Genomic DNA, 163,412 nt, shown 5'->3' on the forward strand with positions numbered 1-163,412 from the left:
TGGCGATGGTGTCCTTGGCCGGGAATTCAATGTCGGCGGCGCGGAAAGCCATGCCGGCCGCGTCCTCGACCGAGGCCCAGGCGTTGGCGATGCCGTGTATCAGGCCGGACGGGCCGCTGACGCCTTCGGCCAGTTCCATGCCGTCGATGCGCGCCAGGCGCACCCTGGTGCCGGTGCCGCCGCCGTCAACGCCGATTAAAAAGTCGATCATGATTATCCGAGAATGCTGTGCCGGGATGCCCCGTGTTGAGGGCACTATATGGGCAGGCAAACCAGCTTGTCAACAGGTATTTAACTGGTATTAAAAAATATTGAAGTGGACTTGCGTTGTCGACTTGGAATGTATTTGTAAGTACTTGTTTTAATTGGTAATTGCTGGTTTTTGCGGCAACTGGTCCGGTGTCGCATTTGCATGCCACTTTGGTCTGGTTTTGGTAGGGAAGGGGGCCGAGGGAGTACACTATGGCTTTAGTGCACTTTTGAAGGCAAGATGATGAACGATTACTGGGACGACTGGCAGAAGGAAGCGTTGGCTGCCGGCGTGAAGGCGCCGCTGGCCAAGCTGGGGATGGAAGTGATGAAGGCCAACCGCAAGAATCGCTGGCCCAAGCACTTCATCGGGCGGATGGAGGATGGTCCGATGATGCTGGCGATGTGCCTGGAGGAGCCGGACGAGACGGAGCTGCTGTTCATCGAAAACCTGCATCCGTACGACGCCAAGCTGATCGCCGCCACCAAGAAGCGCCTCTGCTTCGATTAAACAACTTTGGGGTCAAGTCTGACATTCGGACACGAGCTCTGCTGTAAGTACGTGCTTACAGCAGAGCTCGTGTCCGAATGTCAGACTTGACCCCAATTTTATTTGGTGTTTTTGCGGTCGTAGGTGGTGGTTTTATCGGCGACGTTGACGGTGGCGCTGCCGGGGCCGCTGACGTGGACGTCGGCCTGGCCGGTCCACAGCTGGCGCCCGTGCAGGCTGCCCGAGCCGCTCAGTTGCGCGACCAAGGTGTCGGTCTTGCCTTCGAGTTTGACCTCGCCCGGACCGTGCATGTTGAGCTTGACGTTCTTGCAGGCGGTGGTGGCGCTCAGGTCGCCTGAGCCGCTGAGCTCGGCGTCGAGCGCGTCGCTGACCTTGTTCAGGATGATGTTGCCCGGCCCGCGGCTGCGCGTGACCGCGCGCGCCACCTGCAGCGCCTGCCCCTCCAGATCCCCCGAGCCGCTCACTTCCGCGCTGAGCACGCCCACGCTGCCCGACAGGTTCATATTGCCCGGCCCGCTGAGCAGGGCGCGCGCGGTCGGCGCCATCAGGCCGCGCACGGTCAGGTCGCCCGAGCCGTGCACCTCGGCGTCGAATTTCTTGATGGCGCCGGACAGGCAGGCTTCGCCGGGACCGTGCAGGATGGCGCTGGCCGCCTCGATGTTGAGCGCGCAGGCCTCGAGGTCGCCCGAACCGGCGATCTCGACGCGGATCTCCTTGGCCGCGCCGTGCAGCGACACCGAACCCGGCCCGTGCATCGAGGTGTTGATCTTGTTGGCGTGCAGGTCGTCGAGGTCGAGGTCGCCCGAGCCGGTGACCGACAGGTTCACGTCCTGCGTCATGCCGCCGGCGCTGACGTCGCCCGGGCCGCTCATGGTCAGGTTCAGGCTGGCCGCCTTGAGCGTGCGCAGGTCGAGGTCGCCGCTGCCGGAGGCCTCGACCGTCAGATCGCGCACGCTGCCGCTGGCGTGCACGTCGCCGGGGCCTTCCGAGGCCAGCGTCAGTTGTTGCCCCTGGAATTGTTGCAGATCAACGTCACCGCTGCCGGAGTTGCGTAGGCTCTTCAGACCGGCGGCGCTGATGCGGATGGTCATCGGCGGCTTGTTGTCCTTGCCCCAGCTGAAATTGAAGGTCCAGCCCTTGATTTTCGTGCGCGGCTGGCGCACGGTGAGGGTGTCGCCGCTGACCGAGGTTTCGATGTCGGCGAACTGGCGGCGCAGGCCGGACAGTTCGATGGTGTTGCCCGGCTGCGCCGTGACGATCACCCGGAACGGGCCGCTGATGGCGAGCTTGCTGAAGGCCGCGACGGTGCGCGTTTCGGTGCCGGTGCTGTCGTCCTGCTTGGTGTCGGCCAAGGCGGCGGTGCCGGCCAGCGATGCCAGCAACAGGGCGGAAACCAGCGCGGTGTGTTTGATCGTCTGCTTCATATTGTTCTCGATGATGGGAAGTGGCGAGGATTGAACGATATGACAATTGCCGCCCGGCGGCGCGCGGAATGGGACGGACGCGCGTAACAGGGGGATCAGCTGCAAAATATCGGTGGTGAACCGTGATTCAACTTCGGCCCGGCGACGCCGTTAAATGTCATAATGGACGCCAGCATGTATTGCCGGGGAATACCTGTGCGGATCAAGGGAGTACACATGATCAGATATATGGGAACCAAAAATACAGAGGATGGCTCGGTGCTGTATATTTTTTTGATTAACGGCTTGCAGAAGGAAATTCGGGAAAGCGCCTTGAAACAATATCCTGGCTGTTACGAAGCCCTTCCGGCCACGGCCAAGGCGCGCATCAGCGCCAACCGCTCCTGGCTGTCGAAACTATAATGCCGTCCTTTCCGGGTGTGCTGCGCGGCGCCCTGGCCGCCGGGCTGGCGGCCGCCTGCTGCGCGGCCGGCGCGCAGTCGGTGCCGACCACCTTCGGCACCATCATCGGCAACGGCCTGCTGTGCCGCGACCAGACCGACAACCTGTATTTCTACGACTATCTGCTCAAGGCCTTCGGCCCGGCGTACAAGCACGACGGCGGCGCCTACTGGTTCAAGACCGACGGCGCCAGCCTGTGGGGCACGCCGATTTCCGAGGTCATGGTCAGCGACGACACCAGCACCTACATCTTCGTCGGCGCCGTGGCCGAGGCCACGCCGGAGGAGCTGGAGCGCGCCATCATTGCCCAGGTCGGCCTGCATTATGCGAGAATCGACAGTTCGGCGTATCCGGTGCGCGAGGCCAAGCCGGCCAGCCGCATCGTCTACTTCGACACCAAATCCAAGATTTACTGCGCCAAGTTCAAGCCCTTGCCGCCGGTGCAGCCGCCGCCGGTGCGCCAGCGCTTGAAGTAGCGCATCGCCAGGGTCTTCATGTACACGCATTTTTTCAATCTGAAACAGTCGCCGTTCTCCATCGCGCCCGATCCCCGCTACCTGTTCATGAGCGAACGCCATCGCGAGGCGCTGGCGCATTTGTTGTACGGCGTCGGCAGCGGCGGCGGCTTCGTGCTGCTGACCGGCGAGATCGGCGCCGGCAAGACCACCGTGTGCCGCTGCTTCATGGAGCAGATCCCGGACAATTGCAAGCTGGCCTATATCTTCAATCCCAAGCTGTCGGTGGAGGAGCTGCTGCTGTCGATCTGCGACGAGTTCGGCATCGCGCTGGCGCCGCAGGGGCGGATCAGCGTCAAGGGCTATGTGGACGCGATCAACGCCTACCTGCTCGACAGCCACGCGCAGGGCCGCAACAACGTGCTGATCATCGACGAGGCGCAGAACCTGTCGGCCGAGGTGCTGGAGCAGCTGCGCCTGCTGACCAACCTGGAGACCAGCGAGCGCAAGCTGCTGCAGATCATCCTGATCGGCCAGCCGGAGCTGCGCGCGATGGTGGCGCGGCCGGAGCTGGAGCAGCTGGCGCAGCGGGTGATCGCGCGCTATCACCTGGGCTCGCTGAGCGAGGCGGAGACCGGGGCGTATATCGAGCACCGGCTGGCGGTGGCGGGCGCGGCGGCGATCGCGCCGTTTCCGCGCCGGTTGATGGGGCTGGTGCACAGCCTGGCCAAGGGCGTGCCGCGCCGTATCAATCTGCTGTGCGACCGGGCGCTGCTGGGGGCGTATGTGGAGAACCAGCCGCAGGTGACGCGCAATATCCTGCGCAAGGCGGCGGCCGAGGTGTTCGCCCGGCCGGACGGCGTGGCGGGCGGCGAGGGCGGCAGGACCGGCGCGGCGCGCTGGTCCTGGGTGGCGGCCGGCGTGCTGGGCGGGGTGATCCTCAGCGGGGCGGGCGGGCAGCTGGCGGCGCGCGACGCCAAGCCGGCCTTGCCGGGCGCGCAGGCCGCTTCGGCGCCGGTGGCGGCGCCCAGGGCGACGCTGGCCGTGGCCGCGCCGGGGGCTGTGTCTCGGGCGGCGCCTGCTGGTTCCGCGACTGTGCCGGCAGCCAAGGTGGCGCTGGCCGGTTCCGCGTCCGCATTGGGTGGAGAGGGAGCGCAGGGCGGCAGCGCGGCGGCCTTGCGCCAACTGGCGGCGATCTGGGGGCTGGCGCTGCCGGACGGCGAGCCTTGTCCGACGGCGGCGCGCCTGAATCTGCGCTGCCTGCAGGTCAAGGGCGGCATGGCGGAGTTGCGGCTGCTGGACCGTCCGGCGATGCTGACGCTGCACGACGATCCGACCGCGCCCAACTATGTGCTGCTGACGGCCATCGACGACGGCGGCGCGACCATCGTCGCGCCCGGCGGCAAGCCGCAGCGCATCGGCCTGGACGCGCTGACGGCGCGCTTCGACGGCGAGTTCACCACCTTCTGGCGCGCGCCGCGCAGCTGGCGCGACGAGGTCTCGGGCGGCGATCACGGTCCCGACGTGGACTGGCTGGCGCGGCGCCTGGCCCAGATCTACGGGCTGAAGAAGCCGCTGGACGATCAGCCGCTGAGCGCCGGCCTGCGCGCGCGCCTGGTCGATTTCCAGACCGAGCAGCATCTCAAGGCGGACGGCGTGGCCGGTCCGAAAACTTTCATCCGGCTGTATCAGCTGGGCGGCGTGCAGGAGCCGCGCCTGTTGGCGGCCGGCGCCGGGGCGGGGAAATAATATGTCGTATATTTTGGAAGCATTGAAGAAGGCGCAGGCGGAGCGTCAGCTGGGCAACGCGCCCACGCTGCACGCGCCGACCTTGCACGGGACGGAGCGCGAGGCGGCCGGCGGCATGTTGAAGAAGCCGCTGGTGCTGGCGCTGCTGGCGATGGGCGTGGCGGTCGTGGTGTTGCTGGTCCTGGTGCTGCGCCCGGCACAGCAGCCGGCAGGCATGCCGCCGGCCAAGCCTGCGCCGATGCCGGCGCCGACAGCGGCGGCGCCGGCCGTCACCCCAGCGCCTGCGCCTGCGCAGATGCCTGCTGCCCAGGCCGTCAACGTTCAGCCGGCAGCCAAGGCACCGCAGGCGGCCCCCTTGCCGCCGCCGGTGGCGACCGTGACGCCGGCGCCGCGTCCGCATCCATCGGCGCAGCCCGCCGAGCAGGCAGCCGTGGCCGAGCAGGCCGCCAAGCCGGCCGCCGCGCCGGAAGAGCCGGTCCAGAACCTGCGCGACCTGCCGGAGCCGATACAGCGTTCCATTCCGCACATCGCGGTCGGCGGCTACATTTATTCCAAGAATCCAGCCGACCGCCTGCTGTTGATCGACAAGATCCTGCGCCATGAAGGCGAGGAGGTCGCTCCCGGCCTGGTCCTTGAGAAACTGCAGCCGCGCGAGGCGGTGTTCAATTTCAAGGGCTATCGCTACCGCGTTCCGTATTAAAAGCTGTCATCCGCCCGTCATGTGGAAATGATATTTTTCTATCATTGAAATTCATGCACGGGAAATACGATGAAACACCTGAAATTGCTGCCGCTGCTGATCGCCGCCGCCTTCGCTGTTCCACGCGCCCACGCCGCCGACCAACAGCCATCCACGCAACAGGAGACCAGCACCCATGTCGCCGGTCTCATCTGCATCGGCTTGCTGATGCTGGGCGCGCGCGGCGCCCGCAGCGAACGCTTCAAGGCCCTGAACGAGGAGTAAGGCCCTGCCGTGCCCGCGCCGATGTTGCTGCGTATAATGGCGGCGACGAGATGCTGTGGAGAGACAGGCAATGCAACAAGACATACCGGCGCGTGAGCGCACTGTACTGGCCGTGGTCGGAACCTCGGGCAGCGGCAAGACCACGCTGCTGGAGGTGCTCATCGCCGGCCTGGCCGCACGCGGGCTGAAGGTCAACGTCGTCAAGCACAGCCACCACGACCTGGAGCTCGAGCCGCCGCACAAGGACAGCGCGCGCCTGCGCATGGCCGGCGCGGCCGAGGTGATGGTGGCGTCGCCGTTCCGGTTCGCCATCGTGCGCGAGCTGCGCGGCGCACCGGAGCCGTCGCTGGATGAGCAACTGGACCGCCTCGCGCCCGCCGACCTGATCCTGCTGGAAGGCTTCAAGTCCTATCCGGTCGCCAAGCTGGAGGTGTATCGCGCCGCCGCCGGCAAGCCGCCGCTGTATCCGGACGACGGACGCGTGATCGCGGTCGCCTCCGACCAGCCGGCGCCGGCGGACCTGCGGCCGGGCGTGGACTGGCTGGATGTGAACCAGCCCCCGGCGGTACAGGCCTGGCTGGAGGCCTATTTGAAAAAAGTTTCGTCCCACACCTAAAGTTGGCCGCAGAACGTCCGTAAAAGAAGTGATACGCCTTATTGGAGGATCACATGGACATTTCAGGTATTGCTCAAGCGGCAACCACGATCGCGGACACCGGCACCAAGCAGGCGGTCGGCGTGGCGGTGTTGAAGAAGGCCCAGGACATCCAGGCGTCCAGCGCCGCGGCCCTGATCGAGGCGATTCCTCCGGTGCCGTCGGCGCCGAACCTGCCTTCGCACCTCGGCAACACGATCAACACGACAGCCTGAGCGGCGTCGTTGCGGCCCGCCCGGCGCCGCCTTACCGTCCTGCGCGCCGCCCGGTGCGCAGCGTGCCGGGGCGTTCCTGCGTCCGGCGTAGTTTCCCGATGTGAACCCGGTCAACAGAATGATGCGTAGTCGCGTTATTGCTGGTACGCTGCGTCTGCTCGGCAGTGTTGAAAAAAATCGGAAAAAAACTGTAAGGCCGGCCCGCCATTGGCCGACTACCGTACAGTTGCAGACGATTTGCGTTGCACAACCTAACTTCATCCTTGAGGAGACTTACCATGAACAAACGTCAAGCCCTGATCGCCGCCGCCCTGGCCACCGTCTGCGCCGCATCCGCCGCCACCGCTTCGGCCGCGACCGCGTCGGCCTCGGCTGAAAAAGAGAAGTGCTTCGGCATCGCCAAGGCCGGCCAGAACGATTGCGCCGCCGCCAACGGTTCGCACTCCTGCGCCGGCCAGTCCAAGACCGACAACGGCGCCGCCGAGTGGAAATACGTGGCCAAGGGCACCTGCGAAAAAGCCGGCGGCAAGACTGCTGCGCCAGCCAAGTAATCGCGCGGCCGGTCGCGGAGCCATGTCCTCGCCAGGTCCAGCGCAGCCGATGCCGGGCGTGGGCGTGGGGCTGAGGGCTCCGCATTACCGGCAATTCATCGAGCAGCGGCCGCGCGCCGCGTGGCTCGAAGTCCACACCGAAAATTATCTCGATCAAGCCGGCTGGGACTGGCACGTGCTGCAGCAATTGCGGCGCGATTATCCGATCAGTCTGCATGGTGTCGGCCTGGGACTGGGCTCGGCGCGCGGCTACTCCGAACAGCATCTTGACCGCGTGCGCGCCCTGGTGGAGCGGGTGGAGCCGATGCTGGTGTCCGAACATCTGTGCTGGAGCGCCGTCGGCGACCGGCAACTCAACGATCTATTGCCGCTGACGCTGGACCAGTCCGCGCTCGACCTGCTGTGCGCGCGCGTGGGCCGGGTGCAGGATGTGCTCAAGCGCCAGCTGCTGCTGGAAAACGTGTCGACCTATGTGCGCTTCCACGCGGACGCGATGAGCGAGGCGGAGTTCATGGCGGCACTGGCGGCGCGCACCGGCTGCGGCCTGCTGCTCGACATTAACAATCTCTACGTCAACCAGTGCAACCACGGCGAGGACGCGCTGGCCGCGATCGCCGCGATCCGGCCTGGCATGGTGGGCGAGATGCATCTGGCCGGCCACCTGGTGACGCCGGAGGCGGTGATCGACCATCACGGCGACACTGTGGCCGAGCCGGTCTGGCGGCTGTACGAGGCGGCGTTGCGGCGCTTCGGCGCGCTGCCGACCCTGATCGAATGGGATACCGACATCCCCGAGCTGAGCGTGTTGCTGGGCGAGGCGGAGAAGGCCGAGGCGCTGCATCGCCAATACGCCGCCGTCACTGTGGCCGATGCGCCGCGCCCGGCCGCGCAGGCGGCGGCCGACGAGCAGGCGCCGGCGCTGGTCGTCAGCCAGCAGACCTTCGCCGGCGCGCTGTTCGATGCGCGCCAGACGCCGGCCGCGCTGGCGCTGTTCAAGGGTGAGCGCAACGAGCACCGTTACGCGCTGTATCGCGGCAACCTCAGCGCCACCTGGAGCAAGACGCTGGGCGCGGCCTATCCGGTGATCCAGCAGTTGGTGGGCGAGGAATTCTTCGGCGGCCTGGCGCAGGCGTACGGACGCGCCCATCCCTCCGATAGCGGCGACCTGAACCGCTTTGGCGCGCACTTCGCCGTCTTCCTGCGCGCCTTCCCGCACGTGGCCGATTACCCGTACCTGCCGGACATGGCGACGTTGGAGTGGACCCTGCACCGCGCCCACTACGCGCCGTCGGCGGACGGCGTGACCGCGCAGCAGATGGCGGCGCTGACGCCGGAGCAGGTCGAGACGGCGCGGCTGACGCTGCATCCGGCCTGCACGCTGCTGGCGTCGGAGTGGGCGACGATACCGCTGTGGCAGGCGCACCAAGCCGGCAGCGGCGTGCCGTTCCCGGCCGAGCTGGCGGCGCCGGATTACGGGCTGGTCACGCGGCCGCGCTGGAAAACCCAGGTGCTGCCGCTGACGGCGGCCAGCCACGCGGCCTTGTCGGTGCTGGCGGCGGGCGGCGCGTTCGGCGCGGCGCTGGACGCGGCCTTCGAGCGCGACGACGACTACGACATCGCCGCCAATTTGCAGCAATGGATAGATCACGCATTGATTGTCAGGATAGACGCCTAGCGGCGACTAACTAATTTTGAAAGCGCAATGATGAAAACTATCCTCGGCTGGCACCAACACATTTCCCGCTACGACGCGGCACTGACCGCGTGGGGCGGTTCCCTTATGAGTCTGGCGTTGCGCTGGTACGTGGGCTGGCAATTCTTCAAGGCCGGCCTGGTCAAGGTCGGCGACTGGGGCGCGACGCTGGCGCTGTTCCATGACGAATACAAGGTGCCGCTGCTGCCGCCGGACCTGGCGGCCTACGCGGGCGCTGCCGGCGAGCTGGCGCTGCCGGTGCTGTTGTGCGTGGGATTGGTGTCGCGGCCGGCGGCGCTGGCGCTGTTCCTGGTGAACGCGATGGCGGTGATTTCCTACCCGCAGTTGCTGACCTTCGAGTGCCCGGCCGCGATCAACGACCACTTCTACTGGGGCGCGATGCTGCTGGTGCTGGTGGCCTATGGTCCGGGCAAGTTGTCGCTGGACGCCTGGCTGGCCGGGCGCCGCGCGGCCTAGGTGGGGCGGAAGGCGCGCAGCAGCTTGGCCTCGCCGGTCAGGTCCTGGTGCAGGCGGTTGGCGGCGGCGGTGAGCTCCATCATGCGGTTGAGCTGAACATCCTCGAAGCGCGCCAGTTCCTCGGTGGCGGTGAGCAGCGCCTGCGCCAGCTTGGCGCGCGCCGCCTGATACAGCAGGCCGTGGTGCTGGCCGGTGTTCTTGAGCAGTTCCTCGGCGTTTTCGATCACTTGCCGCAGGTCGTCGAGCAGTCGTTCCTGTGTTTGCATATTGTGTGCAGGATCGTCCATGACGTTCCCCTGGTCATAAGTGAAACTGGTTGAACAAGCCGGGCAGCGGGCCATTTCAATATATCGGCGCGTGGTGCCGCCGGTTTGCGCTGCGTCAAACTGGCCTCCCCGCCACACGCTTCAGCTTAGCCTATTATTGCCCAAATGCAAGACAAATTACACGCCGTCGACGCTGATGCACACGTCGCCGACGCTCACTTGCTGGCCGGCGCGGATCTTGGCGGTCTTGCGCAACTCCTGCTTGCCGTCGACCTTGACGCCGCCTTCGGCGACCATCATCTTGCCGGCGCCGCCGCTGTCGCACAGGCCCACCAGCTTGAGCAACTGATTCAGCTCAACGAATTCGCCGCTCAATTCAAAACTTACTTTCTGCATTTTATCCTCTGTTGCTATGATGTGAAATCGGTGCCGTTGCCAGCTTTCGATAGTGTAGCGGCATTCCGACAGGGCCGCAGTTTACTCGACGTTTGCCTCATGGTTGAGGTTGCTGTTGAGAAAAAAAGTTGCTATTCTGAGTTAACTGCTGAATTTTTACGCAGCATGGTTTGCCCTCAGTGAGTTGCACCATGAACAAGTATCTCTGGCCAGTCGCAGTCTTGATGTGCCCGCTTTCCGGCTTGGCGGGCGCCGCCACATCCGATCCCTTCGCGCCGCAAAAACCGCCGCCCGCGTTTGAAAAACGGGCCAATTCGTCGTTGCTGTTCGACGCGGCCGATCGCCAGTCCGCGCTCAGCGAGCAGCTGCAGGGCGATGGCGCGGCGCGCTACGGCGCCATCTTCAGCGGCGGGCCGCGCCTGCATGTCGGCGCCTTGCCGGACAACCTGGCCTTGCTCGATCCGCTCGGCCCCATGCTCAACGAGCACAGCAAGCGTTTCCTCACCAGCGCGGATTTTGAAAAGAAAATGGGGCGCGCGGTCGGCATCCTGACCGTCGGCATCTTGCGCGAGACCGGCTCGGTGCTGGGTTCGCAGCAGGCGCCGGCGCTGGCGATGAACACCCGGCCCACCACCACCTTCACGTCGGCCTCGCTGGGCTACGCGCTCAGTTCGCGCAGCGCGCTGATGCTGATGGCGTCCTACGGTCGCACCGAGGGCATCGGCAATCCGGACAGTTTGATCGCCCAGGTGTCGTCGGTACGCACGATGGCGTTCAGCGTGGGGCTCTCGACGCGCCAGCTGTTCAACAGCCACGACCGTTTCGCCGTGACCTTGTCGGTGCCGGCCAAGGTGCGGGCCGGCACGCTGCAATACAGCGGCGCGGCGCCGCAGAGCGGCGACCCCGGCGCCCCGGCCTTCGGCGCGCCGACGCTGAACCTGCGGCCGACCGCCACCGAGCGCGACCTGGAATTCGGCTACACCACCACCTTCGGCCGCGACGGCCGCCTGGGCAAGCTGACCGGCGCCGTCATGTGGCGGGTCAACCCCGGCCACGACGCCGGCGCCAAGCCGGACTGGCTGACCGGCGTGCGCTATTCCCGGGGCTTTTAACGAAGGTCAACCTTTGGCGCCGGGACGGGTCATATCCAGCGGCACTATCCACTGCTCGAACTGCTCGGCGCTGACGTAGCCCAGCGCCAGCGCGGCCTCCTTCAACGTGCTTCCCTCATGCTGCGCCCGCTTGGCGATGGCGGCCGCCTTGTCGTAGCCGATGTGCGGCGCCAGCGCCGTCACCAGCATCAGCGAACGCTCCATCAGCTCGGCGATGCGCGCGCGGTTGGGCTCGATGCCGTGCACGCAGTGCTCGTCGAAGCTGCGCATGCCGTCGGCAAGCAGGCGCGCGCTTTGCAGGAAGTTGTGGGCGATCAGCGGCTTGTAGACGTTGAGCTCGAAGTTGCCGGAGGCGCCGCCCACGGTGATGGCGACGTCGTTGCCGAACACCTGGCAGCACAGCATGGTCAGCGCCTCGCATTGGGTCGGGTTGACCTTGCCCGGCATGATGGAGCTGCCCGGCTCGTTTTCCGGGATGGTGATCTCGCCCAGGCCGGAGCGCGGGCCGGACGCCATCCAGCGCATGTCGTTGGCGATCTTCATCAGCGCGGCGGCCAGCGTCTTGAGCGCGCCGTGCGCCGACAGCAGGGCGTCGTGGCCGGCCAGCGCGGCGAACTTGTTGTCGGCGCTGCGGAAGGGCAGGGCCAGCGTGTGCTCCAGCTCGGCGGCGATGCGGTGCGCGTATTCGGGGTGGGCGTTGAGGCCGGTGCCGACCGCAGTGCCGCCGGCGGCCAGCTGCAGCACTCCGGGCAGGGCGGTGCCGATGGCGCGCTCGGCGAAGTCGAGGTGGGCCACGTAGCCGGAGAATTCCTGGCCCAGCGTCAGCGGGGTGGCGTCCTGCAGGTGGGTGCGGCCGATCTTGACGATGTCGGCGAAGGCTTCGGCCTTGGCGTGCAGCTGGTCGCGCAGCTGGCGCAGCGCCGGCAGCACGTTGTTGGCCAGCGCCTGCGCGGCGGCCACGTGGATGGCGGTGGGGAAGATGTCGTTCGACGACTGGCCTTTGTTGACGTCGTCGTTGGGGTGCAGCTTGCGGGCCTCGCCGCGCACGCCGCCCATCAGCTCGGAGCCGCGGTTGGCCAGCACCTCGTTCATGTTCATGTTGGACTGGGTGCCGGAGCCGGTCTGCCACACGGCCAGCGGGAATTCGGTCGGATGCTTGCCGGCCAACACCTCGTCGGCGGCCTGGGTGATGGCGATGGCCTTGGCGCCCTCCAGCAGGCCCAGGTCCAGGTTGACGCGGGCGGCGGCGCGCTTGACGCTGGCCAAGGCGTGGATCAGCTCGGGCGGCATGCGCTCCGTGGAGATGCGGAAATGCTCCAGCGAGCGCTGGGTTTGCGCGCCCCACAGCTGGTGGTCGGGGACGTCGATCGGGCCGAAACTGTCACGTTCACTTCTGGTGTTCATGGTTTTTCCTTTGCTCGGGGATGGCAATCATGTGTATTTGCCAAGGTCCGTCCAGTGTAGCGCAGTCTGGAAAAATTAACCTAGGGCTACAAAACCGGGAAAATCAGCCGTTATAGCTGATACACTTTAAGAATTCGCGGCCAAGCGACCCCAACATGCAGCGCAACACTCTCCTGACCTCGATCCTTGCCGGCGCCGGCGCCTTATTGCTGGCCACCGCCGCCCCGGCGGCGGAGCTGGGCGATATCGCCGTGCGATCCTACATCGGCCAGCCGCTGGCGGCCGACATCGAGCTGGTGCAGCTGGCGCCGGACGAGGTGTCGGCGTTGCAGGTGCGCTTGGCGCAGCAGGACGTGTATCGCGGCGCCAACATCAGCATGAATCCGGCGCTGGGCTCGCTGCACATGGCCGTGGTGCGGCGCGACGGCCGCCAGTTCCTGCATCTGACCACCACCCGCGCCATCGATGCCGAGTATGTCCATTTGTTCCTGGAGCTGAGCGCGGCCGGGCGCCAGGATGTGCGCGCGGCGACCGTGTGGCTCCAGGCCGACCCGAATCCGGCGCCGCCGCCGTTGCCGCCCGTGACGGCGGCGCAGGCGGCGCTGCTGGCGCGGGCGGAACGGGCGGTTCAGGCGACTGCTCCGGCCCCGGCGCCGTCAACGGCCCCGGTTGCGCCGGTCGCCGCGCCAGTGCGGGACAGGACGCGGCCGGCGCCAATGCCGGCCGCGCATGAATCGGAAGTGGGCGAGCCGGGTGGCTTGCGGTCGTCGGCGGGATCGATGGCGCCGGTGCGGCGGCCGGCGCCGCTGCCTGCGCGTCGGCCGACTACCGACAAGACGGGCGGCGGCGAGGCGGATCAGGCTGGCGGCGCGGTGCCGCTGGGCGTGGCGCAGGCTCTGCTGCCCTTGCCGCCGCTGCCGCTGCCCAAGGGCGTGAAGCGGCCGGCGGCGCCGGCGGCGTGCGCGCCGTCGGGCATGAGCGCGAAGGAATGCGCGGCGCTCGATACGCATAGCATGGAGTTGTCCAGCAAGCTGGTCGAGCTGGAGGGCAGGGTCAAGCTGCTGCAAGGCGCGTTGGGCGCGAAGGGCGGGGCGGCCAGCGCGGCAGCGTCTGCTGCCTCTGGCGTCCAGGCCGGCGCGGCATCCGGGCATGGCGGCGCGGCATCGGTACACGGCAACGCGGCGGCGGGACAGGACGGGGCGGCGTCGGCTGCGTGGGCGGGCTCGGCACCCGTGATGGCTGCGACGGCGAGCTCCGGCGCGCACGCCAGCGGCAGCGCGGACGGCGCGGGACACGGGGCGGCGCAAAGCGCTGCGGCTTCGGCGCCGGCATCGGCATCGGCTTCTGCGGCGGCTGGCGGGGGAGAATCGGCCTCGGCCGAAGCGGACGTGCCGGTCAAGAAGGTGCGCGTGCTGCCCAAGCTGAAGTACAAAAAGGAAAAACCGCCGGAGCCGGCCGCCAGCAACTGGCCGCTGATCGCGGGCGGGGCCGGCGCGCTGGCGCTGCTGCTGGGCGCGGGCGGCTACTTCTATCTGCGCAAGAAACGCGGCAGCGGGCCGTTGAAGATCTGGCAGGGATTCCGCAAGAAAAAGCCGGCCGCCGAGGGCGAAACGCCGATGGAGGCGCCGCCGCTGCACGAGGTCACGCCGGAATCCATGATGGAAAAACAATAAAAAGGTAATAAGCTTATAACAAGCTCGCTCTTATCGGGCTCAGGCGATCTGGGTTATAGTGTTCGACGCCCACCGTCTTCCCCATTCCTGAAAGAGCCTTATGACCGCAGCAGATTTTCAGTCTCAGCATCACGAGCAATACCAAACTTTCAAACAACTTGGCCTGAAGCTGGACATGTCCCGCGGCAAGCCAGCCCCCGAACAGCTGGACCTGTCGAACGCCCTGATGGCGTCGCTGGACACCTACAAGGCCGCCGACGGCACCGATTGCCGCAACTACGGCGGCACCATCGGCCTGCCGGAAGCGCGCGCGCTGTTCGGCCAGCTGCTGGACGTGCCGGCCGCGCAGGTCGTGGTCGACAGCAGCGCCAGCCTGTCGCTGATGCATGACGTGATCGTCTACAGCCTGCTCAACGGCACGCCCGGCAACGCGCCGTGGGTGCGCGAGCCGGTGACCTTCCTGTGCCCGGTGCCGGGCTACGACCGCCATTTCGCCATCTGCGAAGCGCGCGGCATCAAGATGATCAACATCCCGATGACCGAAAACGGCCTGGACATGGACCTGGTGGAAAAACTGGTGGCCGAGGACGCCAGCATCAAGGGCATGTGGTGTGTGCCGAAGTACAGCAATCCGGGTGGCGTGGTGTATTCGGACGAGGTGGTGGCCCGCCTGGCGGCCATGAAGACGGCGGCGCCGGACTTCCGCCTGATGTGGGACGACGCTTACCGCTTCCACCATCTGGGCGAGCAGAAGCTGGCCGTGGCCAACATCCTGGAGGCGTGCGCGCAGGCCGGCAACCCGGACCGCGCGATCGTGTTCGCGTCGTCGTCCAAGGTGAGCTGGGCTGGTTCGGGCGTCGCTGCGCTGGCGGCCTCGCCGGCCAACATCGCCTGGTGGACCAAGCACGCCGGCATCCGCAGCATCGGCCCGGACAAGATCAACCAGCTGCGCCACGTGCAACTGCTGAAGGACCTGCCGACCGTGGAAGCGTTGATGGAACAGCATCGCCTGCTGCTCAAGCCGAAGTTCGACGCGGTGCTGGAACAGTTCGAGCGCTACCTGGCCGACGTGCCGGGCGTGTCGTGGACGCGTCCGCTGGGCGGCTATTTCATCGACCTGGTGACGCCGCCGGGTTCGGCCAAGCGCACGGTGGCGCTGGCCAAGGAGGCCGGCATCACGCTGACGCCGGCCGGCGCGGCTTTCCCTTACGGTAACGATCCGAAGGATAGCCATATCCGCATCGCGCCGAGCTTCCCGTCGCTGGACGAGATCACCCAGGCAGCGCAGGGTATCGCGCTGTCGCTGCGCGTGGCGCTGGCGAGCTGATCGCCGTGCGGACGTAAAAAAAAGCGCCCTCGGGCGCTTTTTTACATTGGGGCGGCGGTTTTTACTGACGCGCCATGCCCGGCACGTTGTTCAGCCAAGGTTCGGTGACGTCGCGGATGGCGCGGTCGTTGGCCAGGATCTGCTTGAGCAGGTCGATCTTGCGCAGGCGCGGGGCGCCGCTCAGGCTGGGCACGCCGGCGTCGGCCGGACGCGCGGCGCTGGCGCATTGCGCTTCCAGGCGGCTCAGGCCGTCCCAATCCCCCAGACGCGCGGCGGCAGCCATTTGATTGGACAGGCCGGCAATGTTTTCGTACATCGAGAGGACTTCGGTGGAGGTCATGTTCTCACCCTGGTTTAGTTAAAACGGATTACCGCATGTCCTGATTAACGTCGCCTTAAACGCGAACTTTAGGGTGTTTTGAAAAAATATTTGAAAAAAGTCGAAAAAAAAAGCCGCGCGGCGTAAAACCGGCGGCTTCCATGGTTTTTTAGATAAGCTGGATTATTTGACCAGCTCCTCCAAACCGGCGCTCAGTTCGTCCGGCGACGGCATTTCATCGATCAGGGCGTTGTCGTCCAGGCCCAGTTCCTCGGCCAGGTCGGCCGGGTAGCAGGCTTCGATTTCATCGTCGCTCAGCTGGGCCTGCTCGACGCGGGCGCGCCAGGCGGCCAGCGAGACCACGGCGGCCAAGCGGTTCAGTTCGCCGTTGTGGTGCGGCTCGGGGAAGGCCAGGATGGTTTCCGAGAAGGTCAGCGGGAACTTCCAGCGCTTGGCCAATTCTGCGCCGACATCGGCGAAGGTGAAGCCGAACGAGGCTTGCTCGGCGTCCAGGCGGCGCGGGTCCAGCGGGCCGGCCACCTTGTCGAGCGCCATCGCCTGCTCGGCCATCGCCGAGTGGATCACCAGCTGGCCGATGGCGTGCATCATGCCGATGGTGAAGGCGAGGTCGGTGTTTTCCTTGGTCTTCTTGGCGATCCACTTGGCCGACACCGCAGTGTGCAGGCTGTAGCGCCAGAATTGTTTGAGGTCGAGGCCGGGCACGGTCTTGAAACCGCTGACCAGGCCGGAGCTGATGACCAGCGTGCGGACGGTGACGAAGCCGAGCATCAGCACCGCATCCTCCACGGTGCCGATGCTGCGCGAGACGTGGTAGTAGGCCGAGTTGGCCAGGCGCAGCAGCTTGGCGCTCAGCACCGGATCCGTCGACAGTTTTTTCGCGATCTCTTCGGTCGAGACGCTGGCCTTGTCGAAACTGCTGATCAGCTCTTCCACGACTTTAGGCGCGGTGGGCAACGCAGTTGGATTCTGGAACAGGGCATCAAGTTTCATATTTATCTCCTGGGTAATTAGCGCGTTGCTATAGGCTAACTATATAGCGATTCCCAGAATGTATGAAACAATTTTGCGGGGCGAGCGTCTCTTTTCTGAGTCAGTAATCGCCGACATGAGCCGGCGTATATACTGGCGGCATGGAACCCGACCCTATCGAGCAGATCACGCAAACCACGCTGCAGCATTACGAGCGCAACGCCGAGCAGTTTTTCGCCGGCACCATCGATCACGATGTCAGCCAAAACATCGCGGCCTTGCTGGACGCGCTGCAAGGCCCCGCGCCATACCGCCTGCTGGACCTGGGCTGCGGCCCCGGCCGCGACCTGAAGACCTTCAGGGAGCTGGGCCACGAAGCGGTCGGCGTCGACGGCTCGGCTCGCTTCGTCGAGATGGCGCGCGCCTACAGCGGTTGCGAAACGTGGCGGCAGGACTTCGTCCAACTTGACCTGCCTGCTGGTTTTTTCGACGGCATCTACGCCAACGCCTCCTTGTTCCACGTGCCCAGCGCCGCGCTGCCGAAGGTGCTGCGCGACCTGCACGCCGCGCTGAAAGCCGGCGGCGTGCTGTTCAGTTCCAACCCGCGCGGCGACAACCGCGAGGGCTGGAACGGCCCGCGCTACGGCAGCTACTACGACTACGAAACCTGGGAACGCTACCTGCTGGCGGCGGGCTTCATCGCGCTCCAGCATTACTACCGCCCGCAAGGCTTGCCGCGCGACCAGCAGCCCTGGCTGGCCAGCGTGTGGCGCAAGGTTTGATTGCGGCCTTAGGTGCGCAAGCGCACGGAACGCCAGCCGGCGTCTGCCTATAGTGGGGACCTCGCATGCGGCACAACGCCGCGTGTCCTGTAGCTTCATCACCCACCAAGGAGTGCATCATGAACAAGGATCAAGTGAAGGGTACGGCGAAAGACATCGGCGGCAAAATCCAGGAAGAGGCCGGCAAGCTGGTCGGCAGCTCGGAGCAGCAAGCCAAGGGCCTGAACAAGCAAGCCGAAGGCAAACTGCAAAAAGGCCTGGGCGACGCCAAGGAAGCCGTCAAGGACATCACCAAAGGCAACCGCAACTAAGATCGTTGCGGGATAAAAAAGCCGCGTGCGCTGAAGACGGCCAAGGCCGTCGCTAGCCACGCGGCTTGTTTCATTGGCGCGCCCGAACTCACGCCGCGATGCGGTTGGTGCTCAAGTCCCAGCCGCCGGCGGTGTTGCCGCCCGCGCCGCCGCTGATCTTCTGCTGCGTGTAGCGCCACTTCACCTTCGAGAACTTCAGCGACACATGCTCGGTCAGGATGTCGCCCTCCTGCACGCTGGGCGAGACCGCGCCGATCAGCACGTTCTCCAGTTCGATCTCGTAGTACTTGACGCGTTCGCCCTGGCCGTCCGCGCGCATGAATTCAAACTTGGCCTTGGGGATGGTCTTGCCCGACGAGCAGGTCTGCAGCAGCACCGGCGAGGCCAGGTCGGCCAGCTTCATCAGGGTGATGTCGTGGTGTTCGCAGCGCTCGGCGGTGTGGCCGCCGCCGGTCGACGCGGTGGCCGATTTAGGCTGGCTGACTGCCCAGCTGACCGACTTGCATTCGATCCAGTCCTTGTGTTTGTCGTCGGCCGATTCGCCGCGGATACCGTCAATTTGCAGGTAGACATCGATAGCCATAATTCCTCCTGGAATGTAAGTGCGGCGGTGCGGAATGCACCGCAGCGGGCATTATCGAATGGTCAACAAATCGCCTCTTGTGGCTGCTCAATCAAGGCAAAAAAAAGAGGGCCCGAAGGCCCCCGAAAACACTGAAACGGTTTATTTCGTTTCCGGCATCAAATTCTTCTTGAAGAAGGCTTCGATGTTGCCGTACACATGGCGTTGCGGCGCGCGGCCCGAGATGCCGTGCTTGGCGCCCGGATAGGTCATCAGCTCGAAATGCACATTGCGCTTGACCAGCGCGTCGATCATGCGCGTGGTGTTGGTGAACAGCACGTTGTCGTCGGCCATACCGTGCATCAGCAGCAGCGGCGATTTCAAGCCGTCCAGGTGCGAGTACACGCCGCCCGACGCGTAGCCGGCCGCGTTCTCTTTCGGCGTGCCCATGAACTGCTCGGTGTAGTGGGTGTCGTACAGCGACCAGTCGGTCACCGGCGCCACCGACACGCCCATCGCGATCTTGTCCGACGCCTCGGCCAGCAGACGCAAGGTCATGAAACCGCCGTAGCTCCAGCCGAACACGCCCACGCGCTTGGCGTCGACGAAGCTCTGCTTGCCCAGCCACTCGATGCCGGTGATCTGGTCTTCGACCTCCACCTTGCCCAGGTTGTGGTAGTTGGCGTCGGTGAACGCGCGCTCGCGGCGCGAGGCGCCGCGGTTGTCCAGGCGCCATACCACGAAGCCCTGCTGCGCCATGTACTGGTCGAAGAAGTTGCCCCAGCGGCGGGCCACATGCTGCGAGTGCGGGCCGCCGTAGGTCGACAGGTAGACCGGGTATTTCTTCGACGCGTCAAAGCCGCTCGGCTTGATCATCGAGTAGTACAGCGTCTGGCCGTCCTTGGCCTTGAGCGTGCCGTATTCGGTGTGCAGGTGGGCGTCCAGGTATTTGCCGTACGGGTGCGACGCGTTCAGCTCGTTGTGCTCCAGCCAGCTGATCATCGCGCCGTCCGGACGGCGGATGCTCACCTGCGGCGGCGTGTCCGGATCCGAGTAGGTGTCGACGAACACCTCGCCGTTGCGGGCGAACGAGGAATCGTGCCAGCCGTCGCCCTGGGTGATGCGCTGCGGCTTGTCGGCCGTGCTGCCGTCGAGTTTGAGCGCGTAGGTCTGGCTGTCGATGACCGCGTCGCGGTTCGACTGCACGAACACGCGGCCGCCTTTCTCGTCGACCGCCAGCACGCGGTCGATGCCCCATTCGCCCTTGGTGATGGCGTGCTGCAGCTTGCCCTGCATGTCGTACAGGTACAGGTGCTTGCGGCCGCTGCGCTCGGACGACCAGATGAAACCCTTGTCGTTGGCCAGGAAGCGCAGGTCGTCGAAGATGCTGACCCAGGTCGGCGAGGTCTCGGTGACCAGGACCTTTTGCGCCAGCGTGGCGGCGTCCACCGACACCAGCTCCAGCTTCTTCTGGTCGCGGCTCTGGCGCTGGAACAGCAAGGCCTTGGCGTTGGCGCTCCAGTCGGCGCGCACCAGGTAGATGTCCTGGTTGGCGCCGAGGTCGACGTTGCGGATCTCGCCGCTGACCGGCGAGACGATCTTCAGCTGCACCAGCACGTTCGGATCGCCGGCGGCAGGGTAGCGCTGCTCGACCACGTCGGTGCGGTCGGCGAAGATCTCAAAGCGGCGCACCACCGGCACCGGCGCCTCGTCGTAGCGCTTGTAGGCGATGGCGGAATCGTCCGGCGCCCAGAAGTAGCCGCTGGTCTGGCTCATCTCTTCCTGCGCCACGAACTCGGCCTCGCCGTTGTGGATGGTGCCCTGGCCGTCGGTGGTCAGCTGCTTTTCCTTGCCGGTGCTCAGGTCCAGCACCACCAGGTTCTGGTCGCGCACGAAGGAGACGTAGCGGCCCTTGGGCGAGATCTTGGGATCGAGCACGTTGCCCGAGGCGACCAGGCGCGCGGCGTCCGGCTTGCCGGCGTCGATCAGGTACAGCTTGCCGGCGATCGGCACCAGCAGCTGCTTGCCGTCCGGCGACCAGCTGTAGCTGAGGATGCCCTTCAGGCTGGCGGTGCGCTCGCGCTCGCGGCGCGCCTTCTCGGCGTCCGACAGGTTCTCCTCCGGCACCAGGATTTTCGAGTCGACCAGACGGTGCGTGGTCTTGTCCTTGAGGTTGTATTCCCACAGGTCGAGCTGGAACTGGTTGTCGTCGCGGCCGCGCAGGAAGGTCACGCGGGCGCCGTCCGGCGACACCTTCAGGCTGCGCACGCCGGGACCGCTCAGCGACGGGTCGGCGTGCAGGCGGTCCAGGGTCAGTTTTTCGGCGGAGGCGTTGGCGCCGGCCAGCAGGGCGAGGAAGCAGAGGATAAAGCGCATGGAGTGAGTGTCTCTTGGTTATCGGAACCCATGACGATACCAGAGCGGCCCGCTTGTGGCGAGACGGCAATGTTCTGAATCCACGGCGGAAAACCGTTTTTCCTTCGGCGCCCGCCGCCTCAGGCGTGCGCGGCGCCCGCGTGCGCGCCGGCCCGCGCCCGCTCCAGCGTCAGGCGCTGCAGCGCCCCGCTCAACAGCACCGCCGCCACCGTCAGCCCGACCACCAGCCCGATCCAGAAGCCGGCCGCCGCCACGCCGGTTGCTGCGCCGGCGCCCACGGCAGCCATTGCGGGGCCAGCCCCAGCCAGCAGCCCAGCGGCAGCGCGAAGCCCCAGAACGCCAGCAGCTGGATCTGCATCGGCTGGCGCGACACCTTGTAGCCGCGGATCGCGCACGAGGTCGCGACCTGGGTGGCGTCCGACAGCTGGAACAGCGCGGCGAACAGCAGCAGCTGCACGCACAGTTCCTGCACCGCCGGGTCGGAGGTGTAGGCGGCGGCGATCTGCCGGCGGCACAGCACGATGAACAGCGCCGACAGCACGGCGAACGCCAGCGACATGCCCACCCCGGTCCAAGCCACGTAGCGGGCCCGCGCCGGCCGGCCTTCGCCCACCGCCTGGCCGACGCGGGTGATCAGCGCGATGCCAAAGCTGAGCGGCACCATGAACACCAGCGAGGAGAAATTCAGCGCGATCTGGTGCGCCGAGATCTGCACCACGCCGTAGCGCGCGATCAGCAGGCTGACCGCGCCGAACGCGCTGACCTCGGCGAAATAGGTGACCCCGATCGGCAGCCCCAGCCGCAGCATCGAGCGGATCTCCGGCCAGTACGGCCATTCCCAGTGGGTGAACGGATAGGTGGCGCGGTAGGCCGGCGCGACGCGCATCCAGGCCAGCATGGCGGCCAGCATCAGCCACATGCACAGGCCGGTGGCGACCGCGCAGCCGACCCCGCCCAGCCTGGGCAGGCCCCAGTGGCCGAACACCAGCAGCCAGTTGACGAACACGTTGAAGCACAGGCCCAGGATGGCGATCAGCATCACCGGCTTGGTCTGGTTGATGCTGGTGCTGTAGCCGTACAGCGCGCGGTAGGCGGCGAACGGCGGCAGGCCGATGCTGATCGCGTGCACGAACAGCGTGGCCTGGCCCTGCACATAGGGCGTCAGGTGCAGGTGGCCGAACAGCACGGTGGCCAGGTTGGCCAGCAGCATGGCCAGCACGCCCACGCCCAGCGCCTTCCACAGCGACTGCCGCACCGCGTGCGGAATCTTGCCCAGCTCGCCGGCGCCGACATCGTGCGCCACCACGCTGTTAATCGCCATCATGGTGCCGCTGACCGTGACCAGCACGATCGACCAGATCGACGCCCCCAGCGACACGGCGGCCAGCTCGTCGGCGCTGGCGTGGCCGGTCATCGCCACATCGGCCACGCCCATGCCCACCGTGGCCAGCTGGCCGATCAGCATCGGCCAGGCCAGGCGCCACAGGGCTGCCGCTTCGCGGCGGAGGGAGTGGGGAGGAGACGGGTCTGGCATGTGCGGCGGTCGTGAATGGACGGGCAACAATTCTACCCCGGCCCGGACCGCTCCGCCGCGCTGTATCATTACATTTTCTTGCAAATTAGCCATATTGCCTTGTCGGCCAACGCGCTAGCATAAGCGTTGTCCGTGCATGGCACCGGCTGTTCAACTTTTTACCTGAGCGATATTCATCATGAAACCATTCCTGCACCGTCTGACCCGCGCCGCCCTTGTCCTGGCCGTCGCGGCCGCCGCCACCGCGCACGCGGGCGAGCTGACGCTGTTCACCCACTCCAACTTCGCCGGCCCGCCGCTGACGCTGCGCGGCAGCGTGCCGGACCTGGACCAGCTGGGCTTCAACGACCGCGCCTCCAGCGTGGTGGTGCGTTCCGGCACTTGGCAGCTGTGCGAGCATTCCGAATACCGCGGCCGCTGCATGGTGGTCGAGCGCGGCGAGTATCCGGTGCTGGACGGTTTCAACGACGTCATCTCGTCGGTGCGCGAGATCAGCAACGGCGGCGGCCGCGACTACCGCGACGACGACCGCCGTGGCGACCGCGACGGCGGCTACGGCTACGGCCACCACCGCGAACCGATCGTGCTGTTCTCCAAGTCCGGCTTCGGCGGCGCCAAGCTGGGCCTGCGCGACGCGGTGCGTACGCTGGACCAGTACGACTTCAACGACCAGGCCAGCTCGGTCATCGTCAACGAGGGCCGCTGGGAGCTGTGCGAGCACGCCGACTATGGCGGCCAGTGCATCGTGCTGGAGCCGGGCCGCTACGAATACCTGGACAATATGAACAACCGCATTTCGTCGCTGCGCCGGATACGTTGACCGCCATGCGCTATCATGCAGGCCACCATCCCGATTTGGAGACCCTGTCATGAAACGACTTGTCTGCGCCACCCTGCTGGGCGCCGCCGCGGCGGCGCAGGCGGGCGACATCACGCTCTACACGCGTACGCATTTCGGCGGGCCGGCGCTGCAGCTGCACGGCTCGGAGCCCGACCTGGACAAGCTGGGCTTCAACGACAAGACCTCCAGCGTGGTCGTGCAGAGCGGCACCTGGGAGGTGTGCGAGAACAAGCACTACAAGGGCCGCTGCCTGGTGCTGGAAAAGGGCGAATACGCCGAGCTGAAGAATTTCAACGACATGATGTCCTCGGTGCGCGAGCTCGAAGCGAGGCCGCCCGCCAAGGACAAACGCGTACAGAAGTGACAAACGGATGCCGCCGATCAGCGATCGGCGCTAGACTGTGACGGACGCAAGACGGGAGCGCGCAACGTGGAATACAAGGATTACTACCAGACCCTGGGTGTGCCGAAGACGGCCACCGAGGAGGAGATCAAGAAGGCCTACCGCAAGCTGGTCCGGAAATACCATCCGGACGTCAGCAAGGAGGCCGACGCCCAGCACAAGACCCAGGAGCTGAACGAGGCCTACGGCGTGCTGGGCGACGCCGAGAAGCGCGCCGCCTACGACGAGCTCGGACGCGGCCACCAGTACCGCGCCGGCCAGGAGTTCCGCCCGCCGCCGGACTGGGGGCGCGGCTTCGGCAACGGCAATGGCGGCGGCTTCGGCGGCGACGCCATGGGCAGCGACTTCTTCGCCGACCTGTTCGCCAACCTGGGCGGCGGCCGCCGGCGTCAGGCGCCCCGGCGCGGCGAGGACAGCCACGCCAGCATCAGCATCGACCTGGCCGACAGCTACCACGGCGCCACCCGCACCATCGGCCTGACGGTGGCCGAGCGGGACGCCCAGGACCGCATCCTCACGCGCGAGCGCAACCTCAGCGTCAACATCCCCAAGGGCGTGACGGCCGGCCAGCAGCTGCGCCTGTCGGGCCAGGGTCAGCCGGGCGCGGCCGGGCCGGGCGACCTGTACCTGGAAATCCAGTTCCGCCCCAACGCCCGCTACCGCATCGACGGCCGCGACGTCTACGAGACGGTGCCGGTGGCGCCGTGGGAGCTGGCGCTGGGCGGCGAGATCGACGTCGACACGCCGTCCGGCAAGGTCACCGTCACGGTGCCGGCCGGCTCGCAGAGCGGGCGCAAGCTGCGCCTGCGCGGGCGCGGCATCCCCGGCAAGACGGCCGGCGACCTGTACCTGCTGCTGGAGGTGGTGCTGCCGCCGGCCACCACCGACAAGGCACGCGAACTGTATCGAACGATGGCGCGCGAACTGGCGTTCAATCCGCGCGCGGGAGGATGAACATGGGACAAGCGATCCTGGACGCGGTGTTGATCGACGACGCCGCGCTGACCGTGGAGGAACTGGCGCAGGCCTGCGCCGTGGAGCCGGACTGGGTGGTGCAGCGGGTACGCACCGGCATCCTGCTCGACAGCGCCGACGGCGACCACGTGGCCTGGCGCTTCACCAGCGCCGACCTGGTGCGTGCGCGCCGGCTGTGCCAGATCGAGCGCGACTTCGACGCCAACGACGACGTCGCCGCGTTGGTGGTCGACCTGTCGGAAGAGATCCGCCGCCTGCGCGTCAAGCTCAGCGCCGCCGGAGTGAAATAGGGGCCGGCGCCGCCACGCCGGGCGGGGACGCGCCCAGCGGCGGCGGCCCCGGCTTGTTCGACGGCTTGGCCTCCCTGGGCGGATCGCTCAGGCGGTGATACATGTGGCTGACGCCCGGATCGCCCGCCACCGGCGCCGGCCGCATGTCGTGGTTGGGCGGCGGCACCGCCGGCTGCTCGACGTCGAGGAACTGCTGCATCAGCCAGCGCGTGGCCGGGCCCGGCTCCTCGTCGCCGCGCCGTATCACGTACAGCGGGAAGCTGAACGCGCTGCCCTCGCTGATCTGCAGCTGCACCAGCCGCCCCGCGTCCAGGTCCCACTGCACGAACTCGACCGGCATATTGCCCCAGCCGATACCGCTGCGCAGCAGCGCGTGCTTGGAGCTGAGGTCGCCCAGCCGCCAGTCGCGCAAGGCCAGCACGCCGAAGTCCTGACCCTTGGTCAGCGTGCTGCGGTCGGTCAGCACCAGCTGGGTGTGCTCGCGCAGCACCGCGCTCGGGATCACGCCCTCGATCTGCGCCAGCGGATGGTCGGGCGCGGCCACCGGCACCATGGTCACGTAGCCGCAGCTCTGGCGCTCGACGACGTCCTGCGTGCCCGGCATCCAGCCGCTGATGCCGATGTGGCATTCGCGCTCCAGCACCAGCTGGGTGACGGCGCCCAGCGCCTCGGTGCGCAGGCGCATCGCCACGGTCGGGAACTCCTGCTGGAAGGCGTGCAGGATACGCACCAGCTTGCAGGTTGAGAACATCACGTCCACCACCACCGACACCTCCGCCTCCAGCCCGGCCGACAGCGCCTTGGCGCGCGCCCGCATGCCGTCCACCTTGAGCGAGACCGCGCGGGCGTCGGCCAGCAGCGCCTTGCCGGCCTCGGTCAGCACCGGCTTGCGCTTGCTGCGGTCCAGCAGCGCGACGTTGAGCTGCTCCTCCAGGTTGGCGATGGTGTAGCTGATCACCGACTGCGTGCGGTGCAGCGCCCGTGCCGCGTGGGCGAAGCCGCCGTGGTCGATGACGGCGATGAACACACGCAGCTGGTCGAGGGAGGGGAGGCCGGGGTCGCGCATACGTTGCCTTGTGAGGGATATCGAATATATCGATAGGTAGGATTTAAATTTAGCCAGTTTCATCGATATTAAACTCGTTCTATGATGATTGCAATCACTCCCCACACGAAAGGTAATGACATCATGGCAAGCATCCTTCACATCAACAGCAGTGTTCGTCAAAACGGTTCCCTGTCGCGCCAGCTGGGCGGCGAGTACGTGGCCAAGTGGCAGGCCGCCCATCCGACCGGCACCGTGGTCACCCGCGACCTGGCCAGCAGCCCCGTGCCGCACCTGACCGAGCAGATGATGGGCGCCTACTTCACCCCGGCCGAGCAGCGCAACGCCGACCAGGCCCACACCATCAAGACCTCCGACGCGCTGGTGGACGAGCTGCTGGCCGCCGACACCATCGTCATCGGCGCGCCGATGTACAACTTCTCCGTCACCTCCGGCCTGAAGGCGTGGATCGACCACGTGGCGCGCGCCGGCCGCACCTTCCAGTACGGCGCCAACGGCCCCGAGGGCCTGGTGCACGGCAAGAAAGTGATCGTGTTCGTCGCCAGCGGCGGCGTCTACAGCGAAGGCCCCGCCGCCGGCTACGACCACGTCACCACCTACCTGCGCGCCGTGCTGGGCTTCCTCGGCATGACCGACGTCACCTTCGTGGTGGCCGAGGGCGTGGCCATGGGCGAGGAAGCGGTGGCCGCCGCCGTTGCCAAGGGCCGCAGCAAGATCGAGGCGCTGGCCGCCTAAGCCGCGCCGCTCCGCGCGCAAACTCCCCGTCGGCCGGTGCCGGCGGGGAGTTTTTTTTCGCCCCCGGCGGCCGGGTTGCACAAATTCACGCGGCTTGGCAGATAATCATCACTGTCGGCCCGCGCTATCGGGCAAAATCATATACAGTGAAGCAAGCATCGGAGCTCCAATGAAACGTAACCTGCACCTGCTGGTGATCGATCCGCAAAACGACTTTTGCGACCTGCCGGCCAGCCATTTGCCGCTCGACCCGGCCACCCGCGCGCCGCGCGCGCCGGCGCTGCCGGTGCCCGGCGCCCACCAGGACATGCTGCGCCTGGCCGGCCTGATCAACCGCGGCCGCGCCGGCCTGACCGCCATCAGCATCACGCTCGACTCGCACCACCGCTTCGACATCGCCCACCCGACCTTCTGGATCGCCCGCGACGGCGCGCCGGTGGCGCCGTTCACCGAGATCGGCGCGGCCGACGTGCGCGCCGAAAAATACCTGCCGCGCCATCCGGCCGCCCTGCCGCTGGCGCTGAACTACCTCGACAAACTGGAGGCCGCAGGCCGCTACCGGCTGATGGTGTGGCCGGTGCACTGCGAGATCGGCACCTGGGGCAACAACGTGCACGACGACGTGCGCGCCGCCTACGGCGCCTGGGAGGAGGCCGCGCTGGGCATCGTCGCCAAGCTGGCCAAGGGCTCCAACCCGTGGACCGAGCACTATTCGGCCGTCATGGCCGAGGTGCCGGACGCCGACGACCCCGACACCCAGCTCAACACCAAGTTCATCGCCTCGCTGGCCGAGGCCGACCAGGTCTACATCGCCGGCGAGGCCGGCAGCCACTGCGTCAAGGCCACGGTCGAGCACATCGTCGAGCATTTCGGCGACCAGCCGCTGTCCAAGCTGGTGCTGCTGACCGATTGCATCAGCCCGGTCGCCGGCTTCGAGCCGCAATACCAGGCCTTCCTGCTGGCGATGCAGGCGCGCGGCGTGCAGCTGCGGCAGGCGGCCGACGTGCTGCCCGAGCTGCTGGCCAACGCCGGCCGCGCGCTGGGAATGGACGACGCATGAGCCAGCCCATCGTCCGCAGCCTGCTGGAAACCGACCTGTACAAGTTCACCATGTGGCAGGCGCTGCTGCACGGCCATCCGAACTCGCACACCGAATACGAATTCGTCTGCCGCAACGCCACCGCCTATCCGCTGGCCGAGCTGCTGCCCGAGGTCGAGCGCGAGCTCGACCACCTGTGCTCGATGAGCTTTGCCGACGACGAGCTGGCCTACCTGCGCTCGCTGCGCTACATCAAGAGCGACTTCGTCGACTTCCTCACGGTGTTCCGTTTCCAGCGCAAATTCATCGACGTGCGCGCCGACGGCGACACGCTGGTGATCCACGCCGCCGGCCCGCAGGTGCACGTGATGGGCTTCGAGATCTACGTGCTGTACATCGTCAACGAGCTGTACTTCCGCCGCTTCGACCGCGAGGCCGCGCTGGCCGAGGGCCGCGCGCGCCTGGACGAGAAGATCGCCGCGCTGAAAGCCTTCGGCGCCGAGCCGGCGCGGCGCAACCCGTTTGAATTCTCCGACTTCGGCACCCGCCGCCGCTACTCCAGCGCCTGGCACGATGAGGTGGTGCAGCGCCTGGCGCGCGAGGTGCCGCAATACTTCAAGGGCACCTCCAACGTCTACCTGGCGATGAAGTTCGGCCTGGTCCCGATCGGCACCATGGCGCACGAATACATGCAATCGTTCCAGGCCTTCGGCGTGCGGCTGCGCGACTTCCAGAAGGCCTCGCTGGAGGCGTGGGTGCAGGAATACCGGGGCGACCTCGGCGTCGCCCTGACCGACGTGGTCGGCATGGACGCCTTCCTCGACGACTTCGACCTGTACTTCGCCAAGCTGTTCGACGGCCTGCGCCACGACTCCGGCGACCCGGTGGTGTGGGGCGAGAAGGCGCTGGCCCATTACGGCGCGCTGCGCATCGACGCCAACACCAAGCGCCTGGTGTTCTCGGACGGCCTGAACCTGCAGAGCGCGATGGCGCTGTACCGCCACTTCGCAGACCGCATCATGACCGGCTTCGGCATCGGCACCCACCTGACCAACGACGTCGGCCTGACGCCGTTGAACATCGTCATGAAGCTGGTGTGCTGCAACGGCCAGTCGGTGGCCAAGCTGTCCGACTCGCCGGGCAAGACCCTGTGCAAGGACGAAACCTTCCTGGCCTATCTGCGCCAGGTGTTCAACCACCCGGCGGCCTGACATGGACGGCCTGCGCTACCTCTATCTGACCAACGCCGCGATGCTGGTCGTGATCGGGGTGGGGCTGCTGCTGGTCTGGCGCCGCCACCGCGGCCAGGTCCACTTGCGCGACATGAGCGGCTCGATGCTGTGCGCCGCGCTGCTGTCGGCCGGCTACCTGATGCGCGACGCCGCGCCGGCGCCGTACGCCATGCTGGGGCCGGTGCTGATGCTGGCCGGCGCCATCCCCAACCTGCTGCTGCTGGCCGTCAGCGTGAGCGGGCTGGCCGGGCGCCGCCTGCCGCGCGCGGCCGCCGCGCTGATCGCGCTGGGCACCGCCGCCGCCGTGCTGGCGCCCGAGCCGGCCGGCCAGCTGCGCTGGTGGCCGCTGTGGGACCTGGCCGTGCTGGCCGTCCTGGGCGCGCTGGCCGCGCGCTGGCTGTGGCGCAGCCATCGGCTGGAACGGTGGCTGGGGCCGCAGTTGATCCTGCTCGGCCTGAGCCAGCTGCTGCTGGTGGTGTACGGTGACGCCGGCATGGCGCCCAATCTGTGCGCCGCCGTGCTGCTGCGGGCCGGCATCGGCATCTTGTACGGGCTGTCCGCGCTGGAGGGCGGGCTGCGCGAGGCCGGCAAGCTGGCGGCCCGCTTCCAGCTGCTGACCGAGCACTCGGTGCAGGGCGTGGTGGTCACCGACGGCAAGCGCATCCTGTACGCCAATCCGGCGGTGCGCGCCATCTACGGCCTGCCGCTGGGGCAGGGCAACTTCACGGTGATCGCCGACCTGCCGCCGGAGAGCTTCAGCGACGAACAGCTGCTGCGCCAGCACCGCCTGCTGCAGGAGGGCAAAGTCGACATCGCCAGCTGGGAAGGGCGGCGCGAGGTGGCCGGCGGGCGCGAGCTGGAGCTGCGCTTCGAGGCGTGGCGGGTCGAATGGGACGGGGTGGGCGCCACCCAGATCCTGATCACCGACGACACCGAGCGCAACGCCAGCGCCCGCGCGCTGGTGCACCAGGCCACGCACGACAAGCTCACCGGCCTGCCCAACCGCACCGTGCTGATCCAGCGCCTGAAGGAATACTGCTACCTGGCCGACGGCTCGCTGCACTGCACGCTGGTGGTGCTCAACATCGACCGCTTCAAATTGTTCAACCAGAGCCAGGGCCACGTGACGGGCGACCACGTGCTCAAGGCCTTCGCCGCCAAGCTCAAGGAGGCGCTCGGCGCGCGGGCCGAGCTGATGCGGCTGGGCGGCGACGAATTCGCCATCGTCGATCCCGACGAGGGCAACGCCGACGACATCGCCGAGCGCCTGCACAACGCCTGCCTGCAGGCGGTCAAGGTGCCGGCCGGCGAATACTTCATCGACGCCTCGATGGGCATGGCGGTGTTCCCCGACAACGCCGGCAACGCCGAAGCGCTGCTGCGCGCCGCCAACGCCGCCATGTACCAGGCCAAGCGCACGCCAGGCACCGCGCTGGCGATGGCCGAGCAGCGCTTCGAGCAGATGTCGAGCAAGAGCCTGGACAACGAGCAGGCGCTGCGCAAGGGCATCCGCAACCGCGAGATCTACCTGGACTACCAGCCCAAGATCGACGCCGTCAGCGGCCGGCTGCTGGGCTTCGAGGCGCTGGCGCGCTGGCTGCGGCCGGGCGTGGGCACGGTCAGCCCGGTGGAGTTCATCGCCATCGCCGAGCGCACCGGGCTGATCCCGGAACTGGGCGGCATGCTGCTGGAACAGGCCTGCCGCCAGATCGCCATCTGGTGCGCCGACCAGGGCGACTGCGTGCCGGTGGCGGTCAACGTCTCGCCGATGCAGCTGCTCAACCGGGGGTTCCTGGAGCTGGTCGAGCGCATCCTGGTCGACACCGGCATCCCGCCGCGTTGCCTGACGCTGGAGATCACCGAAAGCGCGGCGGTCGACAACCTCGACGACACGCGGCTGCAGCTGCAGCAATTGAGCGCGTTGGGCATCGACGTCGCGATGGACGATTTCGGCACCGGCTTCTCGTCGCTGAGCATGCTGCGCCAGCTGCCGCTCAGCGGGGTCAAGATCGACCGTGGCCTGATCGACCCGCTGCCGGCGCCGGACGCGGTGGCGGTGGTCAAGGCGATCTGCCAACTGGCCGCCGCGCTCGACCTGCAGGTGGTGGCCGAAGGCATCGAAACGCTAGAGCAGGCGGTGTCCGCGCGTGACTGCGGCTGTCACGCGCTGCAAGGCTTCTTCTACGCCCGGCCGCTGACCGTGGCCGACGCCGGCGAATGGATGCGCCGCGAGCAGGCCGAAGCGGCCGCCGGCGGCGCGCTGGCCGGCTAATCCCGGTTCAGGCCGGATTGGCGCCGAACTCGCCCATGATGGCGTCCGCCTTCGCGCCCTCGTCCGCATCGTAGATATCGATGGTCAGCATGGCGCCGCTGCGTTCGCGCGCGTGCGCGGCAGCGGCCGGCCCGCCCGGCGTGAGCGAATCGAGCAGGTTGCCGACCATGCTGGTCGACACGCTCGGCGGCAGCGTCACATGCTTGGTCAGCTTGACGCAGGACGGCGGGAAGCCGCTCGCCAGCAGCGCGCTGCGGGCGCTTTCGGCGTCGGTCACCTGCTCGAAATTGCGGTGGATGGTACGTGTCATGATTAGCCTCCGTCTTGAGACTGCACAGTCGTGTTGGCGTTAAAAGCCGGCCACCACGGTTTCAAAATGTTCCACTTTCGGTGGCTGGGCGAAATGGCTGCCCACCAGTCCGCGCCAGACCAGGAAGCCCTCGCTGCCGCGGAAATCGACCACATGGTTGTCCAGCGTCTGCCAGCCCACCACCAGATGATACGTGTCCGGCGTTTCGATGTCGCGGTCCAGGCGCATCGACAGGCAGCCGGTGGCGGCCTTGAACACGGGGACCGCCTCGGCCACCGCGGCCTGGAAAGCGGTATGGGATTCGGGCTTAATGTACAACTCGGCGATTTCATAGATCATAGTAGGGGCATTCCTTTCAAGATACGCCTCTATTGTGCCTCAAGCGCGGCCGGCGTGCGCAAGATGAACAGCATTGCCTGCTGGGCCAGTTGCTTGACGTCGACGCCGCTGCCCGGTTTGTACCATTGCACGGTCCAGTTCAGCGCGCCGAAGATCAGCAGGCGGTCGAACTGCGAAGGCATGGCCCAGTCGCCGGAGCGGTGCAGGGCGGCGATGGCCTCGTCCCACACCGCCTCGTAGCGGTCCTTGAGGGCGACGATGCGATCGCGCGCGGGCTGGTCCAGCGAGCGCCATTCGTACAGCAGCACGGCGATGAAATGATGGTCGGGCGCCAGCAGCGTATGCAGATGGGCCTCGACCAGCTGGCGCAGCAGGTCGCGCGGCGGCAGCGGCTGGCTGGCGATGGCCTCGATCTCGGCCAGCGAGCGGGCCAGGCCTTGTTCCATGATGGCGGTCAGGATGTCCTGTTTCGACTTGAAATGGTAGAACCAGCTGCCGGCCTGGATGCCGGCGGCGGCCGCGATCTCGCGCACGGTGGTGTTGTCGTAGCCTTTGGTGCGGAACAGCAAGGCCGACTTTTCCAGCAACTCCGCGCGCAAGCCGCCGCCTTCCCCTTTCTGGGGCCGACCGCGTTTCTTCGGGGCGGGAGCGGCTAGGGCGTCGGACATGATGTGGATCAGGTTCGGGGAGTGTGGCTTTCATTTTAATGCAGCGTCCGCTTCGCACCGAGAAAAACCGTGCGGAGCGGGTGGTTTGTGCTGCGTTGCAACAACGCTGCGCAAGGAGGGGCTTGAGGCAGATCAGTAGTGTGGCTTGGAGGCGGCATTAAGCTATCCGGACAGGGTAGGGGCCGTGTGATGAAGGCGAAAAAATATCGTGTTAGCTCAGCTTGACAATGGCGATCGCGGTATCGAGGATAAGGATATGGAACCGGGGATAGAGACGTTGAGGCAGGAGCTGGGCTTGGGCTTCAAGGAAGTCAATACCCGGATAGATGAGACGCGTCGCGACGTCAGCGTGCGGATTGACGAGTTGCGCAAGGAGACTGCCGACAATTTCAAGATGGTGGATGCCAAGATTGAGCAGGTCAGAAAGGAAGCAAAGGACAATTTTGAGCAGGTTCGCAAGGAAACAGCGGACAATTTCAGGTTAGTCGATTCCAAAATTGAACAGGTTCGTAAGGAAAGTGCTGACAATTTCAAGCTGGTTGAAGTCAAGATTGAGCAGGTCCGTAAGGAAATGGCGGACAATTTCAAGCATGTTGACGCCAAAATTGAGCAGGTCCGTAAGGAAATGGCGGACAATTTCAAGCATGTCGACGCCAAAATTGAGCAGGTCCGCAAGGAAGCCGCTGATAATTTCAAGCTCGTCGATGTCAAGTTTGAACAGGTCCGTAGGGAAACCGCAGATCACTTCTTGGCAGTGGACGCAAAAATCCACGAGTGGCAGAGAGACTCCACTGCGCGGCTGGACGGCATGCATAGGGATATCAGCAGTCGCATTGACAATATGCACAGGGAGACCAACGCCCGTATCGACACATTGATCTACGAAAGCCAGAAGCGCATGGATCGCAGCGATGCCCAGTTCCGTTGGCTGGTCGCGCTGATCATCTCTAGCTTCCTGGGAATTTTCGGTCTGCTGGCCAGGACCGGGGTTCTTTAGCGAATGGGGGTGTTGGTGCCGGTATATTTCCCGACCGCCGGCGCCGGTAGTAGCCGCCTCTGGGAGGCGCTAAATGGTCGTTCTGTGTGAGAACTGCGCTCATCATAACGGGCAAATATGACGGGCGTTTGACGTCTCGCCGAGCGGGGTGTGCGCGGTCGGGGAAAGTGCGGTAGAATGGAGTTCTGTGGGGTCGACCTGGCTTCGACGTGGGTTGCAAAGCAGAGCAGGGCATACCGAGGGCTGGTTACCTCGTAAATACACCCAGAAAAACTTAACTGCAAACGATAACTCGTACGCACTGGCAGCTTAATTGCTGTTAGCTCCTAAACGCTTCTTCCCTGGGGCGGACCGTTAAAAGTCATGGAGTCATTTACAGGGAATCGCGCTGCAACGGGTCACTTGAAGCGGCGTTAAATCTAAGGTGAATCGCTAGTCCAAAACGTGCACGTCCGTGTTGTACTGGTTAAATTAAATGATAGTGCTAAGTATGTAGAACTGTCTGTAGAGTGCTTGCGGACGCGGGTTCGATTCCCGCCGACTCCACCACTGAACAATGCAAGACCTTCCAACGCCGTCCTCGTGACGGCGTTTTTCTTTGGGTCTCCCTCTGGGAGACGTCTCCGGGCATACCTAGTTTTCCTGTGCCAGCTCAAAACTGCGGGGGGCTTAGTGGGGGTATTCTCCAAAAACAGATGGAGGGTCGTAGCATGCGCGGGGGTATTGCGACAGGGAAATTGACTGACAAGGCGATAAAGGCTTTTGTTGCCAGAGCTGAAATTGGCCGGAAGTTAGCCGACGGCGGCGGCCTGTATCTGTTCATCACGCAAGCCGGCAATCCGACCTGGCGCATCAAGTATCGGCTGGACGGCAAGGAGAAAGTTTATTCCATCGGTCCGTACCCGCTGATATCGCTTGCCGCCGCTCGGCTGGAATGGGGCGAGGTCAAGGCAAAAATTTTGGCAGGTAAAGATCCTGTTGATAGCCGTCGCTTGGCGCGCGTATCCCGCTCTACTGCTGCCGGCCATACCGTCGAAGTGGTGGCCGGAGATTGGCTGAATATGAAACGGACGGAGTGGAGCGAGACGCACCACGTCAAGTCCGCTCGGGCGTTCGAACGCGACGTTTTTCCCTTGCTGGGCAAACTGCCGATTAGCGCCGTCACCCCGGCCATGGTTGCGACGACCATTCAGACGATCCAGAATCGGGACGTGTTGGAAACAGCCTCTCGTATCCTGCAGCATCTCAACGGCGTATTTCGCTACGCGCAGGCAAAAGGGCTATGCCGCGACAACCCGGCCGCACCGGTCAAAGAGATACTGCCACGCAAGAAGAACGGCGGCCATATGGCTGCCTTGCTTGACTGGCCATCGCTTGGGGATGTTCTGCGTCGTGCAGAACTGGCCCGGCTGTCGAACGCCGTGCGGCTGGCCCATAGGTTATGCGCCTTCACTGCCGCGCGCATCGGAAATATCGTTGAGGCAGAGTGGAGCGAATTTCATCTCGACGATGAACAGCCGACCTGGATAATTCCGCGTTCTAAAATGAAGGTAGTCAGCAGGGCGATCGATCATCGCATCCCGCTGTGCACGCAGATCGCTGAAGAGATGCGCCAGTGGCAGACCATGACGTGCTCGCGCAAAAGTCTCTACGTGTTCACGTCACCAACGGGAGCACGTCATATAGGCCGTGAATCCGTCGAGAAGGTCTACCGAGTGACACTTGGCCTCGCTGGCAAGCATTCACCGCATGGCTGGCGCAGCGCCTTCTCTACACTGGCGCGCGACAACGGCTTTGAGCGCGATGTAGTGGAGCTGGCGCTGGATCACGCCCACGACAACGAAGTTGTACGCGCCTACGACCGGGGCGAACGTTTCGCGCAGCGGGTTCTGCTCTATCGTTGGTGGGGCGATATGCTGCACGCCGCGCAAAGTGGTGCTCGGATTATCCCGCTCGACGCCGCACGCCACTAGGGCCCACGATTTGCGCGAACACGGCTCTCGACCCATGCCTGCACTTCCTCTTTCACCCATCCCGCTGCATTGGGTGTGATCTTGATCTGGCTCGGGAATTGCCCGCGCTTGGCGTAAGCGTAGACCGTGCTGCGCGAAAGCCCGCAGATCGCGAGCACTTCGGGTAAGCGTATCAGGTGCATATTCGTAGGTTCCATGATTACCTCCTTCGTTTGTTTGGATACGATACGATGCGCCGTTGTCCGTGCAAGTGCCAGTCGAAATGAGCGGGTTTATCGCGGGCCTTTTCCCATCAGCGTTCGACAAATAAATCGGCGAATATTTTATACCGGTGATGCCGGCACGGTGCCAGGTGGAGGACAATATGCTTTTCGACGCGAAGGGATCGCCTTTCGCGCAACTTGGCATCACGCCAAGCGTCTGCGCTCGTCACGCGCCCTTAGATAATGCATTCGTGCATAGCTTCATCTTAGATCGGCTTCGCCTTTGAGCGAGCCCGCGATCAGCCTGGATAGGCTGCATCCATATTGCGCATCCTTCCCTCGAGGACGATGCGCGTCACATCGTGCGCATTCACGCACCGTCCCCACCTCACGCGGCGATCTGCCGCCGCGTGCATGTCGATACGCCGCCATAGTCTGCGGCGCAAATCGCGCGTCGTTACTGGCGGCCTGCTGCCAGTGACGACGCGCTAGCAACCAAGCGCTATATGGGCTCCGTCGCTGTTTTCTCAGTGACGGCGGCCAGTGACAGCGGATCTACCGCTGTCAGCGCAGCAGAACGCTGCTTGCCAATCATGCCCCTCGTGGGCCGACGACGTGTGCGAGGCACACCCCATGGACCCTGGGTAACTGGTCCCACCGCGATCAGGCTTCTACAAGGAGCGGATCGCGGCGCCATACGCGCATGCGGCGCGGGCAAGCAGTGAACATACCGCATACACGGGAGTGGTGTCCCGGGGCCTTTACAAACCGTCCTTGCTGCGGCAAGCACGGTGGCCAGAAACACTCACCTGACTCGATCACACCAAGTTTGATTTTAGGAGCATGCGATGCGCGACTTGAACTATCAACTTAAGCAGCTGTGCGACCGCAATCGTGACGGCAGCTATGCCACGCAGTCCGACCGCGCGCGGATACTCTCGCACGTGGCGAACCAGCTGCATGATCTCGGATACCGCCATATGAGTGCTGACAGTCTGCGTCCCAAGCATGTGGATGCGCTTGTGCAGCAGTGGAAGGCCGATGGCGTCAGCGCCGGCACGATGAAGAACCGTATGAGTGCCATGCGATGGTGGGCGCAGAAGATCGGCAAGGACAACATCATCGTGCGCGACAATGGCAGCTACGACATCGACAAGCGCACTTTTGTTACCAACATCTCCAAGGCCAAGGTGCTTGATGATGCGTGCCTGGCGAAGATCACGGATGCATACACGGCGATGTCCCTGCGGTTGCAGTCCGCGTTTGGCTTGAGGCGCGAGGAGAGCATCAAGATCGTTCCAGCGTTGGCCGATGACGGTGATCGACTGAAGCTCAAGGACACGTGGACTAAGGGTGGGAAGTATCGCGAGATAGCCATCCGCACCCCTGAACAACGCACCGTGCTCAATGAGGCCAAGCGGTTTGCCGTTGGAGGTAGTCTCATTCCGTCTAACCTGAGTTATCGCGATCAGCTTCAGCGCTTTCGCGCACAATGCGACAAGGCAGGCATCCACGGAGTTCATGGACTGCGGCATCGCTACGCACAGGACCGTTACCACCAACTTACGGGAAGGCAAAGCCCCGCCAGAGGCGGTCCCCGTTCGCATCAACTCAGTCAGGAACAAAAGCAGAAAGATTTATCAGCGCGCTTGTTGCTGTCGGAAGAGCTGGGACACGACCGAGGCCAAATCACAGCAGTCTATCTGGGGCGTTAGCGCTAGAAGCTGCTCGCTCGTGTTTGTCTGAACAATGCATTGTGACAAAGCGTGAAGTTTTCACAAGAGCAAGATGTTATGCTGCATGTTATGTGATATTCACTTGGCGAATTGCGACCAGTTAGAAGCATGGGACGGTATTGATGAACATGTCCAGCTCGAAGAGTTGGTTCAACGGATTGTGATGTATCGACAGTAGTGGGCCAATCGAGGACACCAGTCCGACCTTAAGTCCGACTACTAGATAGATTCCTATAAAGAATAGCAGCATGGCGAACTCCCCCGCAGCACGCAGCCGATTGGCTAAATTTTTTGCTAGCGCAAGATTTACCGTTCGCTGAGGCTTTGAGCCCTCAGGTCGCAGTCGGCAAGGTGGGGCAGCTTTGTGCTTGTGGATGCTACGGCTTTGCATTTGAAGTACCAACTGATGTCGACTTCTTATCGTTGTAGCCAGGTGCGGGGGTATTTTATGAGGTGGTACTAAGTTCTAACTTTTCCGAAGAGATTAATTTGCTTTTATCTACCAATGAGCGAGGCTGCTTGAGTTGGGTCGATGTGATCTACGGAGCATGCAATATCGAACCTATGCTAGAAGGGGTTGTGCCTGGGCCAGTAACTGGTATTTGGCCAGGAACTCGTAAGGACCTGTCAACTTTTAAAGTAGCGGTCAAGCAGCCCACAAAAAGTTGGTGGACGCTTGGCCACAGACGCTAATGGCCACAAGTGACAATAGAACTCTCATGCGGCCTCAGCTAAGCGGTTCTCCAGGGTATTGCTGACCAAGTTAAAAATATGACCGGACTAAGTTACAATGATGCTTTAGTAACTTTCTCTCTCCGGATATCCGTGGCTCCCAGCCCAACCCTGAGGGCTGGACCGAGTTTCATTTCGAGTATAAAGATGAATCCAGTTAAATTGTTTTGTACCATCATTGTTTGCATCGTTATTACCGGTTGCGCCAGCACGCGGCCTGAAAATCTCTCCAAGACCGGACGGAACGAAGAAATCGTGCTGAACGAGCGGATATCGACTGTGTCGTACCGTGGGATGCACGTGCGATGCGAAGAAGGCGCGCTTCCGGGCGTTTATGCGGCAACCAGCGAAGATGCTGATGGCGTCTACTATTTTGGCAAGGAGCGCGCTATATGGATGACCAACGAAGTGATCCAGCCCAAGCCACGATTATTTGTCGGTGGAATTTATGTGCCGAAAAACAAAGCAAACGCGCCACGATTCTTTCATATTTTCGAAAAAGAAATCCATACTACTGACAATATCGATAGTTTTGTGCAACAGCGTATTGTCCAGTCCGCCGTAATGCCGTCGGGTGGTAACACAAACGCTGGCGTGGGCGTGAACGTTGCAGGCAACGTAATTGCTGGAGCATTGATTGGCGCGTTAATTGACAACGCCGTCGGGCAAATCGATATGTATCCCCCGATCGAGGACAACGATGTCAAACGTAAGATATACGCAGGAATACGTCCAGCAGATACAGCGCAGTAGGATGGTAGGCTGGACCTTAATCCGCTTAGCTACGATACGCCTGCTGATCGTCGGATGAGTATTGTGCTTTTGGCAGCGGTAGGCATGTTGTTTGAGGTTTTGCGACGAGAGCCGATCCGCAGTTATTTATCTGAAACCAAGCCGGTCCCATCCCTTCCTATTGCTGAGGGGGTATTGATGGGGATATTTATATTCAAGACCCTTATTTTTTCTCTCTAAAACATTGATTTTAAATAGATTTATTTACTGAGTTCGATTGACGCCGACCACTGGATTAAAAACAAAGCCCCGCCAGGCGCAAGCCTGGCGGGGCTTTGTTTTTAATCCCATTGCTGGCGCTGGGCGGGAATCGAAACTGCGGGACGCGGGGCGTATGGGGGCGCTCCGCATGCGTGGCGCTCGCGAGCGGGTTGCGCTGCAAGCGCAACCCTCTCCGATTCGTCTGACTAGGAAAATCGCCGAAGGCGATTTTTTTCCTCTCAGCATCAAATTCTGCGTAGAACTTTGATCCAATTTAACACGCTGTTTTTGCTATAGCTTTAGTGTGATAAAACTATATTTTAGCTATAATTCTCGTGAACTCAATCTTCTGGATGCCTTAGGCCATGCGTCAGCTTCGCAAGATCGCGGAACAAGCGAAGCGGAGGCCATCTTTTGAAATTGACCAGCGTGGCCACCCGATTATCGTCACAATCTCGCAAGTGAGAAAGCGAAATGAACGCACCTATTCACGTTCAGTTCTTGAACGGGCCGGATGGCTTGCCGGCGTTTGCCGTCATCCCCTATGGCGATTATCTGAACATGACCAAGCGCCAGCCGGAGCGTCTCGTTCCGAACGAAGTAGTCGGCAAGGTCATCAAAGACGGCCTCAGCCCGATCCGCGCCTGGCGCGAACACCTGGGGCTGACGCAAGTAGAAGTTGCCGGGCGCCTGGGCATCGCACAGTCGTCCTATGCAGTCCAGGAGAGCAGCGCCAAGCTGCGCAAGTCGACTCGCGAAAAAATCGCCGGGGTATTGGGCGTCTCGTTAGAGCAGCTGGACTTGTAAGGTCGTTCGAAGCCGCCCGGCGCGACTGCTCCGGCAAGCCCAGCGGCGCGCTGGTAGAATCCCATCATGCTCAAATTCGCCCAACCCCAACTCGATGAAGACACCATCCAGGCCGTAGCCGCTGTGCTGCGCTCGAACTGGATCGCCACAGGCCCCAATGTGACCGAACTTGAACGCGCCTTATCGGAAAGCTTCAACGGCCGCCCGACGCGCGTGCTGACGTCGGCCACGGGCGCGATGGAGATCGCGCTGCAAGTCTGCGGCATCGGTCTCGGCGATGAGGTGATCACCTCCGCGCAAAGCTTCTTCTCCGCGATGAACATGATCGTCAAGGTCGGCGCCACGCCGGTGTTCGTCGATTGTGAGCTGCACACCCGCGCCATCGACCTTGCGCAGGTGGAGGCGGCCATCACGCCGCGCACCAAGGCCATCATGCCGACCCACTTCCCCGGCGCGCTGGGCGACATCGACGCCTTGTACGCGCTGGCCAAACGCCACCAGCTGCGCGTGATCGAAGACGCCGCGCTGGTACAAGGCTCATACTGGAAAGACCAACCGATCGGCGGCTTCGGCGACATCGCCACCTTCAGCTTCCACCCGAACAAAAACATGACCACCATCGAAGGCGGCGCCATCGTCGTCGCCAGCGAGGACGAGGCAAAGCTGGTGGACCTGCTGCGCTTCCACGGCATCCAGCGCCTGCCGGACGACACGCGCGACGTCGCCATGGCCGCCGGCAAATTCAACATGTCCGATGTATCGGCGGTGATCGGCATCCATCAACTCAAGCAGCTGCCGCGCTTCCTCGAACAACGCGCCGCGCTGGCCGAACGCTACTTCGAAAAATTCCCGCCGCTGTCCGGTGTCGTGCTGCCGCCGCGCGGCCAGCCGCGCCAGAGCTGGAACATGTTCAATGTGCTGATCCCCTACGAACAGTTCGGCCTCACGCGCAAGAGCTTCCGCGCCGCCTTGCAGGAGCAGGGCGTTGGCACCGGCATGTCGTACGAAGCCTGCCACCTGACCACCGTCGGCCGCGGCTTCGGCTACACCGATGGCCAGTTCCCCATCGCCGAGCGCATCGCGCGCGAGACCGTCACCCTGCCGCTGCACGCGGCGATGATGCTTGAAGACGTCGACCACGTCTGCGCCGTGGTCGCGCAGGTCCTCAAGGCCTGATCACATGCCGGGCGCCGGCACTTCCGGGATCTGGTTGCGCAGGCTGGCGTTGATGCTGTTCCAACCCTTGATCACGGCGATGCTGTAGCTGATCTCGGCGATCTCGTTGTCGGTGAAATGCTGCTGCAGCAGGGCGAAATCCTCGTCGCTCGGATGACGGTGCGGGATCGCGTTGACCGCCTCTGCCCAGTTCAGCGCCGCGCGTTCGCGGTCGCTGAAGAAGGGCGCCTCGCGCCAGCCGGCGACGGCGTTCAGGTGGCGCGGATCGGCTTCCTGCTTGATCAGGTCGCGCCAGTGCATGTCGATGCACACGCCGCAGCCGTTGATCTGCGATACGCGCAGGTTGATCAGCTCCACCAGGCGCGCGCCCAGCGAACTTTTCTTGATGGTGCCGGACATCGTGATCATGGCGTGCAGCTGATTTTGCGCCAGTTGGAAGAATGCGATGCGTGGAGCGTGGTTCATGATGAGTGCCTTTCAGTCAGCGGGGGCGCACCATTGCGCCCTCCATACCTGTAAGACGCCCCGGCTTCGCGTTCTGTGACAGCCCACCGAAAAAAATCTCAAATAATTTGCGGCAGCGCGGTCAGCTTGTCCGGATTGCGCATGATGAAGATCGCGACGATGCGGCCATCCTCCACCTGGAACGACTGCGCCGATTCCAGCTTGCCGTCCACGTAGCGCAGCAATCCCGGCGTGCCGTTGACGCGCGCCGGACGATAGACCACGCGATTCGGATTCTCGTTTTCCAGCGCCCAGTAGATGCCGGCCACGCGCCCCGCGCCGTGCAGGATGTGGGTGAACGCCCGGACCTTGCCGCCGCCATCGGCCACCAGCTGCACGTCGCCGTCCATCATCGCCTTCATGGCCGCGCGGTCGCCGACCCTGGCCGCCTCCATGAAGCGCACCAGCAGCTCGCGGTGCTGCTCCTTCGGCACCTCGAAACGCGGCTTCTGCTGCTGCACGCGCTCCTGCGCGCGATGCACCATCTGCCGGCAGGCCGATTCGCTCTTGCCCAGCATGCCCGCGATATCGGCGTAATCATGCTCGAACACCTGCCGCATCAGGAAGGCCGCGCGCTCCTCCGGCGACAGGCGCTCCAGCACCCACAGGAAGGCCATCGACACTTCGCTCGCCAGCTCCGCGCTGCTCTCCGGCGTGTGCTCGTCCAGTTCCACGAGGGGTTCCGGCAGCCACCAGCCGACATACGATTCGCGCTCCGCCATGCGCGCGCGAAGACGGTCGATGGCGAGGCGGGTGGCGACGGTCACCAGCCAGGCCTCGGCCGATTGCACCGCCTGCTGGTCGCTGCCGTGCCAGCGCAGCCACGCGTCCTGCACCACATCCTCGGCGTCGGCGCGCGTGCCGAGCATGCGGTAGGCGATGGAGAACAGCCGCGGGCGCAGCGCGGCGAAGGCGGCCAGTTCGGCGGGGGAGGCGGTATCGGTCATGGCAAGTAAATATAGTGGTCCTCAGGTATAGACGCGCCAGCCGCCTATTCTGTGACATTTTGCATAAGCTAGTGCGATTAAATTCCTTGCGTGCGCGACCCGCTCCTCCTATCCTGCAAGATGCTCATTTTGCAATGCTAACCGGGAGACCCCATGAAGCTGGAAACCATCGCCGTCCACGGCGGCTATCAACCCGACCCCACCACGCGCGCGGTGGCGGTGCCGATCTACCAGACCGTCGCCTATGCCTTCGACGACACCCAGCACGGCGCCGACCTGTTCGACCTCAAGGTACCCGGCAACATCTACACCCGCATCATGAACCCGACCCAGGACGTGCTGGAGCAGCGCGTGGCCGCGCTGGAGGGCGGGGTGGCGGCGCTGGCGCTGGCCTCGGGCCAGGCCGCCGTGACCTACGCGATCCAGACCATCGCCGAGGCGGGCGACAACATCGTCTCGGCCTCCACGCTGTACGGCGGCACCTACAACCTGTTCGCCCACACGCTGCCGCAGTTCGGCATCACCACCCGCTTCGCCGACGCCCGCGACCCGTCCTCGTTCGCGGCGCTGATCGACGAGCGCACCAAGGCCGTGTTCATCGAGTCGATCGGCAACCCGCTCGGCAACATCACCGACATCGAGGCCATCGCCGCCGTCGCCCACCAGCATGGCGTGCCGCTGATCGTCGACAACACCGTCGCCACGCCCTACCTGCTGCGCCCCATCGAGCACGGCGCCGACATCGTCGTGCATTCGCTGACCAAGTACCTGGGCGGCCATGGCAATTCGATCGGCGGCGCCATCGTCGATTCCGGCAAGTTCCCGTGGGCGGAGCACAAAGAGCGCTTCAAGCGCCTCAACGAGCCGGACGTGTCCTACCACGGCGTGGTCTACACCGAGGCGCTGGGGGCGGCGGCCTACATCGGCCGCGCGCGCGTGGTCCCGCTGCGCAACACCGGCGCGGCGATCTCGCCGTTCAACGCCTTCCTGATACTGCAGGGGATAGAGACGCTGGCGCTGCGCATGGAGCGCATCACCGAGAACGCGCGCAAGGTGGCGCAGTTCCTCAGCGGGCACGCCAAGGTCAAGTGGGTCAACTACGCGGGGCTGGAGGATCACCGCGATCACGCGCTGGCGAAGAAGTACCTGGGTGGACGGCCGTCCGGCGTGCTGACCTTCGGTGTCGAGGGCGGGGTGCAGGGCGGGGCGCGCTTCCAGGATGCGCTGAAATTGTTCACGCGCCTGGTCAACATCGGCGACGCCAAGTCGCTGGCCTGCCATCCGGCGTCCACCACGCACCGCCAGCTCAACGAGGAGGAGCTGGCCAAGGCCGGCGTGACGGTCGACACCGTGCGGCTGTCGATCGGCATCGAGCACAGCGACGATCTGCTGGCCGACCTGGAACAGGCGCTGGCCGCGGTCTAGGACTTGGCCTTGACCTTGTCCGGCACGCGGGTGACCAGCACCTCGCCATCGTCGGCGATGGTGCAGTCGATGATGTGGCTGCGCGACACGCCCGCGTGGGCGGAAAACAGGTCATGGTATTTGCCCGGATTTTCCAGCCGCAGGTCGATGCGGAAGCTCTCCAGGTTGTTGATCTCCTTGATCTGGCGCACGCGCTGCTTGCGGATGTCGGCTTCCTTGTCGCTGCGGCCGTGCATCTGCGGGCCTTCGAAGTAGCGTATCAGCGCGCATTCGACGGCGTCGATGCGGTCCTTCAGCAGCACGTCGGCCGCCACCGGATTGTCGTTGGCCGGCAGTTCGGCCGGGTCGCCGTCGTCGGACATCACTTCCACGTTCATGCGCTGGATCAGCAGCAGCATGTCGTTGTCCTCGCTGTTGTTCTGGTGGACCCGCTGCACCGCCGGCAGGCGCGCGCGGGCCAGGCGGCCGAGCGGGTCCCTGGTCTGGCCGACATACTGCACCTTGCTCTGGAAGGTCAGCGTATTCTCGTATTGCTGCAGCACGTCGTGGATCGACAGCGCCTCGATCAAGCCGCCCCAGTTGAGCGTGATGAAGCGGTCGGTGACCACCACGCTGGGTTTTTTCAGCGTGGCCGCGAACGGCACTTCGAGCTCGATGGTGATGCTGTCGCGCTTGCCCTCGGCGCCCACCAGGATGGGCACCGTCAGCTTGAGCGAGAAGAAGCCCCAGCTGGTGCTGCGCGACGGGTCGAAGCGCACGCGCGGACGGTTGACGGCGAAATAGATCAGCCGTTTCTCCATCGTCGCCTCCAGGTCGAACTGCATGCGGCGCAGATGGCGCCCGACCGGGTCGCGGATGTCGGGGATTTCCGGGAAGCCGGCCACCAGGTCGTACCAGTGGAATTTGGCGTCGGCCACCGTCACCACCCAGGTCTGGGGCGCGGTGGTACGTTGCGGCATCAGCGGCAGCAACTCGTCGATCTGCTCGGCCGGCGCGGCCAGCAGGTCGTGGAACGGCTCCGGCGCTTCGGCGAACAAGGCGCCTACGCCCAACTCATCCAGCGACGGATCTGGATAGTCGTCCTCAGCGATTAAATCGCTCGTCATGGCCTGCGCTCCTGGATCGATGTAAGTATTTTCCACAGTATAGTCTGCTTCCTGGAACATTTCCATCTGGCAAGTCTATAGCAGTCGCAATCTTCACGCAATGTAACACCACGGCGGCCGGCACGCACGTGGCGGCCGCCAAACGGGCGCACCTCAGGTTTTGCCGGGTTTTGCCGGCGGCGGCATGGCGGCGACCATGGCCTGGCCGTCGGCGATGAAGCAGCTCAGCAGGTGCTGGCGGGCGCTGGCCACGTGTTCGGAGCACAGGTAGTTGTAGCGGCCGGCGTCCTCGTAATGCAGGTCGATGGTGTACTGCGTCAGGTTGTGCTGGGCCTGCAGCGCGGCCAGGCGGGCGGCGCGCAGCGTGCGCTGCTCGGCGGTGCGGCTGCGCGCGGAGGCGCCCTCGAAGTAGCTGACCAGCGCCGCCTCGATCAGTTCCATGCGCGTCTCCTGCAGCGCGTCGGCCGCCACCGGATCGGCGTTGTGCGCGGCGTCGGCCGGATCGCCGTCGGCGCAGCTGACCTGGATCTCCAGTTGCTGCACCAGCAGCAGGGTGTCGAAATGCTCGCTGTGCTGCGCGTGCAGCCTTTGCAGCGCCGGCAGGCGGCCCTTGCCCAGGCGCGCGTCGTCGTCGCGGGTCTGGCCGACATACACCACCTTGCTCGGGATCTTCAGCGCGTGGGCGTGGGTTTGCAGGATGTCGTGGACCGAGAACGCCTCGATCAGGCCGCCCCAGTTCAGGGTGACGAAGTTCGGCGTCAGCGTCACGGTCGGCTTTTTCATGGTGGCCGCGAACGGCACCTTGAGCTCGATGGTGATGCTCTCCCTGGCCTCGTCCGCGCCCATCAGCAGCGGCAGCGTCAGCTTGAGCGAGAAGAAGCCCCACTGCACCGCGCCCTTGATGTCGAAGCGCACGCGCGGGCGGATCACCGCGAAGAACAGATGGCGCTGGGCCGACGCCGCCTCCAGCTCGAACTGCATGCGGCGCTGGTAGCGGCCGATCGGATCGCGGATGTCCGGCGCCGGCGGGAAGCCCGCCACCAGGTCGTACCAGTGGTATTTGGCGTTGGCCACGCCGACCGTCCAGCTTTGCGGCGCGCCCGGCCCGGATTGCTCGGAGTAGGGCTGCGAAGTCGGGGCAGCCAGCTCAGGAAAAGTCATAAAACCCCTGAAAAGGAAAGTTGAGATAGTGGTGACTGTCTCCCTTCCCGTTCAGCGAGTTTGTGGCTTGCAGGAAATAAGTAATACTACGCAGTCGGAGGCCGATTATACGTAGTTAAACTGCTTGAACAACCGTTTAGTGCGCTCGCTCAAATGGTAGCGTTTTCATTGGGTCGTCTATACAACAGTTAGCGTTATCAAATGCAAAATCGCTAATTTCAGGCGGCCAATTCGGATCTGCCGGACAATGTTTCTTGCAGTAATACCAATAGTTGCGAAGGACTATCAAACAGATAGTCGGCCTGCCAGCTCAGCGGTTCGACCGGGCCGCAGTAACCCCAGCCGCAGGCGATGGTCGGCATGGCGGCCGCCTTGCCGGCCTGGATGTCGCGCAGGTCGTCGCCCACGTACCAGCACTGCTCAGGCGCCAGGCCGAGGCGGGCGGCCGCCTCGAACAGCGGCGCCGGGTGCGGCTTGGCGTGGGGCGTGGTGTCGCCCGAGACCACGCAGGCCGCATGACCCAGGCCGATCTGCGGCAGCAGCGGATCGGTGAAGCGCGCCGGCTTGTTGGTGACGACGCCCCATTGCAGCCCGGCCTGCTCGATGCCGGCCAGCAGCTCGGCGATGCCGGGGAACAGCGAGCTGTGCACCGCCATGGCCGCCTGGTAGTTGGCGAAGAAACCGTCGCGCAGCGGGATGAAGCCCTCGTCCTCCGGCTTCAGGCCGAAGGCCGCGCCGATCATGCCGCGCGCGCCGGCCGAGGCGGTCGGGCGCAGCAGCTCGTAGGCGGTCGGTTCCAGGCCGCGTTCGGTGCGCAGCAGGTTGACGGCGGCCGCCAGGTCGGGGGCGGTGTCGGCCAGCGTGCCGTCGAGGTCGAACAGGATGGCGCGCGGAGGATTGATCTGGGTCATAAAGAGTCTTTACAGCGGACGGGTGGTGGCGACCAGGTAGTTGACGCTGGTGTCTTCGTTCAGGGAATAGATCTTGGTCAGCGGGTTGTAGCCCATGCCCTTGAAGCCCTGCACGTCGAGGCCGGCGCTGCGCACGTATTGCGCCAGCTCGGCCGGTGTGATGAATTTGTCGTAGTCGTGGGTGCCCTTGGGCAGCATGCGCAGCAGGTACTCGGCGCCCAGGATGGCGAACAGGTAGGCCTTGGGGTTGCGGTTGAGCGTGGAGAAGAACACATGGCCGCCCGGCTTGACCAGCGTGGCGGCGGCGCGCACGATGGCGCTCGGGTCCGGCACGTGCTCCAGCATTTCCATGCAGGTGACGACGTCGAACTGGCCCGGCTCCTGGGCCGCCATTTCCTCGGCGGCGATCAGCTTGTAGCGCACCGCCACGCCCGACTCCAGGCTGTGCAGGTCGGCCACCTTCAGCGCTTTTTCCGACAGGTCGATGCCGGTCACGGTGGCGCCCTTGCGCGCCATCGATTCGCTCAGGATGCCGCCGCCGCAGCCGATGTCGATCACCTTCTTGCCGGCCAGCGGCGCGCGCGCGTTGATCCACTCCAGGCGCAGCGGGTTGATCTCGTGCAGCGGACGAAACTCGGAGGTCGGATCCCACCAGCGATGGGCTAGGTCGGAGAATTTTTGCAGTTCTAATGGATCGGCGTTCATCGGTTCAGCTCTGAGCTCTAAAGGACTAATCCCGCTATTCTAAAGCAGGAGACGTAAAAAAACCCCGCCGGAGCGGGGTTTCGAGCTGCCGAACGAGCAATTACTTGCTGGTGCCGACTACTTCGATTTCTACGCGACGGTTCTTGGCGCGGCCTTCTGCAGTTTTGTTGTCTGCAACTGGCTGTTTCTCGCCTTTGCCTTCGGTGTACACGCGGTTGGCTTCAACGCCTTTGGAGATGATGTAGGCTTTGACGGCTTCAGCGCGGCGTACCGACAGCTTCTGGTTGTATTCATCGCTACCAACGGAGTCGGTGTGGCCGACGGCGATGATGACTTCCAGGTTGATCGAACCCAGTTTCGAGGTCACGTCGTCCAGTTTCGCCTTGCCTTCTGGTTTCAGAACGGCTTTGTCGAAGTCGAAGAACGCGTCGGCTGCGAAGCTGACTTTTTGTGCGGTTGGCACTGGTACGACTGGCTTAGGTGCCGGTGCCGGGGCAGGGGCTACTGGAGCCGGTGCCATAGGCGCTGCCGGAGCGACGCATTTGCCGTCAACCAGTTTCTCTGGCTCAACGCACAGTGGCGCGTCGCAACCTGGAACGGCATCGGCCGGGGTCCAGTAGCCGGTGCGCCAGCACAGGCCGAACGGGTCACGGGCGATCACGCCGCGCGCGTCTTGCACATAAGCGCTCTTAGGGGTTGCCGCCTTGATGTCCTGGGTGACAGGCGCATACGGAGGAGCGGTAGGCGCGGTTTGTGCAATAGCCGAGCCAGCGAATGCAGCCGATACGGCCAGCATCGAAATCAGTTTTTTCATATTTTTCTTCCTTTCGGGGGTGATATCCGCAGAAAAACTGCGCGACGTAGTAATACGTGGGGCGAATTCTACCACGAGGGTACGGCGCGCCTGTCTCCCGATTGCGAAACGAGCAATTAACTTCTAATCCATTTTGCCACAAGCGATCTTTGGGCGTGAAAAGGGCGTGACACGAGTCCTTTTTGATTCCGACCAAAATGTTGTTTTGTTGCAACGTGATTATCGATAATAATTGAGTAATGTGTCATGACTATTACATGGCGTTACAACGTGCGCCTGACCGGCGGGCCCCAGCAATGGCGGGCGGCGCGCCGGAATTGTGCTGGTTGCTGTGCGCGCATGCTAAAATCGCACGCTTGCCTGTCCGTATGGAGAGGCGCTAGAAATGCAGTACGTGCGGCATACATTGCTTAATAAACCACAGTCAAAGATCAGTCGACCCGCCAATGGATCAATTCGCAAAAGAAACAATCCCTATTTCCCTCGAAGAAGAGATGCGCAAGAGCTACCTCGATTACGCCATGAGCGTGATCGTGGGCCGCGCCTTGCCTGACGTCCGAGACGGCCTCAAGCCGGTGCACCGCCGGGTTCTGTTCGCGATGCACGAAATGAACAACGTGTGGAACCGCCCTTACGTCAAATGCGCCCGTGTGGTGGGCGAGACGATGGGTAAGTACCACCCGCACGGCGACGCGTCGATCTACGACACGCTGGTCCGCATGGCGCAGGACTTCTCGCTGCGCTACATGCTGGTCGACGGCCAGGGCAACTTCGGCTCGGTCGACGGCGACGGCGCGGCGGCGATGCGTTACACCGAGTGCCGCCTGGACAAGATCTCCGCCGAACTGCTGGCCGACATCGACAAGGAAACCGTCGACTTCCAGCCGAACTACGACGGCAAGGAAAAAGAACCGACGGTCCTGCCGACCCGCATCCCCAACCTGCTGATCAACGGCTCGTCGGGCATCGCGGTCGGCATGGCGACCAACATCCCGCCGCACAACCTGCATGAAGTGATCGCCGGCGCGCTGCACGTGCTGCGCAATCCGCAGTGCACGATCGACGAGCTGATCGAACTGATCCCGGCGCCGGACTTCCCGACCGGCGGCACGATCTACGGCGTGTCGGGCGTGCGCGACGGCTACCGCACCGGCCGCGGCCGCGTGGTGATGCGCGCCAAGACCCACTACGAGGAATACGGCAAGGACGGCGGCCGCACCGCCATCATCGTCGACGAGCTGCCGTACCAGGTCAACAAGAAATCGCTGCTGGAACGCATCGCCGAGAACGTGCGCGACAAGAAGCTCGAAGGCATTTCCGACATCCGCGACGAGTCCGACAAGTCGGGCATGCGCGTGGTCATCGAACTGAAGCGCGGCGAAGTGCCGGAAGTGGTGCTGAACAACCTGTACAAGCAAACCCAGCTGCAAGACACCTTCGGCATGAACATGGTGGCCCTGGTCGACGGCCAGCCGCGCCTGCTGAACCTGAAGGAAATGCTGAGCTGTTTCCTGTCGCACCGCCGCGAAGTGGTCACGCGCCGCACCGTGTTCGAGCTGCGCAAGGCGCGCGAGCGCGGCCACGTGCTGGAAGGCCTGGCCGTGGCGCTGGCCAACATCGACGACTTCATCGCCATCATCAAGGCGGCGCCGACGCCGCCGGTCGCCAAGACCGGCCTGATGGACCGCTCCTGGGATTCGTCGCTGGTGCGCGAGATGCTGGCCCGTACCGGCGACGGCACCACCGCCGGCGGCATCGACGCCTTCCGTCCCGAGCACCTGCCGAAGCACTACGGCATGCAGGCCGACGGCATGTACAAGCTGTCCGACGACCAGGCGCAGGAAATCCTGCAGATGCGCCTGCAGCGCCTGACCGGCCTGGAACAGGACAAGATCGTCAACGAGTACAAAGACGTGATGGCCGAAATCGCCGACCTGCTGGACATCCTGGCCAAGCCGGAACGCGTGACCACCATCATCACCGACGAGATGACCCACGTGGTCAACGAATTCGGCGACCCGCAGAAGGATCCGCGCCGCTCCAACATCGAGCACAACGCGACCGACCTGGGCACCGAGGACCTGATCACGCCGCAGGACATGGTGGTGACCCTGTCGCACACCGGCTACATGAAGGCGCAGCCGATCTCCGAGTACCGCGCGCAGAAGCGCGGCGGACGCGGCAAGCAGGCCATGGCGACCAAAGAGGAAGACTGGATCGACCAGCTGTTCATCGCCAACACGCACGACTACATCCTGTGCTTCTCCAACCGCGGCCGCATGTACTGGCTCAAGGTGTGGGAAGTGCCGCAAGGCTCGCGCAACTCGCGCGGCAAGCCGATCGTCAACATGTTCCCGCTGGCGGACAACGAGAAGATCACGGTTATCCTGCCGCTGTCGGGCGAGAACCGCACCTTCCCCGAGGACCACTACGTGTTCATGTCGACCAGCCTGGGCACCGTGAAGAAGACGCCGCTGAAGGACTTCAGCAATCCACGCAAGGCCGGCATCATCGCGGTCGACCTGGACGAGGGCGACTTCCTGATCGGCGCCGCGCTGACCGACGGCCAGCACGACGTGATGCTGTTCTCCGACGCCGGCAAGGCGGTGCGTTTCGACGAGAACGACGTGCGTCCGATGGGCCGCAACGCCCGCGGCGTGCGCGGCATGAACCTGGACGAAGGCCAGCGCGTGATCGCGCTGCTGGTGGCGGAAAACGAGCAGCAGTCGGTGCTCACGGCCACCGAGAACGGCTTCGGCAAGCGTACGCCGATCGTCGAGTACACGCGCCACGGCCGCGGCACCAAGGGCATGATCGCGATCCAGACCTCCGAGCGCAACGGCAAGGTGGTGGCGGCGACGCTGGTCGATTCGACCGACGAGATCATGCTGATCACCACCGGCGGCGTCTTGATCCGCACCCGCGTGTCCGAGATCCGCGAGATGGGCCGCGCCACCCAGGGCGTGACCCTGATCGCGGTCGAAGACGGCACCAAGCTGTCCGGCCTGCAGCGCGTGGTGGAGACGGACATCGACGAAGTCGAGCTGGAACCGGGTCCTGATGCCAAGCCAGACGAAGCTCAAGCTGAGTAAGTTGTAGCACACACCGCCCCGGACCCAGGTCCGGGGAGAGCGGGGTCAGGTTTATTGCGCGGATAAATGCGACAATAAGACTGGTCCCGCTTTTTTATTCCGAAAAATTCTTAGAGGCGTACATGAAAAAGATCGTAATCAGCATCGTAGCCGCATTTGCCCTGGCCGGCGCCGCGCCGGCATTCGCCCAGGCCGACGCCGCGTCCACCGCTGCCGCGCGCGAGCTGTTCGAGGCGATGAGCTACCGCACCATGATGACTGGCATCATGCAGCAGATGTCGCTGAATATCGGCCAGTCCATGCGCGCCGGCGCCGAAGCCGCCATCAAGGGCAATCCGAAGACCACGCCCGAACAGAAGGCGGCCGAAATGGCGAAGATGGAGGCCGAATTGCCGGCCGTCGTCTCCACGCTGCAAGGCGTGATCACCGACCCGGGCATGATCGAAGAAATCATGACCGAAACCGTGCCGCTGTACGCGCGCACCTACAGCGCCGACGAACTGAAACAGATCACCGCCTTCTACCGCACGCCGATCGGCGCCAAGATGCTGGCCACCATGCCCAAGCTGATGGCTGAAGCCATGCAGATCGGCCAGCAGATCGCCGCGCGCCGCGTCGGCCCGGTGATGCAGAAGCTCCAGGAAAAACAAAACGCAAAATAAGGACCGCAACGTGACTCATATCTATAACTTTTCGGCCGGCCCCGCCGTGTTGCCGAAGGAAGTGCTGGCGCAAGCCGCTGCCGAGATGCTGGACTGGCATGGCAGCGGCATGTCCGTCATGGAGATGAGCCACCGCGGACCGGAGTTTATTTCGATTTACAAGGCGGCCGAGCGCGACCTGCGCGAGCTGCTGGTAGTACCGGACAACTACAAGATCTTGTTCATGCAGGGCGGCGGACTGTCGCAGAACGCCCTGGTGCCGCTGAACCTCGTCGGCCACAAGCCGCAGCCAGCGACCATCGATTTCATCCACACCGGTTCGTGGTCGGGCAAATCCATCAAGGAAGCCGCCAAGTACGCCAACGTGAATATCGCCGCCTCGTCGACGACGCAAGTGCCGCCGCAGTCGGAGTGGAAGCTCACGCCCGGCGCGGCCTACCTGCACATGTGCACCAACGAGACCATCGACGGCATCGAGTTCGACTTCGACGCCGGCGTGCCGGCGCCGCAGGACGGCGTGCTGCTGGTGGCCGACATGTCCTCGCACATCCTGTCGCGCCGCATCGACGTGTCGAAATACGGCCTGATTTTCGCCGGCGCGCAGAAGAACATCGGCCCGGCCGGCGTGACCATCGTCATCGTCCGCGAAGACTTGCTGGGCAAGGCGCTGCCGGCCTGCCCGTCGGCGTTCGACTTCAAGCTGGTGGCCGACAACGAGTCGATGTACAACACGCCGCCCACCTACGGCATCTACATCGCCGGCCTGGTGTTCCAGTGGCTGAAGAAGCAGGGCGGCGTGGCCGAGATGGAGAAGCGCGCCATCGCCAAGGCCGAACTGCTGTACGCGGCGCTCGACGCCGACGATTTTTACCAGACCCGCGTGGCGAAACAAAACCGCTCGCGCATGAACGTTCCTTTCTACCTGAGGGACGAGAGTCAGAATGAGGCATTCCTGGCCGGCGCCAAGGCGCGCGGCCTGCTGCAACTGAAGGGCCACAAGTCCGTCGGCGGCATGCGCGCATCGATCTACAACGCCATGCCCATCGAGGGCGTGCAGGCGCTTGTGGACTACTTGAACGAATTCGCAGGCCGCACCGGAAAATAACCCATCATGACTGACAAACTGACACCCTTGCGCGAGCAGATCGACGCCATCGATGCCCAGATCCTCGACCTGTTGAACCAGCGCGCCAAAGTGGCGCAGCAGGTCGGCCACGTCAAGGCCGAAACCAACGCCCCGGTATTCCGTCCCGAGCGCGAGGCGCAGGTGCTGCGCGGCGTGGCCGAGCGCAATCCCGGCCCGATGGGCGACGTCGAGCTGCAAACCATCTGGCGCGAGATCATGTCCGCCTGCCGCTCGCTGGAGAAGCGCGTGACCATCGCCTTCCTCGGCCCGGCCGGCACCTACACCGAGCAGGCCGCGTACCAGCAGTTCGGCACCGCCGTCGACGTGCTGCCTTGCTCGTCGATCGACGAGGTGTTCCGCGCCACCGAGGCCGGCACCGCCGAATTCGGCGTGGTGCCGGTCGAGAACTCGACCGAGGGCGCCATCGGTCGCACGCTGGACCTGCTGCTGCATACCTCGCTGTCGATCAGCGGCGAGGTGTCGCTGGCGGTGCGTCACAGCCTGCTGAGCGGCGCCGGCAACATGGATGGCGTCACCGCTATCTGCGCCCACGCGCAGGCGCTGGCGCAGTGCCAGATCTGGTTGAACAACAACTACCCGGACATCGAGCGCCGCGCCGTCTCGTCCAACGCCGAAGCGGCCCGCATGGCGCGCGACGACCACACCATCGCCGCCATCGCCGGCGAACGCGCCGGCGTGCGCTACGGCCTGGGCACGGTCAAGGCCAACATCCAGGACGATCCGCACAACCGCACGCGCTTCGCCGTGATCGGCCAGTTGCAGGCCGGCCGCTCCGGCCAGGACCGCACCTCGCTGGCGCTGGCCGCGCCGCACAAGGCGGGTTCCATCTACCGCCTGCTTGGATCGCTGGCGCGGCACAATGTGTCGATGACGCGCTTCGAATCGCGCCCGGCCCGCACCGGCACGTGGGAATACTACTTCTACGTCGACGTCGAAGGCCATGTGCAGGACGAAGGCGTGGCCAAGGCGCTGGAAGAGCTGCAGAACAACGCGGCCTTCTTCAAGGTGCTGGGTTCCTACCCGGTCAGCCTGAACTAATTTTTTTAACGAGAATCTGAGAGAGACCATGTCCAAGAATTACGGCCCCGAATACGTCCGCGCTATCGCTCCTTACCAGGCGGGCAAACCGATTGCTGAAGTCGCGCGCGAATTCGGCCTCGATGAAGAGGCCATCGTCAAGCTGGCGTCGAACGAGAATCCGTTCGGCGTGCCGGCATCGGCGGTGCAGGCGATGAACGCCGCCGCCGCTGAATTGGGCCGCTACCCGGACGCCAATGGTTTCGATCTGAAGGGCGCGCTGTCCACGCGCTATGGCGTGCCGGCCGAGTGGATCACGCTGGGCAACGGCAGCAACGACATCCTGGAAATCGCCGCCCACGCCTTCGTCGAGCGCGGCCAGTCGGTGGTGTACTCGCAGTACTCGTTCGCCGTGTACGCGCTGGCGACGCAGGGCGTGGGTGCGCGCCACATCGTGGTGCCGGCCAAGGACCACGGCCACGATCTGCCGGCCATGCTGGCGGCGATCGAGGAGGACACTCGCCTGGTCTTCATCGCCAACCCGAACAACCCGACCGGCACCTTCATCCCGGCCGCCGAGATCCAGGCCTTCCTGGACAAGGTGCCGGCTGGCGTGGTGGTGGTGCTGGACGAGGCCTACAACGAATTCCTGGCCGAGGAAAACCAGTTCGAATCGGCCGAGTGGGTCAAGAAGTATCCCAACCTGCTGGTCTCGCGCACCTTCTCCAAGGCGTACGGCCTGGCCGGCCTGCGCGTGGGCTTCGGCATCGCCCAGCCGGCGCTGACCGATTTGATGAACCGCATCCGTCAACCGTTCAACGTCAACTCGCTGGCGCAGGCGGCGGCCATCGCGGCGCTGAACGACAAGGAGTTCCTGAAGCAGAGCGCCGTCAACAACACCGCCGGCTACCAGCAGTTCACCGAGGCCTTCGATAAACTGGGCCTGCAGTACGTGCCGTCGTATGGCAACTTCGTGCTGGTCAAGGTCGGCGACGATGCCGGCGCCGGCGCGCGCGTCAACCTGGCGTTGCTGAAGCAGGGTGTGATCGTGCGCCCGGTCGGCAACTACGGCCTGCCGGAATGGCTGCGCATCTCCATCGGCCTGCCGCAGGAGAACGCGGTGCTGATCGCGGCGCTGACCAAGGCCTTGGCGGAGTAATGCTGAACAAGGTCGTCATCTTTGGCGTGGGCCTGATCGGCGGATCGTTTGCGCGGTCGCTGAAGAAGGCCGGCGCCGTCGGCAGCGTGGTCGGCATGGGCCGTTCGGCGGCCTCGCTCCAGCGCGCGCGGGAGCTGGGCATCATCGACGTGATCGGCGTGGCCGACGCGGGTGGCGGCGGCTGCACGATGGCCGAGGCGCTGCAAGGCGCCGACCTGGTGCTGCTGGCCGCGCCGGTGGCGCAGACCGAGGCGATCCTGGCGGCGATGGCGCCGCATCTGCAGCCGGGCACCGTGGTCACCGACGCGGGCAGCACCAAGTCCGACGTGGTGGCTTCGGCGCGGCGCGCGTTGGGCGGCAAGATCGCCCAGTTCGTGCCGGGCCATCCGATCGCCGGCCGCGAGACCAATGGTCCCGAGGCGGCGATCGACGATCTGTACGTCGGCAAGAAGGTGGTGCTGACGGCGCTGGATGAGAATTCGGCGCAGGATGTCGAGCGTGTGGCCGCCGCGTGGCGCGCCTGCGATGCGATCATCCACCGTTTGACGCCGCAAGAACATGACAAGGTGTTTGCCGCCGTGAGCCATTTGCCGCATTTGCTGGCCTATGCGCTGGTGGACGACATCGCGAACAAACCGCATGCGGATTTACTGTTTCAGTATGCGGCCAGCGGCTTCCGCGATTTCACAAGGATCGCGGGGTCGTCGCCCGAAATGTGGCGCGACATCAGCCTGGCCAACCAGTCGGCATTGTTGACGGAGCTTGATGCCTATCTGGCACAATTAGCGGGCCTGCGTGCCCGTCTCGCCGCCGGTGACGGGGCAGGGCTGGAGAGCGTGTACGCCAACGCCCAGCGCGCCCGCCACCAGTGGATTACAGCGATCGAGGCGGCCGAGGTGCCGCCGTCGCAAGACAAAGCAGACTAATTCAGGAAACCAGCATGACCCACGAATATATCGACCTGCAAACGGTCGCCCACGTGCAGGGCGCGGTGCGCCTGCCGGGCTCGAAATCCATCTCCAACCGCATCCTGCTGTTGTCGGCCCTGTCGCAGGGCGACGTCGACATCGTCGACCTGCTGGCCTCGGACGACACCGCCGTGATGCTGGCCGCCCTGCGCTCGCTCGGCGTGCAGTGGACCGAGGAGAAGACCGCCACCGGCACCATCCACCACGTCAAGGGCGTGGCCGGCGTGCTGCCGAACAAATCGGCCGACCTCTTCATGGGCAACGCCGGCACCGCGATCCGTCCGCTGACCGCCGCGCTGGCCGTGATCGGCGGCGACTACACGCTGCACGGCGTGCCGCGCATGCACGAGCGTCCGATCGGCGACCTGGTCGACGCCCTGAACGCCGCCGGCACCAACGTCGAATACACCGGAAACCCCGGCTTCCCGCCGCTGCACATCAAGCAGGGCAAGATCCACGCGCAGCGGCTGTCGGTGCGCGGCGACGTCTCGAGCCAGTTCCTGACCGCGCTGCTGATGGTGGCGCCGCTGATGGCGCGCGAACACGCGATCAGCATCGACGTGATCGGTGAGCTGATCTCCAAGCCCTACATCGAAATCACGCTCAACCTGATCCGCCGCTTCGGCGTGACGGTGGAGCAGAACGGCTGGGAGTCGTTCACCATCCAGCCCGGCCAGGTGTACCAGTCGCCCGGCACCATCCACGTCGAGGGCGACGCCTCGTCGGCGTCCTACTTCCTGGCGGCCGGCGCGATCGCCGGCGGCCCGGTGCGGGTCGAGGGCGTGGGCAAGGACAGCATCCAGGGCGACGTGCGCTTCGCCGCCGCGCTGGAGCAGATGGGCGTGCAGATCACCATGGGCGACAACTGGATCGAGGCCAAGTCGAACGGCGTGCTGAAAGCCATCGACGCCGACTTCAACCACATCCCCGACGCCGCCATGACCATCGCCATCGCCGCGCTGTACGCCGACGGCACCAGCACGCTGCGCAACATCGCCAGCTGGCGCGTCAAGGAGACCGACCGCATCGCCGCCATGGCGACCGAGCTGCGCAAGGTCGGCGCCACCGTGGAGGAGGGCCCCGACTACATCAAGGTCACGCCGCCGGCCGTCATCACGCCGGCCACCATCGACACCTACGACGACCACCGCATGGCGATGTGCTTCTCGCTGGTGTCGCTGGACGGCGCCGCCCGCAAGGGCAACGTCATGCGGATCAACGATCCCAAGTGCGTGGGCAAGACCTTCCCCGAGTATTTCGCCGCCTTCGCGGCGATAGCAAAATAAACAATCTAAATCAAATGGCCACTTCCCCAATTCCAGTCATCACCATCGACGGCCCCACCGCATCCGGCAAGGGCACCGTCGCGCACCGCGTCGCCGATAAGCTCGGCTTCCACTACCTGGATTCTGGCGCCCTGTACCGTTTGACCGCGCTCTCGGCGCTGCGCCGCGGCACCGATCTGAACGACGAGCACGCCCTGGCCAAGCTGGCCGAGCACCTGCAGTGCAGCTTCCAGGGCGGCGACATCATCCTGTCGCACGAAAACGTCACCGAGGCCATCCGTGCGGAGGAGGTGGGCAATACCGCTTCAAAAATAGCAACATTCCACGCCGTGCGCCACGCGCTGCTGGGGCTGCAGCTGGGCTTCCGCAAGGCGCCGGGCGTGGTGGCGGACGGGCGCGACATGGGCTCGGTGATCTTCCCGAACGCCGCGCTGAAGGTGTTTTTGACCGCCAGTGTGGCGGCGCGCGCGGAACGCCGCTATAAGCAATTGATTGGCAAAGGAATTTCTGCTAATATGGAAGACCTACTGATGGATTTGCAGGCGCGGGACGACCGGGATACGAACCGGACCATCGCGCCGCTGGTCCCCGCAGAGGGGGCGCATGTGCTCGACACCTCGAATATGACCGCTGACGAAGCGGTCGCCCAGGTGTTGCAGTGGTATGCGGCCATCGGTAAATAGCTGGTGTCGCGGTCGCTCTGATGGCCGTGGCGTTTATCAACCCTAACCCAACTGAAGTCGCATATCGCGAGCCTTGTTGGTAACCTGGAAGTTACAATGTCTAATATGGAAAGTTTTGCAGCCCTCTTCGAAGAATCCCTGTCGCGTCAAGACATGCGTTCGGGCGAAGTGATCTCGGCTGAAGTCGTTCGTCTGGATCACAATTTCGTGATCGTCAACGCCGGCCTGAAATCGGAAGCATTCATCCCAGTTGAAGAATTCAAGAACGACCACGGCGAACTGGAAGTCAAAGTAGGCGACTTCGTTTCCGTGGCGATCGAATCGCTCGAAAACGGTTTCGGCGACACCATCCTGTCGCGCGACAAGGCCAAGCGTCTGGCTTCGTGGCTGGCACTGGAAAAAGCCATGGAATCGGGCGAAATCGTTGTCGGTACCGTCAACGGCAAAGTCAAGGGCGGCCTGACCGTTCTGACCAACGGCATCCGCGCCTTCCTGCCGGGCTCGCTGGTCGACACCCGTCCAGTCAAGGACACCACCCCATTCGAAGGCAAGACCCTCGAATTCAAAGTGATCAAGCTGGACCGCAAGCGTAACAACGTCGTTCTGTCCCGCCGCGCCGTCATCGAAGCTTCGATGGGCGAAGAGCGTCAGAAACTGATGGAAACCCTGAAAGAAGGCACCGTGGTTACCGGCGTCGTCAAGAACATCACCGACTACGGCGCGTTCGTGGATCTGGGCGGTATCGACGGCCTGCTGCACATCACCGACCTGGCATGGCGTCGTGTGCGTCACCCATCGGAAGTGCTGACCGTTGGCCAGGAAATCACCGCCAAGGTCCTGAAGTACGATCAAGAGAAAAACCGTGTGTCCCTGGGCGTGAAGCAACTGGGCGACGATCCTTGGACCGGTCTGTCCCGTCGTTACCCACAAGGCACCCGTCTGTTCGGTAAAGTCACCAACCTGACCGACTACGGCGCGTTCGTTGAAGTTGAACAAGGCATCGAAGGCCTGGTCCACGTTTCGGAAATGGACTGGACCAACAAGAACGTCGCTCCAAACAAAGTTGTCCAGCTGGGCGACGAAGTTGAAGTCATGGTTCTGGAAATCGACGAAGAGCGTCGCCGTATTTCGCTGGGCATGAAGCAGTGCAAAGCGAACCCATGGGATGACTTCGGCGTGACCCACAAGAAGGGCGATAAAGTCCGTGGCGCGATCAAGTCGATCACCGACTTCGGCGTGTTCATCGGCCTGGCCGGCAACATCGACGGCCTGGTGCACCTGTCCGACCTGTCCTGGACCGAAACCGGCGAAGAAGCCGTGCGTCGCTTCAAGAAAGGTGACGAACTGGAGGCCATCGTTCTGGCCATCGACGTTGAGCGCGAGCGCGTTTCCCTGGGCGTCAAGCAACTGGAAGGCGACCCATTCAACAACTTCGCAGCCATGAACGACAAGGGCGCGCTGGTTACCGGCACCGTGAAATCGGTTGAGCCTAAAGGCGCCGTGATCCAACTGTCCGAAGAAGTCGAAGGCTACCTGCGCGCGTCGGAAATCTCGCGTGACCGCGTGGAAGATGCTGGCACCCACCTGAAAGTCGGCGATTCCGTCGAGGCTCTGGTGATCAACATCGACCGCAAAGCACGTTCGATCCAACTGTCGATCAAAGCTAAAGACAGCGCCGAAACTGCAGAAGCCATGCAGAAGATGGCCGCGACCGACAACAACGCAGCTTCGGGCACCACCAGCCTGGGCGCGCTGTTGAAAGCCAAGTTCGATAACAAGAACTAAGAACTAGTCGATGACTAAGTCCGAGTTGATCAACCGCCTGGCTGAGCGTTACTCTCAGCTGGTGGCCAAAGATGCGGAGTATGCCGTCAAGACCATTCTGGATGCGATGACCAACGCCCTGGCGACCGGTCAGCGCATCGAGATCCGCGGTTTTGGCAGCTTTGCTCTGAACAGCCGGCCACCGCGCATCGGACGTAATCCGAAGTCGGGCGACAAAGTGATGGTGCCCGAGAAACGGGTGCCGCATTTCAAGCCGGGCAAGCAATTGCGCGAGCGGGTCGACGCGATGGTCGGGCAACCGATCATCGAGGACTAAAGCGTCTGATGAGTTAAAATAAAAGCGGCGTCTACGGATGCCGCTTTTTTTTAGAATTACTGAACAGGAAACCTGGCTAATGAAATTCATATCCACGATTATTGGATTCGTTCTTTTCGTCCTGTTTTTTGGCTTTGCCCTGAAGAACACGCAGGAAGTCGATCTGCATTTCTTCCTGCACTATGACCTGCACGGACCATTGGTCCTGATGCTGCTGGGCTTCTTCGTGGCCGGCGCCTTCCTGGGCGTGCTGGCGCTGACGCCCACCGTGTTCCGCCACCGCCGCGAGACCAACAAGCATAAAACCACCATCACCACGCTGCAGTCGAGCGCGCTGCAGGCCAACGCCCAGCCGCAGCCGGACAGCGTCAACACACAATAAAAAACATAAAGCATGGAATTCGAACTCTGGTGGTTATTGGGGATCCCGGTCTTCTTCGGACTGGGCTGGGTCGCCGCGCGCGTCGACATACGTCAACTGGTGTCGGAATCGCGCACGCTGCCGCGCGCCTACTTCAAGGGCCTGAACTTCCTGCTCAACGAGCAGCCGGACAAGGCCATCGACGCCTTCATTGAAATCGTCCGCATGGACACCGAAACGGCCGACATGCACTTCGCGCTGGGGAACCTGTTCCGCCGCCGCGGCGAGACCGAGCGCGCCATCCGCGTGCACCAGAACCTGCTGTCGCGCCCGGACCTGCCGCAGGAGCAGAAGGAACACGCGCAGTACGAGCTGGGCATGGACTACCTGAAGGCCGGCCTGCTGGACCGCGCCGAGGAGACCTTCACCGCCATGGTCAGCGGCCAGTACGCCGTGCCGGCGCGCCGCGCGCTGCTGGAGATCTTCCAGCGCGAGAAGGAGTGGCCGCGCGCGATCGAGGCGGCGATCGGCCTGCAGGAATCGGGCGCCGGTGCGCGCCAGAAGGAAATCGCGCAGTTCTACTGCGAGCTGGCGCAGGACGCGCTGGTGCACATGCATCCCGAGGAGGCGCTGCCGCTGCTGGACAAGTCGCTGCACGCGGACCGCGTCAACGTGCGCGCCACCATGCTGAGCGGCGACGCCCAGCTGGCGCAGGGCGATGTCGAGGGCGCGCTGCTGACATGGCGCCGCGTGGAGCAGATCAGCGTGCCGCACACGGCGCTGGTGGCGCAGCGCATGATGGACGCCTACCGCAAGGTGGGGCGTCCGCAGGAAGGCGTGAACCTGCTCAAGTCCTACCTGGAGCAGGCCTCGTCGATCGACCTGATCGAGGTGGTCTACAAGGCGGTGCTGGAGCTGGACGGCGTGGACGCCGCCAAGCAGCTGGTGAGCAACGAGCTGCGCCGCACGCCGACCCTGCTGGGCCTGGACAAGCTGCTGGAGGCGCGCCTGATGGATGCGCCGGCCAGTCTGGTGCCGGAACTGTCCATGGTCAAGAACCTGGTCCACGGTTATACGCAAAAGCTGGCGCGCTATCAGTGCAGCCACTGTGGTTTCAAGGCGCGCCAGTTCTACTGGCAGTGCCCGGGATGCAGCCGCTGGGAGACCTACCCGCCGCGCCGCACCGAAGAACTCAACGTCATGAACTAAGAAGAGCACCAACATGAAAATCACCATCATCGGCACCGGCTATGTCGGCCTCGTCACCGGCGCTTGCCTCGCCGAGCTGGGCAACGACGTTTTCTGCCTCGACGTCGACCAGAAGAAAATCGACCTGCTCAACAACGGCGGCATCCCGATCCACGAGCCGGGCCTGGAGGAAATCGTCGCGCGCAACCGCGCGGCCGGCCGCCTGCAATTCTCCACCGACGTCGCCGCCTCGGTCGCGCACGGCTGCCTGCAGTTCATCGCGGTCGGCACGCCGCCGGACGAGGACGGCTCGGCCGATTTGCAATACGTGCTGGCCGCCGCCAGGAACATCGGCAAGCACATGACCGAGTTCAAGGTCATCGTCGACAAGTCCACCGTGCCGGTCGGCACGGCCGACCGCGTCAAGGCCGCCGTGCAGGCCGAGCTGGCCGCACGCGGCGACGCCTCCAAGTTCTCGGTGGTGTCCAATCCCGAGTTCCTCAAAGAGGGCGCGGCGGTGGAGGACTTCATGCGTCCGGACCGCATCGTCATCGGCTACGACGGCACGCCGGAGGGCGAGAAGGCCCACGGCCTGATGAAGAAGCTGTACACGCCGTTCAACCGCAACCACGAACGCACCTTCTGGATGGACGTGCGCTCGGCCGAGTTCACCAAGTACGCGGCCAACGCCATGCTGGCCACCCGCATCTCGTTCATGAACGAGCTGGCCAACCTGGCCGACCAGGTGGGCGCCGACATCGAGGCTGTGCGCCACGGCATCGGCTCCGATCCGCGCATCGGCCACAGCTTCCTGTACGCCGGCGCCGGCTACGGCGGTTCCTGCTTCCCGAAAGACGTGCAGGCGCTGGAACGCACGGCGCGCCAGTACGACCAGGACCTGCTGATCCTGCGCGCGGTGGAGGCGGTCAACGACAAGCAGAAGCTGGTGCTGGGCCAGAAGGTGGTCAAGCGCTTCGGCGAGGATCTGCGCGGCAAGCACTTCGCCATCTGGGGCCTGGCCTTCAAGCCGAACACCGACGACATGCGCGAAGCGCCGGCCCGCGTGCTGATCAAGCAGCTGCTGGACGGCGGCGCCACCGTGGCGGTGTACGACCCGGTCGCGATGACGGAAGCCAAGCGCGTGCTGGCGCTGGACCTGAACGCCGAAGAGATGGCGCGCATCCGCTTCGCCACCAGCCCGATGGACGCGCTGGCCGCCGCCGAGGCGCTGGTGATCGTCACCGAATGGAAGGCCTTCCGCAGCCCGGACTTCGACCGCATCAAGTCGTCGCTGAAGCAGGCCATCATCTTCGACGGCCGCAACCTGTTCGAGCCGGAAGTCATGGCCGAGGCGGGCTTTGAATACCACGGCATCGGCCGTTCCATCCTGACCCGCGTTTAACGAGGTATTTGTGAGCACTGACGTTACGATATACAAAGCACCGGCGCTGGAGCAGGTGCGCATCCTGGTGGTAGGCGATGTGATGCTGGACCGTTACTGGTTCGGCGACGTCAGCCGCATTTCGCCGGAGGCGCCGGTGCCCATCGTCCGCATCGAGAAGCGCGAGGCGCGCCTGGGCGGCGCGGCCAACGTGGCGCGCAACGCGGCCGCGCTGGGCGCGCGCGCCGGGCTGCTGGGCGTGGTGGGCGCGGACGAGGCCGGCAATGAAGTGGAGCAGATGCTGCAAAGCGGCGGCATCCACAGCTACCTGAAGCGCGACGACGCCATCTCCACCATCATCAAGCTGCGCGTGATCGGCCGCCAGCAGCAGATGGTGCGTATCGACTTCGAGGAGCCGCCGACCGACACCGTGCTGCGCGACAAGCTGCTGCAGTTCAAGGCGCTGCTGGCCGACTACGATGTGATCGTGCTGTCGGACTACGCCAAGGGCTCGCTGGTGAACGTGGCCGACATGATCGCCTCGGCGCGCGCGGCCGGCAAGGTGGTGATGGTCGATCCGAAGGGCGACGACTTCAGCCGCTACGCCGGTGCCACCGTGCTGACGCCGAACAAGTCGGAGATGAAGCGCATCGTCGGCAGCTGGAACAGCGAAGAGCAGCTGACCGCCAAGGCGCAGGCGCTGCGCGCCGAGCTCAAGCTGGACGCGCTGCTGCTGACCCGCTCGGAAGAGGGCATGACCTTGTACACCGACGGCGAGCAATTCCACATGCCGGCGCAGGCGCGCGAGGTGTTCGACGTCTCCGGCGCGGGCGACACGGTGATCGCCACCATGGCCGCCATGCTGGGCGCGGGCGTGGGCTGGAACGAGGCGGTGCAGACGGCCAACCGCGCCGGCGGCATCGTGGTCGGCAAGCTGGGCACGGCGACCGTGACGCGCGAGGAGTTGTTCAACGCCTGACGGCCGGGCTTTGACGCTTGTCATAAAAGCTTCATGGATTATCTGTCAACCGCCGTCGAGGTTGGCCGTTAAGGGTGTTCAAGGCGCGCTTGCCGCCTTTCACCCACCATGGAGATTGAGACATGTTCAAGAAACTTTTGCTGGCAGTTGCAACCCTGATTGCAACGATGGGCTTCGCTTTCGCGCAGGTCGACGTCAACAAGGCTGACGCCGCCGCGCTGGATTCGGTCAAGGGCATCGGCCCCGCCAAAACGAAGGCCATCATGGAAGAGCGCAAGAAGGGCGATTTCAAGGATTGGGCGGACCTGGAGAAGCGCGTGAAGGGCATCGGCGAGAAAAACGCCGTCAAGCTGTCGCAAGCGGGCCTGGTCGTGAACGGCAAGCCGTTGGACGGCGCCCCGGCCGCCACGGCGCCTGCCGCCAAAGCCGACAAGGCCACCGACAAGGCCGCAGCCAAAGCCGACAAGGCCGCGGCGAAAGCCGCCAAGGCCGACAAGGCCGACAAGGCCGACAAGCCCGCGGCACCCGCCAAGTAGTCCCTCGCAGCACGCCAGCCCGCCGCCAGGCGGGCGTTCGGCTTTCCCATCCTCCCCAATGCGACATCCGCCGCCAGCGCAGCGTAAGGCAATCCCTACAGCGAGATCAGCCTAAGTCGATAGCATTCGGGAAAGTTCATCTGTATTATTTCTTAAAACATAAGGGTAATTTCCTTATCGAAATAATACTCCCTGCATGCCTGCTCGCGGCCCTGGTCCGACGAAGTGCGTGATCTCGAAGAAGCCTATGTCATCGACCTTTCGACGCAGAGCGCCGAAGACCTCTCTCAGCCGCTGTCGCCCGATGCGTCAGGTAACGCGTCTTCAATTGCAGCAGGCCAAGCTGCAGGAGCGGCTGTCGTCGGTTGCCGCCGCCGTGCCGGGCTTCCTGTTCACCATCCGTGTCGAGGTGGACGGCCATACCAGTTTCCCCTATGCCAGCGCTGGCTTGGAGCGGTTGTTCGGCCTGCGTCCCGAAGAGATACGCGCCGATGCCGCCACGCTGCGCGCCCGCTACCATCCGGACGACCGGGCGCGCCTGCTGAAACTGATGACGGAAACGGCAGGGACGCTGGCGCCGTTCCGTATCGAAATCCGGATCGCGCATCCCGACCGGGGACAGCGCTGGGTGGAAATCCGCTCCACGCCGCAAAGGCAGGCGGACGGCGCCACCGAGTGGCACGGGGTGATGATCGACATCTCCGAGCGCAAGGCGATGGAGGAGTGCCTGGTCGCGCGCGAGGAACAGTTCCGTTCCCTGGCCGAGAACTGCCCCGACCCGATTTACCGCTATGACCGGGATTGCCGCCGGCTCTATGTCAACCGGGCCGTGGACAGGATATTCGGCAAGCCCGTGGCGGCGTTGATCGGCTGTTCGCCCAGCGACGGCATGCTGCTGGGGGAGCGGCAGAGCGGCAAACTCATGGAGGCCATCCGCGCGGTCTTTGCCAGCGGCGCGGCCAATCAGATCAACGTCGACTGCGTCGACCGCGACCAGCTGCGCCGCGACTACAACGTGCTGCTGGTGCCGGAACCCGGCACGGACGGCCAGGTGGCGACCGTGCTCGCCATCGCGCGCGACCTGACGGCCATCCGCGAAGCCGAGCGCCGGATGGCGCATTTCGTCGCCAACGTGAAGGGCTTTGTCTATACCCTGCGCCGCTCGCCCGACGGGCATTACAGTTTTGCCTTCGCCAGCCCCGGCATCGTCGATCTCTTTGGCTTGCCGCCGGTGGATGTGGAGAGCGACATGGCGCCCTTGCACGCGCTGTTGCATCCCGCCGACCGGCCCGGCATCGAGGCCGCCCTGGCCGAGACGGTGCTCAGCCTGTCGGCATTGGAGCTGGTGTTCCGCGTCTGCCGGCCGGGATGGCCGGAGCGCTGGGTCGAGGCGCGCTCCACCCCGCTGCGCGAATCGGACGGCTCCACGGTCTGGCATGGGTTCATGTATGACGTCACCGAGCGCAAACAGAACGAACGCGCGCTTGAGGAATCCAGGAACCATCTGGCCAGCGTGATGACGACACTGCCGGACTTCATCTGGCTGAAAGATCCCGATGGTGTGTACGTGGCCTGCAATCCGGCGTTCGAACGCTACTTCGATGCGTCGCAGGCCGCCATCGTCGGCAAGACCGACTACGATTTCGTCGGGGGCGAACTGGCGGACTTCTTCCGCGAAAAAGACCGGCAGGCCATGGATGCCGGCAGCGTCTGCATCTACGAGGAATGGGGGCGTGTCGCCGGGGGCGGCAGGCGCATCTTGCTGGAAACCCGCAAGGTGGCGGTGCGGGGCGCCGGCGGCGAGCTCGTCGGCGTACTGGGCATCAGCCGCGACATCACGGAGCGCAAGCGGCGCGAAGACGAGCTGGGCCTGCTGAACTATGCCATCGATCACATCGAGGAAGCGGTGTACCTGATCGACGACCAGGGACGCATCACGTATGCCAATCAGCACGCTTGCCGCGGCCTGGGCTACAGCAAGGAGGAGTTGCGGGGCCGGCGCGTGCTCGATATCGATCCCGACTGCCACGAAGTGCTTTGGCGCGAACACTGGCGCGATCTCCGGTCGAGCGGTTCGCTGACGCTGGAGCGCCGCCACCGGACCAAGGACGGCCGCATTTTTCCGGTTGAAATCGTTGCGAACTATTTGGAGTCCGACGGCCAAGGCTACAACATGGCCATGATCCGTAACATCACCGAACGCAAGCGCATGGAGGCGCTGTTGCTCACCCGCGAGCAGGAGTTCCGCACGCTGGCGGAAAATTCGCCCGACACGATCGCCCGCTACGACCGGGACTGCCGCCGGCTCTACGCCAACCAGAAGCTGATCACGCAAATGGAAAAAGGCCGGGGACAAATCCTGGGCACGACGCCGATCGAATATCCCGGCGGCACCCACGCGCAGGCATACATGGACAAGATGCGCGCGGTCTTCGAGCACGGCGAGCCGCGCGATTTCGAGCTGCACTGGCAGGTCGAGGGCGTGGGGCAATGCTCGCATATCCGCCTCAGTCCGGAATTCGACGACGCCGGCCAGGTGGCGCGGGTGCTGGCGGTCGGACGCGACATCACGGAAATCGACCAATACCGCAAGAAGGTGAGGCACCTGGCTTTCTACGACAGCTTGACCAAGTTGCCGAACCGCGCCTTGCTGTTCGACCGCATCCGCGTGGAGATCGCGCATGCCCAGCGTTATCGCGACCTGGCCGGGCTGATGATTCTCGACCTGGACCGCTTCAAGCAAGTCAACGATACGCTGGGCCATGGCGCCGGCGACCGCCTGTTGTGCGAGGTGGCGCAACGCCTGAAATACGCGGTGCGCGCCTCCGACACGATAGCGCGGCTGGGCGGCGACGAATTCGGCGTGCTGCTGCCGGAGTTGCGCGACAAAGGCGACCTGGAGACGGTCGCCGGGAAAATACTGCAGGCGCTGGCCGAACCGTTCCATATCGAAGGCCGTGAGTTGTTCGTCTCGTGCAGCATCGGCGTCGCGCTGTTCCCCGATGACAGTGTCGAGATGGAGGCGCTGCTCAGGTACGCCGATACGGCCATGTATTTCGCCAAGAAAAAAGGGCGCAATAATTTCCAGTTCTACGCCAGGGAAATGGGCGAGCAATTCTCCGAGAAGCTGGAGCTGGAGTCGGCGCTGCGCAAGGCCTGCGACAAGGGAGAGCTGGTCCTGCATTACCAGCCGCAGATCGATTTGCCGAGCGGGCGCGTGGTCGGGGCCGAAGCCCTGCTGCGCTGGAACCGTCCGGGGCATGGGGTGGTGCCGCCGGACCGGTTCATTCCGATCGCCGAGGAATCGGGCCTGATCGTCGAGATCGGCGAGTGGGTGCTGGCGAGCGCATGCGCCGCCGCGGCGGACCTGAACCGCAGGCTGGAGGCGGCATCGGCCGCACCGGTGAAGATGGCCGTGAACGTGTCGACCCGCCAGTTCCTGCGCAACGACCTGGTGGGGGCGGTGCGCCGCATCCTGGCCGACAGCGGATGCCGCGCCGCATGGCTGGAGCTGGAGATCACCGAGGGTCTGCTGCTGGAGGACAGCCCGGAGGTGGCCGACATGCTGGCCGAGCTGGACGGCATGGGCGTCTCGCTCTCGATCGATGACTTCGGCACCGGTTATTCGGCGTTGAGTTATCTGCACCGCTTCCCGGTGGCGCAGATCAAGATCGACAAGTCGTTCGTGCAAGGCATTCCGCATGCGCGCCGGCAGTGCGAGCTGGTGAAGGCGATGCTGTCGATTTCGGCGTCGTTGCAGCTGGAGGTCGTGGCGGAGGGCGTCGAAACCCAGGCGCAGGCGGATTACCTGCGGGCGCACGGCTGCTCGCTGGTGCAGGGGTATTTTTTCAGCAAGCCGGTGTCGCGTGCCGCGTTCGAGGCCATGTTGATGACGGAGCAATCCGCCGCGCTTGCACACCGGGCGGCGGCGACGTGAGAAGATGGCGGGATCTTTTCACCGGAGACCGACGATGTATTGCAAGTCCCTCATCTTGTCGCTGCTGGCCGTCGCGCCAGCCTTCGCGGCAGCCCCAGACACCGGCCGCCACCAGGCCCAGATCGACCAGATCGTGCGGGAGATCTCGCCGGCCCGCATCGAAGGCTATATCAACAAGCTGGCCGGCTTCCGCACGCGCCATACGATGTCGGACACGGTCTCCGACACCGAGGGCATAGGCGCGGCACGGCGCTGGATCAAGAGCGAGCTGGAGCGCTGCGGCGCGGCCCGGGGCGGGCGCCTGCGGGTGGCGTTCGACAGCCATGTCGCGCCGGTCTCCGCGCGCATCAGCCGGCCGACCGAGATCGTCAACGTGGTGGCGACCCTGCCGGGCACGCAGGCGGCGTCGGTGGACCGCATGTACGTGGTCAGCGGCCACTACGACTCGCGCAACACCGACATCATGGACGCCAAGGGCGACGCGCCGGGCGCCAACGACGACGCCTCCGGCACCGCCGCCGTGATGGAGATGGCGTGCGTGATGGCCCAATACAAGTTCGACGCCACGCTGGTCTTCATGACGGTGGCGGCGGAAGAGCAGGGCCTGCTGGGCGCGGCGCACTGGGCCGAGCAGGCCAGGCAGAAGAACCTGAACATCGCCGGCATGTTCACCAACGACATCATCGGCAGCTCGCGCGACGAGCACGGCAAGGTGGACGACACGCAGGTGCGCTTGTTCGCCGAGGGCCTGCCGGTGCAGAAGGAAAACAGCGACGCCGTGCGCACGCTGATCCAGACCGGCGGCGAGAACGATTCGCTGTCGCGCCAGCTGGCGCGGGCGGTGAAGGAGGCCGGCGAGCGCTATGTGCCCAAGTTCAAGGTCAACATCATCCAGCGCCGCGACCGCTACCTGCGCGGCGGCGACCACATGCCGTTCCTGGAGCGCGGCTACGCGGCGCTGCGCTTCACCGAGCCGGCCGAGGACTTCAACCACCAGCACCAGAACATCCGCACCGAAAACGGCGTGCCGATCGGCGACCTGCCGCAGTACGACGACTTCAACTACATCGCCCAGGTGGCGCGGGTGAACGCGGCGGCCTTGTCCTCGCTGTCGCTGGCGCCGGCCGCGCCGGCCGGGGTGCAGGTGCGCACCGCCAAGCTGCAGAACGATACCGAGCTGGTCTGGCAAGCCAACGCCGAGCCCGACCTGGCGGGCTACCGCATCGTCTGGCGCGACACCACGGCCGCCGAATGGCAGGGCAGCCGGTTCGTCGGCAAGGCGACCGAGTACACGGTGCCGCTGTCGAAGGACAACTACTACTTCGGCGTGCAAGCCATCGACTACGACGGCAACGCCAGCCCGGCCAGCTATCCGGTGCCGCTGCGCTAGCTGGCGCGGCGGGCGTGGACGCCCGGGGTCGCGCCGCGGCCCTGGATGAGGGCCCGCGCCGGCTTCGGCGGCCGCGCCGCCGTCCTCGCCATCGACGGCTGGCTCTTCAGCTTGAACCGGCCCACCACCTGCGCCAGATTGTCGGCCTGGACCTGCATCGCCTCCGATGCGGCCGCCGCTTCCTCCACCAGCGCGGCGTTCTGCTGCGTCGCCTGGTCCATCTGCATGACCGCTTCCTGCACCTGGCCGATGCCCACCGTCTGCTCCGCGCTGGCGGCGCTGATCTCGCCCATCAGGTCGGTCACCTGCCTGATGCTGCCGACCACTTCCCTCATGGTCACGCCGGCCTGTTCCACCAGCCTGCTGCCCAGCTCGACCTTGGTCACCGAGTGATCGATCAAGCCCTTGATCTCCTTCGCCGCCTGGGCGCTGCGCTGGGCGAGGTTGCGCACCTCGGTGGCCACCACGGCGAAGCCGCGCCCTTGCTCGCCGGCGCGCGCCGCCTCGACGGCCGCGTTCAGGGCCAGGATATTGGTCTGGAACGCGATGCTGTCGATCACGCCGATGATGTCGACGATCCTGCGCGCCGACCCGTTGATCTCCTCCATATTGCTCACCACCTCGGACACCACCGTGCCGCCCTTGACCGCCACCTCGGACGCGGTGATCGCCAATTGGTTCGCCTGCCGCGCGTTGTCGGCGTTCTGCTTCACGGTCGAGGTCAGTTCTTCCATCGACGACGCGGTTTCCTCCAGCGAACTGGCTTGCTCCTCGGTGCGGCTGGAGAGGTCCTGGTTGCCGGTGGCGATCTGGCTGGAGGCCGAGGCGATCGTTTCGGTGCCGGCGCGCACTTCGCTGACGATGCTCACCAGGCCGTCGTTCATCTCCTTCAAGGCGAGCAGCAATTGGCCGGTCTCATCCTTGCCGGTCACGTCGATATGGCTGCCGAGGTCGCCGGCGGCGACAGTTTGCGCCACTTCCAGCGCCCGCTGGATGGGACGGGTGATGCCGCGCGCGATGAACCAGGAGATCGCGCCGCCGAGGACCAGCGCCAGCGCGCTGGCCGCGAGTACCAGCGTTCGCGCCGTCTTGAAGTTTTTTCTCGCGTCCTGGGCCGCCTGCTCATTCATTTTCTGTTCAAAGGCGGCGAATTGCGTGAGCGTGCCTCGCCATTCGTGCTGCAGCGGACGGAATTTAACCAGCAATACCTTGGTGGCCTCTTCGTTTTTGTTGGCCAGGCCCAGTGCCGCCGCCTCGGCGATCAGCGGGAGCGATTTTTCTTTCAGTTGCCGGGCCTTGTCGAACTGCGCGTTTTCCTCAGGCAGCGTGCTTGGCGAGCCGGCGAACATCTTGCGCAGTTTCTCTTCGGCGTCGTTGTAGCGTTTCTGGTCGGCCTTGATGCGCTCCATTTCCGGCAGCATATCGTCCATCTCGGTGTACAGTACGATGTTGCGTAGTGCGATGGTCTGATCGTCGATGGTCGACGCCATTTCGATCACCAGGGCGGATTCCGGGTTGTTGGTGAAGGTGATCTCTTCAAGCCGGGCCTGCACGTCACTCATGCCGTTAACGCCGAGCAGCGCAATGAGGAGCAGCAACGCCAGTATGCAGGCGAAACCTGCCGCCATCCGGTGACCTATTTTAAAGTTGGCTAAGTTCATGGGGTTCATTCAAAAAAATATGCTTTTAGTTCCTTTAGTTTAATTAGTGTTTTATTGTGGAAATATCGGGAAATCCCCATATGCGAGTAGGGAATTACCTGAAGCCGGGACAGCCGGTATTGCTGATATCATCGCGGCCCGTTGCCGCTTACTTCAACCATGACACTCAAGATCTCCCGCATCCTGCACGCAGGCTATGTCTTCGAATGCGACGGTACGCTGATCGCCTTCGATCCGATATTCGAAAACCCGTTCAGCAGGAATTGCCACGCCTTTCCCGACGTGCGTTTCGACCATGCGCGGATACGCGGGATGAAACCGGACGCGGTCTTCATCTCGCATTTCCATGACGATCACTGCTCGCTGGAGAGCCTCGACCTGCTCGACCGCACCACGCCGATCCACCTGTATTGCCTGTTCGATGAGTTGTTTGCGCTGATACGCGAGCTGGGTTTCGTCAACGTGCTGCGGCTGGAGGTGGACGCGCCGGTGCGGATCGGCGCGATCGAGGTCATTCCGCGCCGGGCGCTCGATGCCGATGTCGATTCGATGTTCCACATCCGCGCCGCCGGCCTGAATGTGCTCAACGTGGTCGATTCATGGATGGACCCGGAGACGCTGGAACAACTCAAGCCCTACGCGCCGTGGGACATGGTGCTGTGGCCCTTCCAGACCATGCGCGAGATCGATGTCATCGCGCCGTCGCGCGCGCAGGGCGGCGCGCCCGCGCTGCCGGAGGAATGGCCGGAGCAGCTGCGGGCGCTGGCGCCGCGCTATGTGGTGCCGAGTTCCTGCCAGTTCGTGCAGGAGCCCTGGTCGTGGTACAACCATGCGCTGTTCCCGATCACCTACCGCCAGTTCGCGCGGGAGGTGGGCGCCTGGCTGCCGGATGCCGCCATCGTGCGCCTGAATCCATCGGTGTCGGTGGAGCTGACGCCGCAAGGGCTGGCGCCATCCGCGCCGCTGTCGTGGGTGCTGCCGGTCGGCGAGCAGGATGTCGACTACGAGTACGACGCCGATATCGTGCCGCCGCCGACGTCCGAGATCGCGGGCCACTTCGCGCCGCTCGACGCCGGACAGACCGCGCTGGCGCTGGACTACTGCCGCAGCGGCCTGCTGGAAAAGTACGAGGACATGGAGCTGCCTTCCGACAGCTACTTCGCCACGCCGTGCATCTGGCAGCTCTCGGTCTACGACCATGAGGGCGCCGTGCGGCAGTTCCGCTACCGCGTCCACGGCGACCGCATCGCGCTCACCGGCGACGAGGAGGCGCCGACGTGGATGACCGAAATCCCCATCGCCAAACTGTACGCGGGCCTGGCGCTGGGCGAGTCGCTGACGTCGATGTACATGCGCATCAACGGCGCGCCGCCCGATGCGGATATCGTCGATGATCCCCTGATCCGCTGCCTGTTCAACGATGCCTTCGGCGCGTATCAGTCGGCACAACTCCAACGCATCAAAGAGAGAGCCGCACAATGACTTTAGGCCGTGCCTTGCTTGTCGCCGCCACGTTTTTCGCCTCCACCGCGCAGGCGCAATCGGTGGCCTTCACGTTCGACGATGGGCCCAGGCTGGAGACGACGCCGCTGCTGTCGCCGCAGCAGCGCAACCAGGCGCTGCTCGGCGCGCTGGCCGCGCATCATGTGCAGGCGGCGCTGTTCGTCACCTGCGGCTACGGCGCGGACAAGCCGGAAGGCTACGCGCTGGCCAAGGCCTGGGGACAGGCGGGCCACGCGCTCGGCAACCACACGATGACCCATCCGGACCTGAACGACGCCAAGCTCACGCTGGCGCAGTACCGCCAGGAGGTGCAGGACTGCGACCGCATCACGTCGACCCTGCCGGGCTATCAGAAGTGGTTCCGCTACACCTTCCTGCGCGAGGGGAACACGCCCGAAAAGCGCGACGGCATGCGGGCGTTCCTGAAGCAGAGCGGCTACCGCAACGGCTACGTCAGCCTCGACACCAGCGACTGGCGGCTGGATGAAAAACTCAATGACGTGCTGCGCGCCGATCCCAAGGCCGACATCGAGCCGATCAGGCAGGCCTACCTGTCGCACCTGCGCCAGCGCGCGACCGCCTATCGCGACCTGTCGCGCAAGCTGGAAGGGCGCGATATCCCGCAGGTCATGCTGATGCACCACAACCTGATCAACGCGCTGTGGCTCAAGGATGCGATCCAGCAGTTCGTCGACATGGGCTGGACCATCATTCCGCCGGCGCAGGCGTATGCCGATCCGGTCTACCAGCTGCAGCCGGAGCGCCCGGCGCCGGGACAGAGCCTGCTGCTGTCGATCGCGCGCACGCGCGGCATGGGCAGGTTCGAGGGCTGGGAGCGGCTGGTCGACGACGGCGATTTCGAGATCAACGCGCTGGCCGTCGCCGACGGCGCGCCGGCGCCCGATCCGCGCGATACGGCCAATATGGCGCGCTGCCGCGCACTGCTGGCCAAACCGTTCCCGCTCGCGCGGTTCGAGGCGCTGTTCAAGACCACGCTGGTGCTGGATGTGAAGAACATGCCGCACGACTGCGCATACGGTTATTTCGACAAGGCCAAGCCCGACGCCGGCGCGCTGCTGGTGTTGAGTTTTTCTCACCGCAAGGACTCGCTGAAAAACTACGAGGGCAGCAAGAACGAGCCGCGCGGCGATGGGCCGCACCTGCCGGATTCCGTGTTCGACTTCACCTATCACGGCTATGGCTTGTACTTCATCGAGGTGCTGACCACCGAGAAGGATTGGGTGGTCGTGGCGACCGCGCGCCAGCAGTTGTTGCCTGACGCGGCCAGGCTGGCGGTTGACTTTATGAAAACTGCGCCGATGCAGAAGTGGGCGCCGCTGCCGGACTAGGCCGCAACAGCGCTATCGCCAAGAAACAACAATCTGGCAAGCCGTCACGTACGGCGCGTCAGATTGGTGCATATTGAGTCTACAATTGACTCAATAGTCGGGGGCGATCATGAAAAGTAAATTCTCCATCAAGAATATTTTCATTTTGTTCTTCCTGGTCAGTCTGGCGCTGTCCTGCCTGACCTTGTGGGCGCTGGTGCGTATCTCGACCAAGGAGGCCGAGCTCAACCACGCCAGCGAGGCGCGCTACCGCTCCTATCTGCTGGCCGACGAATTACGGCAGAGCTCGGACGACCTGACCCGGCTGGCCCGCACCTACGTCGTCACCGGCGATCCCAGGTACGAAAAAGAATATCTCGACATCCTCGATATCCGCAACGGCAAGAAGCCGCGCCCGCAGCACTACGAGCGCATCTACTGGGATTTCGTCGCGGCCGGTGTCGACAAGCCCACGCCGGACGGCGACACCGTCGCGCTGGCGGACCTGATGCGCCAGGCCGGCTTCACCGAGGAGGAGTTCGGCAAGCTGAAGGAGGCGCAGGCCAATTCGGACGGGCTGGTGAAGACCGAGGTCATCGCCATGAACGCGGTCAAGGGCTTGTTCGACGACGGCACTGGCAAGTTCACCAAGAGCGGGCCGCCCGATCCCGAGATGGCGCGCAAGATCATGCACGACGAGCAGTACCACAAGAACAAGGCCAGGATCATGCAGCCGGTGAACGAGTTCCTGGTGCTGCTGGACCAGCGCACCGGCGCGGCGGTGACCAACGCGGCCCATAGCACCAACATGGCGTTCTGGACCGCGATCGCGCTGCTGATCGTGCTGGTGGGCGTGTCGCTGCTGTGCCTGTTCATGATCTACCGCCACATCAAGCTCAGCTTCGACCACGCGATCGACACCGCGCGCAATATCGCCGAGGGCGACCTGAGCCACGACATCCGCGTCGAGCGCGACGACGAGGTCGGCCACCTGATGGATGCGATGAACACCATCAACACCAACCTGACCGGCATGATCGGCCGCATCCGCTCCAGCACCGACGAGATGCTGGTGGCGACCGACGAGATCGCGCGCGGCAACGCCGACCTGTCCTCGCGCACCGAGTCCCAGGCCAGCTCGCTGGAGCAGACCGCCAGCTCGATGGAGCAGTTGACCGACACCGTCAAGCAGAACGCCGACAGCGCGCGCGCGGCCAACCAGTTCGCGGCCGACGCCTCCACCGTGGCGGTGCAGGGCGGGGCGATGGTGGCGCAGGTGGTCGACACCATGGGCTCGATCAAGGCCAGTTCCAGCCGCATCGTCGACATCATCGGCGTCATTGACGGCATCGCGTTCCAGACCAACATCCTGGCGCTCAACGCGGCGGTGGAGGCGGCGCGCGCGGGCGAGCAGGGGCGCGGTTTCGCGGTGGTGGCGTCGGAGGTGCGCAACCTGGCCCAGCGCAGCGCGGCCGCGGCCAGGGAGATCAAGGAGTTGATCGGGGCGTCGGTGGAGACGGTCGACGCCGGCAGCAAGCTGGTCAACGATGCCGGCAGCACCATGACCGTGCTGGTGGCGTCGGTGCAGAAGGTGGCCGGCATCATGGCGCAGATCACCGAGGCCAGCCAGGAACAGAGCACGGGCATCGGCGAGGTCAACCGAGCGGTGGCGCAGATGGACGATATCACTCAGCAAAACGCCGCGCTGGTGGAGCAGGCCGCTGCGGCGGCCGAGAGTTTGCAGGAACATGCGCAGGCGCTGGCCCAGTCGGTGCAGGTGTTCCACCTGAAGGGCGAGGCGGCCGGCGTTGCGCGCCGGCCGGGGCTGGCGCCGCCGCGCGCCCGGCTGGCGCTGGCGCGCTCGCGGTGAAGCGGGCTTAGCTTAACACCTTGTCGGCCGGCAGGTTGGCCAGGAAGGCGTGGATCTGCGACACCACGGCCGCGCCTTCGCCCACCGCCGCGGCCACCCGCTTGGTCGAGCTGGCGCGCACGTCGCCGATGGCGAACACGCCCGGCACCGGTCTCCAGCGCCGAGCGCGACGGCAGGTCGCGCGGATACACGCCGTCGGCGAAGTTGGCGCGGCATTGCGCCTTGGTGACGTCGAAGCCGGTGCGGATGAAGCCGTTGGCGTCGACGTCCACGCCGCAGTCGCTCAGCCAGCCGGTGTTGGGGTCGGCGCCGATGAACAGGAACACGCGGCAGACGTCGTAGTCGCATTCCTGTTCGTTCAAGGAATTACGGATGCGGACCTGCTTCAAGCCGTCGTCGTCGCCCTCCAGCGCCACGATCTCCGAGTGCGTGTGCAGCTCGATGTTGGGCGTGGCCTGGATGCGCTCGATCAGGTAGCTGGACATGGTAGAGGCCAGGCTGTCCTTGCGGATCAGCATGTGGACCTTGGACGCGTGGCCCGACAGGAACACGGCGGCCTGGCCGGCCGAGTTGCCGCCGCCGACCAGCACGATCTCCTCGGTCTTGCACAGCTTGGCCTCGATCGGCGAGGCCCAGTAGTACACGCCCTTGCCCTCGAACTGGCGCAGGTTGGCCAGCGACGGCCGGCGGTAGCGCGCGCCGCACGACAGCACCACGGTGCGCGCCTTCAGCCGTTGCAGGCTGCCGCACATCTCGACCTGCAGCGGATAGGTGTCGCAGATCAGGCGGCCGGCCGGGGCCGGGATCGCCACCTCGACGCCGAACTTCTGCGCCTGCACGTAGGCGCGGCCGGCCAGCGCGCGGCCGGAGACGCCGGTGGGGAAGCCCAGGTAGTTCTCGATGCGCGCGCTGGCGGCGGCCTGGCCGCCGTAGGCGCGCGTCTCCAGCGCCAGCACCGACAAGCCCTCCGACGCGGCGTACACCGCCGTCGCCAGGCCGGCCGGGCCGGCGCCGACCACGATCACGTCCCAGATCTTGTCGCCGTCGAGCTCGGGCAGCATGCCCAGGCAGCGGCCGATGTCGACCACGGTCGGGTTCTTCTTGACCACGCCGTCCGGGCAGACCACCAGCGGCAGCTCCTCCGGTTTGGGCTGGTAGTGCGCCATCAGGTCGGCGGCCTGCCGGTCCAGCTCGGGGTCGAGCACGGTGTGCGGATGGCCGTTGGCGGCCAGGAAGCTCTGCAGCGTGTGGATGCGGCCGTGGCCGCGCGGGCCGCCGATCACGGGGCCGCCGGAATTCTGCTCGATCAGGCCGACGCGGCGCAGGATCAGCGCGCGCACGATGCGCTCGCCCAGCTCGGCGTGCGCGACCAGCAGCGCGCGCAGCGACTCGGACGGCAGCACCAGCACCTCGACCGCGCCGACCGCCTTGCCGTTGCCCAGCGAGGGACGGCCCGACAGCTGCGCCACCTCGCCGCCGAACTGGCCCGGCGTGTGGGTGGTGATGTAGGCGGTGTTGCCCAGGCCGTCGTAGCGGCTGACCTCGATGCCGCCCTTGATCACCAGCACCAGGCCGAAGCTGGTTTTGCCGGCCTCGAAGATCATCTCGCCGTCGCTGTAATGGCGCACGTGGCCGAAGCGGTGCATATGCTTGATGTCGGCCGCGCTGAGCACGGGGAAGATCTGGTGGCGGCGCTGTTCCAGGTCGAGCGGCAGCTGCGGCGTGGGCTCGTCCGGGGTGTATTCGGGGAGCAGTTCCAGAGGGGTGATGGCCATGATAATTCCGGGGAAAATGTGAGGGCGGTCGAAATGCTGCAAGTCTAGCGCAAGGGCGGCGCCCGGTGTAAACACTTAGGAGGGAGGGGGCCGCAATGCGCCGCCGGGCAACTCGGATTAGAATGGCTGTTTTAGCGAAATCACTGACGATAGAACACGATGGCTTACAAGACTCTGGAAGATACGATAGGCAACACGCCGCTGGTGCAGCTGACCCGGATTCCCGGCGCCGACGCGCTGGCCCGCAACAACGTCATCCTCGGCAAGCTGGAGGGGAATAATCCGGCCGGCTCGGTCAAGGACCGCGCCGCCATGTCCATGCTCAAGCGCGCCGAGGAGCGCGGCGACATCAAGCCGGGTGATACGCTGATCGAAGCCACCAGCGGCAACACCGGCATCGCGCTGGCGATGGCGGCCGCGCTGCGCGGCTACAAGATGCTGCTGCTGATGCCGGAGAACCTGAGCGTGGAGCGGCGCCAGAGCATGGCGGCCTACGGCGCGCAGATCCTGCTCACGCCCAAGACCGGCGGCATGGAGTACGCGCGCGACATGGCCGAGCAGTTGCAGAAGGACGGCAAGGGCATCATCCTCGACCAGTTCGGCAATTTCGACAACTCGCGCGCGCACTACGAGGGCACGGGGCCGGAAATCTGGCGCGACACCGAAGGCCGCGTGACGCACTTCGTCAGCGCCATGGGCACCACCGGCACCATCATGGGCGTGTCGCGCTACCTGAAGGAGCAGAACCCGGGCGTGCAGATCATCGGCGCCGAGCCGGAGGAGGGCTCGTCGATCCCGGGCATCCGCAAATGGCCGGAGGCCTACCTGCCGAAGATCTACGAGCGGGCGCGGGTGGACCAGATCGAACCGGTGTCGCAGGCGGCGGCCGAACGCATGGCGCGCCGCATGGCTGCCGAGGAGGGCATCTTTTGTGGAATTTCGGCGGCGGGCGCCTGTGAAATCGCGCTGCGCGTGTCGCAAACGGTGGAGAACGCGACCATCGTGTTCATCGTGTGCGACCGGGGCGACCGCTACTTATCGACCGGGGTGTTCCCGGCGTAAGCCAAGCGTGAACTGCGCGCCCGCCCCCGGATAAGGGGCGGGCGCGGCGGCAGGACGGGGGGGCTGAAATCAGCCCTGGCCGCCTGGTTCGCCTTCTTTCGGCTTGAACTGCTTGTCGCTGATGCGGAACTTGTTGCGGCGGTCGCCCATCAAGTAACGCAGGTCGCGAATGCTCAGGTCGCTTACTTCGTGCATGCGGATCAGCAGCGAGGCGCCAACCGGCAGGCGGTGGTGGCGGATTTTGCTGATGACCGGCGGCGCCACTTCCAACGCGCGCGACAGGGCCGCGTCGTTTTTCAGACGCAGGTTCTCGATCAGGGTATCGAGCAGGCGGTTGGGATTGTATTGCAACAGATCATCGCCATCCGCATCGTTGTTCATATCTATGCCGACTTGGTTTGTCATGATTTCGTCTTTTCCTTCTGTAAAGTTGTCCTGCAAAGTACAACACTCGGAGCTCGCTTTGCTGCGTTAATGTTCATCCTTACCAAGGAACGAATTCACACACGGACGGGATTCCGGGATAACAAGTTTCATAATATATACACAATTGTACAACAACACGCCTTCTAATACTCATAAGCAATAAAAAAACTCGCTTGCCATGGGTTATTGTTGTCCGGTTGCAACATTGTGTGAGAATTATACACCCAACGATATGCTAAGCTGACTGTGCACACTTTTAATGAACACACAAAGTTAATTATAAATTAATTTTGTTGTAGAACGGTTTACGTTAGCCCCACAGTAACCGCAAGTTTGTACAAATAATTGCCAAGTGTCAACTAAACAATACAGTTTGCAAGTCTGTGGGACAAGATACTTTACGCTTCCTTACATCCCGCCGCGTGCCAGACGCACCGCGCGCCCCAGTTCGACCACCGACATCGCATAGAAATAACTGCGGTTGTATTGCGTGATCGCAAAGAAATTATTGTTCGCCAGCCAGTACTCGGTCGGCTCGGCGCCGTTCTGCAAGTCCACCAGCCCGTAGGTCTGCTGTTCCGGCACCGGCACCGTGGTGCTGACGCCGGCCGCCGTCAGTTCCTGCGGACGGTACTTGGCGCTCAGGCCCTGGTTGGTCATGCTTTCCCAGGCGCGGTTGGGCGAGACGGCGGCGGAATACACCAGCGGGCCGCCCAGCTCGCGCTGCCAGCCGTGCGCGACCAGGAAGGCCGCCACGCTGCCGATGGCGTCGACGCCGGAGTTGAGCAGGTCGACCTTGCCGCTGCCGTCGAAATCCACCGCGTACTTCATCAGGCTGCTGGGCATGAACTGCGGCATGCCGATGGCGCCGGCGAACGAGCCGCGCAGCGACAGCGGGTCGATGCCGTTCTGGCGCGCGAACAGCAGCGTCGCCTCCAGCTCGCCGCGGAAGAAGGCCATGCGCTCGGCGCGCTGCGGCGCCTCGGGATACGAGAAGGCCAGCGTGGTCAGGGCGTCGACCACGCGGAAGCGGCCGGTGTTGCGGCCGTACACGGTCTCGACGCCGAGGATGCCGACCAGGATCTCGGCCGGCACGCCGTACAGCGCTTCGGCCCGCTCGAGCGCCTCGCGGTTGTCGTTCCAGAACTTGACGCCGTTGTCGATGCGAACCGGATCGACGATCAGTTTGCTGTACGCCTGCCAGTTCTTGGGCTTGCCCGGCGGCGCCGGCTTGACCAGCTGCACGGCGGCGTCGACGTAGCGCACCTGGCCCATCAGCGTGTTCAGTTCGGCGCGGTCGAAGCCGTCGCGGGTGGCGACGTCGTCGAGGAAGGCGCGCACCTCCTTCCAGTCGCCGAAGTTGACGAACTCGCCGGTGTAGTCGATAGTCGGCGGGCCTTTTTTCTTGGCGGCCGGCGCGGCCTTCTTCTTCGGCTGCATGCTGGGCGGCAGCTTGTAGCCGTAGGGGTCGATGGCGGCGGCGGCGCTGGCCTGGCCCAGGGTGGCGGCGCCCAGCAGCAGGGCGGAAATCAAAGTCTTCATCGGCATAAGGTTAGCAGTGTTTTGAGCGTCGTCAGCGACGCCGAACGTGATTCGGAACCGGCGGCGCCATACTTCAGCGCGCCGTACAGGGTTAAAAATTTTTCCATCGCGGCATGCTTGTCCGGGCTGGCCTGCATGGTGCGCAGGCGGGCGGCATAGCCGAGCGGGCCCTCGTCCGGGCGGCGCGCGTAACCGTGGCGCGCCTGCTGCCGGCAAAACCGCTCGTACAGCCCGTCCAGCGGCGCCACCGGCCGACGCCGCCGCAGCCAGCGCAGCGCCGCCAGCAGGGCGCACACCAGCGCCGCACCGAGCGCGCCGCGCCAGTTGGCGAAGGCCGAGCTTAGTTCTTCGAGGAAACCTCGCTGCCTGTCTGGATTGTAATCCAGGACCCATTGATTCCAAGCATTATTCAACGCGGCGTAACGGAATCTGATCTGGCTCAACCACGAATTGGGGTCGTTTTGCAGATTTAGCAAGGGGGCGAGGCCGAAACCTGTTGCTTGCGGCAGCGCCCGGGCCAGGTTGTGGGCGATGCGTTCGGGGCGACGGCGGTGGTCGGGTCGATCCTCGGCGCCAGCCGGCGCCGGCGGCCCAGTACTCGGCCCAGGCGTGGGCGTCGGACTGGCGGATGGTGAGGTAGCCGTCCACCGGGTTCAGTTCGCCGCCCTGGTAGCCGGTGACCACGCGCGCCGGCACGCCCATGGCGCGCAGCAGCACCACGAAGGCGCCGGCGTAGTGCTCGCAGAAGCCGGCCTTGCTGCCGAACAGGAAGTCGTCGACCGCGTCGCGGCCCAGCAGCGGCGGTTGCAGCGCAGCGGGGCGTAGCCGCCATGCGGAAGGTAGCGCCCGCAGCGCGGCGCCGGCGGCCTGGGGGGCGGTCAGCGGGCCGTCGGCGCCGGGGGCGACGGTCTGGCGCCAGCGGCGCGCCAGTGCCAGCGTGCGCGGGTTGTAGCCGGCCGGCAGCTCGGTCCAGCGCGCCATGCGTTGCGGCTGCTCGGCCGCTTGCACGCTGAAATCGGTCCAGGCGTCGGCCTCGTAGCGCACGCGCTGGGTGACCGGATCGCTGGTGAAGAATTCCAGCTCGTCGGAGTCGCGCACGCGGTGGCCGGGCAGGGACAAGGTCGGGCCGCTCAGCTCCAGCGCGGCCAGCCAGCGGGTGTTGCTGGGCTCCATGGTGATTTCGTGGTGCACCGGCCGGCCGCGCGTGGCGATGTTGACGTCCAGCCGCTGCAGGCCGCGCCGGCGCGGCACGCGGGTCCAGGTGCGGCCGTCGTAGTCGCCCAGCACGATGCTGCGCCAGTACAGCTGGCCCTGCGCCGGTACGCCTCCGGGGAAGCGCGCGCGGAAGGCCACGGCGTCGGACTGCGCCAGCGAGGACAGCGTGCCCGGCGCCATGCTGTCGGAGATGCCGGTGTGGCCGCTGTGGGCGTCGCCGGGCAGGCCCCACAGCGGGCCCTGGATGCGCGGGAAGCCGACGAACATCAGCAGCGCCAGCGGCGCGGCCAGCAGCGCGGTGCTGACGGCCTTGCGCAGGCGCCGCGCCAGCGGCGGCAGGGCGCCGGTGTACTGGAACGATTGCTGGGCGGTCAGCAGGACGATCAGCGTGGCGCCCATCCACAGCGCGGTCGGCATGGTTTGCGAGTAGAGGAAATTGGTCAGCAGGACGAAGAAGCTGAGGAAGATCACCACGAACAGGTCGCGCTTGGCGCGCATCTCCAGCAGCTTGAAGGCCAGCAGCAGGGTGAGCATGGCGACGCCGGCGTCGCGGCCGAGCAGCGTGTGGAAGCTGCGGTAGACGCCGGCCATCGCGGCCAGCGACACCGGCAGCAGCACCCACAGCGGCGGCATGCGCCGGCCGCGCCAGGTGATGGCGGCGCGCCACAGCAGCGTGGCGCACACCACGATGCCGATCCAGAGCGGCAGGTGCTCGAAGTGCGGCGCCAGCACCATCAGCGCGGCGGTCAACAGCAGCAGGGTGTCGGACTTGTCGCGGGTCAGGCGCAGCGACAGGCGGGCACGCGGGCCAGCGTTGGCGCTGGGGCCGGAGCCGAGGCTGGCGCTAGTGCCCGAGCCGGGGCCTGAGCTGGGACTGGCGCCCGAGCCGGGGCCGGGGACAGGCGCGGGCGCGGTGCTGGCGCTGCTGTCGGCGGCGCGGGCGCCGGGCGGCTGCGGTGGCGGCGGGGTGGTGGTCATGGCTGGCCCTCGTGGCCGAACAGCGCCAGTGCGCGCAGGCAGGCGGCCTGGTGGGCGTCACCCAGCGCGGGGCCGTAGTCGTGCTGCGCCAGGCGGAAGCTGTAGGGCAGGGCGCGCTGCTCGGCATCCAGCACCCAGCGCGCCATGCGCGACAGCTTCTGTTCCAAATCCAGTTGCGGCGGCAGCTCGGCGAAGTCGAGGCACAGCTCGGCCACCGCTCCGCCGTCGAAGTGCTTGGTGACCAGCTGGCCGCCCAGCGCCGGGTCGTGGCGGGCGATCTGGCGCCAGGCCAGGTGGCGCATCGGGTCGCCCGGCTGGTAGCTGCGGATGCCGGCGAAGTTGTCCAGTCCGACGGTGCCGTGGCCGTCCTCGCTGGCGGCGCCGCTCGACGGCAGCGGCTGCGGCGGCAGCTCGGGCGCGGGGTAGACCAGCACCCTGAGCGCGGGCCGCCAGTAGCTCCACGCGCGGAACAGGCCGAGCGGGAAGCGCGTGACCAGGCGCACGCGCGGCGCCTCCAGCCAGCCGCGCTGCGAGGTGGCGGCCGACAGCCGCACCGCGCTGGCGCCGCCGGCCAGCACGTCGGTGACCTGGCGCGGCTCGCCGTCGGCCTGGAAGCCCAGCCAGACGGCGTAGCGGTCGCGCTTGCTCTGGTTGTGCACCAGCAGCTCGAACTGCGCGGCCTCGCCGGCGAACACCGGCTGCGCGCGGCCGGGCGCGAGCCGCAGGCGGGCCAGGTTGTGGGCGGTCTGGTACATGTCGGCGATGGCGCAAGCGCCGGCGAAGAAGGTCAGCCCGAAGCCCAGGCCGAGGTTGTAGTTCAGGGAGCCGATCAGCATCAGCAGCAGCAGGCCGGCGAAGGCCATGCCGGGCCGGGTCGGCACGATGAACACGCGGCGCATGGTCAGCGTCACTTCGCCCGGCTCGCTGGGGCCGAGCTGGAACAGCCACTGGTCGCGGGCCTTCCGGTAGAGCGTGGACAGCGGGCCGGCCATGGCGCTCTAGACGGGCACCGACTTTTGCAGCTGCAGCACCAGGTCGCGGCTGGCCAGCGCCACGCCGTGCGCGGCCTTCAGCGGTCGCAGCCGGTGTGCGCACACCGGCACCAGCACCGCCTGCACATCCTCCGGCAGCACGTGGTCGCGGCCCTCCAGCGCGGCCCAGGCGCGCGCGGCCTGCAGCAGCGCGATGGCGGCGCGCGGGCTCATGCCCTCGGCGAACAGGCCGTTCTGGCGCGAGGCGGCGGCCAGCGCCTGCACGTAGTCGATCAGCGCCGGCGCGGCGTGGATGCGCTTGAGCGCCTGCTGCGCCCCGGCCAGCTCGGCCGGCGTCATGGCCGGTTGCAGGGCCTTGAGCAGCACGCGGCGGTCCTCGCCCATCAGCAGCGCGCGCTCGGCGGCGGCGTCCGGGTAGCCCAGCGACAGGCACATCAGGAAACGGTCGAGCTGGGATTCGGGCAGCGGGAAGGTGCCGATCTGGTGGGTCGGGTTTTGCGTGGCGATCACGAAGAACGGTTCGGGCAGCGCGCGCGTGACACCGTCGGCGCTGACCTGGCGCTCCTCCATCGCCTCCAGCAGGCCGGACTGGGTCTTGGGCGTGGCGCGGTTGATCTCGTCGGCCAGCAGCACCTGCGTGAAGATGGGGCCGGGGTGGAACACGAAGCCGTTCTTCTCGCGCTCGTAGATCGAGATGCCGTTGACGTCGGCCGGCAGCAGGTCGCTGGTGAACTGGATGCGGTTGAAACGCAGCCCCAGCGAGATCGCCAGCGCGTGCGCCAGCGTGGTCTTGCCCACGCCCGGCACGTCCTCGACCAGCAGGTGGCCGCCGGCCAGCAGGCAGGTCAGCGCCAGGCGGATCTGCTGCTCCTTGCCGACGATGATGTCGCCGACCTGGCGGGCCACGGCGTGCAGTTTGGTGTACATGGGTTCGATGGGAGTTGGGCGCTGTTCAGATTCTATGCGAGAAAGCGCGCGGGCGATACCATGCCGTCCATCTATGGTAGATTAGCGCCTACACGCAGCAAGACAAGCACATGACCACAGCCATTTACAGCCATCCCGATTGCGCCCGCCACGACATGGGCGACTGGCACCCCGAATCCCCCGCGCGCCTGCAAGCGATTGCCGACCAGCTGATTTCCTCGCACATCAGCGACCTGTTGGAATACCGCGAGGCGCCGCTGGTGCAGCTGTCGGACCTGGAGCGCAACCACAGCCGCAACGCCATCGCCATCGTGCGCGACAACGTGCCGGAGCCGGGCGAGACCTACCCGATCGACGGCGACACCACGCTCAACCACTACAGCTGGCGGGCCGCCCAGCGCGCCGCCGGCGCCGCCGTGGCCGCGACCGACGCGGTCATCGACGGCGAGATCGACAACGCCTTCTGCTCGGTGCGTCCGCCCGGCCACCACGCGCGGCCGATCGAGCCGATGGGCTTCTGCCTGTTCAACAACGTGGCGGTGGCGGCCAAGCACGCGCTGGATGTGCGCGGGCTGGCGCGGGTGGCGGTGGTGGACTTCGACGTCCACCACGGCAACGGCACCGAGGAGGCGCTGCTGGACGAGCCGCGCGCGCTGATGGTGAGCTTCTACCAGCATCCGTTTTATCCGTACACCGACCCGCTGCCGATCAGCGGGCACATGGTCAACGTGCCGGTGCCGGCCCACACCAAGGGCGATGGGGTGCGCAAGATCGTGCTGGAGCAATGGTTGCCGGCGCTGCACGCGTTCAAGCCGGAGATGATCTTCATCTCGGCCGGCTTCGACGCCCACCGCGAGGACGACATCGGCGGCATGGGGCTGGTCGAGGCGGACTATGCGTGGATGACGCAGCAGGTGATGGAGGTGGCCAGGCTGTACGCCAAGGGCCGCGTGGTCAGCTGCCTCGAGGGCGGCTACAACCTGTCGGCGCTGGGCCGCAGCGTGGTGGCGCATGTGAAGGCGCTGGCGGACCTGTGAGCGTGGCGGGCGGTATGCGGCCGGCGGTATGTCGCAGGTCCTTGTGGCATTCATGCTCTTTCCCCTTGCGCGTTTCATCTCGTTTTGTCTGATTCTGTCTCATCGGACCTTGTGCGCCGCACAAAGTCCAAACGAGACAAAACGAGTTGGAAAGAGACATCCAAACCAGCACGAATGCTAGAAGGGTGGATTTCAGGACCCGGCGTCTATACTCCCGGCAAGGAAGCGGGCTGTACCCTAAGGCGCGGCAGCCGGATCTCCAGCGTGCCGAACTGGAGTATCGTGCAGCCGGCGCGGCTTGCGTTTCCTGGCCATTCGACCTGCTCCAGCGCGACAACGTTTGTTCCGTTCAAACGAGGATGTCGATCGCAATTAAATTCGCTGACGGTTTCGCACGTTCGTGGCCCGCAAATGAAAACGCCCTGCCGGGCGGCAGGGCGTCAGGCGTCACGCGGCTGGCCGCGTCAGGCGGCGACGTTGCGCCCGCTCCTGGCCGACCAGCGGTACAAGCCCCACACCATGGCCACGCCGAGGATCAGCGCCACGATCATGGTCTGCGCCTCGCTCAGCGAGTTGGCGATGGCCAGCGGCTCGCCCTTGCCGGAGACCACGATCAGGCCGGCCAGCGCGACGTTGAACAGGCTCTCGCCGACGATGAAGCCCGACATCACCAGCACGCCCAGGCGCTTGGCGGTGTCGCCGCCGACCTTGTGCTCCATCGCGCGGTCGAACAGGTAGCCGGTCACGGCGCCGATGCACACCGGCGTGATCACCGCGCTGGGCAGGTAGATCGCCAGGCCCACGCCCAGCGGCGGCAGCGAGTACTTGCCGTCGCTGGACTTCTTCAGGGCGAAGTTGATCGCCACCAGCAGCAGGCCGACCAGCGCGCCGTAGGCCAGCAGGTCCCAGCGCAGCTGGCCGCCGATGACGCCCTTGGCCAGGGTCGAGATCAGCAGCGCCTGCGGCGCGGCCAGCGGCTGGTCCGAGATCGAGTTGAGGTTGGGCGCGCCGACGAAGCCGTTGGCGTGGTTGAGCAGCTCGAGCACCGGCGGCACCACGCACGAACCGGCGACCACGCCGATCAAGAGGCCGACCTGCTGCTTCCACGGGGTGGCGTCGACCAGCTGGCCGGTCTTCAAGTCCTGCAGGTTGTCGTTGCCGATCACCGCCACCGCCAGCACCACGGTGGTGACGAACAGCGCGTAGGCGATCAGCGCCTGCGCCACCTCCGGGCCCATGACGCTGCGCCCGACCATGCCCACGCTCAGCGCGGCGCCGAGGATGGTGAGGATGGCGATGCCCGACACCGGCGAATTGGAGGAGCCGATCAAACCCGCCATGTAGCCGCAGACGGCGGCGGCGAACATGCCGGCGATCAGGATGTAGCCGATGCCGACCGCCACCAGCGGGAAGGCCAGCGACGACAGCGGGCCACCCTGCAGGAAGGAGGCCAGCAGCCAGCCGGCCGGCACCATCGACAGCAGCGTGACCAGGCCGACCACGAAGATCGGCAGGTCCTGCTCGGTGCGATCGAGTACGCCGCCATTGAGCTTGGCCTTGCGCGCAGATTCCATCGCCGACTTCAGGCCGCCGAAGATCGGCTTGGCCAGGCCGGCCAGCGTGATGATGGCGGCCATGCCGATCACGCCGGCGCCCATCATGCGTACCTCTTTGGACCAGATGCCCAGCGCGTGCGCGGAGGCGTCGACGCCGGCGGCGGCCGGCGACAGGGACGTCATCAAAGGCACCATGATGCCCCAGGCGATGACCAGGCCGGCCAGCATCGCGATGCCGACCGTGATGCCCATCAGGTGGCCGGCGCCGATCAGCGCCAGCGAGCTCGAAGCGCCGATGCCGGTGGCGCCGGAGCCGGTGCGGAAGTAGATCGCCACCTCGCCGGCCATCAGCTTGACGGCGGCGCCGGCCGCGAACACGGCCGAGGCGACGCTGCCCCAGATCACGGCCCACAGGCCGGCCTTGCCCTCGGCCGCGCCGGCGCGCGAGGCCATGCCGACCTTGAGCACCTCGGCCGCGGCCACGCCCTCGGGATAGGGCAGGTTGGACTGCGACACCAGCGCGCGGCGCAGCGGCATGGTGTACATCACGCCCAGCACGCCGCCGATGGCGCAGGCGCCGAAGGTCGGCCAGAACGGCACCTTGGCCCACCAGCCGATCATCAACAGGCCAGGCAGCACGAAGATCACCGAGGCCAGCGTGCCGGCGGCCGAGGCGATGGTCTGGACGATGTTGTTTTCCTGGATGGTGGCGTCCTTGAAGGCGCTCAACAGCGCCATCGAGATCACGGCGGCGGGGATCGAGGTGGCGAAGGTCAGGCCGACCTTCAGGCCAAGGTAGACCTGCGCGGCGGTGAACACCAGCGTGATCAGAATGCCCAGGATAATGCCGCGGACGGTGATTTCCTTGGGGTTGGATGGTGCAGCTATGCTCATCTTCAGCACTCCGGTGGAGAAAATAATATTGTTTATATGGTCAGGAAACGGAAAAAGCGCCCCATGATATCCGAAGTCCAGACGGGGTAGCAGGTAAAATAGCGGATTGTCAGAACGATTTTGAAGGTCAGAGCATGTCGATACAATGGTACCCGGGGCACATGAACGCCGCCAAGAAGAAGGCGGCCGAGCAGATGGAGAACACCGACCTGGTGATCGAGGTGGTCGACGCGCGCCTGCCCGAGGCCAGCACCAACCCGATGGTGGAGGAGCTGCGCAAGTTCCGCCAGCGTCCGTGCCTGAAGATCCTCAACAAGGTCGACCTGGCCGATCCGGCCGCCACGGCGGCCTGGGTGGCCTACTACAACGCGCAGGAGGGCGTGACGGCGTTCGCGATGACCACCAAGAAGCCGGCCGACGTCGCGCGCGTGCCGGAACTGGCCAAGCAGCTGGCGCCGCACCGCGGCGTGCCGACCAAGCCGCTGCGCATCATGATCATGGGGATCCCCAACGTCGGCAAGTCGACCTTGATGAACGCCCTGCTCAAGCGCAAGGTGGCCAAGGTCGGCGACGAGCCGGCGGTGACCAAGCAGCAGCAGAAGCTCTACCTGGACAAGAACACGATTTTGGTCGACACGCCCGGCATGCTGTGGCCGAAGATCGCGCTGCCGAGCGACGGCTTGATGCTGGCCGCCAGCCACGCGATCGGCTCGAACGCGCTGATCGAGGAGGAGGTGGCGGTGTTCCTGGCCGACGAGATGCTCAAGCACTACCCGCAGCTGCTGGTGGCGCGCTACGGCTTCAAGGACATCGAGAGCTTCGACGGCATCGCGGTGGTGGAGGGCGTGGCGGCCAAGCGCGGCTTCCGTCAGAAGGGCGGCGACCTCGATTTCGAGAAGGCCTCGCACACCTTCCTGGGCGACTACCGCAGCGGCATCCTGGGCCGCATCTCGCTGGAGACGCCGGCCACCCGCAAGGAGCGACTGGAACAGCACAACGCCGAGATGGCGGTGAAGGCCGCCGAGAAGGCCGCCATCGCCGCCGCCAAGGCCGAAGCCTACGCCAACGGCAAGCGCGGCACCTAGCCGAAGCGGAAGCTGGTCACCGCCAGCGATCCCATGAACGCGTCCTCGTGATACGGCACGGACGCCGCGTCATTCTCCGCCGCGCCCAGCGCCACCATCAACGGCAGCAGATGCTCCTCGCGCGGATGCGCCATGCGCGCGGCCGGCGCCTGCTCCCACGCCAGCAGCCGCGCCGTGCGTTCTTCCGGCGGCAGCGCCATCGCCGCGCGCAGCCAGCCGTCGAAGGCGTGCGAAGCCGCCGCCCCCTGCGCGTTGAAGGCGCGCAGATTGTGGTAACTCAGCCCGCTGCCGACGATCAGCACTCCCTGCCCGCGCAAGGGCGCCAGCAAACGTCCCACCTCCAGATGCGCCGACGGATCGAGCCCCCGCTTGAGCGACAGCTGCACGATGGGCACGTCGGCGTCCGGGTACACCGGATACATGGCGCTGAAGGTGCCGTGGTCGAAGCCGCGCTGCGGATCGAGCCGCGCCGGATGGCCGCCGGCCTCCAGCAGTTGCTGGACCTGCGCCGCCAGCTCCGGCGAACCGGGCGCCTGGTAGCGCACCTCGTAGGTGTGCGGCGGGAAGCCGCCGTAGTCGTAGATCATGGGCGGCGCGGCCGACGACGACAGCGTGAACTCGCGTTCCTCCCAATGCGCGGTGACCACCAGCACCGCCTTCGGCGTCACGCCGATCTGGCGCGGCATGTCGCGCAGCGAGGCGTCCAGCCGGGCGTACAGATGGCCGACCTGGTCCATCATGAACGGCCAGGGGCCGCCGCCGTGGGACAGGAAATAGGTGGGCAAGACGTTCATGGCAAAGCTCCGGTATGAGTATGGCACCACTATAAGCAGCGGCGCCGCGCCGATCAATGCGCGAAATGTAGATAGGTCCTATCTAAAATGTGAATGATCGAGGCGCGCGGGTATAATACCGGGCTTCCGCCGCCCGCCACCATGCCCACGTCCATGACCATCATCACCTATCAAGCGCGCCTGCTGAGCACTGCCTTGCTGGCGTGCGCCACAGCCGGCGCCCACGCCGCCGTCACCGTGCGCGACGACGCCGGCAACAGCGTTACCGTCGCCAAGCCGGCGCAGCGCATCATCGCGATGGCGCCGCACATCACCGAACTGCTGTTCGCGGCCGGCGGCGGCGAGCGCGTGGTCGGCGTGATGAACTACAGCGACTATCCGGAAGCGGCCAAGCGCCTGCCGCTGGTGGGCAGCAACGCCACCATCGACATGGAGCGCGTGCTGGCGCTGCGCCCGGACCTGCTGGTGGTGTGGAAGAGCGGGAACACCGCGGGCCAGCTGGAACAGCTCAAAAGCCTGGGCATCCCGATTTTCTACAGCGATCCGCAAAAGCTGGAGGAGGTGGCCACCAGCCTGACCCGCCTGGGCCAACTGATGGGCACCGAGCCCGCCGCGCGGAAGGCCGCGCAGGACTACCGCCAGCGGATCGCCAGATTGTCCGCCACCTACGCGCAGCGGCCGGTGGTGCGGGTGTTCTACCAGATCTGGGAAAAGCCGCTGTTCACGCTCAGCGGAGAACACATCGTCAGCGACGTGATTCGTGTCTGCGGCGGCCAGAACGTGTTCGCCGGGCTGAAGGTGCCGGCGCCCACCGTCAGCACCGAGGCGGTATTGCAGGAGAACCCGGAAGCGATCATCGGCGGCGTGGCCCGCGACGCCGAATCCGGCATCAACATCTGGAGGCAGTACCGTGGCATGCAGGCGGTCCAGCGCGACAACCTGTTCATGCTCGGCGGCGAACAGCTGGTGCGCGCCACACCGCGCATCGCCGACGGCGTGGCGGCGCTGTGCGAACGGCTGGAGACGGCGCGCCGGCGCCGGCCGTAGGGCGCGGACAGACGTTAAGCGGCGCGGCGCTTGCGGCGCGCCGCCACGCCGACCAGACCCAGGCCCAGCAACGTCATGGCATAGGTTTCAGGCTCAGGTACGGCCGAGATGTTCAAAGCCAGGTACCGGCCGGGCTCGATCCAGATATCGTTCATAATCCCTCCTGTGCTTCTGACCATCAGGGTGAGCACGCCATCGCCGTGGTAGGCTTTGTTGACGGCGCTGGTGATATCCAGCGTTAGGGCGCCTGGCCTCGGAATGAAGGTCATGATCTCCGTGCTAGCTGTTATTTCATTCGGATGCTCCGTGCTGGTCAACGTGCTCTCATTCCACGAATCGGCAATCTCATACACGCCTAATGGACTTATCCAATATTGCTCGGACGGCGTATGTAACAGGAAGTTCGCGTTGGTAATGCTAGTGCCGGGAGTATAGGCCGGCAAGACGAATCGCTCGAGCATCGAGGAGCAACCCCAATTGGTGCAGCCGGCCCATGTTCCTTGGCTGCTGTTGCCCACGAACCAGTCGTTTCCGTACCCGAAGCGCAGGCTAAGCGACGAAGCGACGGTGGTAGTCGCTGCTTGCGCGGGGGCGTGCAACACAGCCGCGCTTATCAAGCCGATCGCGGCCCATTTAAGAAATTTCATATTTATTCCTAGCTAAGTGTTTAACAAGAACTTTAATATATTATAGGTAATATAACTTGTAAATATTTATACTGTAAAACATAAAATTTTAAAAATTGCACGTTTTAGCGCTTGATGCCCGGCAATATTTTCAGATTTTGCTGCGCTGTCCAGGGCGGGCGTCCGAAAAAGTGGTAATCTCGCGGCGTGCCACTCACCTGATTGAAGGACAGTTATGCGTTTCCTGAGTTTCCTGCGGCCGTTGATCGCCATCGTCGCCTTCGTGGCCGTCGCCGCCGGCGCCCATGCCGCCGCGCAGGTGGCGAACCAGTATAAACTCGACAGTGCGCCGACGCTGGTGATCGACGGCCACTACACGACCTCGCCCGCGCAGGCCGGCCACGACCTCGCATCCACCCAGGCGGCGCACGCGGCCCTGTTCGCGGTGATGGATAGCCTGGTAGCCAAGTCGGCCCAGGAACGCGCAACCAAGAAGTGAGGAGACCCATGAAACAGATCAGCGACGAACAAAAGGCGGCCGAGGGCGAGGTCATGAAGATCTACAAGGAGTCTTCGCCGGTCATCGAAACCTTGTTCGAGTGGGCCTATATCAACCACGTCGCCTGGAGCCTGGCGGTGCTGGCGCTGGGCTTCATCGTCTGGCTGCTGATCGCGCTGACCAACGCCGAGAACCAGCGCAACGCGCTGATGACCAAGCAGTGCGCCGATCCCGTCTTCAAGGGAGAGCTCGACAAGAAGTGCCTGCACACAGTGCATTCGCGCGAACACTGGTGGCAGCATGTCGGCTACGCGCTGACGCACGTCAGCCCGGAAAAATGACCGGCGCCGGCCGGACGCCCGGTCAGCCGCGCTGCCTGCGACGGACGGCGGCGGCCATCAGGCCCAGGCCGGCGAGCATCATGGCGTAAGTCGCAGGCTCCGGCACCGCCGAAATCGTCAGGTCCAAAGTTTTGTCGGATGCGAAATACTGGTAGTTGTAGTGGCCGTAGTAATCGCCGAGCAGGAAGGTGACGACGCCATCGTTGTGGTAGGCGGCATTGACCACCGAGGTCAAATCCACGTGGGTGTCGACACCAGCGGCGGCGCTGATGAACGCGACTTCCGTACCCGGCTGTCCGTACGGCTGATCGTCCCTGTGGACCGACCACGGATCGACGCTGTTGCCGGTGACGTAGAGTCCCAGTGGCGACGGCTGGTCCGGCGTAGACAGCGCCATCAAAACCAGATCGGCGTTGGTGACATCGCTCCCTGCCACATACGTTGGCAGCTTGAAGCGTACAAATATGGTGGAGACCATCCAGTTGGTACCGCCAGCCGCCGTGCCGCCGGCCGCTTTCCGGAAGCCCGCGTCCGGGTCCCACGGACTGGGTATGCAACCGCAGTCGAAGTTAATGAAGGTCATGTTCTCGCTGGGCGACAGCGAGGACGTTGCCGCCTGGGCCGGACCGAAGGTGCAGAGCAGGGCGCTGGCGATGCAGGTCAAGGGAAATCGGATCATATTCATGCTCACTTCTTTCTCATGTGAAGGGGCGCAGGCCGAGGGCTCCGCCGCGATGATCGTTCCTCTGCTTTCCTGCGGATGGTTTGTTCAGTGGCGGCGGAGTCCAACTGTAAGGCGGTAGTTGGTGGTTGTCAATTAATATATCCATTTAGATAATGACTTTAATGAAACAAGTGATGGTGGTGACCGGCGGCGGCCGGGGCATAGGCGCGGCGACCGCGCTGCTGGCGAGCCGGCGCGGCTACGCGGTCTGCATCAATTATCTGTGCGACGCGCAGGCGGCCGAGCTGCTGCGCGCGCAGATCCTGGCCGAGGGCGGCGAGGCCATCGCCGTGCAGGCCGACGTCGGCGTGGAGGCGGACGTGCTGCGGCTGTTCGCCACCGTCGACAAGGAACTGGGGCCGTTGACGGCGCTGGTCAACAACGTCGGTGTGCTGGAACGGCAGTGCCGTTTGACGGAGATGTCGGTGGAGCGCCTGCAGCGCGTGTTCACCACCAACGTGATCAGCTACTTCCTGTGCAGCAGGGAGGCGGTCCGGCGCATGTCGACCGCCAGCGGCGGGCAGGGTGGCGGCATCGTCAACCTGTCGTCCGGCGCGGCCCGGCATGGCGGGGCGAATGTCTACATCGACTACGCCGCGTCCAAGGGCGCGATCGACGTGCTGACCCTGGGCCTGTCGAAGGAGGTCGCGGCCGAGGGCATACGGGTGAACTGCGTGCGGCCGGGGATCATCTACACCGACATCCACGCCAGCGGCGGCGATCCGGATCGCGTGGCGCGGCTCGCATCGACCGTGCCGATGCAGCGCGGCGGCCAGCCGGAGGAAATCGCCGAGACCATCCTGTGGCTGCTCGGCCCACAATCGTCCTACGTCAGCGGCGCCATCGTCGACGCGGGCGGCGCGCGCTAGGCATTTTCAAACGCCGCAAGCAGCTGCTTCAACGGCCAGGCCCATTCCGGCGCGGCGGCGGGCGGCGCACAATCCGGGCATCCCCACAACGAAAGGACTGCCCATGAAACGCTCCCTCCTGCTGACCGCCTTGCTGCTGGCCGGCGCCGCCGGCGCCAACGACCTGACCGAACAGGCGGCCCGCCGCTACGCCGCCTTCTGGAACACCGGCGACCCCGCGCTGGCCAAACAGGCGCTGTCGCCCGACTTCATGGACCGCACGCTGCCGGCCGGCCGCGAGCAGGGCGTCAACGGCCCGCTGCAGGCGTCGAAAGGCTTCCGCACCGCCGTCCCCGACCTGAAGGCCGAGATCACCGACATGGTGGTCAACGGCGACCGCGTGGCCGTGCACCTGCACTTCACCGGCCACTTCACCGGCACCTTCGGCGCCACCAGCGGCAAGGGCCAACCCATCGATTTCCGCGCCTTCGATTTGTACCGCGTGGCCGACGGCCGCATCGCCGAGAACTGGCACCTGGAGGACAACCTGACGTTGTTGCAGCAGATGGGCGTCATGCCAAGTCCGCAAAGCGCTCCAGCAAAAACGCAATAAGCAGCGCGATGCGCGGCGGCTGGTAGCGGTTGCGGTGGTACAGCAGGTTGAGCGGCGCGCTCTCCGTGAAGTACTCGTCGAGCACCGTCTCCAGCCGCCCGCTGCGCAAATCGCCGGCGATGTCGAGGATGGACTTGTAGGCGTAGCCCTGGCCGGCGATGGCCCACTTGCGTATCACCTCGCCGTCGTTGCTCTGCTGCGTGCGGCGCACGCGCACCGCGCGCTTCTCGTCCGCCTCGTCGTTGCTGCAGTAGCGCCATTCCTGCATCGGCCCCAGCGCCGTCACCAGCACCAGCGTCGGCAACCGCGCCAGCTCCTCCGGCGTGGCCGGGCCGCCCGTCTGCGCGATCAGCGACGGCGCCGCGCACACCACCCGCCGGCTCGGCGCCAGCACGCGCGCCACCATCTCGCTGTCGGCCAGCTGGCCGTAGCGGATCGCCAGGTCGATATCGTCCTGCACCATGTTCGCGGTCGAATCGCTCAGCGTCAGCGAATACTGCAGCTCGGGATGGCGGGCGCGGAATTCATCCAGCATCGGCATCAGCACATTGCGGCCCAGGTCCGACGGCGCCGAGATCTTCACCATGCCGCGCACATTGTCGCCGCCGGCGTGCAGGCCGGCCTCCGCCTCCGCCATCAGCGCCATCGCCTGCTCGCTGAAGTGGCGGTACATCTGGCCCTCCTCGGTCAGGCGCAGCTGGCGCGTGGTGCGCTCGAACAGCTTGACCTGCAGCGAGGCCTCCAGCCGCTGGATGCAGGCGCTGGCCGCCGCCGGCGACATGCCTTGCTTGCGGCCGGCGGCCGAAAAGCTGCCCAGCAGCGCCGCGTCCAGGAACAGGCGGATGGTGCTGAAACGATCGGCGCCGTTATCCATGGATCACCACCGTGCAGGTCGTGCCGGCCACCAGGTCCAGTCCCTTCGGCAGCTGGTCGATGTGGATCCGCACCGGCACGCGCTGCGCCAGTCGCACCCAGTTGAAGGTCGGGTTGACGTCGGCCAGCAGCTCGCGGCCGGTGTTGGCGTCGCGGTCGGTGATGCCGTGGGCGATGCTCTCGATATGGCCGTGCAGCTGGGCCGCGCCGCTCATCAGATGCACCTCGACTGCGTCGTTCACCTTCAGCAGCGGCAGCTTGGTCTCCTCGAAATAGCCGACCACGTAGAACGAGGCGCTGTCGATCATCGCCAGCTTGGCCGCGCCGACGGCGGCGAAGTCGCCCGGGTGCACATTCAGGTTGGTGACGTAGCCGGTGACCGGCGCGCGCACCACCGTGCGCTCCAGGTTCAGCTCCGCAAGCCTGCGCGCCGCCAACGCCGCCTGGTACTGCGCCGCCGCCGTGCCGACCGCGAATTGCGCCGTCTCCTTGCTCTCGGCCGAGACGACGGCATCATCCAGGCCAGCGCGGCGGCTGGCCTCCTTGCCGCGCCGGCCTTTCTCCACCTGCTGCGACGCCAGCATGGCGTCGGCCTGCGCCAGCGCGTCCTGGTAGCGCGCCTTGTCGACCTCGAACAGCACGTCGCCCTGCTTGACCAGCTGGTTGTCGCGCACCTTCACGTCGGTGACGGTGCCGGCGACATCGGCGCTGATGGTGACCACGTCGGCCTTGACGCGGCCGTCGCGGGTCCAGGCGGACTCCATGTAACGGTCCCAGGCCGAACGCCCCATCCACAGGGCGGCGGCCACCAACAGCATGGTCAGGAAAAAGCGGAAGATTTTGGATGCGCTCACGGCGGCCTTTCTGATAAGGGGTGGATTATTTGTACAGCGTGACCAGCAGGGCGCTGAAGATGCAGACGAACAGGCAAAGCCGCGCCAGCGCCGGATGCCAGCTGTGGCGGTAGGCGCCAAGGTGGCTCAGGGCGCTGTTGAGCACCAGTTGCAGCAGCACGCTGACGAGGAACAGCGGCAGCACGCCGGGCAGCAGTACGCCAAAAAAGTCTATCTCACGCGGCATCGGCGGTTTCTCCTGTAGTGATCTGGTCCAGCAGGGACGTGTAAATGGAATGCAGGTCGGTCAGCGCGGTTTGCAGGCGCAGCTGGCGTTCCGGCGTGGCGGTGGGCAGCGCGGCGCGCACGCTGGCGCCGGCGTGCAGGATGGGCTTGCAGCGCCGCCTGGCCGCCGGCGCGCGACGGCGCCCGCAGGTGGGCGGCCAGTTCGCCGACCACCAGCTTGAGCGCGGCCGGCACCGGGCCGGGTTGCGACGTGGCGATCAGCTGGCGCAGTTCGATCACCGCGTGGCCCAGCTCCAGCAGGGTCAGGCCCTGGCGCACCACGGCGCGCACCGGTGCGCCGGGCGCGGGGCCGGAGGCGGCGTTCAGTTGGCTGAGCAGGTCGCGCACGCGGTTGTCGAAGCGGCGCTTCAGGCGGTACATCGGCGCGGTGCAGGCGCGCTGCGCCTCGCGCCACAGCGCGGCGGCCACGTGGTCCTTCTGGCCCATGGTGTGCTCGGGCAGCACCACCTTGAACATCAGGTAGGCCACCGCCACGCCCATCGTCAGCGACAGCTCGCTGCTGATGAAGCCCTCGACGTCGTAGTGCATCAAGTTGGTCGGCACCACCAGCGTGGCGCAGAACATGCAGATGCCGATGCCCACGCCGGCCCAGCGCGGGCTGGTGATCAGGTAGCTGCCCAGCGCGAAGATCGGCAGCGCGGCGATGACCAGCGTCGGGAAGTCGTTGGCGCGGGCGACCAGGAAGAATTCGGTGACGAAGGCCAGCGGCGTGGCCACCAGGAAGCCGATCAGCACCTGCTGCACCATCGCGGTCGGGCGCGGCGAGGACGAGGCCAGCGCGCAGAAGATGGTCGCCATCAGGATGGCGTTGCCGACGTAGGGCCAGGCCAGCCAATACCACGCGGCGGCCGTCAGCAGCAGGGCGACGCCGGCGCGGAAGCCGCTGGCGGCGACGATGGCCGGCGGCGTCTTCGGCGAATAGGCGCCGGGATCGCTGACCTGCTGGCGCTTCTCCTGCGTCAGGCCGTGGTACAGGCAGGCGAAGGCCTCTATGTCGCGCGCGTAGCGCTCCAGCAGCTCCACCGCCGTGTCGAAATTGATGCGCTGCGCGCGTTCCGGCGGCACGGCGCCGTCGACGGCCAATTGCGCGTCGTCGGCAGCGGCCAGCTTCGCGTCGATGTCGGCAGCCAGCTGCGCGCGGGCGGCGGCGGTGTCGGCAGCCAGCCTTGCGCGCATCTGCGCCATGCGCTGCGGCGTCAGCTCGTCGCCCATGGCCTGCGCCAGGTGGGCGTGCATCGGTTCGATCAGCGCCAGCACCGGCTTCGCGTGGGCCGGTGCGGCGCCGCGCAGGCGGTGGATCAGGCGGTGCAGCGTGTAGAACGTGGTCAGCACCGCCATGAAGGCGGCGTTGAAGGCGTGCAGCTGGCGCGTGTGCGCGCGCGCGTGGCCGGCCTCGAAGAAGGCGGCGGCGCGGCCCGATTCCAGCGCGGCGATGTCGGCGGCGAACTTCAGGTGGTTCAGCTCCGTCTCGGCCGGCGACAGGCGCTGCTCCAGCACCTGGATGCTGAAGGCGATGAAGCTGGCGTAGCGCGCCTGCACGGTACGCATCACCGCGTGCGAGTGGCGGCGCGGGAAGACCACGTCGTGCACCACGGCGGCGCAGATGATGCCCAGCCCGACCTCGGTCACGCGCGTGACGGCCAGCGTGAACACGTGTTCCGGCGTGTCGATCGCGGGTACGGCGATCATGCAGGCGGTGTACCCGGCCAGCACGAAGCTGTACGACTGCTGGTTGCGGTGCATGGCCGCGCCGGCGGTGCACAGCGCGATCCACAGCGCCACGCCGACGAACAGCAGCGGCGGCGATTGCGGGAACAGCGCCACCAGCAGCAGCGCCGCCGAACAGCCGACCAGCGTGCCGAGAAAACGGTAGAACGCCTTTTCCAGCACCATGCCGCTGCTGGGCAGGGCCAGGATGACGGTGGTGGCGAGGGCGGTGTAGGGAGCGTCGAGGCCAAGGCGGAAGGCCAGCCACAGCGCGGAGAAGGAGGCCAGCATGGTCCTGGCGACGAACAGCCAGCGCGGGCCCTCGGTGTTGAACCAGCCGGCCGTCTCTTGCGCCAGCCAGCGCCATGCTCCCCTTGCCGCGCTTGGGTCCTGGGTGGGAGTGGCGGCGGCTTGGGGAGGGTTCATGGCGGTCGGTTTTAGGTCAGTGCTTCCAGGTTGTCCAGCTGCCTTTTGAGCAGCGCTTCAAGTACTTTAACTTCTTCGTCGGTGTAGCCGTCGTAGGCGCGGGTGGTGGTGCCCCATACCTCCGGCAGCACCTTCGCGGCCAGCTCGCGGCCGGCGTCGGTCAGCGTGATCATCACGCAGCGGCGGTCGCCGGGCCGGTTGCCGCGCGAGATCAGGCCCTGGGCTTCCAGGTCGTTGCACACGCGCGTCAGGTTGGCCGGCTTTTCCATGCAGGCCTCGCCCAGCGTGGACGCCGTCGAGGTCTCGTCGTCCGAGCCGTACAGCACAGCCAACACCATGTAGCTGGCGTCGACCAGGTCATATTTGCGCAGCGCCGCGTTGCTCAGGTCTTTCATCCGCTTCTGGATGTGGTAAGTCATGCGCAGCACGCGCATCAAATCCTCTGGGAACTCCGGCATTCGGGCATGGATGTTTTTAAGGCGTTTTTTAGTCGCTTCAAAACTGCTCATTGCCTGCTCCTCACTAATTTTCAAGGATTTGATTGTACTATCTAAGCGTCAGGGCAAATCCAGTTTTATGCCGCCGCCCAGCGCGGCCATCAACAATGTGTAGTTATCCAGTTGTTTGCTCGCCACTTGCGCCATCTGCTGTTCCTCGTTCAATAAGGTCATCTGCGCGTTGATCACGTTCAGCGCGTCGGTCATGCCGGCGCGGTAGGCGCGTTCGGCCAGCTCCTGCTGGCGGCGCGCCGCGGCCAGCGCGCGCTGCGCCAGCTGGTCCTGCCGCCGCACCGAATCGATACGCACCACCGCGTTGGCCACGTCGGCCATTGCCTGCACCACGGACGCGTTGTACTGCTCGACCGCGCCGTCATAGACCGCGGTCTGGTTGCCGAGTTGCGCGCGCAGCCGGCCGCCCTCGAACACCGGCAGGCTAATGGCCGGCGTCACGCCGCGCATCGAAGAGCCGCTGTCCAGGAAATGGCCGAAGCCCAGCGACTGCAGGCCGACGAACGCCGCCAGGTTGATGTTCGGGTAGAACTCGGCCTTGGCGCCGGCGATGCGCGCGCCGGCCGCTTCCACCCGCCAGCGCTGGGCCGCGATGTCGGGACGGTGGCCCACCAGCTCCGCCGGCAGCGAGGCCGGCACCGCGCCGCCATGGCCGGCGTCGAGGGCCAGCATCGGCCGGGCGATCGCGTCGCCGTCGCCCGGTCCTTTGCCGATCAGTGCCGCCAGCTGGTTGCGCAGCAGGGCAATCGATTCGCCGATCTGCTCATGCTCGCGCCGTCCGGCCGGCAGCGTGGTCTCTATGCTCGCCACCTCGATCTCGCTGGCCAGGCCGGCGGCCTGGCGCTTGCGCGTGATCTCCAGGATGCGCTGGCGCTGCGCCAGGTTCTGCGCCACGCTGTCCTGCAGCGCGTACTCCAGCGACAGCTGGATGTAGCTGCGCACGATGGCCGACGCCAATGTCAGCCGCGCCATCTGCGCCTCGGCCGACGCCATGTGCACCTCGTCCAGCGCTGCGGCCAGCGCGTCGCGGTTGCGGCCCCACAGATCCAGGTCGTAGGCGCCGGACAGCGTGGCCGTGTTCTTCCACGCGTAGTTGCCGGCCAGCGGAGCGGGCACGGTGCTGTGCGCGGAATACAGTTCGCGGTCGGCGCTGGCGGAGGCGGTCGCCTGCAGGCAGCGCCGGCCTTGGCGACGCCGGCCAGCGCCCCTCGGCCTGGCGGCACGGTGCGCCTCGCGCGGCGCGCAGCGTCGGGCCATCGGCCAGCGCGGCGGCCACCAGGCGGTTCAGCTGCTCATCGTGCAGCGCCTGCCACCATTGCTGGTCCGGCCATGCCACGTCGGCGCTGGCGGCGGCGATGGCCTTGCCGGGATTGAGTCCGGCCGGTTTCAGCGCGCTTGCCTGCGGATGGATGCGGCCCATGTCGGCGCAGCCGGCCAGCAGCGCCAGCGCGAAGGCGGCGAGGGCGGTTGACTGGATGGCGCGCGGCGGTTTCACGGGACTGGCTTCCGATTACTTGACGTGGTGCTTCTTGGTCTGTGCGACGTCCATGTCGGCTTCGTTCTCGATCAGCGTGCCGTTCTTGCGCGCTTCGAGGAATTCGGCCTGCACTTGGGCGCGGGTCAGGCCGGCCGGTTGGGCTTTGGCGGTGGTGGCCAGCGCGCCGTTGGCGACGGCCGTTTGCGCGGCGGCGCTGCCGGCGGCGGTGCTCGTGGCGGTGGCGGCGGCCGGCGCGGTGCTCTGGGCGAAAGCGCTGGTGACGGTGGTGGCCGTGGCGGCGATCGCGAAGACGGCGGTGGCGGCGGCGGTGATCAGGTTTTTGGTCGTGATGCTCATGGCGTTGCTCCTTGGTTTGGCTGCTGGGATGGAGTAACTATAGAGATGAATATTACATTTGTAAAGTAAAAAATACCTATGAGAACGATAGCTTTTATGCGCGGTCGCGCACGGAACGGGCGCGACGGCGGTGGTCAAATGGGTGTTTTCAGAGGGAGGGACAGATCATGTCTGACAGTACCTTGGACCCGGACAACATCCCGGTCGGCACCGACCGCACCCTGGGGCGCGGCCATGGCACGCGGGCGCTGGGGCCCAGCGACAACTCCGACAGCGGCAGCGATGTCGCCGGCGAGCCGGATATCGGCCTCGATAGCGACACCGACGCCGAAGGCACCGGCGAGCGCGCCGGCGTGGACGTCGAAACGCTGCCGGCCGATACCGACATCGGCTTCGATCACGTCGAATCGATCCCGATGGTGGACGGCGAGTTCCACGAGGAGGTGCCGGAAGAGGGCACCGAGACCGAGCGCGCCGAGCGGCGCGACTGGTCGCGCACCGGCTCGTCGCCGGCCGCGCGGCCTTAACGCGGGCGATCTATTTGTGGCTGGACGATCCGGCCCACAAATTGATGTCGCCTTCGCGGGCCAGCTGGTCGATGTCGGCCAGCTCCCTGGCGCTGAAGGCCAGGTTCTGCAAGGCCGCCACGTTCTCGCGGATCTGCGCGCTGCTGCTGGCGCCGATCAGCGTGGACGTCACGCGCGGATCGCGCAGCACCCAGGCCAGCGCCATCTGCGCCAGCGTCTGGCCGCGCGCCTTGGCGATCTCGTTCAGGCCGCGCACGCGCGCCAGGTTTTCATCGCTCAGGTGTGCCTTCTGTAGCGAGCCGCCGCCTGGGCGGTTCACGCGTGAGTCCTGCGGAATCCCGTTCAGGTATTTGTCGCTCAGGATGCCCTGCGCCAGCGCGGTGAAGGTGATGCAGCCCATGCCTTGCGCGGCCAGCGTGTCGAGCAGGTCTTCCTCGATCCAGCGGTTCAGCATATTGTAGGACGGCTGGTGGATCAGGCACGGCACCTTCCACTCGGCCAGCAGGCGCGCCGCCTCGGCGGTCTTCTCCGCCGAATACGACGACACCCCTACGTACAGCGCCTTGCCCTGCTGGACCGCGTGCGCCAGCGCGCCCATGGTTTCCTCCAGCGGCGTGTCCGGATCGAAGCGGTGCGAGTAGAAGATGTCGACGTAGTCGAGGCCCATGCGCTGCAGGCTCTGATCCAGGCTCGCCAGCACGTACTTGCGCGACCCGCCCCCTTGGCCGTAAGGGCCGGGCCACATGTCCCAGCCGGCCTTGGTGGAGATGATCAGCTCATCGCGGTAGGGTTGGAAGTCGGCCTTGAACAGCTGGCCGAAATTGGATTCGGCCGAGCCGTACGGCGGCCCGTAGTTGTTGGCCAGGTCGAAGTGGGTGATGCCCAGGTCGAAGGCGGTGCGCAGCATGTCGCGCTGCGAGGCGAGCGAGTTGGTGTCGCCGAAGTTGTGCCACAGCCCGAGGGACATCAGCGGCAGTTGCAGGCCGCTGCGGCCGCAGCGGCGGTATTGCATCGCTTCGTAGCGGTGCGGCGAGGCGTGGTAGGTCATCTGGATACTCCGGAATTGAAGTGGGGTGTCTGCGATTATAGGCATGCCGGCCGTTTCGTGCCGTGCAATCCAGCCGTCGATTCTGGCAAACCATCGCGGCTGCTGGCGTTTCGTCGCATTCCGGCGGACGCCACGCGGTGGTTTTGGCAAGCTGCCGGTTTTATCCTGGAAGCCGGCTAGATGTTCAGACTATCGTTATCCATGCTGCGGCGCGACTGGCGCGCGGGCGAGCTGCGCTTCCTGCTGGCGGCGCTGATGCTGTCGGTGGCGGCGCTGTCGTCGGTGAACTTCTTCACCGCGCGCATGGGCGCCGGCATCGCGCGCAACGCCAACCAGGTGCTGGCCGCCGACCTGGTGCTGGCGTCCGATCAGCCCCTGCCCGCCGACCTGCGCACCGAGGCGCGGCGGCGCGGCCTGCGCAGCGCCGACACGGTCGCGATGCTGAACATGGCCGTCGCCGGCGGGGGCGGGCAGGGCGTGTCGATGCTGGTCGCGCTCAAGAGCGTGAGCGACTCCTATCCTTTGCGCGGCCACATGAAGCTGCGCCGCGAGGGCCAGCCGGACGCCGTGGCCGCGTCCATCCCAGCGCCCGGAACCGTGTGGGTGGATCCGGCCTTGGCGGCTGCGCTGAACCTGCGCACCGGTTCCACGCTGCGCATCGGCGAGCGCAATCTGACGGTGGCCGGCATGATCGCCTCCGAGCCCGACGCCGCCGCTTCTTTCCTCACGCTGGCGCCGCGCGCGATGATCAACAGCGCCGACCTGATGTCCACCAATCTGCTGCAACAGCATGCCATCGCCACGCACCGCCTGCTGGTGGCCGGCGAACCGGCGCAGGTGGCGGCGTTTGAACAATGGGTCAAGGCGCGCGTCGCCGCAACGCCCAGGCAGGGCATCGAAATCAGCACGCTCGCCTCGGCGGGCAAGGAGAGCCAGTCCATGCAGGACCAGGTGCGGCAGTTCCTGTCGCTGGTCGGGCTGTTGTCCGCGCTCCTGGCCGGGATCGCGGTGGCGATGGCCGCGCGCCGCTACGTGCAGCGCCACCTCGACGCCTGCGCCGTGCTGCGCTGCCTGGGTCAGACGCAATCGCAGCAGATCCGCATGTACCTGCTGGAGTTCCTGATGCTGGGCGTGGCCGGCAGCGTCATCGGCGTGCTGCTGGGATTCGGCTGCCACTTCGTGCTGCTCGAATGGCTGGGCAAGCTGGTGGACGCCGACCTGCCGCCACCCGGTTGGCAGCCGGCGCTGCAAGGCCTGGTGGCGGGATTGGCGCTGCTGCTGGGCTTTGCGCTGCCGCCGCTGCTCCAGATGCGCAACGTGTCGCAGGTGCGCCTGCTGCGCCGCGAGCAGGAAGCGCCGCAGGCGCGCACCATCGCCAGCTACGCGCTGGGCGCCGGCGTTTTCACCGCGCTGCTGGTGTGGCAGACCGCCGACGTCATGCTCGGCCTGATCGCGGCCGCCGCGTTCGCGCTGTGCGGACTGGTGTTCGGCCTGGCGGCGTGGCTGGGCGTGGGCGCGCTGCGGCCGATGCGCGGCCTGTTCAACCATCCGGCCTGGCGCTTCGCCGTCACCGACATGCGCCGCCGCCCGGCGGCCAGCGTGACGCAGATCGTCGCGCTGGCGCTGGGCCTGACCGCCTTGCTGCTGCTGACGGTGGTGCGCGGCGACCTGCTGTCGGCATGGCGCCAGGCCACGCCGGACGGCGCGCCGAACCACTACATCATCAACATCGAGCCGGACCAGCGGCAGGCGCTGGAGGCGCGCCTGAAGCGCTACGGCCAGCCGCGCATGCATGTGCTGAGCCGTGGACGGCTGGTCGGCATCAACGGCAAGCCGGCCAAGTCGGACGATCCGCGCGCCAGGGAGATGGTCGAGCGCGAAATGGAGATCGAGCAGGCCGATACGCTGCAAGCGCCCAACACCATCACCGCCGGCCGCTGGTACGACGGCGTTGCGGCCGAAGTATCGGTCGACCAGGGCATCGCCGAAATCCTCGGCATCAAGCTGGGCGACCGCCTGAGCTTCGACGTGGCCGGCGAGACGCTGGACGTCAAGGCCACCAGCCTGCGCAAGGTGGACTGGCGCGCGCACCAGGTGGGCGCCGCCTTCGAAGTGGCGCCCGGCCTGATGACCGCCATGCCGGCCACGCTGGCGACCACCGTGTACGTGCCTGCGGACGACCAGCGCTTCTCGTACCTGCTGGCGCACGACTATCCGAACGTGAGTGTGCTCGACATCAGCGCCTTCATCCAGCGCATGCAGGACACGCTGGCTCAGGTCAGCGCGGCGGTGGAATTTCTGTTCGCGTTCACGCTGATGTCCGGATTGCTGGTAGTGTACGCTGCGATGGCGGGATCGCTGGACGCGCGCAAGCGCCAAGCCGCGCTGCTGCGCGCGCTGGGCGCTACGCGCCGGCAGCTGTCGCAGGCGCAGTGGATAGAGCATCTGCTGACCGGCGCCCTGGCGGGCTTGCTGGCGGCAGGCGGCGCGACGGCGGCCAGCTGGGCGCTGGCGCGCTTCAGCTTTCACCTGGCGTGGCAATGGTCGCCGTGGTTGTGGACCGCCGGCCTGCTGGCAGGCGCGTTGTGCGCGCTGGCCGGTGGTTGGGCGGGCTTGCGCAACGTGTTGAATCAACCGCCCTTACTCAGTCTTCGGGAAAATTAGGAGTAGCAATGACCAATATGAATCTCGCGGCCAGCCTGCTGCGGCCGGCGATAGCGGTAAAAAACCTCGGCAAGCGCGTGAGCGACGCCACCGGCGAACTCACCATCCTGCACGACATCGACCTGACGGTGCAGGCCGGGGAGACGCTGGCCATCGTCGGCGCGTCCGGCTCGGGCAAGTCCACGCTGCTGGGCATACTGGCGGGCCTGGACCTGCCGACCAGCGGCACGGTGGAACTGGAGAACACCGACATCTTCCAGCTCACCGAGGACGGCCGCGCCGTGTTCCGCCAGCAGAACGTGGGCTTCGTGTTCCAGTCGTTCCAGCTGCTGCCGCACCTGACCGCGCTGGAAAACGTCATGCTGCCGCTGGAGCTGCGCGGCGAGGCGCACGCGAGCGAGAAGGCGAAGGCCATGCTGGAGCGGGTGGGCCTGTCGGCCCGCTTGCGCCACTATCCGAAGTACATGTCCGGCGGCGAGCAGCAGCGGGTGGCGCTGGCGCGGGCCTTCGTCTGCGAGCCGCCGCTGCTGCTGGCCGACGAGCCGACCGGCGCGCTGGACGCGGCCACCGGCGCCGCCGTGATCGAATTGATGTTCGCGCTGAACCGCGAACGCGGCTCGACGCTGGTGCTGGTCACGCACGATTTGTCGATCGCCGCGCGTTGCGGCAGAACCGTCACCATGAACGCCGGCCGCCTGAGTGCCGCCGCCTGAGAGAGGAACGAATGCGATTGCCACAGCTGATGTTGATCCCGGTGCTGGCGCTGGCCGGCGCCGCCGCGCACGCCGACGGCCTGGCCGATTTGAAGGCGGCATTGGAGCACCTGCAGGAGCCGGTGCCGTTGAAGGCCACGCTGGACTCGAACGTCTGGCGCCGCAACGGCGAGGGCAAGGACGCCGACGAAACCAGCGGCCAGGCCGCGGTCGGCATCGAGGACGGCCAGCGCGGCATGCAGCTCAGTTATAGCCGCGACATGCTGGCCAGGCTCGATGCGGAGGCGACGGCGGTCGCCCGCAATCCCAACGCCAGGACGCCGACCTTGAACGCCGCCCGCGAATTCAGCCCGACCGATTTGCGGCCCATGATCTCGGCCGCCAGCAGCCTGGCGCAGATGCTGGAGAAGACCAGCTTCCTGACCGAGAAGGCCGACGTCTACCAGGGCAAGCCTGCGCGCATGCTGACCTTCGCGCAGGGCATCGACGTGCTGGCCGACCGGGATCGCAAGTATGTGAAGGAATTCGATGGACGGCTGCACGTGTGGATAGCCGCCGACGGCACGCCGCTGGCCAGCCGCATCACGCAGAGCATGCATGGCAGGGCCTTCATCGTCATCAGCTTCGAGGCGAAGAACGAAGAGTCCAGCGTCTACGCGCTGGCGGGCAACCGCCTGGTGTCGATTCGTAAGGAGAGCCGCAACACCGCATCGGGCGCCGGCGAGAAGAGCGAGTTCAAGATCGTGAAGACCCTGCAGCTCCAATAAAAAAAGGGTCAAGTCCCGGACTTGACCCCTTGGCCTGCAAGCTTACAATCAGGCGAAGTTGGCTGCTGCGAAGTCCCAGTTGGCCAGCTTGAAGAAGGTCTCTACATACTTAGGACGCGCGTTGCGGTAGTCGATGTAGTAGGCGTGTTCCCACAGGTCGCACGTGATCAGCGCCTTGGCGTCGGTGGTCAGCGGGGTGGCGGCGTTGGAGGTGTTGACGATGTCCAGCGAACCGTCGGCTTTCTTCACCAGCCAGGTCCAGCTCGAACCGAAGTTGCCCACGCACGACTTGGTGAACTCTTCCTTGAACTTGTCGAACGAACCCCACTTGGCGTTGATCGCGTCGGCCAGCGCGCCGCTTGGTGCGCCTTTGCCGTTCGGGGTCAGGCCGTTCCAGTAGAAGGTGTGGTTCCACACCTGGGCCGAGTTGTTGAAGATGCCGCCGGACGATTTCTTGACGATCTCTTCCAGGGACAGGTTCTCGAACTCGGTGCCCTTGATCAGGTTGTTCAGGTTGGTGACATACGTTTGATGGTGCTTGCCGTAGTGGTATTCCAGCGTCTCTTGCGAGATGTGCGGCGCCAGGGCGTCGATGGCGTATGGCAGTGGTGGCAGGGTATGTTCCATTGTTCTTCCTTGTGTTGGTTTGACGATGTGAAAAAATCGAGGTGATTCTTGCCGAAACGTCCGTCATTGTAAAGCGGTTGCGCCATCGGTGCAGAAAAGGCCAGATTTCCGTGTGGCTATCTCGATCAGCGCACGCGGCGGGTGGTTTCGCGCACGATCAGCTCCAAAGGCGGCACTTCGCCGCGCGCTTCCTCGCCGTTGATGATGCGCAGCAGCGCCTGGGTGGCGATGCGGCCGATGTCATACAAGGGCTGGCGTATAGTCGTTAGTGGCGGCGTGGTATAGGACGAGCCGGGCAAATCGTCGAAGCCGACCAGCGAGATGTCGTCCGGCACGCGGATGCCCTTGCGGTACAGCGCCAGCCGCGCGCCATACGCGCTCAGGTCGTTGGCCGCGAACACGGCGGTGAATTGCTGGTGGGTGTCGAACAGCCGGTTCATCGCCAGCATGCCGCTGGCCTCGTGGTAGTTGCCCTCGACGATCAGGTCCGGGTCCAGCTCGATGTGCGCCTCGCGCAGCGCGCGCGTGTAGCCGGCCAGGCGCTCGGTGGCGTCGATGTTGTTGGCCGGGCCGGAGATGAAGGCGATCCGGCGGTGGCCCAGCTCGATCAGGTGGTGCACCGCCATGCAGGCGCCCGACTCGTTGTCCAGCTTGAAGCCCAGCGCGCTGCGGGTCTGCAGCGCGCGGCCGGTCGAGACGATGGGGCGCTGGCTGGAAAAGCCCAGCACGGCCTGGTCCGACATGCGGCCCGACAGCAGGATGATGCCGTCCACCTTGCGCGCCAGCAGCAGACGCATGCGGTCGGCCTCCTCCTCGGCGTTCCAGTGGCCGCTGACGATCACCGAGGCGTAGCCGGTGCCTTTCAAGCCGTCGTCCACGCCGCGCAGCGTTTCGTCGAAGAAGGGGGAGGAGATGTCCTGCACCACGATGCCGATGGTCATCGAGCGGCCTTTTTTCAGGCCCTGCGCCATCTGGTTGGGCGCGAACTTCATCTTGTCGATGGCGGCCAGCACGGCCAGGCGCTTGTCGTCGGACACCTTGGCGGTGCCGTTGAGGATGCGCGACACGGTGCTGGGGGACACGCCCGCCTGGCGTGCTACGTCCATCAGGGTTGATGGGCCGGAGGAGTGGGGGACGTCTGCCAAGGCAATTCCTGTTGTGATCGTTATTCTGTGAAAACCTTTTCGCCGAAGATTACCATAAAATTCATGCGCTCCCGGGCAAATCCACCCCGGATGCCGCATTGACTTTCATCCGGATACGGGTTTAAATGAAAAAGGCGTTTGAAATCGTTTTCATAAGCGATGTGACATATAATCGAGCCGCCGGCAAACTACAAGAAACCAGGAAGAGACATGCAACGCGAATCGTTTTCGCACCCCGCAAACGGCCCGCGCCTGCTGGCCGACATCGGCGGCACCAGCGCCAGCTTCGGGCTGGAGACGGCCCCCAACCGGATCGAGGCGATTTGGATCACCGACTGCGCCGCCTATCCCACGCTGGGCGCGGCGCTGGTGGCCTATCTGTCGCAGCCGGCCACGGTGGCGGCGGGCGGCTACCAGGCGCGCTTCGCCGGCATCGCCATCGCCAACCCCATCGACGGCGACTGGGTGACGATGACCAACCACCACTGGTCGTTCTCGATCGAGGCGGTGTGCTCGCAATTCAGTTTGAAATCGCTGGTGGTGGTGAACGACTTCACCGCGCTGGCCAGCGCCTTGCCCTACCTGGCGCCGGACCACAAGCGCCAGATCGGCGGCGGCGTCGCGCGCGCCGGCGCCACCATCGGCCTGGTGGGCGCGGACGCGGGGCTGGGCGTGTCGGCCCTGGTGCCGGCCGGCGAGCGCTGGATCGCCATCGACAGCGAGGGCGGCCACAGCACCTTCGCGCCGATGAACGAGCGCGAGATTGACATCCTGCGCTACGCGCGCCGCTACCACGAGCATGTGTCGAGCGAGCGGCTGGTGTCGGGCATCGGCATCGCGCTGGTGTACCGCGCGCTGGCCGAGCGCGCGCGCATCGAGCCGCAGGACCTGAACACCGCGCAGATCATGGAGCGCGGCCTGCACCGCCTGTGCCCCGTGTGCGAGGAGACGCTGGACGCCTTCTGCGACATGCTCGGCACCGTGGCCGGCAACGTCGCGCTGACCCTGGGCGCCAAGGGCGGCATCTACATCGGCGGGCGCATCGTGCCGCAGATGAGCGAGTTCTTCGAGCGCTCCGGCTTCCGTGCGCGCTTCGAGCACAAGGGGCGCTTCTCCGATTACCTGGCGCACATCCCCACCTTCGTCATCACCGAACAATATCCCACGCTGATCGGCATGTCGGCCATGCTGTCGGCCGGCTGATCACAGCGCCATCTGCGGTTCCAGCGGCAGGCATAGCTCGCAATCCTGCGCCTCCACGCAGGCGTCCAGGCGATTCGATTCGTAGCGCTCGAAGCAGGGGCGGGCGGCCGCCTTGTAGCGCCCATACAGCACGCCGTCGCGCAGCAGGCGGTGCCACGCATCCTTGCTCAACACGCGCGGACCGATGAAGCGCAGCACCGCGTGCGCGCCGCCGGCGATGGTCTTGATCGGCATGCCGGCCGGCGCCACGAAATCCCCCGGCACCTCCACGCAGACATCGTAGCGGCACCTCTCCGGCGCCGTGATGTCGGGATCGTCCAGCCCCATGCCGAAGCGCGGCGACGGCGGCAGGTTGTGCTGGCGGCACCAGGCGTCGAGCTGCGACCACTGCGCCGCGCTGTCCTCGTCGTAGGGGCCGAAGTGGCGTGTGTAGGCCACGCGCGCGGTCGGCAGCCGGACGATGCGCACCGGCCCGTTCTGGCCGGCCACCGGGCCCTGGCTGCTGGCGGCCGCCATGCCGCGCTGCCGGTCGCGCCAGCGCGACGGCGACAGGCCGAAGTGCTGGCGGAAGGCGCGGGCGAAACCGTCGGCGGTGTCGAAGCCGCAGTTCTGCGCGATCGCGGCCACCGAGTCGGACGAGTACAGCAGCTGCGAGGCGCCGGTCTCCAGCCGGCGCCGGCGCACGTAGGCGTGCGGCGCCTCGGCGCTCCATTGCTGGAAGCGGCGCAAAAAATGGTAGCGCGACAGATGCGCCTGCGCGGCCAGGCAGTCGAGGTTGAGGTTCTGGCCCAGATGCCCGTCGATATAGTCCAGCACCTGGTTGAGCCGGTGCTCCAGCGGACGGGATGTCGGGGATGGCATGTGCATGGTACTTGCTCCGTGCTGCTGGTTATAAAACGGGAAATGCTGTTAATATAAAAAGACAAGTGAAACGTTTCCATCATAGTCATCTCTTTTCAGCAATACCAGCACCGTTACATGTGCTGTGGTTGAAAAGACACTCCGAAGGCTGCGCAACTTTGAACGGGTGGAGGGCTGGCAATCTGACTATGCTTTATCTGTGTGCAATGTTGTTTTTGGTATCGCACACGGGAGATCTCTTAAAAATAACTATGGAGACTAAGCAATGACAGCAATCAGACTATTGAAACTCTCGCTCGCGGCCGCCGTCACGCTGGCCTACAGCGTACCCGGCATGGCCGCGTCGAGCTGCGAGCGTTACGCCTCGTATCCGGTGCTGGGCGAGACCTACACCGTCATCACCAACTACTGGAACGACAAGGCCACCGGTTCCCAGTGCATCAACGTCAACCAGGACACCGGCGAATGGAGTTTGAGCTCCGCGCCGTCCTCGCCCGACAGCACGCCGGCCGCCTATCCGGCCATCTACAAGGGCTGCCACTGGGGCTCGTGCACCAAGGACAGCGGCCTGCCGCTGCAGCAGAAGGCGCTGACCTACGCGCCGACCCGCTGGCGCACCACGCCCGGCGCGGCCGGCGGCTGGGACGTGGCCTACGACATCTGGTTCAACAGCACGAGGGAGGCGCCGGCCAGCGGCCAGCCGGACGGCGCCGAGATCATGATCTGGATTAACCACAACGGCACGCCGCAGCCGGCCGGCAGCAAGACCGGCAACGTCAACCTCAACGGCATGAACTGGGATGTGTGGACCGCCTGGAACACGCCGAACGGCTGGCCGCGCTGGAACATCGTGTCCTATGTCGCCACCTCGCCGGTGAACGAGGTCAACTTCGACCTGGTGCCGTTCTTCCGCGACTCGGTCGCCCGCAAGGCGGTCGACAGCAACTGGTGGCTGCTGGACGTGGAGGCCGGCACCGAGATCTGGCGCAACGGCGCCGGCTTCGGCAGCAGCAACTTCGACGTGCAGTTCCACACCGACCCGGTCGCCGGCATCGACCCGAGCAAGTGGTACAGCGTGGTCAACAAGAACAGCGGCTCCTGCGTCGACGACGCCGAATACGGGACCAGCAACGGCGCCGTGGTCCAGCAATGGGCCTGCGACAGCCGCGGCGCCGCCAACCAGCAATGGCAGTTCACGCCCACCGACAGCGGCAACTACCGCGTGAGCAGCCGGCAGGCGCCGGCGCTGGCGTGGGACGTGGCCGGCTGGGGCACGGCCAACGGCTCGGCGGTCCAGCTGTGGACCTACGGCGGCGGCAGCAACCAGCAATGGCAGGCGGTGGACCAGGGCGACGGCCATTACAAGTTCGTCGGCCGGGCCAGCGGCAAGTGCCTCGACGTGCCGGGCGCCTCCACCTCGAACGGCGCGCGCTTGCAGGTATGGGACTGTAACGGCACGCCGGCGCAATCGTTCAAGTTGATCGAGCAGTAAGCAGGAAGCAGTAAAAGTTCATCGCTTCGCCCGCCGCGAAGTTGCCGGCCTCGATATGGGGGCCGGCTTTTTTACAATAAAAAACAGGAGACCTATTTTGCACGCGATGACGAAGAAAACAATAATGAGCCTGGCAATAGCCAGCGCCTTCAATCTGGCCGTCCAACACGCCTACGCCGCACCGGCCGACGCCGCCGACGCCGCACCCAAGGTGGTCGGCACCGATGTCGACAAGGACGGCATCCCCGAGGTGAAGGTGACGGCGACCCGCTACTCCACCTCGCTGCTGAAGACCCCGCTGGCGGTGACCGCCTTCACGCAGGACAAGCTGACGCGCCAGGGCATCACCACCCTCAAGGGCATCTCCGGCGAGCTGCCCAACGTGCAGATGACCGAGGCCAACGACTCGGCGGTGCAGATCACCATCCGCGGCATCAGCGCCACCAACTTCACCGAGATCGGCGACCCGTCGGCCGGCCTGCACGTGGCGGGGCTGTACTCGCCGCGTCCGCAGGGTGCGCAGGCGCTGATGTTCGACCTGGAGCAGGTCGAGGTGCTGCGCGGCCCGCAGGGCACGCTGTTCGGCCGCAACTCCACCGCCGGCAGCATCAACATCATCCCGGCCAAGCCGGAGTTCGGCAGCACCTACGGCAGCAGCTCGTACGAGATGGGCAGCCTGCACATGAAGCAGCTCAACATGATCCAGAACATCGCCGTCAACGACTGGCTGGCCCTGCGCGCGACGTTCATGAAGGTCAAGAAGGACAGCCGCCTGAACCAGCTGCAGGACTTCACCGGCTACACCGACAAGGGCTTCGCCTCGGTCTTCCCGCCCGGCACGCCGCTGGTGGACCAGCGCTACAACACCAAGGTGGACGCGGCGCACGCCTACAACAACCAGGACGAGTGGGCCGGCCGCTTGGCCGCGCGCATGAAGTTCGGCCGCGATGTCGAGTGGCTGCTGACGGGCGAGAAGTTCCAGAACAACGGCGCCGGCTACGTCAACGTGCGCGACTGCGACCAGGGCGCCGGCACCCGCTACGCCTGCACGCGCGGCCAGTGGGACGTGCTGATCAACGTGCCGGGCCAGACCGACATGACGATCAACACCGTGCGCTCGCAGGCCACGTGGAACGTCAACGCCAACACCACGTTGGACTACGGCTTCGCCTGGGCCGACCAGCAGCGCAGCCAGGTGCACGACGACGACAACGGCTTCCACCCGCTGCCGTTCCAGGTCGAGGTCAGCCTGCCGCTGCAATCGGGCGGCAACTGGGGCACGTGGCCGGTCAAGGACAACGCCACCCGCACCCACGATTCGCGCTACAAGTCCACCGTCAACGAGCTGCAGCTGAAACAGAATTTCGGCGCCGTCAAATACGTCGCCGGCCTGTTCTGGATGCACGAGAAAAACCAGATCAACTTCTCGCAGGAGACGCTGGTCTATGGCCCGTACGGCGCGCCGATCTCGCAGTACTACGCGCAGCCGGACCGCGAGATCGACGCCAAGGCCGCCTTCGCGCAGGCCGACTGGACCTTCGCGCCGACCTGGACCGGCACGGTCGGCGGCCGCTTCAGCCGCGACAGCAAGTCCGACAAGGGCGGCCTGAATTACGGCGGCGACAGCTGGGGCGGCAACTACCCGAACGCCTACTACCTCGGCCTGTACAATCCCGGCCAGCCTGGCTCGCCGGGCTGGCGTCCGCATAACGGCAACGACCTGACCACGGCGATGGGCCCGAACAACGGCCCGCAAGCCTTGCTCGGCTTCGGCGCGCCGACCCCGAACGACCACGCCGACAGCTGGCGCAAGTTCACCTGGCGCTTGGGCTTGAACAAGCAGATCAATGCGCAGGAGATGGCGTACGGCTCGGTCTCGACCGGCTACAAGTCCGGCGGCTTCGGCGACAAGCACGACCTGTGCGGCGGCATGCAGTGCGTGAACGGCCCATCGCCGAATATCTCGTACACGCCGTACGGCCCGGAGACCGTCATCAACTTCGAGTTGGGCTACAAGGCCAAGCTGCTGGAGAACCGCCTGGGCCTGTCCGTGGTGGCCTTCTTCCAGCGCTACAAGGACATGCAGATCACCGGCGACAACTTCTTCGCGCAGGTCATACCGAAGAGCCCTTGCACCTCCGATCCGGCGTGCGACATCCAGCATGGCTGGCAGACCGTCAACGTGGCCAAGGTCAACATCCCCGGCCTGGAAATCGAGTGGGACTACAAGCCGTGGGCGGGCGCCAAGATCGGCGGCTTCGCCAGCTACATCAAGCCGACCATCCACGACTATGATTCCTACAACGACGGCTACCTGTGCAACGAGCGCATCGAGTTCAACTCGGTGTCGAAGTGCCCCGAGGTGTACAGCGGACCGGAAGCGCGCCTGCGCGGCCGCCGCGCGCGCAACCTCGAAGGGAACACGCTGCCGAACGCGCCGAAATACACCTTCGGCCTGAACATGTCGCAGGACTTCCCGCTCGACAGCGGCTACAAGCTGACCGCGTGGGGTGGCATGCGCTACCAGAGCAAGATCTACTTCGACCTGCTCAACTTCGATGATCCGCACATCGGCCTGTCGCAGAAGGGTTATGCCAAGGGTGATGTCTCGCTCAAGCTGGCCAGCCCGGATGACAAGTGGTACGTGGAAGGCTACGTGCGCAACGTGACCGACACCTGGGCCAAAACCTGGGGCGGCGCGGCGACCGGCGGCCAGATGCAGGCCGGCTACATCGAACCGCGCACCGTGGGCGGACGACTGGGCATCAACTACTAACGCAACCGCAGCACCGCAGGCGGCGGTTCGCCGCCGCCTGTTTTTACAGAAGGAGATATCTTGAATTCAGAATTGAATCTGCGCCCGTTGGCCATCGCGCTGGCCGCCGCCCTGACGGCGATCGCGTCCACCGTGGTGGTGCTGGCCACCTCGCTGCCGGCCTACGCGGCCGAAGCGGCCGTCACCGAACGTCCGTGGATGGACGTCAAACTCGACGCCGACCGCCGCGCGACACTGGCGCTGCAGGCCATGACGCAGCGGGAGAAATTGGACTGGGTGATGGGCTGGTTCGGCTCCGACTTCCGCGACAAGAAACGCAATCCCGCCGCGCTGCCTTTCTCGGCGGGCTATATTCCAGGCACGCCGCGCCTCGGCCTGCCGGCCTTGTTCGAAACCGACGCCGGTTTGGGCGTCGCCTCGCAGGCCACCAAGACGCCGCGCGAGCGCACCTCGCTGCCATCCGGCCTGGCCACCGCCGCCACCTGGGACCGCAAGCTGGCCTACAACGGCGGCGCGATGATAGGCGCCGAGGCGCGGGCCTCCGGCTTCAACGTGATGCTGGCCGGCGGCGTGAACCTGCTGCGCGAGCCGCGCAACGGGCGCAATTTCGAATACGCAGGTGAAGACCCGCTGCTGGCCGCCACCATGGTGGCGCAGCAGATCAAGGGCATCCAATCGAATCACGTGATCGCAACGATGAAGCACTTCGCCGTCAACGACCAGGAGACGGGCCGCTTCATCCTCGACGCCCGCATCGGCGACGCCGCCAACCGCATGTCCGACCTGCTGGCCTTCCAGATGGTGCTGGAGCAGTCCGACCCCGGCTCCGTCATGTGCGCTTACAACCGCCTGAACGGCGCCTACGCCTGCGAGAGCGACTACCTGCTCAACCAGGTGCTGAAGAAGGACTGGGGCTACAAGGGCTACGTCATGTCCGACTGGGGCGCGGTGCACAGCACCGTGGCCGCCGCCAACAACGGCCTCGATCAGGAATCGGCCTGGGAGTTCGACAAGAGCGCATACTTCGGTGTCGCGCTGGAGGAGGCGGTCGCCAACGGCCATGTGCCGCAGGCGCGCCTGGACAATATGGTGTTCCGCATCCTGCACGCCATGTTCGACAAGGGCGTGGTCGATCATCCGGTGGCCGAGGGCGGGGCGATCGACTTCGCCGCGCACGGTGTGGTCAGCCGCACCGACGCCGAGGATGGCATGGTCCTGCTGAAGAACGCCGGCGGCGTGCTGCCGTTGAAGGCCGGCGCGAAGAAGATCGTCGTCATCGGCGCGCACGCGGACGTGGGCGTGCTGGCCGGCGGCGGATCGTCGCTGGTGTATCCGGTGGGTGGCAGCGCCGTCACAGGCGTCGGCCCGGCCACCTGGCCTGGGCCAGTGGTCTATCATCCGTCGTCGCCGTTGAAGGCGATCCAGGCGCGCGCGCCGGGCGCCAGCGTGGTCTATCACGACGGCGTGGATGCCGCGGCAGCAGCCCGCGCGGCGGCCGATGCCGATGTGGTGCTGGTGTTCGCGCAGCAGTGGGTAGGCGAATCGGTGGACGCTGTCTCGCTGTCGCTGCCGGACAATCAGGATGCGCTGATCGCCGCCGTGGCCAAGGCCAATCCGAAGACGGTGGTGGTGCTGGAGACCGGCGGCCCCGTGCTGATGCCTTGGCTGGGGCAGACCGCCGCCGTGGTGCAGGCGTGGTATGCCGGCACGAGTGGCGGCGAGGCCATCGCCCGCGTGCTGTTCGGCGAGGTCAATCCGTCGGGCCGGCTGCCTGCGACCTTCCCGGTGTCGGCAAGCCAGCTGCCACGGCCGGTGCTCGACGGCGATCCGAAGGACGAGAGCAAACGCTTCGACGTCAATTACCATGAAGGCGCGGCGGTCGGCTACAAGTGGTTCGACCTGAAAGGCTTGAAGCCGCTGTTCCCGTTCGGTCACGGCCTGTCGTACACGCAGTTCGCATACTCCGGCCTGGCCGCCAGCCAGAAGGACGGCAAGCTGCAGTTGCGCTTCAAGGTGACCAACACCGGTACGGTGAAGGGCAAGGACGTGCCGCAGCTGTATGTGGCGCCGCAGGGTGCGAAGTGGGAAGCGCCCAAGCGCCTGGCCGGCTGGGACAAGGTGGAACTGGCGCCGGGCGAAAGCCGCGAAGTCAGCGTGACCGTCGACTCGCGCCTGCTGGCGATGTACGACAGCGGCAGCAAGAGCTGGCGCATCGCCAAGGGCAGCTACAAGGTGCAGCTGGCGCGCAGCGCGGCGGATGCGGATGCGGCCAGCGTCAATGTCGCACTGGAGGCGCGCACGTTCAAGCCTTGAACGTGCCGGCGGGCTGACGGCCCGCTATTCGCGCATCAATCGCGCCAGCGCCTTATCGATGTCGATCGCATAGAACGCGGAACGGAATTGATATGGCGCCTGGCACGGAACCACCAGCTTGCCGCCGTCCTTCAGACCGAACGATACTTCGTGGCGCGTCTCACAGGCGCTGGCCATGGCCGGGCCGGTGGCGGCGTCGCCGAACACCGGATGGCCTTCGATGCTGGTCGCGTAGCTGTCCTGGTGGATGGACTTGCAGACCTTCATGCCGTCCAGGATGATGCCCTGCGGCGTTTCGGTGGTGCCGCTGCGGCCCGCGCAATCGTCGACCATCAGCTTGACCACGGCGCGCAGTACCATCCGGTCGCGCAGCGCCTGGCTTGGTGGACGCAATGTCGCCAGCCCGGTCTTGGGCAGCACGTCGTTCCACTGCTGTTCCATGGTGGCGCCGGACGACAGCAGCGCCGGCAGCACCTGCGCCTTGCAGTTGGCCGTGTCGCCGCATTCCAGCGCCTGCGGGAAGTCCGGCACCCGGCCCTGGCGCAGCTGGTGATAGAAGCTGTCGAAGCGCGACAGCGCGCTGCCCGCGCCCTGGCGCGCCGCCAGGCTGTAGACATAGGCCGGCAGTCCGCACAGGTATTCAAGCCGCTGGCTGCCGATCTGGCGGGGCGTCAGCGCGCGCCAGCTTTTACCTTCGGTGTACAGCATGCATTCGGCCAGCGCCTTGTCCAGTTGCGCCGCCGCCTCCGGGCGAGTGAGCCAACCCTGCTGCACCGACGTGAGCCAGCGCAGGAACTCGGCGCCGCCTTCGTTGACCAGACGGGCGTCGGGATAGACGTCGACCGCGTCGCGCAGTTGGAAACGGTGGCTGAATTCGTGCGAGACCAGCAGCGTCAACTTGGCGTTTTCTTCCGGTCCCGGAGCCTGCGGCCAATTGAACAACGCCAGGCGCAGGATGTTGCCGGCATCGCCGCCGACATTCGGGCCCCCTGACTCGGTGGCGGCGATGGCCGCGATCACGGGACGGTTGACGACCGCCAGCGGCAGCTGCTTGCCTAGGTAGGCGATCGTGCCATCCGCCACTTCGCGGATCTGCGCGACCGTCGCCGCCGACAGGCGCGGATCGAAGTAATCCAGCGAGGCGTTGGCCTGCGGCGCCAGCATCAGCATGGCGGGCGTGTCGCCGCCGGTGGCCGCAGGGGCGGTTGCGACGTCGCGGTAACGGCGGCCGTCCATGACGATGTCCGCCGCGTGGTAGCGGTAGGTCACGGGTCCGCAGCTGTCCGCCAGCGCGTAGTTGGAGCTGTGGACGTACATGCCGCCGGGCGCGGGGAAGGAACCGGGATAGCCGCTGATCTTCTGCATCGTCGCCGGCACGCGGAAGCGCGCGGTGCAGGCGCCGGCGCTTTTCAGCTGGTCGCCTTCGGGAAGCGCGCAGTCGTTCTGCTTCTGCCACGCGGCGCGGATCTCCTGGCCGCCGCGTTCATCCTTGAGGAAGGCGAGGGCGGTGCAATGCTCGGGCAGCGCGAAGCTCACTTCCAGCGCGTCGGCGGAGACCAGTTTGATGTCGACATCCACCGTTGCGGCATGGGCGCCGAGTGGCAGCAGCGCCGCGCACATCAGGTGAAACCAGCTAAACGATTTTTTCATATCCGCGCGAGCATCGTAATAGGGTGCAAAAAATATCATAAATACAACCACGCCACAAGCATCCCGGATTTACAATCGAGCCATGAGGATCACATCGCCGATTATTCTTGCCGCATTGCTGCTGGCGGGTTGCGCCGCCGGGTCCCAGCGCGGCCCTACCGTCGACATCGAAATGCAGCGCTTGATGGCGGCCGCCAAGGTGCCGGGACTTGCGCTGGCGGTCATCGACCATGGGCAGGTGGTGTCCCGCCACGCCTATGGGTATGCCGACGTGGCGGCGGCGCGGCCCCTGCGCACCGACAGCATCATGTACGGCGCCTCGCTGACCAAGGCGGCATTCGCTTACATGGTGATGCAGCTGGTGGACGAGCGGGTGTTGACGCTCGATGCGCCGCTGCCCACGCTGTTGGACAAGCCGCTGCCCGACTATCCCGCCTTCGCCGATTTGCGCGACGACCCGCGCTGGCGGCTGCTGACCCCGCGCATGCTGTTGTCGCATACCAGCGGCCTGCTGAACTGGCGCTTCATCAACGAGAACCGCAAGCTCGATTTCAAGTACCCGCCGGGCAGCCGCTACGTGTATTCGGGCGAGGGTATGCAGATCCTGCAAATCGTTGTCGAGGAACGCACCGGCGTGCCGCTGGAAACGCTGATGCGGCAACGCGTGTTCGAGCGCTTCGGCATGCGCGATACCAGCATGGTGTGGCGCGACGATTTCGCCGGCCGCGAGGTTGTGCATTACGGCGGCGACGGCGCGGTCATCGCCCACAAGCGCCGCAGCAGGGCCCGCGCGGCGGGATCGATGGACACCACGCTCGACGACTACGCCAGCTTCATGGCCGGGGTGTTGCGCGGCGATGGCTTGTCGGCCGCAGCGCGCGCGGAGATGCTGTCGCCGCAGATGGCGATCGTCTCGCCGCAGCAGTTCCCGTCGCACTGGCCGGGCGAGACGGACGCGTATCGCGGCATCGGTTTGTCGGCGGGCCTGGGCTGGCCGGTGTATGAATCACCGCTCGGACCTGCGTTCTTCAAGGAGGGCAACGATGACGGCACCAACAACTTCGCGCTCGGCTTCCTGCGCCCGCAAAGCGGCGTTGTCATGTTGAGCAACAGCTCCAACGCCGACCGCATGTTCCTGCCTGCGGTGGAATACCTGTTCGGGCGGACCTGCCTGCCCTGGTTCTGGATGGGGTATATCCCGTACGACAGGCCGGAGCTGCGCGCGCCTGGAATGCGCGCGCATCCGGTGCTCAGCCCGGGGTGTGACTGACCGGCCGCACCGCTTCGACGTCCACCTGCGCGCTGCCTTCGGCCAGGCGCACATTGAGCGTGCCGCGTGGCTTCAGTTGCGCCGGCGCGCGGACGATGGCGCCTTGTTCGTCGGTGACGATGGCGTAGCCGCGTTCCAGCGTGCGCTGGGGATTCAGCAGCTCCAGCTGCGACGACAGCGCGGCCAGCGCGTCGCGCCGCTGCGTGAGCTGCGTGGAGATGGTCATCGCGGCGCGGTGCTGGAAGTCCGACAGCCTTGCGCGAGCCGCCGTCACATCCGGCTTGCGCGCGCCCAGGCGGCCGCTCAGGCGGTCCAGCTGGAAGCGCGCCTGCGACAGCGGGGCGCGGTTCGCGTGCGTCATCGCGGTGGACAGCGCCAGCAGCTTGAGGCGCTGCTGGCGGATCTGCGCACTTGGATTGAGCAGGCGCCGCGTGTAATTGTCCAGTGTCTGCGACGCTTCGCCGACGCTGCGCCGCATCGCGCGCCGCAGGTCGACCACGTCGGCGCGCAGGGACGCCATCCAGTCGGCGCGCGGCGTGACGGCCAGTTCGGCGGCGGCGGTCGGCGTGGCGGCGCGCAGGTCGGCGGCGAAGTCGCAGATCGTGAAGTCGGTCTCGTGGCCGACGCCGGAGATCACCGGCATGCGGCAGTTGGCCACGGCGTAGGCCACGTCCTCGTCGTTGAACGACCACAGGTCCTCGATGCTGCCGCCGCCACGGCAGACGATCAGCACATCGCAGTCATTGCGCAACGAGGCGGCATCGATGGCGGCGGCGATCTTCTCGCCCGCGCCCTGGCCCTGCACCGGCGTCGGATACAGCACGATGTGCACATGCGGCGCGCGCCGTTTCAGCGCGGTCAGCACGTCGCGCAGCGCCGCCGCCTGCGGGCTGGTGACGATGCCCACGGTGCGCGGGAACAGCGGCAAGGCGCGCTTGCGCTCCGGGTGGAACAGGCCGGCCGCGTCCAGCTTCTCCTTGAGCCGCTGGAAGGCCTCGAACAACGAGCCGACGCCGGCGCGGCGTATCGCCTCCACATTGATCTGGTAGTCGCCGCGCGCGCCGTACAGCGTGACCAGCGCCCGCACCTCGACCTTGTCGCCCTCGCGCGGAATGAAGCCGGCATATTGGGCGCGGCCGCGGAACATCACGGCGCGCACCTGGGCCGCGTCGTCCTTGAGGGTGAAGTACCAGTGGCCGGAACTGGCCTTGGTGAAATTGGACACCTCGCCGGAAATCCACGTGAGCGGGAAGGTCCGTTCTAACAAACGCGCAACAGCCTGGTTGAGCGCGGTCACGGTCATCACGGGGGCGGCGGCGGGGGCGGGGGCGTTGTGGTCGTCGAAGTTCATAGGTTTCAATAAAGGAAACTATCCACACTTTGCGATTTCAGTCACACAGCGGTCATAGAGCATCTAAAGCGGTAAGTATTATAGGTAGGTATATGATTTTAAAGGGTAAACATTTCTGCCGTATTTGCGTGCAACGAGGAAAAACCCTTATGGATCAAGCACTTTGGCATGGCCACCGGCAGTTACGCACAAAGTTATCCACAAAAGATGTGCGGAACTTTTGTGAGCGATAGCTATTTTCTTCTTGTTTATTTTGCCATGCCTAAAATTTACGCAAAGCAAGTATATTGAGATAAATCAAAGGCTTAGGTAGTGATGCATGGTATTACGCACACTTTTATCCACAGAAGATGTGCAAAACTCCCGACTTGCCCCCAGGCGTCGTATGGCTGTGAATGAGGGGGCTGGCGTCGTCCGCATGGTCGAGCCGCCGGGCCGGGGATAAAAAATCGCCTGCTTCATTTTTGCGCAGGGCAATAAAAACGATATAAATCAATGGCTTTGATCATGCTGTACTGCCTTGCTCACAATCTTATCCACATAAAATGTGCAGAAGTGACTGCTTTGCTGCGATAGCCGGGCATTATCGATAGCCGACTTGCGCAAGCCGGTGGAAAACCCGGTTTTAGCTATGAAAAGTGGTTAAAACAGATGCCTTGCACGGTTTTTACTCACGGCAAAAATTCCCTTATAAATCAACGATCTTTCACCATGTGGGAGGCGTTGCTCACAATCTTATCCACATTAAGTGTGCAGAAGTCCACAACCGTACCAGCCCGCCAGAAACGCAATTTTGGCCGGTTTTGCCTGCGTTATTTTTACGCATGGAAAAAATAGCCTTATAAATCAAGGGCTTTGTGGGGAGTGGGTAGCCTTGCTAACAATCTTATCCACATTTTTTGTGCAGAACTCCACATCCAGCTCCGTCGAGCCACTTTTGGTGGCTGAATGCGCCGTTTGCCAGCCATATGGGGTCATATGCCAGATTTTTACGCACGGAAATAAAATTGATTGAAATCAAGCACTTGGGGGAGGGTTGAGTGCCTTGCTCACAATCTTATCAACAGAATATGGGCATAACTGGGCACAACTTTTGCTGGGCAAAAAGTGGGCCCGAACGCTTCAGCTGCGCTATTTTTGAGCTTTGAGATTTTATTCTTTGAAATCAAAGGCTTGCGTTGTCATGCTGGTCATTGCACACACAATTGTCCACAGAAAATGTGCAGAACTCCGGCGGCGCCTGGGCGGGAGCGTTCCGCCTGTCATCCGCCACTTGCCGTGGACGGCCCAACAAGATACATTGCGCCTTCGGGTGTTTATCTAGACAGGAGTCCCTTTTGCTCGCCATATTACAAGCCGCCGGTTGGCCTATCTGGTTGTTGTTGGTCGCATCGATCGTCGCGACCGCGCTGATCATCGAACGCTTGCTCTATCTGCGCCGCAGCAAGATCCTGCCGAAAAAGCTGCTCGATGAAGTGGTGCAGGTCTACCGCGGCGGCAATATCACGCCGGACGTCATCGACAAGCTGGAAAAAAGTTCGCCGCTGGGCGTGGTGCTGTCGGCCGCGCTGCGCAACATCGATTCGCCGCGCGAGGTGATGAAGGAATCCATCGAGGAGGCCGGCAGCGGTGTGGCGCATACGCTGGAGCGCTTCCTGACCACGCTGGGCACCATCGCGACGCTGGCGCCGCTGATGGGCTTGTTCGGCACGGTGGTCGGCATGATCGAGATTTTCGGCGCGCAGAACGCGACCGGTTCCAATCCGGCGCAGCTGGCGCACGGTATCTCGGTGGCCTTGTACAACACCGGCTTCGGCCTGGCGATCGCGATGCCGACGCTGGTTTTCTATCGCCACTTCCGCGCGCTGGTGGACAGCTTCATCATCGAGATGGAGCAGCAGGCGGTGAAGTTTGTCGATATCGTGCACTGCAAGCGCAAGTAAGGACGCCGCATGAACTTCCGCAAAGGCCGGCATCGCGAAGACCCCGAGATCAACCTGATCCCGTTCATCGACGTGCTGCTGGTGATCCTGATCTTCCTGATGGTGACCACCACCTACAGCAAGTTCACCGAACTGCAGATCACGCTGCCGACCGCCGACGCGCAGAAGGCGGCCGACAAGCCGTTCGAGCTGGACGTGACGGTGGACGCCAAGGGCAACTACACGATCAACGGCGAGCCGGTGTCGTTCCATGACGTGGCCGGCTTCGCGCAGGCCATGAAGGCCGCCGCCGACAAGGGCGGCGCGGCCGGCAAGTCGCCGGTGGTGATCGTCAACGCCGACCAGTTCGCGATGCACCAGATGGTCATCAATGTGATGGAGGCGGCGCGCATCGCCGGCTATGAAAAGCTGACTTTCGCCGCGCAGACCAGCACCGCGAAATAAGTGTCCACCTCTCCCACCAAATCGTCGGCGCTGGAAGCCACGCTGACGCGCAACTGGCTGCGGCGCGGCCCGCTTGCTTGCGCCTTGTGGCCGGTATCGCTGCTGTTCCGCGCGCTCAGCGGCCTGCGGGCTGCCTTGTTTCGTGTCGGCGTGCTGAAGTCCTCGCGGCTGCCGGTGCCGGTGGTGGTGGTGGGGAATATCTACATCGGCGGCACCGGCAAGACGCCGCTGACCATCTGGCTGGTGCAAGCGCTGCAGGCGGCCGGCATGACGCCGGGCGTGATCTCGCGCGGCCACGGCGGCGACGGCGGCAGTGTGCGCGAAGTCAGCGCCGCATCCACGCCGGCGCAGGTCGGCGACGAGCCGCTGTTGATCAAGCAGCGCACCGGCTGCCCGGTGATGGTGGGCCGCGACCGCGCCGCCACCGGCCGCGCGCTGCTGGCCGCCCATCCCGGGGTGGACATCCTGCTGACCGACGATGGCCTGCAGCACTACGCCCTGCAGCGCGACGTGGAGATCATCCTGTTCGACGGGCGCGGCGCCGGCAATGGCTGGCTGCTGCCGGCCGGCCCGCTGCGCGAGCCGGTATCGCGCTGGCGCGACTTCACCGTCGTCAACACGCCGGTGCTGACCGACGAGCTGGCGCGCCCGTCGGCGCGCGGCCGGCGCGGCGCCCATCCAGATGACGCGGGCCGGCGCGCACGCCGAGCAACTGCGCGACCGCGGCCAGCGCCGCACGTTCGCCGAGCTGGCCGAAGCGAGCAACCGCGCCGGCCTGCGCGTGGCCGCCGCCGCCGGCATCGGCAATCCGGCGCGCTTCTTCGGCATGCTGAAGGCCGCCGGCCTGCGCATCACGGAACTGCCTTTGCCCGACCATCACGACTTCCAGGACCGCCCGTTTGACGCGCTCGACGCCGACCTGATCTTGATGACAGAGAAGGATGCAGTAAAATGTGCGCAAATTGAAGAACTCAGAGACGACCCGCGACTATGGGTCGTCCCGGTGACGGCGCACCTCGACGGCGCGCTGGCCGACCAAATTGTGGAGAAATGTCGTGGACGCTCGATTGCTTGATATCCTGGTATGCCCGGTCTGCAAAGGCCCCCTGGAGTACGATAAAAAGAATCAGGAAATGATTTGCAAGGGCGACCGCCTGGCCTTCCCGATCCGCGACGGCATCCCCATCATGTGGGCCGACGAGGCGCGCACCCTGCAGGATAAGGCGGACTAGGCGGTGTCCTTCATCGTCATCATCCCGGCCCGCCTGGCCTCGACCCGGCTGCCGAACAAGCCGCTGGCCGACCTGGGCGGCAAGCCCATGGTGGTGCGCGTGGCCGAGCGCGCGCAACTGGCCGGCGCGGCCCGCATCATCGTCGCCACCGACCACGAGGACATCCGCGCCGCCTGCGCACAGCACGGCGTGGAAGTGTGCATGACCCGCGCCGACCATCCGTCCGGCACCGACCGCATCGCCGAGGTGGCGCGCGCGTTGAACCTGCCGGCGGATGCAGTGGTCGTCAACCTGCAGGGCGACGAGCCGCTGATCGACCCGGCCTTGCTGCAGGCGGCCGCCGCGCGCATCGGCGCCGACGTCCCCATGTCCACCTGCGCCCACCCGCTGCACGACGCCGCCGACGCTTTCAACCCGAACGTGGTCAAGGTGGTGCTGGACAAGGCCGGCAGGGCGCTTTATTTTTCGCGCGCGACCATACCCTGGAACCGCGACGCTTTTGCGCAGTCTAAATCCACGCTGCCGGACGGTTACGTGCCGCTCCGCCACATCGGACTGTACGCCTACCGCAACGACTTCCTGCAAGCCTATCCGGCGCTGGAGGTGTCGCCGCTGGAATCGATCGAAGCACTGGAACAGTTGCGCGTGCTGTGGCACGGCTATCCCATCGCGGTCCACGTGACCGATTCGGCCCCTGCGGCCGGGGTGGACACGCCGGAAGACCTGGCCCGCGTCCGGCAGTTCTATTGATTTGTATCAAACAACACGTCAGCCAGCAGTCAGTAACAACTGATATAACGAAGACAACGGTGCGATATTCATACGGAATATCTCTCCGCACCCCGGTTTCGCCAGCTAAGAACGGTTCAAACCGTCACAAATTGGCGTTGAGACGAAGTTTTGTGGTAAGTTTCGTACGATCCAATACCAACTAACCCACATCCATATCTGTTTTAGGAATTTTTCATGCGTCTTATTCTTTTAGGAGCACCAGGAGCCGGCAAAGGCACCCAGGCTAATTTCATCAAGGAAAAATATAACATTCCGCAAATCTCGACCGGCGACATGCTGCGCGCCGCGATCAAGGCGGGTACGGAAATGGGCATGGCCGCCAAGAAGGTGATGGATGCGGGTGGTTTGGTATCGGATGACATCATCATCGGCCTGGTCAAGGACCGTCTGGCCGAGCCGGACTGCGCCAACGGCTACCTGTTCGATGGCTTCCCGCGCACCATCGCGCAGGCGGACGCGATGAAGGACAGCGGCGTGGTGGTCGACTACGTGCTGGAAATCGACGTGCCGGACGACTCGATCATCGAGCGCATGGACGGCCGCCGCAGCCATCCGGCCTCGGGCCGCGTGTACCACGTCAAGTTCAACCCGCCCAAGGTCGAAGGCAAGGACGACGTCACCGGCGAGCCGCTGGTGCAGCGCGACGACGACAAGGCCGAAACCGTCAAGAAGCGCCTGGACGTCTACCATAACCAGACCGAAGTGCTGCTCAGCTACTACAACAACTGGGCGCAGTCGGGCCAGCCAGGCGCGCCGAAGTACCGCCGCATCGCCGGCGTCGGTCCGGTAGAGCAAATTCGTGACAGCGCGTTTGCCGCGCTGGCGGAATAAGCGTTAAAGTAGAGCGGACCGTGTGTCCGCTTTTTTTTGCGCTCGCAAATCGGCTGGATGCCATCCCGTTTTATGAAGTGATGCAGTTCGCAGGTTTAGTTGGCTGCGCTTGCCTACCCGGCGGGCGTTGGTTTTCTGAAGTGTGGGTTTGTAGGCTCGATCAATAAAAATAAGGGGACACTATGGCAGCTAGTCTTTGGCTTGCAGTTGCGTGCGGCGTAATCGCCGTGATTTACGGTTTATGGTCTCGAAGCTGGATTTTGCGCCAGGACGCGGGCAACGCCCGCATGCAGGAAATCGCGCTGGCCATCCAGCAGGGCGCCGCCGCCTATCTGGCGCGCCAGTACCGCACCATCGGCATCGTCGGCCTGGTGCTGCTCATTCTCATTGCCGCCTTGCTCGACATGAAGACCGCCATCGGCTTCCTGATCGGCGCGGTGCTGTCCGGCGCCTGCGGCTTCATCGGCATGAACGTCTCGGTGCGCGCCAACGTGCGTACGGCGCAGGCGGCCACCAAGGGCATAAACGAAGCGCTCGACGTCGCCTTCAAGGGCGGCGCCATCACCGGCATGCTGGTGGTCGGCCTGGGCCTGCTGGGCGTGGTGCTGTTCTATATGTTCCTGGTGGGGATGGCGCCGGGCGCGCCGAACCCGCCGCTCAATCCGCACGATGTGATCAAGCCGCTGATCGGCCTGGCCTTCGGCGCCTCGCTCATTTCCATCTTCGCCCGGCTGGGCGGCGGCATCTTCACCAAGGGCGCGGACGTCGGCGCCGACCTGGTGGGCAAGGTGGAGGCCGGCATCCCGGAGGACGATCCGCGCAATCCTGCGGTGATCGCCGATAACGTCGGCGACAACGTCGGCGATTGCGCCGGCATGGCGGCCGACCTGTTCGAAACCTATGTGGTGACCTTGATCGCCACCATGCTGCTGGGCGCCTTGCTGATCACGTCGGCGCCGACGTCGGCCATCGTCTATCCGCTGCTGCTGGGCGCGGTGTCTATCATCGCCTCCATCATCGGCTGCTCGATGGTCAAGGCCAAGCCGGGCAAGAAGATCATGTCGGCGCTGTACACCGGGCTGTGGTGGGCGGCCGGCCTGTCGCTGGTCGGCTTCGCCGTGGTCACGTGGCAGATCTGGCCGGACGAGGCCATGCGTATGAAGATGATGGGCTGCACCGTGGTCGGCATCGTGCTGACCGGGCTGATGGTCTACATCACCGAGTACTACACCGGCACCGATTTCGCGCCGGTCAAGCATATCGCCGAAGCCTCGACCACCGGCCACGGCACCAACATCATCGCCGGCCTGGGCGTGTCGATGAAGTCCACCGCCTATCCGGTGCTGGCGGTGTGCGCGGCGATCCTGGTGTCGTACCAGCTGGGCCAGCTGTACGGCGTGGCGATCGCGGCCACGTCGATGCTGTCGATGGCCGGCATCGTCGTGGCGCTGGACGCCTACGGCCCGATCACCGACAACGCCGGCGGCATCGCCGAGATGTCGGGCATGCCGGAATCGGTGCGCGCCATCACCGATCCGCTGGACGCGGTGGGCAACACCACCAAGGCCGTCACCAAGGGCTATGCGATCGGCTCGGCCGGGCTGGCCGCGCTGGTGCTGTTCGCCGACTACACGCACGCGCTGGAGTCGAGCGGCAAGAGCGTCACCTTCGACCTGTCGAATCCGATGGTGATCGTCGGCCTGATCATCGGCGGCCTGATTCCCTACCTGTTCGGCGCGATGGCGATGGAGGCCGTGGGCCGCGCCGCCGGCGCCGTGGTGGTGGAGGTGCGCCGCCAGTTCCGCGACATCAAGGGTATCATGGACGGCACCGGCAAGCCGGAGTACGACAAGGCGGTCGACATGCTGACCGCGTCGGCGATCAAGGAAATGATCATCCCGTCGCTGCTGCCGGTGGTGGTGCCGATCATCGTCGGCATGCTGCTGGGGGCGGCCGCGCTGGGCGGCATGCTGATGGGGACCATCGTCACCGGCCTGTTCGTGGCGATCTCGATGACCACTGGCGGCGGCGCCTGGGACAACGCCAAGAAATACATCGAGGACGGCCACTTCGGCGGCAAGGGTTCGGACGCGCACAAGGCGGCCGTGACCGGCGACACCGTGGGCGATCCGTACAAGGACACGGCAGGGCCGGCGGTCAACCCGCTGATCAAGATCATCAACATCGTGGCGCTGCTGCTGGTGCCGCTGCTGCCGGCTTCGGGCTGGCTGGCGGTGTCGGCGCCTGCGCCGGTCACGGCCATCACCGCGCCGGCGCCGATGATGATGGTGGCGCCGCCGCCGCCGACGGACACTCTGGTGGCGCCTGCCGCACCCGCTTCCGCGCCGGATTCAGCTTCCCCATCTGTTAAATAAAAGATATCATTAGGCCCAAGGCGGACGATGCCTCGTCCACCTTGGGCCTTTTTCTTTTTCCACTTCCGCGAGACCAAATCCATGTTGAAACTATTGCCCGTGCGCCGGGCTGTTCTACTGTCGTCTCTGAGCTTGATGATCGGTGCCGCCAGCGCCGATACGGGATTATCCATCTCGAATCCACAGGTGTCCAATGACGGAACCTATGTCTACTATCAGTTCGATTACACGGGTACGCCCAGCTTTGTCCGGGTGTTTATCGATGCGGATCAAACATCAACTACCGGCTATGCCAAGGGCGGCATCGGCAGTGAATTCCTGGTTGAAAACGGCGTTCTGTATAAATACACGGCCACTACGTCCGGTAGCATCTGGAGCTGGGCCAAAGTCGGCGAAGTCGGCTACTGGACTTCCGGCGGCAAGGTGCGTTTGAAGATTGACCGTAGCGTTATCGATGCGCCAGTGTTGGCGGGACAAGCGGATGACCTCGTGTTCGAAGTTCAGGATGCCTCGTCGGTCCGGACGTTGACCAAGCAGCCCCACTTGTATTCGTATGTCACCACGCCGCAGTTGGAGAGATTCGAGCTGGTAAGAAGCGATGGCCTTCAAAACACACCACAAGGGGATGGGACTATCAAGCCTTGGTCACCCGGCAACGAGTGGGGTGGGCATATGTCGCGTATTGTGACCACTGCCGACGGTACGGTGTATATGCTCAGCTTGCGGCTCACGGGGGCGGCGGGCAAGGATGAGGGCTGGGAGTTGGTCAAGCGCGATGCTGTGACCGGTGCATGGGCGTTCGTGGCTTCCGGCCTGTCGTTCGATGAGGCACACTTGTTGCGGTCGCCGCTCACCGACAAGGTGTATGTCATCGCTCACCCGGGTGGCTACCCTGCGATGGGTGTTGGGCCGGATTTCGTCATGACGCCGATTCCGGGCGACTGGGATACGGGAACCGCAAAACAGCGGCATTACGGAAATGCCGGAATCGGCCAGGAGGGGCAGATATGTTTAAAGGCGTCGCATGAAGGCCGCAGTACAGCGGATACCTACACGCAGTATATCTGTACAACCGAGACGCAGAAGGGGCAGTCGTTCGGGCCATTCGTCTCTGCCCGGATCGGGCACCGTTTTGCGTATGACTATGTTTTCCCTGGCGTGGCGGGAGCACAGTTTTTAACGCTGGCTCAGTCCGACTTGGAAAATAGCGTCGCGGGATACCCCAAGAACGCCGCCTTTACATACGTGTTTAACGGTATAAATAGTTTTACCTTTCCGGATGGGCACGCTAACGTCGTCCAGGCGCCACTGACGCTCCCTGATCCATCAACGGCGCTCACCGCAACCGTTGCTCCGCATTTGGAGCAGTTGGAAGCTTATGTCGATACTCGCGGGAGGGCTTTCTCGATCGCCCTTAAAGAACCGACTGACGGCAAGTCGGTATCGGCTAACAGGACATTGGAGTTGGCCGTTATGGATGCTGCAACGGGTACGTCAATTTATTCTGGATCCCTGGCGGGGCTGACTTATGGAAGTGCGCGGATTGTAGAGGACGCGAAACAGCGTTTGTACGTGATCTGGAACGGGCTTGGGCAGAGAATGACCGAATTTAAAGTATATCGCTTGAAAGAGATAGCCGCTGGGAATGGCGACACCGGCTTCTCGTTGGAACTCGCTACCGATTTGTCAAATAAATTCGCGCCGTTTGACTTGGGCTGGGCATATACGAGGTACGCCACCCAAGGGCGTATTTACCTTGCGACACCGCGAGGTGGCAATGCGCGTAGCGGTTCTATCGATGGCTATATGAATGCTTGTGCCAAGGAGTTTGCTAATGATATCGTCTCCAAGACGTCCCGAAGTGCGTATCCTGCCGCGATGTGTTTTGGGGACGATCTTAAAAATCAAGGTCAGCTGAAATTGATCTATTTCCGGATCCGTTTGCCGGACTAAGGTTACCAATTGTTTCAAACGCTTCCCTCTGGTGCTACACCTGCTAATAATGAAAGGTGTAGCACTACGCGAGGTGAGACCATGAACTTGTTGAAACCGGCATTGCTGTTGGCCTTCCTGTTGGGAGCGCTGACCTGCCCATATGCCTGGGCGCAGGGGCATGGCCACGGAGGAGGAGGTGGCCACGGCCATTTCCATGGCGGCTGGGGCGGCGGCCATGGCTACCATCACGGCCATGGCTATGTGCGCGGCGGCGTCTTCATCGGCGCGCCGGTCTACTGGCCGCGTTACCGCTACTACGGCCCGTATTACGATGGCTATTACTACCCGCCCGGCTACTACGCCGACGCGCCGCTGTTCCTGCCGCCGGCCGACGCTGGCGTATCGTCGCGAAGGCTGTACTACTGCGATAATCCACGCGGCTACTATCCCAACATTACAGCCTGCCTGCTGCCGTGGCGCATGCTGGTCGCCACCGTGGTGCCGCCGCCATGATGCCGCGCGCCGTACTTTGCCTGATGCTGGCGCTGCCCGGCGCGCCAGCCATCGCCCAGGCGCCGGCAGCGGGCGCGGCCAGCCCCGAGCTCCGCGAATACGCCAAACTGCCGGTCTGCACGCTCAGCGCCGACGGCCTGCGGTTGGCTGTCGAACCCTGCCGCACGGCGCCGGCGCGCAAGCCGATGCCGCGCCGTCCGGTCCCGCAGATCATCCAGCGCATGCCCGTCGTCAAGCAGGCGCCGCAAGTGGCGATGCCCGCCGCGCCGCCGTCGCCGTCGCTGCAAACCCTGCTCAATCCGCCCAACGCACCGAAGGCCCTGAATAACTGCGGACCCACCGGCTGTAACGACGCCAACGGCACCCACATCAACAACGCCGGTCCCGGCACCGCCATCTCTCCCTCCGGCAAAGTCTGTAACCGCAACGGCGTCTGGCTGCAGTGCTAGGTGTCTTTTAGCAGGTGAGCAGCACGAGTTTTGCTGAACTAATAGGCGACGTCTTCCAGCCGGTAGCGGAATTTTCTGCGCTCCGGCAAGTCCCAGCCGGGTTCGCGGTCGGTGTTGCGCGGTGGAGTAGTGGCCGCCGGCGCTGCCTGTGGCGCGGGTGACGCTGGCGCTGGCGCAGCAGGCAATGGCGGGACTGCGGCAGGTACAGGGACCAGGGCTGGGACTGACATGGCCGTAGCGGCAGGCGTTGCCGCAGGCGCCTTCGCTGCGGCGATCAGTTCGTCGCGCAGTCGGCGCGCGGATTTGAAGCTCTTGTCGCCCGGGCGGCGAACGTATAAATCCTGCCATGCATTGCGTGTCGAATGGGCGAACGATTGGGCGAACTGGTTCGGCGAAACGGCGTGGCCGTTGTGGATGATCTGGTCGCCTTCGACGCGCGCGTAATTGGTTTCGCCGTAGCTCCAGGATTTCAACACGGTGCCTTCGGGGAGGAACAGGGATTTCCATTGGTAGCCGTGTATGCCCGACAGGTCCGCGCCCGGCTCGAATCTGGCCGGGTCCGACAGCCAGCATTCGATGGCCTGGGCCATGGCTTCCGACAGGTCTTGCGAGCCGCCACGGCGGCGCAGCTTCTCGATCAGCTTGAGCAGGGTATCGGTGGGCAGTTGCACGCTCATTGTAGTATTCATTCGATTTTCTCCCCTATTTTCTTCGGTTTTCCCATATTTAGACCGGGAAGTCCGGGAATAGTTCAAAGCTTGAAGAAATCGAAGAAAATCGAACAGAAAATCGAAGGTTTGCTAGAAGGGCCGTGGAGGAGCACCCCGTGTGCATACCCCTTGCGGGCGCCGGAGATCAGGCGCTCGCGGTTGCGCGGCGCGACACGATTTTTGACGATATCCAGTTTCCGGTGCGGTGCAGGCCTGCGGCCACCGCGACGATGACTGTGACCGAAAAAGACAGATCCAGCAGGGTGTTGTGGCTGGGGTGCAAAAACAGATAGCTGTGAATCAGGAAAATTTCGAGGAGATAATCTTCGAGGCGCGCCAGCCGTGAAAAGCCGCGCCAGTTGAAGCGGGTGGCGTTGGTCAGCCACATGGTGCAGGCGATACCCGTGATGGCGATGAGGGTTGTATTGGCGCCCTGGAGCCCGATGCGGTGCGCGACAAGCAGGCCGGCGCCCCCGAGCGCGGCGCTGGCCGCCGCCGGCCAGGCGCGCAGCTTCGGCCCTTGCATGCCGTACGCCACGCCGAGGATAAAACCCAGCGACGTCAGCCAAAGCTCATGGCCGATATCGGAGTGCTCTTCAAGATAAATCGCCATGGCGGTTGAAGTCACCGCGGCCACGGCGGCGCGTCGTTTCGGCCGGCAAAGCTTCGCAAGCAGGGGATACACCGCATAAAACACCAGCAACAGCGTGAAGAACCACAGGCCGGCGCCCAGCCCGCTGCGGTTGCGGATATCGAGCCAGTTCAGCACGCCCGACAGTCCGAGAAAATGCACCAGCGTGTGCCAATGAAGCAGCGCGCCGCCACGGAACGCGACCACGACGGCGAGGAATCCCAGGATGACCCAGTAGCGCACGCCCAGCCGCTCCAGCTTCGTCCTCCAAAAAAGCCGGATATCGAGCTCCGGCCCGTACCTGCGCGCAGTGAAGTATCCCGACGAAAACGCGAAGATAAACAGCCCGACCGTCACCGGTATCCACAGGATCGACGGCGAAAACCAATGGCCGGCGACCACGGTGAAGATCGCGATCACCTTGGCGATGGAAAAGTTGAGGCTGATCCTGGCGTCCATGGCTCCTCCGCAGTCGGACGCAAACGGTAGCATGGCGGGGCGGCCGCCCTCTTGCGCTTTTTCCTCAACTCCGCTGAAAAATTCGCTACAATTGCGATGTGACGTTAACGTAAACGTCAAATAAAAACAGATAGGGACACACATGCAAATTCAGAACAACGTATTCATCGTCACCGGCGGCGCGTCGGGCCTGGGCGCCGCCACCGCGCGCATGATCGTGGAGCAGGGCGGCAAGGTCGTGCTGGCCGACGTGCAGGTCGAGCCGGGCGAGGCGCTGGCCGCCGAGCTCAAGGCCGTCTTCGTCAAGTGCGACGTCACCTCGGAAGCGGACGGCAAGGCCGTGGTCGACGCCGCCCTCGCGCTGGGCACGCTGCGCGGCCTGATCAATTGCGCCGGCGTGGCGCCGGCCGTCAAGACCGTCGGCAAGGACGGCCCGCACCCGCTGGACGTGTTCCAGCGCACCGTCAACATCAACCTGGTCGGCACCTTCAACATGGCCCGCCTGGCCGCCGACGCCATGGGCAAGACCGCCGCCACCGACAGCGGCGAACGCGGCGTGATCATCAACACCGCCTCGGTCGCGGCCTTCGACGGCCAGATCGGCCAGGCCGCCTACGCCGCCTCCAAGGCCGCCGTCGCCGGCCTGACCTTGCCGATGGCGCGCGACCTGTCGCGCAGCGCCATCCGCGTGATGACCATCGCCCCCGGCATCTTCGAAACCCCGATGTTGATGGGCATGCCGGAGGAAGTGCGCTCCGCGCTGGGCAATATGGTGCCGTTCCCGCCGCGCCTGGGCCGTCCGGACGAATACGCCCACCTGGCCAAGACCATCATCGAGAACACCATGCTGAACGGCGAGACCATCCGCCTGGACGGCGCCATCCGCATGCAGCCGAAGTAAACGGTTTACACGATTTCGTGTAGGATGCCAGAGGATCGGGCGGGCCCGGCCGCGCGCCTCTTATTTTGGAGAGTCCATGTTCCGTTTGAAGCCTTTGGCGCTGAGCCTCGCGCTGTCCCTTCCGCTGCTGGCCGCGTTGAACGCGCCGGTCTACGCACAACGCACCGGCGCCGACGTGGCGCCCGAAATCGCCACCGGCTACGCTGAAAAAGCCGGCAAGTCCGCGCAAAAATTCATGGTGGCGGCGGCCAACCCGCTGGCCACCCAGGCCGGCTACCAGATGCTCAAGCAGGGCGGCGCCGCCATCGATGCGGCCATCGCCACCCAGCTGGTGCTCACGCTGGTGGAGCCGCAATCGTCAGGCATTGGCGGCGGTTCCTTCCTGCTGTACTCCGACGGCAAGCGCGTGCAATCCTACGACGGCCGCGAAACCGCGCCCGCCACGGCGGACGAACATCTGTTCCAGGACAAGGACGGCAAACCGGTTTCGCGCGAGATCGGCGTGATCGGCGGCCGCTCGGTCGGCGCGCCCGGCGTGCTGCGGATGCTGGAGCTGGCGCACAAGGAGCACGGCAAGCTGCCGTGGAAGGCGCTGTTCGCGCCGGCCATCAAGCTGGCCGAAGAGGGCTTCAATGTCAGCCCGCGCCTGAACGCGCTGCTCAGCTGGGACCGCTATCTGGCACGCGACCCGGTCGCCAAGGCCTACTTCTTCGGCGAGGACGGCAAACCGCGCCCGGTCGGCTACCTGCTGAAGAACCCCGAACTGGCGCGCACGCTGCGCGAGATCGCCGACGGCGGCGCCGACGCCTTCTACAAGGGCCGCATCGCGCGCGACATCGCCGCCAAGGTGGCCGGCCATCCGACCAATCCCGGCAAGCTGACCGTCGCCGACATCGCCGGCTACCAGGCCAAGGAACGCACGCCGGTCTGCAGCGACTACAAGGCATGGACCGTGTGCGGCGCGCCGCCGCCGTCGTCGGGCGGCATCGCCATCGCGCAGATGCTGGGCATCCTGGAAGCGAAGGACATCAGCCCGTACAAGCCGGTCAACGGCATGCTGACGGCCGAGGGCATCCACCTGTTCAGCGAGGCCGGACGCCTGGCCTACGCGGACCGCAACCGCTACGTCGCCGACACCGACTTCGTGCCGCTGCCCGGCAAGGGCGTGGCCGCGCTGCTGGACAAGGGCTACCTGAAGCAGCGCGCCTCGCTGATCGGCGAAAAATCCATGGGCCACGCCAACTACGGCACGCCGGCCACGATGCAGGTCGCGTGGGGCGCCGACACCGCCATCGACAAGCCGTCCACCTCGCACCTGGTGGCGGTGGACGCCTACGGCGGCGGCCTGTCGATGACCACCTCGGTGGAAGACGCCTTCGGCGCGCGCCAGATGGTCGACGGCTTCATGCTGAACAACCAGCTGACCGACTTCTCCTTCGATTCGCAGGACGAGAACGGCCCGATCGCCAACCGCGTGCAGGCCGGCAAACGCCCGCGCAGCGCGATGTCGCCGACGCTGGTGTTCGACAAGGGCACGCACCAGCTGGTGCTGGCCACCGGCTCGCCGGGCGGCTCGGCCATCATCAACTACGTGGCCAAGGTGTTGGTCGGCACGCTGGACTGGCAGCTCGACGTGCAGCAGGCCATCAGCCTGCCCAATATCGGCAGCCGCAACGGCCCGACCGAACTGGAAGCGGGCCGCGTGGCGCCGGCGGTGGTCGAGCAGCTCAAGGCGCGCGGCCACCAGGTGCGCGAGTTCGAGCTCAACTCCGGCCTGCAGGGCATCCAGCGCCGCACGGTCGGCGGCAAGGAACAGTGGTTCGGCGGCGCCGATCCCCGTCGCGAAGGTGTCGTATTAGGTGACTAAAGCCGTCAAACGCTCCCCAAATCCGGCATACCCTGCTAACCTTGTCGTATGGGAATTCAAAAGAAAACAGGATTGATCCTGACGGGCGGCGGCGCCCGCGCCGCCTACCAGGTCGGCGTGCTGCAGGCGATCTCGGAGATACTGTGGGAAGCGGGCTGGCCGCCGGCGCGCAATCCGTTCGACATCATCTGCGGCACCTCGGCCGGCGCCATCAACGCCACCGCGCTGGCCTGCCGCGCCGATAACTTCGGCGAGGGTGTGCAGAAGCTGCTCGACGTCTGGCAGAACATCGAGGTGGGGCAGGTCTACCGCGCCGACTCGCTGGGCGTGATCCGCTCCGGTGCGCGCTGGCTGTCGCTGCTGTCGTTCGGCTGGCTGCTGCGCAAATGGCGCGCCGCGCCGCCCGCGTCGCTGCTGGACAATACCCCGCTGGTCGGCCTGCTGCACCGCATGCTCGATTTGCCGCGCCTGGACAGCGTGCTGTCCGAGGGCCTGCTGCACGCGCTGGCCGTCACCGCCTCGTCCTACACCGCCGGCAACCACATGACGTTCTATCAGACCGCCGCCGACATCGCGCCGTGGATACGCATGCAGCGCGTGGCCCTGCAGGACCAGATCGGCGTCGAGCATCTGCTGGCGTCGTCGGCGATCCCGTTCATCTTCCCGGCCACGCCGCTGTACATGGGCGGCCACCGCGAATACTGCGGCGACGGTTCGATGCGCCAGCTGGCGCCGATCTCGCCGGCCATCCACCTGGGCGCCAGCAAGGTGCTGGTGGTCGGGGCGGGGCGCCTGACCGAGCCGGCCCGCAGCGCCGCCGAGAAGAGCGCGGCGCGCTATCCCAGCCTGGCGCAGATCGCCGGCCACGCGATGTCGTCGATCTTCCTCGACAGCCTGGCGGTGGACATCGAACGGCTGGAGCGCATCAACAAGACGCTGTCCATGCTGCCGCCGGAGCTGCTGTCGCAGACGCCGCTCAAGCCGGTGCAGCTGCTGGTGATCGCGCCGTCCGAGCGGCTCGACGACATCGCCAGCCGCCACATCGCCAGTCTGCCGGCGCCGATACGCACCATGCTGTCCGGGATAGGCGCCACCGAAACGCGCGGCGCCGCGCTCGCGTCGTACCTGTTGTTCGAATCGACATATACTTGCGAGTTGATTCGGCTCGGACAGCGCGACACGCACGCGCGCAAGGACGATGTGCTGGCCTTTTTCGAATCCTGAATTCTGCGCATGGATACCTGACCGACGGGAGTTTTTTGCTGTTTTTGACACGCCTCTGTAGCCGCTTGCTGCTGCCCGTCCTGCTGTTGTGGGGCCTGGGCGCTGCCGCCGCATGGGCCGGCGCCCCTCCGCGCACGCTGCGCTTCGAGCAGCTCAGCGTCGAACACGGGCTGGCGCAGGAATCGGTGCTGGCCATCGCCCAGGACAAGCAGGGCTTCGTCTGGCTGGGCACCCAGGCCGGCCTGACCCGCTTCGACGGCTACCGCACCGTCACCTACAAGAGCGCCGTCTCCGACCCGCGCAGCCTGGTCGACAACTGGGTGCGCGTGCTGCACCTGGACCGCGCCGGCCAGCTGTGGGTGGGCACCGACGGCGGCCTGGATCGCTACGAGCCCACCACTAAGACCTTCACCCATTTCCTGCCGCACGAATCGGCGCAGCGCGGCAACGGCAACCGCCACGTGCGCGCCATCGCCGACGACGGCGAGGGCGGCCTGTGGCTGGCCAGCGCCGACGGCCTGCATCACTTCAACCCGGCCACCCAGCGCTTCACCAGCTGGCACCATGATCCGGCCGATGCCGGCAGCCTGGCCAACGACCAGGTCAACGCGCTGGCGCTGGACGCCGCCGGCCGCCTGTGGGTGGCCACCGCCACCGGCCTCGATATGTTGGCGCCGGGCGAGGCGCGCTTCCAGCACTTCACCATCGACGCCCACGGCGACAGCAAATTCAACGCCGTGCTGGCGCTGCAGGTCGACAGCGCGCAGACGCTGTGGGTGGGCACGCTGGGCGGCCTGGAACAATGGCGTTTGCTGGGCAAGGAGCCGCAGCGCCGCCGCCTCGGCGCGCACGAGGGCATGAAGCCGGGCATGAGCGTCACCACGTTGTACGTCGACGCCGAGACCAACGTCTGGGTCGGCACCCAGGCCGACGGCCTGCTGCGCTGGCTGCCGGCGGAGAACCGGCTGGTACAGTATCTACATCAATTCAGCGATAGCCACAGCGTGGCGGACAACCAGATTTCGGCGCTGTTCCGCGACCGTGTCGGCACCTTCTGGGTCGGCACCTGGAACGACGGCGCCAGCCGCGTGGACCTGGGCAGCGGCGGCTTCGCCCGCATCGTGCGCCAGGCCGACATCCCCAACACCCTGTCGGACAACAAGGTGCGCGCCATCGTCGCCGAGGCGCGCGGCCAGCTGTGGCTGGGCAGCAGCGGCGGCCTGAATCTGTACGATCCGGTCAGCGGCGAGGGCAAGGTGTGGCGCCACGATCCGCTGCGCGCCAACAGCTTGAGCGACGACCAGGTCACCGCGCTGTGGCGCGAGAAGAACGGCAATATGTGGATAGGCGGGCGGGCCGGCGTCAACCACCTGGACGTGGCGAGCGGCGCGATCAAGGCGCTGTCCTTCGTGCGCGGCGACCCCGCCAGCGACACCATCCGCAACATCGTCGGCGACCGCGGCGGCATCCTGTGGATCGCCTCGCGCGGCGGCCTGCACCGCCTGGACCCGCAGACCATGGACGTGCATACCTTCCGCCACGATCCGTCCGACAGCAGCAGCCTGGCCGACAACGTGGTGCGGCCCATCCTGGAGGACCGCAAGGGCCAGCTGTGGGTGGGCACCTTCAACGGCCTCGATCTGCTGGACCGCAAGAGCGGCAAGTTCCGCCACTTCCGGCGCGACCCGGCCGACCCGTTCAGCCTCAGTCACGACGAGGTCCACTACCTGTACGAGGACGGGCGCGGCACCATCTGGGTCGGCACGGCGGCGGGCCTGAACAAGATGGAGGTGGCGGCCGACGGCGCCATCCGCTTCCGCCGCTACCTGCGCAAGGACGGCATCGCCGACGACGCCATCGCCTCCATCCTGCCGGACGACGCGGGCAATCTCTGGTTGAGCACCAACAGCGGCCTGTCGCGCCTGAACACCGAGACGGGCCTGGTGCGCAACTACGGCGGCGCCGACGGCACCATCGAAGGCGCCTACTTCGACGGCTCCGCGCTGCGCACGCCGGACGGCACGCTGTACTTCGGCGGCTTCAACGGCATCACCGCGTTCGCGCCGCCGGAGGTGCGCGAGAACAGCGTGGCGCCGGCCGTCGCCATCACCGACTTCCAGATCTTCAACAAGTCGCTCTGGCCGGGGCAGGGCGACCATCCCGACGTGCTGAAGGTGGCGATCGAGCACACCAGCGCGCTGACGCTGCTGGAGGCCGACTCCGTGTTCTCGCTGGAGTTCGCGGCGCTGCACTACGCGGCGCCGCAGCGCAACCGCTTCGCCTACCAGCTGCAGGGCTTCGACGAGGACTGGGTGGTCACCGATTCCACCAAGCGCTTCGCCACCTACACCAACCTCGATCCCGGCCAGTACACCTTCCGCGTCAAGGCCGCCAACAAGGACGGCATCTGGAACGACAACGCGGCCACGCTGGAGATCACCATCCTGCCGCCGTTCTGGAAGACCTGGTGGTTCCGCGGCCTGTTGGGCGTGGCGTTGGCCGGCGCCGCCTGGGCCGCCTATCACGCGCGCGTGCGCAGCCTGCACCACCAGCAGCAGCGGCTGGAGGAGCTGGTCGGCTCGCGCACGGCGGAAGTCGAGCAAAAGAACCTGCTGCTGCAACAGCAGAAGCGCGAACTGGAACAGCGCCGCCTGGAGGCCGAGGCCCAGCGCGCCGAGGCCGAGCAGCGTCGCGTCGACACCGAGCGGCAAAAGGTGGAGGTCGAGCGGCAGAAGGAGAACGTGGAACAGGCGCACCGCAACATCTCGGTGCTGAGCGAACTGGGTCGCGAAATGAGCGCCACGCTGGACATGGAAACCTCCATGCGTACGCTGTACCGCCACGTGCACCACCTGATGGACGCGCAGATCTTCGGCATCGGCTTCGTGCGCGAGGACGAGGGCGTGATCGACTTCCCCTTCGCCATCGACGCCGGTGTGCGCACCTTGCCCTACCAGCGCCCCCTGGACCAGCCCAACCAGCTGGCGGTGTGGTGCCTGAGGCAGCGCAAGCCGGTGTTCATCAACGACTTCCAGGCCGAATACCGCGACTACATGGATGAATCGGGCCTGGACATGCTGGTGACCTGCGTGCGCGAGGACGGCGCGCCGGCCGCCGTGGCGCAGTCGATGATGTACGCGCCGCTGGTGGCCAACGACAAGGTGGTCGGCCTGCTGTGCGTGCAGAGCGTCGAGAAGAACTGCTACCAGCAGGTGCACATGGACATGTTGCAGACGCTGGCCTCGCACGCCGCCGCCGGCCTGGAAAACGCGCGCGCCTACCAGCAGCTGGAGGAAACGCTGCAGGAGCTGCGCCAGACCCAGGCCCAGTTGCTGCAGCAGGAGCGCCAGGTGCGCCTGCACACCGAGGAGCTGGCGCTGGCCAACCGCGCCTTGCAGGAGAACGACGAGCGCCTGCGCCTGGCCAAGCAGAAGGCGGAAGACGCCACGCGCCAGAAGTCCGAATTCCTGGCCAATATGAGCCACGAGATGCGTACCCCGCTGGCCGGCGTGATCGGCATGCTGAACTTCGCGCTGCGCGACAGCCGGCTGGCGGTCGGCACGCGCGAGCAGATCCTGCGCGGCCAGGCCAGCGCGCAGTCGCTGCTGTCGATCATCAACGACCTGCTGGACTTCTCGAAGATCGAAGCGGGCAAGCTGACCATCGAGAACATCGACTTCTCGCTGTCGGCGGCGGTGGAGAACGTGGTCAGCCTGTTCGAGGAGCAGGCCGCCGCGCACAGCGTCGAATTCAGCCTGGAGTTCGGCGAGGGCCTGCCGCAGTTCGTCGTCGGCGATCCGACGCGCCTGCGCCAGGTGCTGGTCAACCTGGTCGGCAACGCCTTCAAGTTCACCGAGCACGGGTCGGTGCGGATGCGCGTGGAGCGCGTGCCGCAGGAGGACGACGCGCGCGCCCGCGCCGGCTACAAGGGGGCGCTCAACCGCATCCGCTTCAGCGTCGCCGACACCGGCATCGGCATCGAGGCCGCCGCCATCCCGCGCCTGTTCCAGCAGTTCGAGCAGGCCGACGCCTCCACCACCCGCCGCTACGGCGGCACCGGCCTGGGACTGGCGATCTGCCGCCAGCTGGTCGAGCTGATGGGCGGCGGCATCAACGCCGTCAGCGCGCCGGGCGAGGGCAGCGTGTTCTCGTTCGAACTGCCGCTGGCGAACGGCGTGCCGCCGCCGCTGGTGCCGCACGTGCCGCGCGAGCCGCACAGCCACCAGCTCAAGGTGCTGTGCGCGGAGGACTTCCCGACCAACCAGATCATCATCCGCATGATGCTGGAGGACCTGGGCCACAAGGTCGATATCGCCGCCAACGGCGCGTTGGCCGTCAAGGCCTGCTCGCTCACGCGCTACGACTTGATCCTGATGGATGGCCGCATGCCGGAGATGGACGGCGCCAGCGCCACCCGCATGATCCGCTCCGGCGGCACCGAGGCGATGCCGGTGCGCGACCAGGAACTGATGATCATCGCGCTGACCGCCAACGCCAGCGAGGAGGACCGCAGCCGCTACCTGGCCTCCGGCATGGACGACTTCCTCACCAAGCCGATCGACGAGGACAAGCTGCACTTCCAGTTGAGCCGCGCCATCGAACGCCAGCTGCAGCGGGGCTTCCAGCTGCCGCGCATGGAGCCGCGCCACGATCCGGCGCACGGCACGCCGGAACTCGATGCGATGTTCGGCGTGGCGCCGGGCCCGGAGGAGCCGGCCCGGCTGGCGCAGCACAGCGGCGGCAGCGACCTGAAACTGCGCCTGCGCGGCGCCTTCCTGCAGGACGCGCCGCTGCGGCTGGCGGACCTGGAGCGCGCCGTCGACCAGGCCGACGCCGATACCGCCAGCCGCCTGCTGCACGGCATGAAGGGCAGCGCCGGCTATCTGGAGGAGCAGGAACTGCAGGCCCTGTGCGGCGAACTGGAACTCGACGCCGACCATGGCAACTGGGCGCGCATCGCCGAAGCCATGCCCCAGTTGCGCGCCTTGCTGGCGCGCGCCGGCGCGGCTAGCACTTCGTAAGCTGACGTCATTCGCACAAATCCTTCGATGTCCTGGACATATTACCCCTGTTTTTCATGTAATATCGCTGCTAAGTGCCGTACTGAGGTCACACTAAAGTAGTCGTTAAGGGCACAGGGAGTCTCATGAAAGTTTTGGTAGTCGACGACGACGTCGTCTCGCGCATGGTGTTGATGCACCTGATCGACAGCTGCGGCAAATTCGATATCGTCGAAGCGGAAGACGGCGCGGACGCCTGGCGGCAGCTGGAAGACGGCTTGCGTCCTGCGATCTGCTTCTGCGACCTGCGCATGCCGCGCCTGTCCGGCATGGAGCTGCTCCAGCGCGTGAAGGGGCATGCGGAACTGAACACCATGCCCTTCGTGCTGGTGACGTCGGCCAACGACAAGGACACCGTGCAGGAAGCCACCAACGCCGGCGCGGCCGGCTACATCGTCAAGCCGTTCCAGGCCGAGCAGGTCCGGGTCCACCTGGTCAATTTCCTCGACCAGGCGGCCAGCGGCTACGACCACCACGCGGAAGATCCCGCCGCCACCCTGCGCCGGCTGGGCATCAACGCCGAGCGCCTGCTGGTTTACCTGAGCGGATTCCAGAACCAGCTGACCGTCGCCACCGGCGACCTGGAAGCCCTGCTGGCCAGGGGGCAGCAGCAGGAGGCGCAGGCGCGCATCGAACGCCTGCACGCCGGCTGCGTCACATTGGGGCTGGACGGCGCGGCCGCCGTGCTGAAGAGCCTCGCGCCCGGCAAGCTGTCCAACGAGGCGGTGCAGGCCGTGCTGGCCGACGTGGTGCGCGCCGTGATCCATCAATCCGGCCTGATACGGCAGAGCGGCGCCGCCTGAGCGATAGCACTTGATGCCGATATAGTTTAGGTTTAAAGTACCTGCTGCGTGAGCAGCGGCTACCGAACGACCTCCAACTTCAGGGCGACCATGACCAGCACCTCAGTCAGCAGCACCTCAGTCACCAGCAACGACAGCGCGCACACCGACCGCTTCGCGCGCGAACACCTGCCGCCGCCGGCGTTGTGGCCCGAGCTGCGCTTCGACCTGCCCGAGCTGCAATACCCGCCGCGCCTCAATTGCGTGGCGGCGCTGTTCGACGGCGCGCTGGCCGGCGGCGCGGCCGGCCACGTCGCCGTCCGCGGCGAACACCTCAACTGGACGGCCTCGGTGCAGGAGCAGGTCGACCGTATCGCCCATGTGCTGCGCGGGCCACTGGGGCTGGAGGCGGGCAACCGCGTGCTGCTGCGCGGCGCGAACAATCCGATGATGGCGGCTTGCATCCTGGCGGTGCTCAAGGCCGGCTGCATCGCCGTGCCCACCATGCCGCTGCTGCGCGCGCGCGAGCTGGGCACCATCGCCGCCAAGGCCGAGATCAACGCCGTGCTGTGCGCCGACAGCCTGCGCGCCGAAATGGAAGCGGTGGACCTGCCCGCCGCCGTGAAGGCGAAGACGCTGTGGTTCGGCGCCGCCGACGGCGCCCTGGAGGCGCTGATGGCGCGGCAGCCGGCCAGCTTCGACGCGGTGGACACGGCGGCCGACGACGTGTGCCTGATCAGCTTCACCTCCGGCACCACCGGCGTCCCGAAAGGGACCATGCATTTCCATCGCGACGTGATGGCGATCTGCGACTGCTTCCCGCGCTCGGTGCTGGGATCGCAGTCCGACGACATTTTCATCGGCACGCCGCCGCTGGCCTTTACCTTCGGCCTCGGTGGCCTGCTGCTGTTCCCGATGCGGGTGGGGGCGACGGCCGTGCTGCTGGAAAAGCTGACGCCGGAAACGCTGCTGCAGGCGATCGACAAATACCGCGCCACCGTGTGCTTCACCGCGCCGACCTTCTACCGGCAAATGGCGCCGCTGGCCGGCAAATACGAGATCGCCAGCCTGCGCAAGTCCGTCTCCGCCGGCGAGGCGCTGCCGTTGGCCACGCGCGAGAGCTGGCGCCAGGCCACCGGGCTGGCGATGATAGACGGCATAGGCGCGACGGAGCTGCTGCACATCTTCATCTCCGCCTCGGGCGACCAGATACGGCCCGGCGCCACCGGCAAGCCGGTGCCCGGCTACCAGGCCTGCATTCTCGACCACGACGGCAACCCGGTCGGGCCGGGCGTGATCGGCAGGCTGGCGGTGAAGGGGCCGACCGGCTGCCGCTACCTGGCCGACGAGCGTCAGCGCGACTACGTGCTCAATGGCTGGAACCTCACCGGCGACGCCTACGAGATGGACGCCGACGGCTATTTCTACTATCGCTCGCGCACCGACGACATGATCATCTCGGCCGGCTACAACATCGCCGGCCCGGAGGTGGAGGACGCGCTGCTGCGCCATCCCGCAGTGGCCGAATGCGGCGTGATCGGGCGGGCGGACGAGGAGCGCGGACAGATCGTCGAGGCGCATGTGGTGCTCAAGCCGGGCCACGAGGCGTCGGAGGAAATGACGGCGCAGTTGCAGGAGTTCGTCAAAGGGCAGATCGCGCCGTACAAGTATCCGCGCGCCATCCGCTACCTGACGGCGCTGCCGCGCACCGAAACCGGAAAGCTGCAGCGCTTCAAACTACGGACCGAATAAAGAGAACCGCATGAATATCGTTTGCATAGGCGGCGGCCCCGCCGGCCTGTATTTCAGCCTGTTGATGAAGAAGCAGGACCCGTCCCACCAGATCACGGTGGTGGAGCGCAATCGTCCCTACGACACCTTCGGCTGGGGCGTGGTGTTCTCCGACCAGACGCTGGGCAACCTGATGAACTCCGACGAGCCGACCGCGCGCGCGATCCTGCAGTCGTTCAACCACTGGGACGATATCGACGTCTTCTTCAAGGGCGAAAAGGTCACATCCGGCGGCCATGGTTTCTGCGGCATCGGCCGCAAGCGCCTGCTCAACATCCTGCAGCAGCGCTGCGAGGAGCTGGGCGTGTCGCTGGTGTTCGAGACCGAGGTGGCGGACGACCAGGAGATCGCCGCCCGCTACGGCGCGGACCTGGTGATCGCCTCCGACGGCTTGAACAGCCGCACCCGCACCCGCTACGCCGACAGCTACCAGCCGCAGATCGAAGCGCGCCAGTGCCGCTTCGTGTGGCTGGGCACGCGCAAGAAGTTCGACGCCTTCACCTTCGCCTTCAAACAGACGGAGCACGGCTGGTTCCAGGCGCACATCTACCAGTACGATGGCGACACCTCGACCTTCATCGTCGAGACGCCGGAATCGGTGTGGCGCGCGGCGGGGCTGGAGGCGATGAGCGCCGAGCAGTCCATCGCGTATTGCGAGCAGCTGTTCGCGGAGCAGCTGGACGGCCATGGATTGATGTCCAATTCCGCGCACCTGCGCGGCTCCGGCATGTGGATCAAGTTCCCGCGCATCGTCTGCGGCCAGTGGGTGCATTGGAATGGCGATGTGCCGGTGGTGCTGATGGGCGACGCCGCGCACTCCGCGCATTATTCGATCGGCTCCGGCACCAAGCTGGCGCTGGAGGACGCGATCGAACTGGCGCGATGCTTCGGCCAGCACGCCGACGCCGCCACCGCGCTGGCGGCGTATCAATCGGTGCGGGCGGTGGAGGTCATCAAGCTGCAAAGCGCGGCCCGCAACTCGATGGAGTGGTTCGAAAACGTCGAGCGCTACACGGCGATGGAAGCGCCGCAGTTTGCGTACTCGATGCTGACGCGCAGCCAGCGCCTGTCGCACGAGAACCTGCGCCTGCGCGATGCGGCCTACGTGGCGGACTATGAGCGCTGGTTCTCCGACCGCGCTTGCGAGCAGGCCGGCCTGCCGCCGGCAAAGGCCGCGCCGCCGATGTTCACGCCGTTCAAGGTCCGCGACCTTGTGCTGAAAAACCGCATCGTCGTCTCGCCGATGGCGCAATACTCCGCCGTGGACGGCGTCGCCGGCGATTACCATCTGGCTCACCTCGGGGCGCGTGCGTTGGGCGGCGCGGCGATGGTGTTCGCCGAAATGACCTGCGTGTCCGCCGATGCGCGCATCACGCCGGCCTGTCCCGGCATGTACGCGCCGGAGCACACGCAAGCCTGGAAGCGCATCGTCGATTTCGTCCACCAGCACAGCGACGCCAGGATCGCGCTGCAACTGGGCCACGCCGGCGCCAAGGGCTCGACCCGCGCCATGTGGGACGGCATCGACCAGCCTTTGGACAAGGGCAACTGGCCGCTGGTTTCCGCCTCGCCGCAGCAGTACCTGGCCGGCATATCGCAGACCGCCCACGCCATGACGCAGGCCGACATGGACCGCATCGAAGCCGACTTTGTGCGCGCCACGCTGGCGGCAGACGAAGCGGGCTTCGACTGGCTGGAGCTGCACTGCGCGCACGGCTACCTGCTGTCGTCCTTCATCTCGCCGCTGACCAACCAGCGCGGCGACGAATACGGCGGCAGCCTGGAAAACCGCTGCCGCTATCCGCTGCGCGTATTCGCCGCGATGCGCGCCGCCTGGCCGCAACACAAGCCGATGAGCGTGCGCATCTCCGCGCACGACTGGGTTGAAGGCGGCATCACACCGGACGACGCGGTGCTGATCGCCCGTCTGTTCAAGGCCGCCGGCGTCGACATGATCGACTGCTCGTCGGGTCAGGTCAGCAAGCGGGAAAAGCCGGTCTATGGCCGCATGTTCCAGACGCCGTTCGCGGACCGCATCCGCAACGAGGCCGGCATCGGCGCGATCGCCGTCGGTTCGATCTTCGAGGCCGACCATGCCAACGGCATCATCGCCGCCGGCCGCGCCGACCTGTGCGCGGTCGGCCGCCCGCACCTGGCCAATCCGGCGTGGACGCTGGCGGAGGCGGCCAGGATCGGCTATGCCGGCGCCGCGTGGCCCAAGCAGTACCTGCCGGCCAAGCAGCAGCTGGAACGCAATCTCGAACGCGAACGCCAACTGGCGGCGGCCAACACGGGCCTCACGCCGCAGCAGGTCGCGGCCAAACTGCTGGAAGGTTAAGCCGATGAGCACCACGAATAAATCCCGTGCGGCCTACCTGGCCCCCGGTTCGAAACCAGCCACCGCGAACCTGCCGTTGACGGGCAAGCACGCACTGGTGACAGGCGGCGCGCGCGGCATCGGCGCCGCCTGCGCGCGGGCCTTGCTGCTGCGCGGCGCGCGCGTCACGCTGGCGGGGCGCGATGCGCAGGCGCTGGCGGCCGCCGTCGACTCCATGAGCGCCATCGCCGCACCCTCGGGTGGCGCGGTCGCCATGCAAGTGCTGGACGTGACCGACGAGGCATCCGTGCGCAGCGGCTTTGCCGGCGCCGTCGAGCGCTTCGGCCGCATCGACATCCTGGTCAACAACGCCGGCCAGGCGGTCCCCGCGCCGTTCGGCAAAACCGACGCCGCGCTGTGGCAGCGCATGCTGGACGTGAACCTGACCGGCACCTTCCACTGCACCCAGGCCGCGCTGCCCGGCATGATCGAGGCAGGGTGGGGCCGCATCGTCAACGTCGCATCGACGGCGGGGCTGGTAGGTTATCGCTACGTGTCGGCCTACGTCGCCGCCAAGCACGGCGTGGTCGGCCTGACGCGCGCGCTGGCGCTGGAGGTGGCCACCAAGGGCGTGACGGTCAACGCCGTCTGCCCCGGCTACACCGAAACCGATATCGTGCGCGAGGCGGTCGCCAACATCGTCGCCAGGACCGGCCGCAGCGAGGACGAAGCGCGCGCCGAACTGGCCGCCGGCAATCCGCAGAAGCGGCTGGTGCAAAGCGAGGAAGTCGCCAGCGCCGTGGCCTGGCTTTGCCTGCCCGAGGCGGGCGCCATGAATGGACAATCCGTCGCCGTCGCCGGCGGCGAAGTAATGTGAAGCACGAGGAAGCTATGCCACCATTTTCAGAGAACGACGACAATCAAAACCCCATCGAAAACGGTGAGGCGCCGGTGCTCGACCTGGCCAGCCGCCTGACGCAGGACCACCATCAATCGCTCAAGCTGTGGCTGCGCATGTTGTCCTGCACCGTCAAGATCGAAAACGAAATCCGCAGCCGGCTGCGCGCCAGCTTCGGCATCACCTTGCCGCGCTTCGACCTGATGGCGCAGCTGGAGCGCTACCCGCAAGGCCTGCGCATGGGCGAGCTGTCCAAGCGCATGATGGTCACCGGCGGGAACATCACCGGCATCACCGACCAGCTGGAGCAGGAGAAGCTGGTGGTGCGCGTGCCGGACCCGAAGGACGGCCGCGCCTACAGCGTCAAGCTGACGGCGGCCGGCCGCAAGGCCTTCGCCACCATGGCCGCCGAACACGAAGGTTGGATCGCCGAACTGCTGCAGGACATGTCCGGCGCCGACAAGAACCAGCTGATCGACCTGCTGTCGCAGATGAAGCGGCACCTGAACGCCTCGGACGAAAAATAAGGAACCACACCATGCGATATCTTCCCGGCGAAGCGCAGCGACTGCCCGGCAACCGCGCCGCGCTGGCCGATTACCAGGCCAGCCATTTTCTGTTTGAAGTCGGTGGTGGCGTCGCCACGCTGACGCTCAATCGCCCCGAGCGTAAAAATCCGCTGACCTTCGATTCGTACGCCGAGCTGCGCGACCTGTTCCGCGCACTGGCCTACGCGGACGACGTCAAGGCCATCGTCATCACCGGCGCCGGCGAAAACTTCTGCTCCGGCGGTGACGTGCACGACATCATCGGCCCGCTGACCAAGTTGGACATGCCCGGCCTGCTGGCCTTCACGCGCATGACGGGCGACCTGGTGAAAGCCATCCGCGCCTGCCCGCAGCCCATCGTGGCGGCGGTCGACGGCATCTGCGCCGGCACCGGCGCGATCCTGGCGCTGGCGTCGGACATCCGCCTCGGCACGGCGCGCAGCAAGACCGCCTTCCTGTTCACGCGGGTGGGGCTGGCCGGCTGCGACATGGGCGCCTGCGCCTTGCTGCCGCGCGTGATCGGCCAGGGCCGCGCGGCCGAGCTGCTGTACACGGGCCGTTCGATGTCCGGCGCGGAGGCCGAGCGCTGGGGATTCTTCAACAGCCTGCAGGAACCGGAAGCGCTGCTCGATGCGGCGCGCGCCTTCGCGCAAGGCCTGGCCGACGGCCCGACCTTCGCCCACGGCATGACCAAGAAAATGCTGCAGCAGGAGTGGAACATGGGCGTGGACGAAGCCATCGAGGCGGAGGCGCAGGCGCAGGCGATCTGCATGGCGACCAACGATTTCCATCGCGCCTACCATGCCTTCGTGGCCAAGCAAAAACCGGAATTCGAAGGCGACTGATGAGCGACAAGACCTATCTCGAATGGCCGTTCTTCGACGCCCGCCATGCCGCGTTGGAGCGCGAGCTCGATGCCTGGGCCGCGCGGCACGTCGGCCAGCAGCATGAAGCCGACGTTGATGCGGCCTGCCGCCAGCTGGTGCGCCAGCTGGGCGAGGGCGGCTGGCTGCACCACGCCATCGCCGGCGCGGAGGGTGCGGGCATCGACACCCGCGCCATCTGCCTGATCCGCGAAACGCTGGCGCGCCACAACGGCCTGGCCGATTTCGCCTTCGCCATGCAGGGCCTGGGCTCGGGCGCCATCAGTCTGCACGGCACGGCGGCCCAGCGCGACGCCTACCTGCCGCGCGTGGCGCGCGGCGAGGCCATCGCCGCCTTCGCGCTGTCCGAGCCGCAGGCCGGTTCCGACGTCGCCGCCATGCAGTGCGCGGCGGTGCAGGATGGCGATCACTATGTGCTCAACGGCGAGAAGACCTGGATCTCCAACGGCGGCATCGCCGATTTCTACGTGGTGTTCGCGCGCACCGGCGAGCAGCCCGGGGCGCGCGGCATCAGCGCCTTCATCGTCGATGCCGATACGCCGGGCTTCGAGATCGCCGAACGTATCCAGGTGATCGCCCCGCATCCGCTGGCGCGCCTGGTGTTCCGCGACTGCCGCATTCCGGCCACGCAGCGCATCGGCGCGGCGGGGCAGGGCTTCAAGGTGGCGATGTCCACGCTGGACGTGTTCCGCACCTCGGTGGCGGCGGCCGCGCTGGGCTTCGCGCGGCGCGCGCTGGACGAGGCGCTGGCCCACGCCACGCAGCGCAAGATGTTCGGCCAGGTGCTGTCCGATTTCCAGATGACGCAGGCCAAGCTGGCGCAGATGGCGACCGGCATCGACGCCGCCGCGCTGCTGACCTACCGCGCCGCCTGGCAGCGCGACCAGGGCCGCAACGTGACCAAGGAGGCGGCGATGGCCAAGATGACGGCCACCGAAACGGCGCAGCAGGTGATCGACGCGGCGCTGCAGATGTTCGGCGGCCTGGGCGTGGTCAGCGAACAGCCGGTCGAGCGGCTGTACCGCGAGATCCGCGCGCTGCGCATCTACGAGGGCGCCACCGAAGTCCAGCAACTGATCATCGCGCGCGAACTGCTGCGCGCGGCAACCACCAAGGAAGCATGATGGAATTTCTTCAACCGCCGGGCTGGGCGCGGCCGCGTGGCTATTCGAACGGCGTGGCCGCCAGCGGACGCCTGGTCTGCGTCAGCGGCATGATCGGCTGGGACGGGCAGGGCGTGTTCCACACCGACGACTTCGCCGGCCAGGTGCGCCAGGCGCTGCAAAACGTGGTCGAGGTGCTGGCCGAGGCCGGCGCGCGGCCCGCGCACATCGTGCGCATGACGTGGTATGTGCTCGACAAAAAGGAATACGTCGCCGCCTACAAGGAGGTCGGAGCGGCCTACCGCGAGATCATCGGCCTGCATTTTCCGGCCATGACGGCGGTGCAGGTGGCCGGGCTGGTCGAGGACCGGGCCCGGGTGGAGATCGAGGTGACGGCGGTGGTGCCGGACTGAGTTGCTTTATGCCTTGCGGCGGCGCGCCAGTCCCAGCAGGGCGAGGCCGCCCAGCAGCATGCCGTAGGTGGCCGGCTCCGGCACCGGCGTAATGGTGGAGACCAGCGCACCATTCGAACCGTTGATGCTGTTGGCGTAATAGCGATACCAGAAATCCGCGCCCGGTTCACTCTCGGCCGTGACGAATTGCGGCAGCGTTACTTTGGCGCCGTGATTGTAGTCCCAGGTCAGGTCGAGGCGGTAGGCGTCCCAGTTGTCCGGCGAACCTTCGATCAGCCCGGCGCCGCGCACGCCAGGCGCGTAATCGATATAGTTATGATAAAAACCGTCGACCTTCTGACTATTGCCGTAATAGTCGATCAGCGTGCCTGAAACCGCGATGAGCTGCGAATAATCGCTGGAAAAGGTGACGACGCCGTCGAATTTGATGTTGACCTGGAATTCTTCGTGAATGCGGAAACTGGTTTGGGCCGATGCCAAGCCCGTCGCCAGCATCAGGGCGGCGGCGGAAACGATCTTGAAAATCTTCATGTTAAGCACGCTCTCCGTAAATATCAGCGCCCTCACCCGCATCGCGGAGGCGACCTTAAGTTGTATAAAAAAACATTTAATGCTGTGTGGATAATAGCACCAGATCCATCCAATGTTGACAATATTTTTTTAAAGGCAAGCTTATGCGGCCAGCCGGCGGCGCGCCGCCAGCAGCGCCAGTCCGCCCAGCAGCATGGCGTAGGCGGCCGGTTCCGGCACCGCCTTGATGGTGTAGCTGAGCGCGCCATCCGAGCCGTTGATGCTGTTGGCGTAGTACACCGCGCCGCTGTCCGGATCGGTCTGGGTGACGAACTGCGGCAGCGTGATGGCGGCGCCGTGGTTGTAGTCCCAGACCAGGTCGAGCCGGTAGGCCGCATCGAAGTCGCCGCCGCTGCCCATGACGATGACACCGCGCACGCCCGTCGAGTAGTCCTTGTAGTAGCCGGGATAGATGCCCGTGATGTCGAGCATCGACGGTATGCTGTGCGGAGAGCTCAGCGTGCCGGTGATGCTTGTGACATGGGCGTAGTCCGTCGAGAAGGTGATCAAGCCGTCGAAGACTTTGTCGCCATGGAACAACTCCTGGATGTGGAATTGGGTTTGAGCGGTGGCCAGTCCGGTGGCGAGCGACAGCGTGGCGGCGGCGATAATTGTGTGGAGTTTCATAGCGTGTCCTGACGGCGGTTGTAGAGGAACAGACGATTTCCGGTCAACCAGCACGCGTTCCTGGGCGCTAGCAGGACGACATAAAAATCGTTCATCAATCATCATAATGCAATGCCTCAGCATGGCAAACACCATAGCCCCGGGACATAGATAATCCGTTCGAATCATTATTTTTATGGCAAAATTTACAGGGTAACTAGTATCTTTTTAGTCACATCAACCGAAAACCATTCCCATGACATCTACCGTTACCTCATTGCATACCGCCACGGTGGCCGCTGCGGCCGCCGCCAAGACCCTGACGCTGTCCGCGCCCCAGGGCGTGCCCGCCCTGGACTTCGCGATGATGCGCGACTTCTTCGACGCGGCGCCGGCCGGCGCCTTCATCAGTTTCGAGCCGGGCGCGGTTTACCCGGTCTACGGCGGCGCGTTCCGCGCCAAGCAGGGCCAGACTATCGATATGCGTGGCGCCGTCCTCCAGCGTTCGAGCGAAATGGTGACCACCACCACCGCCAGCCTGGGCGACGGCGCCACCAGCGTGACGGTGAGCTCCGTCACCGGCTTGCAGGCCGGCATGGCGATCAACATCATCGGCCCCAAGGTGGGCGACAGCGCGGTGATCTTGCAGGCGTGCCTGCAGACCGATACCAACCAGGCGCTGCGCATCGCGGCCATCGACGTGCCCAGCAGGACGCTGACGTTCGAGGGGCCGGTGTTTGGGACCTACGGCGTGGATCTGAGCGTCGGCGGTGTCATCGCCGGCGGCGCCACGCTGGCCACCAAGGGGCCGTTGATCGACGCCTGCGCGCTGGTGCAGGGCGCCGGCATCACCATCGTCAATGCCCGTGTCGACGGGGGGCGCGCCAACAATCAAACCAACAACCGCTGGGAATCGACGGTGGACCTGCGCGTCAAAAGCAGCGGCGGCTATTTCGACAACTTCACCATCAACAACAGCTGCGGCGAAGGCGTGGTCACCAACGGCGTGTCGCCGGTGTTCAATAATTTCAAGTTCAGCAATGTCAACGGCAACCTGATCCATTTCAACGGCTGGTCCAACGGCACCAAGCTCAGCCAGATTGACGGCGACGGCTTCAACCTCGACTACCAGGTCGGCCATGCGAACGGCGGCATCATCGCCTCGAACAATACCTTCAACACCATCGTCGACGGTTTCGACCTGCGCAACGGCCGCCTGTCCGGCATCGGCAGCTTCGACCAGAGCGACAACGCCTACGCCAAGATATGCAACGGCTTCATCAGCGGTTGCTGGGGCGGCGGCCTGGCCTTGTTCGGTTCGACCAGCGGGGCCCCGGCCGGCCTGGACGTGCGCAACGTGCGCATCAGCAATTGCGGCACCTCGTATGTGGGCGTCGATGTCACCACCCCCGACTCCGTCGAGCGCGCGCTGCAGATCGACCTCGACCTGGTGCTGATCAATTCGATGATCGCCATCGGTGGCCTGGCCGATTCGCGCGTGCGGATCCGTTCGATCCATGCCGACACCGCTCGCCTGACGCCGGTCAACGCCGCCGCCGGCCGCGCCAGCAACTACGCCGGCCGCATCAACGGCACGCCGATCAACGCCGGCCCCAACCTGAAGCTGGGGGTCGACGTCAGTTCGCAGGTGGAGCTGTCGGTGTGCCAGAACACCACGTTCGACATTGAGCAAAGCGACGGCGCCGGCGCGCCGCTGGCGGGCACCTACGGCATCGCCACCGTCTACGCGATCGACGCCGGCGGTCCTTGGCTCAATTGCACCCTGAACCTGAGCAGCCAGGGCGGCGCCAGCGGCGTCATGCTGACGGGCGTGCTGCGCAATTGCCGGGGCCTGCTGCAGTCGAACGACATCAAGACCGCGGTGGGCGTCAACCTGTTCCTGCGCTCCAATCCCAACAAGAACGGCGCCTTCCCGGCCGCCGCCGCGCTGGGCGTGAGCGCGACCGCGATCAGCGCCACCGGCAGCGGCGGCAGCGTCACCCGCACCCAGTACCCGCTGGGCTTCGTTGGTGGCGCGCCGACGGTGCCGGCCAGGGGCAGTTTTATCGTCGAGAACGGCGTGCTGGTGTCGATCCGCATCGACCGCCCGGGGGCGTATGCGAGCGCGCCGACGCTGGACTTTTCCGCCGCCGCCGGCCTGAGCGGCGCCGCCGCCAGCGCCGTGGTCGGACCGACCCAGGATTACTCGGTGTCCGACTTCAACGATTTTACGGTCTATGTGCACCATAGCTGCCAGCCGTCCGGCACCAGCCTGCTGCGCCTGCGCCAGGACGCCACCAACAGCGCCGGCAGCGGCTGGAGCACGGTGCGCGGCGCGGTCCATGCCGACGCGGCGGCCGGCGGCGCCGGCATCACCGACGCCGGCACGCCGCTGCACCATATCCACCTGAAGGATCTGGAGTCGCGCGGACCGGGCAGCAACTGGACCGAGCTGTCGCTGTCGGCCGCCGTCGCGCCCAACGTCTGCCGCATGACCGATGTGCGCAGCAGCCGCAGCAGCTACACGGTGCCGGCCAACTGGGCGTTCGCGCCATGGGCCAGCGCCACCAGCGCGGTGCAGTCGATGGTGCCATAGGGCCGGCGGAAAAAAGGGGGGGGGAGTCCCCCCGACTGGAATCGAACCAGTATCCCACGCTTAGGAGGCATGTGCACTATCCATTGTGCTACGGGGAGGACGCGGCCGGCGCTTGGCCGGCTGGCCGAGATTATAGCCGACCGGTGCCCGGTTCGGTAAAGTCTGTGGCCGCGTCAGCGCAAGGCGCCGACCGCGTTCAGTTTCAGATACAGCTGCTGCAGCGGCACCCAGGTCACCAGGTCGTCGTAGGGGCCGCCCGCCGCGCGCGGGTCGTCGCTGCGGCTGCGCAGGATGAAGTCGCTGTCGCCGTGGAAATTGGCGAGCTCGTCGGTGCGGCCGGCGAAGTCGCCGGCCTGGGCGATGCCGAGCGCGTCGACGCCCGGCCCCTGGCGGCCGGTCGACAGGATGACCGCCGGGCTGCACGGGCTGGCCAGCGAGCACGGTCCCTGGCCGACCAGCGCGCGCGGCGCGCCGTCGCCGTCGCGCAGGCTGACCCGCTTGTCGGCCACCGCCCGGGCGGGGGCGATGTTGGCCTCGGTGTAGGCCGGCGTCACGCTGTAGCGCAGCGGCCGCCCCCAGCCGTCGGCGCCGGCCAGGCCCAGCGCCACCCACGGCAGGAAGCCGTTGCAGGCGGACGCGGTGGCGCAAGGGGCCGGATGTTCGCGGCCATCGGTGGCCGCGCGGGGGGGGCGGCGGCCCATGGGTCAGCGCATAGCCCAGCAGCGCCTCGCGGGCCTGGCCCAGCGCGGCCACGCTGCGCGCGCTCCGGCGGGCGCCGAACTGGCCGTCGCCGAGCGCGCGCAACGCCACCGTCGCCATGCTCACGCTCAGCAGCAACAGCAGCAGCAGCCAGCAGACGGCGCCGCGCTGGCGGCGGCGGGGGGATGGCAGGCGGCATCGGGGCCGGGAAGTCTGACGATGGCCGATCTTAACCGATCGCCCGGCCTTGACCAGCGCCGGCCGGCGATGGAAATAACCGCGCGGCGGTGCTTGTCGGTACAATACGGCTTCTTTCAATTTCCGCCTCGTGCCGCTGGCGCAACGGCGCGGCACACGGTTTATCTCCTATGGCTGTCATCTCTCTTTCTTCGGCGCAACTTGCGTTCGGACACATCGCGTTGCTCGATCACGCGGAATTTTCACTGGAAACCGGCGAGCGGGTCGGCCTGATCGGCCGCAACGGCACCTTAAGAAGTCCTCGCTGCTGAAGGTCATCTCGGGCCGGTTCAAGCTCGACGACGGCTTGCTGGTGATGCAGCAAAACCTCAAGATCGCCTATGTCGAGCAGGAGCCGACGTTCGATCGGCCGCCTCGGTGTTTGACGTGGTCGCCGCCGGCATGGGCGCGGCAACGGCCATGCTGGCCGAATACGAGGCTGACCAGGCGGGTTCGGCCAAGGCGACGACGAGGCGCTGATGGACCCGCATGCACGAACTGCAGGTGCGAAGCTGGACGCGGCCGACGGCTGGGGCCTGGCCAACAAGGTGGACACCACGCTGCAAAAGCTGAACCTGGCCGGGGCGTCGCTGATGGGAACGCTGTCGGGCGGCATGCAGAAGCGCGTGGCGCTGGCCGTGCGCTGGTCTCGGCGCCGGACGTGCTGCTGCTCGACGAGCCGACCAACCCACCTGGACTTCACTTCCATCACGTGGCTGGAGGGCCTGCTGCGCGATTTCAAGGGCTCGGTGCTGTTCATCACCCACGACCGCAGCTTCCTGGACCATGTCGCCACCCGCATCATCGAGCTCGACCGCGGCCGCCTGCTGTCCTATCCGGGCAACTTCAGCGCCCTATCAGACCCGCAAGAGCGAACGGCTGGAGAGTCGAGGAGGTGGAGGCGGCCAAGTTCGACAAGTTCTGGCCCAGGAGGAGGTCTGGATACGCCAAGGCGTCAAGGCGCGCCGGGTGCGCGACGAGGGCCAGGTGCGCCGGCTGGAGGCGCTGCGCCTGCAGCGCGCCGCGCGCCGCGACCAGCAGGGCCAGGTGCGGCTGGAGGTGAGCGCCGGCGAACGCTCCGGCAAGATCGTCGCCGACCTGGAAAACGTCCAAGCGCTTCGGCACTAGGTGATCAGCGACTTCAGCGGCACCATCCTGCGCGGCGACAAGGTCGGCTGATCCGCCAACGGCGCCAGCAAGACCACCCTGCTCAAGATGATACTCGGCGAGCTGGCGCCCGACGGCGGCAGCGCCCGCCTGGGCACCAAGCTGCAGGTGGCGTACTTCGACCAGATGCGGGCCCCAGCTCAACGAGGAGGCCAACCTGATGGAGACCATCGCCCGGGCAGCGACTGGGTCGAGATCAACGGCGCCCGCAAGCACGTGATGAGCTACCTGAACGATTTCCTGTTCGCGCCGGAACAGGCCCGCTCGCCAGTCAAGTCGCTGTCCGGCGGCGAACGCAACCGCCTGCTGCTGGCGCGCCTGTTCGCCAAGCCGGCCAACTGCCTGGTGCTGGACGGCCGACCAACGACCTGGACATCGACACGCTGGAGCTGCTGGAGGAGTTTGTTGGAGGACTACACCGGCACCGTGTTTCTCGTCAGCCACGACCGCACGCTTCCTCGACAACGTGGTGACCCAGGTGGTGGTGGCCGAGGGCAGGGCCGGTGGCGCAGGAAATCGGCGGCTACAGCGACTGGGAGCAGGTCGGGCCAGCGCCGGCGCCGCGGCGCGCGGCGGGCGCCCGCGAAAGAGCGCGGCCGCGGCGCCGGCGCCCGCGCCCAGGGCAAAGCTCAGCTACAAGGAGCAGCGCGAACTGGAGGAGCTGCCGGCGCTCATCGCCGCGCTGGAGGACGAGCAATCGACGCTGGCGATCGCGCTTGCCGCACCGGATATTTACAGGCAGAATCCGGCCGAAGCCAAGCGCATGACGGCCCGCGTCGAGGCGATCGAGGGCGAGCTGCTGGCGGCGCTGGAAAAATGGGAACAGATCGAGGCGCGCGCCAAAGGCTGAGCCGGCGCGCCCTCCGGAGACTGGCATGGGACTGAAACGATCGCCGCCCGCCGCGCCGGCAGAAAAGTTCCGGTGTTTAGCCGCGCCGCGCGCGCGCGCGTGCTGCCGTTCCTGACCTATATGGTGTTCATCGCCGTGGCCGACCTGCTGGCGCGGGCCGGACTGACGCCCGGGCAGCTGCGCTGGCTGTACCCGCTCAAGATCGGCCTGGTGGCGCTGCTGCTGCTGCGCTACTGGCCCGAGTACCGGGAGCTGCGGCCCGCGCGGCTGGGGCCGGCGGCGGCCGCGCTGGCGGCCGCCGCCGGCGTGCTGGTGTTCGTGCTGTGGATCGGCCTGGACGCCGGCTGGATGGTGGTGGGCCGGCCGACCGGCTACGACCCGCGCGGCGCCGGCGCGCTGACGTGGCCGCTGATGCTGGTGCGGCTGGCCGGCGCCGCGCTGGTGGTGCCGGTGATGGAGGAGTTGTTCTGGCGTTCCTATCTGATGCGCTGGCTGACCGCCGAGGACTTCGCCGGCGTGGCGCCGGCGCAGCTAAAGTTTCGTGGTTTTATTGTCACCGTGATATTATTTGGTGTTGAGCACAATCAGTGGCTCGCCGGCATGGTGGCCGGCGCGGTGTACGGCCTGCTGTACATGCGCACCGGCAAACTGTGGGTGGCCATCGCGGCGCACGCGGTGACCAACGGCGTGCTGGGGGTGTGGATTATCCGCACCGGGAGCTGGGCTTACTGGTAATATTGTATTTTCCTCAGCTGTTTTTAACAATTCTAGAAGACAAATATCACATGTTGAGTTCCTCGCATCCCGACCTGAGCCGCCCCGTGCCCCATGATGCGCCGCCGCGCGGGCGCGCACCGGTGTTGACCTGGGCGGCGCGGCTGGCGCTGGCCGCGTGCGCGCTGGCCGCTGGCGGCGCCCGCGCCGCCAGCGACGACGGCCTGCACCCCTACGCCGGGCTGCTGTACTCCTACGACGATAATCTGTTCCGCCTGCCCGACAACAGCCCCGGCTACGACAACACCCGCGCCGACACCTCGCGCCAGCTGGTGGCCGGGCTGTCCTTCAACCAGGCCTACGGGCGCGAGGTGCTCACCGCCCAGGCCAAGGTCAGCCGGGTGACGTTCAGCCACTTCACCCAGCTCGACTACAACGGCAAGGACCTGTCGGCCGACCTGGCCTGGCATCTGGGCAACCGCCTCAGCGGCAACCTGGGCGGCGCCTACTCCGAGGTGCTGGCGCCCTACACCGACGTGGTCACCAGCGAGCGCAATCTGCGCACGCAGAAGCGCGCCTACGCGCAAGGCAACTGGAGCTTTCATCCGAGCTGGGTGGCGCGCGCCGGCTACAACCGCAACCGCTACGTCTATGACCTGAGCAGCCAGGCCTACAACGACCGCACCGACAACCAGTTCGAGACCGGCGTCGACTACCTGGCCTCGTCCGGCAGCACCATCGGCCTGCAGGCGCGCTCGCTGCGCAGCAGCTATGACGTGCCGCGCCTGCTGGGCCGTCAGCTGATCGACAACGACTCGCGCCAGCGCGAACTCAAGCTCAAGGTGGGCTGGCGCGTGACCCCGGTGACCGAGCTGCAGTTCCTCGGCGGCTGGGCGCACCGCACGCACGCCTACCTGACCGAGCGCGATTCGAGCGGCGCCAACGCGCGCCTGTCGGGCAACACGCTGCTGGGCGGCGCGGTGCGCGCCAACGCGTCGCTGTGGCGCGAATTCGCGCCGGTCGAGAGCGGCCTCGTCAGCTACAGCCTGAACACCGGCGTCAGCGCCGGCGCCAGCTGGCTGCTGAGCGCCAAGCTGCAGCTCGACGCCCAGACCCGCCACGAAAAGCGCGCCTTCAAGGGCCTGCTGGCCGACAGCGCCGGCTTCGACCTGTCCGACCGCTCGCACTACAACTCGCTGGGGCTGAGCTACACCCCGTGGCGCCAGGTGCAGCTGACCGCGTCGCTGTTCCGCGAGTCGCGCGGCGGCGTCGCCTTCATCAACAACGGCAACTATCGTGCCCAGGGGGTGAGCCTGAACCTGAATGCCCAATACTGACCGCCGCCATGACGTTGAATGACATCCCCCTCATTTCGTTTTTCCAGCGGGTGCTCGATCCGCTGATCATCATGGGCGCGCTGTACCTGGTGTGCATGGCGCAGGGCGCGCCGTTCACCGGCTATCTGCTGGTGCTGATGATACTGGCCTTCTTCATCTCGTCGGCGGTGTACCAGCACGTCGACCCCTACCGCACCTGGCGCAGCGGGCGCATGCTGGCCTACGCGCGCGACACCGTGGTGGGCTGGCTGATCACGGTCGGCGTGCTGCTGCTGATCGGCGCCGCCAGCGGCCTGAGCCACCGGGTCGACCACGACGTGGTGCTGGCCTGGTTCGTGGCCACGCCGCTGATCCTGCTGCTCAGCCATCTGGCCATGGGCGCGACGTCGCTGGGGCGCAACAGCGGCAACGAGATGCGCTCGGTGGTGATCGTCGGCGTCAACGAGGTCGGCCTGAAGTTCGCCGGCGTCTGCAAGCGCCACCCGAACCTGTTCATGCAGGTGGTGGGCTTTTTCGACGACCGCGTGGAGGACCGCTTCCCGTCCGGCGCGCGCGAGCCGGTGCTGGGCCGGATGAGCGACATCGCCGCCTATGTGCGGGCCAACAACACCAAGATGATCTTCATCAGCCAGCCGATCTCGGCGCAGCCGCGCGTGCGCAAGCTGCTCGACGAACTGCAGGACACCACCGCCTCGGTGTATTTCCTGCCGGATATTTATGTGTTCGACCTGATGCAGGCGCGCTTCGACAACGTCGGCGGCATGCCGGTGATCGCCATCTGCGAGTCGCCGTTCACCGGCGTCAACAGCGTGATCAAGCGGGTCAGCGACATCGTGCTCGGTGGCCTGATCCAGATCCTGCTGCTGCCGGTGATGCTGGTGATCGCGCTGGCCGTCAAGCTCAGCTCGCCCGGGCCGGTGATCTTCCGCCAGCGCCGCTACGGCCTGTACGGCGAGGAGATCATCGTCTACAAGTTCCGCTCGATGACCGTGACCGACGACGGCCCGACCGTGGTGCAGGCCACCCAGAACGACCGGCGGGTGACCCGGGTGGGCGCCTTCCTGCGCCGCAGCTCGCTCGACGAGTTGCCGCAGTTTATCAACGTGCTGCAGGGCCGCATGAGCATCGTCGGGCCGCGGCCGCACGCGGTGGCCCACAACGAGCAGTACCGCAAGCTGATCAAGGGCTATATGCTGCGCCACAAGGTCAAGCCCGGCATCACCGGCTGGGCCCAGGTCAACGGCCTGCGCGGCGAGACCGAGACGCTCGACAAGATGGAGGCGCGGGTGCACTTCGACCTCGACTACCTGCGCAAGTGGTCGCTGTGGCTGGACCTGTGGATCATCCTCAAGACGGTGCAGGTGGTGCTCAAGCGCGAAAACGCCCACTAGCCGGCGGTTTTTTAAGCGCACGTTAAGTGACACTTTTACCAACGGCGGGGGCGATGCTGTAGCATAGTGGGCACTGCGCGCGGCAATTTATAAGATTGACAAGAGCCCGCCCGGGCGTGCATACTTTCGTCGCTGATATTTGTAGGGTTTTGTTAATACCTATTGTGTTTTTTTTATTGTTGGCGGCGCCGGCGCGGCCGACCCCCCCGGCCCGCCCCGACA

Annotated in this window: 146 protein-coding genes, 1 tRNA gene, 1 other RNA gene and 6 pseudogenes (1 of these 154 only partly in view); 99 read left to right on the plus strand and 55 right to left on the minus strand. The window is 65.5% G+C overall.

Features of this window, described 5'->3' with window-relative positions:
- Positions 1 to 211, minus strand: the start of a protein-coding gene (locus tag HUX88_RS21200) for a BadF/BadG/BcrA/BcrD ATPase family protein (RefSeq protein WP_176363045.1). The gene continues 659 nt to the left of window position 1, outside the view; the window shows 211 of its 870 coding nt (coding positions 1-211); the start codon lies at positions 209 to 211; its stop codon lies off the left edge, out of view.
- A gap of 282 nt (positions 212 to 493) precedes the next feature.
- On the opposite strand from HUX88_RS21200, the gene HUX88_RS21205 reads away from it, so the two are divergent.
- A complete protein-coding gene (locus HUX88_RS21205) occupies positions 494 to 760 on the plus strand; it encodes a hypothetical protein (protein ID WP_229213587.1) in 267 nt (88 codons plus the stop codon).
- A 98-nt stretch (positions 761 to 858) separates the two neighbouring features.
- On the opposite strand, the gene HUX88_RS21210 is transcribed toward HUX88_RS21205, so the two are convergent.
- Positions 859 to 2,184: a GIN domain-containing protein gene (locus HUX88_RS21210; RefSeq protein WP_176363046.1), complete on the minus strand. Its 1,326-nt coding sequence runs from the start codon at positions 2,182 to 2,184 to the stop codon at positions 859 to 861.
- Between the two features lie 216 nt (positions 2,185 to 2,400).
- On the opposite strand from HUX88_RS21210, the gene HUX88_RS21215 reads away from it, so the two are divergent.
- The 10 genes from HUX88_RS21215 (at position 2,401) to HUX88_RS21260 (ending at position 9,384) form a co-directional block, all read left to right on the plus strand.
- The gene (locus tag HUX88_RS21215) at positions 2,401 to 2,586 is read left to right on the plus strand and encodes a hypothetical protein (protein ID WP_117015534.1); all 186 of its coding nucleotides are present in this window, start codon (positions 2,401 to 2,403) and stop codon (positions 2,584 to 2,586) included.
- Positions 2,587 to 2,603: 17 nt separating this feature from the next.
- On the plus strand, positions 2,604 to 3,101 hold the full coding sequence (locus HUX88_RS21220) for a hypothetical protein (protein WP_373886821.1): 498 nt from the start codon (positions 2,604 to 2,606) through the stop codon (positions 3,099 to 3,101).
- Positions 3,102 to 3,119: 18 nt separating this feature from the next.
- Complete coding sequence (locus tag HUX88_RS21225; protein ID WP_176363047.1) at positions 3,120 to 4,829, plus strand: AAA family ATPase; 1,710 nt, start codon at positions 3,120 to 3,122, stop codon at positions 4,827 to 4,829.
- A 1-nt stretch (position 4,830) separates the two neighbouring features.
- Positions 4,831 to 5,529 carry a general secretion pathway protein GspB gene (locus HUX88_RS21230; protein WP_176363048.1) on the plus strand — a complete coding sequence of 233 codons (699 nt, stop codon included), beginning with the start codon at positions 4,831 to 4,833 and terminating at the stop codon, positions 5,527 to 5,529.
- A gap of 69 nt (positions 5,530 to 5,598) precedes the next feature.
- Positions 5,599 to 5,793, plus strand: coding sequence for a hypothetical protein (locus HUX88_RS21235; RefSeq protein WP_117015499.1), 195 nt, complete (start codon positions 5,599 to 5,601; stop codon positions 5,791 to 5,793).
- A gap of 70 nt (positions 5,794 to 5,863) precedes the next feature.
- On the plus strand, positions 5,864 to 6,409 hold the full coding sequence (gene mobB, locus HUX88_RS21240) for a molybdopterin-guanine dinucleotide biosynthesis protein B (RefSeq protein ID WP_117015500.1): 546 nt from the start codon (positions 5,864 to 5,866) through the stop codon (positions 6,407 to 6,409).
- 53 nt (positions 6,410 to 6,462) lie between these two features.
- Positions 6,463 to 6,663, plus strand: coding sequence for a YjfB family protein (locus HUX88_RS21245; RefSeq protein WP_117015501.1), 201 nt, complete (start codon positions 6,463 to 6,465; stop codon positions 6,661 to 6,663).
- A 278-nt stretch (positions 6,664 to 6,941) separates the two neighbouring features.
- Positions 6,942 to 7,214, plus strand: coding sequence for a DUF2282 domain-containing protein (locus HUX88_RS21250; protein ID WP_117015502.1), 273 nt, complete (start codon positions 6,942 to 6,944; stop codon positions 7,212 to 7,214).
- Between the two features lie 22 nt (positions 7,215 to 7,236).
- Complete coding sequence (locus HUX88_RS21255) at positions 7,237 to 8,889, plus strand: DUF692 family multinuclear iron-containing protein (protein ID WP_176363049.1); 1,653 nt, start codon at positions 7,237 to 7,239, stop codon at positions 8,887 to 8,889.
- Between the two features lie 30 nt (positions 8,890 to 8,919).
- Complete coding sequence (locus HUX88_RS21260; protein ID WP_176363116.1) at positions 8,920 to 9,384, plus strand: DoxX family protein; 465 nt, start codon at positions 8,920 to 8,922, stop codon at positions 9,382 to 9,384.
- On the opposite strand, the gene HUX88_RS21265 is transcribed toward HUX88_RS21260, so the two are convergent.
- Both HUX88_RS21265 and HUX88_RS21270 read right to left on the minus strand, forming a co-directional pair.
- On the minus strand, positions 9,381 to 9,671 hold the full coding sequence (locus HUX88_RS21265) for a DUF883 family protein (protein WP_176363050.1): 291 nt from the start codon (positions 9,669 to 9,671) through the stop codon (positions 9,381 to 9,383). The genes HUX88_RS21260 and HUX88_RS21265 overlap by 4 nt on opposite strands.
- A gap of 156 nt (positions 9,672 to 9,827) precedes the next feature.
- Positions 9,828 to 10,046, minus strand: a complete 219-nt coding sequence (locus tag HUX88_RS21270) for an RNA-binding S4 domain-containing protein (RefSeq protein ID WP_176363051.1) — start codon at positions 10,044 to 10,046, stop codon at positions 9,828 to 9,830.
- A 191-nt stretch (positions 10,047 to 10,237) separates the two neighbouring features.
- On the opposite strand from HUX88_RS21270, the gene HUX88_RS21275 reads away from it, so the two are divergent.
- Positions 10,238 to 11,158, plus strand: a complete 921-nt coding sequence (locus HUX88_RS21275) for a hypothetical protein (RefSeq protein ID WP_176363052.1) — start codon at positions 10,238 to 10,240, stop codon at positions 11,156 to 11,158.
- A 6-nt stretch (positions 11,159 to 11,164) separates the two neighbouring features.
- Here HUX88_RS21275 and fumC read toward each other — a convergent pair whose 3' ends face one another.
- Positions 11,165 to 12,562 (minus strand): class II fumarate hydratase, encoded by a 1,398-nt coding sequence (gene fumC / locus HUX88_RS21280; protein WP_176363053.1) that lies wholly within the window; start codon positions 12,560 to 12,562, stop codon positions 11,165 to 11,167.
- Between the two features lie 155 nt (positions 12,563 to 12,717).
- Here fumC and HUX88_RS33010 point away from each other — a divergent pair, with 155 nt between their 5' ends.
- Together HUX88_RS33010 and HUX88_RS21290 are read left to right on the plus strand one after the other, a co-directional pair.
- Positions 12,718 to 14,235, plus strand: coding sequence for a FimV family protein (locus HUX88_RS33010; protein WP_176363054.1), 1,518 nt, complete (start codon positions 12,718 to 12,720; stop codon positions 14,233 to 14,235).
- Between the two features lie 100 nt (positions 14,236 to 14,335).
- Entirely contained in the window at positions 14,336 to 15,562 is a 1,227-nt protein-coding gene (locus HUX88_RS21290; RefSeq protein WP_176363055.1) for an aminotransferase class I/II-fold pyridoxal phosphate-dependent enzyme, read from the plus strand.
- A 61-nt stretch (positions 15,563 to 15,623) separates the two neighbouring features.
- On the opposite strand, the gene HUX88_RS21295 is transcribed toward HUX88_RS21290, so the two are convergent.
- Positions 15,624 to 15,902 carry a flagellar protein FliT gene (locus HUX88_RS21295; RefSeq protein ID WP_176363056.1) on the minus strand — a complete coding sequence of 93 codons (279 nt, stop codon included), beginning with the start codon at positions 15,900 to 15,902 and terminating at the stop codon, positions 15,624 to 15,626.
- 162 nt (positions 15,903 to 16,064) lie between these two features.
- Complete coding sequence (locus HUX88_RS21300; protein ID WP_117015511.1) at positions 16,065 to 16,892, minus strand: HDOD domain-containing protein; 828 nt, start codon at positions 16,890 to 16,892, stop codon at positions 16,065 to 16,067.
- 140 nt (positions 16,893 to 17,032) lie between these two features.
- Between HUX88_RS21300 and HUX88_RS21305 the strand changes: the two genes are divergently transcribed.
- The gene (locus HUX88_RS21305) at positions 17,033 to 17,653 is read left to right on the plus strand and encodes a bifunctional 2-polyprenyl-6-hydroxyphenol methylase/3-demethylubiquinol 3-O-methyltransferase UbiG (protein WP_176363057.1); all 621 of its coding nucleotides are present in this window, start codon (positions 17,033 to 17,035) and stop codon (positions 17,651 to 17,653) included.
- 119 nt (positions 17,654 to 17,772) lie between these two features.
- Positions 17,773 to 17,964, plus strand: coding sequence for a CsbD family protein (locus tag HUX88_RS21310; protein ID WP_008446105.1), 192 nt, complete (start codon positions 17,773 to 17,775; stop codon positions 17,962 to 17,964).
- Positions 17,965 to 18,052: 88 nt separating this feature from the next.
- Here HUX88_RS21310 and HUX88_RS21315 read toward each other — a convergent pair whose 3' ends face one another.
- The 3 genes and pseudogenes from HUX88_RS21315 to HUX88_RS21325 all read right to left on the minus strand — a co-directional run bounded on the left by HUX88_RS21315 (position 18,053) and on the right by HUX88_RS21325 (position 22,436).
- A complete protein-coding gene (locus HUX88_RS21315; RefSeq protein WP_117015513.1) occupies positions 18,053 to 18,547 on the minus strand; it encodes a type VI secretion system tube protein Hcp in 495 nt (164 codons plus the stop codon).
- 141 nt (positions 18,548 to 18,688) lie between these two features.
- Positions 18,689 to 20,902: a S9 family peptidase gene (locus tag HUX88_RS21320; RefSeq protein ID WP_176363058.1), complete on the minus strand. Its 2,214-nt coding sequence runs from the start codon at positions 20,900 to 20,902 to the stop codon at positions 18,689 to 18,691.
- Positions 20,903 to 21,021: 119 nt separating this feature from the next.
- Positions 21,022 to 22,436: pseudogene (locus HUX88_RS21325) on the minus strand (MATE family efflux transporter).
- Between the two features lie 178 nt (positions 22,437 to 22,614).
- Between HUX88_RS21325 and HUX88_RS21330 the strand changes: the two are divergent.
- The 4 genes from HUX88_RS21330 (at position 22,615) to HUX88_RS21345 (ending at position 24,945) form a co-directional block, all read left to right on the plus strand.
- Positions 22,615 to 23,256 (plus strand): beta/gamma crystallin-related protein, encoded by a 642-nt coding sequence (locus HUX88_RS21330; RefSeq protein WP_176363059.1) that lies wholly within the window; start codon positions 22,615 to 22,617, stop codon positions 23,254 to 23,256.
- Between the two features lie 49 nt (positions 23,257 to 23,305).
- Entirely contained in the window at positions 23,306 to 23,641 is a 336-nt protein-coding gene (locus tag HUX88_RS21335; protein WP_117015517.1) for a beta/gamma crystallin family protein, read from the plus strand.
- A gap of 66 nt (positions 23,642 to 23,707) precedes the next feature.
- Positions 23,708 to 24,634, plus strand: a complete 927-nt coding sequence (locus HUX88_RS21340) for a DnaJ C-terminal domain-containing protein (protein WP_117015518.1) — start codon at positions 23,708 to 23,710, stop codon at positions 24,632 to 24,634.
- A gap of 2 nt (positions 24,635 to 24,636) precedes the next feature.
- Positions 24,637 to 24,945 (plus strand): chaperone modulator CbpM, encoded by a 309-nt coding sequence (locus HUX88_RS21345; RefSeq protein ID WP_117015519.1) that lies wholly within the window; start codon positions 24,637 to 24,639, stop codon positions 24,943 to 24,945.
- On the opposite strand, the gene HUX88_RS21350 is transcribed toward HUX88_RS21345, so the two are convergent.
- Entirely contained in the window at positions 24,923 to 26,011 is a 1,089-nt protein-coding gene (locus tag HUX88_RS21350; RefSeq protein WP_176363060.1) for a LysR family transcriptional regulator, read from the minus strand. The genes HUX88_RS21345 and HUX88_RS21350 overlap by 23 nt on opposite strands.
- Positions 26,012 to 26,134: 123 nt before the next feature.
- Between HUX88_RS21350 and HUX88_RS21355 the strand changes: the two genes are divergently transcribed.
- The 4 genes from HUX88_RS21355 to HUX88_RS21370 all read left to right on the plus strand — a co-directional run bounded on the left by HUX88_RS21355 (position 26,135) and on the right by HUX88_RS21370 (position 31,289).
- Positions 26,135 to 26,746 (plus strand): FMN-dependent NADH-azoreductase, encoded by a 612-nt coding sequence (locus tag HUX88_RS21355; protein WP_117015521.1) that lies wholly within the window; start codon positions 26,135 to 26,137, stop codon positions 26,744 to 26,746.
- A gap of 169 nt (positions 26,747 to 26,915) precedes the next feature.
- Complete coding sequence (locus HUX88_RS21360) at positions 26,916 to 27,806, plus strand: cysteine hydrolase (protein ID WP_176363061.1); 891 nt, start codon at positions 26,916 to 26,918, stop codon at positions 27,804 to 27,806.
- Complete coding sequence (gene pncB / locus HUX88_RS21365; protein WP_176363062.1) at positions 27,803 to 28,996, plus strand: nicotinate phosphoribosyltransferase; 1,194 nt, start codon at positions 27,803 to 27,805, stop codon at positions 28,994 to 28,996. The genes HUX88_RS21360 and pncB overlap by 4 nt, the downstream gene beginning before the upstream one ends.
- 1 nt (position 28,997) lies before the next feature.
- Complete coding sequence (locus HUX88_RS21370) at positions 28,998 to 31,289, plus strand: bifunctional diguanylate cyclase/phosphodiesterase (RefSeq protein WP_176363063.1); 2,292 nt, start codon at positions 28,998 to 29,000, stop codon at positions 31,287 to 31,289.
- A gap of 7 nt (positions 31,290 to 31,296) precedes the next feature.
- Here HUX88_RS21370 and HUX88_RS21375 read toward each other — a convergent pair whose 3' ends face one another.
- From HUX88_RS21375 to HUX88_RS21385, 3 genes are read right to left on the minus strand one after another with little or no spacing between them, the layout of a single operon-like run.
- A complete protein-coding gene (locus HUX88_RS21375) occupies positions 31,297 to 31,599 on the minus strand; it encodes a hypothetical protein (RefSeq protein ID WP_117015525.1) in 303 nt (100 codons plus the stop codon).
- Positions 31,600 to 31,638: 39 nt separating this feature from the next.
- Entirely contained in the window at positions 31,639 to 31,938 is a 300-nt protein-coding gene (locus tag HUX88_RS21380; protein ID WP_117015526.1) for an antibiotic biosynthesis monooxygenase, read from the minus strand.
- Between the two features lie 29 nt (positions 31,939 to 31,967).
- On the minus strand, positions 31,968 to 32,606 hold the full coding sequence (locus HUX88_RS21385) for a TetR family transcriptional regulator (RefSeq protein ID WP_117015527.1): 639 nt from the start codon (positions 32,604 to 32,606) through the stop codon (positions 31,968 to 31,970).
- A gap of 208 nt (positions 32,607 to 32,814) precedes the next feature.
- On the opposite strand from HUX88_RS21385, the gene HUX88_RS32505 reads away from it, so the two are divergent.
- The 3 genes from HUX88_RS32505 to HUX88_RS21400 all read left to right on the plus strand — a co-directional run bounded on the left by HUX88_RS32505 (position 32,815) and on the right by HUX88_RS21400 (position 35,576).
- On the plus strand, positions 32,815 to 33,603 hold the full coding sequence (locus tag HUX88_RS32505; protein ID WP_229219444.1) for a hypothetical protein: 789 nt from the start codon (positions 32,815 to 32,817) through the stop codon (positions 33,601 to 33,603).
- 189 nt (positions 33,604 to 33,792) lie between these two features.
- Positions 33,793 to 34,152: a transfer-messenger RNA gene (ssrA, locus tag HUX88_RS21395) on the plus strand.
- Between the two features lie 161 nt (positions 34,153 to 34,313).
- On the plus strand, positions 34,314 to 35,576 hold the full coding sequence (locus HUX88_RS21400) for an integrase arm-type DNA-binding domain-containing protein (RefSeq protein WP_176363064.1): 1,263 nt from the start codon (positions 34,314 to 34,316) through the stop codon (positions 35,574 to 35,576).
- On the opposite strand, the gene HUX88_RS21405 is transcribed toward HUX88_RS21400, so the two are convergent.
- A complete protein-coding gene (locus tag HUX88_RS21405) occupies positions 35,573 to 35,773 on the minus strand; it encodes an AlpA family transcriptional regulator (RefSeq protein ID WP_229219445.1) in 201 nt (66 codons plus the stop codon). The two genes, HUX88_RS21400 and HUX88_RS21405, sit on opposite strands and share 4 nt — an antisense overlap.
- Before the next feature lie 854 nt (positions 35,774 to 36,627).
- Here HUX88_RS21405 and HUX88_RS21410 point away from each other — a divergent pair.
- From HUX88_RS21410 to HUX88_RS21425, 4 genes are all read left to right on the plus strand, one after another.
- Complete coding sequence (locus HUX88_RS21410) at positions 36,628 to 37,494, plus strand: phage integrase N-terminal domain-containing protein (protein ID WP_117015925.1); 867 nt, start codon at positions 36,628 to 36,630, stop codon at positions 37,492 to 37,494.
- Positions 37,495 to 38,394: 900 nt separating this feature from the next.
- Positions 38,395 to 39,000, plus strand: a complete 606-nt coding sequence (locus tag HUX88_RS21415) for a hypothetical protein (protein WP_147330573.1) — start codon at positions 38,395 to 38,397, stop codon at positions 38,998 to 39,000.
- A gap of 714 nt (positions 39,001 to 39,714) precedes the next feature.
- A complete protein-coding gene (locus tag HUX88_RS21420) occupies positions 39,715 to 40,047 on the plus strand; it encodes a helix-turn-helix domain-containing protein (protein WP_117015926.1) in 333 nt (110 codons plus the stop codon).
- Positions 40,048 to 40,113: 66 nt separating this feature from the next.
- A complete protein-coding gene (locus HUX88_RS21425) occupies positions 40,114 to 41,223 on the plus strand; it encodes a DegT/DnrJ/EryC1/StrS aminotransferase family protein (protein WP_176363065.1) in 1,110 nt (369 codons plus the stop codon).
- On the opposite strand, the gene HUX88_RS21430 is transcribed toward HUX88_RS21425, so the two are convergent.
- Entirely contained in the window at positions 41,224 to 41,688 is a 465-nt protein-coding gene (locus tag HUX88_RS21430; RefSeq protein ID WP_176363066.1) for a carboxymuconolactone decarboxylase family protein, read from the minus strand.
- Between the two features lie 98 nt (positions 41,689 to 41,786).
- On the minus strand, positions 41,787 to 42,674 hold the full coding sequence (locus HUX88_RS21435; RefSeq protein WP_176363067.1) for an RNA polymerase sigma-70 factor: 888 nt from the start codon (positions 42,672 to 42,674) through the stop codon (positions 41,787 to 41,789).
- 153 nt (positions 42,675 to 42,827) lie between these two features.
- Between HUX88_RS21435 and HUX88_RS21440 the strand changes: the two genes are divergently transcribed.
- Positions 42,828 to 44,099, plus strand: a complete 1,272-nt coding sequence (locus HUX88_RS21440; protein WP_117014760.1) for an O-acetylhomoserine aminocarboxypropyltransferase/cysteine synthase family protein — start codon at positions 42,828 to 42,830, stop codon at positions 44,097 to 44,099.
- Here the strand turns inward: HUX88_RS21440 and HUX88_RS21445 are convergent.
- The 5 genes from HUX88_RS21445 to ompA form a co-directional block, all read right to left on the minus strand.
- Positions 44,096 to 45,205 (minus strand): hypothetical protein, encoded by a 1,110-nt coding sequence (locus HUX88_RS21445; protein WP_176363068.1) that lies wholly within the window; start codon positions 45,203 to 45,205, stop codon positions 44,096 to 44,098. The two genes, HUX88_RS21440 and HUX88_RS21445, sit on opposite strands and share 4 nt — an antisense overlap.
- A 153-nt stretch (positions 45,206 to 45,358) precedes the next feature.
- Complete coding sequence (locus HUX88_RS21450; RefSeq protein ID WP_176363069.1) at positions 45,359 to 46,366, minus strand: hypothetical protein; 1,008 nt, start codon at positions 46,364 to 46,366, stop codon at positions 45,359 to 45,361.
- Positions 46,367 to 46,584: 218 nt separating this feature from the next.
- Positions 46,585 to 47,277, minus strand: coding sequence for an HAD-IA family hydrolase (locus HUX88_RS21455; RefSeq protein ID WP_117014757.1), 693 nt, complete (start codon positions 47,275 to 47,277; stop codon positions 46,585 to 46,587).
- Positions 47,278 to 47,286: 9 nt separating this feature from the next.
- Positions 47,287 to 47,982: a bifunctional 2-polyprenyl-6-hydroxyphenol methylase/3-demethylubiquinol 3-O-methyltransferase UbiG gene (gene ubiG, locus HUX88_RS21460; RefSeq protein ID WP_117014756.1), complete on the minus strand. Its 696-nt coding sequence runs from the start codon at positions 47,980 to 47,982 to the stop codon at positions 47,287 to 47,289.
- A gap of 100 nt (positions 47,983 to 48,082) precedes the next feature.
- A complete protein-coding gene (ompA, locus tag HUX88_RS21465) occupies positions 48,083 to 48,796 on the minus strand; it encodes an outer membrane protein OmpA (protein ID WP_117014755.1) in 714 nt (237 codons plus the stop codon).
- 446 nt (positions 48,797 to 49,242) lie between these two features.
- On the opposite strand from ompA, the gene gyrA reads away from it, so the two are divergent.
- The 17 genes from gyrA to HUX88_RS21550 all read left to right on the plus strand — a co-directional run bounded on the left by gyrA (position 49,243) and on the right by HUX88_RS21550 (position 70,683).
- A complete protein-coding gene (gene gyrA, locus HUX88_RS21470; RefSeq protein ID WP_176363070.1) occupies positions 49,243 to 51,888 on the plus strand; it encodes a DNA gyrase subunit A in 2,646 nt (881 codons plus the stop codon).
- 122 nt (positions 51,889 to 52,010) lie between these two features.
- Entirely contained in the window at positions 52,011 to 52,550 is a 540-nt protein-coding gene (locus tag HUX88_RS21475) for a DUF2059 domain-containing protein (RefSeq protein ID WP_176363071.1), read from the plus strand.
- Between the two features lie 10 nt (positions 52,551 to 52,560).
- The gene (gene serC / locus HUX88_RS21480) at positions 52,561 to 53,655 is read left to right on the plus strand and encodes a 3-phosphoserine/phosphohydroxythreonine transaminase (RefSeq protein ID WP_176363072.1); all 1,095 of its coding nucleotides are present in this window, start codon (positions 52,561 to 52,563) and stop codon (positions 53,653 to 53,655) included.
- A 6-nt stretch (positions 53,656 to 53,661) separates the two neighbouring features.
- On the plus strand, positions 53,662 to 54,735 hold the full coding sequence (gene pheA / locus HUX88_RS21485; protein WP_176363073.1) for a prephenate dehydratase: 1,074 nt from the start codon (positions 53,662 to 53,664) through the stop codon (positions 54,733 to 54,735).
- 28 nt (positions 54,736 to 54,763) lie between these two features.
- Positions 54,764 to 55,873, plus strand: coding sequence for a histidinol-phosphate transaminase (gene hisC / locus HUX88_RS21490; protein WP_176363074.1), 1,110 nt, complete (start codon positions 54,764 to 54,766; stop codon positions 55,871 to 55,873).
- A complete protein-coding gene (locus HUX88_RS21495; protein WP_176363075.1) occupies positions 55,873 to 56,799 on the plus strand; it encodes a prephenate dehydrogenase/arogenate dehydrogenase family protein in 927 nt (308 codons plus the stop codon). The genes hisC and HUX88_RS21495 overlap by 1 nt, the downstream gene beginning before the upstream one ends.
- 14 nt (positions 56,800 to 56,813) lie before the next feature.
- Complete coding sequence (aroA, locus tag HUX88_RS21500; RefSeq protein WP_176363076.1) at positions 56,814 to 58,127, plus strand: 3-phosphoshikimate 1-carboxyvinyltransferase; 1,314 nt, start codon at positions 56,814 to 56,816, stop codon at positions 58,125 to 58,127.
- Positions 58,128 to 58,141: 14 nt separating this feature from the next.
- On the plus strand, positions 58,142 to 58,810 hold the full coding sequence (gene cmk, locus HUX88_RS21505) for a (d)CMP kinase (protein WP_117014748.1): 669 nt from the start codon (positions 58,142 to 58,144) through the stop codon (positions 58,808 to 58,810).
- Between the two features lie 105 nt (positions 58,811 to 58,915).
- A complete protein-coding gene (gene rpsA / locus HUX88_RS21510; protein WP_043479897.1) occupies positions 58,916 to 60,595 on the plus strand; it encodes a 30S ribosomal protein S1 in 1,680 nt (559 codons plus the stop codon).
- A 10-nt stretch (positions 60,596 to 60,605) separates the two neighbouring features.
- Entirely contained in the window at positions 60,606 to 60,911 is a 306-nt protein-coding gene (locus HUX88_RS21515; RefSeq protein ID WP_008446215.1) for an integration host factor subunit beta, read from the plus strand.
- A 79-nt stretch (positions 60,912 to 60,990) separates the two neighbouring features.
- On the plus strand, positions 60,991 to 61,293 hold the full coding sequence (locus HUX88_RS21520) for a lipopolysaccharide assembly LapA domain-containing protein (RefSeq protein ID WP_117014747.1): 303 nt from the start codon (positions 60,991 to 60,993) through the stop codon (positions 61,291 to 61,293).
- A 12-nt stretch (positions 61,294 to 61,305) separates the two neighbouring features.
- Positions 61,306 to 62,481: a lipopolysaccharide assembly protein LapB gene (gene lapB / locus HUX88_RS21525; RefSeq protein WP_117014746.1), complete on the plus strand. Its 1,176-nt coding sequence runs from the start codon at positions 61,306 to 61,308 to the stop codon at positions 62,479 to 62,481.
- Positions 62,482 to 62,494: 13 nt separating this feature from the next.
- Positions 62,495 to 63,862 carry a UDP-glucose/GDP-mannose dehydrogenase family protein gene (locus tag HUX88_RS21530; RefSeq protein WP_117014745.1) on the plus strand — a complete coding sequence of 456 codons (1,368 nt, stop codon included), beginning with the start codon at positions 62,495 to 62,497 and terminating at the stop codon, positions 63,860 to 63,862.
- Positions 63,863 to 63,872: 10 nt separating this feature from the next.
- The gene (gene rfaE1, locus HUX88_RS21535; RefSeq protein WP_117014744.1) at positions 63,873 to 64,820 is read left to right on the plus strand and encodes a D-glycero-beta-D-manno-heptose-7-phosphate kinase; all 948 of its coding nucleotides are present in this window, start codon (positions 63,873 to 63,875) and stop codon (positions 64,818 to 64,820) included.
- A 122-nt stretch (positions 64,821 to 64,942) separates the two neighbouring features.
- On the plus strand, positions 64,943 to 65,356 hold the full coding sequence (locus tag HUX88_RS21540; RefSeq protein ID WP_176363077.1) for a helix-hairpin-helix domain-containing protein: 414 nt from the start codon (positions 64,943 to 64,945) through the stop codon (positions 65,354 to 65,356).
- Positions 65,357 to 65,660: 304 nt separating this feature from the next.
- The gene (locus tag HUX88_RS21545) at positions 65,661 to 69,293 is read left to right on the plus strand and encodes a PAS domain S-box protein (RefSeq protein WP_176363078.1); all 3,633 of its coding nucleotides are present in this window, start codon (positions 65,661 to 65,663) and stop codon (positions 69,291 to 69,293) included.
- Between the two features lie 34 nt (positions 69,294 to 69,327).
- Positions 69,328 to 70,683 (plus strand): M20/M25/M40 family metallo-hydrolase, encoded by a 1,356-nt coding sequence (locus HUX88_RS21550; protein ID WP_117014741.1) that lies wholly within the window; start codon positions 69,328 to 69,330, stop codon positions 70,681 to 70,683.
- Here the strand turns inward: HUX88_RS21550 and HUX88_RS21555 are convergent.
- Complete coding sequence (locus HUX88_RS21555; RefSeq protein ID WP_301549487.1) at positions 70,680 to 72,344, minus strand: methyl-accepting chemotaxis protein; 1,665 nt, start codon at positions 72,342 to 72,344, stop codon at positions 70,680 to 70,682. The genes HUX88_RS21550 and HUX88_RS21555 overlap by 4 nt on opposite strands.
- Before the next feature lie 159 nt (positions 72,345 to 72,503).
- Here HUX88_RS21555 and HUX88_RS21560 point away from each other — a divergent pair, with 159 nt between their 5' ends.
- From HUX88_RS21560 to HUX88_RS21570, 3 genes are all read left to right on the plus strand, one after another.
- A complete protein-coding gene (locus tag HUX88_RS21560) occupies positions 72,504 to 73,826 on the plus strand; it encodes an MBL fold metallo-hydrolase (RefSeq protein WP_176363079.1) in 1,323 nt (440 codons plus the stop codon).
- Positions 73,823 to 75,196, plus strand: coding sequence for a polysaccharide deacetylase family protein (locus tag HUX88_RS21565; RefSeq protein ID WP_229219446.1), 1,374 nt, complete (start codon positions 73,823 to 73,825; stop codon positions 75,194 to 75,196). The genes HUX88_RS21560 and HUX88_RS21565 overlap by 4 nt, the downstream gene beginning before the upstream one ends.
- A 109-nt stretch (positions 75,197 to 75,305) precedes the next feature.
- A complete protein-coding gene (locus tag HUX88_RS21570; RefSeq protein ID WP_117014738.1) occupies positions 75,306 to 77,045 on the plus strand; it encodes a methyl-accepting chemotaxis protein in 1,740 nt (579 codons plus the stop codon).
- 7 nt (positions 77,046 to 77,052) lie between these two features.
- On the opposite strand, the pseudogene HUX88_RS21575 reads toward HUX88_RS21570, so the two are convergent.
- Positions 77,053 to 78,820: pseudogene (locus HUX88_RS21575) on the minus strand (FAD-dependent oxidoreductase).
- A 159-nt stretch (positions 78,821 to 78,979) separates the two neighbouring features.
- Here HUX88_RS21575 and cysM point away from each other — a divergent pair.
- Entirely contained in the window at positions 78,980 to 79,882 is a 903-nt protein-coding gene (gene cysM, locus HUX88_RS21580) for a cysteine synthase CysM (RefSeq protein ID WP_117014736.1), read from the plus strand.
- A 69-nt stretch (positions 79,883 to 79,951) separates the two neighbouring features.
- Here the strand turns inward: cysM and HUX88_RS21585 are convergent, their stop codons facing one another.
- The 6 genes from HUX88_RS21585 to HUX88_RS21605 form a co-directional block, all read right to left on the minus strand.
- Positions 79,952 to 80,287 carry a hypothetical protein gene (locus HUX88_RS21585; RefSeq protein ID WP_008446241.1) on the minus strand — a complete coding sequence of 112 codons (336 nt, stop codon included), beginning with the start codon at positions 80,285 to 80,287 and terminating at the stop codon, positions 79,952 to 79,954.
- A 429-nt stretch (positions 80,288 to 80,716) separates the two neighbouring features.
- Positions 80,717 to 81,856 (minus strand): lytic murein transglycosylase B, encoded by a 1,140-nt coding sequence (gene mltB / locus HUX88_RS21590; RefSeq protein WP_117014735.1) that lies wholly within the window; start codon positions 81,854 to 81,856, stop codon positions 80,717 to 80,719.
- Positions 81,847 to 82,326 carry a DUF4129 domain-containing protein gene (locus HUX88_RS33140; RefSeq protein WP_308937138.1) on the minus strand — a complete coding sequence of 160 codons (480 nt, stop codon included), beginning with the start codon at positions 82,324 to 82,326 and terminating at the stop codon, positions 81,847 to 81,849. The genes mltB and HUX88_RS33140 overlap by 10 nt, the downstream gene beginning before the upstream one ends.
- Complete coding sequence (locus tag HUX88_RS21595) at positions 82,256 to 84,043, minus strand: DUF3488 and transglutaminase-like domain-containing protein (RefSeq protein WP_308937139.1); 1,788 nt, start codon at positions 84,041 to 84,043, stop codon at positions 82,256 to 82,258. The genes HUX88_RS33140 and HUX88_RS21595 overlap by 71 nt, the downstream gene beginning before the upstream one ends.
- The gene (locus tag HUX88_RS21600; protein WP_176363080.1) at positions 84,040 to 85,035 is read right to left on the minus strand and encodes a DUF58 domain-containing protein; all 996 of its coding nucleotides are present in this window, start codon (positions 85,033 to 85,035) and stop codon (positions 84,040 to 84,042) included. Before HUX88_RS21600 ends, HUX88_RS21595 begins: the two co-directional genes overlap by 4 nt.
- A gap of 6 nt (positions 85,036 to 85,041) precedes the next feature.
- Positions 85,042 to 85,962: a MoxR family ATPase gene (locus tag HUX88_RS21605; RefSeq protein ID WP_176363081.1), complete on the minus strand. Its 921-nt coding sequence runs from the start codon at positions 85,960 to 85,962 to the stop codon at positions 85,042 to 85,044.
- Positions 85,963 to 86,072: 110 nt separating this feature from the next.
- Here HUX88_RS21605 and HUX88_RS21610 point away from each other — a divergent pair, with 110 nt between their 5' ends.
- A complete protein-coding gene (locus tag HUX88_RS21610) occupies positions 86,073 to 86,999 on the plus strand; it encodes a histone deacetylase family protein (protein WP_117014731.1) in 927 nt (308 codons plus the stop codon).
- A gap of 464 nt (positions 87,000 to 87,463) precedes the next feature.
- Here the strand turns inward: HUX88_RS21610 and HUX88_RS21615 are convergent, their stop codons facing one another.
- A complete protein-coding gene (locus HUX88_RS21615; RefSeq protein ID WP_176363082.1) occupies positions 87,464 to 89,449 on the minus strand; it encodes an OPT family oligopeptide transporter in 1,986 nt (661 codons plus the stop codon).
- Between the two features lie 134 nt (positions 89,450 to 89,583).
- Here HUX88_RS21615 and ylqF point away from each other — a divergent pair, with 134 nt between their 5' ends.
- Positions 89,584 to 90,534 (plus strand): ribosome biogenesis GTPase YlqF, encoded by a 951-nt coding sequence (gene ylqF, locus HUX88_RS21620; RefSeq protein WP_176363083.1) that lies wholly within the window; start codon positions 89,584 to 89,586, stop codon positions 90,532 to 90,534.
- On the opposite strand, the gene HUX88_RS21625 is transcribed toward ylqF, so the two are convergent.
- A complete protein-coding gene (locus tag HUX88_RS21625) occupies positions 90,531 to 91,328 on the minus strand; it encodes a class III extradiol ring-cleavage dioxygenase (RefSeq protein ID WP_117014728.1) in 798 nt (265 codons plus the stop codon). The genes ylqF and HUX88_RS21625 overlap by 4 nt on opposite strands.
- Before the next feature lie 153 nt (positions 91,329 to 91,481).
- On the opposite strand from HUX88_RS21625, the gene HUX88_RS21630 reads away from it, so the two are divergent.
- The gene (locus tag HUX88_RS21630; protein ID WP_117014775.1) at positions 91,482 to 92,375 is read left to right on the plus strand and encodes a cobalamin-binding protein; all 894 of its coding nucleotides are present in this window, start codon (positions 91,482 to 91,484) and stop codon (positions 92,373 to 92,375) included.
- A gap of 14 nt (positions 92,376 to 92,389) precedes the next feature.
- Here HUX88_RS21630 and HUX88_RS33300 read toward each other — a convergent pair.
- Both HUX88_RS33300 and HUX88_RS32510 read right to left on the minus strand, forming a co-directional pair.
- Positions 92,390 to 92,491, minus strand: a pseudogene (locus HUX88_RS33300) (PEP-CTERM sorting domain-containing protein); the annotation flags it as partial.
- Positions 92,492 to 92,548: 57 nt separating this feature from the next.
- A pseudogene (locus HUX88_RS32510) lies at positions 92,549 to 93,022 on the minus strand (DNRLRE domain-containing protein); the annotation flags it as partial.
- A 214-nt stretch (positions 93,023 to 93,236) separates the two neighbouring features.
- Here HUX88_RS32510 and HUX88_RS21645 point away from each other — a divergent pair.
- Entirely contained in the window at positions 93,237 to 93,500 is a 264-nt protein-coding gene (locus HUX88_RS21645) for a hypothetical protein (RefSeq protein WP_229213372.1), read from the plus strand.
- A gap of 8 nt (positions 93,501 to 93,508) precedes the next feature.
- A complete protein-coding gene (locus tag HUX88_RS21650; protein ID WP_117014726.1) occupies positions 93,509 to 93,841 on the plus strand; it encodes a hypothetical protein in 333 nt (110 codons plus the stop codon).
- Positions 93,842 to 93,863: 22 nt separating this feature from the next.
- On the opposite strand, the gene HUX88_RS31885 is transcribed toward HUX88_RS21650, so the two are convergent.
- The gene (locus HUX88_RS31885; RefSeq protein WP_229213371.1) at positions 93,864 to 94,526 is read right to left on the minus strand and encodes a PEP-CTERM sorting domain-containing protein; all 663 of its coding nucleotides are present in this window, start codon (positions 94,524 to 94,526) and stop codon (positions 93,864 to 93,866) included.
- Between the two features lie 161 nt (positions 94,527 to 94,687).
- Here HUX88_RS31885 and HUX88_RS21660 point away from each other — a divergent pair, with 161 nt between their 5' ends.
- On the plus strand, positions 94,688 to 95,434 hold the full coding sequence (locus HUX88_RS21660; RefSeq protein WP_176363084.1) for an SDR family oxidoreductase: 747 nt from the start codon (positions 94,688 to 94,690) through the stop codon (positions 95,432 to 95,434).
- Between the two features lie 103 nt (positions 95,435 to 95,537).
- The gene (locus HUX88_RS21665; protein ID WP_176363085.1) at positions 95,538 to 96,026 is read left to right on the plus strand and encodes an ester cyclase; all 489 of its coding nucleotides are present in this window, start codon (positions 95,538 to 95,540) and stop codon (positions 96,024 to 96,026) included.
- Here the strand turns inward: HUX88_RS21665 and HUX88_RS21670 are convergent.
- The 7 genes from HUX88_RS21670 to HUX88_RS21700 form a co-directional block, all read right to left on the minus strand.
- Complete coding sequence (locus HUX88_RS21670; protein WP_117014723.1) at positions 95,986 to 96,900, minus strand: LysR family transcriptional regulator; 915 nt, start codon at positions 96,898 to 96,900, stop codon at positions 95,986 to 95,988. The genes HUX88_RS21665 and HUX88_RS21670 overlap by 41 nt on opposite strands.
- Positions 96,893 to 97,753 carry a biotin/lipoyl-binding protein gene (locus HUX88_RS21675; protein ID WP_176363086.1) on the minus strand — a complete coding sequence of 287 codons (861 nt, stop codon included), beginning with the start codon at positions 97,751 to 97,753 and terminating at the stop codon, positions 96,893 to 96,895. The genes HUX88_RS21670 and HUX88_RS21675 overlap by 8 nt, the downstream gene beginning before the upstream one ends.
- 25 nt (positions 97,754 to 97,778) lie before the next feature.
- Positions 97,779 to 97,979 carry a DUF1656 domain-containing protein gene (locus tag HUX88_RS21680; RefSeq protein WP_117014721.1) on the minus strand — a complete coding sequence of 67 codons (201 nt, stop codon included), beginning with the start codon at positions 97,977 to 97,979 and terminating at the stop codon, positions 97,779 to 97,781.
- Positions 97,964 to 100,171 (minus strand): FUSC family protein, encoded by a 2,208-nt coding sequence (locus HUX88_RS21685; RefSeq protein ID WP_229219448.1) that lies wholly within the window; start codon positions 100,169 to 100,171, stop codon positions 97,964 to 97,966. Before HUX88_RS21685 ends, HUX88_RS21680 begins: the two co-directional genes overlap by 16 nt.
- An 11-nt stretch (positions 100,172 to 100,182) precedes the next feature.
- Positions 100,183 to 100,629 carry a MarR family winged helix-turn-helix transcriptional regulator gene (locus tag HUX88_RS21690; protein WP_229213370.1) on the minus strand — a complete coding sequence of 149 codons (447 nt, stop codon included), beginning with the start codon at positions 100,627 to 100,629 and terminating at the stop codon, positions 100,183 to 100,185.
- A gap of 99 nt (positions 100,630 to 100,728) precedes the next feature.
- Positions 100,729 to 101,937 carry an efflux transporter outer membrane subunit gene (locus tag HUX88_RS21695; RefSeq protein WP_229219449.1) on the minus strand — a complete coding sequence of 403 codons (1,209 nt, stop codon included), beginning with the start codon at positions 101,935 to 101,937 and terminating at the stop codon, positions 100,729 to 100,731.
- 253 nt (positions 101,938 to 102,190) lie between these two features.
- Positions 102,191 to 102,514 carry a DUF4148 domain-containing protein gene (locus HUX88_RS21700; RefSeq protein ID WP_176363087.1) on the minus strand — a complete coding sequence of 108 codons (324 nt, stop codon included), beginning with the start codon at positions 102,512 to 102,514 and terminating at the stop codon, positions 102,191 to 102,193.
- A gap of 167 nt (positions 102,515 to 102,681) precedes the next feature.
- Between HUX88_RS21700 and HUX88_RS21705 the strand changes: the two genes are divergently transcribed.
- The gene (locus tag HUX88_RS21705; protein ID WP_176363088.1) at positions 102,682 to 103,041 is read left to right on the plus strand and encodes a hypothetical protein; all 360 of its coding nucleotides are present in this window, start codon (positions 102,682 to 102,684) and stop codon (positions 103,039 to 103,041) included.
- Between the two features lie 10 nt (positions 103,042 to 103,051).
- Here the strand turns inward: HUX88_RS21705 and mgrA are convergent, their stop codons facing one another.
- Positions 103,052 to 104,089, minus strand: coding sequence for an L-glyceraldehyde 3-phosphate reductase (mgrA, locus tag HUX88_RS21710; protein ID WP_176363089.1), 1,038 nt, complete (start codon positions 104,087 to 104,089; stop codon positions 103,052 to 103,054).
- A gap of 180 nt (positions 104,090 to 104,269) precedes the next feature.
- On the opposite strand from mgrA, the gene HUX88_RS21715 reads away from it, so the two are divergent.
- The 3 genes from HUX88_RS21715 to HUX88_RS21725 are packed head-to-tail and all read left to right on the plus strand — an operon-like array spanning position 104,270 to position 108,233.
- Positions 104,270 to 106,753 (plus strand): ABC transporter permease, encoded by a 2,484-nt coding sequence (locus HUX88_RS21715; protein WP_176363090.1) that lies wholly within the window; start codon positions 104,270 to 104,272, stop codon positions 106,751 to 106,753.
- An 8-nt stretch (positions 106,754 to 106,761) separates the two neighbouring features.
- A complete protein-coding gene (locus HUX88_RS21720; RefSeq protein ID WP_117014713.1) occupies positions 106,762 to 107,466 on the plus strand; it encodes an ABC transporter ATP-binding protein in 705 nt (234 codons plus the stop codon).
- A gap of 11 nt (positions 107,467 to 107,477) precedes the next feature.
- Positions 107,478 to 108,233, plus strand: coding sequence for a hypothetical protein (locus HUX88_RS21725; protein WP_229219450.1), 756 nt, complete (start codon positions 107,478 to 107,480; stop codon positions 108,231 to 108,233).
- A 48-nt stretch (positions 108,234 to 108,281) separates the two neighbouring features.
- Here HUX88_RS21725 and sodB read toward each other — a convergent pair whose 3' ends face one another.
- Positions 108,282 to 108,860: a superoxide dismutase [Fe] gene (gene sodB / locus HUX88_RS21730; protein WP_117014711.1), complete on the minus strand. Its 579-nt coding sequence runs from the start codon at positions 108,858 to 108,860 to the stop codon at positions 108,282 to 108,284.
- A gap of 125 nt (positions 108,861 to 108,985) precedes the next feature.
- A complete protein-coding gene (locus tag HUX88_RS21735; protein WP_176363119.1) occupies positions 108,986 to 109,966 on the minus strand; it encodes a LacI family DNA-binding transcriptional regulator in 981 nt (326 codons plus the stop codon).
- A gap of 249 nt (positions 109,967 to 110,215) precedes the next feature.
- On the opposite strand from HUX88_RS21735, the gene HUX88_RS21740 reads away from it, so the two are divergent.
- Positions 110,216 to 111,208, plus strand: coding sequence for a glucokinase (locus tag HUX88_RS21740; RefSeq protein WP_176363091.1), 993 nt, complete (start codon positions 110,216 to 110,218; stop codon positions 111,206 to 111,208).
- Here HUX88_RS21740 and HUX88_RS21745 read toward each other — a convergent pair whose 3' ends face one another.
- A complete protein-coding gene (locus HUX88_RS21745; RefSeq protein ID WP_117014709.1) occupies positions 111,209 to 112,075 on the minus strand; it encodes a GyrI-like domain-containing protein in 867 nt (288 codons plus the stop codon).
- Positions 112,076 to 112,352: 277 nt separating this feature from the next.
- Here HUX88_RS21745 and HUX88_RS21750 point away from each other — a divergent pair, with 277 nt between their 5' ends.
- The 3 genes from HUX88_RS21750 (at position 112,353) to HUX88_RS21760 (ending at position 118,650) form a co-directional block, all read left to right on the plus strand.
- Positions 112,353 to 113,561: an RICIN domain-containing protein gene (locus HUX88_RS21750; RefSeq protein WP_229219451.1), complete on the plus strand. Its 1,209-nt coding sequence runs from the start codon at positions 112,353 to 112,355 to the stop codon at positions 113,559 to 113,561.
- A gap of 124 nt (positions 113,562 to 113,685) precedes the next feature.
- Positions 113,686 to 116,337: a TonB-dependent receptor gene (locus tag HUX88_RS21755; RefSeq protein WP_176363093.1), complete on the plus strand. Its 2,652-nt coding sequence runs from the start codon at positions 113,686 to 113,688 to the stop codon at positions 116,335 to 116,337.
- A gap of 198 nt (positions 116,338 to 116,535) precedes the next feature.
- Positions 116,536 to 118,650, plus strand: a complete 2,115-nt coding sequence (locus HUX88_RS21760) for a beta-glucosidase (RefSeq protein WP_229219461.1) — start codon at positions 116,536 to 116,538, stop codon at positions 118,648 to 118,650.
- Between the two features lie 24 nt (positions 118,651 to 118,674).
- On the opposite strand, the gene HUX88_RS21765 is transcribed toward HUX88_RS21760, so the two are convergent.
- Positions 118,675 to 120,300 (minus strand): hypothetical protein, encoded by a 1,626-nt coding sequence (locus tag HUX88_RS21765; protein WP_176363094.1) that lies wholly within the window; start codon positions 120,298 to 120,300, stop codon positions 118,675 to 118,677.
- An 82-nt stretch (positions 120,301 to 120,382) separates the two neighbouring features.
- On the opposite strand from HUX88_RS21765, the gene HUX88_RS21770 reads away from it, so the two are divergent.
- Positions 120,383 to 121,570 (plus strand): serine hydrolase, encoded by a 1,188-nt coding sequence (locus HUX88_RS21770; protein WP_176363095.1) that lies wholly within the window; start codon positions 120,383 to 120,385, stop codon positions 121,568 to 121,570.
- On the opposite strand, the gene xseA is transcribed toward HUX88_RS21770, so the two are convergent.
- The gene (gene xseA, locus HUX88_RS21775; protein WP_176363096.1) at positions 121,551 to 122,921 is read right to left on the minus strand and encodes an exodeoxyribonuclease VII large subunit; all 1,371 of its coding nucleotides are present in this window, start codon (positions 122,919 to 122,921) and stop codon (positions 121,551 to 121,553) included. The two genes, HUX88_RS21770 and xseA, sit on opposite strands and share 20 nt — an antisense overlap.
- A gap of 1,337 nt (positions 122,922 to 124,258) precedes the next feature.
- Here xseA and HUX88_RS21780 point away from each other — a divergent pair.
- The 10 genes and pseudogenes from HUX88_RS21780 (at position 124,259) to HUX88_RS21825 (ending at position 133,435) form a co-directional block, all read left to right on the plus strand.
- Entirely contained in the window at positions 124,259 to 124,864 is a 606-nt protein-coding gene (locus tag HUX88_RS21780; RefSeq protein WP_161098924.1) for a MotA/TolQ/ExbB proton channel family protein, read from the plus strand.
- Between the two features lie 9 nt (positions 124,865 to 124,873).
- On the plus strand, positions 124,874 to 125,308 hold the full coding sequence (locus HUX88_RS21785; protein ID WP_117014702.1) for a biopolymer transporter ExbD: 435 nt from the start codon (positions 124,874 to 124,876) through the stop codon (positions 125,306 to 125,308).
- A pseudogene (gene lpxK, locus HUX88_RS21790) lies at positions 125,309 to 126,383 on the plus strand (tetraacyldisaccharide 4'-kinase).
- A complete protein-coding gene (locus HUX88_RS21795) occupies positions 126,364 to 126,540 on the plus strand; it encodes a Trm112 family protein (protein ID WP_161097198.1) in 177 nt (58 codons plus the stop codon). Before lpxK ends, HUX88_RS21795 begins: the two are co-directional and overlap by 20 nt.
- 3 nt (positions 126,541 to 126,543) lie before the next feature.
- Entirely contained in the window at positions 126,544 to 127,290 is a 747-nt protein-coding gene (gene kdsB / locus HUX88_RS21800; RefSeq protein ID WP_176363097.1) for a 3-deoxy-manno-octulosonate cytidylyltransferase, read from the plus strand.
- Between the two features lie 216 nt (positions 127,291 to 127,506).
- Positions 127,507 to 128,163, plus strand: a complete 657-nt coding sequence (gene adk, locus HUX88_RS21805) for an adenylate kinase (protein ID WP_117014698.1) — start codon at positions 127,507 to 127,509, stop codon at positions 128,161 to 128,163.
- Positions 128,164 to 128,345: 182 nt separating this feature from the next.
- Positions 128,346 to 130,538 carry a sodium-translocating pyrophosphatase gene (locus HUX88_RS21810; RefSeq protein ID WP_176363098.1) on the plus strand — a complete coding sequence of 731 codons (2,193 nt, stop codon included), beginning with the start codon at positions 128,346 to 128,348 and terminating at the stop codon, positions 130,536 to 130,538.
- 27 nt (positions 130,539 to 130,565) lie between these two features.
- A complete protein-coding gene (locus tag HUX88_RS21815; RefSeq protein WP_217916393.1) occupies positions 130,566 to 132,491 on the plus strand; it encodes a hypothetical protein in 1,926 nt (641 codons plus the stop codon).
- Positions 132,492 to 132,572: 81 nt separating this feature from the next.
- Positions 132,573 to 132,986, plus strand: a complete 414-nt coding sequence (locus HUX88_RS21820; RefSeq protein ID WP_176363100.1) for a hypothetical protein — start codon at positions 132,573 to 132,575, stop codon at positions 132,984 to 132,986.
- Entirely contained in the window at positions 132,983 to 133,435 is a 453-nt protein-coding gene (locus HUX88_RS21825; RefSeq protein WP_117014694.1) for a hypothetical protein, read from the plus strand. Before HUX88_RS21820 ends, HUX88_RS21825 begins: the two co-directional genes overlap by 4 nt.
- 38 nt (positions 133,436 to 133,473) lie before the next feature.
- On the opposite strand, the gene HUX88_RS21830 is transcribed toward HUX88_RS21825, so the two are convergent.
- Positions 133,474 to 134,124 (minus strand): hypothetical protein, encoded by a 651-nt coding sequence (locus tag HUX88_RS21830; RefSeq protein WP_229219452.1) that lies wholly within the window; start codon positions 134,122 to 134,124, stop codon positions 133,474 to 133,476.
- A 166-nt stretch (positions 134,125 to 134,290) separates the two neighbouring features.
- A complete protein-coding gene (locus HUX88_RS21835) occupies positions 134,291 to 135,235 on the minus strand; it encodes an acyltransferase family protein (protein ID WP_176363101.1) in 945 nt (314 codons plus the stop codon).
- Between the two features lie 142 nt (positions 135,236 to 135,377).
- Between HUX88_RS21835 and HUX88_RS21840 the strand changes: the two genes are divergently transcribed.
- From HUX88_RS21840 to HUX88_RS21895, 12 genes are all read left to right on the plus strand, one after another.
- Positions 135,378 to 136,136 (plus strand): 3-hydroxyacyl-CoA dehydrogenase, encoded by a 759-nt coding sequence (locus HUX88_RS21840; RefSeq protein WP_176363102.1) that lies wholly within the window; start codon positions 135,378 to 135,380, stop codon positions 136,134 to 136,136.
- A gap of 76 nt (positions 136,137 to 136,212) precedes the next feature.
- The gene (gene ggt, locus HUX88_RS21845) at positions 136,213 to 138,003 is read left to right on the plus strand and encodes a gamma-glutamyltransferase (protein WP_176363103.1); all 1,791 of its coding nucleotides are present in this window, start codon (positions 136,213 to 136,215) and stop codon (positions 138,001 to 138,003) included.
- Between the two features lie 48 nt (positions 138,004 to 138,051).
- Positions 138,052 to 139,227 carry a patatin-like phospholipase family protein gene (locus HUX88_RS21850; RefSeq protein WP_117014689.1) on the plus strand — a complete coding sequence of 392 codons (1,176 nt, stop codon included), beginning with the start codon at positions 138,052 to 138,054 and terminating at the stop codon, positions 139,225 to 139,227.
- Positions 139,228 to 139,292: 65 nt separating this feature from the next.
- A complete protein-coding gene (locus HUX88_RS21855) occupies positions 139,293 to 144,248 on the plus strand; it encodes a two-component regulator propeller domain-containing protein (protein WP_229219453.1) in 4,956 nt (1,651 codons plus the stop codon).
- Between the two features lie 125 nt (positions 144,249 to 144,373).
- A complete protein-coding gene (locus tag HUX88_RS21860; RefSeq protein WP_176363104.1) occupies positions 144,374 to 145,090 on the plus strand; it encodes a response regulator in 717 nt (238 codons plus the stop codon).
- A 90-nt stretch (positions 145,091 to 145,180) separates the two neighbouring features.
- Positions 145,181 to 146,821 carry an AMP-binding protein gene (locus HUX88_RS21865; protein WP_176363105.1) on the plus strand — a complete coding sequence of 547 codons (1,641 nt, stop codon included), beginning with the start codon at positions 145,181 to 145,183 and terminating at the stop codon, positions 146,819 to 146,821.
- A 10-nt stretch (positions 146,822 to 146,831) separates the two neighbouring features.
- Positions 146,832 to 149,198, plus strand: a complete 2,367-nt coding sequence (locus HUX88_RS21870; protein ID WP_176363106.1) for a bifunctional salicylyl-CoA 5-hydroxylase/oxidoreductase — start codon at positions 146,832 to 146,834, stop codon at positions 149,196 to 149,198.
- A 4-nt stretch (positions 149,199 to 149,202) separates the two neighbouring features.
- The gene (locus HUX88_RS21875) at positions 149,203 to 150,054 is read left to right on the plus strand and encodes an SDR family NAD(P)-dependent oxidoreductase (protein ID WP_229219454.1); all 852 of its coding nucleotides are present in this window, start codon (positions 149,203 to 149,205) and stop codon (positions 150,052 to 150,054) included.
- A gap of 14 nt (positions 150,055 to 150,068) precedes the next feature.
- Positions 150,069 to 150,602, plus strand: coding sequence for a MarR family winged helix-turn-helix transcriptional regulator (locus tag HUX88_RS21880; protein WP_176363107.1), 534 nt, complete (start codon positions 150,069 to 150,071; stop codon positions 150,600 to 150,602).
- Between the two features lie 11 nt (positions 150,603 to 150,613).
- Positions 150,614 to 151,468, plus strand: coding sequence for an enoyl-CoA hydratase family protein (locus tag HUX88_RS21885; RefSeq protein ID WP_176363108.1), 855 nt, complete (start codon positions 150,614 to 150,616; stop codon positions 151,466 to 151,468).
- Positions 151,468 to 152,631, plus strand: coding sequence for an acyl-CoA dehydrogenase family protein (locus HUX88_RS21890; RefSeq protein ID WP_176363109.1), 1,164 nt, complete (start codon positions 151,468 to 151,470; stop codon positions 152,629 to 152,631). The genes HUX88_RS21885 and HUX88_RS21890 overlap by 1 nt, the downstream gene beginning before the upstream one ends.
- Positions 152,631 to 153,023, plus strand: coding sequence for a RidA family protein (locus tag HUX88_RS21895; RefSeq protein ID WP_117014682.1), 393 nt, complete (start codon positions 152,631 to 152,633; stop codon positions 153,021 to 153,023). Before HUX88_RS21890 ends, HUX88_RS21895 begins: the two co-directional genes overlap by 1 nt.
- A 6-nt stretch (positions 153,024 to 153,029) precedes the next feature.
- Here HUX88_RS21895 and HUX88_RS32515 read toward each other — a convergent pair whose 3' ends face one another.
- Positions 153,030 to 153,590, minus strand: coding sequence for a PEP-CTERM sorting domain-containing protein (locus HUX88_RS32515; RefSeq protein WP_373886822.1), 561 nt, complete (start codon positions 153,588 to 153,590; stop codon positions 153,030 to 153,032).
- A gap of 105 nt (positions 153,591 to 153,695) precedes the next feature.
- Positions 153,696 to 154,220 carry a PEP-CTERM sorting domain-containing protein gene (locus HUX88_RS31890; RefSeq protein WP_199538810.1) on the minus strand — a complete coding sequence of 175 codons (525 nt, stop codon included), beginning with the start codon at positions 154,218 to 154,220 and terminating at the stop codon, positions 153,696 to 153,698.
- Between the two features lie 235 nt (positions 154,221 to 154,455).
- Here HUX88_RS31890 and HUX88_RS21910 point away from each other — a divergent pair, with 235 nt between their 5' ends.
- Positions 154,456 to 156,795, plus strand: coding sequence for a hypothetical protein (locus HUX88_RS21910; protein WP_176363110.1), 2,340 nt, complete (start codon positions 154,456 to 154,458; stop codon positions 156,793 to 156,795).
- 26 nt (positions 156,796 to 156,821) lie between these two features.
- Here HUX88_RS21910 and HUX88_RS21915 read toward each other — a convergent pair.
- Positions 156,822 to 156,893 (minus strand) — tRNA-Arg (locus tag HUX88_RS21915).
- 75 nt (positions 156,894 to 156,968) lie between these two features.
- The gene (locus HUX88_RS21920) at positions 156,969 to 157,496 is read right to left on the minus strand and encodes a hypothetical protein (protein WP_176363111.1); all 528 of its coding nucleotides are present in this window, start codon (positions 157,494 to 157,496) and stop codon (positions 156,969 to 156,971) included.
- Between the two features lie 366 nt (positions 157,497 to 157,862).
- Between HUX88_RS21920 and HUX88_RS32520 the strand changes: the two genes are divergently transcribed.
- Together HUX88_RS32520 and HUX88_RS32525 are read left to right on the plus strand one after the other, a co-directional pair.
- Positions 157,863 to 158,003 carry a hypothetical protein gene (locus HUX88_RS32520; protein WP_229219455.1) on the plus strand — a complete coding sequence of 47 codons (141 nt, stop codon included), beginning with the start codon at positions 157,863 to 157,865 and terminating at the stop codon, positions 158,001 to 158,003.
- 514 nt (positions 158,004 to 158,517) lie between these two features.
- Positions 158,518 to 158,859 carry a hypothetical protein gene (locus tag HUX88_RS32525; protein ID WP_229219456.1) on the plus strand — a complete coding sequence of 114 codons (342 nt, stop codon included), beginning with the start codon at positions 158,518 to 158,520 and terminating at the stop codon, positions 158,857 to 158,859.
- Here HUX88_RS32525 and HUX88_RS32530 read toward each other — a convergent pair.
- Positions 158,856 to 158,999, minus strand: a complete 144-nt coding sequence (locus HUX88_RS32530; RefSeq protein ID WP_229219457.1) for a hypothetical protein — start codon at positions 158,997 to 158,999, stop codon at positions 158,856 to 158,858. The genes HUX88_RS32525 and HUX88_RS32530 overlap by 4 nt on opposite strands.
- Here HUX88_RS32530 and HUX88_RS32535 point away from each other — a divergent pair.
- The 5 genes and pseudogenes from HUX88_RS32535 to HUX88_RS21940 all read left to right on the plus strand — a co-directional run.
- Positions 158,947 to 159,192, plus strand: a pseudogene (locus HUX88_RS32535) (ABC transporter ATP-binding protein); the annotation flags it as partial. The gene HUX88_RS32530 and the pseudogene HUX88_RS32535 overlap by 53 nt on opposite strands.
- Before the next feature lie 172 nt (positions 159,193 to 159,364).
- A complete protein-coding gene (locus HUX88_RS33305; RefSeq protein ID WP_373886823.1) occupies positions 159,365 to 159,748 on the plus strand; it encodes a hypothetical protein in 384 nt (127 codons plus the stop codon).
- 72 nt (positions 159,749 to 159,820) lie between these two features.
- Positions 159,821 to 160,483: a CAAX prenyl protease-related protein gene (locus HUX88_RS21930; RefSeq protein ID WP_117014678.1), complete on the plus strand. Its 663-nt coding sequence runs from the start codon at positions 159,821 to 159,823 to the stop codon at positions 160,481 to 160,483.
- Between the two features lie 50 nt (positions 160,484 to 160,533).
- Positions 160,534 to 161,799, plus strand: coding sequence for an XrtB/PEP-CTERM-associated polysaccharide biosynthesis outer membrane protein EpsL (gene epsL / locus HUX88_RS21935; protein WP_147330499.1), 1,266 nt, complete (start codon positions 160,534 to 160,536; stop codon positions 161,797 to 161,799).
- A gap of 8 nt (positions 161,800 to 161,807) precedes the next feature.
- Positions 161,808 to 163,190 carry an undecaprenyl-phosphate glucose phosphotransferase gene (locus HUX88_RS21940; protein WP_117014676.1) on the plus strand — a complete coding sequence of 461 codons (1,383 nt, stop codon included), beginning with the start codon at positions 161,808 to 161,810 and terminating at the stop codon, positions 163,188 to 163,190.
- The last annotated feature ends 222 nt before the right edge of the window (positions 163,191 to 163,412 follow it).

This window comes from Duganella sp. BJB1802, from assembly GCF_013369445.1.
In the GTDB taxonomy this organism is placed as follows: domain Bacteria; phylum Pseudomonadota; class Gammaproteobacteria; order Burkholderiales; family Burkholderiaceae_D; genus Rugamonas; species Rugamonas vulcania_A.

Bases quoted from the DNA above. Each gene is read 5' to 3' on its own strand.
- HUX88_RS21205 (WP_229213587.1), top strand. From the start codon at position 494: ATGAACGATTACTGGGACGACTGGCAGAAGGAAGCGTTGGCTGCCGGC.
- HUX88_RS21210 (WP_176363046.1), bottom strand. From the start codon at position 2,184: ATGAAGCAGACGATCAAACACACCGCGCTGGTTTCCGCCCTGTTGCTG.
- HUX88_RS21215 (WP_117015534.1), top strand. From the start codon at position 2,401: ATGATCAGATATATGGGAACCAAAAATACAGAGGATGGCTCGGTGCTG.
- HUX88_RS21225 (WP_176363047.1), top strand. From the start codon at position 3,120: ATGTACACGCATTTTTTCAATCTGAAACAGTCGCCGTTCTCCATCGCG.
- HUX88_RS21230 (WP_176363048.1), top strand. From the start codon at position 4,831: ATGTCGTATATTTTGGAAGCATTGAAGAAGGCGCAGGCGGAGCGTCAG.
- HUX88_RS21235 (WP_117015499.1), top strand. From the start codon at position 5,599: ATGAAACACCTGAAATTGCTGCCGCTGCTGATCGCCGCCGCCTTCGCT.
- mobB (WP_117015500.1), top strand. From the start codon at position 5,864: ATGCAACAAGACATACCGGCGCGTGAGCGCACTGTACTGGCCGTGGTC.
- HUX88_RS21245 (WP_117015501.1), top strand. From the start codon at position 6,463: ATGGACATTTCAGGTATTGCTCAAGCGGCAACCACGATCGCGGACACC.
- HUX88_RS21250 (WP_117015502.1), top strand. From the start codon at position 6,942: ATGAACAAACGTCAAGCCCTGATCGCCGCCGCCCTGGCCACCGTCTGC.
- HUX88_RS21255 (WP_176363049.1), top strand. From the start codon at position 7,237: ATGTCCTCGCCAGGTCCAGCGCAGCCGATGCCGGGCGTGGGCGTGGGG.
- HUX88_RS21260 (WP_176363116.1), top strand. From the start codon at position 8,920: ATGAAAACTATCCTCGGCTGGCACCAACACATTTCCCGCTACGACGCG.
- HUX88_RS21265 (WP_176363050.1), bottom strand. From the start codon at position 9,671: ATGGACGATCCTGCACACAATATGCAAACACAGGAACGACTGCTCGAC.
- HUX88_RS21270 (WP_176363051.1), bottom strand. From the start codon at position 10,046: ATGCAGAAAGTAAGTTTTGAATTGAGCGGCGAATTCGTTGAGCTGAAT.
- HUX88_RS21275 (WP_176363052.1), top strand. From the start codon at position 10,238: ATGAACAAGTATCTCTGGCCAGTCGCAGTCTTGATGTGCCCGCTTTCC.
- fumC (WP_176363053.1), bottom strand. From the start codon at position 12,562: ATGAACACCAGAAGTGAACGTGACAGTTTCGGCCCGATCGACGTCCCC.
- HUX88_RS33010 (WP_176363054.1), top strand. From the start codon at position 12,718: ATGCAGCGCAACACTCTCCTGACCTCGATCCTTGCCGGCGCCGGCGCC.
- HUX88_RS21290 (WP_176363055.1), top strand. From the start codon at position 14,336: ATGACCGCAGCAGATTTTCAGTCTCAGCATCACGAGCAATACCAAACT.
- HUX88_RS21295 (WP_176363056.1), bottom strand. From the start codon at position 15,902: ATGACCTCCACCGAAGTCCTCTCGATGTACGAAAACATTGCCGGCCTG.
- HUX88_RS21300 (WP_117015511.1), bottom strand. From the start codon at position 16,892: ATGAAACTTGATGCCCTGTTCCAGAATCCAACTGCGTTGCCCACCGCG.
- HUX88_RS21305 (WP_176363057.1), top strand. From the start codon at position 17,033: ATGGAACCCGACCCTATCGAGCAGATCACGCAAACCACGCTGCAGCAT.
- HUX88_RS21310 (WP_008446105.1), top strand. From the start codon at position 17,773: ATGAACAAGGATCAAGTGAAGGGTACGGCGAAAGACATCGGCGGCAAA.
- HUX88_RS21315 (WP_117015513.1), bottom strand. From the start codon at position 18,547: ATGGCTATCGATGTCTACCTGCAAATTGACGGTATCCGCGGCGAATCG.
- HUX88_RS21320 (WP_176363058.1), bottom strand. From the start codon at position 20,902: ATGCGCTTTATCCTCTGCTTCCTCGCCCTGCTGGCCGGCGCCAACGCC.
- HUX88_RS21330 (WP_176363059.1), top strand. From the start codon at position 22,615: ATGAAACCATTCCTGCACCGTCTGACCCGCGCCGCCCTTGTCCTGGCC.
- HUX88_RS21335 (WP_117015517.1), top strand. From the start codon at position 23,306: ATGAAACGACTTGTCTGCGCCACCCTGCTGGGCGCCGCCGCGGCGGCG.
- HUX88_RS21345 (WP_117015519.1), top strand. From the start codon at position 24,637: ATGGGACAAGCGATCCTGGACGCGGTGTTGATCGACGACGCCGCGCTG.
- HUX88_RS21350 (WP_176363060.1), bottom strand. From the start codon at position 26,011: ATGCGCGACCCCGGCCTCCCCTCCCTCGACCAGCTGCGTGTGTTCATC.
- HUX88_RS21355 (WP_117015521.1), top strand. From the start codon at position 26,135: ATGGCAAGCATCCTTCACATCAACAGCAGTGTTCGTCAAAACGGTTCC.
- HUX88_RS21360 (WP_176363061.1), top strand. From the start codon at position 26,916: ATGAAACGTAACCTGCACCTGCTGGTGATCGATCCGCAAAACGACTTT.
- pncB (WP_176363062.1), top strand. From the start codon at position 27,803: ATGAGCCAGCCCATCGTCCGCAGCCTGCTGGAAACCGACCTGTACAAG.
- HUX88_RS21370 (WP_176363063.1), top strand. From the start codon at position 28,998: ATGGACGGCCTGCGCTACCTCTATCTGACCAACGCCGCGATGCTGGTC.
- HUX88_RS21375 (WP_117015525.1), bottom strand. From the start codon at position 31,599: ATGACACGTACCATCCACCGCAATTTCGAGCAGGTGACCGACGCCGAA.
- HUX88_RS21380 (WP_117015526.1), bottom strand. From the start codon at position 31,938: ATGATCTATGAAATCGCCGAGTTGTACATTAAGCCCGAATCCCATACC.
- HUX88_RS21385 (WP_117015527.1), bottom strand. From the start codon at position 32,606: ATGTCCGACGCCCTAGCCGCTCCCGCCCCGAAGAAACGCGGTCGGCCC.
- HUX88_RS21400 (WP_176363064.1), top strand. From the start codon at position 34,314: ATGCGCGGGGGTATTGCGACAGGGAAATTGACTGACAAGGCGATAAAG.
- HUX88_RS21405 (WP_229219445.1), bottom strand. From the start codon at position 35,773: ATGGAACCTACGAATATGCACCTGATACGCTTACCCGAAGTGCTCGCG.
- HUX88_RS21410 (WP_117015925.1), top strand. From the start codon at position 36,628: ATGCGCGACTTGAACTATCAACTTAAGCAGCTGTGCGACCGCAATCGT.
- HUX88_RS21415 (WP_147330573.1), top strand. From the start codon at position 38,395: ATGAATCCAGTTAAATTGTTTTGTACCATCATTGTTTGCATCGTTATT.
- HUX88_RS21420 (WP_117015926.1), top strand. From the start codon at position 39,715: ATGAACGCACCTATTCACGTTCAGTTCTTGAACGGGCCGGATGGCTTG.
- HUX88_RS21425 (WP_176363065.1), top strand. From the start codon at position 40,114: ATGCTCAAATTCGCCCAACCCCAACTCGATGAAGACACCATCCAGGCC.
- HUX88_RS21430 (WP_176363066.1), bottom strand. From the start codon at position 41,688: ATGAACCACGCTCCACGCATCGCATTCTTCCAACTGGCGCAAAATCAG.
- HUX88_RS21435 (WP_176363067.1), bottom strand. From the start codon at position 42,674: ATGACCGATACCGCCTCCCCCGCCGAACTGGCCGCCTTCGCCGCGCTG.
- HUX88_RS21440 (WP_117014760.1), top strand. From the start codon at position 42,828: ATGAAGCTGGAAACCATCGCCGTCCACGGCGGCTATCAACCCGACCCC.
- HUX88_RS21445 (WP_176363068.1), bottom strand. From the start codon at position 45,205: ATGACGAGCGATTTAATCGCTGAGGACGACTATCCAGATCCGTCGCTG.
- HUX88_RS21450 (WP_176363069.1), bottom strand. From the start codon at position 46,366: ATGACTTTTCCTGAGCTGGCTGCCCCGACTTCGCAGCCCTACTCCGAG.
- HUX88_RS21455 (WP_117014757.1), bottom strand. From the start codon at position 47,277: ATGACCCAGATCAATCCTCCGCGCGCCATCCTGTTCGACCTCGACGGC.
- ubiG (WP_117014756.1), bottom strand. From the start codon at position 47,982: ATGAACGCCGATCCATTAGAACTGCAAAAATTCTCCGACCTAGCCCAT.
- ompA (WP_117014755.1), bottom strand. From the start codon at position 48,796: ATGAAAAAACTGATTTCGATGCTGGCCGTATCGGCTGCATTCGCTGGC.
- gyrA (WP_176363070.1), top strand. From the start codon at position 49,243: ATGGATCAATTCGCAAAAGAAACAATCCCTATTTCCCTCGAAGAAGAG.
- HUX88_RS21475 (WP_176363071.1), top strand. From the start codon at position 52,011: ATGAAAAAGATCGTAATCAGCATCGTAGCCGCATTTGCCCTGGCCGGC.
- pheA (WP_176363073.1), top strand. From the start codon at position 53,662: ATGACTGACAAACTGACACCCTTGCGCGAGCAGATCGACGCCATCGAT.
- hisC (WP_176363074.1), top strand. From the start codon at position 54,764: ATGTCCAAGAATTACGGCCCCGAATACGTCCGCGCTATCGCTCCTTAC.
- HUX88_RS21495 (WP_176363075.1), top strand. From the start codon at position 55,873: ATGCTGAACAAGGTCGTCATCTTTGGCGTGGGCCTGATCGGCGGATCG.
- aroA (WP_176363076.1), top strand. From the start codon at position 56,814: ATGACCCACGAATATATCGACCTGCAAACGGTCGCCCACGTGCAGGGC.
- cmk (WP_117014748.1), top strand. From the start codon at position 58,142: ATGGCCACTTCCCCAATTCCAGTCATCACCATCGACGGCCCCACCGCA.
- rpsA (WP_043479897.1), top strand. From the start codon at position 58,916: ATGGAAAGTTTTGCAGCCCTCTTCGAAGAATCCCTGTCGCGTCAAGAC.
- HUX88_RS21515 (WP_008446215.1), top strand. From the start codon at position 60,606: ATGACTAAGTCCGAGTTGATCAACCGCCTGGCTGAGCGTTACTCTCAG.
- HUX88_RS21520 (WP_117014747.1), top strand. From the start codon at position 60,991: ATGAAATTCATATCCACGATTATTGGATTCGTTCTTTTCGTCCTGTTT.
- lapB (WP_117014746.1), top strand. From the start codon at position 61,306: ATGGAATTCGAACTCTGGTGGTTATTGGGGATCCCGGTCTTCTTCGGA.
- HUX88_RS21530 (WP_117014745.1), top strand. From the start codon at position 62,495: ATGAAAATCACCATCATCGGCACCGGCTATGTCGGCCTCGTCACCGGC.
- HUX88_RS21540 (WP_176363077.1), top strand. From the start codon at position 64,943: ATGTTCAAGAAACTTTTGCTGGCAGTTGCAACCCTGATTGCAACGATG.
- HUX88_RS21545 (WP_176363078.1), top strand. From the start codon at position 65,661: ATGCGTCAGGTAACGCGTCTTCAATTGCAGCAGGCCAAGCTGCAGGAG.
- HUX88_RS21550 (WP_117014741.1), top strand. From the start codon at position 69,328: ATGTATTGCAAGTCCCTCATCTTGTCGCTGCTGGCCGTCGCGCCAGCC.
- HUX88_RS21555 (WP_301549487.1), bottom strand. From the start codon at position 72,344: ATGAACTTAGCCAACTTTAAAATAGGTCACCGGATGGCGGCAGGTTTC.
- HUX88_RS21560 (WP_176363079.1), top strand. From the start codon at position 72,504: ATGACACTCAAGATCTCCCGCATCCTGCACGCAGGCTATGTCTTCGAA.
- HUX88_RS21565 (WP_229219446.1), top strand. From the start codon at position 73,823: ATGACTTTAGGCCGTGCCTTGCTTGTCGCCGCCACGTTTTTCGCCTCC.
- HUX88_RS21570 (WP_117014738.1), top strand. From the start codon at position 75,306: ATGAAAAGTAAATTCTCCATCAAGAATATTTTCATTTTGTTCTTCCTG.
- cysM (WP_117014736.1), top strand. From the start codon at position 78,980: ATGGCTTACAAGACTCTGGAAGATACGATAGGCAACACGCCGCTGGTG.
- HUX88_RS21585 (WP_008446241.1), bottom strand. From the start codon at position 80,287: ATGACAAACCAAGTCGGCATAGATATGAACAACGATGCGGATGGCGAT.
- mltB (WP_117014735.1), bottom strand. From the start codon at position 81,856: ATGCCGATGAAGACTTTGATTTCCGCCCTGCTGCTGGGCGCCGCCACC.
- HUX88_RS21595 (WP_308937139.1), bottom strand. From the start codon at position 84,043: ATGACCACCACCCCGCCGCCACCGCAGCCGCCCGGCGCCCGCGCCGCC.
- HUX88_RS21600 (WP_176363080.1), bottom strand. From the start codon at position 85,035: ATGGCCGGCCCGCTGTCCACGCTCTACCGGAAGGCCCGCGACCAGTGG.
- HUX88_RS21605 (WP_176363081.1), bottom strand. From the start codon at position 85,962: ATGTACACCAAACTGCACGCCGTGGCCCGCCAGGTCGGCGACATCATC.
- HUX88_RS21610 (WP_117014731.1), top strand. From the start codon at position 86,073: ATGACCACAGCCATTTACAGCCATCCCGATTGCGCCCGCCACGACATG.
- HUX88_RS21615 (WP_176363082.1), bottom strand. From the start codon at position 89,449: ATGAGCATAGCTGCACCATCCAACCCCAAGGAAATCACCGTCCGCGGC.
- ylqF (WP_176363083.1), top strand. From the start codon at position 89,584: ATGTCGATACAATGGTACCCGGGGCACATGAACGCCGCCAAGAAGAAG.
- HUX88_RS21625 (WP_117014728.1), bottom strand. From the start codon at position 91,328: ATGAACGTCTTGCCCACCTATTTCCTGTCCCACGGCGGCGGCCCCTGG.
- HUX88_RS21630 (WP_117014775.1), top strand. From the start codon at position 91,482: ATGACCATCATCACCTATCAAGCGCGCCTGCTGAGCACTGCCTTGCTG.
- HUX88_RS21645 (WP_229213372.1), top strand. From the start codon at position 93,237: ATGCGTTTCCTGAGTTTCCTGCGGCCGTTGATCGCCATCGTCGCCTTC.
- HUX88_RS21650 (WP_117014726.1), top strand. From the start codon at position 93,509: ATGAAACAGATCAGCGACGAACAAAAGGCGGCCGAGGGCGAGGTCATG.
- HUX88_RS31885 (WP_229213371.1), bottom strand. From the start codon at position 94,526: ATGAATATGATCCGATTTCCCTTGACCTGCATCGCCAGCGCCCTGCTC.
- HUX88_RS21660 (WP_176363084.1), top strand. From the start codon at position 94,688: ATGAAACAAGTGATGGTGGTGACCGGCGGCGGCCGGGGCATAGGCGCG.
- HUX88_RS21665 (WP_176363085.1), top strand. From the start codon at position 95,538: ATGAAACGCTCCCTCCTGCTGACCGCCTTGCTGCTGGCCGGCGCCGCC.
- HUX88_RS21670 (WP_117014723.1), bottom strand. From the start codon at position 96,900: ATGGATAACGGCGCCGATCGTTTCAGCACCATCCGCCTGTTCCTGGAC.
- HUX88_RS21680 (WP_117014721.1), bottom strand. From the start codon at position 97,979: ATGCCGCGTGAGATAGACTTTTTTGGCGTACTGCTGCCCGGCGTGCTG.
- HUX88_RS21685 (WP_229219448.1), bottom strand. From the start codon at position 100,171: ATGAACCCTCCCCAAGCCGCCGCCACTCCCACCCAGGACCCAAGCGCG.
- HUX88_RS21690 (WP_229213370.1), bottom strand. From the start codon at position 100,629: ATGCCGGAGTTCCCAGAGGATTTGATGCGCGTGCTGCGCATGACTTAC.
- HUX88_RS21695 (WP_229219449.1), bottom strand. From the start codon at position 101,937: ATGGCCCGACGCTGCGCGCCGCGCGAGGCGCACCGTGCCGCCAGGCCG.
- HUX88_RS21700 (WP_176363087.1), bottom strand. From the start codon at position 102,514: ATGAGCATCACGACCAAAAACCTGATCACCGCCGCCGCCACCGCCGTC.
- HUX88_RS21705 (WP_176363088.1), top strand. From the start codon at position 102,682: ATGTCTGACAGTACCTTGGACCCGGACAACATCCCGGTCGGCACCGAC.
- mgrA (WP_176363089.1), bottom strand. From the start codon at position 104,089: ATGACCTACCACGCCTCGCCGCACCGCTACGAAGCGATGCAATACCGC.
- HUX88_RS21715 (WP_176363090.1), top strand. From the start codon at position 104,270: ATGTTCAGACTATCGTTATCCATGCTGCGGCGCGACTGGCGCGCGGGC.
- HUX88_RS21720 (WP_117014713.1), top strand. From the start codon at position 106,762: ATGACCAATATGAATCTCGCGGCCAGCCTGCTGCGGCCGGCGATAGCG.
- HUX88_RS21725 (WP_229219450.1), top strand. From the start codon at position 107,478: ATGCGATTGCCACAGCTGATGTTGATCCCGGTGCTGGCGCTGGCCGGC.
- sodB (WP_117014711.1), bottom strand. From the start codon at position 108,860: ATGGAACATACCCTGCCACCACTGCCATACGCCATCGACGCCCTGGCG.
- HUX88_RS21735 (WP_176363119.1), bottom strand. From the start codon at position 109,966: ATGGACGTAGCACGCCAGGCGGGCGTGTCCCCCAGCACCGTGTCGCGC.
- HUX88_RS21740 (WP_176363091.1), top strand. From the start codon at position 110,216: ATGCAACGCGAATCGTTTTCGCACCCCGCAAACGGCCCGCGCCTGCTG.
- HUX88_RS21745 (WP_117014709.1), bottom strand. From the start codon at position 112,075: ATGCACATGCCATCCCCGACATCCCGTCCGCTGGAGCACCGGCTCAAC.
- HUX88_RS21755 (WP_176363093.1), top strand. From the start codon at position 113,686: ATGAGCCTGGCAATAGCCAGCGCCTTCAATCTGGCCGTCCAACACGCC.
- HUX88_RS21760 (WP_229219461.1), top strand. From the start codon at position 116,536: ATGGACGTCAAACTCGACGCCGACCGCCGCGCGACACTGGCGCTGCAG.
- HUX88_RS21765 (WP_176363094.1), bottom strand. From the start codon at position 120,300: ATGAAAAAATCGTTTAGCTGGTTTCACCTGATGTGCGCGGCGCTGCTG.
- HUX88_RS21770 (WP_176363095.1), top strand. From the start codon at position 120,383: ATGAGGATCACATCGCCGATTATTCTTGCCGCATTGCTGCTGGCGGGT.
- xseA (WP_176363096.1), bottom strand. From the start codon at position 122,921: ATGAACTTCGACGACCACAACGCCCCCGCCCCCGCCGCCGCCCCCGTG.
- HUX88_RS21785 (WP_117014702.1), top strand. From the start codon at position 124,874: ATGAACTTCCGCAAAGGCCGGCATCGCGAAGACCCCGAGATCAACCTG.
- adk (WP_117014698.1), top strand. From the start codon at position 127,507: ATGCGTCTTATTCTTTTAGGAGCACCAGGAGCCGGCAAAGGCACCCAG.
- HUX88_RS21810 (WP_176363098.1), top strand. From the start codon at position 128,346: ATGGCAGCTAGTCTTTGGCTTGCAGTTGCGTGCGGCGTAATCGCCGTG.
- HUX88_RS21815 (WP_217916393.1), top strand. From the start codon at position 130,566: ATGCCTCGTCCACCTTGGGCCTTTTTCTTTTTCCACTTCCGCGAGACC.
- HUX88_RS21820 (WP_176363100.1), top strand. From the start codon at position 132,573: ATGAACTTGTTGAAACCGGCATTGCTGTTGGCCTTCCTGTTGGGAGCG.
- HUX88_RS21825 (WP_117014694.1), top strand. From the start codon at position 132,983: ATGATGCCGCGCGCCGTACTTTGCCTGATGCTGGCGCTGCCCGGCGCG.
- HUX88_RS21830 (WP_229219452.1), bottom strand. From the start codon at position 134,124: ATGAATACTACAATGAGCGTGCAACTGCCCACCGATACCCTGCTCAAG.
- HUX88_RS21835 (WP_176363101.1), bottom strand. From the start codon at position 135,235: ATGGACGCCAGGATCAGCCTCAACTTTTCCATCGCCAAGGTGATCGCG.
- HUX88_RS21840 (WP_176363102.1), top strand. From the start codon at position 135,378: ATGCAAATTCAGAACAACGTATTCATCGTCACCGGCGGCGCGTCGGGC.
- ggt (WP_176363103.1), top strand. From the start codon at position 136,213: ATGTTCCGTTTGAAGCCTTTGGCGCTGAGCCTCGCGCTGTCCCTTCCG.
- HUX88_RS21850 (WP_117014689.1), top strand. From the start codon at position 138,052: ATGGGAATTCAAAAGAAAACAGGATTGATCCTGACGGGCGGCGGCGCC.
- HUX88_RS21860 (WP_176363104.1), top strand. From the start codon at position 144,374: ATGAAAGTTTTGGTAGTCGACGACGACGTCGTCTCGCGCATGGTGTTG.
- HUX88_RS21865 (WP_176363105.1), top strand. From the start codon at position 145,181: ATGACCAGCACCTCAGTCAGCAGCACCTCAGTCACCAGCAACGACAGC.
- HUX88_RS21870 (WP_176363106.1), top strand. From the start codon at position 146,832: ATGAATATCGTTTGCATAGGCGGCGGCCCCGCCGGCCTGTATTTCAGC.
- HUX88_RS21875 (WP_229219454.1), top strand. From the start codon at position 149,203: ATGAGCACCACGAATAAATCCCGTGCGGCCTACCTGGCCCCCGGTTCG.
- HUX88_RS21880 (WP_176363107.1), top strand. From the start codon at position 150,069: ATGCCACCATTTTCAGAGAACGACGACAATCAAAACCCCATCGAAAAC.
- HUX88_RS21885 (WP_176363108.1), top strand. From the start codon at position 150,614: ATGCGATATCTTCCCGGCGAAGCGCAGCGACTGCCCGGCAACCGCGCC.
- HUX88_RS21890 (WP_176363109.1), top strand. From the start codon at position 151,468: ATGAGCGACAAGACCTATCTCGAATGGCCGTTCTTCGACGCCCGCCAT.
- HUX88_RS21895 (WP_117014682.1), top strand. From the start codon at position 152,631: ATGGAATTTCTTCAACCGCCGGGCTGGGCGCGGCCGCGTGGCTATTCG.
- HUX88_RS31890 (WP_199538810.1), bottom strand. From the start codon at position 154,220: ATGAAACTCCACACAATTATCGCCGCCGCCACGCTGTCGCTCGCCACC.
- HUX88_RS21910 (WP_176363110.1), top strand. From the start codon at position 154,456: ATGACATCTACCGTTACCTCATTGCATACCGCCACGGTGGCCGCTGCG.
- HUX88_RS21920 (WP_176363111.1), bottom strand. From the start codon at position 157,496: ATGGGCCGCCGCCCCCCCCGCGCGGCCACCGATGGCCGCGAACATCCG.
- HUX88_RS32520 (WP_229219455.1), top strand. From the start codon at position 157,863: ATGGCTGTCATCTCTCTTTCTTCGGCGCAACTTGCGTTCGGACACATC.
- HUX88_RS32525 (WP_229219456.1), top strand. From the start codon at position 158,518: ATGTCGCCACCCGCATCATCGAGCTCGACCGCGGCCGCCTGCTGTCCT.
- epsL (WP_147330499.1), top strand. From the start codon at position 160,534: ATGTTGAGTTCCTCGCATCCCGACCTGAGCCGCCCCGTGCCCCATGAT.
- HUX88_RS21940 (WP_117014676.1), top strand. From the start codon at position 161,808: ATGACGTTGAATGACATCCCCCTCATTTCGTTTTTCCAGCGGGTGCTC.